Origin of the sequence: Streptomyces akebiae (genome assembly GCF_019599145.1) — a bacterium.
In the GTDB taxonomy this organism is placed as follows: domain Bacteria; phylum Actinomycetota; class Actinomycetes; order Streptomycetales; family Streptomycetaceae; genus Streptomyces; species Streptomyces akebiae.
This window is the reverse complement of record NZ_CP080647.1, coordinates 9,342,420-9,573,105: the sequence shown is the minus strand read 5'-3', so window position 1 is coordinate 9,573,105 and position 230,686 is coordinate 9,342,420. Positions and strand designations below refer to the sequence as shown.

The 230,686-nt window shown below is 72.3% G+C and carries 183 protein-coding genes and 9 pseudogenes (2 of these 192 only partly in view); 108 read left to right on the top strand and 84 right to left on the bottom strand.

Translation table 11 applies throughout. From position 1 onward, the window contains the following. The 10 genes from K1J60_RS41460 to K1J60_RS41415 all read right to left on the bottom strand — a co-directional run. Positions 1-1,225, bottom strand: the 5' portion of a protein-coding gene (locus tag K1J60_RS41460) for a PP2C family protein-serine/threonine phosphatase (RefSeq protein ID WP_220650718.1). The gene continues 5 nt to the left of window position 1, outside the view; 1,225 of the gene's 1,230 nt are visible here — the first part of the coding sequence; the start codon lies at positions 1,223-1,225; its stop codon lies off the left edge, out of view. 301 nt (positions 1,226-1,526) lie between these two features. Beyond that, on the bottom strand, positions 1,527-2,339 hold the full coding sequence (locus K1J60_RS41455) for an endo alpha-1,4 polygalactosaminidase (RefSeq protein WP_220650717.1): 813 nt from the start codon (positions 2,337-2,339) through the stop codon (positions 1,527-1,529). Continuing rightward, positions 2,336-2,998, bottom strand: a complete 663-nt coding sequence (locus tag K1J60_RS41450) for a spherulation-specific family 4 protein (protein WP_220650716.1) — start codon at positions 2,996-2,998, stop codon at positions 2,336-2,338. The genes K1J60_RS41455 and K1J60_RS41450 overlap by 4 nt, the downstream gene beginning before the upstream one ends. Beyond that, the gene (locus K1J60_RS41445; protein ID WP_220650715.1) at positions 2,995-4,074 is read right to left on the bottom strand and encodes an NAD-dependent epimerase/dehydratase family protein; all 1,080 of its coding nucleotides are present in this window, start codon (positions 4,072-4,074) and stop codon (positions 2,995-2,997) included. The genes K1J60_RS41450 and K1J60_RS41445 overlap by 4 nt, the downstream gene beginning before the upstream one ends. 7 nt (positions 4,075-4,081) lie before the next feature. Further along, entirely contained in the window at positions 4,082-4,795 is a 714-nt protein-coding gene (locus K1J60_RS41440; RefSeq protein WP_220650714.1) for a nucleotidyltransferase family protein, read from the bottom strand. A gap of 92 nt (positions 4,796-4,887) precedes the next feature. Then, positions 4,888-5,889: a GDP-mannose 4,6-dehydratase gene (locus K1J60_RS41435; RefSeq protein ID WP_220650713.1), complete on the bottom strand. Its 1,002-nt coding sequence runs from the start codon at positions 5,887-5,889 to the stop codon at positions 4,888-4,890. 77 nt (positions 5,890-5,966) lie between these two features. After that, positions 5,967-7,385: a hypothetical protein gene (locus K1J60_RS41430; RefSeq protein ID WP_220650712.1), complete on the bottom strand. Its 1,419-nt coding sequence runs from the start codon at positions 7,383-7,385 to the stop codon at positions 5,967-5,969. After that, the gene (gene pelF / locus K1J60_RS41425) at positions 7,382-8,890 is read right to left on the bottom strand and encodes a GT4 family glycosyltransferase PelF (protein ID WP_220650711.1); all 1,509 of its coding nucleotides are present in this window, start codon (positions 8,888-8,890) and stop codon (positions 7,382-7,384) included. The genes K1J60_RS41430 and pelF overlap by 4 nt, the downstream gene beginning before the upstream one ends. A 110-nt stretch (positions 8,891-9,000) precedes the next feature. Beyond that, the gene (locus K1J60_RS41420) at positions 9,001-11,145 is read right to left on the bottom strand and encodes a hypothetical protein (protein ID WP_220650710.1); all 2,145 of its coding nucleotides are present in this window, start codon (positions 11,143-11,145) and stop codon (positions 9,001-9,003) included. A gap of 409 nt (positions 11,146-11,554) precedes the next feature. Next, the gene (locus K1J60_RS41415) at positions 11,555-12,082 is read right to left on the bottom strand and encodes a COG1361 family protein (protein ID WP_220650709.1); all 528 of its coding nucleotides are present in this window, start codon (positions 12,080-12,082) and stop codon (positions 11,555-11,557) included. Positions 12,083-12,417: 335 nt separating this feature from the next. Here K1J60_RS41415 and K1J60_RS46990 point away from each other — a divergent pair. From K1J60_RS46990 to K1J60_RS41385, 6 genes and pseudogenes are all read left to right on the top strand, one after another. After that, positions 12,418-13,037 (top strand): annotated as a pseudogene (locus K1J60_RS46990) (M4 family metallopeptidase). Positions 13,038-13,408: 371 nt separating this feature from the next. Then, positions 13,409-14,275, top strand: coding sequence for a DUF4132 domain-containing protein (locus tag K1J60_RS41405; protein WP_220650708.1), 867 nt, complete (start codon positions 13,409-13,411; stop codon positions 14,273-14,275). Then, positions 14,272-19,185, top strand: coding sequence for a DNA-binding protein (locus tag K1J60_RS41400; protein ID WP_220650707.1), 4,914 nt, complete (start codon positions 14,272-14,274; stop codon positions 19,183-19,185). Before K1J60_RS41405 ends, K1J60_RS41400 begins: the two co-directional genes overlap by 4 nt. A 148-nt stretch (positions 19,186-19,333) precedes the next feature. After that, positions 19,334-20,494, top strand: a complete 1,161-nt coding sequence (locus K1J60_RS41395; RefSeq protein ID WP_220650706.1) for an ATP-binding protein — start codon at positions 19,334-19,336, stop codon at positions 20,492-20,494. Next, positions 20,491-24,381, top strand: coding sequence for a vWA domain-containing protein (locus K1J60_RS41390; RefSeq protein WP_220650705.1), 3,891 nt, complete (start codon positions 20,491-20,493; stop codon positions 24,379-24,381). The genes K1J60_RS41395 and K1J60_RS41390 overlap by 4 nt, the downstream gene beginning before the upstream one ends. After that, complete coding sequence (locus tag K1J60_RS41385) at positions 24,378-26,495, top strand: SWIM zinc finger family protein (RefSeq protein ID WP_220650704.1); 2,118 nt, start codon at positions 24,378-24,380, stop codon at positions 26,493-26,495. Before K1J60_RS41390 ends, K1J60_RS41385 begins: the two co-directional genes overlap by 4 nt. Positions 26,496-26,558: 63 nt before the next feature. On the opposite strand, the gene K1J60_RS41380 is transcribed toward K1J60_RS41385, so the two are convergent. Beyond that, the gene (locus tag K1J60_RS41380; RefSeq protein WP_220650703.1) at positions 26,559-27,239 is read right to left on the bottom strand and encodes a response regulator; all 681 of its coding nucleotides are present in this window, start codon (positions 27,237-27,239) and stop codon (positions 26,559-26,561) included. Next, positions 27,236-28,333 (bottom strand): sensor histidine kinase, encoded by a 1,098-nt coding sequence (locus K1J60_RS46465; protein ID WP_259408142.1) that lies wholly within the window; start codon positions 28,331-28,333, stop codon positions 27,236-27,238. Before K1J60_RS46465 ends, K1J60_RS41380 begins: the two co-directional genes overlap by 4 nt. 139 nt (positions 28,334-28,472) lie before the next feature. On the opposite strand from K1J60_RS46465, the gene K1J60_RS41365 reads away from it, so the two are divergent. The 3 genes from K1J60_RS41365 (at position 28,473) to K1J60_RS41355 (ending at position 32,127) form a co-directional block, all read left to right on the top strand. Then, the gene (locus K1J60_RS41365; protein WP_220650702.1) at positions 28,473-29,189 is read left to right on the top strand and encodes an ABC transporter ATP-binding protein; all 717 of its coding nucleotides are present in this window, start codon (positions 28,473-28,475) and stop codon (positions 29,187-29,189) included. Next, the gene (locus K1J60_RS41360) at positions 29,186-31,498 is read left to right on the top strand and encodes an FtsX-like permease family protein (RefSeq protein ID WP_220650701.1); all 2,313 of its coding nucleotides are present in this window, start codon (positions 29,186-29,188) and stop codon (positions 31,496-31,498) included. The genes K1J60_RS41365 and K1J60_RS41360 overlap by 4 nt, the downstream gene beginning before the upstream one ends. Before the next feature lie 143 nt (positions 31,499-31,641). After that, positions 31,642-32,127: a tautomerase family protein gene (locus tag K1J60_RS41355; protein WP_220650700.1), complete on the top strand. Its 486-nt coding sequence runs from the start codon at positions 31,642-31,644 to the stop codon at positions 32,125-32,127. 61 nt (positions 32,128-32,188) lie between these two features. Here the strand turns inward: K1J60_RS41355 and K1J60_RS41350 are convergent, their stop codons facing one another. Continuing rightward, a complete protein-coding gene (locus K1J60_RS41350) occupies positions 32,189-33,853 on the bottom strand; it encodes an acyl-CoA dehydrogenase family protein (RefSeq protein WP_220650699.1) in 1,665 nt (554 codons plus the stop codon). A gap of 76 nt (positions 33,854-33,929) precedes the next feature. Here K1J60_RS41350 and K1J60_RS41345 point away from each other — a divergent pair, with 76 nt between their 5' ends. Then, on the top strand, positions 33,930-34,682 hold the full coding sequence (locus K1J60_RS41345; RefSeq protein WP_220650698.1) for a PaaX family transcriptional regulator C-terminal domain-containing protein: 753 nt from the start codon (positions 33,930-33,932) through the stop codon (positions 34,680-34,682). A 149-nt stretch (positions 34,683-34,831) separates the two neighbouring features. Further along, positions 34,832-35,956 carry a hypothetical protein gene (locus K1J60_RS41340; RefSeq protein WP_220650697.1) on the top strand — a complete coding sequence of 375 codons (1,125 nt, stop codon included), beginning with the start codon at positions 34,832-34,834 and terminating at the stop codon, positions 35,954-35,956. Positions 35,957-36,289: 333 nt separating this feature from the next. Here K1J60_RS41340 and K1J60_RS41335 read toward each other — a convergent pair whose 3' ends face one another. The 3 genes from K1J60_RS41335 to lnt all read right to left on the bottom strand — a co-directional run bounded on the left by K1J60_RS41335 (position 36,290) and on the right by lnt (position 41,681). After that, positions 36,290-39,334, bottom strand: a complete 3,045-nt coding sequence (locus K1J60_RS41335) for an aminotransferase (protein WP_220650696.1) — start codon at positions 39,332-39,334, stop codon at positions 36,290-36,292. Between the two features lie 188 nt (positions 39,335-39,522). After that, positions 39,523-39,996, bottom strand: coding sequence for an NUDIX hydrolase (locus tag K1J60_RS41330; RefSeq protein WP_220650695.1), 474 nt, complete (start codon positions 39,994-39,996; stop codon positions 39,523-39,525). Between the two features lie 68 nt (positions 39,997-40,064). Beyond that, positions 40,065-41,681, bottom strand: a complete 1,617-nt coding sequence (gene lnt, locus K1J60_RS41325) for an apolipoprotein N-acyltransferase (RefSeq protein WP_220650694.1) — start codon at positions 41,679-41,681, stop codon at positions 40,065-40,067. A gap of 205 nt (positions 41,682-41,886) precedes the next feature. Between lnt and K1J60_RS41320 the strand changes: the two genes are divergently transcribed. Then, positions 41,887-42,951 carry an O-antigen ligase family protein gene (locus K1J60_RS41320; RefSeq protein ID WP_398683999.1) on the top strand — a complete coding sequence of 355 codons (1,065 nt, stop codon included), beginning with the start codon at positions 41,887-41,889 and terminating at the stop codon, positions 42,949-42,951. 93 nt (positions 42,952-43,044) lie between these two features. On the opposite strand, the gene K1J60_RS41315 is transcribed toward K1J60_RS41320, so the two are convergent. Then, the gene (locus tag K1J60_RS41315; RefSeq protein ID WP_220650693.1) at positions 43,045-44,337 is read right to left on the bottom strand and encodes an IS701 family transposase; all 1,293 of its coding nucleotides are present in this window, start codon (positions 44,335-44,337) and stop codon (positions 43,045-43,047) included. Positions 44,338-44,396: 59 nt separating this feature from the next. On the opposite strand from K1J60_RS41315, the pseudogene K1J60_RS41310 reads away from it, so the two are divergent. Continuing rightward, a pseudogene (locus tag K1J60_RS41310) lies at positions 44,397-45,241 on the top strand (transposase); the annotation flags it as partial. A gap of 190 nt (positions 45,242-45,431) precedes the next feature. Here the strand turns inward: K1J60_RS41310 and K1J60_RS41305 are convergent. Next, positions 45,432-46,463 (bottom strand): LacI family DNA-binding transcriptional regulator, encoded by a 1,032-nt coding sequence (locus K1J60_RS41305; RefSeq protein ID WP_259408141.1) that lies wholly within the window; start codon positions 46,461-46,463, stop codon positions 45,432-45,434. A gap of 277 nt (positions 46,464-46,740) precedes the next feature. Between K1J60_RS41305 and K1J60_RS41300 the strand changes: the two genes are divergently transcribed. The 11 genes from K1J60_RS41300 (at position 46,741) to K1J60_RS41250 (ending at position 59,639) form a co-directional block, all read left to right on the top strand. Further along, positions 46,741-47,760: a sugar ABC transporter substrate-binding protein gene (locus tag K1J60_RS41300; protein WP_220650692.1), complete on the top strand. Its 1,020-nt coding sequence runs from the start codon at positions 46,741-46,743 to the stop codon at positions 47,758-47,760. 7 nt (positions 47,761-47,767) lie between these two features. Then, complete coding sequence (locus tag K1J60_RS41295; RefSeq protein WP_220650691.1) at positions 47,768-48,844, top strand: ABC transporter permease; 1,077 nt, start codon at positions 47,768-47,770, stop codon at positions 48,842-48,844. An 8-nt stretch (positions 48,845-48,852) separates the two neighbouring features. Further along, the gene (locus tag K1J60_RS41290; protein ID WP_220650690.1) at positions 48,853-49,758 is read left to right on the top strand and encodes an ATP-binding cassette domain-containing protein; all 906 of its coding nucleotides are present in this window, start codon (positions 48,853-48,855) and stop codon (positions 49,756-49,758) included. 53 nt (positions 49,759-49,811) lie between these two features. Further along, positions 49,812-50,669 (top strand): sugar phosphate isomerase/epimerase family protein, encoded by an 858-nt coding sequence (locus tag K1J60_RS41285; RefSeq protein ID WP_220650689.1) that lies wholly within the window; start codon positions 49,812-49,814, stop codon positions 50,667-50,669. Between the two features lie 101 nt (positions 50,670-50,770). Continuing rightward, the gene (gene iolC / locus K1J60_RS41280) at positions 50,771-51,739 is read left to right on the top strand and encodes a 5-dehydro-2-deoxygluconokinase (protein WP_220650688.1); all 969 of its coding nucleotides are present in this window, start codon (positions 50,771-50,773) and stop codon (positions 51,737-51,739) included. Between the two features lie 4 nt (positions 51,740-51,743). Continuing rightward, positions 51,744-52,616, top strand: a complete 873-nt coding sequence (locus tag K1J60_RS41275; RefSeq protein WP_220650687.1) for a Cgl0159 family (beta/alpha)8-fold protein — start codon at positions 51,744-51,746, stop codon at positions 52,614-52,616. After that, positions 52,613-53,509, top strand: coding sequence for a 5-deoxy-glucuronate isomerase (iolB, locus tag K1J60_RS41270; protein ID WP_220650686.1), 897 nt, complete (start codon positions 52,613-52,615; stop codon positions 53,507-53,509). Before K1J60_RS41275 ends, iolB begins: the two co-directional genes overlap by 4 nt. Beyond that, positions 53,506-55,389 carry a 3D-(3,5/4)-trihydroxycyclohexane-1,2-dione acylhydrolase (decyclizing) gene (iolD, locus tag K1J60_RS41265; RefSeq protein ID WP_220650685.1) on the top strand — a complete coding sequence of 628 codons (1,884 nt, stop codon included), beginning with the start codon at positions 53,506-53,508 and terminating at the stop codon, positions 55,387-55,389. Before iolB ends, iolD begins: the two co-directional genes overlap by 4 nt. 29 nt (positions 55,390-55,418) lie before the next feature. Continuing rightward, positions 55,419-56,915 carry a CoA-acylating methylmalonate-semialdehyde dehydrogenase gene (locus tag K1J60_RS41260; RefSeq protein ID WP_220650684.1) on the top strand — a complete coding sequence of 499 codons (1,497 nt, stop codon included), beginning with the start codon at positions 55,419-55,421 and terminating at the stop codon, positions 56,913-56,915. Positions 56,916-56,955: 40 nt separating this feature from the next. Then, positions 56,956-58,398, top strand: coding sequence for a sugar porter family MFS transporter (locus K1J60_RS41255; RefSeq protein WP_220650683.1), 1,443 nt, complete (start codon positions 56,956-56,958; stop codon positions 58,396-58,398). A 44-nt stretch (positions 58,399-58,442) separates the two neighbouring features. Beyond that, positions 58,443-59,639, top strand: coding sequence for a Gfo/Idh/MocA family protein (locus K1J60_RS41250; protein WP_220650682.1), 1,197 nt, complete (start codon positions 58,443-58,445; stop codon positions 59,637-59,639). On the opposite strand, the gene K1J60_RS46460 is transcribed toward K1J60_RS41250, so the two are convergent. The 6 genes and pseudogenes from K1J60_RS46460 to K1J60_RS41220 all read right to left on the bottom strand — a co-directional run bounded on the left by K1J60_RS46460 (position 59,617) and on the right by K1J60_RS41220 (position 65,184). Continuing rightward, positions 59,617-60,330, bottom strand: coding sequence for an IS110 family transposase (locus tag K1J60_RS46460; RefSeq protein WP_259408367.1), 714 nt, complete (start codon positions 60,328-60,330; stop codon positions 59,617-59,619). The genes K1J60_RS41250 and K1J60_RS46460 overlap by 23 nt on opposite strands. A 342-nt stretch (positions 60,331-60,672) precedes the next feature. Beyond that, a pseudogene (locus K1J60_RS41240) lies at positions 60,673-60,813 on the bottom strand (IS5/IS1182 family transposase); the annotation flags it as partial. Positions 60,814-60,904: 91 nt separating this feature from the next. Then, on the bottom strand, positions 60,905-61,348 hold the full coding sequence (locus K1J60_RS47310) for a SpoIIE family protein phosphatase (protein ID WP_259408140.1): 444 nt from the start codon (positions 61,346-61,348) through the stop codon (positions 60,905-60,907). A gap of 721 nt (positions 61,349-62,069) precedes the next feature. Next, entirely contained in the window at positions 62,070-62,861 is a 792-nt protein-coding gene (locus K1J60_RS41230; RefSeq protein WP_220650681.1) for an ATP-binding cassette domain-containing protein, read from the bottom strand. 2 nt (positions 62,862-62,863) lie between these two features. Further along, on the bottom strand, positions 62,864-63,928 hold the full coding sequence (locus tag K1J60_RS41225) for an ABC transporter permease (protein WP_220650680.1): 1,065 nt from the start codon (positions 63,926-63,928) through the stop codon (positions 62,864-62,866). A 167-nt stretch (positions 63,929-64,095) separates the two neighbouring features. Beyond that, entirely contained in the window at positions 64,096-65,184 is a 1,089-nt protein-coding gene (locus K1J60_RS41220) for a sugar ABC transporter substrate-binding protein (protein WP_220650679.1), read from the bottom strand. A gap of 1,313 nt (positions 65,185-66,497) precedes the next feature. Between K1J60_RS41220 and K1J60_RS41215 the strand changes: the two genes are divergently transcribed. The 4 genes and pseudogenes from K1J60_RS41215 to K1J60_RS41200 form a co-directional block, all read left to right on the top strand. Beyond that, positions 66,498-67,679 carry a Gfo/Idh/MocA family protein gene (locus tag K1J60_RS41215; RefSeq protein WP_086749517.1) on the top strand — a complete coding sequence of 394 codons (1,182 nt, stop codon included), beginning with the start codon at positions 66,498-66,500 and terminating at the stop codon, positions 67,677-67,679. 182 nt (positions 67,680-67,861) lie between these two features. Then, the gene (locus K1J60_RS41210) at positions 67,862-68,875 is read left to right on the top strand and encodes a sugar phosphate isomerase/epimerase family protein (RefSeq protein ID WP_220650678.1); all 1,014 of its coding nucleotides are present in this window, start codon (positions 67,862-67,864) and stop codon (positions 68,873-68,875) included. A gap of 81 nt (positions 68,876-68,956) precedes the next feature. Further along, positions 68,957-69,328: pseudogene (locus K1J60_RS41205) on the top strand (SDR family NAD(P)-dependent oxidoreductase); the annotation flags it as partial. A 48-nt stretch (positions 69,329-69,376) separates the two neighbouring features. Beyond that, positions 69,377-70,045: pseudogene (locus K1J60_RS41200) on the top strand (IS701 family transposase); the annotation flags it as partial. A gap of 126 nt (positions 70,046-70,171) precedes the next feature. On the opposite strand, the gene K1J60_RS41195 reads toward K1J60_RS41200, so the two are convergent. Beyond that, positions 70,172-70,729, bottom strand: coding sequence for a hypothetical protein (locus K1J60_RS41195; protein ID WP_220650676.1), 558 nt, complete (start codon positions 70,727-70,729; stop codon positions 70,172-70,174). Between the two features lie 50 nt (positions 70,730-70,779). Next, positions 70,780-71,586: a glutamate racemase gene (locus tag K1J60_RS41190; protein ID WP_220650675.1), complete on the bottom strand. Its 807-nt coding sequence runs from the start codon at positions 71,584-71,586 to the stop codon at positions 70,780-70,782. A 57-nt stretch (positions 71,587-71,643) separates the two neighbouring features. Here K1J60_RS41190 and K1J60_RS41185 point away from each other — a divergent pair, with 57 nt between their 5' ends. Further along, positions 71,644-72,819, top strand: a complete 1,176-nt coding sequence (locus K1J60_RS41185; RefSeq protein ID WP_220650674.1) for a glycosyltransferase — start codon at positions 71,644-71,646, stop codon at positions 72,817-72,819. Positions 72,820-72,877: 58 nt separating this feature from the next. On the opposite strand, the gene K1J60_RS41180 is transcribed toward K1J60_RS41185, so the two are convergent. After that, complete coding sequence (locus K1J60_RS41180) at positions 72,878-74,173, bottom strand: TerD family protein (protein WP_259408139.1); 1,296 nt, start codon at positions 74,171-74,173, stop codon at positions 72,878-72,880. A 316-nt stretch (positions 74,174-74,489) separates the two neighbouring features. On the opposite strand from K1J60_RS41180, the gene K1J60_RS41175 reads away from it, so the two are divergent. From K1J60_RS41175 to K1J60_RS41155, 5 genes are all read left to right on the top strand, one after another. Then, the gene (locus K1J60_RS41175) at positions 74,490-74,927 is read left to right on the top strand and encodes a DUF6643 family protein (protein WP_033525763.1); all 438 of its coding nucleotides are present in this window, start codon (positions 74,490-74,492) and stop codon (positions 74,925-74,927) included. A 54-nt stretch (positions 74,928-74,981) separates the two neighbouring features. Beyond that, complete coding sequence (locus tag K1J60_RS41170; RefSeq protein ID WP_220650672.1) at positions 74,982-75,806, top strand: MOSC domain-containing protein; 825 nt, start codon at positions 74,982-74,984, stop codon at positions 75,804-75,806. 242 nt (positions 75,807-76,048) lie between these two features. Further along, positions 76,049-76,672, top strand: coding sequence for an Rv1733c family protein (locus tag K1J60_RS41165; RefSeq protein ID WP_220650671.1), 624 nt, complete (start codon positions 76,049-76,051; stop codon positions 76,670-76,672). A 111-nt stretch (positions 76,673-76,783) separates the two neighbouring features. Continuing rightward, positions 76,784-79,222 carry a right-handed parallel beta-helix repeat-containing protein gene (locus K1J60_RS41160; protein ID WP_220650670.1) on the top strand — a complete coding sequence of 813 codons (2,439 nt, stop codon included), beginning with the start codon at positions 76,784-76,786 and terminating at the stop codon, positions 79,220-79,222. Positions 79,223-79,375: 153 nt separating this feature from the next. Further along, entirely contained in the window at positions 79,376-80,872 is a 1,497-nt protein-coding gene (locus K1J60_RS41155; RefSeq protein WP_220650669.1) for an alpha/beta hydrolase, read from the top strand. Here K1J60_RS41155 and K1J60_RS41150 read toward each other — a convergent pair. After that, on the bottom strand, positions 80,869-83,445 hold the full coding sequence (locus K1J60_RS41150) for a hypothetical protein (protein WP_220650668.1): 2,577 nt from the start codon (positions 83,443-83,445) through the stop codon (positions 80,869-80,871). The genes K1J60_RS41155 and K1J60_RS41150 overlap by 4 nt on opposite strands. A gap of 291 nt (positions 83,446-83,736) precedes the next feature. On the opposite strand from K1J60_RS41150, the gene K1J60_RS41145 reads away from it, so the two are divergent. Next, the gene (locus tag K1J60_RS41145) at positions 83,737-84,570 is read left to right on the top strand and encodes a DeoR/GlpR family DNA-binding transcription regulator (protein ID WP_220650667.1); all 834 of its coding nucleotides are present in this window, start codon (positions 83,737-83,739) and stop codon (positions 84,568-84,570) included. Positions 84,571-84,682: 112 nt separating this feature from the next. Here K1J60_RS41145 and K1J60_RS41140 read toward each other — a convergent pair whose 3' ends face one another. Further along, positions 84,683-85,825 carry an L-cysteine desulfhydrase Cds1 gene (locus tag K1J60_RS41140; RefSeq protein ID WP_398683989.1) on the bottom strand — a complete coding sequence of 381 codons (1,143 nt, stop codon included), beginning with the start codon at positions 85,823-85,825 and terminating at the stop codon, positions 84,683-84,685. 337 nt (positions 85,826-86,162) lie between these two features. Between K1J60_RS41140 and K1J60_RS41135 the strand changes: the two genes are divergently transcribed. Together K1J60_RS41135 and K1J60_RS41130 are read left to right on the top strand one after the other, a co-directional pair. Next, complete coding sequence (locus tag K1J60_RS41135; protein WP_220650666.1) at positions 86,163-86,486, top strand: hypothetical protein; 324 nt, start codon at positions 86,163-86,165, stop codon at positions 86,484-86,486. 271 nt (positions 86,487-86,757) lie between these two features. Then, positions 86,758-87,291 (top strand): ATP-binding protein, encoded by a 534-nt coding sequence (locus K1J60_RS41130; RefSeq protein WP_220650665.1) that lies wholly within the window; start codon positions 86,758-86,760, stop codon positions 87,289-87,291. Positions 87,292-87,365: 74 nt separating this feature from the next. On the opposite strand, the gene K1J60_RS41125 is transcribed toward K1J60_RS41130, so the two are convergent. After that, complete coding sequence (locus tag K1J60_RS41125) at positions 87,366-88,901, bottom strand: ketol-acid reductoisomerase (RefSeq protein WP_220650664.1); 1,536 nt, start codon at positions 88,899-88,901, stop codon at positions 87,366-87,368. Positions 88,902-88,991: 90 nt separating this feature from the next. On the opposite strand from K1J60_RS41125, the gene ilvY reads away from it, so the two are divergent. From ilvY to K1J60_RS41105, 4 genes are all read left to right on the top strand, one after another. Then, positions 88,992-89,861 (top strand): HTH-type transcriptional activator IlvY, encoded by an 870-nt coding sequence (ilvY, locus tag K1J60_RS41120; protein WP_220650663.1) that lies wholly within the window; start codon positions 88,992-88,994, stop codon positions 89,859-89,861. Positions 89,862-90,061: 200 nt separating this feature from the next. After that, positions 90,062-92,755 carry a YfhO family protein gene (locus tag K1J60_RS41115; protein WP_220650662.1) on the top strand — a complete coding sequence of 898 codons (2,694 nt, stop codon included), beginning with the start codon at positions 90,062-90,064 and terminating at the stop codon, positions 92,753-92,755. 21 nt (positions 92,756-92,776) lie between these two features. Continuing rightward, the gene (locus K1J60_RS41110; RefSeq protein ID WP_220650661.1) at positions 92,777-93,754 is read left to right on the top strand and encodes a glycosyltransferase family 2 protein; all 978 of its coding nucleotides are present in this window, start codon (positions 92,777-92,779) and stop codon (positions 93,752-93,754) included. Further along, the gene (locus K1J60_RS41105) at positions 93,754-94,188 is read left to right on the top strand and encodes a GtrA family protein (protein WP_220651937.1); all 435 of its coding nucleotides are present in this window, start codon (positions 93,754-93,756) and stop codon (positions 94,186-94,188) included. Before K1J60_RS41110 ends, K1J60_RS41105 begins: the two co-directional genes overlap by 1 nt. Positions 94,189-94,194: 6 nt before the next feature. On the opposite strand, the gene K1J60_RS41100 is transcribed toward K1J60_RS41105, so the two are convergent. Then, on the bottom strand, positions 94,195-95,436 hold the full coding sequence (locus tag K1J60_RS41100) for an ROK family protein (protein WP_220650660.1): 1,242 nt from the start codon (positions 95,434-95,436) through the stop codon (positions 94,195-94,197). A gap of 51 nt (positions 95,437-95,487) precedes the next feature. Then, positions 95,488-96,144, bottom strand: coding sequence for an alpha-ketoglutarate-dependent dioxygenase AlkB family protein (locus K1J60_RS41095; protein WP_220650659.1), 657 nt, complete (start codon positions 96,142-96,144; stop codon positions 95,488-95,490). A gap of 138 nt (positions 96,145-96,282) precedes the next feature. On the opposite strand from K1J60_RS41095, the gene K1J60_RS41090 reads away from it, so the two are divergent. Next, the gene (locus tag K1J60_RS41090) at positions 96,283-97,515 is read left to right on the top strand and encodes a methyltransferase (RefSeq protein ID WP_220650658.1); all 1,233 of its coding nucleotides are present in this window, start codon (positions 96,283-96,285) and stop codon (positions 97,513-97,515) included. On the opposite strand, the gene K1J60_RS41085 is transcribed toward K1J60_RS41090, so the two are convergent. The 3 genes from K1J60_RS41085 to K1J60_RS41075 all read right to left on the bottom strand — a co-directional run bounded on the left by K1J60_RS41085 (position 97,502) and on the right by K1J60_RS41075 (position 100,197). Next, entirely contained in the window at positions 97,502-98,299 is a 798-nt protein-coding gene (locus tag K1J60_RS41085; RefSeq protein WP_220650657.1) for an AraC family transcriptional regulator, read from the bottom strand. The two genes, K1J60_RS41090 and K1J60_RS41085, sit on opposite strands and share 14 nt — an antisense overlap. A gap of 100 nt (positions 98,300-98,399) precedes the next feature. Further along, positions 98,400-99,272 (bottom strand): class II fructose-bisphosphate aldolase, encoded by an 873-nt coding sequence (locus K1J60_RS41080; RefSeq protein ID WP_220650656.1) that lies wholly within the window; start codon positions 99,270-99,272, stop codon positions 98,400-98,402. Positions 99,273-99,306: 34 nt separating this feature from the next. Then, on the bottom strand, positions 99,307-100,197 hold the full coding sequence (locus tag K1J60_RS41075) for an SIS domain-containing protein (RefSeq protein ID WP_220650655.1): 891 nt from the start codon (positions 100,195-100,197) through the stop codon (positions 99,307-99,309). Between the two features lie 89 nt (positions 100,198-100,286). Here K1J60_RS41075 and K1J60_RS41070 point away from each other — a divergent pair, with 89 nt between their 5' ends. Then, on the top strand, positions 100,287-101,066 hold the full coding sequence (locus tag K1J60_RS41070; protein WP_220650654.1) for a DeoR/GlpR family DNA-binding transcription regulator: 780 nt from the start codon (positions 100,287-100,289) through the stop codon (positions 101,064-101,066). 32 nt (positions 101,067-101,098) lie between these two features. Here the strand turns inward: K1J60_RS41070 and K1J60_RS41065 are convergent, their stop codons facing one another. Continuing rightward, positions 101,099-102,103, bottom strand: coding sequence for an Lrp/AsnC family transcriptional regulator (locus K1J60_RS41065; protein WP_220650653.1), 1,005 nt, complete (start codon positions 102,101-102,103; stop codon positions 101,099-101,101). 195 nt (positions 102,104-102,298) lie between these two features. Between K1J60_RS41065 and K1J60_RS41060 the strand changes: the two genes are divergently transcribed. Continuing rightward, positions 102,299-103,639 carry an Nramp family divalent metal transporter gene (locus tag K1J60_RS41060; protein ID WP_220650652.1) on the top strand — a complete coding sequence of 447 codons (1,341 nt, stop codon included), beginning with the start codon at positions 102,299-102,301 and terminating at the stop codon, positions 103,637-103,639. Beyond that, the gene (locus K1J60_RS41055; protein WP_220650651.1) at positions 103,636-105,135 is read left to right on the top strand and encodes an amidase; all 1,500 of its coding nucleotides are present in this window, start codon (positions 103,636-103,638) and stop codon (positions 105,133-105,135) included. Before K1J60_RS41060 ends, K1J60_RS41055 begins: the two co-directional genes overlap by 4 nt. A 17-nt stretch (positions 105,136-105,152) precedes the next feature. On the opposite strand, the gene K1J60_RS41050 is transcribed toward K1J60_RS41055, so the two are convergent. Next, positions 105,153-106,109, bottom strand: coding sequence for a hypothetical protein (locus K1J60_RS41050; protein WP_220650650.1), 957 nt, complete (start codon positions 106,107-106,109; stop codon positions 105,153-105,155). Positions 106,110-106,291: 182 nt separating this feature from the next. Between K1J60_RS41050 and K1J60_RS41045 the strand changes: the two genes are divergently transcribed. Beyond that, complete coding sequence (locus tag K1J60_RS41045; RefSeq protein WP_220650649.1) at positions 106,292-108,589, top strand: heavy metal translocating P-type ATPase; 2,298 nt, start codon at positions 106,292-106,294, stop codon at positions 108,587-108,589. 293 nt (positions 108,590-108,882) lie between these two features. On the opposite strand, the gene K1J60_RS41040 is transcribed toward K1J60_RS41045, so the two are convergent. Then, complete coding sequence (locus tag K1J60_RS41040; protein WP_259408137.1) at positions 108,883-109,770, bottom strand: SMP-30/gluconolactonase/LRE family protein; 888 nt, start codon at positions 109,768-109,770, stop codon at positions 108,883-108,885. A 654-nt stretch (positions 109,771-110,424) separates the two neighbouring features. Between K1J60_RS41040 and K1J60_RS41035 the strand changes: the two genes are divergently transcribed. The 5 genes from K1J60_RS41035 to K1J60_RS41015 all read left to right on the top strand — a co-directional run bounded on the left by K1J60_RS41035 (position 110,425) and on the right by K1J60_RS41015 (position 114,405). Continuing rightward, positions 110,425-111,621 carry an MFS transporter gene (locus tag K1J60_RS41035; protein ID WP_220650648.1) on the top strand — a complete coding sequence of 399 codons (1,197 nt, stop codon included), beginning with the start codon at positions 110,425-110,427 and terminating at the stop codon, positions 111,619-111,621. A gap of 179 nt (positions 111,622-111,800) precedes the next feature. Beyond that, the gene (gene tgmA / locus K1J60_RS41030; RefSeq protein WP_033525738.1) at positions 111,801-111,992 is read left to right on the top strand and encodes a putative ATP-grasp-modified RiPP; all 192 of its coding nucleotides are present in this window, start codon (positions 111,801-111,803) and stop codon (positions 111,990-111,992) included. A gap of 16 nt (positions 111,993-112,008) precedes the next feature. Further along, on the top strand, positions 112,009-112,992 hold the full coding sequence (gene tgmB, locus K1J60_RS41025) for an ATP-grasp ribosomal peptide maturase (RefSeq protein ID WP_220650647.1): 984 nt from the start codon (positions 112,009-112,011) through the stop codon (positions 112,990-112,992). A 206-nt stretch (positions 112,993-113,198) separates the two neighbouring features. Then, positions 113,199-114,017, top strand: coding sequence for a maleylpyruvate isomerase family mycothiol-dependent enzyme (locus K1J60_RS41020; RefSeq protein WP_220650646.1), 819 nt, complete (start codon positions 113,199-113,201; stop codon positions 114,015-114,017). A gap of 64 nt (positions 114,018-114,081) precedes the next feature. Next, the gene (locus K1J60_RS41015; protein ID WP_220650645.1) at positions 114,082-114,405 is read left to right on the top strand and encodes a DUF6332 family protein; all 324 of its coding nucleotides are present in this window, start codon (positions 114,082-114,084) and stop codon (positions 114,403-114,405) included. Positions 114,406-114,616: 211 nt separating this feature from the next. On the opposite strand, the gene K1J60_RS41010 is transcribed toward K1J60_RS41015, so the two are convergent. After that, positions 114,617-115,321 carry a TetR/AcrR family transcriptional regulator gene (locus K1J60_RS41010; RefSeq protein WP_220650644.1) on the bottom strand — a complete coding sequence of 235 codons (705 nt, stop codon included), beginning with the start codon at positions 115,319-115,321 and terminating at the stop codon, positions 114,617-114,619. 157 nt (positions 115,322-115,478) lie between these two features. Here K1J60_RS41010 and K1J60_RS41005 point away from each other — a divergent pair, with 157 nt between their 5' ends. Then, positions 115,479-115,931 carry a nitroreductase family deazaflavin-dependent oxidoreductase gene (locus K1J60_RS41005; RefSeq protein WP_220650643.1) on the top strand — a complete coding sequence of 151 codons (453 nt, stop codon included), beginning with the start codon at positions 115,479-115,481 and terminating at the stop codon, positions 115,929-115,931. A gap of 37 nt (positions 115,932-115,968) precedes the next feature. On the opposite strand, the gene K1J60_RS41000 is transcribed toward K1J60_RS41005, so the two are convergent. Next, entirely contained in the window at positions 115,969-117,174 is a 1,206-nt protein-coding gene (locus K1J60_RS41000; RefSeq protein ID WP_220650642.1) for a geranylgeranyl reductase family protein, read from the bottom strand. A gap of 182 nt (positions 117,175-117,356) precedes the next feature. Between K1J60_RS41000 and K1J60_RS40995 the strand changes: the two genes are divergently transcribed. Further along, complete coding sequence (locus K1J60_RS40995) at positions 117,357-118,712, top strand: dipeptidase (RefSeq protein WP_220650641.1); 1,356 nt, start codon at positions 117,357-117,359, stop codon at positions 118,710-118,712. 66 nt (positions 118,713-118,778) lie between these two features. Here the strand turns inward: K1J60_RS40995 and K1J60_RS46985 are convergent, their stop codons facing one another. From K1J60_RS46985 to K1J60_RS40980, 3 genes are all read right to left on the bottom strand, one after another. Then, entirely contained in the window at positions 118,779-119,825 is a 1,047-nt protein-coding gene (locus tag K1J60_RS46985; RefSeq protein WP_220650640.1) for an NUDIX hydrolase, read from the bottom strand. 169 nt (positions 119,826-119,994) lie between these two features. Further along, complete coding sequence (locus tag K1J60_RS40985; RefSeq protein WP_220650639.1) at positions 119,995-120,240, bottom strand: hypothetical protein; 246 nt, start codon at positions 120,238-120,240, stop codon at positions 119,995-119,997. Positions 120,241-120,363: 123 nt separating this feature from the next. Continuing rightward, positions 120,364-121,296: an ROK family protein gene (locus K1J60_RS40980; RefSeq protein ID WP_220651936.1), complete on the bottom strand. Its 933-nt coding sequence runs from the start codon at positions 121,294-121,296 to the stop codon at positions 120,364-120,366. A 282-nt stretch (positions 121,297-121,578) separates the two neighbouring features. Between K1J60_RS40980 and K1J60_RS40975 the strand changes: the two genes are divergently transcribed. Together K1J60_RS40975 and K1J60_RS40970 are read left to right on the top strand one after the other, a co-directional pair. Further along, on the top strand, positions 121,579-122,628 hold the full coding sequence (locus K1J60_RS40975; RefSeq protein ID WP_220650638.1) for a LacI family DNA-binding transcriptional regulator: 1,050 nt from the start codon (positions 121,579-121,581) through the stop codon (positions 122,626-122,628). 3 nt (positions 122,629-122,631) lie between these two features. Beyond that, a complete protein-coding gene (locus K1J60_RS40970; RefSeq protein ID WP_220650637.1) occupies positions 122,632-123,411 on the top strand; it encodes a hypothetical protein in 780 nt (259 codons plus the stop codon). A 15-nt stretch (positions 123,412-123,426) separates the two neighbouring features. Here K1J60_RS40970 and K1J60_RS40965 read toward each other — a convergent pair whose 3' ends face one another. Then, on the bottom strand, positions 123,427-125,262 hold the full coding sequence (locus tag K1J60_RS40965) for a serine/threonine-protein kinase (protein WP_220650636.1): 1,836 nt from the start codon (positions 125,260-125,262) through the stop codon (positions 123,427-123,429). Positions 125,263-125,427: 165 nt separating this feature from the next. After that, a complete protein-coding gene (locus K1J60_RS40960) occupies positions 125,428-126,732 on the bottom strand; it encodes a DUF6986 family protein (protein WP_220650635.1) in 1,305 nt (434 codons plus the stop codon). A 217-nt stretch (positions 126,733-126,949) separates the two neighbouring features. Here K1J60_RS40960 and K1J60_RS40955 point away from each other — a divergent pair, with 217 nt between their 5' ends. After that, positions 126,950-127,837, top strand: a complete 888-nt coding sequence (locus K1J60_RS40955; RefSeq protein WP_220651935.1) for an endonuclease/exonuclease/phosphatase family protein — start codon at positions 126,950-126,952, stop codon at positions 127,835-127,837. Positions 127,838-127,895: 58 nt separating this feature from the next. Here the strand turns inward: K1J60_RS40955 and K1J60_RS40950 are convergent, their stop codons facing one another. From K1J60_RS40950 to K1J60_RS40935, 4 genes are all read right to left on the bottom strand, one after another. After that, positions 127,896-128,858 carry an electron transfer flavoprotein subunit alpha/FixB family protein gene (locus K1J60_RS40950; protein WP_220650634.1) on the bottom strand — a complete coding sequence of 321 codons (963 nt, stop codon included), beginning with the start codon at positions 128,856-128,858 and terminating at the stop codon, positions 127,896-127,898. Between the two features lie 55 nt (positions 128,859-128,913). Beyond that, positions 128,914-129,699: an electron transfer flavoprotein subunit beta/FixA family protein gene (locus K1J60_RS40945; RefSeq protein WP_220650633.1), complete on the bottom strand. Its 786-nt coding sequence runs from the start codon at positions 129,697-129,699 to the stop codon at positions 128,914-128,916. 204 nt (positions 129,700-129,903) lie between these two features. Further along, on the bottom strand, positions 129,904-130,413 hold the full coding sequence (locus K1J60_RS40940; RefSeq protein ID WP_220650632.1) for a flavin reductase family protein: 510 nt from the start codon (positions 130,411-130,413) through the stop codon (positions 129,904-129,906). 190 nt (positions 130,414-130,603) lie between these two features. Next, positions 130,604-131,017: a thioredoxin family protein gene (locus K1J60_RS40935; RefSeq protein WP_220650631.1), complete on the bottom strand. Its 414-nt coding sequence runs from the start codon at positions 131,015-131,017 to the stop codon at positions 130,604-130,606. Positions 131,018-131,092: 75 nt separating this feature from the next. Here K1J60_RS40935 and K1J60_RS40930 point away from each other — a divergent pair, with 75 nt between their 5' ends. Together K1J60_RS40930 and K1J60_RS40925 are read left to right on the top strand one after the other, a co-directional pair. Continuing rightward, positions 131,093-131,509: a DUF4395 domain-containing protein gene (locus K1J60_RS40930; RefSeq protein ID WP_220650630.1), complete on the top strand. Its 417-nt coding sequence runs from the start codon at positions 131,093-131,095 to the stop codon at positions 131,507-131,509. A gap of 186 nt (positions 131,510-131,695) precedes the next feature. Continuing rightward, a complete protein-coding gene (locus K1J60_RS40925) occupies positions 131,696-132,424 on the top strand; it encodes a lysophospholipid acyltransferase family protein (protein WP_220650629.1) in 729 nt (242 codons plus the stop codon). A gap of 7 nt (positions 132,425-132,431) precedes the next feature. Here K1J60_RS40925 and K1J60_RS40920 read toward each other — a convergent pair whose 3' ends face one another. The 4 genes from K1J60_RS40920 to K1J60_RS40905 form a co-directional block, all read right to left on the bottom strand. Then, positions 132,432-133,025 carry a transglutaminase domain-containing protein gene (locus K1J60_RS40920; RefSeq protein ID WP_220650628.1) on the bottom strand — a complete coding sequence of 198 codons (594 nt, stop codon included), beginning with the start codon at positions 133,023-133,025 and terminating at the stop codon, positions 132,432-132,434. A gap of 85 nt (positions 133,026-133,110) precedes the next feature. Then, positions 133,111-134,181 carry a threonine aldolase family protein gene (locus tag K1J60_RS40915; protein WP_220650627.1) on the bottom strand — a complete coding sequence of 357 codons (1,071 nt, stop codon included), beginning with the start codon at positions 134,179-134,181 and terminating at the stop codon, positions 133,111-133,113. Further along, positions 134,178-134,930 (bottom strand): SDR family NAD(P)-dependent oxidoreductase, encoded by a 753-nt coding sequence (locus K1J60_RS40910; protein ID WP_033527549.1) that lies wholly within the window; start codon positions 134,928-134,930, stop codon positions 134,178-134,180. The genes K1J60_RS40915 and K1J60_RS40910 overlap by 4 nt, the downstream gene beginning before the upstream one ends. 47 nt (positions 134,931-134,977) lie before the next feature. After that, positions 134,978-136,375: a DUF6421 family protein gene (locus tag K1J60_RS40905; protein ID WP_220650626.1), complete on the bottom strand. Its 1,398-nt coding sequence runs from the start codon at positions 136,373-136,375 to the stop codon at positions 134,978-134,980. A gap of 414 nt (positions 136,376-136,789) precedes the next feature. Here K1J60_RS40905 and K1J60_RS40900 point away from each other — a divergent pair, with 414 nt between their 5' ends. Further along, the gene (locus K1J60_RS40900) at positions 136,790-137,473 is read left to right on the top strand and encodes a glycerophosphodiester phosphodiesterase (protein WP_220650625.1); all 684 of its coding nucleotides are present in this window, start codon (positions 136,790-136,792) and stop codon (positions 137,471-137,473) included. Positions 137,474-137,476: 3 nt separating this feature from the next. Here K1J60_RS40900 and K1J60_RS40895 read toward each other — a convergent pair whose 3' ends face one another. Next, a complete protein-coding gene (locus K1J60_RS40895; protein ID WP_220650624.1) occupies positions 137,477-138,016 on the bottom strand; it encodes a GNAT family N-acetyltransferase in 540 nt (179 codons plus the stop codon). A gap of 86 nt (positions 138,017-138,102) precedes the next feature. On the opposite strand from K1J60_RS40895, the gene K1J60_RS40890 reads away from it, so the two are divergent. Further along, positions 138,103-138,495, top strand: a complete 393-nt coding sequence (locus K1J60_RS40890) for a VOC family protein (protein ID WP_220650623.1) — start codon at positions 138,103-138,105, stop codon at positions 138,493-138,495. A 92-nt stretch (positions 138,496-138,587) separates the two neighbouring features. Next, the gene (locus tag K1J60_RS40885) at positions 138,588-139,352 is read left to right on the top strand and encodes a VOC family protein (RefSeq protein WP_220650622.1); all 765 of its coding nucleotides are present in this window, start codon (positions 138,588-138,590) and stop codon (positions 139,350-139,352) included. 51 nt (positions 139,353-139,403) lie between these two features. Here K1J60_RS40885 and K1J60_RS40880 read toward each other — a convergent pair whose 3' ends face one another. Then, complete coding sequence (locus K1J60_RS40880; protein ID WP_033527543.1) at positions 139,404-139,952, bottom strand: MarR family winged helix-turn-helix transcriptional regulator; 549 nt, start codon at positions 139,950-139,952, stop codon at positions 139,404-139,406. Further along, the gene (locus K1J60_RS40875; protein WP_220650621.1) at positions 139,949-141,577 is read right to left on the bottom strand and encodes an FUSC family protein; all 1,629 of its coding nucleotides are present in this window, start codon (positions 141,575-141,577) and stop codon (positions 139,949-139,951) included. Before K1J60_RS40875 ends, K1J60_RS40880 begins: the two co-directional genes overlap by 4 nt. A 232-nt stretch (positions 141,578-141,809) precedes the next feature. On the opposite strand from K1J60_RS40875, the gene K1J60_RS40870 reads away from it, so the two are divergent. From K1J60_RS40870 to K1J60_RS40855, 4 genes and pseudogenes are all read left to right on the top strand, one after another. Next, the gene (locus K1J60_RS40870; RefSeq protein ID WP_220650620.1) at positions 141,810-142,364 is read left to right on the top strand and encodes a DUF5134 domain-containing protein; all 555 of its coding nucleotides are present in this window, start codon (positions 141,810-141,812) and stop codon (positions 142,362-142,364) included. Between the two features lie 108 nt (positions 142,365-142,472). After that, a pseudogene (locus K1J60_RS40865) lies at positions 142,473-143,304 on the top strand (M56 family metallopeptidase). A gap of 134 nt (positions 143,305-143,438) precedes the next feature. After that, complete coding sequence (locus tag K1J60_RS40860) at positions 143,439-144,122, top strand: phosphatase PAP2 family protein (protein ID WP_220650619.1); 684 nt, start codon at positions 143,439-143,441, stop codon at positions 144,120-144,122. Positions 144,123-144,154: 32 nt separating this feature from the next. Further along, positions 144,155-144,853 carry an HAD family hydrolase gene (locus tag K1J60_RS40855; RefSeq protein WP_220650618.1) on the top strand — a complete coding sequence of 233 codons (699 nt, stop codon included), beginning with the start codon at positions 144,155-144,157 and terminating at the stop codon, positions 144,851-144,853. Between the two features lie 310 nt (positions 144,854-145,163). On the opposite strand, the gene K1J60_RS40850 is transcribed toward K1J60_RS40855, so the two are convergent. After that, positions 145,164-146,675, bottom strand: coding sequence for an LVIVD repeat-containing protein (locus K1J60_RS40850; protein WP_220650617.1), 1,512 nt, complete (start codon positions 146,673-146,675; stop codon positions 145,164-145,166). A 194-nt stretch (positions 146,676-146,869) separates the two neighbouring features. Between K1J60_RS40850 and K1J60_RS40845 the strand changes: the two genes are divergently transcribed. Then, positions 146,870-147,535: a DUF305 domain-containing protein gene (locus K1J60_RS40845; RefSeq protein WP_220650616.1), complete on the top strand. Its 666-nt coding sequence runs from the start codon at positions 146,870-146,872 to the stop codon at positions 147,533-147,535. Between the two features lie 596 nt (positions 147,536-148,131). Here K1J60_RS40845 and K1J60_RS40840 read toward each other — a convergent pair. Beyond that, positions 148,132-148,608 carry a DUF6214 family protein gene (locus tag K1J60_RS40840; RefSeq protein ID WP_220651934.1) on the bottom strand — a complete coding sequence of 159 codons (477 nt, stop codon included), beginning with the start codon at positions 148,606-148,608 and terminating at the stop codon, positions 148,132-148,134. A gap of 227 nt (positions 148,609-148,835) precedes the next feature. Between K1J60_RS40840 and K1J60_RS40835 the strand changes: the two genes are divergently transcribed. Both K1J60_RS40835 and K1J60_RS40830 read left to right on the top strand, forming a co-directional pair. After that, a complete protein-coding gene (locus K1J60_RS40835) occupies positions 148,836-150,188 on the top strand; it encodes an FAD-dependent oxidoreductase (RefSeq protein WP_220650615.1) in 1,353 nt (450 codons plus the stop codon). Positions 150,189-150,297: 109 nt separating this feature from the next. Further along, positions 150,298-151,686 carry a nucleobase:cation symporter-2 family protein gene (locus tag K1J60_RS40830; protein ID WP_220650614.1) on the top strand — a complete coding sequence of 463 codons (1,389 nt, stop codon included), beginning with the start codon at positions 150,298-150,300 and terminating at the stop codon, positions 151,684-151,686. On the opposite strand, the gene K1J60_RS40825 is transcribed toward K1J60_RS40830, so the two are convergent. After that, positions 151,606-151,959: an ArsR/SmtB family transcription factor gene (locus K1J60_RS40825; protein ID WP_220650613.1), complete on the bottom strand. Its 354-nt coding sequence runs from the start codon at positions 151,957-151,959 to the stop codon at positions 151,606-151,608. The genes K1J60_RS40830 and K1J60_RS40825 overlap by 81 nt on opposite strands. 143 nt (positions 151,960-152,102) lie before the next feature. On the opposite strand from K1J60_RS40825, the gene K1J60_RS40820 reads away from it, so the two are divergent. Together K1J60_RS40820 and K1J60_RS47305 are read left to right on the top strand one after the other, a co-directional pair. After that, entirely contained in the window at positions 152,103-153,191 is a 1,089-nt protein-coding gene (locus tag K1J60_RS40820; RefSeq protein WP_220650612.1) for an NADH:flavin oxidoreductase/NADH oxidase, read from the top strand. An 88-nt stretch (positions 153,192-153,279) separates the two neighbouring features. Continuing rightward, positions 153,280-153,679, top strand: a pseudogene (locus K1J60_RS47305) (Tn3 family transposase); the annotation flags it as partial. Between the two features lie 7 nt (positions 153,680-153,686). Here the strand turns inward: K1J60_RS47305 and K1J60_RS40810 are convergent. Further along, on the bottom strand, positions 153,687-154,991 hold the full coding sequence (locus K1J60_RS40810) for an SGNH/GDSL hydrolase family protein (protein ID WP_220651933.1): 1,305 nt from the start codon (positions 154,989-154,991) through the stop codon (positions 153,687-153,689). Between the two features lie 495 nt (positions 154,992-155,486). Further along, positions 155,487-156,812, bottom strand: coding sequence for an extracellular catalytic domain type 1 short-chain-length polyhydroxyalkanoate depolymerase (locus tag K1J60_RS40805; RefSeq protein ID WP_220650611.1), 1,326 nt, complete (start codon positions 156,810-156,812; stop codon positions 155,487-155,489). Between the two features lie 364 nt (positions 156,813-157,176). Here K1J60_RS40805 and K1J60_RS40800 point away from each other — a divergent pair, with 364 nt between their 5' ends. Then, positions 157,177-158,154 (top strand): pectate lyase family protein, encoded by a 978-nt coding sequence (locus K1J60_RS40800; protein WP_220650610.1) that lies wholly within the window; start codon positions 157,177-157,179, stop codon positions 158,152-158,154. 48 nt (positions 158,155-158,202) lie between these two features. After that, on the top strand, positions 158,203-158,985 hold the full coding sequence (locus tag K1J60_RS40795) for a pectate lyase (protein WP_220650609.1): 783 nt from the start codon (positions 158,203-158,205) through the stop codon (positions 158,983-158,985). Positions 158,986-159,108: 123 nt separating this feature from the next. Here K1J60_RS40795 and K1J60_RS40790 read toward each other — a convergent pair whose 3' ends face one another. Then, entirely contained in the window at positions 159,109-159,690 is a 582-nt protein-coding gene (locus tag K1J60_RS40790) for an Rv1733c family protein (RefSeq protein WP_220650608.1), read from the bottom strand. A gap of 237 nt (positions 159,691-159,927) precedes the next feature. On the opposite strand from K1J60_RS40790, the gene K1J60_RS40785 reads away from it, so the two are divergent. Continuing rightward, positions 159,928-161,013 carry a WD40/YVTN/BNR-like repeat-containing protein gene (locus tag K1J60_RS40785; RefSeq protein ID WP_220650607.1) on the top strand — a complete coding sequence of 362 codons (1,086 nt, stop codon included), beginning with the start codon at positions 159,928-159,930 and terminating at the stop codon, positions 161,011-161,013. Positions 161,014-161,235: 222 nt separating this feature from the next. Here K1J60_RS40785 and K1J60_RS40780 read toward each other — a convergent pair whose 3' ends face one another. From K1J60_RS40780 to K1J60_RS40770, 3 genes are all read right to left on the bottom strand, one after another. After that, a complete protein-coding gene (locus K1J60_RS40780; RefSeq protein WP_220650606.1) occupies positions 161,236-162,249 on the bottom strand; it encodes an RNA polymerase subunit sigma-70 in 1,014 nt (337 codons plus the stop codon). A gap of 244 nt (positions 162,250-162,493) precedes the next feature. Then, positions 162,494-162,703 (bottom strand): DUF6243 family protein, encoded by a 210-nt coding sequence (locus K1J60_RS40775; RefSeq protein ID WP_220650605.1) that lies wholly within the window; start codon positions 162,701-162,703, stop codon positions 162,494-162,496. A gap of 429 nt (positions 162,704-163,132) precedes the next feature. Further along, positions 163,133-163,810, bottom strand: a complete 678-nt coding sequence (locus tag K1J60_RS40770) for a uracil-DNA glycosylase (RefSeq protein WP_220650604.1) — start codon at positions 163,808-163,810, stop codon at positions 163,133-163,135. A 300-nt stretch (positions 163,811-164,110) separates the two neighbouring features. Here K1J60_RS40770 and K1J60_RS40765 point away from each other — a divergent pair, with 300 nt between their 5' ends. Both K1J60_RS40765 and K1J60_RS40760 read left to right on the top strand, forming a co-directional pair. Beyond that, on the top strand, positions 164,111-165,115 hold the full coding sequence (locus K1J60_RS40765) for an N-acetylglucosamine kinase (RefSeq protein ID WP_220650603.1): 1,005 nt from the start codon (positions 164,111-164,113) through the stop codon (positions 165,113-165,115). A 193-nt stretch (positions 165,116-165,308) separates the two neighbouring features. After that, a complete protein-coding gene (locus tag K1J60_RS40760; protein WP_220650602.1) occupies positions 165,309-166,232 on the top strand; it encodes a sirohydrochlorin chelatase in 924 nt (307 codons plus the stop codon). A 117-nt stretch (positions 166,233-166,349) separates the two neighbouring features. Here the strand turns inward: K1J60_RS40760 and K1J60_RS40755 are convergent, their stop codons facing one another. After that, positions 166,350-167,438, bottom strand: coding sequence for a lactonase family protein (locus K1J60_RS40755; RefSeq protein WP_220650601.1), 1,089 nt, complete (start codon positions 167,436-167,438; stop codon positions 166,350-166,352). Positions 167,439-167,631: 193 nt separating this feature from the next. Next, positions 167,632-169,131, bottom strand: coding sequence for an FUSC family protein (locus K1J60_RS40750; RefSeq protein WP_259408136.1), 1,500 nt, complete (start codon positions 169,129-169,131; stop codon positions 167,632-167,634). Between the two features lie 369 nt (positions 169,132-169,500). Between K1J60_RS40750 and K1J60_RS40745 the strand changes: the two genes are divergently transcribed. Then, positions 169,501-169,989 (top strand): Lrp/AsnC family transcriptional regulator, encoded by a 489-nt coding sequence (locus K1J60_RS40745; RefSeq protein ID WP_220650600.1) that lies wholly within the window; start codon positions 169,501-169,503, stop codon positions 169,987-169,989. A 20-nt stretch (positions 169,990-170,009) separates the two neighbouring features. Further along, positions 170,010-170,696 (top strand): HAD family hydrolase, encoded by a 687-nt coding sequence (locus tag K1J60_RS40740; RefSeq protein ID WP_220650599.1) that lies wholly within the window; start codon positions 170,010-170,012, stop codon positions 170,694-170,696. Between the two features lie 126 nt (positions 170,697-170,822). On the opposite strand, the gene K1J60_RS40735 is transcribed toward K1J60_RS40740, so the two are convergent. The 4 genes from K1J60_RS40735 to K1J60_RS40720 form a co-directional block, all read right to left on the bottom strand. Continuing rightward, positions 170,823-173,456, bottom strand: coding sequence for an immunoglobulin I-set domain protein (locus K1J60_RS40735; RefSeq protein WP_220650598.1), 2,634 nt, complete (start codon positions 173,454-173,456; stop codon positions 170,823-170,825). Positions 173,457-173,542: 86 nt separating this feature from the next. Beyond that, a complete protein-coding gene (locus K1J60_RS40730) occupies positions 173,543-174,082 on the bottom strand; it encodes a hypothetical protein (RefSeq protein WP_220650597.1) in 540 nt (179 codons plus the stop codon). A gap of 138 nt (positions 174,083-174,220) precedes the next feature. Then, complete coding sequence (locus K1J60_RS40725; protein ID WP_220650596.1) at positions 174,221-175,231, bottom strand: HtaA domain-containing protein; 1,011 nt, start codon at positions 175,229-175,231, stop codon at positions 174,221-174,223. A gap of 99 nt (positions 175,232-175,330) precedes the next feature. Then, positions 175,331-176,125 carry an LPXTG cell wall anchor domain-containing protein gene (locus tag K1J60_RS40720; RefSeq protein ID WP_220650595.1) on the bottom strand — a complete coding sequence of 265 codons (795 nt, stop codon included), beginning with the start codon at positions 176,123-176,125 and terminating at the stop codon, positions 175,331-175,333. A 92-nt stretch (positions 176,126-176,217) separates the two neighbouring features. Here K1J60_RS40720 and K1J60_RS40715 point away from each other — a divergent pair, with 92 nt between their 5' ends. After that, the gene (locus K1J60_RS40715) at positions 176,218-177,276 is read left to right on the top strand and encodes a heme/hemin ABC transporter substrate-binding protein (protein ID WP_259408135.1); all 1,059 of its coding nucleotides are present in this window, start codon (positions 176,218-176,220) and stop codon (positions 177,274-177,276) included. A 96-nt stretch (positions 177,277-177,372) separates the two neighbouring features. Here the strand turns inward: K1J60_RS40715 and paaE are convergent, their stop codons facing one another. From paaE to paaA, 5 genes are read right to left on the bottom strand one after another with little or no spacing between them, the layout of a single operon-like run. Then, entirely contained in the window at positions 177,373-178,719 is a 1,347-nt protein-coding gene (paaE, locus tag K1J60_RS40710) for a 1,2-phenylacetyl-CoA epoxidase subunit PaaE (RefSeq protein WP_259408134.1), read from the bottom strand. Further along, complete coding sequence (paaD, locus tag K1J60_RS40705; RefSeq protein WP_220650594.1) at positions 178,719-179,228, bottom strand: 1,2-phenylacetyl-CoA epoxidase subunit PaaD; 510 nt, start codon at positions 179,226-179,228, stop codon at positions 178,719-178,721. Before paaD ends, paaE begins: the two co-directional genes overlap by 1 nt. Next, positions 179,222-180,049, bottom strand: coding sequence for a 1,2-phenylacetyl-CoA epoxidase subunit PaaC (gene paaC, locus K1J60_RS40700; RefSeq protein WP_220650593.1), 828 nt, complete (start codon positions 180,047-180,049; stop codon positions 179,222-179,224). The genes paaD and paaC overlap by 7 nt, the downstream gene beginning before the upstream one ends. A gap of 10 nt (positions 180,050-180,059) precedes the next feature. Continuing rightward, entirely contained in the window at positions 180,060-180,356 is a 297-nt protein-coding gene (gene paaB / locus K1J60_RS40695) for a 1,2-phenylacetyl-CoA epoxidase subunit PaaB (protein WP_086785833.1), read from the bottom strand. Then, positions 180,353-181,339 carry a 1,2-phenylacetyl-CoA epoxidase subunit PaaA gene (gene paaA, locus K1J60_RS40690; RefSeq protein ID WP_220650592.1) on the bottom strand — a complete coding sequence of 329 codons (987 nt, stop codon included), beginning with the start codon at positions 181,337-181,339 and terminating at the stop codon, positions 180,353-180,355. The genes paaB and paaA overlap by 4 nt, the downstream gene beginning before the upstream one ends. 643 nt (positions 181,340-181,982) lie before the next feature. Here paaA and K1J60_RS40685 point away from each other — a divergent pair. Beyond that, positions 181,983-184,154 carry a TerD family protein gene (locus K1J60_RS40685; RefSeq protein WP_220650591.1) on the top strand — a complete coding sequence of 724 codons (2,172 nt, stop codon included), beginning with the start codon at positions 181,983-181,985 and terminating at the stop codon, positions 184,152-184,154. Between the two features lie 169 nt (positions 184,155-184,323). Here K1J60_RS40685 and K1J60_RS40680 read toward each other — a convergent pair whose 3' ends face one another. Next, positions 184,324-185,193 carry a fructosamine kinase family protein gene (locus tag K1J60_RS40680; RefSeq protein ID WP_259408133.1) on the bottom strand — a complete coding sequence of 290 codons (870 nt, stop codon included), beginning with the start codon at positions 185,191-185,193 and terminating at the stop codon, positions 184,324-184,326. Between the two features lie 378 nt (positions 185,194-185,571). Here K1J60_RS40680 and K1J60_RS46430 point away from each other — a divergent pair, with 378 nt between their 5' ends. From K1J60_RS46430 to K1J60_RS46425, 6 genes and pseudogenes are all read left to right on the top strand, one after another. Then, positions 185,572-186,645: a 5-dehydro-4-deoxyglucarate dehydratase gene (locus tag K1J60_RS46430; protein WP_259408132.1), complete on the top strand. Its 1,074-nt coding sequence runs from the start codon at positions 185,572-185,574 to the stop codon at positions 186,643-186,645. 49 nt (positions 186,646-186,694) lie between these two features. Further along, positions 186,695-187,954, top strand: coding sequence for a glucarate dehydratase family protein (locus K1J60_RS40665; RefSeq protein WP_220650589.1), 1,260 nt, complete (start codon positions 186,695-186,697; stop codon positions 187,952-187,954). A gap of 480 nt (positions 187,955-188,434) precedes the next feature. Then, positions 188,435-189,862 carry a family 2B encapsulin nanocompartment shell protein gene (locus tag K1J60_RS40660; protein ID WP_220650588.1) on the top strand — a complete coding sequence of 476 codons (1,428 nt, stop codon included), beginning with the start codon at positions 188,435-188,437 and terminating at the stop codon, positions 189,860-189,862. Beyond that, positions 189,859-191,022, top strand: coding sequence for a family 2 encapsulin nanocompartment cargo protein terpene cyclase (locus tag K1J60_RS40655; RefSeq protein WP_220650587.1), 1,164 nt, complete (start codon positions 189,859-189,861; stop codon positions 191,020-191,022). Before K1J60_RS40660 ends, K1J60_RS40655 begins: the two co-directional genes overlap by 4 nt. A gap of 63 nt (positions 191,023-191,085) precedes the next feature. Then, positions 191,086-191,376: pseudogene (locus tag K1J60_RS40650) on the top strand (SAM-dependent methyltransferase); the annotation flags it as partial. Positions 191,377-191,568: 192 nt separating this feature from the next. Then, positions 191,569-191,850, top strand: coding sequence for a tetratricopeptide repeat protein (locus tag K1J60_RS46425; RefSeq protein WP_259408130.1), 282 nt, complete (start codon positions 191,569-191,571; stop codon positions 191,848-191,850). 33 nt (positions 191,851-191,883) lie between these two features. Here K1J60_RS46425 and K1J60_RS40640 read toward each other — a convergent pair whose 3' ends face one another. Further along, positions 191,884-192,891 (bottom strand): peptidoglycan-binding domain-containing protein, encoded by a 1,008-nt coding sequence (locus tag K1J60_RS40640; RefSeq protein WP_220650586.1) that lies wholly within the window; start codon positions 192,889-192,891, stop codon positions 191,884-191,886. Between the two features lie 227 nt (positions 192,892-193,118). Here K1J60_RS40640 and K1J60_RS40635 point away from each other — a divergent pair, with 227 nt between their 5' ends. Further along, positions 193,119-194,522 carry a phospholipase gene (locus K1J60_RS40635; protein ID WP_259408129.1) on the top strand — a complete coding sequence of 468 codons (1,404 nt, stop codon included), beginning with the start codon at positions 193,119-193,121 and terminating at the stop codon, positions 194,520-194,522. On the opposite strand, the gene K1J60_RS40630 is transcribed toward K1J60_RS40635, so the two are convergent. After that, positions 194,466-194,831 carry a hypothetical protein gene (locus K1J60_RS40630; protein ID WP_220650585.1) on the bottom strand — a complete coding sequence of 122 codons (366 nt, stop codon included), beginning with the start codon at positions 194,829-194,831 and terminating at the stop codon, positions 194,466-194,468. The two genes, K1J60_RS40635 and K1J60_RS40630, sit on opposite strands and share 57 nt — an antisense overlap. 1,093 nt (positions 194,832-195,924) lie before the next feature. Between K1J60_RS40630 and K1J60_RS40625 the strand changes: the two genes are divergently transcribed. Both K1J60_RS40625 and K1J60_RS40620 read left to right on the top strand, forming a co-directional pair. Continuing rightward, positions 195,925-196,314: a BlaI/MecI/CopY family transcriptional regulator gene (locus K1J60_RS40625; RefSeq protein ID WP_220650584.1), complete on the top strand. Its 390-nt coding sequence runs from the start codon at positions 195,925-195,927 to the stop codon at positions 196,312-196,314. A 6-nt stretch (positions 196,315-196,320) separates the two neighbouring features. After that, the gene (locus tag K1J60_RS40620; RefSeq protein ID WP_220650583.1) at positions 196,321-197,253 is read left to right on the top strand and encodes a M56 family metallopeptidase; all 933 of its coding nucleotides are present in this window, start codon (positions 196,321-196,323) and stop codon (positions 197,251-197,253) included. Between the two features lie 359 nt (positions 197,254-197,612). On the opposite strand, the gene K1J60_RS40615 is transcribed toward K1J60_RS40620, so the two are convergent. Continuing rightward, positions 197,613-198,605 (bottom strand): sporulation protein, encoded by a 993-nt coding sequence (locus K1J60_RS40615; protein WP_220650582.1) that lies wholly within the window; start codon positions 198,603-198,605, stop codon positions 197,613-197,615. A gap of 93 nt (positions 198,606-198,698) precedes the next feature. After that, the gene (locus tag K1J60_RS40610) at positions 198,699-198,917 is read right to left on the bottom strand and encodes a hypothetical protein (RefSeq protein ID WP_220650581.1); all 219 of its coding nucleotides are present in this window, start codon (positions 198,915-198,917) and stop codon (positions 198,699-198,701) included. Positions 198,918-199,319: 402 nt separating this feature from the next. On the opposite strand from K1J60_RS40610, the gene K1J60_RS40605 reads away from it, so the two are divergent. The 4 genes from K1J60_RS40605 to K1J60_RS40590 all read left to right on the top strand — a co-directional run bounded on the left by K1J60_RS40605 (position 199,320) and on the right by K1J60_RS40590 (position 204,246). Further along, positions 199,320-200,657 (top strand): hemolysin family protein, encoded by a 1,338-nt coding sequence (locus K1J60_RS40605; RefSeq protein WP_220650580.1) that lies wholly within the window; start codon positions 199,320-199,322, stop codon positions 200,655-200,657. Continuing rightward, the gene (locus K1J60_RS40600) at positions 200,654-201,676 is read left to right on the top strand and encodes a hemolysin family protein (RefSeq protein ID WP_220650579.1); all 1,023 of its coding nucleotides are present in this window, start codon (positions 200,654-200,656) and stop codon (positions 201,674-201,676) included. Before K1J60_RS40605 ends, K1J60_RS40600 begins: the two co-directional genes overlap by 4 nt. 210 nt (positions 201,677-201,886) lie before the next feature. Next, entirely contained in the window at positions 201,887-203,230 is a 1,344-nt protein-coding gene (locus K1J60_RS40595) for a hemolysin family protein (protein WP_220650578.1), read from the top strand. Next, positions 203,227-204,246 carry a hemolysin family protein gene (locus K1J60_RS40590; RefSeq protein WP_220650577.1) on the top strand — a complete coding sequence of 340 codons (1,020 nt, stop codon included), beginning with the start codon at positions 203,227-203,229 and terminating at the stop codon, positions 204,244-204,246. The genes K1J60_RS40595 and K1J60_RS40590 overlap by 4 nt, the downstream gene beginning before the upstream one ends. A gap of 464 nt (positions 204,247-204,710) precedes the next feature. On the opposite strand, the gene K1J60_RS40585 is transcribed toward K1J60_RS40590, so the two are convergent. After that, positions 204,711-205,904, bottom strand: coding sequence for a right-handed parallel beta-helix repeat-containing protein (locus tag K1J60_RS40585; protein ID WP_220650576.1), 1,194 nt, complete (start codon positions 205,902-205,904; stop codon positions 204,711-204,713). Between the two features lie 207 nt (positions 205,905-206,111). Between K1J60_RS40585 and K1J60_RS40580 the strand changes: the two genes are divergently transcribed. Then, the gene (locus tag K1J60_RS40580) at positions 206,112-207,218 is read left to right on the top strand and encodes a GDSL-type esterase/lipase family protein (RefSeq protein WP_220650575.1); all 1,107 of its coding nucleotides are present in this window, start codon (positions 206,112-206,114) and stop codon (positions 207,216-207,218) included. A 166-nt stretch (positions 207,219-207,384) separates the two neighbouring features. Beyond that, positions 207,385-209,043, top strand: a complete 1,659-nt coding sequence (locus K1J60_RS40575; protein WP_220650574.1) for a cellulase family glycosylhydrolase — start codon at positions 207,385-207,387, stop codon at positions 209,041-209,043. A gap of 21 nt (positions 209,044-209,064) precedes the next feature. Here K1J60_RS40575 and K1J60_RS40570 read toward each other — a convergent pair whose 3' ends face one another. Beyond that, positions 209,065-210,552 carry an MFS transporter gene (locus K1J60_RS40570; RefSeq protein ID WP_220651928.1) on the bottom strand — a complete coding sequence of 496 codons (1,488 nt, stop codon included), beginning with the start codon at positions 210,550-210,552 and terminating at the stop codon, positions 209,065-209,067. Between the two features lie 343 nt (positions 210,553-210,895). Between K1J60_RS40570 and K1J60_RS40565 the strand changes: the two genes are divergently transcribed. From K1J60_RS40565 to K1J60_RS40500, 14 genes and pseudogenes are all read left to right on the top strand, one after another. Then, positions 210,896-212,392, top strand: a complete 1,497-nt coding sequence (locus tag K1J60_RS40565; RefSeq protein ID WP_220650573.1) for a hypothetical protein — start codon at positions 210,896-210,898, stop codon at positions 212,390-212,392. 55 nt (positions 212,393-212,447) lie between these two features. Further along, a complete protein-coding gene (locus K1J60_RS40560; RefSeq protein ID WP_220650572.1) occupies positions 212,448-213,701 on the top strand; it encodes an AAA family ATPase in 1,254 nt (417 codons plus the stop codon). Continuing rightward, entirely contained in the window at positions 213,698-214,939 is a 1,242-nt protein-coding gene (locus K1J60_RS40555; protein ID WP_220650571.1) for a vWA domain-containing protein, read from the top strand. The genes K1J60_RS40560 and K1J60_RS40555 overlap by 4 nt, the downstream gene beginning before the upstream one ends. A gap of 163 nt (positions 214,940-215,102) precedes the next feature. Continuing rightward, a complete protein-coding gene (locus K1J60_RS40550; protein ID WP_220650570.1) occupies positions 215,103-216,359 on the top strand; it encodes an ATP-grasp domain-containing protein in 1,257 nt (418 codons plus the stop codon). Next, positions 216,356-217,201, top strand: a pseudogene (locus K1J60_RS40545) (Rossmann-like domain-containing protein); the annotation flags it as partial. The gene K1J60_RS40550 and the pseudogene K1J60_RS40545, both read left to right, overlap by 4 nt. Positions 217,202-217,404: 203 nt before the next feature. Further along, complete coding sequence (locus K1J60_RS40540) at positions 217,405-218,493, top strand: PLP-dependent cysteine synthase family protein (RefSeq protein WP_220650568.1); 1,089 nt, start codon at positions 217,405-217,407, stop codon at positions 218,491-218,493. Further along, positions 218,490-219,575 (top strand): mandelate racemase/muconate lactonizing enzyme family protein, encoded by a 1,086-nt coding sequence (locus tag K1J60_RS40535; protein WP_220650567.1) that lies wholly within the window; start codon positions 218,490-218,492, stop codon positions 219,573-219,575. The genes K1J60_RS40540 and K1J60_RS40535 overlap by 4 nt, the downstream gene beginning before the upstream one ends. Then, positions 219,559-220,821, top strand: a complete 1,263-nt coding sequence (locus K1J60_RS40530) for an MFS transporter (protein WP_220650566.1) — start codon at positions 219,559-219,561, stop codon at positions 220,819-220,821. The genes K1J60_RS40535 and K1J60_RS40530 overlap by 17 nt, the downstream gene beginning before the upstream one ends. Then, positions 220,818-221,609 (top strand): class I SAM-dependent DNA methyltransferase, encoded by a 792-nt coding sequence (locus tag K1J60_RS40525; protein ID WP_220650565.1) that lies wholly within the window; start codon positions 220,818-220,820, stop codon positions 221,607-221,609. The genes K1J60_RS40530 and K1J60_RS40525 overlap by 4 nt, the downstream gene beginning before the upstream one ends. Positions 221,610-221,671: 62 nt before the next feature. Next, the gene (locus K1J60_RS40520; RefSeq protein ID WP_220650564.1) at positions 221,672-223,258 is read left to right on the top strand and encodes an ABC transporter substrate-binding protein; all 1,587 of its coding nucleotides are present in this window, start codon (positions 221,672-221,674) and stop codon (positions 223,256-223,258) included. A gap of 62 nt (positions 223,259-223,320) precedes the next feature. After that, positions 223,321-224,301 (top strand): ABC transporter permease, encoded by a 981-nt coding sequence (locus K1J60_RS40515; RefSeq protein ID WP_220651927.1) that lies wholly within the window; start codon positions 223,321-223,323, stop codon positions 224,299-224,301. Then, positions 224,298-225,224 carry an ABC transporter permease gene (locus tag K1J60_RS40510; protein WP_398683968.1) on the top strand — a complete coding sequence of 309 codons (927 nt, stop codon included), beginning with the start codon at positions 224,298-224,300 and terminating at the stop codon, positions 225,222-225,224. The genes K1J60_RS40515 and K1J60_RS40510 overlap by 4 nt, the downstream gene beginning before the upstream one ends. Beyond that, the gene (locus K1J60_RS40505) at positions 225,221-226,975 is read left to right on the top strand and encodes an ABC transporter ATP-binding protein (protein WP_220650563.1); all 1,755 of its coding nucleotides are present in this window, start codon (positions 225,221-225,223) and stop codon (positions 226,973-226,975) included. Before K1J60_RS40510 ends, K1J60_RS40505 begins: the two co-directional genes overlap by 4 nt. Positions 226,976-227,118: 143 nt before the next feature. After that, positions 227,119-227,694 (top strand): hypothetical protein, encoded by a 576-nt coding sequence (locus K1J60_RS40500; RefSeq protein WP_220650562.1) that lies wholly within the window; start codon positions 227,119-227,121, stop codon positions 227,692-227,694. Between the two features lie 155 nt (positions 227,695-227,849). On the opposite strand, the gene K1J60_RS40495 is transcribed toward K1J60_RS40500, so the two are convergent. After that, on the bottom strand, positions 227,850-230,686 hold the 3' portion of the coding sequence (locus tag K1J60_RS40495) for a pyruvate carboxylase (RefSeq protein WP_220650561.1). The gene runs 538 nt beyond the window's last position; the window shows 2,837 of its 3,375 coding nt (coding positions 539-3,375); its start codon lies beyond the right edge, outside the window; it ends in the stop codon at positions 227,850-227,852.

The window sequence follows — 230,686 nt, the reverse complement described above, 5'->3', positions numbered from 1 at the left end:
GCCGGACGATCACGAGGGCCGTGTCGTCGGTGGCGCGGCCGTGGTGGAGGAGGTCGAGGAGGAGGGCGTCGGCGAGGAACTCCGGGGTGGAGCGGCGATGGCGGGTGAGCGCTTCGGCGAGGCGGCCAAGGCTGACGTCGATGTCCTCGTCACGGCGTTCGATCAGACCGTCCGTGTAGAGGACCAGGGTGTCGCCCTCGCTGAAGTCGACGGTGGCCTCGGGGCGAGGGATGTGCTCGGGACGGGCGCCGAGCGGCGGATCGGTGGCTCCGTCGAGGAAGACGACCGTGCCGTCGCGGCACAGCACCGCCGGCGGCAGATGGCCGGCGCTGCTGTAGGTGATGGTGTGGGTGTCCCAGTCGACGCAGGTCTGCACGGCGGTGGTGTTCTCGGCGCCGTCGACGGAGCGGGCGTACAGGCCGAGCGCGTCCAGTGCCTGGGCGGGACCGTCGGCCACCAGGGACGCGGCGCTCAGCGCGCTGCGGAGCTTGCCCATGACGCCGGCCGCGGCCAGGCCGTGCCCGACCACGTCACCGACGGCGACCCCGATGCGGTCGGCGCCGGCCAGGCTGACCAGGTCGTACCAGTCGCCGCACACGTTCAGCGCGTCCGTCGCCGGCTGGTAGCGGACGGCCGCGCGATGGTGTCCGACCGGGTTGGGCGCGGGCAGCATCGCCTTCTGCAGGGCGAGCGCCACCTCCCGTTCGTGGGCGTGCGCCTCACGCAGCCGTTCGTTGACCTCCTGCAGCTCCCGGGCACGGGTGTAGAGCTCGGCCTCCAGCACCCGGGCCCGGTCGCCCGGGGCGCGCTCGCGGGCGCGGATCAGCTCGGTGACCTCCTCCACCCTGTGGATCAGCAGCGTCACCTTCCCGTCGGTGCCGAGGATCGGCGCGTTCACCGGACTCCAGTACCGTTCCTCCCACTCCCCAGGCCGCTCGGCGGACTCCACGTCGAAGCGCTGCAACGCCATCGCGTCCCGCTCGCCGCTCTCCACCACACGGTCGAGGGAGGCCGCCAGATTCCGCATCCCGTCCGCCGACGGGTCGTCGGGGTTGTCGGGGAACACGTCGAAGAGATACCGGCCGACGACCTGCTCTCGGGTGCGCCCCGACACCCGCAGAAACTCCTCGTTCGCGTCCGCGTACACCAGCTCGGGTGTCAGCAGCGCCACCATGCCCGGCAGCGCCTGGAACACCGCCGCGTAGTCGATCGCCGTCTCCGCCATGGTCGCCGCCTCAGCGTCCGTCGCCTGCCTGTGATCTCCACCATAGGAGCACGGGACCGCCCGGGCGCGGTTCTGTTCCCAGGGAAACCGCCAGGTCACGCACGGGTGTGCGAATGAGGACGCAGCGTCGCGGACATGGCGGAGCCGCCGGAGGCGGGCAACGGTCACGCAGGGTGAGGAGTTCGTCGCGGGTGTCGGAGCCCTCGTCGACGGCGGAGACATGGAGCAGACGCAACCGGAAGTCCTCGGGGTGCCTTCTCCGCCCAGTCGGGGCCGCCCACGGCCACCGGCTCCTCCGCGCTCAGCATGGCTGCCGCCACACCCCCAGCTCCAGCCGTTTGACCATCGACGAGAGCCCGAGCCGACGGGACTCCGCGCAGAAGCTGCTCCTGGGTTCGGTGTACTCCACGTGGAACACGGCCTTGCCTGCTTCGACGAAGGGCGAGAGCCGCCCGCATTCGTCGTACTGGGCGCACTCCTCGTTGACGGCGAAGTCGAAGTCGGCCAGCAGTTCGGGTATCTGGGACAGGTCGTTCTTCAGGCCCACCGCCAGGCCGCGTTCGTGGGCGATGTCCGCGATCATGCGGTTGTAGGCGAGCTGGTCCCGCGCGGTGAGCGGGAAGCCGGTGTCGTCGCCGTAGCCCTCCACCAGGTCGGGCTCCACCGCGTCGAAGCCCTTGTCGCGGCACATGTCGAAGCGGCGTTCCATGAGGGGCCGCAGGACGTCCAACTGCCTTATGTCCAGCCAGCGTTCGCCCGCCCAGCCGTTCTCCTCGCCGAGCAGCGAGCGGGGGAAGGAGTCCTTGTCGGGCCGGAAGTCCTCCCAGGCGCCGACGTTGATGTAGCAGATGACCTTGCGGCCGTCCCGGTGCAGCCGGGCCACGTCCTTCGCGGAGTTCTCGAACCCGTCGATGTCGTAGACGGGCACGTCCGCGGAGGGGTCGACCCTTCCGTCCAGCTGCCACTGCCAGGCGAGACCGGGCCGGGGTCTCCACCGCGGCCCGGACGTGGAGCCGGAATCCGGGTCGGGGTCGCCGCCGCAGCCCGCCAGCGTCGAGGCCAGGAGGGCGGCCAGCAGCGCCACATGCCCGAACGCCGGTCTCCTTCTCCTCATCGGTCCGTCCCGGTGAGCGCGGGCGTCAACTGGGCCCAGGGGTTGGGCGGTTCGCCGGTCACCGGGCCGCAGACGGCGGCGCCCCGGTCGTGCGCGGTGCGCACGGCGAGCGGTACGAGTGCCTCGGGGACGCCGTAGACGAGGTGGCAGAGGCGCTCGGGCGGGTGGCGGGCGACCCAGGCCGGTCGGCTGAACGCCGACACGTACGTCGACCAGTGGCCCTCGAAGGTGACGGTCAGATCGGCGAGGCGGGCGTACCCCGGTGCCGGGTGGACGCCGGGGTTGAGGACGACGGTGGCGGCGCCGAGCCGGCGGACGGCCCGGACGAGCCTGCGGCAGGCGGGCAGGCCGTCCGGGGTGGCCGTCACCTGGTCGAGGAAGCAGCCGTCGGCCGCGTACCACTCCTGGTGACGGCGTACGTCGTCGGCGATCTCGGCGCGGTCGCGCACCCCGTAGTCGGTGTCGACATAGCCGAGCAGCCGGGCCCCGGCCGCGCGCAGCGCCCCGGCCGCCGCGGTGAACGCGGGGTCGGGGACGTCGCCGGGGCCGTTCGCGGGGTTGAGGACGACGGCGTAGGTACGGGGCGCCGCCCTGATCAGGCGGAGCCAGGCGCCCGGGTCCTCGGCCGGGTGGACGTACAGCGGGATCAGCAGACTCACGGCGTACGGACACCCTTCTCGCCGCCCCCGCGTTCCCCGACGCCGTCCCGTCCCCCGACGGTCCTGTGTTCCGCGGCGCCGTCCCGTTCCCCGGCGGCTCCGCGTTCCCCGGCGGCTCCGCCGCTCTCCCACAGTGCGGTGAGCGCGTCGTCCAGGGTGTGGGCCGGTCGCCAGCCGAGGGCCGTCTCGGCGGCGGTGATGTCGGAGCACTGCCACGACACGTCCGCCGACCGAACCGACCCGGCCGCGTGAGCCGCGCCGACCGCCCCCGCGCCCCGTCCCGTGCTCCCGCCCGCGCCCGCCGACGCGCTCGGCCCCGTCGCGTTCTCCATGATCCGCCCTCGGAAGCCGGCCTTGTCGGCCAGGCACCGCACCACCTCACGGACCGGGACGGCGCGGCCGCCGGCGATGTTGAGGACGGGCGGCAGGGGGCCGGGGGCCGTGGCCGCGAGGACGACCGCTCGGGTGACGTCGCGGACGTCGACGAAGTCGCGGTACGCGGAGAGGGCGCCGAGCGGGACCACGGCCTCGGGGCCGGGCCCGGCGGTGCGGAGCAGGGTGGCGATGCGGCCGGGGAGGCTGGTGGGCGGCGCGCCGGGGCCGACCGGGTTGCCGACCCGCAGGACCACCGCGTCCAGGCCGGACGTGGTGACGGCGACCGTTCCCGCGAGCTTGGTCGCGCCGTAGGGGGCGAGCGGACGGGTGGCCGCCGACTCCGTCACCCGGACGTCCGGGACGCCGGGCCCGTACTCGGCGGCCGAGCCCAGGTGCACCAGCCGTGCGCCGGGGGCGGCCTCGCGGAGCGCCGCGCACAGGACGGCGGGGCCGCGGGCGTTGACCTCGGCGAGGGTGACGGGGTCACCGCCGGTCGCGCCCGCACAGTTGACCACGGTGTCGGGCGCGGCCGACGCCAGGGTCTTCGCCAGTTCCGCGGGGCGGACGGTGGCGAGGTCGACGGCGTGGTCGGCGGTGGGCGCGCGGCCGGCGCCGAGGACCAGCGCGCCCGGCAGGGCGCGCAGCCCCTCGACGACATGGGTGCCCAGATATCCGGTGAAACCCAGGACGAGAATGCGCATGTGGTGCTCAGGCTCCCTTGAGCAGAAGCGACTTGCGGGTGGTGAACTCGGCGTTGGCCCGGTCGTAGTCGTCCGGACGGCCTATGTCCAGCCAGTACCCGTCGAAGTCGTAGGCGTGCGGCTGGTTCTGAGCCCTTATCAGGTCGAGGACCAACTCGTCGAAACCGAGGGGCAGTCCGGGGGTGTAACCCTCCAGGGTGGAGCGGGACACGCCGTAGACACCCATGGAGACGCGGTAGTCCATGCTCGGCTTCTCGGTGAAGGCGACGACCTTGCTGTCGTCGGTGGTCAGGACACCGAAGTCGATGTGGACCTTGCGGGCGTAGGTGGCGATGGTGAGCGGCGCCCCGGACTCCCGGTGCCGGCACAGGACATCGGCGTAGTCGAGGTCGGTGAGGACGTCGCCGTTCATCACGAGGAAGGACTCGGGCAGCCGGTCGCGCAGGTTGAGCAGCGGGCCCATGGTTCCGAGAGGGCTCTCCTCGGGGGCGTAGTCGACGGTCAGGGCCCACTGGGAGCCGTCGCCGACGTAGGCACGGATGATCTCGCCGAGGTGGCCGATGGCGAGGGTGACGTGGGTGAAGCCGGCCGCGGAGAGCTGGCGCAGCACGATCTCCAGGATGGCGTGCTGGTCGCCGATGGGGACGAGCGGCTTCGGCAGCGCGGTCGTGTAGGGCCGCAGCCGGACGCCCTTGCCTCCCGCCAGGATCACTGCGTGCATGGTGCTCCTCCTTCGTGCTTCGTGGACTGGTGGACTTCGGGGATGCGCGGCGACGCACGGGGTCGTGCTCCGCCGACGCGGCCCGACGGGAGTCAGATGTTGTAGATGCCGGTCTTGTAGCGGGCGAGGTTCGCCGGGTCGCGGAAGAACTCCACGGTGTGCGCGAGGCCTTCCTCCAGGGTGTGGGCGGGCTGCCAGCCGGTGGCGGCGGTCAGCCGGCTCGCGTCCGCGACGAGCCGCATCACCTCGGAGTTCACGGGCCGGATGCGTGCCTCGTCCTCGCGGACGTCGAGTTCGCTGTCCATGACCTTGCCGATCAGCGCGACGAGGTCGCCGATGGAGATCTCGCCCCCGGTGCCGGCGTTGAAGGTGCGCCCCACGACCTGCTCGGCGGGCGCGGTACCGACGGTCAGGAACGCCTGCGCGGTGTCCTTGACGAAGGTGAAGTCCCGGGTGGGACGCAGATCGCCGAGGGTGATGGTGCGCTGCCCCGCCGCGACCTGGCCGATCACCGTGGGGATCACCGCGCGCATCGACTGGCGGGGCCCGAAGGTGTTGAACGGCCGCAGGGTCACGACGGGGGTGTCGAAGCTCGCGTGGTAGCTGTCGGCGAGCCGGTCCCCGCCGGCCTTCGAGGCGGCGTACGGCGACTGGGTGTTGATGGGGTGGTCCTCGGTGATCGGCACGGTCCGCGCGGTGCCGTAGGTCTCGCTGGTGGAGGTGTGGACCAGGCGGGGTGTGCCGAGGGCTCGGACGGCTTCCAGGACGTTGAGGGTGCCGGTGACGTTGGTGTCCACGTAACTGTGCGGTGCCTGGTAGGAGTACGGGATCGCGATGAGGGCGGCCAGGTGGTAGGCGGTGTCGGCGCCGTCGAGGAGGCCGCGGACCGAGCCGGGGTCGCGGACGTCGCCGAGGACGATCTCGACCTGGTCGAGGACGTCGGGGTGCAGGGTCTCCAGCCAGCCGTAGGAGGAGAAGGAGTTGTACTGGGCCATGGCCCGGACCCGGTGTCCGGCGGCGACGAGCGCCTCGGTCAGGTGGGAGCCGATGAAGCCCTCGGCTCCGGTGACGGCGGCGAGCGGTGCGGAGGTCAACTGGGTGTCCTTCCGGTCGGTCGGTGGTGTGGGGGGTGGCGCGTGGGGGTGTGCGGTGGTCGGGGTGAGCACGGGGCTCAGGCGTGCGGTGCGGGCCGGCCGAGCAGCCGCAGCGCGCACGCCGACAGACAGAGCGCGGCGGCGGCGCAGCCGACGGGCAGCGCCAGGTCGCCCGGTGGCAGGCGCAGCAGGGTGACCGCCCCGGCGCCGCCCGCCGCCGCGAGACAGATCACGGCCGACGGCCAGGCCGCCCCGAAGGCCTGCAGCAGCAGCGCGGTCCACAGGACGGCGGCGAGCAGCAGCAGCGGGGCGGGGGCGGCGTCGGTGAGCAGGGCCGCGGGCAGCAGCGGCAGCAGGTAGGCGAGCAGGCAGAGGGCGAGGATCCCGGCCGAGCGCAGCAGGAACCCGGCGGGGGTCGCGACGGCGCGCAGCGCGGCGACGGACAGCCCGCGGTAGCGGTAGAGCAGCCATTCCGCCGGGCCCATGCTCACCGTCAGCACGATCACCGCGTACGGCTCCTGCCGGCCCTCCAGCAGCACCAGCACGCCGGCGGCGAGGCCGAACAGGCCGTACGGCAGGGACCACCGCAGGCGGGGGCGGCGGGCGTCCGGGACGGCCGGGGCGGCGAGGGTGGCACGCAGGGTCCGGCCGGTGACGGCGAGGGTGGCCAGCAGGGCGAGGAGGGGCAGTCCGGCGCGCGCCCATGGGCCCGGTTCCCACCAGGGCAGGACGACGGCTCCGGCGATCAACGGGCTGAGCGCGGCGAGCAGGAGGCGCTCCCGGCCGAGGACCAGCAGGACGCCCGCCGCCCCCAGGTAGGCGGACTGGGCGGCCGCCACCAGGGTCACCGGGCCGCCGTCGGCGGGCAGTGCCGCGATCGCCGTGGCGACGACCGCCCCGGCGGGGGCGCCGGTCAGGAGCGTACGGCCCGCTTCGCGCGGCCCGGTCGCCATCCGCAGATGGGCGCGGTGGCCGAGGGCCTGGCCCCAGGCCCAGGAGACGAGGCCGGCCACGATGAGGGCCGGGGCGTGCGCGCCGGGGTTCCACAGCGGGGCGGTCAGCAGATAGGCGAGGCCGGGGAGGGCGAAGAGGACGCCTCGCAACAGGCAGCGCACGGTGTCCGGGCGCCAGGGGTCGGCAGTCGGGGCGGGTTCGGGGAACGTCCTCGGCACCCGTTCGTACAGGGCCGAGGCCAGCGAGAAGAGGTTCGGGTGGCCGTAGCGTTCCTTGATGAGGGAGGCGGACAGGCCCTCCGCCTCCAGCAGGGCGGCCACTTCGTAGGGGTGGACGGCCGGGCCGACGCGGTCGGCGAGTTCGGCGGCGAGTTCGCTCACGGCCTCCTCGTCCGGGCCCTGGTGCGGGAGCCGGATGGTGAGGGTCGTGTCGTCGCCGAGGGCCCAGCTGGGGCGGCGGCGCGGGCGGCGCCGGTCGGCCAGCCGGATGGCCAGGGTGTCCTGTTCGACGCCGCCGGGTTCGAGTGACAGGGGGCCGCTCATCCGGCCACCGTGCTGATGGTCGCGGGCACCCGCGCCGGGATCTCGACGGTCCTCGACCGCCCTGCCCGGGTGGGCAGTTCGAGGTAGATGGAGCGGAAGGTGTCGATGGTCTGGCGGAGGGTGAACTGTTCGATCACCCGGAGCCTGGCCGCCTCCCCCATCGCCCGGCGGCGCGCCGGGTCGCCCAGCAGTTCCAGCGCGGCCCGCGCCATCGCCTCCGGGTCGCGCGGCGGCACCACGAGCCCCGTGTCGCCGACGGCCTCGCGCACACCCCCCACATCGGTGGAGACGGTGGCACGCCCGCACGACATGGCCTCGATGAGGGTGAACGGGAAGCCCTCGCTGATGCTGGAGAGCATCACGACGTTGCCGGCCGCGTAGGCGTCCTTGATGTCGTCGACCCGGCCCTCGAAGGTGACGGCGTCGCCGTGACCCAGTTGCGCGGCCAGGGCCTCGCAGCGCTCGCGGTAGGCCTCGCCGCCTCGCGGTGTCCCGCCGAACAACCGCAGCCGTGTGTCCGGTAGTTCGGCCCTGACGAGGGCGAACGCCCGGATGAGGGTCTCCAGGTCCTTGATGGGGTCGACGCGGCCCGCCCAGCTGAGGGTGAGCGTCTCCGGTTCGGGGCCGGCGGGCGGGAACGCGGCGGGGTCGACGCCGTTGTAGACGGTACGGATGGACTCGGGGTCGGCGCCGCCCTGTTCCTCCCAGAGCCGGTTGTAGCGGTTGCCTGGGGTGATCAGGGCGGCCCGGCGGTAGGTCTCCTCGGCGAGGAGGCGGAAGAAGCCGAGGACGACCGCCTTGACGGGCCAGCGGTAGGGGGCGGTGCGGTAGCCGAGGTAGCGCTCGCGCAGATAGACGCCGTGTTCGGTGAGCAGCAGGGGGACGCCGTGCCGTTCGAGGGCGGCGAGGCCCGGGAGGACGGCGACGCCGCCGCTGACCGCGTGCGCGACGCCGGTCTCGGGAGAGGGCGCGGCGAGCGGGCGCAGGGCGTGTTCGAGCAGGGAGGTCGCGGTGAGCGCGTCGTGCAGGGTGGGCCGGGCCTCGCGGACGGCGAGGCCGGGGCGGTTCCAGACGGCGGCCAGTTGGGCGATCGCCCGGTCCGAGCGCAGGAAGGGGCTGAGTGTGCCGTCCGCCGCGGCCCGGGCCAGCTCGTACAGGGCGGGCGCGAAGCCGTCCTCGGCTTTTGGGTCGAGGAGGGCGGTGAGGAACCGCTCGTAGGCTGTGGCGAGTCGGTGACGGGCGCGGCCCCGGGGCGCGCGGCCCTCGGGCGGGTCGCCCCACATGGGGACGGACAGCACACGGCGGACGTGGGCGGGCACGTCCCAGGCGAGGGGTTCGCGTCCGGTGCCGGTGACGGCGATGACGTCGAAGTCGAGGTCCGGCATGCCCTGGACGAGTTGGTCGCACCAGACGCTGACGCCGCCGTGACTGTGGGGATAGGTGCCTTCGGTGAGGAGGGTGACGCGCGTCGCGCCGAGTCGGCGCGCGTCGTGGGGAACGGGCATCGGTGTGCTCCACTGCCGTGGTGTGGGGTGGTTCCCTGCCGGTCCCGGCCGCGGGTGACGCGTCCGGGACGGCTCGATGGGCGGGTGCCGCAGGTCAGTTGTCCGCGGTGTCAGTCGTCCGCGGTGTCGGTGTCCGGGGTGTACGGCACTCTCTCGCTCACGCCTGCGGGGACACGGGTGTCCGGCGCGGGATCCGTGGTCTCGACGGGCTCGTCGGCGACGGCGGCCGAGGGGCCGGCGGCCGTGGGGAGGGCGAGGGCGAGGGGGGCGCCCGTGGAGGGTGTCCAGCCGGAGACCGCGCCCGCGTAGGCGTCGCCGAAGGCGCCGCCGGCCAGGGTGGTGCCGGTGGGCGCGGTGACGGTGACCGCCAGGCCGTCCGGTGCCTCGACGGTGACGGTGTCGCCGATGCGGTGGGCGGTGACCTCGCCGGCCTGGAGGGCGGCCTGCCACAGGGCCCTGCGGCGGAGTTCGGCTCCGATGTCCTTCATCCGCAGGTTGACCACGGGGGTGTTCTCGGCGAACAGGGCCGCGTAGCCGTCCAGGACACCGTCGAGCACCGGGTAGGCGATGCGGTCCTCGGCCAGGTTCGACTGGTGGATGAAGTGCGGCTTGGGGTCGCCCGCGAGGACGTGGCCGAGGGCTATCCGCTTCTCCAGCGGCACGATGACGTCCTCGTACCCGGTGGCCGTGTCGAGCGGCGCGGTGAGGCAGGTGGTGGTGGCGGGGTTGTCCTCGCAGATGCCGCTGCCGCCCTGGGCGCGGCTGGTGTAGATCCAGTTGTACTCGTCGACCTGTTCGGCCGCCCGGCCCGCGTTGTAGAAGACGTTCATCGGGTGGCGGGGCACGGTCGTGGCGGGGCCGACCTGCCGCTGGGCGGGCTCGCGGGAGTTGTCGGAGCCGAGCCAGGTGATGTCGTTGTCGTCGAGGGCGAGCGCCAGGTTGGGGTTGTCCTCGGGCTGTTGCGGCAGCACCTTCATGCCGGAGTGTTCACCGGTGACCAACTCGCCGTCGTCCAGGGGCAGTCCGGCCGTCCGGCCCCAGACGCGGTTGGTGGCGATCTCGTCGGAGATGTCGTCGCGGCTCACCCATCGGGTGGAGCCGTCGGCGTCGGTCGCGCATCTCCAGGGGACCACGCTGGTGTCCTGGACACAGCCGAGGAAGGGGTGAGAGTAGGTGTGGTTGATCCAGCGGAAGCGGTCGCGCTCCGCGATGAACCTGTCGGTGAGGGCGTCGTCGCCGTTGTTGTCCTCGCGGTGGTCGACGCTGCCGGCGCCGTTGTAGGCGAGGTCGAGGGTGAAGCCCTTGTCGGTCTGCCAGGCGGTGGCGTGGTCGACGTCGGCCGGGGTCATGCGGATGGGGTCGGGCTCGATGTTCGGGTCGGCGCAGTCGACGTCGCCGGGGGTGCAGTTGAGCTCGGTGTTCCAGCGGTCGTCGGCGGCGAACACGTCGTCGACGTGCACGGCGAAGTAGTTGCGCGTGGCGCCCAGGTGCACCCCGCCGGTCATCCAGGCGACGATGCCGCGGGCCAGCAGCCGGAACTGCTGCTGGTAGCGGTTGTAGACGAAGGTGACGACGAGTTCGCGCCGCCCGTCGTGCCGGTACTCGCCGACCAGTGTGCCGCGCGTGGACCCGCCGGGGACGGCCGCGTCGACGTAGGGGGTGAAGTCGGCTCCCGCGACGGGCCTCGACAGGTAGGCGTAACTCTCGCCGATGGCGGGGTCGTTGTCCTCGAAGGGCACCGCGCCGTCGAGGTACCCGAAGGGGCCCGCCTTCCCGGCGTCGGTCACCCGGGCCTCGGCGCCGTCGAGGCTGCCGGAGTAGCCGCCGTACACCGGGTACTGCAAACCGGCTTCTGGACGCGCGTAGGTGTAGGCGTCGACCTGGGGGATCGTGTACGTCCGCTCGTACTCCGCGAGCGCCGTCATCTCGGCCGAGCCGGCCGGGAACGGGTTGTCGTTGGGCAGCACGACCGCCTGGTACTTGGCGCGCGGGCGGCCGTCGACGGTGTCCGCGAGGAAACCCGCGTCGATCACGGGCCGGTCGGCGCTCGTCAGGTCGATCTCGGTGTACGGCGTTCCGGCGGTGGTGAGTTCGGCGGCTATCGCGTCGGTGGACGGGCCACCGTCGCTGACCACCAGGACCCGCAGATCGACGCGGGGCGTGGTGTCGTCGGCGTGGACCGGTCCGGCCGGCAGGCCGAGCGCGGCGATGAGCGCGCCCACCGTGAGCACGGTGGTGCGTAAAGTCCGCTTCATGCGGTGAAGTCCCCTCCCCGGGCAGGGGTGAGCACGCCTCTCCTGGAGCGGACGCACCCCCTTGCGTGACGCCGGCGTTCCCCCTCAGAACCCGGTCGTCGACGCATCCGTCGCGTCACATAGTGGTGTCTGTGTGTGGCTTTCGTGGTCATGCTGCGAAACATGACGGAAAAGCGCAGGTGTCCAACTGGGCGGACATGGAACCGAATTGAACGTTTTCTCATCCCCCCGGAACGAGGCCTACGACGACCGCGAGGGCCCGGCGCGCTGGTCCGGGCCCCGCGGGACGTGTCGGCGGACCGATCGGGCCCGCCCGGTCGTTCGCCAGTGGTTCAGACCATGACGGAAGCCCGATCGCAGATCATTTCAGGTCACTCCCGTCACGACCGCCCACCTCGTCGCCGGGCCGTCAGGCGCAGAGCACCCGGGTCTGGGGCGTGAACACCGGACCGCCACTGACGTTGGTGCTGTCGCTGAACTCGGCGTAGTAGTACGAGTAGAAGCCGATGTTCCCGTTGCAGCCGGAGTCACCGGCGACCTGGAGCGTCAGCGTGACGGTACGGCTCTGGCCGGGCGGGACCGTGGCGCCGTAGTTGGTACCGAGGTCGGCGGGGCCGGTCCCGGAGCAGGGGGTGGCGCCGGCGGCCGTGGCGAGGCTGCAGCCGATGAAGGAGTACTTCAGGTCGGGGCGCTGGTTGGTCAGCCAGGTGGGTTGGATGGTCTGGTAGACGAACCAGACGTCGTAGGTGTGGTTGTTCGTGATCGTCATCGACAGGTTGACCGTGCCACCGGGCGTCGTGGTGGCGCTGTCGGTGGCGAACGTCAGCTCCGCGGGTGCCGCGGCGGCCGCGCTCGCGCCGGGGGCCGTGCCGAACACGGCGAGGGCGAGGGCCAGGACGGCACCGAGGCCGAAGCGTCTCATCAGTGGTGATCGCATGGGCCGGGAGGCTAGGCATCCGGCGGGCGCACCGTCTGCCCCGACGGGCGGCGAGCGACCGCCTCACGGCCGGAAGTGCGCGCCGGGTGAAGGAGATGCGGTGGATCCGTGACGGTCACCCCGGGGACCGCATCAGCGCACGGTAACCGTTGTGTGACAGGGGGTGCGGGCGGGGTCGGTGACACCCGTTCGGGGCGTGATGCGGACGGGACGGCATTGGCGCGTATCGCCCCTCACGGGCCGCTCCCCCGCCACCACGTGGTGCGCGCGGTCTCGGCCATCCGCCGATTTCCGGCCCCGCTCCCGGCCCCCGCGGTCGCGGGGCCGGCACGAAGATGGTGTACGGCACCGGCGACGCGGAGTACCGCCCCCTCTCCGCCGGGCTGGATGTCGTCGGGCACGAGATGACCCACGGCGTCATCGACCACTCCGCCGACCTCGTCTACGCGGGCCAGTCCGGCGCCCTGAACGAGGCGATCGCGGACTACTTCGGCAATGCCGTCGAGACGGACGTGTACGGCGTTCCCATGGACGACCCGGACGCCGGGCTCCTGGGCGAGCGGTGTGCCGCACCAGGACACCCGCCGAGTGCGCGTTGCGCGACCTGAACGACGGGAGGACCACGGCCACGTCCTTCCTCGGTGTGAGGTTCGGCACGGACAGCGGCGGCGCCCATCTCAACTCCACCATCTTCTCAGGGGAGTTGTGGGACATCCGCGAGGACCTCGGCGCCGCGCTCACCGACGAGATCGTGTGCAAGGCGCTCACCGAGTACCTCACCCCGCTCGACGGGTTCACCCAGGGCCGGGACGCGGTGCTCGCCGCCGCCGCGGCCACCGGCACCCGGGTGATCTGGCTCGACTCCACCACCGGCGTCAGCCATGTGGTGACCCGCGCCCGCCCGGCCGGGAGGTGCGAGGCCGCGCCGCGGTCGGCCGCGGCGGCGATGCCTTAGGGCCCGGGCGGACGGAGGCGGCGCCGGCCGGTGACCGGCCGTGTCACTGCGCAGGGTGAGCGCGAAGGCCGTGCGAAGGCCGCGCGGCGCCGCCTACGGCGACTGGCCGGTAATACGTACTCCGGTTACGTAGGTCTACGGATGCGTCGCCCCTGTCCGCTTCGATTGGCTTGCCGGACGCCGGAGGGATCGTCCCGCGTGTCCGTTTCACCGTCGGGACGTCCCGACGTGCTGGAGGGGGCTCCGGGGGAGGCGCCGGACCGGTTGTCAGTGGCTGCCGCTAGCGTTCCGCACATGGTCGCACGTGGGCCGGGATTCCCCGGCTGAACTGTGCTTTCTTCCTGTGGGATTGACGCTAGGGGCTGGGGTTCGTGGGTTGGCTGTCGGCGGGCGACGGGTACGAAGTCGCTCTTGTGGAGGGGCGGGTGGCTGCGCGAGCCACCTCGGGCCGTGCGGCGGGACGGCAGTTGAAGTCGCTGCCGAAGGCGCTGAAGGACCACCCCGAGGTGGACCGGCTGCGCCGGTTCGCCGAATGGCTGGATCGGCACGCGACGGCGTGCGTCGAACAGGTGGACGCCTGGATGGTGTCGTCACTGCCCGTACCCACCGGTCTGCTGGCCCGGGTGTGGCCGGACGAGGCGTGGCAGGCCGCGCTGCGCGACGTCGCGGTGGTCGGCGACGACCCGGACGAGGTCGGATTCCTGCGGGGCGCCACCGACGCCGGCGAGCTGCGGGTGGTGAACCTGGACGGTGAGACGATCCGCCTCTCCCCGCGCACGGTGACCCTGCCGCACCCGGTGCTGCTGCCGGACCTCGACGACATCCGGGAGTTCGCGGCGGAGCTCGGCATCGTCCAGCGCGTCGAGCAGATACACCGGGCCACCTGGCGACGACCGGACGACCTGGCCGCCAAGGCGACCCACGTGCGGGAGTTCACCGGCGGCCGGTACCGCTCCCGCTTCGCCCTCGCCGCGCGCGCCACCTCCCTGGGATACCGCGTCTCCGGCGGCTACGCCACGGCCCGGGTCCGGGACGGCGAGCGCACCGTCGAGGCCTCCGTGTGGATCGGGGAGCCGTACTGGGACGACGAGGTGGAGACCGGCGGTCTCACCTGGCAGGACCAGGACGGCCACGCCCTGCCGCTCGGCGAGGTGGGCCCGGTGGCCTGGTCGGAGGGAATGCGGATGGCCGCGGCGCTGTACGCCGGGCGCGTGATCGAGGAGGGCAAGGACGCATGAGCGGGGGGACGCAGGTGTCGTACGAGGACGTGCTGGCCGCGGGCGGGGTGCTGCCGCCGGACACCGAGGGTGCCGGGGAGCGGGCGGTGCCGCTGACCGCGCGGACGTACCGTCACCCGGGCCTGGCGGACCGGGTGGTGGTGCGGCTGGTCGCCGGGGAGCTGGGGGCGGCGGAGGATCTGGCCGCCGGGTTCCTCGGCCTGGAGCAGGACGCGGAGCCGGCCGTCGTGGGGCTCGGGCTGCGGCAGTCGCTGGGCTTCCCCGAGTGGGTGCTGGTGCACCATCCGGCGGACGGGCACCACGCGCTCGGCATCGTGCCGGACCTGGAGCGTGCCGCACGGCAGGCGAAGTCCAAGCCCAAGCTGGCCATGGACGCCTATCTGGAGCTCGGCGAGCGGCTGGCGGCGTCGGTGCCGCACTTCCTGCCGACCTTCTTCGAACAGGCCGGACGGGTGTTCCTCGCGGAGGAGAACGCCACGTACGCGGCCCAGTTGTTCACCCGCGCCCGCAAGGCCGAGGCGGAGCACGGGCTGATCGTCGAGGAGGAGCGGCTCGACGCCGTGTTCCTGGAGTTCGCGCTGGCCGGCGCGCTCCCGGTGAAGGTGCTGTCGGCGTACGCGAAGGAGCTGGCCGCGCGGGTCCCGGCCGAGGAGGCGCTGCGGCGTTTCACCAAGCTGTGCCTGCGCCGCACGGCGGGCGGTCTGCCGCCTTCGGCGCAGATGGCGAACGACCTGCGTCGGCTGGCCCGGGCCGCCGGCCGCGACGCGGATCTGACCGAACAGGCCTATCTGGCCGAACTGCTGGTCCTGCCGTCCACGGCGCGCGCGGCGGCGGGCTGGTGGAAGGGCCACCGTACGGCGCTGGTGGCGCTGGCGGCGCGGGAGCCCGAGGTGCGGGGCACCCTGCTGGACACGCTGCCCTCGTCCCACGACGACGAGATGCCCGCGATGTGGCTGGACATGCTGGAGGCCTCCGGCGCCACGGCCGGGCTGTGGGACGGCTCCCTGCCCGAGGAGCAGCGTCCGCACGACGGCACGGCGGGCTGGCTGGAGCGGTTCCTGACCTACCGGGAGCGGGCGCGGTCCTGGCGCGGCTCCACCCGGATGCCCGAGCTGTATCCGCTGGTCGAGCGGGCGGCGGACCGTCTGCGCGCCGAACTCACCACCGCCGGACGTGAGTTGCGCGTCACGCACGACATCGATCTGATGGATCTGCTGCTGTCCCTGGACGTGCCCGTGGCCGCCCCGGCGAAGGACGGGTCGCTGCCGCTGGAGCAGTGGGCCCCGGGCGAAGGGCACCGCGAGCTGCTGTCGCTGGCCGCCGACCCCCGGTTCCACGAGGGCTTCCGGCGGGGCGCGGACCGGTTCGGCGACGACGACTCGGGGCGACGCGCCATCCGTGTGCTGGCCGCGTCGCCGGGCGGGCGACCGCTGCTGGCCGAGTGGGTGCGCGAGGTCGTCCGGCGGTTCGCCGCCGTGGGTCTGCCCCGGCTGCCCGACGCGCTCACCCGGCTGAAGCGGCTGCCCGCCGAGGCGCTGGCGCTCGCCGAGGACGAGGTCCGCGCCGCCGTCTCCACCGACCTGGCGCCGGTGCTGTCGCGCACGCTGCGCGCCGGCCTCTTCGACGAACTCGGCTGGCCCGCCTGGGAGGACGCGACCGCCACGCTCGTCCCGAAGGACGACGTCGAGGACATCATCGTCGCCGACGCCTGGCCGCACCTCGTCGTCGCGGGCGGCGCCCAGGCCCGGGTGATCGGCGCGGAGGGCACGCTCCTCACGCACGACCTGCGCATCCCCGCGGACGACAAGTGGGGGGACCCGGGCTTCCATCACGTGGACGGCGAGCTGCTCGTCTACTGGCGGTCCCGGAGCAACGGCCTGCGCGGCTACTGGCACACCCGGGCCGACAGCCCCCAGCCCATGGAGGGGCCGGGCGGCACCCGGGGCACCGAGATGGACTGGTACAAGGCCGACCTGAAGACCACCCTGCCCCTGCCGGGCGGCGGCCGGACCACCGGCGCGGGTGTGCTGCACGCCGGGGACACCACGATCCCCGACGAGCGGTGGCTGTTGTTCGACGGCGCCTCGTACTGGGTCTGGCACGCGGAGGGCGAGCGGGAGACGCACGGGTTCCACGAGTACGACCCGGCGACGGACAGGCGCGGGCGGATGAGCATGCCCGCCTTCCTCGCCGACGCGCTGCGCGACGCCCCCGAGGGCAGCGTCTACGACAGCGGTTGGCTCGGCCCCTCTCCGACCGTCGGCCACGCACCGGCCTCGGCCCCCGTGGACGGCGTGGTCGGCATCCGCACGGTCCAGTTGCCCGACGGCTCGTGGCGCACCCAGGACCTCGCCGGGCACACCGTCACCCTGCCCCGCGAGAGGGGCAGGCCGTCCGCGCTCGTGGTGTTCCCGGGCGACGACCGGGCCCGCGCCGTCGTCCGCAACGGCTGGCAGCTGGAGATCGTCGACCACGACGGCGTGGTCACCTCGGTCGCGAAGACGGACCGTACCCCGGGCGTCTACGGCGAGGGCACGCTGCTGCTGCCTCCGGTGCAGTTCTGGGAGTGCATGACGGCCCGCGACCCGGAGGGATCCGCCGCGCTGCGCCGCATCGACGCGGCCACGTCGACGGCCCTGCTGGCCGCCGCCGCCCACAAGGACAAGGACGCGCTGCCCGACGCGATCCGCGCGCTGCTGCCGGTCACGCACGACGCCCTCGTCTCGGGCATCGCCGGAGTCGTACGCCACGCCGCCGGCCAGCAGGCCGTCCTCGACGCGGCGGCGGCCCGGCTCACCCGGGCGCTCGACGAGGGAGTGGACGAGCTGGAGGGGCCCGCGGGCCCCGCCGACACCGTCCTCCAGGGCGCGCTGAGCGGCCTCGGCGAGCCGACACGCCACTGGTGGAACCGCGACGAGGAGGCCGACACCGTCTTCCGTTCGCTGCGCGTGATGAGCCGGGCCGCGGGACTTCTCCCCGCCACCGCCGCCCCGAAGGGAGCGGCCGTACGCCTCCATCTCGACGGGACCGAACTACCGAGCGGGCAGCCGGAGTTGTGGTCGCTGGCCGACCGCACGAGCGCCATCGCCTTCCGCGCCGCGGCCGCCACCACCTCGGAGGAGCACCGGGAGGCGCTGCGTACCCTGCTCGACCGGTTCGCCGCACTGGGACTGGGGGTCGGTGCCCATGCCGAGCGGTGGCGCGGGGTGATCGTGAGCCTGAAGGCCGACCAGCTGCGCACCGCGTCGGGCGAGTGGCGCGCCGGCTCGTGGAACGGTCTGCTGCCGCTGGGCGACGACGCCTTCCTCGCGATCGTGGGACGCCTTTCCCTGGACGACGACGGCGCCGTCTTCACCGGGTTCTTCCACGACCCGACGGGACGCTTCGAGACACCGGAGCCGTACACGCTCCGCGAGTCCTGCCCGGTGAGCGGGGCTGGGGAGGCGGCCCGGCTGGGTGCGTTCCTCGCGGAGCTGGCCGCGCGTGGCCCGGCCCCGTGGTTCCCGGAGGCCGCCGAGGAGTTCGCGCGTCGCACCGGGGTCACCGACACGATGGCCCGGCTGATCGTCGCCGGACTTCCCCAGGTGGACCTCTACCAGCGTGCGTTCCTGTCCACGGAGGCACGCAACGCCCTCGGTGTGAAGCTGGCACCCGCGGCGGTCGCCAAGGACGAACTGCGCGGCGTCGACGGCGACATCCGCGCCGCGGTGGTGGCCGCGCTGTTGCCGGCCGACCCCGCCCGGCTGTGGACCGAGGGGCCGGACGTGGCCGCCGCGGCCGAGGTCTGGAACAGCAGGGTGGGCAGGCGGACGACGGTCCCCGAGGAACTGTTCGCCGACGCGACCCGCGCGGTCAAGCACTCCCCGTGGGAGCTCCGGGCCGCCCTGCCCGCACTGCTGCACCCGGCCGGTGAGCCCCGGCTCACCCGGGACCTGGAGTGGGCCGTCAAGGGCGACCGGGTCCGGCCCGTCGACGACGACGCGGTCGGGTTCACCGCGGACACCCTCGTCGGCTCGGTCGGCCTCGCCGCCTGGCTCGCCCACCGGCTGCCCGCCGGCGACCCGCTGCGGGCGGCGCTGCCCGCCGCGCTCACCGCCGTGCGCGAGCGGCTCGCCCACCCCGGGCTCGTACTGGACCTCGGGCGGTACATCGGCCTCCCTCAGTTCCGGAAGACCGCGGGTACCCCGACCGAGGTCGGTGAGGGCTTCGAGCGGTACGGCGCCGTCATCCTGGCCACCCACGACGACCAGCCGGCGCCGGGCATCCGGGTCGCGCTGCTCGACGAGGCCGGCCAGGACCCGTACCTGCCCGCCCTGCGCATCGACGACCAGCGGCCCTACGCCGCCGAGGTGGCGCTGCGGCTGGCCCGTTCCGCGCCGTACGCCGCGCTGCTGGCCGACCCCGGCGACCCGGTGGCGGGCGAGCGCGGCAAGGACGGCACCTGGTGGCCGCAGGACCCGAGCCGTTCGGTGCCCGAGCTGGTGACCGAGGTGGCGAAGGAGTACGGCGTCGGCGAGGACGCCGCCACGCTCTATCTGATGCTGCTCGCCATGCCCGACCCGACGGACCGGATGACGGCCCGCTGGACGGGGTGGAAGCCGGCCCGGCTCAAGGCGGCCCGTGCCGAACTGACCGGGGGCGAGCTGGTGATCGAGGCCACCCGTGCCAGGGCCGGGCGTTCGCTCTTCCTGCCCGGCGCCTGGGTCGACCCCAAGTCACCGCGGCTGCCGCTGGAGCGGTGGAAGCTGCCGCTGTTCGCCGGCCTGATGAGCGACGAGCACGCCACGTTCGGCGTGATCGTGCCGTCCGAACCGGCCGCCGACCTGTACCGCAGGGCCTGGCAGCGGATCCAGGACGGCGACACGCCCCGGTTCGAGGAGCTGAAGGTGCGGCGGGGCCGCCGCCGCTGAGCGGGATCGGGGGCGCCCGGCCACCGGGCGCCCCGGGCCTCCCGCCTCCCTTCACGACTGGCGGACCCGCGCACTGTCCCGTCGATCTCCTCACCGCCCCCTGATCTCCTGATCGATTAATCAACTGACCTACTGAGCAAGGACGTTCATGACCCCGACCGACACGGCGACGGCCCTTCCGGCCCGGCAGACCCTGCCCGCCGAGGAGCGCCACGCCACCGAACTCGACTTCCTCGCGGCCCATGACGAGGGCCCCCGTCCGCCCGGCTGGCGCCTGACCCCGCGTTCCGTGGTCACCTTCGTCTGCGGCAGCGGCGACGAGGCACTGAAGCTGCCCAAGCCGCACGAGACGCTGCCGGACAAGCTGGTGATCGCGCCCAAGTTCGTCGGTGAACGCGCCCTGGTCGAGCGGTGCGTGGTCACCCTCGCCGGTGAGCGCGGCCTGCTGCTCGTCGGCGAGCCCGGCACGGCCAAGTCGATGCTCTCCGAGCTGCTGTCGGCCGCCGTGTGCGGCACCAGCGCGCTCACCGTGCAGGGCACCGCCGGCACCACCGAGGACGCCTTCCGCTACGGCTGGAACTACGCCCTGCTGCTCGCCCAGGGCCCCACCCCGCAGGCACTGGTCGACTCGCCGGTGCTCGGCGCGATGCGCTCCGGCCGGGTGGCACGGGTCGAGGAGATCACCCGCTGTCTGCCCGAGGTGCAGGACGCCCTGGTGTCGATCCTGTCCGACCGCCGGGTGAGCGTGCCCGAGCTGTCCGGCACGGACGACGCCCAGGTCGCGGCCGCGCCCGGGTTCACGGTCATCGCCACGGCCAACCTGCGCGACCGGGGTGTCTCGGAGATGTCGGCCGCTCTCAAGCGCCGCTTCAACTTCGAGACCGTGCACCCCATCGCCGACGTCGACGCCGAGACCGCCCTGGTCCGGCGGCAGGCGGAGGCGGCGGTGCGACGGGCGGGGGCGGCCTTCGGCGTGGACGACGCGGTGCTCGACGTGCTGGTCACCGTCTTCCGCGATCTGCGTGCGGGGCGCTCCGCCGAGGGTTGGGACGTGGAGCGCCCGGGCACGGTGATGTCCACCGCCGAGGCCGTGTCGGTCGCGGCCTCGCTCGGGGTGGCCACCGCGTACCTGCCGGGTGGGGACGCGCTCGACCTCGTCCCCGGGCACCTGCTGGGCGTGGTCCGCAAGGACGACCCGGCCGACCACGCCAGGCTGCTCGGCTACTGGGACGGCCCGGTGCGCCGTCGCGCCGAGGACGGCTCGGCGACGTGGCGCCGCCTCTGGGACCTGCGGGAGAACCTTCGGTGACGACCACTCAGGACCCGCGGGCGGCCGTCACCGCCCTCGCCGACTCGGCGGCGCCGTACCTGCTGGGGGTACGGCACCACAGCCCGGCCCTCGCCGCGGCCGTACCCGCCCTGCTGGACGACTCCGGCGCCGACGTCGTCTGCGTGGAGCTGCCGGCCGACTTCCAGCACTGGCTTCCCCACCTCTCCGCCCCGGGCACCCTCGCGCCGGTCGCCCTGGCCGGGGCGGGTGAGGGCGGCCGCCTCGGCTTCTACCCGTTCGCCGACTTCTCCCCCGAACTCGCCGCCCTCCGCTGGGCTCGGGAGCGGGGGAAGGACGTGGTGTGCTGCGACCTGCCGATGTCGCATCCGGCGTGGAGCACGGATCGAGCGGAGGTGACCACGGCCGGGCCCGGCCCGTCCTCGGCCCGTCCGGCGTCGGACCCGGATCGTCCCACGTCGGGCCCGGATCGTCCCACGTCGGACACGGATCGTCCCACGTCGGACACGGACCGTTCCACGTCGGACACGGACGGCCCGAAGGCGGCCCTCGTCTCGCCCACCGCCTTCGCGGCGGCGCTCACCGCCGCCGGGACCGGTCGTGACGGTGACGACCTGTGGGACCGGTGTGTGGAGGTGCTCGCTCCCGGCTGTACGCCCGAGGCGATCCGTCGCGCGGCTCTCGGCGTGGGGTGGGCGTTGCGTCACGACGCCGAATCGGCGGGCGGCGTGCCGTCGGTCGACCTGGCCCGTGAGGCGCACATGCGCGACACGATCGCCCGCGCCGCGGCGGGCGGACGCCGCGTCGCGGCCGTGATCGGCGCGTTCCACGCCCCGGCGCTGACGGACACGGCCGCCGGGGACGCGGACCCGGCCGGTGTGAAGGAGGGAGCGGCCGGAACGGTCGGCACGCAGACGGCCGGATCGGGCGGGACGGGCGGCGCGGTGTCGGCTCCGGGGGCGGGCGGCACCAGGGCCGCGGCCCGGGGAGCGGGCCTCGTCGGAGAGCACCCGCCGGTCGTCACCTCGCTCGTCCCGTACGCCTTCGACCTGCTGGACTCCCGCTCCGGGTATCCGGCGGGCATCCGCGACCCGCGCTGGCAGCAGGGGGTGTTCACGGCCGGGGGCGACCCCGAGCTGCTGCACGGCGCCGCCGCGCGGGCGATCACCGATGTGTGCCGGGAGCTGCGCGCGGCCGGGCACACCGCGGGCACGGGCGAGGCGACCGAGACCCTGCGGATGGCGGGCGACCTGGCCAGTCTCCGGGGTCTCGCCGCCCCCGGCCGGGGCGAGGTCCTGGAGGCGCTGACGACGGTGATGGGCCAGGGCGAGCCGCTCGGGCGCGGCCGCGCTCTCGCCCGGGCGCTCGAAGTGGTGCTGGTCGGCACCGATCGGGGCCGGATCGCACCGGGCACTCCCCGTTCCGGTCTCGGCCCGTCCGTGGAGGCGGAGTTGGCCGAGGCGCGGTTGCCCGGCCCGGAGGACCCCGCCTCGCGCGAACTACGGCTCGACCCGCTCCGCTCCGCCCTCGACGGCCGCCGCGAGATCCTGCTCCAGCGCCTCGCGGTGTGCGGTGCGGGCTACGGCGAGTCCGTGGAGGTGGCCGGCACGGGCGACGGCACGGCGCTCACCACGCGGTGGCGGGTGTCGTGGACCCCGGCGGTTCCCGTCCGGCTCGACCTGGCCGGGATCCGGGGTGTGACCGCGGCCCTTGCCGCCGAGGGCACCCTGCGGGAGACCTTCCGCCGGGAGTCGGCGGACGGGGGGCCCACCTGTGCCCTGGTCCTCACCGGGCTCCGGGCGGCGGCCCGCTGCGACCTGCCCGCGCTGGTCGCCGACCGGCTGGCGGACGCCGCCGCGGTGCTCCCGGCCGCGGCCACCCTGCCCGAACTGCTCGAAGCGCTCGACCTGTTGGAGGCGCTGCGCCGGGGCCATCTGCCCGGCACCACGCCCGAGGGCCGGTCGTCGGCGGCCGACCTGGCCGTCGACCTGTTGGAGGCGGCGGTCCGCGCGCTGCCCGGTCTCGCGGGCAGCGACCAGCCGGAGGACGCGGCCGCGCTCGTCGCGCTCGCCTCCCGGGCCGGTGAGCACCGCCTCGGCCTGCGCATGGACGACGCGCTGGGCACGCTCGCGCGCTCCGGTTCCCCGCTGATCCAAGGAGCCGCCCTCGCCGCCCGGGTCCTGCTCGACCTCGACGGCGCCGCAGCCGTCGGAACGCGTGCGGCCGGCTGGATCGACACGGCCACCGGCCCCGACGGCCGCCTCGGGCTCGCCCGCCGGCTCACCGGTCTGCTCAGCGGCGCGGCCCCGCTGCTCCAGTCCGCGCCGACCGCGCTGGACCCGCTGCTCGACCGCGTCGACACGCTCACGGACCAGGGCTTCCTGGACCGGCTGCCCGCCCTGCGCGGCGGCTTCGACACGCTCACCCCCGCCGGCCGCGACCGTCTGCTCGGCACGGTCACCGAACGTCTCGGCGACCGCCTCGACCTGTCCCTCACCGCCTCACCGGAACTCCTCGCCCTGTGGACGGCGGCGGACGCGGCAGGCCTGACAGCGGTCAACTCCCTCCGGCTGCCCGTCGGTACGGCCCCGGCGGGGTCTGCCGAGAGCACCGCCGTCGCGCAGAGCCCCACCGTCACGCCGAGCCCCGATGCCATGGACGGGCCGAAGGCCTTGACCGGCGTCTCGGCCGCCGGGACGGCGACCGCCCCTGCGGCGGCCGGCTCCCCCGCGACCGACGGGACGCTCCGAGCCCCCATCGACGGTCAGGCGTCCGTCTCACTCCTCCGTCTCTCCCCCACCGACCGCTGGCGGCTGCTCCTCGGCCGGGAGAGCGAGAAGCTGCCGCAGAACGCCCGGCGTTACGCGCACGCGCTGGACGAGTTGTACGGCACCGGCCGGGGCGAGGGCTCCTCGGACCTCGGCCGGGGCGGCCCGGGTCAGGGCGGTGGCCAGGAGGCGTCCTTCCCCACGGCCCGGGAGTGGGGCGAGGAGCTGGACGCGCTGTTCGGCGCCGAGGTCCGTGAGGAAGTGCTGGCACGGGCCGCCGACCGAGGCCGTACGGACGTACTGGCCGAGTTGGACCCCAAGGCCGTCCGCCCGTCTGTCGAACTGCTGAGCTCCGTGCTGAACCTCGCCGGAGGAATGCCCGAACAGCAACTGGCCAGGCTGCGCCCGCTGGTACGACGGCTGGTGGACGAGCTGGCCAAGGAACTCGCCACCCGGATGCGCCCCGCGCTCACCGGCCTGGCCACCCCGCGACCGACCCGTCGCCCCGGTGGCCGGCTCGACCTGCCGCGCACCTTGCGGGCCAACCTGGCGAGCACCCACCGTACGGCGGACGGCCGAACCGTCGTCGTGCCGGAGCGGCCGGTGTTCAGTACCCGGTCCCGCAAGGAGGCGGACTGGCGGCTGATCCTGGTCGTCGACGTGTCGGGGTCGATGGAGGCCTCCGTCATCTGGTCGGCGCTGACCGCGGCCGTCCTGGGCGGCGTGCCCACGCTGTCGACGCACTTCCTGGCGTTCTCGACCGAGGTGATCGATCTGACCGACCGGGTGGACGACCCGTTGTCGCTGCTGCTCGAGGTCCGGGTCGGCGGCGGCACGCACATCGCGGCGGGGCTCGCGCACGCCCGTTCCCTGGTGACCGTGCCCAGCCGGACCCTCGTGGTCGTCGTGAGCGACTTCGAGGAGGGCCACTCGCTGGGCGGGCTCCTGGGCGAGGTCCGGGCCCTCGCGGGTTCCGGGGTGCACCTGATGGGCTGTGCCGCCCTGGACGACACGGGCACCCCCCGCTACTCGGTGCCCGTCGCCCAGCAACTCGTCGCGGCCGGAATGCCGGTCGCCGCCCTCAGTCCCCTCGCCCTCGCCCGCTGGGTGGGGGACCGCCTCCGCGGAGAGAGCCGATGAACACCGAACTGCCCCCGGCGGCACCCGACGTGGTGGCCGCCGCCGTCGAGAGCCTGACCTCCCGGCTGCGCAAGAAACTGGACGCCGCGGTCGAGACGTACGCGGCCCTGCCCGTCACGGTCGACGGCGACACCCTGCGCGTCCGGTGCGGCGAGGACGCCGAGGTCACGCTGACGCCCGGCCCCTCGGGCGCGGTGACCGACACCGAGGGGGCGGTGTGCAGTTGCCTGCTCGCCCCCCGCTGTCTGCACCGCGCCGCGGTCCTGAGCGCCTGCCCGGTGGCCGACGCCGAGGCCGTCTCAGCGGCCACGGCGGAGCCGGAGCACGAGCCGTCCGGCACGACGGCAGGCCTCCACGGAAGCGCCGGCGAGGCCCCGTCCGCCGGGGGCCCGCGAGCAACGGGCGCGACCGGCTCGTCGGCGGGCGGCGGCCCCGTTCCCGTCGGAGCCGACGCGTCCCGCGAGCCCGACGGGTCCTCCCCGGCCGCCCCGCCCGCCGACGGCACGACGTGGGCCGCTGCCACCACCGCTGCCGACGCGACGGAACCCACCGAGACCGGAACCACCGGCACCACCGGCACCACCGGCACCACCGGCAGCGTTGACGGCTCTGCCCCCGCCGGCAGGGCCGGAGACCTGGGCGACGGCGGCAAACCCCCCACCCCCGCACAGGTCGCCGCCGCGGCCGGTCTCTGGGCGGCCACCGCGGCGGTGCTCGCCGCCGGGGTCCCGGCGGCGGGGGCGGTGCCGCAGGCGGAGTTGCTGCGGGCCGCGCACACCGCCCGGCTGGCCGGACTGCACCGCGCCGAGGCGGCGGCCCTGCGGGTCGTACGCGGACTGCGCGGGGCCCGGGCCCGGCACGACGGCCACCGGCTGGCCGACCTGGTCGCCAACGTCCGCGAACTACTGCTCACCACCGGCCTGTTGGCGGCGGCGAACCCCGACCCCGCCCTCGTCGGCACGGCGCGGCGCGCCTACCGGCCGGGCGGCGGTCTGCGGGTGCACGGCGTGTGCCGGGAACCGGTGATCTCTGCCACGGGATACGGCGGTGTCGTGACCCATCTCGTCTCCGACGACGGGAACTGGTTCTCGATCGCCGACGTGAAGCCGGGCGGTCCGGCCCGCGCCCGGGGTGCCGCCCGGGCCACGGTCGCCCTCGGCTCCGGGACCCTCGACCACGCCCGGCTCTCCCGTGGCGGACTGCTGATCTCCGGTGCGACGGTCTCGCCGGACGGCCGCCTCGGCTCCGGCAAGGGCGTGCGGGCCACGCCGCTCGCCGGTCTCTCCTGGACGTCGGGCCCGCTCGCCGCCCTGTTCGCACGCCCCCTGGCGGAGGCGGTCGCCGAGCGGCTCACCGGCGGTCCGGGCGCCGACCCCGAGCAGGCGCAGCAGGAGGCACGCAGACTGATCGGCTGCGACCTGGTCGTCGTCGGCGCGGCGGGCGACCAGTTGTTCGCCCGCGAGGTGTCCGGCTCCAGGGAGTCGGCCGACGGCGGTCTCCTCGTCCGGCTGACCCCGGCAGGCGGCCACCCCGACCTGGCCCACACCGCCAACTTCCGTCAGCTGGCCACCCGTACCGGTCTGCGGATACGGGTGCTCGGACGCCTCGACCCCGACCGTGCCGCCACACTGCGCCCGCTCGCGATCGGCCCGGTGCCGGGCACCGAGGCGACCCTGCGGCTGCCCGACGAGTGGCAGGGACACGCCGACCTGGGCTACGACCGTCTCCAGGGCGCGCACTTCCCGCCGTCGGACGACCTGCCCGCGGTCGACGTCCCCGCCGGGGTTCCGGCCGACCCGCTCGCCGAGGCTCCGTTGTGGCGGCTGCGCCGACTGGTCGAGGTCGCCGTCTCCGGGGGGCGCCGCGCGGTCGCCGAGCCGGCTCGCGACGGCGACCGCGACGGAGGGGGAGCGGCCCTGCGGCGCAGTGGGTTCCGGGCGGGTGCCGACCTGGCGACCGCGCTCACCGCGGAGGCGGACCGCCGCTCCCGCGACGTCTTCGGACGCATCACCGACCCCGACCCGGACCACTATGCCCGCGCCTGGCTCGCCACCGCGATCTACCTGACCGGCACCGAACGCGCCCTGATCCAGTCCACCTGGCGGCCCCACTGAGGTCGGGGCCCACGGTCTGCCCGGGAGCCCGTCGGTCCGGCGGACCAGGCGCCGCCAGCCGCCTCAGGACTCCCTGACTCTGACCAGCCCCTTCTCATAGGCGATCACGACTGCCTGGGCGCGGTCGCGCAGATGGAGCTTGGCGAAGATGCGGGCCACGTGCGACTTCACGGTGGCCTCGCTCAGGGTGAGTTCGGCCGCGAGTTCGGTGTTGGACAGGCCACGGCCGAGGAGGGTCAGGACCTCCAGTTCGCGCGGGGTCAGGACCTGGAGGTCGGCGGAGGGGGCGGGCGGTCCGGCGGCTTCCGTGGCGAAGCGTTCCACCAGTCGTCGGGTGATCGAGGGGGCCAGCAGCGCGTCGCCGGTGTCGACCAGGCGTACGGCCGCCGCGAGATGCTGGGGGGTGACGTCCTTCAGCAGGAAGCCGCTGGCGCCGATCGACAGGGCGGCGTAGACATAGCGGTCGAGGTCGAAGGTGGTGAGCATGAGCACCCGGCACTCCGGGTTCGCTGCCAGGACGCGTCGGGTGGCCTCCAGGCCGTCCATGTTCGGCATCCGGATGTCCATCAGTACGACGTCCGGTTCCAGTTCGCGGGCCATCGCCACCGCTTCCGCGCCGTCGGCGGCCTCGCCCACCACCTCGATGCCCCGGGCGGTGAGGATCAGCCGGAACCCGGTCCGGATCAGGGTCTGGTCGTCGACCACGAGCACGCGAGGCGCCGCTTCGGCCCCGGCCGGCGTCACGGTCGGTCCAGGGGGATGCGGGCGCGGACCCGGTAGCCACCGCCGAGGCGGCGCCGGGCGTCCAGGTCGCCGCCGTACACCGCGACGCGCTCGCGCAGGCCCATCAGTCCGCGCCCGGTGCCGTACGGGTGGCGCGGGGCAGGCCGCGCGGGGTGCGGTGGCGAGGGGGTGCCTCCGGTCAGCACGCTGGGGCCGGTGTTCAGCACCTCCACGCGCAGCGCCCGGTCGGTGTACCGCACGGTGACTTCGGCCTTGCCGCCGTCACTGTGTCTGAGCGCGTTGGTCAGCGCCTCCTGGACGATCCGGTACGCCGTCACGTCGATGCCCTGCGGCAGCGGACGGGGCTCGCCGGAGATCCGTACCTCGACGGGCAGACCGGCGAACGAGATCCGGTCGACCAGCGGCCCCAGCCGGTCGAGTCCGGGCTGGGGCGTCAACTCCGCCGACTCCGCCCACCCCACCCGCTCCACGCACCCCACTCGCTCCACCCGCTCCGTTCCATCCGTCGGCCCCGTCCGCCCCATCGGCCCCGTCCGCCCAGCCCACGCCGTATCCTCCGTCCGCCCCAGTGGCTCCGCCGGACCGCCGCCGCGCCGGCCCGCACCTGAGCCGACCACCCCTCCTTCGCCCCTCGCCCCGTCGTCGGTCCCGGCCACGTCCGCGTCCCGGGCCGCGTCCTCCCGCGCGTCCCGGGCCCCCTCCGGCTCCTCCCCGTTCTGCGACGGCGCCAGCAGGCCCAGCAGATGACGCAGGTCGGTCATCGCGCCGCGGCCCGCGTCCTCGACCGCCAGCAGAGCCGCCGCCGCCTCGTCCGGCATGGTGCCCAGCACCTCGCGGGCCGCTCCCGCCTGGACCACCATGAGGCTGACGTTGTGGCTGACGATGTCGTGCAACTCCCGGGCGATACGGTCGCGTTCGGCCGCGATCGCCGCCCGCGTGGCGCTCTCCCGCTCCCGTTCGAGCAACCAGCCGCGCTCCCCCACCGCCTTCTGCCACCGGCGCCGGGTGCGCACCAGGGCCACCGCGAGACCCACAGCGACCGCCGCCACCACCCCCAGCGCGGCCACCGGACCGTCCGCCCCCCACTCCCACATGGCTTCACCTTCGCAGACCGGCCCGCCGCCGCGCATCCGCCCCGGGATGCGCTCCCCTGCATCTCCGGGATGAGGCGCGGTTCATGGTGCCGTCCCGGGAGGGATGTCCCGGCGGCGCCGCTCGCCTAGCGTCCCGTGCATGGTCAACGAGGAGAACGAGAACAACAGCGCGGAGGCCGTCGTACGACTCGACGGTGTGCGCAAGGAGTACGGGGAGACGACGGCTCTGGACGGGGTGTCGCTGGAGATCCGGGCCGGTGAGGCGGTCGCGGTGATGGGCCCCTCGGGGTGCGGCAAGTCGACGCTGCTGAACATGATCGCGGGCCTGGACCGTCCGACGGGCGGCACGGTGGTGGTGCACGGCGAGAGCGTGGGGGAACTGACCGAGAAGGGGCTCGCCCTGTACCGGCGGCGCCGCATCGGCATGATCTTCCAGTTCTTCAACCTCATCGACGACCTGTCGGCGCTCGACAACGTGGCGCTGGCCGCCCAGTTGACCGGTACCTCGGCACGGCAGGCCCGTCGTCGCGCGCTGGAGCTGTTCGACGAGCTCGGCATCGCCGACCGGCGCAACGCGTACCCGGCGGTGCTCAGCGGCGGGGAAAGGCAACGGGTCGCCGTGGCACGGGCGTTGATGAACCGTCCGGCCCTGCTGCTGGCGGACGAGCCGACCGGCGCGCTGGACAGCCGCGCGGGAGAACAGGTGATGGACCTGCTGCTCGACCTCAACCAGATCGGCCAGACCCTGATCATGGTGACGCACGACGAGCGGCTCGCCCGGCGCTGCGCCAGCCGTCTCGTCGAGTTCGCCGACGGCCGCGTGTGCGGCGAACACACCCTGGAGCCGTCCGCATGAGGGCCGTGTGGCGCGCCGCGCGCGCGGCGGTACGGCGGCGCAGGCTCCAGACGTCGGTGATCGCGCTGATCACGCTGACCTCGACGGCGGCGATCGTGGTGGCGCTCGGTCTGGTCGACGCCGCCTCGTCCCCCTTCGACAAGGCCTTCGGCGAGCAGCGCGGGCCGCATGTGGTCGCCGCGTTCGATCCTCAGAAGGTCTCGGACGGTCAACTGACGCGGGCGGCCCGGCAGTCCGGAGTCGCGGCGATCGCGGGCCCCTTCCCGCAGGCCACCGTCGAGCTGCCGAGGGAGGTCATGAACTACGGCCTCGGCAGCGAACTCACCGTGGTGGGCCGGTCCGACCCCGGGGGTCCGGTGGACCGGCTGGACCTGTGGGCGGGCCGGTGGGCCACCGGTCCCGGCGAGGTCGTCCTGAACCGGCAGTCGGACTGGACGACGGACGACCTGGGCAAGAAACTGCGGCTGCCTTCCGGCCCGACGCTCACCGTCGTCGGCTTCGCCTTCGATCTGAGCCGCACCGCCGACGCCTGGGTCGCACCCGGTCAGATCGAGGCGCTGCACCCCACGGCCACACAGCTGCTGTTCCGCTTCACGGACGCCACGTCGGAGAGTGAACTCCGCATGCAACTTGCCGCGGTGACAGAGCAGTTGCCGACGGGCGCGCTGGCCGGCTCACGGTCGTACCTCACCCTCAAGGAGCAGATAGGCAGTTCGGCGCGGGCGTACGCGCCCTATCTGCTGGTCTTCGGTGTCCTCGGCATCGTCGTGGCGGTGCTCATCGTCGCCCATGTGGTCAGCGGCGCGGTGATCTCCGGTTTCCGGCACATCGGCATCCTCAAGGCGCTGGGATTCACCCCGGGGCAGGTGGTGGCCGTCTATCTCGTGATGATCTCCGTCCCGGCGGTGCTGGGCTGTGTCCTCGGGACGGTGGCCGGCAATCTGGCGGCACGGCCCCTGCTGCGGTTCGCGTTCACGGGCCCGGACGCGGGGGTGTTCCACGACAGTGTCTCGCTCGCCCCCTGGGTCAACGTCCTCGCCCTGGCCGGCATGCCGGCCGTGTGCCTCCTCGCCGCGCTCGCGCCCTCGGTGCGCGCCCACCGGCTGTCCCCCGCGCGGGCGATCAGTGCGGGCAGCGCACCGCGCGCCGGCCGGGCGCTCGGTGTCCAGCGCCGACTGGCGGGCAGCCGGCTGCCGCGCTCGGTGAGTCTCGGGCTGGGCCTGCCGTTCGCCCGGCCGGGGCGCAGCGCCCTCACGCTCGCCGCCGTGGCCATCGGCGTGACCACCGTGACGTTCGCGACCGGCCTCGCCACGACGATGGACCGGTTGGGCAACGCGGGTCGCGACGCCTACCAGGTCACGGTCTACGTGGGGAAGTACCGCGACGGCAAGGAGACCAGGCCGGTCCACGACGACCTCGCCCTGCACGCCCTCCTGCGCTCGCTGCCGGACGCCCGCGGGGTCACCGCCAGGGCCGACACCGAGGTCCGGCTTGCGGGTTCCACGGAGAAGCTGTGGCTCGAAGCCCGCCGCGGCGACCGCCCCCTGATGGGCAGCGTGCTCACCGAGGGGCGGTGGCTGCGGGGCACCGGTGAGGCGGTGGCGGGATCGGCCTTCCTGCGCAGGCACGGCCTCGACGTCGGCGACCGCTTCCGGATCGAGAAGGGGAATCGCGGCGCGGACGTGGTCGTCGTCGGGGAGTACATGGAGACGAACGCCCGTGCCGTCGTCGCGGACTGGGCGACCATGCGGGCAGTGGCACCGGAGGAGAAGCCCATCGCCTACCACGTCAAGCTCCGCGACGGGGCCGACGCGGGAGCCTACGCCCGCGCCGCCGAAGCGGCCGACGAGGGACTCAGCCCGTCTCCGAGCGGCGCCAACTCCGTCACCCGGACCATCATCGGCTCCGCCACCGCACTCACCCTCCTGCTCGCCGCCGTGGCGTCCCTCGGTGTCTTCAACACCGTCGTCCTCAACACCCACGACCGCCGTCGCGACCTCGGCATGCTCAAGTCCATCGGCATGACACCACGCCAGGTCACGGTGATGACGGTGACCTCGATGACACTGCTCGGCGCCCTCGGCTCGCTCCTGGGCATCCCGCTCGGCATGGCGGGCCACCAGTTGGTCGTTCCGCGTATGGCGGACGCGGTGGACCTGACGCTGCCGTCGTACATGACGGACGTCTGGAACGCCCCGGCCCTTGCCCTGCTGGCTCTCGCGGGCATCGCGATCGCCGTCCTGGGCGCCTACGTCCCGGCACGCCGCGCGGCCGGGCTGACGATCGCCCAGGTGCTGCACAACGAATGACGGCCCGCCCCGAAGCCTGCACCGGCGACTCACCGCGCCGCGTGACCAGCAGGAACGTGCCCTTCCGTCGCGATCCAGAGATTAGAACAGTCGTCATAGAACCTGATACCGTCCTTCTATAACGATCGCTATAGGAGGCAGCCATGACCATCATCACCGTGAACACCACGCAGGGCCGTCTGGACCTCGAGCAGCGCAGGGCGCTGGCCGAGGCACTGACGGACGCGGTCCTCGTGCCCGAGGTCGGCCGGTTCGCCCCGGCCGCACGGGCCGGGTTCCAGGTCCACTTCGTGGAGCGGGCCGCCGACATGATGGCGATAGGCGGGCGCCTGCTGGCGGACGCCGAGCCGACGGCCGACGTCATGGTGATCGACGTGACCGTGATGGACGGCGACTGGCGCCCGGAGGTCCGGGCCGAGGTCATCGAGCGGATCCTCGCCGCGATGGCCGAGGCGTGTGGGGTCGCGCAGCCCTCGCCGACGTGGTGGGTCACCTTCCGCGTCGTCGACGAGGGCAGCTGGGGCTCCAGCGGTGGAGTGCTGTCGGTCCTCTCCCTGCTCGACAGCGGTGTGTTCACGGAGGAGAAGTCCGAGGCGATCCGCACGGCCCTCGGCGCCCGAGTCGCCTGAAGCGCCTGAAGCGTCAGTGGCGTCAGAGGCGTCGGAGGCGTCGGAGGCATCGGGCCTGCGGTCAGCCGGCCGGCAGGGCCCGGCGCAGGATGCCGTCGAGGTCGGCGGAGCCCGGGAGGGTGCCGTAGGCGTGCCCCCAGTCGCCGCCGAGCCGGGTCGCGCAGAAGGCGTCGGCGACCGCGGCCGGCGCGTGCCGGACCAGCAGGGAAGCCTGGAGCACGAGGGCCATGAGCTCCACCAGTCGCCGGGCACCGGTCTGGTCGGCCTCGCGCACCGCGTCCTTCAGCCGGGCGGCGGCCGCGTCGAGTCGGGCGTCCGCGCCCCGGGCCAGGGCGAGTTCGGCGAAGAGCGCCTCCGCGGTCTCGGGGTCGCGGGTCAACGCCCGCAGCACGTCGAGGGCGTTGACATTGCCCGAGCCCTCCCAGATGGACAGCAGCGGCGCCTCGCGGTAGTGACGGGGCATGCCCGAGTCCTCGACGTAGCCGTTGCCGCCCAGGCACTCCAGCGCCTCGGCGGCGAAGGCCGGGCCGCGCTTGGTCACCCAGTACTTGCCGACGGCCGTGGCGATCCGACGGAACCGCCGCTCGCCCTCGTCCCCGCGCACCGCGCGGTCGGCGGCGCCGGCCAGCCGCAGGGTGAGCGTCGTGGCCGCCTCGGACTCCAGCGCGAGGTCGGCCAGGACGTTGCGCATCAACGGCTGGTCGAGCAGCCGCGCCCCGAAGGCGCTGCGGTGCCGTGCGTGGTGGCCCGCCTCGACGAGCGTCCTGCGCATCAGGGCGGCCGAACCCATCACGCAGTCGAGTCGCGTGCAGTTGACCATCTCGATGATGGTCTTCACCCCCTGCCCCTCGGGCCCGACCCGCCAGGCGACGGTGCCGTCGAACTCCGGCTCCGAGGAGGCGTTGGAGCGGTTGCCCAGCTTGTCCTTGAGCCGCTGGATCCGGAAGGTGTTGCGGCTGCCGTCGGGCAGGACACGCGGCACCAGGAAACAGCTCAGCCCGCCCGGCGCCTGGGCCAGCACCAGGAACAGGTCGCACATCGGCGCCGACGTGAACCACTTGTGCCCCCGCAGGGTGTACACACCGGGCTCGGAACTCGGCGTGGCCGTCGTGGTGTTGGCCCGTACGTCGCTGCCGCCCTGCTTCTCGGTCATGCCCATCCCGGCGAGCAGTCCGGGCTTCTCGGTGGGCGCCCGCAGGTCCGGGTCGTACTCCCGGCCGGTCAGCAGGGGCTCGTACACGGCGGCCAGCTCGGGCTGTCGGCGCAGCGCGGGCACGACGGCGTACGTCATCGAGGTCGGGCAGGTGTGTCCGGCCTCCGTGTGACCCCATACGAGGGCGCCCGCGATGCGCGCGACATGGGCGCCGGGCCGGTCGTCCGCCCAGGCCGCGCCCGCCAGGCCCTCGCGCACGGCGGTCCGCATCAGGTGGTGCCAGGCGGGATGGAAGTCGACCTCGTCGATCCGGTTGCCGTAGCGGTCGTGGGTGCGCAGTTCCGGCTCGTAGCGGTTGGCCTGTCCGGCCCACTCCTGCGCCTCGGCACCACCGGCGACCAGCCCGAGCCGCCGGACGTCCTTCTCGGCCCACTCCGCGCCCTCCCTGCGCAGCCCCTCCGACAGGGCCACGTCGTCGGAGGCGTCGTACGGGGCGAGGGGCGGGGGCTGGTTGGTGACGTCGTGGGTGGCGGTGGCGTACTGCTGCTGCGTGTGCGCGAGCGTCGGGACCATGCCGCGAGTATTACACTATTCCTACGGTCGCAGCTATGCCGTAACAATGATCGGATGCCCCGTACAGTACGCAGTCATGGAGACCAACGTGTCGGGGCGGCCCTCCGAGCTCAGACTGCGGCCGCTGTCCGCGCGGTCGGTCGTCCTGAGCCTGCTGCTGGGCATGCATCCGCCGGAGTTGCCGGTGCGGGATCTGGTGCGCCATGTGGAGGCGTTCGGTGTCGCCGGGTCCACGCTGCGGGCCGCGCTCAGCAGGATGGTGTCGGCCGGGGACCTGCGGCGCGCGGACGCCGTCTACCGGCTCAGCGACCGCCTCCTCGACCGTCAGCGGCGCCAGGACGAGTCGGTGCACCCCGAGACCCGGCCGTGGCACGGCGACTGGGAGATGATCGTCGTCACCGCCACCGGCCGCCGCCCCGCCGAACGCGCCGATCTGCGCGCACGCCTGACAGCACTGCGGCTCGCCGAACTCCGGGAGGGCGTCTGGCTCCGCCCGGCCAACCTGCGGCGCGCCCAGCCGCCGGACCTGGGCCCCGCGGTCCGCCACTTCGGAAGCCGCCCCGACCAACCCGCGGAGGACCTGGCCGCCAGCCTGTGGCCGCTGGACGCCTGGGCGGGCACCGCCGAGGCGCTGCTCGGCCACATCGAGCGGACCCGCGCGCCCGCGGACCGCTTCACCGCCCTCGCGGCGGCCGTACGCCATCTGCTCGCCGACCCCGTCCTGCCACCCGAACTGCTCCCGGCGGACTGGCCGGGAGCCGAGCTGCGGGCCGCCTACACGGCGTACCGACGGGAGCTGGTCGAGACGGTGCTGGGGCGCACGGACTGAGCATCACTCCCCCTCGGACTCGAGCCTGCCGGGCGCGCGAGCGTACGCACCCCTGTGTCCCCCAGATGATCGACGCGCCGTAGTCTCCCCACGGCCGGGGAAGCGATTTCCCCGGGCACATGGCCGAACGGGGAACGGGGAAACGGCACATGACATATCGACGCGCGGTGATACCGGCGCTGGTGGGCGGGCTGCTGCTGACGGCGCTGTTGTGGTGGGCGGGCGCGAGCGAGAGCGCGCTGCGGCTGCGGGGTGCCACGGACGTGCTGGGGGCCCAGGCCGCCGCCGACCTCGAACGCTGGCTCGCCCCCTGGTCGTACGACCCGCCCGCCTCCGCATCGTTCGGCGCGGCGGTGTCGGGCGGGACCGGCGAGGCGGCACAGAGCGACAGCGGGCGGTACCTCGCGCTCCACTCGACCGCGCTGCAGATCCGGTTCGCCGCGGTCCTCGTCTTCTTCGTGCCCGGCGCGCTGCTCCTGGTACGCGGGCTGCCACCGGTGCGGGGCCGGCTGACGGCGGCGCTGCTCGCGGTGTGGGCCTGGGGCCTGGTGGCGGGCACGCTGGCGGTCACCGTCTCCGCGCCCTGGCTGATCGCCTCGCAGGGGCACGGCAGTTACCGCTTCCTGCCCCAACTCGCGGCCGTCAGCTCCTCGGGGCGGCAGGTCCTGGTGGCGACGGCGTTGATGGCGGCCTTGGCGACGGTGCTCACCGCGCGGATCACCGCCAAGGGCGCGGAACCGCTGCCGCGGGAGGTCGTCCCCGCACACGCCGCGCGCCTGGCCGCGACAGCCGGGACGGCGGTGATCGCGCTGTCCCTGGTGGTCCTCTCCCACCAGTCGGTCGCCGCCACCCTCCAGACGGCGTTCTCGGGCGGCGGACTGCTCTCCGAACCGGGCGACCTGCTGCGTCAGTGGCTGCTGCTGGGCGCCTGGGCGGGGCCCGCGGGCACACCGCTCGGTGACTGGCTGCTCCACCGCGCCGTCGACGTCCTGCTGCTCGCGGTCGTCTGGTGGGCCCTGCGTCTGCTGCCCGGCCTGCTCACCCGGGCGACCGTCCCGGCCCTGGCGGTCGGCGCGCTCTGCGCGACCGTCCTGGGTCTGCTCGCGAGCCAGTTCCTGCGGATGGTGCTGGACGGGACGCAACTGCGCTGGGACCTGTACGTGGCCGCCGGCCTGGGCAACGGCGTGACGGCCGCCCTGCTCTGGGGCCCCCTGGCGGGAGTGGCGACGGCGCTGACGCTCCGCACGGTCCCGGCCCGCACGGAGGCCCAGTAGCCAGGGATCGCACAGGGCGGGCGGACGCGCTCGCCACCCAGGGCCCCGCTGCCGTGGATCGATGGCGGTGACGGGGGCCGACGCGGCAGTCCGTGCTCGCCGCACCAGCGGACGTGGGCGCGCTGAAGGGTGGCGGGCGGACCGGTGTCGTGGTCGGACCGGACGACACCGGTCGCCACCGGCTGCCGACACCGGTCGCCACCGGCTGCCGACACCGGTCGCCACCGGCTGCCGACACCGGTCGCCACCGGCTGCCGACACCGGCCGTCACCGGCCGCGACCGGCCGACACCAGTCGCCACCGGTCGGCTGCCGCCCACCGACGGAACGCCGGTCACCAGCCGTGCGTCAGGACGTCGTCCAGGGCGGCGACGAAGCCGTCCGCGCCGTCGCGGGTCAGACACAGCGGCGGCTTGATCTTCAGCACGCACTGGCGGTCGGAGGTCGGCTGCATGATCACGCCGAGTTCGCGCAGCCGCTCGCAGATCGCGGCGGTCTCCTCGGTGGCCGGCTCCAGCGTCGTACGGTCGCGCACGAACTCCACGCCCAGATAGAGACCGGAGCCGTGCACCGCGCCGATCAGTCCGTGACGGTGGGCGAGTTCGTGAAGCCGGTTCTTCAGGTGGCCGCCCACGTCCCGGGCGTTGGCCTGGAGTTCCTCGTCGCGCAGTGCGTCGAGGACGGCGAGCCCGACCACCGAGCTGACGGGGCTGCCGCCGGCGGACGAGAAGAAGTAGCCCTGGCTGCGGTAGGCCTCGGCGATCTCGCGCCGGGTGATGACCGCGCCCAGCGGATGACCGTTGCCCATCGCCTTGGCGACGGTGACCACATCGGGTACGACGCCCTGCTGCTCGAACCCCCAGAAGTGGGTGCCGAGGCGCCCGTAGCCGACCTGCACCTCGTCCGCGAGACAGAGTCCGCCGACGGCGCGGGTGGCAGCGTAGACCTGCTCCAGATAGCCGTCCGGCAGGGGCATGCCGCCGGCGTTGCCGTAGAACGGCTCGCACAGGAACGCGGCCGGCGGGGTGCCGCGCGCCGCGAGTTCGGCGATCCGCTCGGCGGCCTCGGGACCGTACCGACGTGCCTCGGCCCCCCGGTGCCGACCCCGGTAGGAGTTGGGCGCGGCGACCGTGTGCACCCAGGGCGGGCGGGAGGCGAGGGCGCCCGGGTTGTCGGCGATCGAGGTGGAGACGGCGTCGCTCGCGTACGTCCAGCCGTGGTACGCCTCCTCGACGGCGACCACGTCCCGCCGCCCGGTCGTCGCCCAGGCGAGCCGCAGCGCCAGGTCGACTGCCTCGGAGCCGCTGTTCACCAGGAAGACCGTGTCCAGGCCGTCGGGGAGGGAACGCGCGAGTCGTTCCGACAGTTCGACCACCGACGCGTAGTGGAAGCGGGAGTTGGTGTTGAGCCGCCGCCACTGCCGGTGCACGGCGTCGCTCAGCGCGGGGTGGCCGTGGCCGAGGACGGTCACGTTGTTGAGCATGTCGAGATAGACGCGGCCGCGCGTGTCGACCAGATGGTGTCGCCAGCCGCGTTCGATGCGCGGCGGCTCCTCGAAGTAGTGCTCCTGGACGGTGGCGAAAAAGTGCGCCCGGCGCTCCAGCAACTCCGCCTCGGCGGCGGCCGACCAGGTCCCGCCCCGGCCCTCCTCCAGAGGTTCGCGCGAGACCTCGCCGAGCAGCGCGCCCGGGTCGGGGCACAACGACAGCCACCCGTCGGCGAGTTCGGGGGTGGCGAACCTCGGCGGACGCGCCCCGGGCAGTGCGCGGAGCTGTACGCCCAGCACGTACACCCCGTCGTCCTCCGCCACCCTGCCGAGCGACTGCCCCGCCTCGACGGGAACGGGCGGCTCCTCGGCATCGACCGCGACCCCGATTCCGGCCCCGACACCGACACCGACACCGACACCGTCCAGGATCAGGTCGACCCCGTCGCCGGTGCTCAGGGTCAGCGTCCCGTCGGGAGTCCTGGTGACCGTGCCGGCCCAGGGCGCGTGGACCTCCAGTGGCTCGGTGAGGTACAGCTCGACCCCGAGGGCACAGGTCTCGGCGACGCCCGCGCCCGCGACGGACGCCCGCGTCAGCCGGAACTCACCGTGCCGGGTCCGTACGGCCGTCCGCCCCGCCGCCAACGCCTGCACGGCGAGGCTGCGTTCGATGCCGGGATCCAGCCAGCGCCCGGTGTGCAGGTCGTCGCTCCCCGCGGACAGGTCGAGGACGTGCACCTCGGCAGGCAGCGCGGGCAGCAGCCGGCTCGCCGTCGGGAACCCCGCGGGCCGCCCGTTCTCGGACGCGGGTGTGGCGAGCGGCCGGCCGGCGTCCCCGGGCCGGGCCGCCGAGCGGGCGAGTCCCTGCCGGAACAGGGCCGTCATCACCTGCGCCGGTACCGACACGGCGGCCTCGAACATCGCCCGTTCGCGGTCCAGCGCGGCCGTGGCGTACCGGTTGTCCGGGTCCAGCAGGGTGTCGTACTGCCCGCTGACCACCATGACGGCCGACCGCAGCACGACGAGCGGCCACAGCACGGCCACCTCCTCGTCCCCGAGCGGTCGCACTCCGTCGAACGCCCGCACGGCCGGCAGCACCGACGCGGGGCCCGCGCCGTGGTGGTGCAGTACGGAGGTGCAGGTGACCGCGAGTTCCGCCACCGTCCAGCCGGGGCCCAGATCACCGAAGTCGATGACGCCGACCGGGACGGGGCGTCCGTCGGGAGCCGTCTCGCAGACCACGTTGTTGTCGGTCACGTCACCGTGCACGATCTGCGTCGGCAGCGCGTCGGCGTAGGGCTCCACCAGGGCGTACGCGTCGCGGGCCGCCCGCAGGATCCGCCGGGCGAGCGCCTGGTCGGACAGATGCGGGGCCAGCGCCTCGATGACGGCGGGCGCGTTGCGCAGGTCCCACATCCGGGTCGGGTCCGGTGCTGCCGCCTGCAGGCCGGCCCGTTCGAAACCGGCGAGCCCGGCCGCGACCCGTCCGGCGAGTTCGCCGAGCCGGGCGACGACACGGGGGGCCAGGTAGCGGCTGTCCATGATCGGTTCGCCGGGGACGAAGTCCAGCAACCGGCAGGCGAGTTCCACGCCGTCCGCGGCGAGCCACTGCACCGCCGCCCCGTCCGCGCCGGGCCGGGCCCGGGGCAGCCGCACGTCGGGGAGCACCCCGGCCAGATGGTCGACCGCCGCGTCCTGGGCGCCGAGAACCGCCGTGTCCGTCGCGGGATTGGCGATCTTGAGCACCCGGTCGCCCGCGTCCGTGCGGACCCGGTAGTTGCGGTCCTGCTGACTCCCCAGGTCCTTGAGGGTGCCGCGTACCCCGAACCGTGTGGCGAGGAAGGCGGTCAACTCCGCCTCGGCGACCGAGGGAAAGCGCGGGGGATGGCTCATCGAGGACTCCACCACTCCATGCCGGAACGTTCCGGCAACCGTAGGGCGCGCTTCTCGATCACGTCAACGCGAGCGGTGGGCGGGGGCCGCCGGGGGCCGGTCCGCGCGGACGCCCGCGCGCGGCGAGCGCGAGCTCCGCGCACACCGTCACGGCCACGGACACGGCCTCCGCCGCCCCTCCCGCGGTCTCACACCGTGGGGTCGAACCACGTGACCGTGTCGGACATGGCCTGCTTGATGCGGAACAGCGCGAACTCGCTCAGGTCCGGCAGGGCGTCCAGCGAGAACCAGCCGACGTCCAGCGACTCGTCGTCGTTGACCCGCGCCTCGCCGCCCACCGCACGGCAGTAGAACGTGGTGTCCATGTACTGGCAGACGTCCCCGTTGTCGTACCGCACCGGTTCCAACGCCTGCACGAGGACGATCCGTTCGGCCACGCACCGGACCGCCGTCTCCTCGTGGACCTCTCGCACGGCACAGGCCGCCGGCTGCTCCCCCGGGTCCGGGATGCCGCCGATCAGCGACCACTTGCCGTTGTCGGACCGACGATTGAGCAGCACTCTGCCCTCGTCGTCGAAGACGAGGGCGGTGACTCCAGGGAGCCAGAGGAGCTGGTTGCCGGCGGAAGCACGGAGTGTGCGGATGAAATCAGGGGTAGCCATGGAGCCGACCCTAACGGGCCGTTTCCGGTCACCCCGCCGCATCCAGGACGCGCACGAGAGGCGTACGGCTACACGCCACCGGCGCGCCTCCCGCGCACACCGGCCCCGATCGCCCAGCCGAGCCCACCCGCCGCGACCAGCACCAGAAGCATCTCGGGCGCGATGCCGAACCGGGTGGCGGGCGTCTGAGAGGACCGCAGCGGGACCTTCTGGACCAGCGAGTCCGGGACGAACATGCCCGTCTTCTGCGTGATCCTCCCGTCCGGCATGATGATCGCGCTGACGCCGCTGGTCACCGGGACGGTGACGGTGCGGCTGTGCTCGACGGCGCGGACCCGGGACATGGCGAGCTGCTGGTAGGTCATCTCGCTGCGGTCGAAGGTGGCGTTGTTGCTGGGCACGGAGATCAGCTGCGCGCCGTCGGTGACCTCGGAGCGCACCGCCCAGTCGAAGGCCGCCTCGTAGCAGGTGACGAGTCCGACCTTCGCCCCGTCCATGGTGAACACGCCGGGCTCGGTGCCCCGGCTGAAGTCCTGGCGGACCATGGACGTCCACTCGCTGTTGATGGCGCCGATCAGCGACCGCAGCGGCAGGTACTCGCCGAACGGCTGGATCTGCCGCTTGTCGTAGGTGTCGACGGGGCCCTTCTCGGGATCCCACAGGATCTGCTCGTTGTAGAGCTTGCCGTCCCGCTCCACCACTCCGCCGACGGAGATGGGGGCACCGATGGCGGTGGCCGCCTTCTCGATCACCGCGCGGGCGTCGGCGTTGGCGAAGGGGTCGATGTCGGAGGAGTTCTCCGGCCAGAGCACGAAGTCGGGCCGGGCGGCCTTGCCGGCCTCGACCTCGGCTGCCAGCCGCTCGGTCTCCCTGGCGTGGTAGTCGAGCACGGCCCGCCGCTGGGCGTTGAAGTCGAGCCCCAGGCGTGGAACGTTGCCCTGGATGACCGCGACGGTGGCGGTGCCGTCCTCGGCCTCGTCGCTCACCAGCGCGCGGGACGCGAGTGCGCCCACCAGGGGTACGGCCACGGAGAGTGCGGCCACGGCCGCCGTGCCCCGGCGTACGGCCTCGCCGGTGCGCCGGTTCGCCACGAGCAGCCGGACCACCTCGTACAGTCCGAAGCCGCACAGCACGACCGCGAAACCGAGCACGGGCGTGCCGCCGAGAGCGGCCAGCGGCAGGAAGACACCGTCCGCCTGGCCGAAGGCGATCTTGCCCCAGGGGAATCCGTTGAACGGGGCACGCGCGCGTGCCGCCTCGCCGGCGATCCACACGGCGGCGGCCCACACCGGCCAGCCGGGCAGCTTCGAGACGACGGCGACGCCCGCGCCGACGAGCGCCACGAACACCGCCTCGATCACGACGAGCGCGAGCCATGGACCGGGACCGACCTCCACGCCGGTCCACACCAGCAGCGGCAGCAGGAAGCCGAGACCGAACAGATAGCCGAGACCGAGGCCCGCCTTCCAGCCGCGTCCGCGCAGCACCCAGCCGAAGACCGCGAAGGCCGGCACGGCCAGCCACCACAGGGTGCGGGGCGGGAAGCTGACGTACAGCAGCACCCCGGAGAGGGCCGCGGCGACGGCCGGAAGGAGCCGGCCGACCCATCGGGACGCCCGGGAGACGGGCGCGGCCTGGGGTTCGAGCTGTTCCGGCTCGTCTACGGGAGTGGCGGTGACGGTCACTCGGGGAGTGTACGGCGCGTCACCCCGGCGCCGACAGCGCGGCCCGTGCGTCCCGGGTGAGGCTTTTGTCGCACACCTGCCGCATCGTTCCTGCATAACTCGTCCACAAACCGGCGCATCACCCGTTACGGTGTGCGCGAGCCTCTGACGTGCGGCCGAACGCGGTCCTGGCGGTCGAGGCCCGGCACAGTCGGGGGGCGACACGTTGGAGTCCACGGGGACGGAGTCCGCGGCCGGAGCGTCGGCCTCGCACGAGAGACGGAACGTCTCCGATGTCACGGGCGTGCTCATGCTCGGGGCGTTCGCGGCCTGGTCGTTGATCACGGCGGCGGCGCGGGGCGGCCGGCCGGAGGGTGTGCTGCTGGCGGTGCTCGCGGTGGCGGCCGGTTACGCGGCGGGCCGGATCTGCGGGGCCCTGCTGCCGGTGGTGGCACCGTCCGCCGGAGCGCTGGCCGGTCTCGGTCTGGCGGTCACCGACCCGCACACCATGACGGGCTCGCCGCTGGTCTCACCGCTGGGGCACACCGGTGCGACCGCCGCGCTGCTGGTCCTGGCCGCCGGTGCCGCCTGCTGTGCCGCGTGGGCGGCCCGTTCGCCCGGCGTGCGGCTGGCCCTGCGGCTGCTGACCGGCGCGATCGCGGTGACCGCGGCGGTGCTCGGCTCGACCACCGGCGTCGCCGCGTGCGCCGGCGTACTGCTGTGCTCGCTCGCGGCGGCCCTGATGCGCCGGGGCCCGGGTCTCGCGGGACTCGCCCTCGCCACGGGCCTGGTGACGGCGACGGTCTGGGCCGTGGCCGAGGAGGCCCTCCCGGCCGGGCTGACCGACTCGCTGGAGGGGCAGCTCACCCCGCACCGGATCCTGCTGTGGCACGACGCGCTCGGCCTCGTCCACGACGATCCGCTGTTCGGCGCGGGACCGGGCCGCTTCGGGGAGCTCGCCCCGACGGTCGCCCGGTCGCTGTCGGCCGACGACCGGCCCCACTCGGCACCCCTGCAGCTGGCGGCCGAGCAGGGGCTCATCGGTGTGGGCCTGCTCGCCGCGGTGTTCGGCTGGGTCCTGTACGTCCTGTGGCGGGCCCCGCGCTCCACGCCGGTGGTCCTCACCGCGGGCGCGGCCCTGACCGCGGTGGCCGCGATCGCCGCCGTGGGCAACGCGCTGAGCTTCACGACGGTGACGGCGGGCGCGGGCCTGCTCGCCGGGATGGCGACGGCACGGCCCCTGACGGAAGGGGGGACGGATGTGGCGCCGGACCTCGACGCGCGGCCCTAGTGGGACTCCGTTAGGTCTGTCTCGATCTTGGCCTTTGGTGTGACCCGCGGGGCAGGGGTTGGTGGCTGGTGGTGCAGATGCCGGTCCAGCACCTCAGGACGTCCTGGAGGGCGTCGAGGACTTGGTCGGGGGTGAGACCGGTCCGGGCACTTCTGGGGCCAGGCGCTGTTCGGTGAGGAAGGCGTGGGTGGCGGTCACGAGGGTGACGTGGTGGTGCCGGCCCGGCCGGGAACGCCCTTCGAAGTGGTCCAGGCCCAGGCCGTGCTTGAGTTCGCGGTAGTCGTGCTCGATGCGCCAGCGGACCTTCGCCAGACGGACCAGGCCGGCGATCGGGGTGTCGTCCGGCAGGTTGGACAGCCAGTAGTCGGTCGGCGCTTCGGCGTCGGCAGGCCATTCGGTCAGCAGCCAGCAGTCTGGCAGGATCCCGTCCCACCAGCCCTGTTCGGCCGAGGCCGCGGCTTTGATCGGCCGCTCGACAGCTTTGCCGGCCGGGCGCACGCGCACGGTGGCGTAGCGGGAGCGTAACTCCCCTCGCGAGCCGTGTCGCCAGGTGAGATGGGCGAATGCCTCCTGTCCGAGGGCGGCGGCCAGGGCTGCCACGGATGGTGCCGTCTGCCGGTAGCGGGGCTGGGGCCAGCAGCCGACCGGCCCGTTGCGGGCCGGGGCCACGGGCTTCGTCTCGAAAGAGTGCGCGCTCACGTCCGACCGGACGGCCAGGACGTAGGCAAGTCCGCGCTCGGACAGCGCCGCCCGCAGGTGAGCGCTGGTGCCGTAGGCGGCGTCGGCCGCTACGACCGGCGGCCTCATGCCCCAGCCGGCGAGCGTGTCGAGCATGTCCAGGGCAAGGCGCCGCTTCTCGCGGTGTGTGACGTCTGCCGGTATGCGCGTGAGGGCCCGGCGAACGGCGTCCGACGCCCACTCCCCGGGCAGGAACAGCCGCCATTGCAGCGGGCAGGAAACGGTATCGGTCGCAGCGTGGACGCTGACCGCGACCTGGCAGTTGGCCCGCTTTCCCAGGGCTCCGCAGTACTGCGGAGCCACCCCGGCCGACATCCGGCCGTCCTTGGGCACCGACACATCGTCGATCACCCACGCCACTGGATCGATCAACGGCAGCATGCGTTCGCAGATCCGCCGCTGCACCGGCACCGGCACCGGCACCGGATCCCACGTCGACTGGTTCACGAACTGCTGCAGGTTCTGCTCGTCGCCGTCCGGCAGCCGCGAGACCATAGCCTGGATCGACTTGCGGCGGCTCTCCAGCATCAGTCCCCGCAGATGGCAGTCGCCCTTCGCCCGCTGGTCCTTCCGCGGCACCGACGCGAACACATCCGCCACGAACAACGCCAACTTCGCCCGAACACGGTTCACTCCATGTGCATCCACACAACCAACGTGCTCTCGAACGGGCCGGACAGGAAGACCAAACGGAGCCCTACTGGCTCGACGCCGGCTACGACGCCCCGCGCATGGCCCACCTCCTGGCCGGGCTGCCGGTGGAGGTCCTGGGCCGGATGCGTACGGACCGGGTGATGCGCAAGCCCGTCCCGGTGCCCTGGGTCTCCCCGCCGCAGGGCGGGCGGCCGCCGAAGCACGGCAAGGAGTTCCGCTTCGCCAAGCCGGAGACCAGGGGTGATCCGGACGCGGCCACGGTGCAGGTCACCGACCGGTACGGAACCGCCCGCGCGATGGCCTGGGACCGCATCCACCCCCGCCTGACCACCCGCTCCGCGTGGATCGACCACACATGCGAACTCCCCGTCATCGAAGGCACGCTGATCCGCCTCCAGGTCAACCGCCTTCCCGGCGGCGCAGACCCGCTGCCGCTCTGGCTGCGGTCGTCGGCCACCGGCCTGAGCGGCGAGGACGTCGACGTGCGCTGGCAGGCGTTCCTGCGGCGCCTCGACCTGGAACACACCTTCCGGCTGATGAAGCAGACCCGGGGCTGGACCCGCCCGAAGATCCGCACCCCCGAGGCCGGAGACCTCTGAACGGCTCGTGATCGCCGCCCACACCCAGCTCCGGCTCACCCGCGAAGCCGCGGCGGATCTCCGCCGCCCCTGGGAGAGGCCGACCGAGCCCGCACGACTCACCCCGGCCCGCGTCCGCCGGGCATTCGGAACCTCCGCCCGCACCCGCACACTGCCCGGCCGATGCACCGAACCCCTCAACACCCGGACCAGGAAGACCACTTGGCTGCAAGAATCGCCGCCCCGCGACCCACTATGACGTTGGGAAAACGACCAGGCGACCCGAAAGCATTATCGAGCGCGACAGCCTCAGAGGGTAAGAGACAAGCTGACAAGCCTCCGCAAAACTCACCAGTCCTGGCTGGCTTCCCCGCTGTTGGCGACGGGATCAACCGGGAGGCGGGTCAGCCCTACAGCGGCGCAGGCACGAACCGTGTCCACAGCGGCCGACAAGATCCAACCGCTGATCTGCATCAAACCGCTCGGGCACGCCCTGGCACGACGTATACGTCAGACGGGCTTCGCCGTCGTCCCCCGGAGGACGAGACGCGGGGTGAGGACGACCTCGCGGGGTTCGGTCCGGTCCTGGTCGAGGCGCTCGACGGCCGCGGTCACCGCATGCCGCGCCTGCGCCTCGGCCCCCTGGCTGACCGTGGTCAGATTGAAGCAGCTCAGCCGGGAGTGGGTGTCGTCGTCGTAGCCGACCACGGACACCCGGCCAGGGATCTCGACCCCGGCGCGGGCCAGGGCGGCCAGGACGCCGATGGCGCACTGGTCGTTGAAGGCGACGACGGCGGTGGGAAGATCGCCGGCTCCGAGTAGCTGGCCCGCGGCGCGCTCGCCGGCCGCTTCGGTGTGGTCGCCGCGCAGGACGCTGATGTGTTCGTCCAGGCCGTGGCGGCGCATGGCGGTGCGGTAACCCCGGCGCCGATCGGTGGCGATCACGCCCTTGCCGCCGTCGACGTAGGTGATCGCACGATGGCCGAGCCCCACGAGATGGTCGACGATCTGCCCGACCCCGTCGTCGTCAGCGGTGCGCACGACGTCCAGGGCCGCGTCGGAGATCCGGCGGCCGACGGCGATGACCGGAGACTTGCGGTCCAGCGCGGCGAGGGTGGCGGCGGGGGCGGTCGGGCCGAGCAGGATCAGGGCCTCGCTGCGGTAGGCGAGCAGCGTCTCGACGGCCGTGTGCTCGTCGCGGGTGCGCGTCAGGGTGCTGAGCACCAGGTCATAGCCGACCTCCTCGGCCGCCACATGCAGATGGTCGACCAACTCGGCGTGGAACGGGCTGTAGATGTCGATCATGACGCCCAGCAGACGGCTGCGGCGGCTCGCGAGCACGCTGGCCGTACGGTCCACCTGATAGCCGAGGTCCGCGGCGGCCCTGAGGACACGCTGCCGCGTCCGCTCACTGGGACCGGCCACCCCACGCAGCACGAGGGACACCGACGCGGTGGACAGGCCCACCCGCGCGGCCACGTCCTCCAGCCGGGGACGCTTGTTCGCGCCATTCCGGTGACGTACGGGATCACCGTCGCCCACTTGCGCCTCCCCTGCGGAAATCTGCTGGCACAACACCCTTGACACGCTCGCGAAACAATCCGATAGTACCAGAACTTAAAGCGTTTTAAATTGTGCTGATGTTCCGACTAAGCCAGCTCGAAAGCGCGGTCCGCGCGGATCGTGTTCTCCGGCTCGGGCGTCGGCGACGACGCCCACAAGGCGCTCGCTCAGGACATCAAGGCCGCCACACCCGCCATCCATCCCCACGGCCGCCGTTCCACCGACCCTCCCAGTTGCACAGTGAGGTGCACGAATCATGAACCGAACCTCCCTTCCCCGCTCTCGCAGAACAGCCTCCGTCGTGGCCGTGGCCGCCGCGGCCACCCTGGTCCTCGCGGGCTGTTCCAGCAGCTCCGGCGGCAAGGAGGCCGAGGAGGGCGGGGCGGACGCCGCGGCCGGCAAGGCCGACACGCCCCGTATGAAGGTCGCGATGGTCACTCACGCGCCGTCCGGCGACACGTTCTGGGACATCATCCGCAAGGGCGCCCAGGCCGCCGCCGCCAAGGACAACGTCGAGCTGATCTACTCCAACGACGAGAGCGCCAGCGGCCAGGCGACGCTGATCCAGAACGCGATCGACCAGAAGGTCGACGGCATCGCCGTCACCCTCGCCAAACCCGACGCCCTCAAGGACGCCATCGCCAAGGCACAGAAGGCCGGCATCCCCGTCGTCGGCTTCAACTCCGGCATGGACGTCTGGAAGGAGCAGGGGCTGCTCTCCTTCTTCGGCCAGGACGAGGCCGTCTCCGGCCAGGCCTTCGGCAACAAGCTCAACGAGACCGGCGCCAAGCACGCGCTCTGCGTCGTCCAGGTCCAGGGGCACATCGGCCTGGAGCAGCGCTGCGCCGGCGTGAAGAAGACCTTCAAGGGCAAGACCGAGAACCTCTACGTCAACGGCAACGACATGCCCGCGACCAAGTCGACCATCTCGGCCAAGCTCAAGCAGGACTCCTCGATCGACCAGGTCGTCACCCTCGGCGCCCCGTTCGCGCTGACGGCGGTGGAGTCGATCTCGGACGCGGGCAGCAAGGCGAAGGTCGCCACGTTCGACCTGAACAAGGAGCTCACGGACGCCATCAAGGCGGGCGACATCGAGTTCGCCGTCGATCAGCAGCCCTACCTGCAGGGCTACCTGGCCGTGGACTCGCTCTGGCTCTACAAGAACAACGGAAACTACAGCGGCGGTGGCGAGGAGCCGGTGCTGACAGGCCCGGCCTTCGTCGACAAGGACAACGTCGACACGATCGCCAAGTTCGCCTCGAAGGGCACCCGGTGATCTGATCATGACCCAAGCAACGGCACCGGCGGCGAGCTCACCCTCGTCGCCGGCTCCGCCGGCCGCCCACAAGGACGGCCGCACCGTACAGCGTTCGCTGGGGCGCAGGCTGCTGGCCCGCCCCGAGGTCGGCGCGCTCATAGCCGCGATCGGCGTCTACGCGTTCTTCTTCTCCGTGGCCCCCTCGTTCCGCGAGGCCAGTTCGCTGGCGACGGTGCTCTACCAGGCCTCGGTGATGGGCATCATGGCCCTGCCGGTGGCCCTGCTGATGATCGGCGGCGAGTTCGACCTGTCCGCCGGCGTCGCGGTCACCACCTCCGCCCTGACAGCGGCAATCCTCACCTTCCAGCTGACGGTGAACGTGTGGACCGGCGTGATCGTCGCGCTCCTCGTGTCCCTCGCCGTCGGCGCGTTCAACGGCTGGCTGCTCATCAAGACCGGCCTGCCGAGCTTCCTCGTCACGCTGGGCTCGTTCCTGATCCTCCAGGGCTCCAACCTGGCTGTCACGAAGATCTTCACCGGCAATGTCGCCAGTGACTCGATCGCCGACATGGACGGCTTCGACCAGGCCAAGAGCATCTTCGCGTCCGAGGTGTCGATCGGCGGCGTCGACTTCAAAATCACGATCTTCTACTGGCTCGTCTTCGCCGCGATCGCCACCTGGCTGCTGCTGCGCACCAAGTTCGGCAACTGGATCTTCGCCGTCGGCGGCAACAAGGACTCCGCCCGCGCGGTGGGTGTCCCCGTCAACTTCACGAAGGTCGCGCTGTTCATGGGTGTCGGCGCCGGGGCCTGGTTCGTCGGCATGCACCTGCTGTTCTCGTTCAACACGGTGCAGTCCGGTGAGGGCGTGGGCAACGAGTTCCTGTACATCATCGCCGCGGTGATCGGCGGCTGTCTGCTGACCGGCGGCTACGGCTCGGCGATCGGCCCGGTCATCGGCGCCTTCATCTTCGGCATGGTCAACCAGGGCATCGTCTACGCCAACTGGAACCCCGACTGGTTCAAGGCCTTCCTCGGCGTGATGCTCCTGATCGCCGCCCTCGTCAATCTGTGGGTCCGCAGCCAGGCGACCCGGAGGTGAACCACCCCATGGCCAACACCAACACCAACACGGCTATCGTCACGGACACCGAATCTCAGAACGACACCCCCGTCGTAGAACTGCGCGGCACCGGCAAGGCCTACGGCAATGTCCGCGCCCTGCACAGCGTGAACCTCAGCGTCCACCCCGGCCGCGTCACCTGTGTCCTGGGCGACAACGGCGCCGGCAAGTCCACCCTCATCAAAATCATCTCCGGCCTGCACCAGCACACCGAGGGCGATGTCCTCGTCGACGGCGAGCCGGTGCGCTTCTCCACCCCCCGTGAGGCGCTGGACGCCGGTATCGCCACCGTCTACCAGGACCTGGCGACCGTGCCCCTGATGCCGGTGTGGCGCAACTTCTTCCTCGGCTCCGAATTCACCCGCGGCCCCTGGCCCGTCCGCCGCCTCGACATCGACAGGATGAAGAAGACCGCCGACGAGGAACTGCGCAACATGGGCATCGTCCTGGACGACCTCGACCAGCCCATCGGTACCCTCTCCGGCGGCCAGCGCCAGTGCGTGGCCATCGCCCGCGCCGTCTACTTCGGCGCCCGCGTCCTCATCCTCGACGAGCCCACCGCCGCCCTCGGCGTCAAGCAGTCGGGTGTGGTGCTGAAGTACATCGCCGCCGCCCGCGACCGCGGTCTGGGCGTCATCTTCATCACCCACAACCCCCACCACGCCTACATGGTCGGCGACCACTTCAGCGTCCTGCGCCTGGGCACCCTCGAACTCAGTGCCGCCCGCGACCAGGTCAGCCTCGAAGAACTCACCAACCACATGGCCGGCGGCACCGAACTCGCCGCCCTCAAACACGAACTGGCCCAAGTACGCGGCGTCGACGTCGAGGAACTCCCCGAGGAGGACGACCTCACCGCACCCGTGGCCACCTCGAAGGACGGGGCTGCGTGAACCGGCCCCGACGCTCCACCGTCCTCCCCTGACACCCCGGAAGGTACCCCGTCGTGAAGATCGCCCTCGACCCATACATGATCCGCAATGTCCCGCTCCTCGAACTGCCCGCCGTAGTCGCCGAGTTGGGCTACGAATGGATCGAGCTCTCCCCCCGAGAGGACTTCATCCCCTTCTTCCGCCATCCGCGCGTGGACGACGCCACCGTACGGAAGTTCCGCAAGGCGCTGGACGCGGCGGGCGTCGGGATCTCCTCCCTCCTGCCCCTCTTCCGCTGGTCCGGCCCCGACGAGGACGCGCGGCAGGCCGCCGTCCGCTACTGGAAGCGGTCCATCCAGATCTGCTCGGACCTCGGTGTGGACAGCATGATCTCCGAGTTCAACGGGCGCCCCGAGGACCCGGACCGCAGCGAGGCCCAATTCTGGAAGTCGATGGACGAACTCCTTCCGCTCTTCGAGCGGGAGGGCGTCAAGCTCGCCCTGGAGCCGCACCCGGACGACTTCATCGAGGACGGCCACGACGCGGTGAACCTGATCCGCGGGATCAACCACCCCAGCGTCAGTTTCCTCTACTGCGCCCCGCACACCTTCCACATCGGCAATGACGCCCCCGGCATCATCAAGCACGCGGGCGATCTGCTCACCCATGTCCATCTGGCCGACGTCTTCGACCACACGGCGTCCTCCGGCAACCGCTACATCCTCAACCCGCCCGGCACGACAGCACGCGTCCACCAGCACCTCGACATGGGTCAGGGCGAGGTCGACTTCGACGAGCTCTTCCGCGAACTGCGCGCGAACGGCTTCGACGGCACTCTCACGTCCTGCGTCTTCGCCTGGGAGGACCGCGCGAAGGAGTCGTCCGTCTTCATGCGGAAGAAGATCGACGAGTACCTGACCACTTGGTCCTGAGATCGATTGACCTAACAACCGATTGACATGACATATGTCAGAAGGCATCGTTCTCGCCGCAGTCGCTTAAAGCGCTTTAAGGAAGAAGGGGAGCTGCCGTTATGCCGTTCGAAGTGCTGACCATGGGCCGTGTGGGGGTGGATGTGTATCCGCTTCAGACGGGTGTGGGGCTGGCCGAGGTCACGTCGTTCGGCAAGTACCTCGGCGGCAGCCCCACCAACGTCGCGGTGGCCGCCGCCCGTTACGGGCACACCGCGAGCGTCGTCACCAAGACGGGCCGCGACCCGTTCGGGGACTTCGTCCGGCAGGCGCTGGAGGGATACGGCGTCGACGCCGGCTTCGTGGGGACGTCGGACATCGCGCCGACGCCGGTGACGTTCTGCGAGATCTTCCCGCCGGACGACTTCCCGCTGTACTTCTACCGCCTGCCCAAGGCCCCTGACCTGGACATCCGTCCCGACGAGCTCGACCTGGACGCCGTGCGCGACGCCAGCGTCTTCTGGATGACCGGGACGGGGCTGAGCGAGGAGCCGAGCCGCTCGGCCACCCTCGCGGCGCTGGCGCATCGGGCGAAGGCGGGCACGACGGTCTTCGACCTGGACTGGCGGCCGATGTTCTGGAACGACCCGGACCAGGCCCGTACGTACTACGCCGAGGCCCTGCGCCACACCACCGTCGCCGTCGGCAACCTCGACGAGTGCGAGGTGGCGACCGGGGAGCGCGAGCCGTACGCCGCCGCGAAGGCACTGCTCGCCGCCGGGGTCGAGCTCGCCGTGGTCAAGCAGGGCCCCAAGGGCGTGCTGGCCATGACCCGGGACGGCTCGACCGCCGAGATCCCGCCGGTGCCCGTCGACGTCGTCAACGGTCTCGGCGCGGGGGACGCCTTCGGCGGCGCGCTGTGCCACGGGCTGCTGTCCGGCTGGGACACGCGCCGCACGGTGTCCTTCGCCAATGCCGCCGGCGCGATCGTGGCGGGCCGACTGTCCTGCTCCGACGCCATGCCCACCGAGGCCGAGGTCGCGGCCAAGCTCCGCGAGGCAGCCCTCGCATCCGATGAACGAGAGGTGTGACGCCATGCTGCCCGACAATGTGAGCCGGATCGTGGGGGCCCGCGTCAACGACCCCGGTGCCATCGCGGCGGCCGCCGCCCGCCGTGTGAGGGCGACCTCGCTGCTCGGCGAGCACGGTAAAGCCATGATCATCGCCGCCGACCATCCGGCGCGAGGTGCCAACGGCGTAGGCGGCGACCCGACCGCCATGGCCGACCGCTTCAAGCTGCTCGACCGCCTGTGCGTGGCGCTGGAACGGCCCGGAGTGACCGGCGTCCTGGCCACCGCCGACATCCTGGAGGACCTGCTGCTGCTCGGCGTCCTCGACGGCAAGAGCGTCTTCGGTTCCATGAACCGCGGTGGGCTGGCGGGTTCGGTGTTCGAGATCGACGACCGGTTCACCGGGTACGACGCCGAGACGATCGCGGCGATGGGCTTCGACGGCGGCAAGATGCTCACCCGCATCGCCCTCGACGACCCGGCCACCCCGTCGGTCCTGGAGAACACCGCCCGCGCGGTCGACGAGCTGAACGACCGGCAGCTCATAGCCATGGTCGAGCCGTTCCTCTCCCTCTGGCAGGACGGGAAGATCCGCAACGACCTCTCCACCGACGCCGCCGTCAAGGCGGTCACCATTGCCTCCGGGCTGGGCCGCCGCACCGCCTACACCTGGCTGAAGCTGCCGGTCGTCGACGACATGGAGCGCGTCCTCGCCTCCTCCACGCTGCCCGCGCTGCTGCTGGGCGGCGAGGTCAAGGACGCCGACGCGGCCTTCGCCTCCTGGGGCAAGGCACTGAAGCAGCCCACCGCTCAGGGTCTGGTCGTGGGCCGCTCCCTGCTCTACCCCTCGGACGGCGATGTCGCCGGGGCGGTGGACCGGGCGGTGAGCCTGCTGTGAGCGACACCAGCAAGTACCACCTGTCCAGGGGCACATCGGCCGACGGCCCCTACGACCTCCTGATCACGCCGGAGTCGGCGGGCTGGGGATACTCCGGACTCAGGATCCTGACCCTGGGCCCGGGCGAGGCGCACGCCCTGTCCACCGGGGATTCCGAGTTCCTGGTCCTGCCGCTGACGGGCTCCTGCACCGTCACCACGGACGGCAAGGCCTTCGAACTCGCCGGCCGGACAGGCGTGTTCGCCTCGGCCACCGACTTCGCGTATCTCCCGCGCGAGTCGGAGGCTCTCATCAGCAGCGCGGCCGGGGGACGGTTCGCGCTGCCCTCCGCCCGTACCGAGCGGGGAGGTCAACCGGCTCGGTACGGGCGCAAGGAGGACGTCCCTGTCGAGCTGCGGGGTGCCGGGGCGTGCTCGCGGCAGGTCAACAACTACTGCCTGCCCGGCACGTTCGACGCCGAGCAGCTGCTGGTGTGCGAGGTGCTCACCCCCGGCGGGAACTGGTCCTCGTACCCGCCGCACAAGCACGACGAGGTACGCACCGACGAGGCCGGCAACCCGGTCGAGTCGGAGCTGGAGGAGATCTACTACTTCGAGGTCTCCGGCGACGGGAACGGCTTCGGCTACCAGCGGGTCTACGGCACCACCGACCGGCCCATCGAGGTGCTCGCCGAGGTGCGCTCCGGCGACGCCGTCCTCATTCCGCACGGCTGGCACGGCCCGTCGATCGCGGCCCCCGGATACGACCTGTACTACCTCAACGTCATGGCCGGTCCGGGGCAGGACCGCGCCTGGCTGATCTGCGACGACCCCGCCCACGGCTGGGTGCGTTCCACCTGGGAGTCCCAGGACGTCGACGACCGGCTTCCCTTCGAAGGGCCCACCGAGCAATGAACACCATCCGACTCACCACCGCCCAGGCGCTCGTACGCTTCCTGGCCCACCAGTACAGCGAACGCGACGGCCAGGAACACCGCCTCATCCCCGGTGTGTGGGGCATCTTCGGGCACGGCAACGTCGCCGGCATCGGCCAGGCACTGTTGCAGGCAGCCACGACCGGCGAAGCCGACCTGCCCTACTACCTCGCCCGCAACGAACAGGGCATGGTCCACGCCTCCGTCGCCTACGCCAAGATGCGTGACCGGCTCGCCACCTTCGCCTGCACCGCCTCCACCGGCCCCGGCTCCACCAACATGATCACCGGCGCGGCGCTCGCCACCACCAACCGCATCCCGGTGCTGCTGCTGCCCTCCGACATGTTCGCCACCCGCGCCGCCGACCCCGTCCTCCAGCAGCTGGAGGACACCCGGGGCGGCGACGTCACCGTCAACGACACCTTCCGCGCCGTATCCAAGTACTTCGACCGCATCTCGCGTCCCGAGCAGCTGATCCCGGCCGCACTCGCCGCGATGCGGGTACTGACCGACCCCGTCGAGACCGGCGCCGTCACCCTCGCCCTCCCGCAGGACGTGCAGGCCGAAGCGTACGACTGGCCCGTCTCGTTCTTCCGGCGCCGGGTGTGGCATGTGGGCCGCCCGGTTCCGGAGCCGGCCGCCGTCGAGCGCGCCGCCGCCCTGCTGCGAGGCGCCCGCAAGCCGCTGATCGTCGCAGGTGGCGGCACCGTCTACTCCGGTGCCGAGACTCAGCTGCGGGCCTTCGCCGAAGCCACCGGCATCCCCGTCGCCGACACCCACGCCGGCAAGGGCGCCGTCGCCTGGGACCACCCGTACGCGGTCGGCGGGATCGGCTCGACCGGTTCGTATGCCGCGAACGAGCTGGCACGCGAGGCCGATGTGATCCTCGGGATCGGCACCCGCTACTCCGACTTCACCACCGCCAGCCACACCGTCTTCGCCAACCCCGACGCCACCTTCGTCAACCTCAACGTCACCCGCCTGGACGCCGTGAAGCACTCCGCCGAACCCCTGGTCGCGGACGCCCGGCTCGGCATCCAGGCCCTCGCGGGCGCGCTGACGGACTGGGAGGTGGACCAGGAGTACCGCGACCGGACACGCCAACTGATAGCCCGTACAAGGGAGATCGAGGAGGAATGCTTCGCCCCGGACCGCAACACCGGCGAACTCCCCGCTCAGACCCAGATCCTCGGCGCCCTCAACGACGTCCTCGGCGACCGCGACGTGGTCATCAACGCGGCCGGATCCATGCCCGGCGACCTGCAACAACTGTGGCGGGCACGGGATCCGAAGGCCTACCACGTCGAGTACGCCTACTCCTGCATGGGCTACGAAGTCGCCGCCAGCGTCGGCGCCAAGATGGCCGACCCCTCGCGCGAGGTCGTCGTCCTGGTCGGTGACGGCTCCTATCTGATGATGGCCCAGGAGATCGTCACCATGGTCTCCGAAGGACTGAAGGTCATCATCGTCCTCGTCCAGAACCATGGCTTCGCCTCCATCGGCGCCCTGTCCGAGTCCCTCGGCTCGCAGCGCTTCGGCACCGAGTACCGCTTCCGCGACGAGGACTCGGGCCGCCTCGACGGTGGCATCCTCCCCGTCGACCTCGCCGCCAACGCCGCCTCCCTCGGCGCGGACGTCCTGCACGCCACCACCGTCGACGAATTCCGCACCGCGATGGAGAAGGCGAAAGCCGCCACCCACACCACGGTCGTGCACGTCGAGACCGACCTCTACGGGCCCAACCCACCCGGCCACGGCTGGTGGGACGTCCCCGTCAGCCAGACCTCCGCCCTCGACACCACCCGCACCGCGTACGAGACATACGCCGCCCACAAGCGCACCCAGCGGCACTACCTGTAAGTCCCGTCCCCGCAAAGGAAACCCGCACCGTGACTACCATCCAGCACTGGATCAACGGCAGCCCCACCCAGGGCTCCGCCGCCAACACCCAGCCGGTGTTCAACCCGGCCACCGGTGCCGAGCAGGCACAGGTGGTCCTGGGCGGCACCGCCGACGTGGACACCGCCGTCGCAGCTGCTTCCGCCGCGTTCGAGACCTGGTCGGAGTCCTCGCTCAGCCAGCGCACCCAGGTGATGTTCGCCTTCCGCCAGTTGCTCGTCGAGCACGAGGAGGAGCTGGGCCGGATCATCTCCGCCGAGCACGGCAAGACCGTCGACGACGCACGCGGCGAGATCACACGCGGCCGCGAGGTCGTGGAGTTCGCCTGCGGCCTCGGCGACGTGCTGAAGGGCTCCTTCTCCGACCAGGTCTCACGCGGCGTGGACGTGCACAACTTCCGCCAGCCCCTCGGCGTCGTCGCCGGCATCACCCCCTTCAACTTCCCCGCCATGGTGCCCCTGTGGATGCACCCCATCGCCATCGCCACCGGCAACACCTTCATCCTCAAGCCCAGTGAGCGCGACCCGTCGGCGGCGAACTTCGTCGCCGAGCTCTACCAGAAAGCCGGCCTCCCCGACAGCGTCTTCAACGTCGTCCACGGCGGCAAGCCGGCCGTCGACGCGATCCTCACCCACCCCGGCATCGAAGCCGTCTCCTTCGTCGGCTCCACCCCCATCGCCAAGTACGTCCACGAGACCGCGACCGCCCACGGCAAACGCGTCCAGGCCCTCGGCGGCGCCAAGAACCACGCCGTCGTCCTCCCCGACGCCGACCTCGAATTCGCCGCCAACCACATCACCGCCGGCGCCTACGGCTCCGCCGGCGAACGCTGTATGGCCGTCTCCGTCGCCATCGCCGTCGGCGACGCCGCCGACAAGCTCGTCGAGATCCTCCAGCGCAAGGCCCGCGAGGTGAAGGTCGGCCCCGGCGACCAGCCCGGCACCGACATGGGCCCACTCGTCACCAAGACCGCCCAGGAACGCGTCGAGAACGCGGTCGGCGGCGCCGCCACCCAAGGGGCCACCGTCGTCGTCGACGGACGCGGCCTCAAGATCGACGGCCACGAGGACGGCTTCTTCACCGGCCCCTCCCTCCTCGACCACGTCACCACCGACATGGACGCCTACAAGGAAGAGCTGTTCGGCCCGGTCCTCGCCGTCATCCGCACCGACTCCCTCGACCACGCCATCGACCTCATCAACGCCAACCCCTACGGCAACGGCACCGCCCTCTTCACCGCCTCCGGCGAGGCCGCCCGCCGCTTCCAGCGCACCGTCAAGGTCGGCATGATCGGCATCAACGTCCCCGTGCCCGTGCCGATGTCGTACTACTCCTTCGGCGGCTGGAAGGACTCCCTCATCGGCGACTCCCCCATCCACGGCCCCGAAGGCATCCGCTTCTACACCCGCCCCAAGGTCGTCACCACCCGCTGGCCCCAGCCCGCCCAGCAAGTGAACGCCGGCTTCAACTTCCCCACCAGCACCTGAGTTGATCCCGTCCCCCCACATCGACCGCTAGGAGGTGGCCATGGGCGTCAGGGACGACGCGACTCAGGCCCCCGCACCGAGCACGGCCGCCATGGGCGACACCTCGCCGAAGGTCTACCGGAGGCTGCGGACCATCACGGTCATCGCGACCTTCGGTGGGCTCCTCTTCGGCTACGACACCGGAGTCATCTCCGGAGCACTGCCCTTCATGGCCCTCTCGCCCGGGGAGGGCGGGCTCGGCCTCACCCCGCTGACCGAAGGCGTCGTCGCCTCGTCCCTCGTGCTCGGCGCGGCGTTCGGCGCACTGTTCGGCGGCCGGCTCTGCGACCACCATGGGCGCAGGCGGACGATCCTCGGGCTCGCCGTGCTGTTCTTCGTCGGCGCGCTCGGCACCGCGCTCGCCCCGGACCTCTGGGTGATGGTCCTCTTCCGGGTGCTGCTCGGGCTGGCCGTCGGCGGGGCGTCGGCGACGGTGCCGGTGTTCCTCGCGGAGCTGGCTCCGGCCGAGCGCCGAGGGCGTCTGGTGACCCAGAACGAGCTGATGATCGTGACGGGTCAGCTGCTGGCGTACACCTCGAACGCGGTCATCGCCGAGACCGTGGGCGAGGGGGGCGTGTGGCGCTGGATGCTCGCGATCGCCTCGGTGCCCGCCGTGCTGCTCTGGGCCGGCATGCTGTTCGTGCCCGAGTCGCCGCGCTGGCTGGCCTCGCGCGGCCGGTACGAGGAGGCCGAACGCACGCTGGGCCTCGTCCGTGACGCGGATGTCGTCGCCGTGGAGTTCGCGGCGATCAAGGAGCGTGTCGTCGCCGACGCCCGCGAGCCCCGGGCCGGCTGGGGTGACCTGCGCACCCCGTGGATCCGGCGCATCGTGACGTTCGGGTTCGGGCTGGCCGCCCTGACCCAACTGACCGGCGTCAACTCGATCATGTACTTCGCGCCGACGATCCTGCTGGACACCGGTCTGGGTACACAGGCCGCCCTGACCGCGACCATCGCGAACGGGGTCGTGGCCGTGCTCGCGGTCTCGACGGGCATGTATCTGCTCGGCAGGTACGGCCGACGCCCCATGCTGCTGACCGGTCAGATCGGCGTCACCGTCTCGCTCGTGCTGATCGCGTTCTGCTTCCTGGTCCTGCCCGAGTCGACCGTGCGCAGCTACCTCGTGCTCGCGTCGATGCTGACGTTCCTGCTGTTCATGCAGGGGTGCATCGCGACCGTGTTCTGGCTGATGCTCTCGGAGATCTTCCCGCTCCGGCTGCGCGGCTTCGCGATGGGTACGGCCGTCTTCGGCACCTGGATGGCGAACTTCCTGGTGACCCTGGTGTTCCCGCCGCTGATCGACGCGATCGGCGGGTTCACCTTCCTGATCTTCGCCGCGATCAACGCCGCCACCTTCCTCCATTACCTGCGCACCGTTCCCGAGACCCGGGGGCGCTCGATGGAAGCCATCGAGTCCCACTTCCGCGGACAGTACGCCACCTGACCAGGCCCTCCCGCTGTTCTCAGAGCTCTTCGAAAGGCACCCCCATGACCACGTCCGCCAAGCCTCTGTCAGTCGCCGTGATCGGTGCCGGTATGGCCGGCCGCAGCCACGCCGCCGGTTACCGCAATGTCAACACGGTCTTCGGCGCCGGTCTGCCGCCGGTGCGGCTGGCCGCGATAGCCGACGCCAATGTCGCACTCGCCGAGGACGCCGCCCGCCGTTACGGGTTCGAGAAGGCGCTCCCCAGCTGGGAGGCCGTCGTCGAGGACCCGACGATCGACGCCGTCAGCATCGTCGTGGGCAACGCCCTGCACCGGCCGATCGCGGAGGCCCTGGTCGCGGCGGGCAAGCACGTGCTGTGCGAGAAGCCGCTCGCCGGGTCGCTGGAAGACGCCCGTGCGATGGCCGGGTTGGAGCGTTCCGCCGAGGTCGTGACGGCCGTGGGCTACACCTTCCGCCGCTCCCCCGGTATCGCCGCGATCCGCGACCATGTGCGGCGCGGTGAGCTGGGTGACCTGACCCTGTTCAGCGGCCGGTACTGGTGCGACTACGCGACCGACCCGAACGGCCCGCTGAGCTGGCGCTTCAAGGGCGGCCCGGGTTCCGGCGCGCTGGGTGACGTCGGCTCGCACGTCATCGACGCCGCCGAGTACGTGGCCGGGCCCATCGCCTCCGTCTCCGGGGCCGCGCTGTCGACGCAGATCCCCAAGCGTCCGCTGCCGCTGGGCGCGGTCGTCGGCCACAACGCGGCTCCCGTCTCCGACGAGTTCGGCGAGGTCGAGAACGAGGACACCGCGTCGTTCACGGCCCGCTTCGAGTCCGGGCTCGTGGGCACCTTCTCGGTGACGCGCACCGGCTTCGGCCTGCCCAACGGGCTGTTCTTCGACGTCCTGGGCCTCGGCGGCCGGGCCGCGTTCGACCAGCACCGGCCCGCCGAGTACCTCTTCGACGACGCCCAGCCCGACGCCCGTACGCGCGGCGCCCGGCAGATCATCGCCGGCCCGCAGATGCCGTACTTCGCGGGCGGTGTCCCGATGGAGGCACCGGGTGTGGGCGCCAGCAACGGCGACAACTTCACCTACCAGGCCCGCGCCTTCCTCGACCAGGTCGCGGGGGTGGCCGAGCCGCTGCCGGCCTGCGCCACGTTCGCCGACGCGCTGCGGACGATGGAGATCATCAAGGCCGTCGTCGAGTCCTCCCAGGCCGGTGGCGCCGCCGTCACGGTCCCGCCCACCGCCTGACCACCGAAGAGCCGGAGCTCGTAGAGCCCGAATCTGCACGCGGCGTCGCCAGCCGCCTCACAGAACCCCTTGCGAGGCCCCGCCCGCCGACAGGTGCGCGCGGGGCCCACAACGTGTGTTCGTCGAGGGCGTCGCCCCCACGCGCCGCATGCCGGCCGAAATCCGTTCTCGGCCGCGTGTGGCGGCCGGGCGGGCCGTCCGGGCGTGTGCCTCCACTCCGTCCGGTAGATGGTAGGCGGGTGACCACGATGCGGTGCAGCGCGGCGTTGGCCTGCCTGTCTCCGCCGCGGTTGAGCCGACGGCGCCGGCTCTTCCCTGAGGACTTCTCAACAGGACTGACGCCGCACAGGGCGGCGAGGGATGCCTCGCCGGCCAGCTGTTCCGGGGTGTCGGGGTCAACGCTCCCCCCGCCCTGCGCGAGGAGCTGGAGCCGCTCTCGACTTCCCTGCTTCGACCGCGGAGTTCTTCGCCAACCGGAGCATCCGCAGCGCTTCCACTTGCCCGTCGCCGCTCTTCGGTAGCGCCCGTGCGATGCCGGACAGCGCGGCCCGGGCGGCAGCCTCGGCGTCGACGGCGTCGGTCTTGCCGCGCCGGCGCCGGGTGGATCGATCAGGCTGATCAACCTCCACCACCGCAAACCTGCTGGGTCGCGAGGTAGCGGGCCAGTCCCGCACCGTAGGAGCCGGTGCACTCCAACCCAGCCCGCAGCACCGTCCCGCACCGACGTGTCCAGTCAAGAAGCTGGCCGTAGCCGGCCGCGGTGGCCGGGAACTCCCCGCTGCTCAGCAGTCCGCCAAGGTGGTCAAGGACGGCGACGTGCGCGTCCTTGTGAGGTCGACGCCGAGCACCACCACGCGCGGCTCGGCCGCGGCCTCGACAGCGTGGGCAGCAGGAAAGGCCGCAGGCATGCAGAGGGTGATCACGGTGCTTCCTGTTCGACGACGTACCGATAGTCAGCGCCGGTCGGTGGAACGGTCAGAACTGTGACGGTGTCTTCGAGGCCAAGACCCCTATCGGGACACGCTCCGCCGGCGCGCAGGTACACCAACCTGACCAGCGCACGCTGGTGCGGCGGGAGCTTGCAACGGCGGTCACCCTCGTGGGTGACGATGAGCATCGTCACCGACTCGACCAGGGCGTGAGGCAGGTCGAGTGCGGCAGAATACGGAACCAACGCGGCTTCTATACCTGTGGGTTGAGACTTCGAACACCTCCCCCGACGGCACGGGAGCCTCGTGCACTGCGCACCCATCGACGTCACACGATCAGTGGCCGTACTGAAAACGCTCAATGGCGAAGGACGCCTCCGACACATTCCACGCATCGAGCTGCGCGGTGACAAGCTCGCGTGCCCTGGCCGCCATGGAGGGGTCGGTCGGCAGATTCCAGGCGGCGACGTGCTGAGGATCGAGGGCCTGGGCGCGGGCGATGAGCAGGCGATGTCGTCGGCTGGGTGCTCGGGTGGCACGGTGGCGAGCACGTCGTGACAAAGATCGTCCAGAGGACGCGGACCGTACAACGCGGGACGGGCGAGGGCGCTGCACAGGCGCGCGGTTCCCTCGTCGAGGTCCTGTTCCCGGGAGTCGACCAGCCCCATCGGTACAGAGAGCGAGCAGGCTTCCCTCAGGAAGGGTGATCTCGGTGGTCTCGAACGGCAACCCGCCCAGTCCCAACGGGGGACCGGCCGGTATCCATGAGATCGACGACACCCGCAGGACTGTCGATGCAGACCGCGGCCCGGGCGGTGATCTCCTCGGCCGGCAACAGGTCGCCCTCGCCAAAGGAGCCTGCTTGCGGATCTCTCCGGCGACCTGTACCGGACTTCCTGGTATCCGTCGTGGTGCCGCAGCCGGACCCTCCCGCTCCACCTCGGCAGGCTCGGAAGTCGACGCAGTGCCTCCGCGGAGATCTCTTCGTCCCTTCGCAGACGCACAGCCGAGTAGGCGACGAGCGCCCTCCTTCCAGTCGGCGATCACACCGTGTTCGTCTACAACGGCACGCGCCGTCCGTGAGTCGCCGGACGTGTCGACGCGGTTCGACAGTTCGGCGTCGTGGGTGATTTCGCCCTCTCCCCACCGTCTCACCTCCACCAGAGTCGCGACGACCCCAGCCGCTCCCCCACTCAGAGTGCGATACGCCCATTCTTCTCCCGCATCCAAGATGGCTCATGCCAGGTCGCCCGGCACTCGCCAGGCGCCCTGCATCCCTACTCACGGGCCGTCTGCCCATGCACGACGTCACCTGCCGTGCCCAGACCCGCCGGGTCGACCGCAGTCGCGCCCGTACCGGGCGGAGAGTGAGCTCCACCCGGTACGGGCTGGGGGCAGCGCGTACCGTTTCCGGTCGCGCCGCGTATCTCGGCCTCCGGCTCGCGGGGGAGGGACGCGAAGTCGGTGGCCGAAGCGGGTGGTCGGGCCCGGAGCGCTGGGCTCAGGCGCCGGCCTGAAGCTCCGCGAGTTCGGCCTCGAGGTCGGCCATGGCCTCGCCGCCGGCCATGAGGTCGGTGATCTCCTCGCGGGTCCGTTCGCCCTTGCGGAAGTCGTCGGCCTTCTGGCCGCGGATGAGGACGGCGAAGTGGTCGCCGACCATCATGGCGTGGCGCACGTTGTGGGTGACGAGGATGACGGCGACGCCCTTGGCGCGGGCCTGCATGATGATGCGCAGGACGTGGGCGGCCTCCTTGACACCGAGGGCGGCGGTGGGCTCGTCGAGGATGAGGACGTTGGCGCCGAAGTAGACGGCGCGGGCGATGGCCAGGGCCTGGCGCTCGCCGCCGGAGAGGCTGCCGACCAGGCGGGCGCCGTCGGTGACGCGGGTGATGCCGAGGGACTGCATCTCGCGGACGGCGATCTCGCCCGCCAGCTTCTTGTCGAACAACTTGAACGGGCCCCAGCCCTTGGTGGGTTCGGCCCCGACGAAGAAGCAGCGGCCGACGCCCATCAACGGGAACGTACCGCCGAACTGGTGCACGGTGGCGATGCCCTGGGCACTGGCGTCACGCGGACTGTCGAAGACGGCAGGGACGCCGTTGACCTCGATCGTGCCGGTGGTCGGCTTGTGGAACCCGGAGAGGATCTTGATGAGGGTCGACTTGCCGGCACCGTTGTCGCCCAGCAGGCACAGCACCTTTCCGGCGTCCACCTCCAGGGAGATGTCCTGCAGCGCGTGGGTGCCGAGGAAGGACTTGCTGACGCCTTCCAGGCGCAGAAGGGGTGTGGTCATGGTCAGGCCTTCTTCGCGGAGCGGGGCTTGTGGGACAGGGCGAGCCGACGGAACGTGTTGTTCATCAGCACCGCCGCAAGGATGAGGACGCCGAGGATCAGGGCGGCCCAGTCGGAGTTCCAGCCGGTGAAGTAGATGCCCTGGTTGACGATGGCGAAGGTCAGGGTTCCCAGTACGACGCCGACGACCGAGCCGTAGCCGCCCTGGAGCAGTACGCCGCCGATGACCACGGCGATGATGGAGTTGAAGACGAAGGACTGGCCGTTGGCGACCTGGGCGCCGTTGTAGAGGATGGTCTGGATCACGCCGACGAGGGCGGCGCAGAACCCGCTGGCCATGTACAGGGAGATCTTCACGCGGGCGACGGGGATGCCGTTGGCGCGGGCGCTCTCCTTGTCACCGCCGATGGCGAAGATCCAGTTGCCGTACGGCATGGCCTGCAGCAGCACGGTGACGGCGACGGCCACGACGATCCACCAGAAGATCGCGACCTCGAACTGGCCGCCGATCAGTTGTCCGAAGATCGCCTTGGAGGTGGGGTCGGGGGCGATGGCGACGCTGGTGGTACCGGTCGTGAACCGGGACAGGCCGAGGGTGAGCCCGGAGAGCGCGAACAGGGTGGCCAGGGTGACGACCAGAGAGGGGACGTTGCTCCTGGTGACGAGAATCCCGTTGAGCAGGCCGGTGAGCAGACCCAGCGCGAGTGCGAGCACGATGCCGACGATCATCGGCGCGCCCCAGTGCCCGGACACGATGGCCAGCGTCATCGAGCTGCCCGCGAGCACCGAGCCCACGGACACGTCGAGTTCACCGGCGATCATCAGCAGCCCGACGGGGATGGCGATGATGCCGAGTTCCGCGGCGATGTTCAGCCAGCTCGCCGCCCCCGCCTGGGCGAGGAACTTCTCACCGCCGAAGATCGCGAAGAAGACGAAGACACTCAGTGTTCCGATGAGCGCTCCAGCCTCGGGGCGATGGCGCAGCTGCCCCAGCCGGCTCTCGGATTGCTTCGCCGGTATGACGGCGGTCTCCGGGCCGGCCGTCGTCTTCGGGAGGGAGGTTGTCATCGGTCTGGTACCACCTTTGTGGATCTCGGATGTGCGACGCGTCGTACGCCTGCGAGAGGTGCCGCGCCCGGGCCGGGGCCCGGCACCTCCACGCGGAACGCGGAGCGGGAAACGCGGGACGGTGAACGAGGGATGAGCGACTCGGGCCGGGAGCGGTCCTCCGCCGACTAGCGGACGCCGGCCTTCGTGCCCGCGATCGCCTCGGCGACGTTGTCCTTGGTGACCAGGAGCGGGCCGGTCAGCAGCGGGTTCTGCGGCGGGATCACGCCGTAGGACAGGTACTGGTTGGCTATCGACACCGCGTAGAAGCCCTGTAGGTAAGGCTGCTGGTCGATGGCGAACAGCTGCTTGCCGGCCTTGATCCGGTTGAGCTGGCTGTCCGAGAGGTCGAAGGTGCCCAGCTTCACCTTGTCGGCCGCGCTCGCCTGGTCGATCGCGGCGGCCGCGCTGTCCGCGTCCTGGACGCCGATCGTCACGAGGGCGTCAATGGTGTCGTCCTTCAGCAGGGCGCCCTTGATGGCCTGGGTCACCGCGGAGGGGTTGCCGAAGTTGGAGGAGGGCAGGGGCAGTTGCTTGGACTTGGCCCCCTCGGTCTTGGCACCGTCGGCGATGCCGTCGCAGCGGGCCTCCGAATTCGCCGCGCCGGGCACGGTGTTGACGCACAGGATGTTCTTCGCGCCCTCTTCGGCGAACTTGGCGCCACCGGCCTTGCCGGCCTCGTAGTCGTCCGATCCGATGTACTTGAGCGACCCGGTCTTCTCGGCCGCGTCGACACCGCCCGCGTTGTAGATGAAGACGGGCACGCCCTGCTTCACGGCCTGCTTGATCGCGTCGTCCTGGTTCTCGGGCACCCAGTCCGGTACGACGATCGCCGACGGGTTCTGCGACAGCGCGGTGAGCGTCAGCTTGGCGGCGTCCGGGCCGAGGTTGTCGTACGTCTTGGGGCCGAGGAATGTCACAGAACCGCCGCCGGACTTCACGAGCTTCGCCGCGTCTTCGCCGCCCCGCTTGACCGCGGACCAGAACGGGTCGTCGGGCTTGCCGCCGATGACGTAGATGGCGTTCTTGCCGTTCTTCGCGGCGGACGTCGATCCGCCCTCGGCAGGCGCGGACGACTGGTCGCCATCGCCGCCCGAGGCCTTTCCGCTGGCGCATCCGGTCGCCGCGACCGCCATGACGGCGAGCAGGCTCACCGCGGTCAGAGCTCTTCGGGCAGGACGGCGACCGAGCAGTCGCCGGGACTGGGTGTGATCCATGTGCGGGGTGCTCCTTTGAGTGATGCCGAGGCGCGTGTGAGCGAGGCCAGGCATGTCTCGGGGTGGTGGTGCGACGGTGACGCGTACGAACCGGGGCGCGCGATTGCGCGGGGAAGACCGGGCACGTCCGCAGTACCGGGTATTCGCGTGATGGGGCTTACAGGCATGGGCGAGCGACGGAAGAGCTCGCCAGGAGGGTGCTGCGGCGATCACGGCAACGCCGGACGGATTGGTGAGTGCGGGTTCGTATTCGTGATCTTTTAAATCGCTTTAAGTGGTGGCCAGAGCATGCTTGTGTTTCCGAAACGTGTCAAGGGCCTTTTCGCGGAAGAATGCGCACTGCGCCACCACCGACCGCAAAAGGCTGCATAGGGCACACATGTGGCGCCCACGCGGACAGCGGCCGGCGGTGGCCGGAACGCACCAAGCGGTTCGCCCGATCAGCGCGGCTGCGATGTGGTTCCACGCAGGAGGAGGGAGGAGGCAAAGATGTCTCGCGGGACGCGATACCACCCCGATCAAGGTGTACGACCACGGCGATGACGGCCTGACGGGGCCTGCTCCTCGGCATTCTGGCCGACCGCGGTCAGATGAAGCAGCACAGCGGGGACAAGGGCGCCGCCGCAGCCCGCGACGGACCGGCGCCGGGAACCTCTCCTCCGCCCGCCGGAAGGCAGTCAGCGAGGCCAGGGCACTCCGGTCATGGGGCGTCACGACGGCGGCCGACAGAGCGCCGTCCTCCGACGGGATGCCGCCCCGGCCCCGCTGCCGGATTCCTCAGTGGCACCATGGCGGATCCCGATCAGCGAGACGAGACCGCGGCGGCGCATGGCGCTCCGGTATCCGCGGCGACGGTCGACGGCGATGACAACCTCGCCCCAACTGCCGTGACGACCGCACGATTACCGAGGCCCACCAGGGCGTCGACGGCCCGGTCGACACCGTCGCCGTCCAGCACCGCACACGACGTCGAGTTGGCACCGGTGATCCTGCAGCCCTCGAAACGACGGGCCGGCCACAGCGCCGGCGGCTGGGGCAGGACGGTGGACGCACACGGTGACGTCCTCCGATCGGGGGACGCGGTATCGCGCCGTCCAGGCCCGCGGGGGCAGCCGGGCCAAAGTCGCCCACGCGGTCTCCCGTGGATTTACGGCACCGCTTGACATACGCCCGTAACGCCGCCGATAGTACCAGTGCTTAAAGCGCTTTAAACGAGGTCTTGGCTGGTAGATCCCGAGGTGAAACCCGCGCCCACGACGCTCGGTCCCCATCCCCCTAGTCACGGCACAACGGCGCGCCGGAGAGGAACCATCATGAGCACACGACCGATCGGGGTGGCGGTCATCGGGGCCGGAATGGCAGGCCGGGCCCACCTCAACGGCTACAGACAGGCCTCGACGCTGTACGGCGACGGGCTGCCCGGGATCCGCCTGGTCGCTGTCGCCGACGCCCATGAGCCCTTCGCCCAGGACGCCGCCCGCCGCTACGGCTACGAGCGGGCCGAGACCGACTGGCGGGCAATCGTCGAGGCCGACGACATCGACGCGGTCAGCGTCGTGGTCGCCAACCACCTGCACCGCGAGATCGTCGAAGCCCTGCTGGCGGCGGGCAAGCACGTGTTGTGCGAGAAGCCGCTCGCGCCGAGTGTGGCAGACGCGCAGGCCATGGTGGCGGCGGCCGAGGGAACCGGCCTGGTGGCGGCCACAGGCTTTACCTTCCGCCGCTCCCCCGCCATCAACGCCATCCGGCAGCAGGTGCGGGAGGGCACGCTCGGGCCGGTACAACACTTCAACGGACACTACTGGTGCGACTACGGCCACAACCCCGAGGCACCGATGAGCTGGCGTTACCGGGGCGGACCCGGCTCCGGGGCACTGTCCGACATCGGCAGCCACCTCATCGATCTCGGCGAGTACTTCTGCGGTCCGGTGCAGAGCGTTCAGGGCGCCGTGCTATCCACCCAGGTGCACGAGCGACCTCTGCCACTGGGCACCGCGGTGGGCCACTCGGCCGACGTACAGGTGAGCCAGGAACGCGAGCTCGTCGAGAACGACGACATAGCCACCTTCACCGCGACCTTCGCCTCCGGCGCCGTCGGCACCTTCTCCGTCTCGCGCATCGCCCGCGGTCTGGCCAACTCCCTCGGCTTCGAGGTGTTCACGAAGGGCGGCGCGGCCACCTTCGAACTGTCGCGTCCCGCAGAGTTCACCATCGTGGACTCGGCGGCCTCCGCCCCTGTGGACGGCTACCGGCGCATCGTGGTCGGCCCCGGCCACCCCTACATCGCCGGTGGTCTGCCCATGGACTTTCCCAGCGTGGGTCACGGCCAGCACGAGTTCTTCGTCTGGCAGGCCCGGGCCTTCCTGGAGCAGATCGCAGGTCTGAACGGGCTGCCGTCCTGCCCCACCCTTGCCGACGGGCTGCACAACCTGCGCGTCATCGATGCGATCGTCGCCTCCGCCGACGCCGGCGGACAGGCCGTCACCGTCCAGTGAGGTCGGCTCGGCTTGCCTCCTTCCGTTCAGCTCTCCGGCAGGAGAACCGCCACTGCAGGGCTGCCCACCACTCGTGCCGTATACGCCAGGCACAGCCCTGCATACGCGGGAGCTCGCACGAGCTCCTCCGCCCTCGTCAGCGGCACCACCGTCATCATCGAGAAGGACCGAGGAACTACGAAATGAAGCTGGGACTGTACAACGCGATCCTGCACGACCGGCCGCTTCCGGAGGCGATCAAAGTCATCGCCGACCTGGGCCTGACGGGCATAGAGATCAACACCGGTGGCTTCCTGCCCGCCGTGCATGTACCGAAGTTCGACGACATCCTCGTCAGTGACACCGCCCGGGACGACTTCCTCGGTCTCTTCGAGGGCACCGGCGTCTCCATCGCCGGCCTGAACGCCAACGGCAACCCACTCCACCCGAACCCGGTCATCGGTGAAAAGCACGCCGAGGACATCCGCCGCTCCATCCGCCTGGCCGAACGGCTCGGACAGCACCGCCTCGTGACCATGTCGGGTCTGCCCGGCGGCGAGCCCGGCGCCACCCGCCCGAACTGGATCGTCAACGCATGGAACTCCGCGGCCCTGGACGTGCTGGACCACCAGTGGAAGATCGTCGCCGACTTCTGGCGCGAGACCGACCGGCTCGCCCGTGACCACGACGTCAAGGTCGCCCTCGAACTGCACCCGCAGAACGTCGTGTTCAACTCCGCCGACGTGCACAAGCTCATCGACCTCACCGGCGCGACCCACGTGGGCGTCGAACTGGACGCCTCGCACCTGTTCTGGCAGCAGATGGACCCCGTCGCGGTCGTCCGCCACCTCGGCGAACTCGTCTTCCACGCCGCCGCCAAGGACGTCCGCATCAACCCCGAACACGCAGCACTCAACGGCGTGCTCGACAACAGCTTCCGCCGTCTGTCGCCCGAGGAGCCTCGCACCAACCTCGGCGGCGACGAGTGGGCCAACGAGTGGCCCAAGGCATCCGCGTGGGACTTCGTCGCCCTCGGCAAGGGCCATGACGTCGCCTACTGGACCGAATTCCTACGCGCCCTGCACGAGGTCGACCCGGACATGATGGTCAACATCGAGCACGAGGACACCGAACTCGGCCCCGTCGAGGGTGTCGCCGTGGCAGCCGAAGTACTCAAGGCCGCCGCCGCGGCCCTCCAGGAGTCGCTGCAGGCGTGATCGCCTGAACCACCTACCCCTACCAAGGCCAGGTCATCCTGGTCATGGGATCCGGCACCGGCATCGGCCGGGCGACCGCACGCGCGTTCCCCGAAGAGGGAGCGTGCGGTGGCGGTCCTCGGCCGCCGTCGGGAGCCGCTGCACGAGACCGTGGCGGGCTTTGACACCAAGCGCGTGGAGGTGATCGAAGCCGACATCACGGACGCCACCGCGCTCGACGGCGCGGTGGCGGCAGTCGTCCGACGCTTCGGCCACCTGGACGTCAACTTCGCCAACGCCGGCACGTACGAGCCCAGCGGCGTCAACGCCTTCGACGACGACGCCTGGGAGCGCCAGCGCTCGGTGAACCTCGATGCGGTGATCTGCAGAGCCTCGCCCTCGGGGCCGACGGAGTACGGGTCAACGCCATCGCGCCCGCCTTCACTGTATCCCGGCTCACCCAGGAGCGTCTGAACGACCCGATATTGGAGCGGCTAGTAGGGCTCCGTTAGGTCTTCCTGCGCTCACCCGCGGGCGGCGCTGTCCGAGCGCGGACTTGCCTACGTCCTGGCCGTCCGGTCGGACGTGAGCGCGCACTCTTTCGAGACGAAGCCCGTGGCCCCGGCCCGCAACGGGCCGGTCGGCTGCTGGCCCCAGCCCCGCTACCGGCAGACGGCACCATCCGTGGCAGCCCTGGCCGCCGCCCTCGGACAGGAGGCATTCGCCCATCTCACCTGGCGACACGGCTCGCGAGGGGAGTTACGCTCCCGCTACGCCACCGTGCGCGTGCGCCCGGCCGGCAAAGCTGTCGAGCGGCCGATCAAAGCCGCGGCCTCGGCCGAACAGGGCTGGTGGGACGGGATCCTGCCAGACTGCTGGCTGCTGACCGAATGGCCTGCCGACGCCGAAGCGCCGACCGACTACTGGCTGTCCAACCTGCCGGACGACACCCCGATCGCCGGCCTGGTCCGTCTGGCGAAGGTCCGCTGGCGCATCGAGCACGACTACCGCGAACTCAAGCACGGCCTGGGCCTGGACCACTTCGAAGGGCGTTCCCGGCCGGGCCGGCACCACCACGTCACCCTCGTGACCGCCACCCACGCCTTCCTCACCGAACAGCGCCTGGCCCCAGAAGTGCCCGGACCGGCCTCACCCCCTACCAAGTCCTCGACGCCCTCCAGGACGTCCTGAGGTGCTGGACCGGCATCTGCACCACCAGCCACCAACCCCTGCCCCGCAGGTCACACCAAAGGCCAAGATCGAGACAGACCTAACGGAGTCCCACTAGGGGCGTCGGGCCGGGCGGCGTGCGGGGCGTCAGTGCGCGGCGCCGGACGCCTTCGGGGTGAGCCGGGCGCGGATGACGTTCACGGCCGTCTCCGCGTTGTCCACGGTGATCGTGAACGTGTGACCGTCCCAGAGGCGAAGCACCACGGCCTCGCCCCGTCGTACGACGACGGCGGTGCCCTTCTCGGGCCGCCAGCGGTAGCCCCAACCGCCCCACTGGTGGGGCGTGACGCACGGGGCGAAGACGACGTCGGCCACCTGGGACAGGGGGATGCGGCGGCGCGGGACACCGATGTGGCCGCAGCGGACTTCCAGACACTCCTCGTCGACCTTCACGGAGACGTGCACGAACGCGAGCGTGCCGAAGAGGACGAGCAGCCCGGCCGCGATGCAGCCGACGACGGACATCACGAGCGGGGCGACACCGGACGTCCACGCGGAGTCGACCGCGAGTTCGATGCCCAGTGCCATGCAGGCGGCGCCGCCGAGTGCCAGCAGCCACTGGCCGCGATTGGTCGCGCGGCCGGTCCAGACCTCGGGGTGCGGGCCCTCGGGGGTGCCCGTCTCGCCGTGGGGGTGGTCCCTCATGGCTTTGAGACTACTCAGGTTCCGCTGCGCGGGCACCTGGTCGCGGACCGTTACCGGTCCGCCCGGACGGCCGGCGCCGCACCGGCTGTCGCGAGCAGCCTGCCCTCCTCGTAGGCCAGCGCCGGGGCGGGCAGCGAGCCCTCGCGGCCGCTGAGGATGACCGTCAGCTTCGACCCGCTCCAGTCGGCCTCGGGCTCGGGCAGTTCACCGATGCGGCGCAGCGCCTGCGCGGCCACGGCGCCGGCGGAGCCGTGCAGGACGAGAGGCGGGTGGCCGGGCTGCTGGACGGCCGCGCGGATGCGTTCGGCGACGAGTTCGTAGTGGGTGCAGCCCAGGACGACGGTCGTCACGTCGGCAGGGGTGAGCGCGGCCGCAGCGGCGATGGCGGCGTCGATCGCCGCGTCGTCGGCGTGCTCCACGGCTTCGGCCAGTCCCCAGCAGGGCACCTCGGTGACCGGGACGCCGTCGGCGAACTCCTCGATGAGGCCGCGCTGGTAGGGGCTGCCGGTGGTGGCGGGTGTCGCCCAGATGGTGAAGGGGCCGCCACCGGACGCGGCCGGCTTGATCGCGGGGACCGTGCCGATCACCGGCAGACCCGGTTCGAGGAGGGCCCGCAGGGCGGGCAGGGCGTGCACGGAGGCGGTGTTGCAGCCGACGATCAGCGCGTCGGGGAGGTGGGCGGCCGCCGCCTCGGCGACGGCGAGAGCGCGCTCCGTCAGGTCCTTCGGGGTGCGCGGGCCCCAGGGCATGCCGTCGGGGTCCGAGGAGATCACGAGATCCGCGTCGGGCCGCAGTCGCCGTACCGCGGCGGCGGCGGGGAGCAGACCGATACCGGAGTCCATGAGCGCGATCTTCACCCGGCCACGATAGACGATGGCCTCGGTGGGGCCGCTCCGGTGGGGCAGACTGCGGGCGTGAGCGCCATCGCGTGGATTGCCGCCGGATCACTCGCCGCCTGGGTGTGGCTGCTACTCGGCCAGGGCTTCTTCTGGCGCACGGATGTGCGCCTGCCACCCCGCCGGGACCCCGACGACTGGCCGGACGTCTGTGTCGTCGTCCCCGCCCGTGACGAGGCCGCCGTGCTGCCCGAGAGCCTGCCGTCGCTGCTGGCCCAGGACTATCCGGGCCGGGCCGAGGTGTTCCTGGTCGACGACGGCAGCACGGACGGGACCGGTGACCTGGCCCGTGAGCTGTCCCGACGGTTCGGCGGCCTGCCCCTGACCGTCTCCTCGCCCGGGGAGCCGCCCGCGGGCTGGACGGGCAAGCTCTGGGCCGTGCGGCACGGCATCACGCTGGCACGCGCGCGTGGGCCCGAGTTCCTGCTGCTGACGGACGCGGACATCGCGCATCGCCAGGACAGCCTGCGCGCGTTGGTGGCGGCCGCGCGCACCGGCGGCTTCGACCTGGTCTCCCAGATGGCCCGGCTGCGTGCCGAGAGCAGGTGGGAGACGCTCGTCGTGCCCGCCTTCGTGTACTTCTTCGCCCAGCTCTATCCGTTCCGCCGGATCGGCGTACGGGGTTCGCGCACGGCGGCCGCGGCGGGCGGCTGTGTGCTGCTGAGCGCCGAGGCCGCGGAGCGGGCAGGGGTCCCGGACGCGATCCGGCAGTCCGTCATCGACGACGTGGCGCTGGCCCGTGCGGTCAAGAGGAGCGGCGGCCACATCTGGCTGGGACTGGCGGAGCGCGTGGACAGCGTGCGGCCCTACCCCCGGCTGGGCGACCTGTGGCACATGATCGCCCGCAGCGCCTACGCCCAACTGCTGCACAATCCGCTGCTGCTCGCCGGAACGGTCCTCGGCCTGGCCCTGGTCTATCTCGTCCCGCCGGTCGCGCTCGTGGCGGGCCTGGCCACGGCGGACCCGGCGACGGCACTGCTCGGCGGGCTCGCCTGGCTGCTGATGACGGCGACGTACGTGCCGATGCTCCGCTACTACGGTCAGCAGCCGTACCTCGCTCCCCTGCTGCCGTTCACCGCGTTGCTGTACCTGCTGATGACGGTGGACTCGGCGGTGCGGCACCACCGGGGGCGCGGCGCGGCCTGGAAAGGCCGTACCTACGCCCGCCCGGCCCCGGCCCCGGACGAGAGCTAGGGTCCCGCACCGGAAGCTCTCCCCGGTGTGCGGGACCCCTCGTCTCTCGCAGGGACGGCTATTTCCTTCCGGGGGTCCAGTTCATGCCCCACCCGTAGGCGTAGTCGACGGTGCGCTGCGGGCTCACTCCGCGCTCGGGGACGAGGTAGCGGGCCTCACGCTGCACGATGAGGTCCCCGCCCTGGTTGGTGATGAGGGCGAGGGCGCACACGGTGGAGGGCACCGTGCACTCGTCGAGCGAGAAGTCGATGGGTGCGCCGTGCTGCGGCTGGAGCGTGACCGTGGCGTGCAGATCGGCGAAGGAACGGGCGCCCTCGTAGATGGTGACGAAGATCAGGATGCGCCGGAAGTACTGCTTGTGGTCGAGGTTGACGGTGAGGTTCTCGCCGCTGCTGACGGCGCCGGTGCGGTCGTCGCCGTCGAGGTGGATGAAGGGCGGCTGGTGCAGTGAGCCGAAGGCGTTGCCGAGTGCCTGGACGACGCCCTTGCTGCCGTCGGAGAGTTCGAACAGGGCGCACAGGTCGAGGTCGAGGTCCGCGTGCATGGCGACCGCTCGGCCCAGTTTGCTGCCCCATCCCTTGAACTGCTTGCGCACCTCCCAGTTGAGGTTCACGCGCATGGCGCCGGAGGTGCCGCCCTGTTTGGTCAGGGAGACCGACGGGGCCTCCTTGGTGAGCGTCACCTTGGTGAGACGGACCGGTGCCGGGGGCGCCACGGGCGGGGCGGGGGGCGGCGGCGGGGCGGTCGTCACCGGAGGCGGCACGGTGACGGGCGGGGCGACGGGGGCCGGCGCGGCCACGGGCGCGGGCGTCGGTGCCGCCGCCTGCTGGGGCTCGTCCACCGTGATCCCGTAGTCGGTGGCGAGGCCTTCGAGGCCGGTGCTGTAGCCCTGGCCGACGGCGCGGAACTTCCAGGCGCCCTGGCGACGGTAGAACTCCCCGAGGACGAAAGCGGTTTCGACGCCGGCGTCCGCGCTGTCGAAGCGGGCGACCTCGGTACCCGCCCGCTCGTCGAGCACCCGGATGTACAGTCCGGGTACCTGCCCGAAGGTGCCGCCGTCCGCCGAGGCGACCAGCACCACGGTCTCGATGGCGGGCTCCACGCGGGCGAGGTCGACGAGGAGCGAGTCGGTCACCTGCCCTCCGGCGTCCCGTTTGCCCTCGTGCCGGACGGCGCCGGAGGAGTGCGTGGGCTGGTTGTAGAAGACGAAGTCGGCGTCCGAGCGCACCTTCCCGCCGACGAGCAACAGCGCCGAGGCGTCCGTGTCGGGCACGCCCGATCCGGAGCGCCAGCCCAGTTCCACGCGCAGCGCGCCCGTCGGCACCGCGGTGTTCGATCCTTTCGGCATTGACATGTCCGCCCCCATCAGAAGGTCATCCAGAAGGTCGTCACCAGGCCGCGTCCCACGCAGTCCGTCGGATCCGGCCGGATCCGTTGTCGGCCCAACCTATTCCCCCGGGCCCCGGAACCCCCAGAACCCGTACCGAAGGATCCTTCGGTCAACCGCCGGTAACCCGCCGGGAACTCGGCCTTTACACGATCAGAACGCGCTTTGCTGCCCTTTTTCGCCGAGTTCGCTCGCATTGGGGATCCGGCGTCACGGCCGACACGGAAAACAACCCTCTTATCGGTCTCCCCAACCAGCACATCGTGGGCTTAACTTATGTGCCATGACCTCCCCCCGCTCCACCTACGGCGGCGGTTACTACTCCGCCTCGTCCTTCGCGGACACCCCGATCTACGACTCTCTCGTCGCCGAGCGGGGAACCCCTCAGATCGCCCCGATCCGGGTACCCGCCCAGTACGACACCCCGGGCAGCAACCTGCCCGCCCTCCCGTCGGCGCTGCCCGCGCTGCCGGCCGGTCCCTCCCAGCCCGCCTACGGCTATCCGCAGGCCCAGCAGCCCTCGCCGCTCCAGCAGGCGCCGAACGCGTACATCCCGCAGCAGGCCGCGGGCCCGCGGGGCTACCCGGGCACCCAGCCGCCGCAGCAGCAACAACGTCCGATGGCGGGCTACGAGGCCATGCGCCCGGCGGCACCCCGCCCGGCCCCGGCGGCCCCCTACCAGCAGGACCCGTACAACGGCCAGCAGTACCGCGGGTACTGAGGCTTCTGGAACGTTTCGCGTGGGGTTGTCACAGCCTGCTGGCAGGATGACGCCATGGGGAATCCGTCACTGCACTCGATCCATGTCCACCCGCTGAAGGCGGCCCGGGGCTTCGCCCCCGACAAGGCCGTCGTGGAGCCCTGGGGGCTGGCGGGCGACCGCCGTTGGGTGCTGGTCGACGACTCGGGCAAGGTCATCACTCAACGTCCGCATCCGCGTATGGCGTTGGCCGCCGCCGGGCTCCTGCCCGGCGGCGGTCTCTTGCTGTCCGCGCCCGGCCGCGAGCCGCTGACCGTCCCGGTGCCCGCGGCCACCGACACGACCACCGTGGAGATCTGGCGGGACAAGGTGGAGGGCGTCCCCGCCGACGCCGTGGCGCACACCTGGTTCAGCGGCTACCTGGGCGTCCCCGTACGGCTCGTACACCTCGACGACCCGGCGACCCGGCGACCGATCGACCCCGAGTACGCCCGCCCCGGCGAGACCGTCAGCTTCGCCGACGGCTATCCGCTGCTGCTCACCACGCTCGCCTCGCTGGCCGCGCTCAACGACCTGGTCGCACAGGGCGACCACGCCGAGGAGGGCCCCCTGCCCATGAGCCGCTTCCGGCCGAACGTGGTCCTCGACGGCACGGACGCCTGGGCCGAGGACGGCTGGCGGCGCGTCGCCATCGGCGAAGTGAGTTTCCGGGTGGCCAAGATGTGCGGCCGGTGCGTGGTGACCACCACCGACCAGGACACCGCCGAGCGCGGCCGTGAGCCGCTGCGCACCCTCGCGCGTCACCGCCGTTTCGGCGACAAGCTGGTCTTCGGGCAGAACCTCGTTCCGGAATCCGCGGGCACGCTACGGGTCGGCGATCCGGTGCGGGTACTCGAATAGGGAGTTCGATCTCGATGAGTTCTGGGCGGTCGTGAGAGAGAACCCCGGCTTCATCTTGAAAATTCAATCTCCTACGATTCGGTTCGTGTGCAGGGAACACACACCACGGGTCCGTCCGTTGGGCCTTTGTGAGAAGTTCATGAGAAGGCCGGTGGGAGGGTGATTTCCCCCTCTCCTGACCGGGACCGCGCGTGGACGGCTCCGCCGGGGGCCATCACGGACGCGTAAGGGGGTGTGGGGCGGTGCGGGCAATCGGTGGGCTACGGGCGTTCGGCGGACTGTGGCGCTGGCGTCACAACCCGCTGCGGCGGACGACCGATCTGGTCGAGGCCTGGCTTGCGTTCGCGGCGCTCGTGCTGATCCTCGTCGCCGCGCCGCTGATCGGCGCCGTCGTGGGTACCACCGCCCAGAGCGCCCTGCAGCAGTCCGTGCGCGACCAGCAGCAGAGCCGCCACCGGGTCACGGCCACGGTCGTCAAGAAGGTCGACGGCTCCCCGCTGGACCCGGATCCGGAGACCGCGACGACCCGCGACCGGCAGAGCCGCGTCGTCGCCGACTGGACCGGCCCGGACGGCACCCGACGACACGGCACGGTCATGGCGAACCTCAAGACCCCGCAGCCCGGTGACCACTTCACGCTGTGGACGGACGGCCAGGGCCGGACGGTGGGACGCCCCCTGGACACCGTCACCGCGACGACCCACGCGGTGCTGGCCGGATTCGGCGCCACCGTACTCAGCGCGGGACTCGTCGAGGGGGTCAGACGGCTGATCGTCTGGCGCATGGTCCGCCATCGCTACACCCGTTGGGACCAGGCATGGGACAAGGCCGGGCCGGACTGGGGCAGGACGGGCGCGGGCAGCTGACCGCCTTCGCACTCCGGTCAACTCCCCCCGCCCGCGCACGCTACGGTGGACCGACCAGCCGAACTGTTCGGCATCGACCCGCGTTCCACGAGGTGGGGGCACAGCAACGCCATGGCACAGGGCACGGTCCAGGTGACGCACACCGGCACATCGCGGTGGCGGCGCCGCACGGGTGAGTACTCGTCGCTCGCCGCGGCCCTGGAGGCAGCGAGCGACGGCGACGTGCTCATCGTCGCTCCGGGCACCTACCGGGAGAACCTCGTGGTGCAGCGCGGGGTCACGCTGCGCGGTCCGGAGGGATCGCCCGGCTCGGTCCGCATCGCGCCCGTGGACGGCGTACCACTGACCGTCTCCGCCTCGGCCGTCGTGCAGGATCTGCATGTGGAGGGGCAGGACGCCGCGGCGCCCGCGCTGCTCGTCGAGGACGGCACCCCCGAGTTGCTGGACCTGCGGATCGTCACCCGCTCCGCGGCCGGTATCGAGGTACGCGGCGGCGCCCGCCCCACGGTCCGACGCTGCACGGTCGACAACCCGGCCGGCATCGGCATCGCCGTGGTCGACGGCGGCGGCGGTGTGTTCGAGGAGTGCGAGGTCGTCGCGGCCGGCCAGGCCGGGGTCGCGGTGCGCGGCGGCGGCCATCCGCGGCTGGAGCGGTGCCGTATCCACCACACCTCGGGCTCGGGCCTGACGGCGACCGGGGAGAACTCCGCGCTGGAGGCGGTCGGTTGCGAGGTCTACGAGGTCCGCGGCAGCGGCGTGCAGATCACCGGGCGGGCCACGGCCCATCTCACCGACTGCGATGTGCACCGGACGACGGCCGACGGGGTCACCCTCGACACGGACGCCGTGCTCACCCTCGCGGACTGCCGCATCCATGACATCCCGGAGAACGCGGTGGATCTCCGCTCGCGCTCCGTCCTCACCCTGACCCGCACCTCGGTCCGCCAGTTCGGGCGCAACGGCCTGTCGGTGTGGGACCCGGGCACGCGGGTGGACGCCAACCAGTGCGAGATCTTCGACAGCACCGGCGACTACCCGGCGGTCTGGATCAGCGACGGCGCGACGGCGGTGCTGGAGTCCTGCCGGGTGCACGACGTGCCGGACGCGCTGTTCGTGCTGGACCGGGGCTCCCGCGCGGACGTCGTCGACAGTGACCTGTCGCAGGTGCGCAACACGGCGGTGTCCGTGAGCGACGGGGCCACCGCGCAGCTCGACGACTGCCGTATCCGGGACGCCGCCACGGGCGCCTGGTTCCGCGACCACGGCAGCGGCGGCACCCTCAACGGCTGCACCGTGGACGGCACCCAGACCGGCGTGATCGTCACCAAGGGCGCCGACCCGACGATCGAGCGCTGCACGGTGACCTCGCCCGCCGAGGCCGGCTTCTACGTTTCCGCCGAGGGGCGCGGCAGCTTCCTCGACTGCCGGGTCACGGGCAGCGGCGGCTACGGCTTCCACATCATCGACGGCTGCCGGTCGACCCTGCGCAGATGCCGTACGGAACGCTGCGCGCGCGGTGGTTACGAGTTCGCGGACGGCGGCCCCGGCACCGTCGGCGGCGGTCCGGTGGTCGAGGACTGCGCGAGCGACGAGAGCGCGGGCGTACGGCCCCCGGCCACCCGGGAGACGGCCACGCAGAACGCGGCCCAGTCGCCCGGTCTGCTGGGCTCGATCCCGGGCCGGCGCACCACCGAACAGCCGCCGGTCGCCGTACCCCCCGTGGAGCCCGAGCCGTCGACGCGGAGCTCGAAGGCGGTCCTCGGCGAACTCGACGCGCTGGTCGGCCTGGACAGCGTCAAGCGCGAGGTCCGCGCCCTCACCGACATGATCGAGGTGGGCCGTCGCCGCCAGCAGGCCGGCCTCAAGGCGGCATCGGTCAAACGGCACTTGGTGTTCACGGGCTCCCCCGGCACCGGCAAGACCACGGTCGCCCGCCTCTACGGCGAGATCCTGGCCTCGCTCGGCGTCCTGGAGAAGGGACATCTCGTCGAGGTGTCCCGGGTGGACCTGGTCGGCGAGCACATCGGCTCCACGGCCATCCGCACCCAGGAGGCGTTCGGACGGGCCCGTGGCGGTGTGCTGTTCATCGACGAGGCGTACGCGCTGTCGCCGGAGGACTCCGGGCGGGACTTCGGCAAGGAGGCCATCGACACGCTGGTGAAGCTGATGGAGGACCACCGCGACGCGGTCGTGGTGATCGTCGCGGGCTACACGGCCGAGATGGAGCGCTTCCTCACCGTCAACCCCGGTGTGGCGTCCCGCTTCTCACGCACCATCACCTTCGACGATTACGTCCCCGACGAGTTGTTGCGGATCGTGGAGCAGCAGGCCGAGGAGCACGAGTACCGGCTGGCGCCGGGCGCGGGCGACGCCCTGCTGAAGTACTTCACCGCCCTCCCCAAGGGTCCGGCCTTCGGCAACGGCCGTACCGCGCGGCAGACCTTCGAGGCGATGGTCGAGCGGCACGCGAGCCGGGTCGCCCAGGTCGACGAACCGAGCACGGACGAACTGACGTTGCTGTACGCGGAGGACCTGCCGGAGCTGCCGTAGGCCCGCCGCCGGCGGGTGCGACGGCTCCGCCGGACGGGGACGGCGCACCCGGAGGCCGGGGGGCTGCAGGTCCGTAGGCCGGGGGCCAACCCCACCCCCGAGTGACCGGGTTGCCGGATGGGGCGGCAGTGGCCCCTTGGACAGCATGGGGCCATGACACTTCGCACGCGAAACGTCCTGGTCCTCGCCCTGACCGCCTCGGTCGTCGGCACCGTGCTGACGGCCACGACCCCGGCTCTCGCCTCGTCGTCCTCACCCGCGCTCGCCTGGCGCCCCTGTGTCCAGCCGGGCGGTCCGGCCGGCCAGGAGTGCGCCGTGTTGACCGTGCCGGTCGACTACCGGGCCCCCGACGGCCCCCGGTTGCGCATCGCGGTCTCCCGACTGCCCAGTGAGCGCCCCGAAGCCCGACGCGGCACCCTGCTCGTCCTCCCCGGTGGCCCCGGCGGCTCCGGCATCGCCAGACTCACCCGGCAGGGCGAGGCACTGCGCCGTGAACTCGGCGCCACGTACGACATCGTGAGCCTCGACCCGCGCGGCGTGGGAGCCAGCACCCGGGCGTCCTGTGAACTCCCCCCAGCCGACCGGCACTTGGTGACCCTACGACCCTGGCCCGCGCCGGACGGCGGCATCGCGGAGAACGTCGCCCGCTCCCGCCGCACCGCCGAGTCGTGCGCCCGCAACGGCGGTGCCGTGCTGCGCAGCCTCAGCACCGCCAACGAGGTACGCGACATCGACCGCCTGCGGCAGGCCCTGGGCGAGGACAAGCTGTCGGCGTACGGCGTGTCGTACGGGTCCTATGTCGGCGCCGTGTACGCGCAGAAGTACCCCGAGCGCACCGACCGTTGGGTGCTGGACAGTAACGACGACCCCGATCCTCGGCGGGTCGAGAGGGCCTGGGTGGCGAACATGGCGGTCGGCGCGGAGGACCGGTTCCCGGACTTCGCGGCCTGGGCCGCCGATCCGGCCCGGGACGCGCAGGGTCTGCGGCTCGCCCGGCGGGCCGCGGAGATCCGGCCGTTGTTCCTCTCCTTGGCGGCGGAGCTGGACCGCGCGCCGAGGGAGTCGACGACACCGGGCGTGCCGCTCACCGGCAACCTGCTGAGGCAGGTCATGTACGACTCCCTCTACGACGACGCCGTCTTCCCCCGGCTGGCGGGGCTGATGCGTGCGGCCATGACGCCGGACGCCACCCCGGTGCTGCCGCCGGCGGTCGCCGGACCGCTCAGTGACGAGGACGCCGCCGTCACGATGGCCGTGATCTGCAACGATGTGCGCTGGCCCCGGTCGGTGGCCGGGTACGAGCGGGCGGTGGCCGCGAACCGGGCGCGGTATCCGCTCACGGCCGGACTGCCGGGCAACATCTTCCCCTGCGCCTTCTGGAAGGACACCCCCGCCGACCAGCCCACGAGGCTCACCGACCGGGGCCCGTCCAACATCCTGATGATCCAGAACCGACGGGACCCGGCCACCCCGTACGTCGGGGCGTTGCGGATGCGTCGGGCCTTCGGCGACCGGGCGCGGCTCGTCACGGTCGAGCGGGGCGGTCACGGCGTCTACCTGGGGACGGGCAACGCCTGCGGCAACCATGCCGTGACCTCGTTCCTGACCACGGGCGAGCGCCCCGCGCGGGATGTCACCTGCCCGGACTAGGGCGACGTCCGCGGGCCGGGCAGCTCGGTGCCGAGTCGGTCCAGCAGATGCTTCCGTTCGGCCACGAAGGCCGGGTCGGCCTGGTAGTCGGAGTGGCCGAGGATCGGGGCGGGCAGCGGGTGGGCGCCGGTGCGGCCGTAGGCGAGCGGGTCCGGGAAGGGCTCGGCGTCGACCTGCGGCCCGTGCCGGCTCGTCAGTCGCACGGGGCCGCCGATGGGGTCGGTGCGGCGGTACAGGTTGCGCCAGCGGTCGACCTCCCGGTGCAGGGCCGCGAGCGGCTCCGGGCCGAAGTGGGCGGGGAACCAGCGTCCGTAGAGCCGCTCCAGCGGTGAGCCGTAGGTGAGCAGCGCGACGCGTCCGCGGACCGACGGGGTCAGCTGCCAGGCGGCGGCCGCCGCGAGGACGCTGCCCTGGGAGTGGCCGGAGATGACGAGCCGGCCGCCGGTGGCGCGGGTCCAGGTCGCCATGCGCCAGGTCAGGTCGGGTACGGCCCGCTCGGCGTAGCAGGGCGGTGCGAACGGGTGTGCGGCGCGGGGCCAGAAGGTGCCCACGTCCCAGAGGATGCCGATCGTCCGCCGCGCCGAGGCGTCCTTGTAGGCCCGGCGGCCCCAGGTGACGAACAGCAGGAAGCCCACGCCGATCAGCCAGGATCCCAGTGCCTGCGCGGTCTGGGCGGCTCCCTCGACGACGTCGTACGAGCCCTGCGCCGCCCTCGCCGGTGTCTCGCCCGTCACCAGGGCGCCGGTGAGGGCAGCGGCGCCGAGCAGCAGGGTCACCGTGGAGGTGACGGCGACGATGCGTGGCGCCCGGTCGGTGAGGGCCGCCATGGCGCGGGTGCGCGCGATGCGGCGGGTACGGCCGGCGTCCTGCGCCTCGTGCTCCTCGGGCCGCGGCCCGCCAGGGCCCCCCGGCGCCGTCGGCTCGCGCGGGACGGACGGTTCCACCGGGCTCGACGGTCCTCCTGGGTCCGGCACCCCTTCCTGGCCCGGCAGTCCCTTCGCCTGCTCCTGCGGCCCTTCGCCGACCAGGCCGTACTCCCGCTCCACCGCCGCCGTCTCCGCTCTGCGCAGGACCCAGGTGCGGCGGGCCAGCCAGCCGAGGAGGCCGAGGAGGACCACGAGGAGGGGCGGGATGACGGAGGCCTGCCAGGTGAGGAGGACGGGTGGGCCGGAGAGGGCGTCGTCGGTGCCGCCCAGCCAGTCGGCGACGCGCTGGGCGACACCGGCGGACATCACGCCGCCGAGGGCGCAGGCGAGCATCGCGACGGCGGGGCCGGCCAGACCGTACATGGCGGTGCGGGGGTCGGGGCGGGAGCGGTACAGGGTGTGGGCGACCACGCCGAGCGCCATGACGAGCAGGCCCTGCACCAGGGTGATCCCGCCGAAGGTCAGGTCGCCCGGCAGCCGACCCGTCGACCTCCAGCCGGGGCGCGACCACCCGGCGTACACCACGGCCAGGACGAGCACGGCGATCGAGCAGGCGGGCAGGCGGCGGACCACGGTCCCGTCGAGGCGTGTGTCGAGGCGCCGCTCGCTGCGGCCCCTGCGGCAGACCACCCAGACGACGGTCCCCGCCAGCAGCACGAGGGCCGAGTTCAGCAGCCAGCCCAGGAGTTCCAGGAGGGCAGGTCCGTCCGTTCGGCGGTCGTGGCGGGCGGCCGAGGTGCCGACCGCCGCCGCGACGGTGAGGAATCCGGCCGCCGCGTGGGCGGCGCGGAGCCTGGCGACGAGACGGCGGCCGTACCAGAAGCCGGGCCGGCCGAGTGCGACGCGGGTCGTGTCCTCGATGTCGGCTGCGAGGTGCGTCGCGTCGCCGCCACCGGCTGCGTCGGGTGCCGTCTTCTCGTCCTCGGGACGGCCGTCGTCGCGGTCCATCGGGCGCTGGGACTCGTACTCGCTCCAGGTGCGGTGGGAGAGGTACCACAGGAGACCGGTCAGCGCGGTGGGCACCACGGCCGCCACGGCGAGGCGGCGGCCGGGCTGGCTCCACCAGCCGCCGTCGGAGACGGCCGGAGAGAGGAAGCCGAGCCAGGTGTGCGCCTCCGCGCACGCGCGTGCGCCCGCGCACTGCCAGGCGGTCAGGTCGAGCGCGACCTCGCAGGCCGCCGCGACGAGCAGCACGGTCAGGGTCAGGCCGGCCAGGCGGACGAGGAGGCCGTAGAGACGTACCGTGCTTCGGCGGCCGCGGGAGCTGGGGCGCATCCAGTGCGCGAGGTTGACGACCATGAACGGCAGCAGCAACAGCCACAGGGCACGCGAGCTGTTCCCGGAGGTGAGGTTGCACCAGACGTAGGCCTCGGGGACGGGCTTGCCGCGGTAGTCGGCGGGACGTTTCTCCGCGTCGGCGTCGTCGATGCGCCGGAAGACCGCGGCCGTGTCGTCGCCGGTGACGCGGACCGTGCGGGGATCGTCGAGCATGCGTTCGGGGGTGGTGCCGCCGACGCCGTGGACCAGGAGTTCGAGGGCGGTCGCGTCCGTCGTGGAACGGCCGGAATCGGCGTGCGGACCGTCGTCCCGCGCTTCCGCGTGTTCCCTGGGTTCCGCCGGTGTCGTATGTTCCCTCGCACGATCCACTGTTCCGCTTCCCCCGTGATGCGCCGCAAGTCGGTGTGAGGTGCAGGCACTGATGATCGCCCCTCGTAGGGCGTCATACACCTGTGATCACCGAATCTCCCCGATCCATGTGATAGTGGCGGGCGCGAGGAGCGGAGCATGACGTGCGCGCGACCGTGCGGGGAGTGGCGTCACCGGTGGTGGGCCGTGCGAATATGGGACGTCCTCGGGACCGGGGACGGGGGAATGTCCTTGTCGGAAGGGGTAGGGAAGGCGTGTCGGGCGTGATGGGGCGAGAGGACCGGAGCGAGCGTGAGTGAGAACCAGAACCTCCTCGCGGAGCAGCGCCGAGCCCTGATCCTCGACGAGGTGCGACGGCGGGGCGGGGTCCGGGTCAACGAGCTGACGCGCAGACTCGGTGTGTCGGACATGACCGTGCGTCGCGATCTGGACGCGCTGGCCCGTCAGGGCGCGGTGGAGAAGGTGCACGGCGGTGCGGTGCCGGTGGCCGAGGCAAGCACCCACGAGCCGGGTTTCGAGGCGAAGTCCGGGCTGGAGCTGACCGCCAAGGAGGACATCGCACGGGCGGCCGCGGAGCTGGTGGCGCCGGGCTCGGCGATCGCTCTTTCGGGCGGCACGACGACGTACGCGCTGGCACACCGTCTCGTGGACGTGCCCGATCTCACCGTGGTCACCAACTCGGTGCGGGTCGCCGACGTCTTCCACGCGGCTCAGCGCACGACGGGCCCCCGGCAGGGTGCGGCGACCGTCGTGCTCACCGGTGGCGTGCGGACGCCGTCCGACTCGTTGGTGGGGCCGGTGGCCGATCAGGCGATCGCGGCGCTCCACTTCGATGTGCTCTTCCTCGGTGTGCACGGGATATCGGTCGAGGCGGGTCTGTCCACGCCGAATCTGGCGGAGGCCGAGACCAACCGTCGTCTCGTGCAGTCGGCGCGGCGGGTCGTGGTGGTGGCCGACCACACCAAGTGGGGGACGGTGGGGTTGAGTTCCTTCGCCGCGTTGGAGCAGGTCGACACGTTGGTGACCGATGCGGGGTTGGCCGCGCAGGCGCGGGCCGAGATCTCCGAGCATCTGCGGCGGCTGGTGGTGGCGGGGGAGGACGAGGAGGACGGCGCGGATGTCTGAGCGCCGGTTCGGCTGAGGGCGCGTTCAAGGCCGCGGGCCGTTCGTGGCTGGTCGCGCGGTTCCCCGCGCCCCTGGCGGGGCGCGGAAGCGCACGGCGGAGCAAAAGGGCACCTCAGTCCGTCCAGACCCCCGTGACCAGCAGCCTCTCGATCGCCGCCGCGTACGGCTCGATGTCCAGGCCATGTCGCCCCAGCCACTCGTCGGAGTAGTACTTGTCGAGGTAGCGGTCGCCCGGGTCGCACAGGAGGGTGACCACGCTGCCCTGGCGGCCCTCGGCGACCATCTCGGCGATGATCTTGAGAGCGCTCCACAGACCCGTGCCGGTGGAGCCTCCGGCCTTGCGGCCGATCGCGTTCTCCAGGGCTCTGACGGCGGCGACGCTGGCGGCGTCGGGGACCTTCATCATGCGGTCGACGGCGCCGGGGACGAAGCTGGGCTCCATGCGGGGACGGCCGATGCCCTCGATGCGTGAGCCGCAGTCGCAGGTGACGTCGGGGTCGCCGGTGGTCCAGCCCTCGAAGAAACAGGAGTTCTCCGGGTCGGCGACGCAGATGCGGGTGTCGTACTGCATGTAGTGGACGTAGCGGGCGATGGTCGCGGAGGTGCCGCCGGTCCCGGCGGTGGCGACGATCCAGGCGGGCTCGGGGAAGCGCTCCAGCCGGAGTTGGCGGAAGACGGATTCGGCGATGTTGTTGTTGCCGCGCCAGTCCGTGGCCCGCTCGGCGTAGGTGAACTGGTCCATGTAGTGCCCGCCGGTCTCCACCGCGAGACGGGCCGACTCCTCGTACATCTTCCGTGAGTCGTCGACGAAGTGGCAGCGGCCGCCGTGGAACTCGATCAGACGGATCTTCTCGGCGCTGGTCGTGCGGGGCATGACGGCGATGAAGGGGACGCCGATCAGTTTGGCGAAGTACGCCTCGGAGACGGCTGTGGATCCGCTGGAGGCCTCGATGACCGGGCGGCCCGGCCGGATCCAGCCGTTGCACAGGCCGTAGAGGAAGAGGGAGCGGGCCAGACGGTGCTTCAGACTGCCGGTGGGATGGGTCGACTCGTCCTTGAGATACAGGTCGATCCCCCATCTCTCGGGCAGCGGGAAGCGCAGCAGATGGGTGTCGGCGGAGCGGTTGGCGTCGGCCTGGACCTTGCGCACGGCTTCTTTGAGCCAGCGGCGGTACTCGGTGTCGCTGTGGTCGACGTCGAGGGTGGCGCCAGGACGGGTGGGGTGGGCGGTGCTCACGGCGTGCTCCTCACGCATTGCGCCGACGGCGGGTCGCGGCGTCGGACGCCCCGATGATAGACACCTTCCGCACGCTTCTCACCTGCATAAACATGCCTTTGAGCCCCTCAAAGACACTCCTGTGGCAAGGATGCGCGGGGCGCATGGGGGGCGCATGCCGCGCATGCGCCGGAACCCCGCTCCCGGTCCACCGTGCGCACTGGTGCTCGACGCGGGGGACGTGCAGACTTCACCGCACGGGCCGAGTCGACGCCACCGGGGCCGTCCAGGGGGAGGCGATCTCGGGCACACTGGATCACGGTCCGCGACGGATCAGACGACAGGCACAGCCGAAGCGCACTAGGGGGCGGAGTACATGGCCGAGCCGGAGTTCACGGCCACGGGCGTGCGGATCGGGAAGAGGTTGCGGCAGCTCACCCGGGCGGGGCAGGTCCGGATCGAGGACGGCCGACTGCAGTTGCTCACCAGTTACGGCAGCGAGATCGACAGCGCGCCGGTGCAGGCGGTCCGGGCCTCGAAGCCCTGGTTCGCCAACGAGGACCGGGCGTTGGCCGATGTCAACGGCACCCGCTACACGCTCACGCTGAACGAGCACGACCCGGCTCCGGGGAAGCCCGGTCCACCGTCCGCGCGCCGGTTCATAGAGGCGGTGCGCAAGGCGGCCGGTCGCAGCAGCTGACGAACCGCGAGTTGCGGGACCGGGCCCCCTGGGTCACTCTGGTCTCACGTCACTCTGGGTTTACCGGCGATAACGCTGCGAACCAGCCCGCCGGCCACGTCAGCGGGCGGCGGTCGTCGACAGCCACCCCAGGAGCAGGCGGCGGCTCCGGCCTCCGCCCCAGGCGGCAGTCGTAGGCGGCCGCACCACAGCAGGCGGCGTTTTTCGCCCAGCCACCTCGCTGGATCCGTACTCCGATCTTCTTCCGGACTCAATTCGGGGAGTCGCAGCCGTGATCAGCCAGCAAAGCAGGCACTGCACGGTGGAGCTCCAAGCCCTGCCGTCGCGGATCGGCCAGGTCCGCAGAATCGTATCTGCGCAATTGCGCTACTGGCATCTGGATCCCTTGATCGAGCGGGCCGCACTCGGGGTGACCGAGCTGCTGTCCAACGTCCACCGGCACGCGGAACCGGACAAGACGTGCACCGTGGAGATGGAGTTGCTCCTCGGCCGGCTCACGGTCTCGGTGCACGACCACGACCCCCGTCTCCCGGTCGTCCAGGACGCGGATCCCTTCGCCACCTGCGGCCGAGGGCTCGCGATGGTCGCCGCGGTGAGCGAGAGCTGGGGCGTGCGCCCGCACGGCGAGACGGGGAAGGTCGTGTGGTTCACCCTGCCGGCCTCCTCGGCAGCGGTACCGAAGATCTCGCCGTACGACACCGGCCTGACGCTCGACACCGCACAGCCGTACGACACCGGACGCAGGCCCGCCGTGCGTGGGCGCAGGTCCGAACACGCTCCCGCCCGGTCGGCCGTCGCAGGCTGACCGGGCGGTGACCCTCTCGTCGCCGGCCGGCACGGGCTCGGACACCGGCTGCCAGGGGGCCGGGGGTGGCGGGCTCAAGCCGTGCGATGCCCGGCGGACGGCCCGCTCACCCGGGCCTCGGCTTCCGCCGCGCCCACCGAGATGTCCACCGACGGCCGGAGCTTCGCCGCCGCTGCCAGAGCCTCGTGCACGGGGTGGGCGGTGAAGGACGCCAACAGGGCCCGGTCGGCCGGGTGTTCGGCGGCGGGGTAGGCGATCTGCTCGTAGGCGGCCTGGAAGCGGGGGCCCCAGCGTCGGGCACCGAGACGGGCCGTGCGGGAGCAGTTGTCGACCATGTACGCGACGTCCCGGGCGTGCATGTAGGGCAGGAGGGAGTCGACGGCCTCGATGACGGACTCGTTGACGATCTCCGACCAGGGATGGCCGCGCTCGACGAACTCGTCGATCTGCGCGGTCATGGTGGCGACGAAGACACCTGCGGCGAACGGGTCGACGGGCAGGTCGCGTTCGCCCCGGCGGGCATGCGCCCGGGCGCTCACCGACCACATCGGGGAGTTGCCGATCTCGCTCATCGGGCGGGCGCCGAGGCGGCGTTCGGCCAGGACGACGCCACGCAGCTCGGTGCCGTCGGCGACCTCGTCGTAGATCTCCGCGACGATCTCACGGGCGGGTCCGTAACTGGCCGTGTAGACACGGTCGAAGACGTCCCGGCCGTCCGCGTCGAGCCCCTCGCGCACCGCGCGGAGTCCGGCGCGGGAGACGGTGCGGGCGATCGGGCCGGTGATGGTCTCGCAGGAACGCTCGTACGCGGTCACCTCGTCGGCACCGGCGAGCCGGTGGCGGGTGTAGAGGCTCTCGACGATGCCGTGGACGGCACCGAGCAGGATGGCGCGCTCGCCGACGATGTCGGAGAGGTACTCGCTCTCCAGGGTCGTGCGGAAGGTGTACGGGGAGCCGAGGGCGACCGACCAGGCGAGGGCACGGTCGGCCGCGTGGCCGTCGGGGTCGGCGTGGACGGCGTAACTGCTGTTGATCCCGGCGCCGTTGATTTCCGCGCCCTGTTCGTAGAGGCGGCGCACGGAGTCGCCCATGCCCTTCGGGCAGACGGCGATCACGCCGTGACCGGGCGGGAAGTCGCCGCCGGTCTGCCGGAGATGGCCGAGGAGGAAGCCGTGGGAGAGGCCGATGGTGGCGCCGGGCTTCAGGGCGGCGAAGATCTCCCGGTGGTGGGCGGCGAGTGCCGCGTCGGCGATCAGCAGGATGACGAGGTCGCTCTCGGCGGTGACGGCGAGCCAGTCGCCGAGGGTGCCGTCCGCCTCGGTGAAGCCGTGGGCGCGGGCGTCGGCCGCCGAGGCGGAGGCGGGTCGCAGGCCGACGGAGACGGTGATGCCGGTGCCGCGGAGGGAGTCGCGCAGGTTGCGGGCCTGGGCCCGGCCCTGCGGGCCCCAGCCGACGACCCCGATGCGACGCACTCCGGCGAAGGCCTCGGGCAGCAGCGGGAGCAGGTGGCGGCCACCGCGCAGGACGGTCTCGGTTCCGCCGGGCATGTTCAGGGTCTCGAGAGCGAAGACGGTGGAGGCGGCGGAGGCGGACGGGGAGGTGGTGGTCATGGAGGAGTTGTAGGGTCCCGGCGAGTGTTGCGGCAAGCGCAACCTTTGCAGCGGAGCGTTGCGGCAACAGAAAGGCCCTGGTGGGCGATCATGCGGGACGACCATCGCGATCTGCGGCTGTTTCTCCATCTGGCCGGGACGCTGAACTTCGGCCGGACCAGCCTGGACTGCCATGTCAGCCCGGCGACCCTGACGCGCACGGTGCAGCGGCTGGAGGCCGAGTTGGGGCACCGGCTGCTCGACCGGGGGCCGAGGGGGGTCTCCCTCACGGCCGAGGGGCATCGCTTCCGCGCCTACGCCGCCGAGGCCCTGGAACTGTGGCAGGCCTTCCGCGAGGAGCATCCGGACCCGGCCGAACTCACCGGGCGGCTGGCCGTGTTCGCGACTGTGACCGCGTGTCAGGCGCTGCTGCCCACACTGCTGGCGCCGTTGCGCGCCGCCCACCCCCAGGTCCGCCTCGACCTGCGCACCGGTGACGCGGCGGCCGCGCTGGCCCGGCTGGACGAGGGCGAGGCGGACGTGGCGGTCGCGGGCGTCCCGGCGCGGCTGCCGGAGTCGCTGGTGAGCCGGACGGTGGCCACCACGGACCTGGTGTTCGTCACCGCGCGCGAACGTCCGGACCCCGGTCTCGACGGCCCCTTCGTCCTCCCGCACCGGGGCCTGGTCCGTGACGCCGCCGACCGCTGGTTCCGCTCCCACGGCATCGCTCCCGACCCGGCGGCCGAACCGGAGGGCCACGAGGCGCTGCTGACGCTCGTCGCACTCGGCTGCGGCACCGGGGTGGTCCCCCGGCTGGTCCTCGACCACAGCGCCGTGCGCGACCGGCTCACCGTGATCCCCACCGAGCGTCCTCCGGCGCCGTTCCCGATCGGGCTGTGCGTCCGCAGGGCGGATCTGCGGCGACCCCATGTGGCGGCCCTGTGGAGTCTGACGGCCGAGTTCACCTTTCGATCACCCTGAGGACGACTCCCGTACGCCCCCCGGCAATTACCCCGTCGAACTCCCCCAGGGTATTCGGAATTAGCACTTTCACTTTTCGTGGACGGCACAACCTTCAACGAGCCACGAGCCTCTAATTCGGCGAACCGAAATGGGGGCCCGTCGAAAATGAAGTCGGTAGTACAACGGAACTCGGTGTGCCGAGCGGACAGGGACAGGGCGTGAATCCGACAACCCGTTCCTCGGCGCTGCTCCGGCCGCGGGGAAAGGCCGCGCTGCTCGCCGCCGCGTTCACCCTCGCCGTGCTCTGCGCCGCCGACGCCGTGGCCCGCAGCCATCCCTTCGGCCCGCGCACCCGCAGCGTCAACGACCTCGGCAACCAGTACGTGCCGTTCCACGCGCACCTGTGGGACCTGCTGCACGGCAGGGCGGACGGCGGGCTGTACGTCAACTGGCGGTCGGGCCTCGGCACGAGTTTCCTGCCCGACCTCGGCACATACCTGAGCAGCCCGTTCGCCCCGCTCGTGGCGGTGTTCCCGCGCGACGAGATCGACCTCGCGGTGTACGTGGTCACCCTGCTGAAGGGGGCGTCGGCCGCCGCCGCGATGGCCTGGCTGCTGCTCGCCCTGCGTCCCGGCCGCTGGTGGGCGGCGGGGCTGCTCGGCGCGTCGTACGCGCTGTGCGGCTGGACCCTGGCGGACGCGGTCCCCAACCCCATGTGGCTCGACGGTCTGGTCTTCCTGCCGCTGCTGTGCCTGGTCGGCGAGTGGGCGCGGCGGGGGCGGCGGCCGTTCCTCGGTGTGCTGATCGTGGCGCTCGCCTGGATCGCCAACTTCTACACCGCCTACATGGCCACCCTCGCCGCCGGCCTGGTCCTGCTGCTGCGGCTGTGGCTCGGCGACCTCACACGCCGGCAGCGGCTCATGGCCGCGGGGCGCGCGGCCCTGATCACCGTCCTCGGCATGGGTCTGGCGGCCCCCCTGGTCACCGTCGTCTACTTCGGCACCCGGCACGCCTATCCGGGCCGGGTACGGCAGTTCGTGCCCGTCGCCACCGAGGACCTGCTCGCCCGGCTGTTGCCGGGGACGTACAGCTTCGGGACCCCGGCCGTGTACGTGGGTACCACCGCGCTGCTGCTGGCGCTCGCCCTGCCCTTCCACAGGGCGGCCCCGGCACGCCTGCGCGCCGGGTGGACGCTGCTGGTCGTCGCGGTGGCGCTGTCGATGCAGTGGGGGCCTACGCATCTGCTCTGGCACGCCTTCGCCACCCCGCAGGGCAGCTCGTACCGTCAGGCCTTCGTGCTGTGCGCGCTGCTGGTGATCACCGCCTGGCACGCCCTGTCGTACGGCGTTCCCGGCCCGCGCGCGCTGGGCGCGGCGGGTGCGCTGCTCGCGCTGGTGATCGTGGTCGCGGGCGGCAGTGAGCGGACCACCCGGGCCTTCACCCTCCCGCTCGCCCTGCTCGCCGCCGTCGGCGCGCTGGGCGGTCTGCTCCTGCTCGGGCTGAAGCGGAGGAACGGCCGGCGCCTCGCCGTCCTCGCCGTGGCGCTGCTCGTGGGCACACAGTTCGGCGAGGCCGCCGTCACCTCCGCCGCCGACACCCGGCTGCGGCTCGGGCACATGGACGACTACGCGCCCTGGGGTGCGCGGCAGCGCGAGCAGGCGGAGGCGATCGCCTGGGCCGACGGCTGGCCGCGTCACCGGACCGACCCCGGCCGGGAGCAGACCGTCGGCAACGACCCGCTACTGGTGGGCGGGCAGGGCGCCCAGTACTACAGCAGCCTCACCTCGGACGTACTCAGCCGGACGCTCACCGCCCTCGGGGGCGGCTGGACCTCGCGCGGCCGCAATGTGCAGAGCCTGGACAACGCCGTCACGGACGCGATCTTCTCCGTCGGCGCGCGGGTGCACTCCCCGCCGGACCCGCACCAGAACTGGTTCCCGCAGGACGGCAGCGGGGTGACCGTGACCCGGCAGGACGTGCCGCCGCTGGTCACGGTACGGCCGCACACCGACCGCGCCGACGGCCCAACAGACCTCTCCGGCTTCGGTCCGTCGCCGTACCGCAACCAGGAACTGTTGCTGGGCACACGGGTGTACACCGTGCCCCGGGTCAGCGTGCGCACCGCCGCCGGGAAGCCGCCGTCGCCCAGCGACGACGGGCGGCCGGGGCTGCGGGTGGGCCCGCTGCCCTACGCGAGCGCGCCGAGGAAGCCGACGATCACGGGCAGCTGTCCGGCCGGGTCCGAGCTGTATCTGTGGGCGCCCCACCTGTCGGGCAGCGCGCGGCTGGCCGACGGCGCCGTCTCCGGGGCCGGGCCCGGCGTGAAGCCGACCGGGCGGTTCCGGTCCGACCAGCCCGTCACCAAGATCGCCCCGATGCAGCGGCTGGGCACGGTCGGGGGCTCCGGGCGGTTCCGTATCGAGCTGTCGCCGAACAGAACCAGTCTGGTCCCGGACGGAGCGGTCGGCTGTCTGGACACCGCGCGGCTGAGCGCCGCCGTGGAGGGACTCAAGGCCGACGGCGCCACCGACGTGAGCGTGTCCGACGGGACGATCCGGGCCGAACTCCCACCCCACAGCACCGGGATCGCCGTCGTCGCGGCACCCCGGATCTCCGGTTGGCGCTGCGCCGCCGGCAACGCGCCCGCCCTCCCCGCCAAGAGCCACTACGGCCTGATCGCGGTACCGCTGTACGGCTCGGCCAGCAGTGTGACCTGCACGTTCCATCCGCCCGGACTGCGCCTGGGCACGGCGGTCGGGGCCCTCTCGCTCACCGCCGTGCTGCTGCTCGGGGCGTCGGCCCTGATCCGCCGCCGTCGGGCACCGGCCACGTCCGGGCCCATTCTCCCGGCCACCGCACCACCCGCGCCCGACGACCCGCCCGCACGTGAGCGCGTGACCACCGCTCCGTGAAACCGCACCCCTGGGGAATCCATGCTCATCTCGATCGTCGCACCCTGCTACAACGAGGAAGCCGTCGTCGCCCGTTTCCACGAGGAGATCCAGAAGGTCGCGGAAGAACTGCTTCCGCTCGGCCACGACATGGAGTGCGTGTACGTCGACGACGGCAGCCGGGACCGTACGCTCGCCGTTCTGAAGCAGCTGGCGGAGTTCGACGCCCGCGTCCGCTACGTGTCGTTCAGCCGCAACTTCGGCAAGGAGGCCGCGCTGCTCGCGGGGCTGCGGCACGCCTCGGGCGACTGCGTGATCGTCATGGACGCCGATCTGCAGCACCCGCCCGAACTGGTCCGCCGCATGGTCGACCTGCGCGAACAGGGCTACGACCAGGTCATAGCCCGCCGTACCCGGACCGGCGACGGTCTGATGCGCACCGCCACCGCCCGCCTGTACTACCGGCTGGTCAACCGGCTCGTGGACGTGGAACTCGTCGACGGCGTGGGGGACTTCCGGCTGTTGTCGCGCCGGGTCGTCGACGCAGTCCTGAGGCTGACGGAGTACAACCGCTTCTCGAAGGGGCTCTTCGCCTGGGTCGGCTTCCCCGGTACGACCTTCGAGTACGAGAACGCCGTGCGCGCACACGGTCGCAGCTCCTGGAGCTTCCGGTCGCTGCTCAACTACGGACTGGACGGGCTCCTCTCCTTCAACAACCGTCCGCTGCGGGCCGCCCTGCACCTCGGCCTGTGCCTGCTGGTGTGCGCGGGGCTCTACACGGCCTGGATCGTGGGTGACGCACTCGTCAACGGCGTGGAGACACCGGGCTATGTCACCATCGTCATGGCCGTCACCGCCCTTGCCGGAGTGCAGATGATCATGCTCGGGGTGATCGGGGAGTACACCGGCCGGATCTACTACGAGGTGAAGGGGCGCCCGCACTTCCTGGTGAAGGCGACCAATGCGGAACAGACGGAGGGGCACGCCGCGTGCGGCACGACGAAGGACCTCATTCGCTGATGGGGACGGTGACACGCACCGAACCTCGCCCCGTGGCCCGCCCGGCGCCGGAGCGGCGCATATCGGGGCAGATCATTTCCTTCGCCCTGGTCGGGGTGGTCAACACCGGGATTTATTACGGGCTTTATCTGTTGTTCCTCAGCGGGCTTCCCTATCTCGCCGCACATATTCTCGCGTTTGCCCTGAGTATGACGGGCTCGTTCTTCCTGAACGCGCGATTCACTTATCGCACCCGTCCGACCTGGCGGAAATTCCTGCTGTTCCCGCTGACCAACGTCACCAATTTCCTGATCACGACCGCGGGTGTGTACGTCGTCGTGGACGTACTGCACGCGGGCAACCGGTTCGCGCCACTGCTCGCGTCGGGGGCGGCGATCCCGGTGACGTTCCTGGTGTCCCGCACGATCATGCTGCGGGGCTCCCGGACCGGGTGAGCCTCCTCAGGCCAGCGCGCCCAGCGGGTCGTCCAGCACCGACTGCCAGGCCAACTCGGCCGCCCCCACCAGGCTGTTGTGGTCCAGGGTGCAGGCCAGGATCGGGGCGACCCCGCTCTGGCGACCCCACAGACTGCGGTCGGCGACGACGGCCCGCAGCCGGTCGGGGTCGGCGTCGAGCAGGGCTCGGTGCATGCCGCCGAGGATGATGCGGTCGGGGTTGAGGATGTTCACGAGACCGGCGAGCCCGAGGCCGAGGCGGTCGATGATGGCCTCGGCGGCCGTGCGGACACCCGGGTCGCCGTACTGGGTGCGGATCAGTTCGTTGGCCTGTTGCAACAGCGAACCCTCGGGTCCCGGATCGCGGCCCACCGCGGTGAGGAAGGCACGCGGGTCGGCCTCGACGTCGAGGCAGCCGCGGCTGCCGCAGTGGCAGGGCCGGCCCTCGGGGTTGACGGTGAGATGCCCGACCTCCAGGGCCAGGCCCGAACTGCCCATGTGCAGTCGGCCGTCGAGGACCAGCGCGCCGCCGACGCCCCGGTGCCCGGTCGCCACGCACAGCAGATCGCGGGAGCCGCGGCCGGCGCCGTGCCGGTGTTCGGCGAGGGCGGCGAGGTTGACGTCGTTCGCCGCGAACGCGGGCCCCTCGATCCCGGCCGCGCGGACCCGCTCGGCGAAGATCTCCCGGACCGGCGCCCCCGCCGGCCAGGCGAGGTGCAGCGGGTTCAGCGCCAGCCCCGCCGGTTCGGCGACGGCCGACGGCACGGCCAGACCCGACCCCACACACCGCCGCCCGGTCTCCGCCAGGAGCTCGGCGCCCGCGTCGACGACCGAGCCGAGCACCTTCGCCGGGTCGGCGTCCACGATCTCGCAGGCGGGCGTGGTGGCGACGATCCGCCCGCCGAGCCCGACCAGCGCGGCGCGCCAGCCGTCGGAGTGCACCTGGGCGGCGAGGGCGACGGGCCCCTCCTCGGCGACTTCGAGTCGGTGGGAGGGCCGGCCCTGGGAGCCGGCGGCGGCTCCCGGGTGCGCGTCGACCCGGATCAGCCCCAGTGCCTCCAGCTCGGCGGCCACGGCACCGGCCGTGGCCCGGGTGACGCCCAGTTCGGCGGTGAGCACGGCCCTCGTCGGGGCCCGACCGGTGTGCACCAGCTCCAGCGCCGGACCGAGCGCGCCCCTCCCCCGGTCCAGCCGAGCCCGTGCCGTCGTCCCTTCGCCCGCCGCCTTGGGGGCCGCCTTCCCGTCCATGAGGCCGAGTCTCCCATGATCCGCTCGGCGCCGAACCCCGCGCGATGGGCCTCAGCAGTCGTCGAAGCCGCCGACCCGCAGGGTGATGTTCAGCCGCCCGGTCAGCCCGAGCCAGGGCGGCGCGGTCCCCGGGTGTACCCGGGGCACCCCGTGGTAGGCGGACCGTGCCGGCCCGCCGAACACGAAGAGATCACCACTGCGCAGCTCCACGTCCGCGTACGGCCGCGTCCGGGTCTCCGTGTTGCCGAAGCGGAAGACACAGCTGTCGCCGAGGCTCAGCGACACCACCGGCGCGTCCGACTTCTCGTCACCGTCGCGGTGCATACCCATGCGCGCGTCGCCGTCGTAGAAGTTGACCAGGGCGATGTCGTACGCGGCGGTCGCCGCCCCGGCTCCGAGGGTGTCCGCGACCGCGCGCCGACCCAGCTCCCCGAGCCAGTCCGGGAACGGCTTCACGGGCGCACCGTCGCCGTCGACGACGGTGCGGGCATAGGCGTACGGGTACCAGTGCCGGCCGAGACAGACCTGCCGGGCGGTCATCGTGCCGCCGCCCGGGGTGCGGACCGTGCGGAGCCCGGCGGGCGGCCGGGCCCACCCGCGACAGGCGTCGAGGAGGTGCCGCTGCTGTTCCGCGTCCAGCCAGTCCGGCACGTGGACCGCGCCCGGCGCGATCTCCGTCCGGTCCCGGGGGAACAGCTCGGCGTCCATGGCACCATCGTCCCGCACGCCGCTCGATGTCCGCCGGGGCCCTCGTCCCGCGGGGCCGCTCGCGTCCATGGGTCCTCCGTCCCGCACGGCTGCCCGACGGCCGGAACCGGGGTCGTGCTCGGTTAGCCTGGGCGCACGATGAGCGACCGTATGACCGCGCCCGAGGGCGACTACGCCCTGGCCCGCTTTCCCGAGGATCCCCGTGACCCGCTGCGCGCCTGGGACGCGTCCGACGCGTATCTGCTGCGCCACCTCGCGGAGAGCGGGACGCGGCTGGACGGGACGCTCGTGGTCGTCGGGGACCGCTGGGGCGCGCTGACCACCGCGCTCGCCGCGCACCGGCCGACGCAGATCACCGACTCGTTCCTGAGCCGGGAGGCGACGCGGGCCAACCTGGAACGCAACGGCGTCGAGGCGGACACCGTACGGCTGCTCACCACCCGGGACACGCCCCCGGACCGGGTCGACGTGCTCCTCGTACGGGTCCCCAAGAGCCTCGCGCTCCTGGAGGACCAGCTGCACCGGCTCGCGCCCGGCGTGCACGAGGGCACGGTCGTGATCGGCACCGGCATGGTCAAGGAGATCCACACCTCGACGCTGAGGCTCTTCGAGCGGATCCTCGGCCCGACCCGCACCTCGCTCGCCCGGCAGAAGGCACGGCTGATCTTCTGCGCCCCGGACGCGAAGACCGTCGGGGCCCGGGGGGACGATCCCTGGCCGTACACCTATCGGCTGCCGGACGACATCGGCGTCCTGGCGGGACGCGCGGTCGTCAACCACGCGGGCGTGTTCTGTGCCGACCGGCTCGACGTCGGCACGAGGTTCTTCCTGCGGCAGCTCCCGAAGGCTCCGCGCGGCGGGCGGGTCGTCGATCTGGGGTGCGGGAACGGCGTGGTCGGTACGGCGGTGGCGCTGGCCGATCCGGACGCCGAGGTGGTGTTCGTCGACGAGTCGTACCAGGCGGTGGCCTCGGCGCGGGCCACGTACCGGGCGAACCTGCCGGAGGCCGGCGGGAAGGACGGCGCGGCGGCGCGCGGGACGGCGGCAGGGACGGCCGAGGGAACGGCAGCCGGGGCGGCCGACGGAACGGTCGAGTTCCGGGTCGGTGACGGGTTGGAGGGATTCGCGCCGGGGAGTGTCGATCTCGTCCTGAACAACCCGCCGTTCCACTCCCACCAGGCGACGACCGACGCCACGGCACGACGGATGTTCAGCGGGGCGCGGCGGGCGTTGCGGCCCGGTGGTGAGCTCTGGGTGGTGGGGAACCGTCATCTGGGCTATCACGTGACGCTGCGGCGGATCTTCGGCAACAGCGAACTCGTCGCGAGCGACGCCAAGTTCGTGGTGCTCAGGGCGGTCAGGCGGAGTTAGCGACACCCGCCGGGAAGGTGGCCCCGCGCAAGGCGCGCGGCGACGCTCCCAGTTCCCGGCGGCAGGCCTTGTTGAAGGCCTGGAGGTCGGGGATGCCGACGGAGGCGGCCACGGCGGGGATGGACAGGGTCGTGGCGCGCAGCAGATGGTGGGCGCGTTCGAGTCTGCGGCGTCTGATGTAGGCGACGACGGTGCCGCCGGTCTCGGCGTGGAACAGCCGGGTCAGATGGTTGTGGGAGACCCCGGCGACGCGTGCCACCTCCGGGATGGTGAGCGGGGCGGCCAGATGGGCCTCGATGTGGGCGATGGCGGTGGTGACCGCCGGGTGCGGCCCGGGGGCGGCCGCGACGGGCGGGGTCAGCTGGGCGACCCGCCACAGGGCGGTCCAGAGTTCGGCCCGGGTGCGGTCCGGCTCGCTCGGGGCTGCGGCCACCGCCTGGAGCAACAGGCCGGTGAGCGCGGGCAGTTCGGGGCCGGTGTCCTGGACGACCGGAACCGTGCGGGGCGCTCCGGACGGGGGGATGCGCAGATGGGCGAAGAGGTGTTCGGAGCGGCCCCGGTAGCGGTAGCGGACGGTGGTGCCCGGCGGGACGAGGCTGACCCGGCCGGGGCGGATGGTGTGGGGGGTGCCGTCGACGGTCAGTTCGGCCTCGTACTGGTAGAGGTGCAGCTGCCACAGCTCCGGCAGCCGGAAGACGTCCGTGCGGCTCGCGACGCCGTGCACGCCGACGCCGATGAGGGCGACGTCCGGCGGCTCACCGAGGTGGATCTCCGTCTCCCGCATGAACGGAAAAGTATCAGTGACGGGCATCACACTCCGCTCCCGGGGAGCCGTGCGTCGCGAGACGGTCACATTCCCACGCGGGACGGACGCGTACGGGCCCTTACGCGGACGGAGGGGTCCCTTCCGTCCGCAGGACGCCGATCAGCCGGGCCACCGTCTCCGCCATCGCCGTCCGGCCCGCCGCGAGGTAGGTGCGCGGGTCCACCACGTCGGGGCGGGCGGCGAGGTGCTCCCGGACCGCGCCGGTCAGGGCGATGTTGAGCGCGGTGCCGATGTTGACCTTGGCGATGCCGCCCGCCACGGCCGCGCGCAGTTCGTCGTCCGGGACTCCGGAGGAGCCGTGCAGGACGAGGGGGACGTCCAGGGCGGCGGACAGCCGTTTCAGCAGGACGTGGTCGAGGGCGGCGGTGCGGGTGGTCATCGCGTGGGAACTGCCGATGGCGACGGCGAGCGCGTCCACGCCCGAGTCCGCCACGAAGGCCCGCGCCTCCTCGGGGTCGGTACGGGCGCCGGGCGCGTGCGCGTCGAGCGGCGGGGCGCCGTTCTTGCCCCCGACCTGCCCCAACTCGGCCTCGATCCAGAGCCCCTGGCCGTGCGCCCACTCCACGGCGGCGTGGGTCGCGGCGAGGTTGTCCAGGTAGGGCAGGCGGGAGGCGTCGTACATCACGGAGCTGAAGCCGGCGTCGGCCGCCCGGCGCAGCAGATCCTCGCTGCGGACGTGGTCGAGGTGGAGCGCGACGGGCACTGCCGTCCGCTCGGCGGCGGCGGACGCGGCGCGGGCCAGCGGAAGCAGGTCCCCGTCGTGGAACTTGACGGCGTTCTCGCTGACCTGGAGGACCACCGGCGCGGCGACGGACTCGGCGCCCGCGACGATCGCCTCGACGTGTTCCAGGGTGATGACGTTGAACGCGGCCACGGCGGAGTCCGCTGCGGCGGCCCCGGTGATCAGCGCACCGGTCGTCGTGAGGGGCACGGCTCCTCCTTGTTCGGCGGTGGTCCGGGTCGGTTCAGCGGGCGTCGGCGTCGAGGATCACCGAGCGTGTGAGGTGGCGCGGTCGGTCGGGATCGAGACCGCGCGCGGCTGCCACGGCCACGGCGAGCCGCTGGGCGCGGACCAGTTCGGCGAGCGGATCGAGCGCGCCGGAGACCCAGGTCGCCCCGGTCTCCCGCACCTGCTCGGCCAGACCTTCCGGCGCCTCGCCGAGCATCCAGGTCGCCGTGGACCGGGTCGTGACGCTGATCGGGCCGTGCCGGTACTCCATCGCCGGGTAGGCCTCGCTCCACGCGAGGGCGGCCTCGCGCATCTTCAGCGCGGCCTCCTGGGCGAGGCCCACGGTCCAGCCCCGGCCGAGGAAGGTGAACTGGGCGCTCTCGACGAGCCCTTCGGGCAGCGGCGCCTCCAACGCGGCACGCGCGTCGGTGACGACGGCCTCGGTGTGCAGACCGAGGTGGGCGCGCAGGAGGGTGAGGGCGGTGGTGGCGAAGCGGGTCTGGACGACGGACTTCTCGTCGGCGAAGTCCAGCACGACGAGGTCGTCCGCGGTCGTCATGACGGGGGTGTCCGGGTCGGCGGTGATCGCCGTCGTCCGGGTACGGCCGCGCAGCGCGCCCAGCAGGTCGAGCACCTCGGTGGTGGTGCCGGAGCGGGTGAGGGCGACGACGCGGTCGTAGGCCCGCCCGTGGGGAAACTCGGAGGCCGCGAAGGCGTCGGTCTCCCCCTGCCCGGCCCGCTCGCGCAAGCCGGCGGCGGCCTGCGCCATGAAGTACGACGTTCCGCAGCCGACGAGCGCCACCCGTTCCCCCGGCGTCGGCAGGACCCCGGCGTGTTCCGTCGCGCCGGCCGCGACGCGGGCCCAGCACTCGGGCTGGCTGTTCAGCTCGTCCTCGACATGGGTCATGCGGGAACCCTCCCCGGGATACGCAAGGCTCATGCTTACTTCTGCAAGTTATAGTCACTTTTCGAGCAACTTCAAGCACGAGGAGACAGATGTCCCGCGACGAACGCTGGCAGACGCTGCTCGAACTGCTTGTCGAACGGGGACGGCTGGACGTCGAGGAGGCGGCCGCCGAGCTGGGGGTGTCCGCCGCGACGATCCGGCGCGACCTCGACCGGCTGGCGGAACAGCAGATGCTCGTGCGCACCCGGGGCGGGGCGGTCGTGCACGGCGTCTCGTACGAGCTGCCGCTGCGCTACAAGACGGCCCGGCGCGCCACCGAGAAGCAGCGCATCGCCAAGGCGGTGGCGGATCTCGTCGCGCCCGGCGAGGCGGTGGGCCTGACCGGTGGCACGACGACCACGGAGGTGGCGCGGGCGCTGGCCGTGCGGGGCGATCTGGCGTCCGGCGCGCCCGCGCTGACCGTCGTCACGAACGCGCTGAACATCGCGAGCGAGCTGGCGGTGCGTCCCCAGTTCAAGATCGTGGTGACGGGCGGGGTGGCCCGCGCCCAGTCCTACGAGCTCGTCGGTCCGCTCGCCGACGGTGTGCTGGACCGGATCACCCTGGACGTGGCCGTGCTCGGTGTCGTCGCTCTCGACGTGACCCATGGCGCCGCCGCGCACGACGAGGCGGAGGCAGCCGTCAACCGACTGCTGTGCGAGCGGGCCGAGCGGGTGGTCGTCGCGGCCGACTCCAGCAAGCTGGGGCGGCGGGCCTTCGCCTGGATCTGTGCGACGGAGGCGGTGGACACGTTGGTCACGGACTCGGCCGCCGGGCCCGCGACGGTGCGGCGGTTCGAGGAGGCCGGGGTGCGGGTCGTCGCCGTCTGAGGCCCGCCGCCGCGAGCCGGAGTGGCACCGGGTCAGTCCTGGAGCCAGGGGGCCGGCATGCCGCCGCGCTTCAGGGTGGTGAGGACGAGGGAGACGTCGACCGACGCCACGTCGGCGAGCCACGGGGAGCGGGTGACGAAGTCGTGGAGAGCGGTCTCGTCGGGGAACGCGGTGAGGACGAGGAGCTGGCGTGCTCCGGTGACGAAGCTGGCGTAGCGGACGTGGGCGGACGCGGCGAGCGCCGCCGTCACGGTGTCGACCCGGGCCGGGGGCGTGCGGACCCACAGGACGGCCTCGACGGGCAGTCCGAGCACCGCGGGTTCGATCACGGCACGGATGCGGACCTTGCCCTCGCGCCGCAACGCGCCGAGGCGTCGTCTCGCGGTGGCCTCCGACACGCCCGAGACGCGCCCGAGTTCGTCGTAGGTGCGGCGCCCGTCGTCGGCGAGGGCGTGCAGCAACAGGCGGTCGGCGCGCGAGAGTTCGAGGGGCGTCTCCCCTGCCGGCAGGGGATCGGTGACCGGCGGTGACGCGGCGTCGGCGCGGGCGGAGCCCTTCAGGGCGGCGATCTCGGCCTCGGTGAGCAGGCCCGCGTGCCACTCGCGGATGGTGCGGACATGGCGCAGCACGGGCAGGGTGCGGGTCTCCACCACGCCCGGCAGACCGGCGAGTTCGTCCAGTACCAGTCCCGCCAGCCGTTCTCGGGGCCAGCGCAGTTCCGCCAGGCAGTCCGGGGTTCCGGTGAGGACGTGGGCGAAGACGCAGTCGGGCCTGCGGGCCAGCGCGGTGGCGGTGATCCGGGCCCGGCCGGGGGCGCAGCGGACGCCGACCACCACGCTGCGGCCGCGCATCGCCATCGCCCCGATCCGTACGAGGCCGGACTCCAACAGTCGGGTGCCGCGGCGGACGACGGTGCGTTCGGGCTCGCCGAGGGCCGCCGCGATGCGGTGCCAGGCGGCCCGGCCGTCGATCTGCAGCGCGCTGATGATGCGCCGGTCCAGTGAATCCGTCACGGGGCCGGTCCGCTGTGCGTCCATCGGCCTCAGAGTATGGCGGATTCCGTCAACTCCGCAGCCCTTCTTGTTCCCTTCCGTCGCCGTGGCCCAGCCTTCCGTGAAGTGGAATCGCATGGTCCCGCACGGTCTCCCCGCCGTGCGGACCGCGCACCCGTCCCTCTCGGCCCGCACGAGCCGCACGAACCCATGACTCCCGTGACTCCCCGATCTACGGAGATGGTCGACGTGACTGTGACTCCTGGCGGTCCCCCACCTTCCCCGGCCACCGACAGCACCGACACGGCCACGCCGGTGCCGCTCCGCCCGCCGGGCGTCCGGCGGGGCCGACCGGCTCTCCTGGGTCCCGGGCTGGTGCTGGCGGCCGCCAGTGTGGGCGCCGGGGACATGGTGACGTCGCTCGCGGGCGCGGCCGGCTACGGGATGGCGCTGATGTGGGCCATCGTCATCGGCGTCGTCCTGAAGTACGCGCTCACCGAGGCGGTGGGCCGCCTGTACCTGGCCACCGGGCAGACCGTGATCGCCGGCCTGAAGTCGGCCGCCCGCTGGCTCCCGGCGGCCTTCATGCTCTTCGTCCTGGTCATCGGGCTGCTGTACGGGGCGGCGCTCGGCTCGGTGGCGTCCCTGGCGCTGTCCACGCTGTTCCCCGTGCTGCCCGTCAGGCCCGTGGCCGTCGTCATCGCGCTCACGGCGGCGGCGATCGTGTACATCGGGCGGTACGCGGTGTTCGAGCGGGTGATGAGCGTCTTCATGCTCGCCAAGTTCCTCGGCATGGCCGTCCTCGCGGTGACCACCCTCGCCACCGCCGACGATCTGCCCGGCCTGCTCGGCACCCTGCGCCCGAGGCTGCCGGAGGGCGACGTGGTGACGGTGCTGGCGCTCGTCGGCGGCGTGGGCGGGACGGCCGGGATCGCCTCGTACAGCTACTGGGTACGGGAGAAGGGCTGGGCGGACCGGAGCCGACTGCGGCTGATGCGTACGGACTCGGCGGTGAGTTACGGCGTCACGCTGCTGTTCGTGCTGTGCACGACGGTGGTGGGCACGGGCCTGCTGTACGGCACGGGCGGCAGCATCACCGGCAGCGAGGGGCTGGCCGCACTCGCCGATCCGCTCGGCGCCGATCTGGGGTCGGTGGCCCGGGTGCTGTTCCTGGGCACGTTCTTCCTGGTGACGCTCAGCGCGCTGGTCGGTGGCTTCAACGGCCTGTGCTACCTGCTCGCCGACTCGCTGCGGGCGCTGCGGGGCATCCCGGACGCCGAGGCGGAGCCGCACATCGCGCAGAACGGCCGCCCGTTCCGGCTGTTCGTCCTCTACTGCGCCGTGACCTCGGTCGCCGTCACCTTCCTGGGCCGGCCGGTGTCCCTGGTCCTCACCTACGCCGCCGTCGGCTCGCTGATCCTGCCGCTGCTCTCCGGCGCGCTGCTGATGCTGCTCAACCGCCGGGGCGTGGAGCCGGCCCTGCGCAACCGGACCATCTCGAACACGCTGCTGGGCGGCTCCTTCGTGCTCTTCGGAGTACTCGCCGTCGTCCAGCTCAAGGAGTCCCTGGGAGGGGCGTGAACCACCTCGTGCATCATCTCGTCGACCATCCCGCCACGTACCCGGTGAACCCGACGGGCGACGCCGACCCGTCGGAGGATCTGTGCTTCCGGACCGCGTACGAACTCGCCGTCGCGCTGGCGCGCCGCGAGATCTCGGCGCGGGAGGTGGTGACGGCCCATCTGGAGCGGATCGAGCGGGTCGATCCGGCGGTGAACGCGATCGTGACGCTGGTGGCCGACCGGGCGCTGGAGCAGGCGTCCGAGGCGGACGACCGGATGGCGGCCGGGGAGCCGGTCGGTCCGCTGCACGGGCTGCCGGTCGCGCACAAGGACCTGCACGACACGGCGGGCATCCGGACGACGTCCGGTTCACCGGTCTTCGCCGAGCGGGTGCCCGACCGTGACCATCTGGTCGTCGAGCGGCTGCGGAAGGCGGGCGCGATCACGCTCGGGAAGACCAACGTGCCCGAACTGGGCCTGGGTTCGCACACCGTCAACCCCGTCTTCGGGGCCACCCGCAACCCCTATGACCTCTCCCGCAGCGCGGGCGGCAGCAGCGGTGGGGCGGGGGCGGCCCTGGCCTGCGGGATGCAGCCCATCGCCGACGGCAGCGACACCGGCGGCTCGCTGCGCAATCCGGCCTCCTTCAACAACGTCGTCGGGCTGCGCCCGTCGCCGGGCCGGGTGCCGTCCTGGCCCGACAAGGCGCCCTGGGGTCAGCTGTCGGTGAAGGGTCCGATGGCCCGGACCGTGGCGGACGTCGCGCTGACCCTGTCCGTGCTGGCGGGCCCGGATCCCCGCGATCCGCGCTCCCTGCAGACGCCCGGCTCCACCTTCGCCTGGCAGCTCGACGGCCACGTGCGGGGGTTGCGGGTCGCCTTCTCGCCCGATCTCGGCGGGGCCGTGCCCGTCGACGCGGAGGTACGGGAGGCGCTGCGGGCCGCGCCGGAGGTGTTCGCCGCGCTGGGCTGCGAGGTCGAGGAGGCCTGTCCGGACCTCAGCGGCGCGGACGAGGTGTTCCTCGCCCAGCGCGCCTGGCAGGTTGAGCTCTCCTACGGGGCGCTGCTGGACGAGCACCGCGACCTGCTGTCCCCGGACGTCGTCTGGAACATCGAGGAGGGCCGCAGGCTCGGCGGCCCCGACCTCGGGCGGGCCCAGGCGCTGCACGGCGCGCTCTTCCACCGGGTCCGTGAGTTCTTCGAGCGGTACGACCTGTTGTTGCTGCCGGTCAGTCAGGTCGCGCCCTTCGACATCGGGCTGGCGTACCCGACGGTCGTGGACGGCACCCCCATGGAGACCTATCTCGACTGGATGCGCTCGGCGTACCTGATCTCCGTCACGGGCTGCCCGGCCCTGTCCGTCCCTGCCGGGTTCACCCCGGGGGGACTGCCGGTCGGACTGCAGATCGTGGGCCCGCACCGGCGGGACTGGTCGGTCCTGAAGGCCGGGTACGCCTTCGAGCGGGTGACGCGGTTCGGGGAGCGGCGGCCTCCGGTGGTGACGACCGGCGGCTGAGTGCTCGACCGTCGCCGTCAGTGCGCGTGTTCGGCCGGAGGTTCTTCCGCCGGGCCCGGCGCCGCCGCTTCCCCGGCCTCGACCGTGAACGTCGCCGTGCGGACCTTGCCCTCGTGCTTGAAGTCGAGGAAGAGGCGGTAGGTGCCGACGCTGGGGGCGGTGGCCGTGAAGGAGATGTCCGGGCCGGGCTCGGTCGTGCCGTCGCCGGGCTCACCGTTGGGATGGACGTGCAGGTAGGCGAGGTCGCCGGAGCGCAGGGCGACCAGGTGGCCGTACGCGCCCAGGTAGGGCTGGAGGTCGGTGACGGGCTTGCCGTCGCGGGAGACCTTCAGCTTCAGCTCGCTCGCGGCACCCGGGCGCAGGCCGCCGTCCAGTTCGACGTCGTAGCCGTTGACCTCGGCGGTGTCGCCCGGTGCCGGGAGCTTGCGCGGCTTGTACGTCCCCGAGGCCGCGAGGTCGGCGCCGAGGGTGAGGTTCTCGGCGTCCTCGCCGGCCGGGGTGAAGTCGGCGAAGACGCGGTAGCCGCCGGCCTCGGGCAGGTCGACCGGGGTGCTCCAGGTGCCGTCGGCGGCGCGGGTCGGGTGCAGATGGCGATAGGTGACCAGGTCGCGTGAGGCGAGGATGAGGTGGAGTTCCTTGTCGTGCTCGCGCTGGTACGCGGTGACGGCGCGCCCCCGCTCGTCCCGGATGACGAAGCGCAGGTCGGCGCGGTGGCCTGCGGTGACGCTCGGGGTGCGCAGGTCGAGGGTGTAACCGCCCTCGGAGATCTGCAGGCCGCCGGCCGGGGCGGCGGTGTGCGCGCCCGCGCCCCCTGTGGGGTCCGGTGACTCCTCGGTGTGGTCGTCGTGGCGTGCGGGGTCGCTCCCGGCGGTGTCCGACACGACGGGTTCGATGCCCTTGCCCACGCCGTAGGCGGTGCCGAACGTCGCGGCCAGCGCGGCGGCGAACGCGGTGATCCTCAGTCCGGTGTTCATGGCCGTCTCCTTCGAGGTCCGGGTCTTCACACAGCTCACCATACCCCTAGGGGGTATAGAGTCAAGCGCTGCGAGCAACTTGCCATCTATACCCCTGAGGGGTATACAGGCACTAGTGCGACAGGATACCCCCACCCCGTATCCATGAAGATCGCCGCCCACGACGTACGAGGGAGCACCCCATGACCGTCACCAGCACCGGGACCGGAACCGCCGCGGAGGTGGAGCTCGCCATCGGCGGTATGACCTGCGCCTCCTGCGCCGCCCGCGTCGAGAAGAAGCTGAACCGCATGGAGGGCGTCACCGCGACGGTCAACTACGCCACCGAGAAGGCGAAGGTCAGCTACCCGGACGGCGTCTCGGTGCGGGACCTGATCGCCACCGTGGAGGCGACCGGCTACACGGCACGGGAGCCCGCCCCGCCCGCCTCGCCCGCCCGGGACGAACCCGACGGCACCGACGAGGCGGCGGACGACGAACTGCGTCCGCTCCGGCAGCGCTTGACCACCGCGGTGGCCCTGGCCGTCCCCGTCGTCGCGATGGCCATGGTCCCCGCGCTGCAGTTCGAGTACTGGCAGTGGCTGTCCCTGACGCTGGCGGCGCCCGTGGTGACGTACGCCGGGTGGCCCTTCCACCGCGCCGCCTGGACGAACGCCCGGCACGGGGCGGCCACCATGGACACCCTCATCTCCATCGGCACCCTGGCCGCCTTCGGCTGGTCGCTGTGGGCGCTGTTCCTCGGGACGGCGGGCACGCCGGGCATGACGCACCCCTTCGAGCTGACCATCGTCCGGGGTGACGGCGCCGGCTCCATCTATCTGGAGGCCGCGGCCGGGGTGACCGCCTTCATCCTCGCCGGGCGCTACTTCGAGGCCCGCTCCAAGCGGAAGGCGGGCGCGGCCCTGCGGGCGTTGCTGGAGCTGGGCGCGAAGGAGGTCACCGTGCTCACCTCGGACGGCGGCGAACGCACGGTTCCCGTCGCCGAGTTGCGGGTCGGCGACCGCTTCCTGGTGCGTCCGGGCGAGAAGATCGCCACCGACGGGACCGTCGTCGAGGGCTCGTCCGCCGTGGACGCGTCCATGCTGACCGGCGAGTCCGTGCCGGTGGAGGTCGCGGTCGGCGACTCGGTCACCGGTGCCACCGTGAACGCGGGTGGGCGTCTCGTCGTCGAGGCCACCAGGATCGGCGCCGACACCCAACTGGCCCGGATGGCGAGGCTGGTGGAGGACGCGCAGAACGGCAAGGCCTCGGCCCAGCGCCTCGCGGACCGGATCTCCGCCGTGTTCGTGCCGATCGTGATCGCCCTCGCCCTGGGGACCCTCGGCTTCTGGCTCGGCAACGGCGCCGGGCCCACGGCCGCCTTCACCGCGGCGGTCGCCGTACTGATCATCGCCTGCCCCTGCGCCCTGGGGCTCGCCACGCCGACCGCGCTGCTGGTCGGCACCGGGCGCGGCGCCCAGCTGGGCATCCTGATCAAGGGCCCGGAGGTGCTGGAGTCCACGCGCAGGGTCGACACCGTCGTCCTCGACAAGACCGGCACCGTCACCACCGGGCGGATGACCCTGCTGGCCGTGCACCCCGCCGACGGCACCGACGAGGTCGAAGTGCTCCGCCTGGCGGGCGCGTTGGAGCACGCCTCCGAGCACCCGGTCGCCCGCGCCGTCGCCGAGGGCGCGCTGGCCCGGCTCGGCTCACTGCCCACCCCGGAGGACTTCGCGAACGTGCCCGGCCTCGGGGTGCAGGGCGTCGTCGACGGTCACGCGGTCCTCGTCGGCCGCGAACGGCTCCTCGCCGACTGGGCCATGGAACTGCCGGAGGGCCTGCGGCGGGCGCGGGACCGGGCCGAGGCCGAGGGCCGCACGGCCGTCGTGGTCGCCTGGGACGGCGAGGTCCGTGCGGTCCTCGAAGTGGCCGACGCGGTGAAGGAGACCAGTGCCGAGGCGATCGCCCGGCTGCGCGCGCTCGGCCTCACCCCGATCCTGCTGACCGGCGACAACCGGGCCGTGGCCGAGTCCGTGGCCCGCGAGGTCGGCATCGCACCCGAGGACGTGATCGCGGAGGTGCTGCCGCAGGACAAGGTCGATGTCGTCGAGCGACTGCAGGCGCGGGGCCGTTCGGTCGCGATGGTCGGTGACGGCGTCAACGACGCGGCCGCGCTCGCCCAGGCCGACCTGGGGCTGGCGATGGGCACGGGGACGGACGCCGCGATCGAGGCCGGCGACCTGACCCTCGTACGAGGGGACCTGCGCGCGGCGGCCGACGCCATCCGCCTCGCCCGCCGGACCCTCGGCACGATCCGGTCCAACCTGTTCTGGGCCTTCGCCTACAACGTCGCCGCCCTGCCGCTCGCGGCGGCCGGTCTCCTGAACCCGATGATCGCGGGGGCGGCCATGGCCTTCTCCTCGGTCTTCGTCGTCGGCAACTCCCTGCGCCTGAGGACGTTCCGGGCAGCCGACCGAATCGACCGGCCGACGCCGTGAGGCCGTTCCCCGCCGGGCCCCGGCCCGGGTGAATTCGTGACCATCACCAATTCACCGGGGACACGCCCGGCGGAGCCGCGGAGCGATTGACCTCGGCGCCCGCACCGCCTTCGGCGTAAACGCCGTGAATAGCCGGAGCCGGTTCATCCTGGCCGGAAATCGCGGACTGTGCCGTAAATCACAGAGACCCCGCCCGGGAGATCACCTTTGAATACCCGGGCGCCCCTTGCTGAATTTCCCGCTCCGGCCCCTGGAAAGCCGTCAAGAACGCTGATCGAATTCGACGCGAACGATCACTCAGCGTGATGATCGCCGAGGCGGGCGGCGAGCAGCAGGTTCGGGTCCCGCAGGGTGAAGAAGGCGCCGCTGGGGACGTACACCGTCCGGTGGCGTACGGCCACGGAAGTGGGGTTGGAGAGTCCGTCGTCCCGGGTGAGAACGACGGTGCGCGTGCCGTCGGGGCGGACGAGGGCTACTTCGTCGCTGAAGAACAGGGCGGCGAGGACGGTGTCTCCGCGCCCGGTGAAGGCGAAGTCGTCGATCCCGGCGAGTCCCGTCGCGCGGGTCTCGGCCGTGCCCGCCGAGCCGTCCTGTCGGACGGGGACGCGCAGCAGGGTCTTCCGGTCGGTGTTGGAGACCCACACGGCCCCGTCGTGGACCTTGAGGCCGTTCGCGCCGACACCGAAGCCGGCCTCCGAGGCGGGCAGCGGTCGGAGGGCGTCGCCCGTGGCCCATGCCGTGGGCGTGCCGCCCCGCTGCGGGACGCGCCAGACTGTTCCCGGCACGGAGTCGGCGACGTAGGGCACGCCTCCGCGCTCGTCGAGGCCGATGGCGTTGGGCAGGCCGTTCGCCGACAGCTGGGCGATCTGCCGGGGCGTGCCGCCGGGGACGATGCGCCAGACGCCCGTCTTGTCGGTCCCGGTGGCGTAGGTGACGTAGAGCGTGCCGTCGTGGGCGCGGGCGATGCCGAGCACGATGTCGTCGCCGACCAGGGGCGTCCGCGGATTCGGCTCGGCGGGCAGGGTGGCGAGGACGCGGGTGTGTCCCTGCTTGGTGACGTGGGCGACCTGGCGGGCGGCCGAGTAGGTCAGGTCGGCGGAGCCGTCGGGTTCGAGGGCGATGTTCTCCGGTGTCTGGCCCCGGGTGATGTCGAAGTGGGCGACGACACGCGCACGGGACACGGTCTGCTCGCCGTCCGGCGGGGGGCGGCGGCGAGGAGGGCGACGGCGGCGGTGACCGCCGCGACGGCGGGCAGCTGGGGAAGAGGGGGCATCGGTCTCTCCTGGGATGGGGCCTGGACGCCGTGGGGGGGGCGGTGCCACACGACCATGACGGCGCGTCCGTCGACGGCGGCGGGAGTCATGGCTCCGGGTGATCGCCCGCACGGCGCACGGCATGCGGCCGGTCGAGTTCCCCACAGGGGCCCGATCGGGCCGAGCGCGATGACGGTCTCGCGCGGCGACGAGCCTCCTCACCACCGCCTTCTCCTGCCACCAGCCGACCGCCCGTGTGCGGGTCGGCGACAGTCCGGCGACGGGCCGGGCGCCGTGCCGAAGGAACCGTCGTTCTCGACCACGAGCGGAGGGCGGTACGGCAGGAGTCCGCAGGCCGCCGGGTGATCAGCCGCAGGCGGGGCGCCGGCGCCGTACGGCGCCGCGTGACGACGTGTCTCCAGGGCCTCCAGGGCCTCCAGGGCCTCCAGCCGGTCAGTTCCGGCCACAGGCAACCGGTCCAGGGCGACGGTCCCAGCCCTGCGGAGCACCCTTGCCCCAGCCACGGCCCCGACCTAGCCTGATTTTGTGCCGCGAATAAACAAAACCCGATCGCACAACGCCGTGCCGGGACGCCCCACCGACCCCTCGCAGCTTCGATCCCTTCGTGTCGCCATCACCGCCTTCTTCGCCTTCGACGGCTTCGTCTTCGCCGGCTGGGTGGTCAGAATCCCCGCGATCAAGGAGCAGACCGGCGCGTCGCCCGGCGCCCTGGGGCTCGCCCTGCTGGGCGTGTCCGCCGGAGCGGTGATCACGATGATGCTCACCGGCCGCCTCTGCCGCCGCTTCGGCAGCCACCCGGTGACGGTCGCCTGCGCCGTGCTGCTGTCCCTCAGCGTGGCCCTGCCACCGCTCACGCACTCGGCACTCGCCCTGGGCGCGGTGCTCCTGGTGTTCGGCGCGGCCTTCGGCGGGATCAACGTCGCCTTCAACAGCGCGGCCGTGGATCTGGTGGCCGCGCTGGGGCGGCCCGTCATGCCCGGCTTCCACGCCGCGTTCAGCCTCGGCGGCATGGTCGGGGCCGGGCTCGGCAGCCTCGTCGCGGGCTCGCTCTCCCCGACCCGCCACCTGCTCGGCATCACCCTGATCGGCCTCCTGGTGACCGCCGCCGCCGCGCCCACCCTGCTGCGCCACGAGCCCCCGGCACCCCTCGACCACACCCCCGGGGAGCCGGCCCGGGAGAGCGGCCCACGGGGCCCCGGCCGACTGGACAGCCGTACGCGCGCCCTGGTGGTCGTCCTCGGCCTGATCGCCGGCTGCACGGCGTACGGCGAGGGGGCGCTGGCCGACTGGGGCGCCCTGCACCTGGAGGCGGACCTCGACGCCTCGCCCGGTGTCGCGGCGATCGGTTACTCGTGTTTCGCACTCGCCATGACGGTCGGCCGTCTGACCGGGACGACCCTGCTCGAACGCCTGGGCAGGACCACGGTGCTCGTGGCCGGCGGGAGCACCGCGACGGCCGGCATGCTGCTCGGCTCGCTCGCCCCCTCGGTTCCGGCGACCCTGCTCGGCTTCGCGATCACCGGTCTGGGCCTCGCCAACATCTTCCCGGTGGCCATCGAACGGGCCGGCGCCCTGGCCGGCCCGAGCGGTGTCGCGACCGCCTCCACGCTCGGCTATCTCGGCATGCTCCTCGGCCCGCCCGCGATCGGCTTCATGGCCGAGTGGTTCTCCCTGCCCACCGCGCTCACCAGCGTCGCGGTACTCGCCGCGTTCGCCTCCGTCATCGCCTTCGCCACCCGCCACTCGGCCGCCAAATGACCACTCACCGTTGCCTCTTGACCCCTCGCGGTGCATGAAGTCAGCCCTCCGAGAACATGAGGCAACCATTCAGTCGTTCGATTCGTATAACTCCCTGGAGACACTGCGACCCGGCCGAACAGAGGACGGCCGGAGCGTCACCATCCGCTTTTCCGGATGGTCCCGAACAAGGAGAAACGATGCGACTGTTCGTGCTCAACTACGCTCGCTCCGCTGAGCAGTTGGAGTTCAGCGCTCCGTACACCTACGACTCCGGGCTGCAGTTGAACGTGCTCGCCGATGGGCGGATAGCCGCTCACGACCAGGGCCTTATGCGGGAATTGGGGGCGACGACGTCCACCGCGGGTTCGAAGACCCATTTCGACGACTGAAAGCGGACCGGCGACGATGACGGTGCTGATCCTCACCTGCGAACAGGATGTGACGGCGGACCTGGTGGTGGCACAACTGAACAGGACCGGCGTCCCGGTGGTCCGCCTCGATCCCGCCGACCTCCCCGGCGGGGTGGCTCTCTCCGGCGAGTACGTGCACGGCGTCTTCCGCGGGCATCTGTCCGCCGGCGGGCGCCTGGTGAGCATGAGCGGACTGCGCTCCATCTGGCTGCGCCGGCCGGGGGTCCCGGCGAGCCGGGTGGGTGAGCCGTCCGCCTGGCTGACCGAGGAGTCCTCGCAGGCCCTGTACGGCATGCTGCGCGGGACGGGGGCCCGCTGGATGAACGACCCCGACGCGGCCCGGCGGGCCCGCCACAAGCCGTGGCAGCTCCGGCACGCCCAACGCTGCGGGCTCCCCGTACCGGCCACGCTCATCACCACGTTCCCGCAGGCCGCCCGCGACTTCGCCGAGCGCTTCCCGGACCTGGTGGTGAAGCCCGTCTCCGGAACCCACCCGCAGGACCCGGCCCGCACGGTCCCCACGAGCCGTGTCGCGCCCGGCACCGACTTCACCGCCGTGGCGTTCGGGCCGACCCTGCTGCAGCGCCGGATCGCCAAGACGGCGGACATCCGGCTCACCGCCGTCGGTGACCGCATGCTGGCCGCCCGCAAGGCGGTCGCACCGGACGCGCACCCCGACGAGGTCGACGTCCGCTTCGCCCCCTCCACCGCGCCCTGGCAGCCGGTGGAGGTGCCGGAACGCACCGCCGCCGCCGTGCGCGCCTATCTCCGGGACGCCGAACTCTCCTACGGGGCCTTCGACTTCGCTGAGGACGCGGACGGGATCTGGTGGTTCCTGGAGTGCAACCAGTCCGGCCAGTTCGGGTTCGTGGAGATGGACACCGGGCAGCCGATCGCCCACAGCGTCGCCGAATGGCTGGCCGAGGAGGGACCGGGGGCGGGAACGCGCCGCCACGACCGGATCCGCGCGACCCCCTGACACGACCGGCGACTCCGGCGCACCCCGAGCGCCCGCCCGGCCTGGTCGGGCGCTCGGGGTGCGCCGGGCGTCCCACGGGGCAACCGCGTCGGCTCGTGCGGGCGCTCCGGCCGGGCGGGCGCGCCACTCGGACGGGCGACCCTGGCCCGGCAGGCGCGTCAGCTCGGACAGGCGACCCAGCGTGCTTCGTCCGGCAGACTCCTCCCATGGAGACCGCTGAGCACATCAGAGCCCTGGACGAGGAGGGCCGGCTGCTCACCGCCGCCGCCCGGAAGGCCGGTACGGACGCCGAGGTGCCGACCTGCCCGTCGTGGCGGGTACGGGACCTGCTGCGCCACACGGGGGCGGTGCACCGCTGGGCCACGGCCTTCGTCGCCGAGGGACACCCCTCTCCCCGTCCCCTCACGAACGGCCCGGCAGAACGGGACGGTGACGCTCTGCTGTCCTGGTTCGAGGACGGTCACCGGCGTCTCCTCGACACCCTGCGCGCCGCCCCCGCCGACCTCGACTGCTGGACCTTTCTGCCCGCCCCTTCCCCGCTGGCCTTCTGGGCGCGCCGCCAGGCCCACGAGACGACCGTGCACCGTGTCGACGCGGAGTCCGCGCTCGGCGACGCGCCAGGCGCTCCAGGCGGCATGGAGCCCGGCATGGACGCCGTCAAGGACCACGCCGTGGACCCCGCAACGGACTTCGCCATGAACCTCACCGCGGAGTTCGCCGTCGACGGCATCGACGAACTGCTGCTCGGCTTCCACGCCCGCCCCAGGAGCCGGGTGCGCACCGGGACGCCACGTGTCCTCCGGGTGCGCGCGACCGACACGGACGCCGTCTGGACCGTACGGCTGTCGTCCGAACCGCCGGCGGCGGAACGCGCGGACGCGGCGCGGCCCCTGGACGCCGACTGCGAGATCACGGGCCCGGCGTCCCGGCTGTACCTGGCCCTGTGGAACCGGCTCCCCTTCCCGGCCGTCACCGGCGACCCCGCGCTCGCCGGGCTGTGGCGGGAGACGTCGGGCATCGGCTGAAACGGACCCGGCGGGCGCGCCGCCCTTCTTGTCCGGTACGCCCGCCACCCCCCACACTCGGTCCATGGGGAGACGGACGCAGGCAGAGCGGGACGCGATGACGACGGAGATCGGGTTCGCTCTCTTCGCGGGGGCGGTGTCGGCGGGCGCGGCCTACTTCGGCGTGACCGAGTTCCTGCCGAACGTCGTCGGCTCCCTGCGTGGCCGGTGGAACCTGCTCGGCCCCCTCGCGGCCACCGCCACCGCGGTGGTGTTCGTCGCGGTCGTCTCGATCGTGCTGACCCGTTTCAGGCGCGCCGTACAAGCGGGTCGGCGGGTTCCCGCGCCGCCCGGCGGGCCGGGCGCGGCTCAGCCCAGCCAGCCCGGACGCACCAGCCCGGACTCGTAGGCCAGGACGACGAGTTGGGCGCAGCGGACCCGATCTCCGTCGTCATCGCGTCCCGCTCCCTTCGCGGGGGCGGTGTCGGCGGGCGCGGCCCACTTCGGCGTGACCGAGTTCCTGCCGAACGTCGTCGGCTCCCCGCGTGGCCGGTGGAACCTGCTCGGCCCCCTCGCGGCCACCGCCACCGCGGTGGTGTTCGTCGCGGTCGTCTCGATCGTTACTCCGCGCGACGTACGCCCGCCAGTCCCACGTGGCGCGCGAGCCCGTGCGCCGCGTCGCGGAAGAACGCCTCGCGGTTCTCGACCACCTTGTTGAACTGCCCGAACACCTCGAAGTTGACCAGGCCGAACAGCTGGGCCCACGCCGCGACCAGTCCCGCGACCACCTCCGGCGGCAGATCGGGCGCGAAGTCCTCGGCCATCCGCCGCGCCTCGGACCGCAGCTCGGCCGGCAGCTCTCGCCCGGCCACCCCGCCGGCCTGATGGGCGTCCCGCATGATCCGGATGAGCACCTGTCCCACCCGGGAGGCGGCCGGGACCGTCGCGTCGGGCGCGGTGTACCCCGGCACGGGCGAACCGTAGATCAACTCGTACTCGTGCGGCCGGCCCAACGCCCACTCCCGCATCCCCTCGCACACCGCGACCCACTGCCCGGCCGGACTCTCTCCGGCGGCCCTCACAAGCGCGGCCTCGGCCGCCTCGCCCAGCGAGTCGTAGGCGTCGATGATCAGCGCGGTGAGCAGCTCGTCACGGCTCGGGAAGTAGCGGTACAGCGCGGAGGAGACCATGCCGAGCTCACGCGCGACGGCCCGCAGCGACAGCTTGGCGGCGCCCTCGGCGGCGAGCTGTCTGCGCGCCTCGTCCTTGATGGCGGCGGTGACCTCGATCCGGGCGCGGGCACGGACGCCTCGTGCTGTGCTCATGGGCAGCAGTGTGCCACAGAACAAGAGCACTGCACGCAAACGAGAGCACTGCTCTTGCAATGAAGCGCCGAGCATGTGCACACTGCTCTCAAGCGAGAGCAGTGCTCTCTGAAGCGGATCGCTCAGAGACCTGCTCCCCCACCCACGGGAGGAACCCATGTCCTCGTCGTCCCACTACATCAAGGCCAACCCCGTAGACCGCGCTCTCAACGGCTTCATCGGCTGGCTCGCACGCCACGGCATCAGCCTTCTCGGCACGGCCGAACTCTCGGTGCGCGGCCGCCGGAGCGGCGAGTGGCGTCGGCTGCCGGTCAACCCGCTGCCGTACGAGGGCGGCCCCTACCTCGTCTCGGCGCGCGGCCACTCCGAGTGGGTCCGCAACATGCGGGCGGCGGGCGGTGGACGGCTCCAGGTGGGCCGCCGGGTGCAGGAGTTCACCGCGGTCGAGCTGCCCGACGAGGAGAAGCCCGCCGTGTTGCGCACCTACCTGAAGAAGTGGGGCTGGGAAGTGGGCCGGTTCTTCGGGGACATCACCGCCGACTCCACCGACGCGGAACTGCTCGCCGCCGCGCCGAAGCACCCCGTCTTCAGGATCACCGTCCAGCGGTGACCGGCCGGGGCGCCGGCGGCGCGGGCGTAGGCGCGGCCTACTTGTCGAACGCGGTCAGCGCGCGCTGGGCGATCGGGTGGCTGCGGACGATCTCCCCCAGGGAGGTCGACCCGCGCGTGATGTCCACGAAGGCCCGCCAGGCGGGCCGGAATCCGGTGAGCGCGGCGTGGAAGAGCCCCGGCCGCCGCTCGAAGGCGATCAGCAGCCGCTTGCCGACGCTCATCTCGACGCCGAGCCCCGCCTTCACGGCGAACGCGTAGTTCAGGGCCTGGCGGCGGGTGTCCACCGCGTCGTGCGCCTCGGCGATCCGCACCGCCCACTCCCCCGCGAGCCGTCCCGAGCGCAGCGCGAAGGAGATGCCCTCCCGGGTCCACGGCTCCAACAGTCCCGCCGCGTCCCCACAGACCAGCACCCGGCCCCGCGAGAGCGGCGAGTCGTCGGCTCGGCAGCGCGTCAAGTGCCCTGAGGAGACGCTCGGTTCGAAGCCGGCGAGGCCGAGCCGCCCGATGAAGTCCTCCAGATACCGCTTGGTGGCGGCGCCTTCACCGCGCGCGGAGATCACACCGACGGTCAGGGTGTCGCCCTTGGGGAACACCCACCCGTAACTGCCGGGCATCGGGCCCCAGTCGATGAGGACGCGCCCCTTCCAGTCCTCGGCGACCGTCTCCGGAACGGGGATCTCCGCCTCCAGGCCGAGGTCGACCTGTTCGAGCTTCACCCCGACATGTGCCCCTATGCGGCTGGCACTTCCGTCCGCGCCGACGACGGCCCGCGCGAGCAGGGTCTCGCCGCCCTGGAGGACGACGGCGACCGTACGCCGGTCGGGCACCGCCGAGCCGTGCTGCTCGACGCGGGTGACCGTGACACCCGTCCGCAGTTCGGCGCCCGCCTTCTGGGCGTGCTCCACGAGTTGCTGGTCGAACTCGGGCCGGTTGATCAGCCCGAACAGCATCTGTTTCGACTTGCGCGTGCGGGCGTAGCGGCCGTCGAGGGAGAAGGTGACGGCGTGCACCCGGTCCTTGAAGGGCAGTTCGAAGCCGGGCGGCAGCGCGTCGCGCGAGGGGCCGATGATGCCGCCGCCGCACGTCTTGTAGCGCGGCAGCTCCGCCTTCTCCAGCAACAGGACGCTGCGTCCCGCGACCGCCGCCGCGTAGGCGGCCGAAGCCCCTGCGGGGCCCGCGCCCACCACGACGACGTCCCACACCCGCTGCACGTCGTCCGCCGAAGAGTTCTCGCTGCTCACGATGGTCTACTGCTCCCGATCCAGCCGCCTGCCGCACCTGTCCCACGCATCCTACGGCGGGTGACGCCCAGAGCCGCTGTGGGAGGATCGGCAGCGCATGCGCCCTACACCGACACACCGGGCAGGAGCGTGTGCGGCCCCGTACCCAGAAGGACAACGTCGCACCCACCAGGAGCGTGCCCATGCCGTCGAACCCGGTCGCCGAGACCGTCGCCTCACTGATTCCCCGGGCGAAGCAGGAGCTCACCGAACTGGTGGCCTTCAAGTCGGTGGCGGACTTCGACCAGTTCCCGAGGAGCGAGAGCGAGGGCGCCGCGCGCTGGGTGGCCGACGCACTGCGCGCCGAGGGCTTCGAGGACGTGGCCCTGCTGGACACCCCGGACGGCACCCAGTCCGTGTACGGCTGCCTCCCGGGCCCCGAGGGCTCGAAGACGGTCCTCCTCTACGCCCACTACGACGTGCAGCCGCCGCTCGACGAGGCCGCCTGGGTGTCGCCGCCGTTCGAGCTGACCGAGCGCGACGGCCGCTGGTACGGGCGGGGCGCCGCCGACTGCAAGGGCGGCGTGATCATGCACCTGCTGGCGCTGCGGGCCCTGAAGGCGGGCGGCGGGGTGCCGGTCACCGTGAAGGTGATCGTCGAGGGCTCCGAGGAGATGGGCACCGGCGGCCTCCAGCAGTACGCCGAGGCGCACCCCGAACTGCTCGCCGCCGACACCGTCGTCATCGGCGACGCGGGCAACTTCCGCGTGGGCCTGCCGACGGTCACCTCCTCCCTGCGCGGCATGATCCTCATGCGGGTGCGCGTCGACGCCCTCGAAGGCAATCTGCACTCGGGACAGTTCGGCGGCGCGGCCCCCGACGCGCTGGCCGCGCTGATCCGCGTCCTGGACTCCCTGCGCGCCGAAGACGGCACGACGACCGTGGACGGACTCGCGAGCGACGGGACCTGGGACGGCCTGCAGTACACGGAGACCCAGTTCCGCGAGGACGCCAAGGTGCTCGACGGTGTGGAACTGGTCGGCGCCGACACGGTCGCCGACCGGATCTGGGCCCGCCCCGCCGCCACCGTGCTGGGCATCGACGCCCCGCCCGTGGTCGGCGCGACCCCGTCGATCCAGGCGAGCGCCCGCGCCCTGATCGGCCTGCGCGTCCCGCCGGGCGTGGACGTCCAGCAGGCGATCAAGCTGCTCGAAACCCACCTGGTGTCCCACACCCCGTGGGGCGCCGGGGTGAGCTGCGAACTCATCGGCCACGGCCAGGCGTTCCGCGCGGACACCTCCAGCCCGGCGTACGAGGCGATGGCGGCGGCGATGGCCGTCGCGTACCCGGGCCAGGAGATGCAGTACGCGGGCCACGGCGGCTCCATCCCCCTCTGCAACGCCCTCGCCGCCCTCTACCCCGACGCCGAGATCCTCCTCATCGGCCTCAGCGAACCGGAGGCCCGGATCCACGCGGTCAACGAGAGCGTGTCCCCGGAGGAACTGGAGCGCATGTCCGTGACGGAGGCCCTGTTCCTCGACAACTACGCGAGGAACTGAACGACCACTTCACACCGGTGCGGCTCCGCGTCCCCCGCTCATCGGGGCCGCGGGGCCCCGCGTCGCTCAGGGGCGCGGGACGGGAACGCCGGCCTCCAGGTACAGGGCGGCGCCCCGCTCACGAGCCCGCAGCGCCCACCGCAACCGCTCGTACCGCACCGGCGGCAGCAGATCCGCCGCCTCCTCCTCCGTGACGAACCTCCAGTCACGCAGCTCGGGCCCGGGCAGCACCGGCCGCTGCGCCCCGGTGACGTCCAGCCGGCCCCCGTCGAACAGCAGCCGCAGCCCGCCGTACCTCGGCGCCGCCGGCGCCTCCCAGTCGACGACCAGCAGCCGGGGCACCTCGCCGAGCCGTATCCCGGTCTCCTCCAGAACCTCCCGCACACCCGCCCGCGCCGGCGCCTCCCCGGCCTCCACCACCCCTCCGGGGAACTCCCACCCGGCCTTGTAGGTCGGATCGACGAGCAGGACCCGGTCCTCCTCGTCGAACAACAGGACCCCCGCGGCGACCGTCTCGGCGGTCGGTTCGGGGGTCTGCACGATGTCGCACACGGGTACGCCGTCGGTGGCCACGGCGTCGGCGATGCGCCGCGCGGTCTCGTACGGGGTGAGGGCGCCGGTGTCGACGAGATGGGCATCGGTGGTGAGCCAGCCGCTCAGCGCGGCCCGGTACGGCGCGATGTGGTCGTACGCCCATTGACGCAGCCGCATCTCGCCGTCGGGGAGGTCAGGCGGAATCTCGCGCCCGGCTATTCGCTCCCGCAGTATCGTTTCGGCCGGGGCCAGGAGCAGATGCCGGACAGGAATGCGGCGGGCGGCCAGGCCGCCGAAGATCTCGTCGCGGTACTCCTGGCGGAGCAGGGTCATGGGGACCACGAGGGTGCCGCCCAGCTCGGCGAGCAGCGCGGCGGCGGTGTCGACCACCAGCCGTCGCCAGCTCGGCAGGTCCTGGAAGTCGCCGACCTCGGCGAGGCGTTTGGCCGGCAGCATGTGTGTCAGTGCGCCGCCGATGACCTCGGGGTCGAAGAGCGTGCTGTTCGGGATCAGTTCGATCAGTTCCCGTGCGGTGGTGGTCTTCCCCGCACCGAACGCACCGTTGATCCAGACGATCACGGTTCCCCCTCTTCTGTTGGCCCCCTGAGGCTTGCCCTCCACTCCGCCACGGAAACCAGCCGCTGATGAGGAGCCGAAATACGACGACGGCGGGCCCCCGACCGGAGGGGACCCGCCGTGCGCGATACGTGGGGAGGCGGACGAGCGTCCGCCTCCGTCCACCAGGCCGTCAGCCTTCCTTGCCGCCCTTGCCCTCCTGGTCCGCCTGGCCTCCCAGGGCGTCCTCGTCGACCGTCAGGCTGTCGCTGGCGACCGTCTTGCCGACCTCGCCGAGCGTGCCCTCGACGTCCAGTTTGCTCAGTGCGTCGGTCTTCCCGGTCGCGTCGGCGGTTTCGAGACCGTGCGACGGCGTGATGGCCGCGACGACGAAACCGGTGGCGAGGGAGGCGATGGCGAGCATGCTGCGCTTCTTCATGCCCCGCTCAACTGCGGAAGCCCCCGAGGGGTCACGGCCGGTTTTCACCTCGCGTACCGCCTCCGTGACAGGACACACCGGCTCAGGATCGCTCCCCCGGCCCCCGCCCGCACCGCCGGCCCGTCACCGCCGCCCCGTCAGCGCCGCCGCGGCCGCGCCGACCAGGCCCGCGTCGGTCCCCATCACGGCGGGGGTGACGGTCAGGTCCTGGACGAAGGAGAGCGTGGCGTAGTCCTTCAGGGCGGTGCGCAGAGGGGCGAAGAGGACGTCGCCGGCGTTCGCGACGCCGCCGCCGATGACCGCGAGGTCGATCTCGACGAGGGTGGCGGTCGCCGCGATCCCGGCGGCGAGGGCCTGCGCGGCGCGCTCGAAGGAGGCCACGGCGAACGGGTCGCCGGCCCGCGCGGCGACGGCGACCGCAGCGGCGGAGGTGTCGCCGTCGGGCCCGGGCCGCCAGCCGTTCTCCAGGGCACGGCGGGCGATGTTGGGCCCGCTGGCGATGCGCTCGACACAGCCGCGGGCGCCGCACGGACACGCGTCTCCGTCGAGGTCGACGCTGATGTGTCCGATGTGGCCGGCGTTCCCGGTGGGCCCCGTGTGCAGCTTCCCGCCGAGGACGAGACCACCGCCGACGCCCGTCGACACAACCATGCACAGCGCGTTGTCATGGCCGCGCGCGGCGCCCTGCCAGTGCTCGGCCGCCGTGATGGCCGCGCCGTCGCCGATCAGTTCGACGGGCAGCCCGCCGGTCACGGCCCGGACCCGCTCGACGAGGGGGAAGCCTCGCCAGCCGTGGATGTTCACGGGGCTCACCGTTCCGGCGGAGGCGTCCACCGGCCCGGCGCTGCCGATCCCGACGGCCGCGGCCCCGCTCCACAGCGGGTCGGCGGTCAGTTCGCCGAACACCTCCTCGACGGCCCGCATCACGGTGTCGCCGTCCTCCCGCGCGGGCGTCGGGCGCTGCGCGCGCACCAGGATCCGGCCGTGGCCGTCCACCAGCGCCCCGGCGATCTTGGTGCCGCCTATGTCGAGCGCGGCCACGAGGTCGGTCTGCATCAGTGTCAGTTCTCCCACTGCGAGTCTCCTACCGGGCGCCCGGATCCAGCGACCCCCGGATCTCCGGCCGGAAACCGGCAGCACGACGCTCGCCTGGTGGGGGGCGCCGGCCAGAGAATGCGATAGACAGTCTCCCCCGGCCGTGACAACGTTGTCCAGGCTCTATGCTCGACGACACATCCTCAACAGCCGCACCATTTCCCCACGGCACCCACCCGCCGCGCCCACCGCCCCACCCGCACCGCGACCGCACCCGTGACCGACAGGACAGGACAGCGCCCAGTGCCCGACACCGCAGCCGGCTTCGCCCGCCGCCCCGAGAACCGCTACGGCAACCGTCCCACGATGAAGGACGTCGCGGCCCGGGCCGGGGTGGGTCTGAAGACGGTCTCCCGGGTGGTGAACGGCGAGGCCGGCGTCACCCCCGACACCGAGCGCAGGGTCCAGGAGGCGATCGAGGCGCTCGGCTTCCGGCGCAACGACAGCGCGCGGGTGCTGCGCAAGGGCCGCACCGCCAGCATCGGCCTCGTCCTGGAGGACCTCGCGGACCCGTTCTACGGCCCGCTCAGCCGGGCGGTGGAGGAGGTGTCCCGCGCACACGGCTCGCTGTTGATCAACGGGTCCAGCGCGGAGGACCCGGACCGCGAGCAGGAGTTGGCGCTGGCCCTGTGCGCGCGCCGGGTGGACGGGCTCGTGATCATTCCGGCCGGTGACGACCACCGGTATCTGGAGCCCGAGATCAGGGCGGGGGTCGCCACGGTGTTCGTGGACCGTCCGGCCGGGCGGATCGACGCCGACGTGGTGCTCTCCGACAGCTTCGGCGGGGCCCGTGACGGCGTCGCCCACCTCATCGCCCACGGCCACCGCCGCATCGGTTTCATCGGCGACATGCCCCGCATCCACACCGCAGCCGAGCGGCTGCGCGGCTACCGGGCGGCCCTGGAGGACGCGGGCATACCCGTCGAGGACGCGTGGATGTCGCTGGGCGTCACCGACCCGGAGCGGGTCCGCAGGGCGGCCGAGGACATGCTGTCGGGCCCATCGCCCGTCACGGCGGTCTTCGCGGGCAACAACAGGGTGACGGTCACGGTCGTCCGGGTCCTCGCCGGGCACACCCGTCCGGTGGCCCTCGTCGGCTTCGACGACTTCGAGCTGGCCGATCTGCTCCGGCCGGGCATCACCGTCGTCGCCCAGGACCCCGCCCGGCTCGGCCGTACCGCCGCCGAACGCCTCTTCCAGCAGTTGGACGGCTCCCTCGTGACCCCCGAGCGCATCGAGCTGCCGACCCGGCTGATCGCCCGCGGCTCGGGCGAACTCCCACCGGCGGACTGACCCTTGGACGCCCCCGACCCCCGTACCCTCGAAGCGCTCGGCCTCGCCGTGGCGCCGCGCGAGGACCCGCTGAGCTACCCCGGCGCGTGGCCGCCCGAGTCCGTGCTCCTGGACGGCAACCGGATGCTGCCGCTGGACACGCTCGTCTTCGAGGACCGGCTGCCCGTGCTCTCCGTCGGCTCCAACGCCTGCCCGGCACAGCTCGTCCACAAGATGGCGGAGCGCGGCGTGGAGTGCCGGATCCCCATGGTCCGGGCCAGGGTCACGGGCATCGGGATCGGGATCTCCGCCCACGTGAGCCTGTTGGGCTACCTCTCGGCGTCGCCGTACCACTCCCCCGGCTCCACCGCCGACCTGTTCCTCACCTGGCTCGACGAGGCCCAGCTCGCCGTGGTCGACGCCAGCGAGGGCGTCGACTCGCCGACCGGCAACTTCCAGCGGGCCGTCCTGCCCGCCGCCGACTTCCGTGTCGAGCTGGAGTCGGGCCAGGTCCTCGACCACGCCTGGATCTACGTCAACCGCTGGGGCGTGCTGCGCGACGGCGGCCCGGACCCTCGCCCGCACCCCGGCCGTCAGCGCCCGCTGCTCACCGAACTACTCGCCTCGTCCGTGGAGTTGCGCGAACTGTTCGGCACCACCCCCGACGAGTTCTCCGCCCGGGCGCGCGGCGACCGTGAACTGTGCGCCCGGGGCAGGGAGTTGTTCGCCGAGCGGAGGTGGACGACGGTGTCGGGTCTGGAGCAGTACGTACGGCCGCATCCGGGGGCCCGGGGCAGGCCGTGACGCCGGGCCTCGGCCTCAGCAGACGGGCAGGCCGGGCACCGGGGCGTCGTTGTCGCCGCCCTGGATGTAGACGTCGCTGACGTAGACGTCGGTGTTGCCGCTGTCGTCGTCGGTCTTGGCCCACCAGACGTTGGTCCACTCGCCGGAGGTCTCACGGCGGCCCAGGTTCGCCTGGCAGTAGAAGTAGTTGGTGCCCTGATTGAGGACGCCGACCTCGGTTCCGGCGGCCGTGTAGGACTTGGCGGTGGTCCAGACGGTGCAGTTGTACTTGCCGCCGCCGATGGAGTGGCAGACCGGTTCCTCGGTCGTCCCGCCGCCGGTCGTGCTCCCGCCGCCGGTGGTGGTACCGCCCGAGGTGTCGGAGCCTCCCGTGCCGCCGCCGGTGGTGCCGCCGCTCGCGTTCTTCGACGGCGAGGCGGACGCCTCGGGTTCCTTCCCGTCGTCCTTCTCGCTCTTCTCGCCGGGGCTCGCGGAGTTCGTGTCGTCCTTCTCGTCCTTCCCCTCGGAGACCGAGTCGTCGGTGAGGTCGACCGTGCCCCGGCTGCGGCCCGGGGAGGGGGTGCCGCTGTTCGACGTGTCGGTGGAGGGCCGGGCGCCCGTCTCCTTGCCGTCGTCCCCGTTCAGCAGTGCCACCGTGACGCCTGTGGCCGCGAGCACGACGGTGACGGCCAGGGCGGCGAGCAGGGCACGGCCCTTGCGCGGACGGCCTCCGGTCGAGGAGACGGTGGTGACGGGTCCCGACGGGGGCACGGGCGCGCCCGCGACGGGGCCCGCGACCCCCGGGGAGGCCCCCGTACCGGGCCCGGCGAGGGGTTGCGCGGGCCCGAAGCCCGGGGTCGGCCCGGTCGAACCGAATCCCGCGCCCGTCCCGGCCGCCGCGGCACCCGCGGTCGGCGGCCCGAAGCCGGGCGGCACCGACGGGACGCTCCGTTGGGTCTCCGCCCTGGGCTGCGGCGCGGGCCCGGCGGTCCCGGTCGTCGAGGGGTCGAGCGCGCCGCCGGAGGCCACGGCCTCCAGCAGTTCGCGGGCCCGGTCCGCGTCCGGACGGAACTCCGGGCGCTTGTCCATCAGTTGCCGCAGGACCGGCCCGAGGGGCCCCGCCCGCACGGGTTCGGGCAGCGGGTCGGTCACGATCGCGGTGAGCGTCGACCAGGTGGACGTACGCCGGAACGGGGACGCGCCCTCCACGGCCGCGTACAGGGTGGCGCCGAGGGCCCAGACGTCGGAGGCGGGGCCGGGGTCGTTGCCCTGGGCGCGTTCGGGGGCCAAGTAGTCGAGGGAGCCGACGAGTTCGCCGCTGCGGGTGAGGTGGGTGGCGGAGCCGTCTCCCGGGTTCTCCATGGTGGCGATGCCGAAGTCGGTGAGGACGACGCGGCCCGAGCGGTCCAGGAGGATGTTGCCGGGCTTGACGTCGCGGTGCAGCACACCGACCCGGTGGGCGGCGGCGAGGGCGTCCATGACCTTGGCGCCGATGGCGGCGGCCTCACTCGGGTCGAGCAGGCCCCGGTCGCTCAGGACGTCGTCCAGGGACGGGCCGTCGACCAGCTCCATGACGATCAGCGGGCGCCCGTCGACCTCGGCCACGTCGTGCACGGCGACGACTCCGGGGTGCCGGACGCGGGCGGCGGCCCGGGCCTCGCGCTGCATGCGCAGCCCCAGGTCGGCCAGTTCGGGCGCGTCCGCGTCCGTGTAGGTGCGCAGCTCCTTGAGGGCGACCTCACGGTGCAGCACCTCGTCCACGGCCCGCCAGACGACGCCCATGCCGCCGCGCCCGAGCTGCTCCACGATCCGGTACCGACCGGCGAGGATCCGCCCGACACCGTCCGTCTGTCCGTTCGCCCCCGAAGACACCCGCGCCTCGCTCCTGTGACACACCGATGAATGGCGTAAGCCTAAGCGGTGGCCGGGGGCGCTCCGGACCGTCGGCGGCGGCTGTCACAGGACCGCTACGCACCCCGCCGCCGACCCACCCGTCCGTACCAGCCCCTACCGGTCTCTACGGGTCGGAGACCGTCTCTACGGGCCGGAGACCGTGAGATCCGCCCGCCTCGGCGCCGCGAAGCCCTCCAGGTCGGCGCGGGTCAGGCCGGTCTCCCGGGAGACCTCGTCGATGTCGAGGGCACCGCAGTCCAGGCCGCGCAGCAGATAGCCGCCGAGGGCCTTGGCGGTCGCGGGCTCGTCCATCACGTCGCCGCCCGCGCGGTCGGCGTACCGGGAGAGACGGGCGGCGGCCTGTGCGTACCCCTCGCGGTAGAAGGCGAACACGGCCGCGTAGCGGGTCGGGATGTGGCCGGGGTGCATGTCCCAGCCCTGGTAGTAGGCGCGGGCGAGGGCGCGGCGGGTGAGGCCGTAGTGCAGGCGCCAGGCGTCGTGGACCTGGGCTGTGGGGCCGACGGGCAGGACGTTGGTCGAGCCGTCCGAGACGCGTACGCCCGTGCCGGCCGCCGCGACCTGCATGATCGCCTTGGCGTGGTCGGCGGCCGGGTGGTCACTGGCCTGGTGGGCGGCGGAGACGCCCAGGCAGGCGCTGTAGTCGAAGGTGCCGTAGTGCAGCCCGGTGGCGCGGCCCTCGGCGGCTCCGATCATCCGGGCGACGGTGGCGGTGCCGTCGGCGGCGAGGATGGACTGGCTGGTCTCGATCTGGATCTCGAAGCCGATCCGGCCGGGCTCCAGGCCGCGTGCCTTCTCGAAGGCCTCCAGCAACCGGACCATGGCGGTGACCTGCTCGGCGTACGTCACCTTGGGGAGGGTCAGGACCAGCCCGTCGGGCAGACCGCCGGCCGCCAGCAGGCCCGTGAGGAAGATGTCGAGGGTGCGGATGCCCCGGTCGCGCACCGGCGCCTCCATGCACTTCATGCGGATGCCCATGTACGGGGCGGCCGTGCCGTCGGCGTACGCCTGGGCGATCAGCCGGGCGGCGCGGGCGGCGGCCTCGTCCTCCTCCGCGTCGGGGCGGGCCCCGTAGCCGTCCTCGAAGTCGACGCGGAGGTCCTCGATCGGCTCGCGCTCCAGTTTGGCGCGGACGCGGTCGTACACGGGCCCGGCGAGGTCGTCACCGAGGCCGAGGACGGCGGCGAAGGAGGCCGCGTCGGGGGCGTGCTCGTCGAGGGCGGCGAGGGCCCGGTCGCCCCAGGTGCGCAGGGTGTCCGCGGCGAAGACGTCGCCGGGGACGTAGACGGTGTGCACGGGCTGGCGGGTGCCGGGGTCGCCCGGGTAGCGACGGTCCAGTTCCGCGTCGACGGGGGCGAGGGAGGCGCTGATCTCCTCGCTGACGGCGCCCGCGAGAGTCGTCGCCACGTTCTCCTGTCGGCCCTGCCCCATTCCATGCCCTCCATTTTCCGTAGTACGGAATCAACAATCCGTATAACGAAGCTAGCTGTCGATCTTCACCCCGGTCAACACCCTCCGGACGTGGGATTCCCCATGCTCTTCGCCTGGTCACCGCCGATCCGGCGTCTTCGTCCGTATCAGTAGGCAAGCTTCATGGTGACTCGCAAGGGGAGGAAATCGCGTGCCGAAAGAGGTCGGAGAGGTCGGAGTGACGCGTCGCCAAGGACTCAGGTCCGCGGCGGCCGCCGCCATCGCCGTGCCACTGCTGACGACGGCGGGCTCGTCACAGCCGGCGTCCGCCGGTGAGTACGCGGGCGCACTGAACGTGATGACGTTCAATGTGCGCTTCGCGACCGTCGTCGACAGCACACCGCGCTGGACCGTCCGCCGACCGGTCATGCGGGAGCTGTTGCGCCGCGAGCGACCGCACGTCATCGGCACCCAGGAGGGGCTCTACCAGCAGTTGCGCATGATCGAGAGGGATCTCGGCGTCCATTACGACTGGATCGGCACCGGCCGAGGGGGCGGCAGCAAGGACGAGTTCATGGCGATCTTCTACGACACCCGCAGACTCGACCCGATCGAGTTCGATCACTTCTGGCTGTCCGACACCCCGTACACGATCGCCTCCAACACCTGGGGCGCGGACTGGCTGCGCATGGTGACCTGGGTGAAGTTCGCCGATCTCGCCGACGGGGGCCGGGAGTTCTACGTCCTGAACACGCATCTGGACAGCGTCAGCCAGTACGCCCGGGAGCGCTCGGCGGGGCTGATCGGCGAGACGATGGCCGGGTGGGACCGCTCGGCGCCGGTCGTCGTCACCGGTGACTTCAACGCCGCCGCCCACGACAACAAGGTGTACGACCTGATGCTGGGCAACGGCCTGGTGGACGCCTGGGACGCTGCCGCCTCGCGCACCGAGGCGTACGGGACGTACCACGGCTACCGGGCACTCAAGCCCGACGGCAGACGCATCGACTGGATCCTCACCTCGCCCGGGGTGACCACGCACTGGGCGGCGATGAACACCTTCTCGGTGGAGGGGACGTACCCGAGCGACCATCTGCCGGTGCAGGCCTCGTTGACCCTGGGATGAGCCGAGGCCCCCGCGACCGCGCGAACGGTCGTGGGGGCCTCGGCAGGATCGGGGAGGCTCAGCCCTTGCGGGCCTTGATCTCCTCGGTGAGCTGCGGGACGACGTCGAAGAGGTCGCCGACGACGCCGTAGTCGACCAGGTCGAAGATCGGGGCCTCGGCGTCCTTGTTGACGGCCACGATGGTCTTCGAGGTCTGCATGCCGGCGCGGTGCTGGATGGCGCCGGAGATGCCGTTGGCGATGTACAGCTGCGGCGAGACGCTCTTGCCGGTCTGGCCGACCTGGTTGGTGTGCGGGTACCAGCCGGCGTCCACGGCGGCGCGCGAGGCGCCCACGGCCGCGCCGAGGGAGTCGGCGAGCGCCTCGATGATCGCGAAGTTCTCGGTGCCGTTGACGCCGCGGCCGCCGGAGACGACGATCGCGGCCTCGGTCAGCTCCGGACGCCCGGTCGACTCGCGCGGGGTGCGGCCGGTGACCTTGGTGCCGGTGGCCAGCGCACCGAACGTCACCTCCAGCGCCTCCACGCTGCCGGCGGCCGGGGCGGCCTCCACGGCGGCGGAGTTGGGCTTGACGGTGATGACCGGGGTGCCCTTGGAGACACGGGACTTGGTGGTGAAGGACGCGGCGAACACCGACTGGGTGGCCACCGGGCCCTCGTCACCGGCTTCGAGGTCGATGGCGTCGGTGATGATGCCGGAGCCGATGCGCAGCGCGAGGCGGGCGGCGATCTCCTTGCCCTCGGCGGAGGACGGGACCAGCACGGCGGCCGGGGAGACGGCGGCGACGGCGGCCTGCAGCGCGTCGACCTTCGGCACGACCAGGTAGTCGGCGTACTCGGCGGCGTCGTGGGTGAGGACCTTGACCGCGCCGTGCTCGGCGAGCGTGGCGGCGGTGTCGGCGGCGCCGCCTCCGAGGGCGACGGCGACGGGCTCGCCGATGCGGCGGGCCAGGGTCAGCAGCTCCAGGGTGGGCTTGCGGACGGCACCGTCCACGTGATCGACGTAGACGAGAACTTCAGCCATGGGATTGCTCTCCTGCGGATTGCGAAGTCTGAGGGGGCGGTAAGAGAGAGGGGCCTTAGATGAACTTCTGGCCCGCGAGGAACTCAGCGAGCTGCTTGCCGCCCTCGCCCTCGTCCTTGACGATCGTGCCGGCGGTACGCGCCGGGCGCTCGGCCGCGGAGTCCACAGCCGTCCAGGCGCCCTCCAGACCGACTTCCTCGGCCTCGATGTCCAGGTCGGACAGGTCCCAGGACTGCACCGGCTTCTTCTTCGCCGCCATGATGCCCTTGAAGGAGGGGTAACGCGCCTCGCCCGACTGGTCGGTGACGGAGACCACGGCCGGCAGGGAGGCCTGCAGCTGCTCGCTGGCGGCATCGCCGTCACGGCGGCCCTTGACCACACCGTCCTCGACGGACACCTCGGACAGCAGCGTCACCTGCGGAACACCCAGCCGCTCCGCCAGCAGCGCCGGGACGACGCCCATCGTGCCGTCGGTGGACGCCATACCGGAGATCACCAGGTCGTAGCCGGCCTTCTCGATCGCCTTCGCCAGCACCAGCGAGGTACCGATCGCGTCGGTGCCGTGCACGTCGTCGTCCTCGACGTGGATCGCCTTGTCCGCACCCATCGACAGCGCCTTGCGCAGCGCGTCCTTGGCGTCCTCCGGACCCACGGTCAGCACGGTGATCTCAGCGTCGTCGGCCTCGTCGGCGATCTGCAGCGCCTGCTCGACCGCGTACTCGTCGAGCTCGGAGAGCAGACCGTCCACGTCGTCACGGTCGACGGTCAGGTCATCGGCGAAGTGCCGGTCGCCAGTGGCGTCGGGCACGTACTTCACAGTGACAACGATCCTCAAGCTCACGCCGGCTCTCCTACTGCATCGTCATTTCTGGGCTGCCTTCTTCCAGGCAGCATAGGCGCCTGAAGCGGCCGATCCCGATCGGGGCGACCTGCGCTCCGTTCGAAATATTACTCGCCAGTACGACATCTACGATCTCGCATTGCGTGCCCGCTAAGCAAGCGCTTTGAACTGTGAGTTAGGCAACCCTGCGTAATCGCGCGGGACTCAGTCTCGCAGACCGTTGAAGCGGCCCTGGTGATACAGCAGCGGCCTGCCGGCGCCCGAGGGATCGCCCACGACGACCTCGGCGAGGACGACGCGGTGCTCGCCGGCCGGGACGCGCGCCACCACCCGGCAGACCAGCCAGGCGAGCACGTCGTCGAGGACGGGAACTTCCTCCGGGCCGCTACGCCATCCGGTGGGCGCCCCGAACCGGTCGGCGCCGCTGCGCGCGAAGGTGGCCGCCAGCTCCCGTTGGTGCTCCCCGAGTATGTGCACACCGACGTGCTCCGCCTCGGAGATCACCGGCCAGCTGGAGGCGCCGGTGCCGATGCCGAACGAGAGCAGCGGGGGCTCGGCGGAGACCGAGCTGAGCGAGGTGGCGGTGAAGCCCACCGGGCCGGTGGCTCCCCGGGCCGTGATCACTGCCACACCGGCGGCATGACGACGGAAGACGGACCGCAGGAGGTCGGGGGAGGCGAGCTGGGGCGAACCGAGGCCGGAGGTGGCCGTCATGGAGCTTTCCTTCTGCTGGGGTCGACGGGCTCGTGCGTGGCTGCTCACGGTCCCGGACAACACGCACCGGCCGTGCGGACCAGGAACTCCCTGGATACGACGTCGCGCGCGGAGAGAAGGTTTTCGCGGGGCACAAGGTCAGGCTGACGATAGATGACGCGTACAGTCAAGCGCGTTCCGAGATGCGGCGTCACACGGCCTCGCCCAGCGCGGCGATCACATCCGCCTTGCGCGGCTGCCCGGTTGCCCTGCGCACGATCCGGCCATCCGCGTCCAGCACGAGCACGGTCGGCGTCTTGAGGATGTCGAACCGGCGCACCAGCTCCAGATGTTCCTCGGCGTCGATCTCCACATGGGCGACGCCCGGAATCATTCCGGCCACTTCCGCGAGCACCCTGCGGGTCGCCCGGCAGGGGGCGCAGAAGGCGCTGGAGAACTGCACCAGCGTGGCCCGTTCCCCGAGCCCCTCCCCCAAGTCCGCCGCGCCGAGCCGCTTGTCGCCGTCCCGCCCGCGCACCCTGATCCTCCCGCTCCGCCGCCGATGCAGCACTCCGTAGGCGCTCGCCGCCGCGAGCACCAGCCCACACACCACAAGTCCGGTCACAGCGTGGTTCAGCGTTCACGAGACTGCAAAGATTCCCGGCTCCCCATCAGGATTGGCCTGCGGAATGCTTGACGCATGGACATCGATGTGAGGGGACCGCGCTTCGGGGCGGCCGTGACGACCGTGGTGCTCGCGGTCGTGCTGATCACCGGCAGCGCCTGGCTGCTGGCCTGGCAGACGTTGGCGTTCGCGCTGGGCGCGGCGGGCGGGGTGGGGCGTTCGCCGTACGGCTGGGCCTTCCGCGCGCTCGTCCGACCGCGCGTCGGGCCCCCGACGGAGTTCGAGGCGCCGCAGCCGCCGCAGTTCGCGCAGGGGGTCGGGCTGGTCTTCGCGCTGGTGGGCCTGGCCGGGTTCACGGTGGGACCCGAGTGGTTGGGGCAGGCCGCGACCGGCGCGGCCCTCGCCGCGGCCTTCCTGAACGCGGTGTTCGGGTACTGCCTGGGATGCGAGACGTACCTGCTCCTCAGGCGGGTGACCGTACGCGCGCGGTGACGACCGGGTGAACGTCCGACGGCCGATCGTGTGTCCGACGTGACGAGAATCTCGCCACAGGCCGACACCAGGACTGGCTACTCGTGCGTTCTTGGGGCACGATCTGCGAGATGCCGTAAACCTACGGCTGCGTAACCTCCCGCCGGGGACCTCATTCCCGGGCAGAGAGAAGGGTCCACTCCGTCCATGGCTGAGCTTGTCTACCGTCCCGTGGTCGGCCTCGCCCAGACCCTGTTCAAGGTCTGGGACTTGAAGATCGACTGCCAGGGGTCGGAGAACATCCCGCGCCAGGGCGGCGCCGTGCTGGTGAGCAATCACATCAGCTATCTGGACTTCATCTTCGACGGCCTGGCGGCGCTTCCGCAGAAGCGTCTGGTGCGTTTCATGGCCAAGGAGTCGGTGTTCCGGCACAAGATCTCCGGTCCGCTGATGCGCAACATGCGGCACATCCCGGTCGACCGCAAGCAGGGGGAGGCGGCCTACACGCACGCGTTGGACTCGCTGCGCTCCGGCGAGATCATCGGCGTCTTCCCCGAGGCCACCATCTCGCAGTCGTTCACGCTGAAGAGCTTCAAGTCGGGCGCCGCCCGGCTGGCCCAGGAGGCGGGCGTCCCGCTGATCCCGATGGCCGTGTGGGGCACGCAGCGGCTGTGGACCAAGGGCCACCCGCGCAACTTCAAGCGCAGTCACATCCCGGTCACCATCCGGGTCGGTGAGGCGATAGAGGCCTCCAAGGACAAGTACGCGGGCGCCATCACCCGCCAACTCCGCGAGCGTGTGCAGGAGTTGCTGGAGGCCGCCCAGCGCGCCTACCCGGTCCGCCCCAAGGGCCCGGACGACACCTGGTGGATGCCGGCCCACCTCGGCGGCACGGCCCCGACCCCGGAACAGGTCCGCGAGGCCGAGGCCCGCTGACCCGGTCCTACAGCGCCACGGGAAGCGTCCTCCACAGGTGCGGCCGGTCCTGGGCCGCCCGGAGGGCGCCGAGCACGGCCGGGTGCGGTGCGGCGTAGAGGGTCGGATAGTCCACCTCGTCCAGGGCCGGGTCGGGCACCCAGGCCAGCCGCTCCCCGGCCAGCGAGAACCGGGCGTCCACACCCGGCTTGTTCCCCCGGGGGTCCTGGCGGTGCCAGGCGCCGTTGAAGCGCACGGCGACCAGGCCGTGGACGGCGTGTCCGTCGCCGTCGTCGTGCGTCAGCCGCTGGTAGCAGAGCGCCGTCGGGATGTCCTCGGCGCGCAGCAACGCGGCCAGGGCGTGGGCCTTGGCGTGGCAGATCCCGGTGCGCAGGTCGAGGACGTCGGACGCGCGCCAGGTGACGCGCGGATCGCCGGCGTCCTGGGAGTGCGGGATGGCATCGCGCACGTACTCGAACGCCGCTTGCGCATAGCCATACGAGTCCGCGACCGTTTCGGCGAGGCGTGCGGCCGTCTGCCGTACGCGCGGATGGTGATGGTCGATGACCTCGTCGGCCACCAGATAGGCGGACAGGTCAGGGGTTTCCTGGATCAGCTCCATGCCCGCAGAGCATAGGAAAACGATCACCCGAGAGTCAATGACTTTTCGGGTGACCGTATATCTATGCAGAACGTTCAGCGGCCCGTCAGCGGGCCATCTCCTCCTTGAGGGCCGCCACGAACCCGTCCACGTCCTCCTCGGTCGTGTCGAAGGAGCACATCCAGCGGACGTCACCGGCCGCCTCGTCCCAGAAGTAGAAGCGATGGCGCTTCTGCAGGCGTTCGCTCACGTCGTGCGGCAGACGGGCGAAGACCGCGTTGGCCTGCACCGGGTGCAGGATCTCGACGCCGTGGACCGCGCGGACGCCCTCGGCGAGCCGCTGGGCCATCTCGTTGGAGTGGCGGGCGTTGCGCAGCCACAGGTCCCTCGCCAGCAGGGCCTCCAACTGCACCGAGACGAAACGCATCTTGGAGGCGAGCTGCATGGACAACTTGCGCAGGTGCTTCATCCGGCGGACGGCGTCCTGGTTGATCACGACGACCGCCTCGCCGAACATCGCGCCGTTCTTGGTGCCGCCCAGGGAGAGCAGGTCGACGCCGACCGCGTTGGTGAACGTCCGCATCGGCACGTCCAGGGAGGCGGCGGCGTTCGCTATCCGGGAGCCGTCCAGATGCACCTTCATGCCGTGCGCGTGGGCGTGGTCGCAGATCGCGCGGATCTCGTCGGGCGTGTAGAGGGTGCCGAGTTCGGTGCTCTGGGTGATCGAGACGACCTGCGGCATGGCGCGGTGCTCGTCGTCCCAACCGTACGCCTGGCGGTCGATCAGCTCGGGGGTGAGCTTGCCGTCGGGTGTGGGCACGGTGAGCAGTTTCAGTCCGCCGACCCGCTCGGGCGCCCCGCACTCGTCCACGTGGATGTGCGCGCTCTCGGCGCAGATCACCGCGCCCCAGCGGTCGGTGACCGCCTGGAGCGCGACGACGTTGGCGCCGGTGCCGTTGAAGACCGGGAACGCCTCGGCGGTGGCGCCGAAGTGGCTGCGGACGATGCGCTGGAGGTTCTCGGTGTAGTCGTCCTCGCCGTAGGAGACCTGGTGCCCGCCGTTGGCCAGGGCCAGGGCGGCGAGGACCTCGGGGTGGACCCCCGCGTAGTTGTCGCTGGCGAAGCCGCGGATCTCCGGATCGTGATGGCGTCGGGCGTCGGTCTTCGGAGGGTTCACGGCTTGTCGGTCAGCCACAGACGGTTTCCGTTCACTTCGGCGGCGGACTTCTCCCAGACACCGACGATGGCCTCGGCCAGCTCCTTGACGTCGGTGAAGCCCGCGAACTTCGCGTTGGGTCGGTCGGCGCGCATCGCGTCGTGCACCAACGCCTTCACGACCAGGATGGCAGCCGCGGAGGTCGGACCCTCCGGCCCGCCCGCCTTGCGGAAGTAGTCGGCCGTGGCCAGCGTCCACGCCTCGGCGGCGGCCTTGGCGGCGGCGTACGCGGCGTTGCCCGCGGTGGGCTTGCTGGCGCCGGCCGCGCTGATCAGGACGTACCGGCCGCGCTCGCTGCGCTGCAGCGCCTCGTGGAAGGCCAGGGAGGTGTGCTGCACGGTGCGGATCAGCAGCATCTCCAGGAAGTCCCAGTCGTCGAGGCTGGTCCTGGTGAAGGTCTCGCTCCCGCGCCAGCCGCCGACGAGGTGGACGAGGCCGTCGACCCGGCCGAAGTCCTTCTCGATGCGAGTGGCCCAGTCACGGGTCGACTGCAGGTCGAGGAGATCGACCGTGTCGCCCACGACGGTGGCGCCGCCGTGGGCGTAGCGGGCCGCGTCCACGGCCTCCGAGAGCCGCTCGGGGTCGTTGTCGGAGCCGACGACGATCGCCCCCGCGTCGGCCAGCCGCAGCAGCGCCGCCCGGCCGGCGGGTCCGCCCGCGCCGGCCACCGCGATCACCGCGCCGCTCAGTGCACCGTTGCCGTTCTGCATGGTCCTAGCCTCCTGAGCAGCGACTGCGAGATCTGCGAGCCGGGCGGTCACGCGGCGACCCGCTCGGTGTCCGCCGCCGTGATGCCCTTGGTGGAGGCGATCACGGTCTTCAGCTTCTTGGCGAGCGCCTCATAGAACATGCTGAGCGGAAACTCGTCCGGAAGCACGTCGTCGACGAGTTTCCGCGGCGGCTGCGTCAGATCCAGGGCGTCCGGGCCCTTGGCCCAGCGGGAGCCGGGGTGCGGGGCGAGGTAGGTGGAGACCAGCTCGTAGCCGGCGAACCAGTGGACGAGCTTGGGGCGGTCGATGCCGTCGCGGTAGAGCTGCTCGATGTCGGCGCAGAGCTGGTTGGTGACCTGCGGGGCGCGCTGCCAGTCGATGTACAGCTTGTTGTCGGTCCAGCGGACGACGTCGTGCTTGTGCAGGTAGGCGAAGAGGAGCTGGCCGCCGAGACCGTCGTAGTTGCGGACCCGCTCGCCGGTGACCGGGAAGCGGAACATCCGGTCGAAGAGCACGGCGTACTGCACGTCACGGGCCTGCGGGACGCCGTCGGCCTCCAGTTTCACGGCCTCCTTGAAGGCGGTGAGGTCGCAGCGCAGTTCCTCCAGGCCGTACATCCAGAACGGCTGGCGCTGCTTGATCATGAAGGGGTCGAAGGGCAGGTCGCCGTGGCTGTGGGTGCGGTCGTGGACCATGTCCCACAGGACGAAGGCCTCCTCGCAGCGCTTCTGGTCGTGGACCATCGCGGCGACGTCCTCGGGCAGGTCCAGGCCGAGGATGTCGACGGCGGCGTCGGTGACCCGGCGGAACCGGGCGGCCTCGCGGTCGCAGAAGATGCCGCCCCAGGAGAAGCGGGCCGGGGCCTCGCGCACGGCGATGGTCTCCGGGAAGAGGACGGCCGAGTTGGTGTCGTAACCGGCGGTGAAGTCCTCGAAGGTGATGCCGCAGAACAGCGGGTTGTCGTAGCGGGTGCGCTCCAGCTCGGCCAGCCACTGGGGCCAGACCATGCGCAGCACGACCGCTTCGAGATTGCGGTCGGGGTTGCCGTTCTGCGTGTACATCGGGAACACCACGAGGTGCTGGAGGCCGTCCGCGCGGTTGGCCGCGGGCTGGAAGGCGAGCAACGAGTCGAGGAAGTCGGGTACCTCGAAGCCTTCGTCGGCCCAGCGCCTCAGGTCCCCGACGAGCGCCGCGTGGTAGGCGGCGTCGTGCGGCAACAGCGGGGACAGCGCCTCGACGGCCCCGACGATCTCCCGTACGGCCTGCTCGGCGGTGGCCGGAGCGGGGGCCCCTTCCGCGTCGAAGTCGATGGAGCCGTCCTTCGACTGCCATGGCCGGATCCGCTCCACGGCGTCCTTGAGCACGGGCCAGGCCGGGTGCTCCACCACCCTACCGACCGAAGGAACAACGTCCTCCGCACCCATCTGCACAAGAATTTCCGTCATGACCCATCCTCCACGGGAGAACCTTTCGTAAGGACACCGTACGTAGCGAGGGTTCCTCACCGCAAGACCGATCATGAGCGGCCCAGCCGGAAATCTTCCCGCCACCCCCTGCACCTAACCGCTGAATCTCCTGCCACACGCGTCATGGGTCACACTTCGTGCGTCACCCCCTCCGAGCCAAGGGCACCGGGGGTCAACGCGCACCGGACTCGCCCACTCAGGGATGACCTGATCGGTGCGGCCAGGTGCGGAAACGGTCCTGTTCTCCGACGTGACACGGGGTGACACGACCCGAAAGCACCGGTGCACATACGGATGCATCGCACGGCGGGAGGACTACGCTGCGCCCCAGCCGCGTGCCGCCCCTCCCCCGGCCGCGCGGTCCGAGCCGCCGTCGACGGAAGCGAGTCCACCTTGAACTTCCTCACCATCGGTCACCGCGGAGTCATGGGTGTCGAACCGGAGAACACCCTCCGTTCCTTCGTGGCCGCCGATCGCGCGGGCCTCGACGTCATCGAACTCGATCTGCATCTGAGCAAGGACGGCGCACTCGTCGTCATGCACGACGCGGATGTGGACCGGACCACCGACGGTACGGGCCCGATCGCCGACAAGACCCTCGCAGAGCTGCGCGCCCTGGACGCGGGCCGCGGCGAGCGCGTGCCCACCTTCGAGGAGGTCCTGGACGCCGTACGGGCACCGCTCCAGGCCGAGATCAAGGACACGGCGGCGGCCCGCGCCCTCGCCGAGGTCATGCACCGGCGCGACCTGGTGGGACGGGTCGAGGTCCTGTCCTTCCACGACGAGGCGGTCGCCGAGATCGCCCGTCTCGTACCGGGTGTACGCACCGCGCTGGTCGCCAGCCGCTACGGCACGGACGTCGTGGACCGGGCGGTGGCGGTGGGCGCCACCACCCTGGTGCTGAACATCCGGCGGCTGACGCTGGAGGTCGTCGAGAAGGCCCGCAAGGCGAACCTGCGGATCATCGGCTGGGTGGTGAACACCCAGGACCATCTGCGCCTGGTCCGCGCCCTCCAGCTGGACGGCGCGACGACCGACTACCCGGACATCAAACGCACCGGCCGCTTCACGGCCTGACCCCTACCCCAGCTCCTTGACCAGAAGCTCGAAGCGCAGGTCGTCGCGCCGGGGGATGCCGAAGCGCTCGTCGCCGTACGGGAACGGGGTCATCCGTCCCGTACGGCGGTAACCACGCCGCTCGTACCAGGCGATGAGGTCGTCCCGTACGGAGATCACGGTCATGTGCATCTCCCGCACGCCCCAGCCCTCGCGCGCGATCCGCTCGGCCTCGGCCATGATCACCTTGCCGAGGCCGCCGCCCTGGAGGGCCGGGCTCACCGCGAACATCCCGAAGTAGGCGTGTGCGCCGCGGTGTTCGAGCTGGCAGCAGGCGACGACCGTGCCGTCCCGCTCCACGGTGAGCAGTCGGCTGTCGGGCGCCTTGATGACCTCCAGGACCCCCTCGGGATCGGTCCGCTGTCCTTCGAGGATGTCCGCCTCCGTGGTCCACCCGGCGCGGCTTGAGTCCCCCCGGTACGCGGACTCGATCAGGGCCACGAGGTCGTCCACGTCGGCGTCGGTGGCATCACGGAAGGTCAGGTCGGTGGCGGCGGTGTCCACGGGCTGCTCCTGGTAGATCCGCAGGGCTCGAACACCGAAGAGGGTATCGACAGCCCGTCCCCGGCGGAGCGCCTACCCTCGTCCGCGTGATCCACGTACTCAGCAGCCGCACCCTCCTGCGCCCCACCGACCCCGAACGCTCCCGCGTCTTCTACGGCGAGCAGCTCGGGCTCCCCGTGTACCGGGAGTTCGGTACGGGCGAGCACCGGGGCGTCGTGTACTTCCTCGGCGGCGGTTTCCTGGAGGTCGCGGGCCGCTCGGAGACACCGCCGTCGCCGGCGCTGAAGCTGTGGCTGCAGGTCGCGGACGTGACGGCGGCGCACGCGGAGCTGCTGGCGGCCGGGGTGGAGGTGCGGCGGGCGCCGGTGAAGGAGCCCTGGGGGCTGATCGAGATGTGGATCGCCGATCCGGACGGCACGGAGATCGTGCTGGTGGAGATCCCGGCGGACCATCCGCTGCGCTACCGGCCGGGGATCTGAGACGTCACACCCCGGTGGCCGGGGCCGGAACGCGGGCATAGCGTGCTGGAGGGGCACGCGCGTACGCGCCCGATTCCCTTCCGGAGGACGCCATGAAGCTCGACGAGCCGGTGACCGGTGGGCCCTGCTGGACGGAGCTGGGGACCAGCGACCTGGAGTCGGCCGAGCGGTTCTACACCGAGCTGTTCGGCTGGCGTCCGGAGACCGATCCGCGCCAGGAGGCCGGCGGCTACACCGTGGCCCACCTCGCGGACGCGGCGGTGGCCGCCCTCGCGCCGCTGTACCAGGAGTCGCAGCCGGTGGCCTGGAACGTGTCGTTCGCGGTGCGCGACGCGGACGCGGCGGTGGCGGCGGTGCGGGCGGCCGGCGGGACCGTCGTGCTGGAACCCATGGAGGTCTTCGACCTCGGACGGTTCGCGGTGGTCTTCGATCCGGGCGGCGCGACCTTTCAGCTCTGGCAGGCGCGGACCTTCCCGGGCGCCGGGCTGTTCAACGCCCCCGGCACGCTCGGCTGGGTGGAGCTCCTGAGGCGTGCCCCGGAGCGCGCGCGGTCCTTCTACACGGCGGTGTTCGGCTGGAGCGTGAGCACCGGCGGGCGCTACGCCCGGTGGGGCATCGAGGGCGCCGACTTCGGCGGCATGATCACGATGGACGACAAGTTCCCGCCCGAGGTGCCTTCGCACTGGCTGCCGTACTTCGCCGTGGAGGACGTCGACGACACGGCCCGGGTCACCGCCGAGGCGGGCGGCTCCCTCCTCATGGAGCCCACCACTGTCCCGGAGGGCCCATGGATCGCGGTGCTGCGGGATCCCCAAGGGGCCGTGTTCGGTGTCCGTGCGGCGGAGACCGGGGGCTGATCCGCGGAGTCCGCCGCGCCGCGTGGGCGACCTCGTGCGCGAGGATCCGCCTCAGGCGCGCGGCAGCCCCAGACGGCCCTCCAGCTGGATCAGCAACTCGCCCAGCAGTACGGCGAGTTCGCGCCGGTCACCGGTGTCGACCCCGGAGAGCACGCTCTCCTCGTACGCGAGTTGCTCCGGCATGACGCTGTCCACGAGGTCGCGGCCGGTGTCGGTGAGACGGACATGGGCGACGCGCCGGTCACGGGAGTCGCCCCGGCGCTCGACGAGGCCGCGCTCGGTGAGCAGCTTGAGGCGTTTGGTGACGGCGGCGCCGGAGGCGAAGGTCTCCCGGGCGATCTCACTGGGCGTCAGCTCGTGGCCCGTGCGGCGCAGGGTGCCGAGGACGTCGAACTCGGGGCGGGTGAGCCCGGCGTGACGCAGCGGCGCGTCCTCGGCCTGCTGGAGGAGGGCGGCGCAGCGGTTGACGCGGCCGATGATCTCCATCGGCGCGGTGTCGATGCCGGGGTGCACCGTCTGCCACTGGCGCACCACCTTGGCGACCGTGTCCCCGAGAGCCGCGCCGCTCCCCGTCCCCGCCCGCCCGTTGCCTGCCGTCATGCCCGTGCGCCCTCCGCTGCCTGTGACCGTCGCTGTCGTGCCGTCGCCGCGAGCGTACGGTGTCCGGCCTGCTCGACGTGTGTCACCCGCTCCGACGGCAGGGCGCGTTGCCACCATTCGCCGCTCGCGGTGTCGGTGACGGCCCGCAGTTCGACGAGGGCTGCGGCCAGGGCGCGGCGGGCTGCGGGCAGGGCGCCGGGGGTGGCGTCCGGGTCGGCGGCCGTGCGGAGCGTGTGCGCGCGGGCGTGCTCCACGACCGCGAGGGCGTCGGCGACCCGGTCGCCGGCCCGCCGGTTGGTGACGACGACCGCCGTGAGGAAGCCGACCAGGGCGCCGACGACGGTGTCCGAGAGCCGGTCGGTGATCAGCGCGCCGGGGTCCTCGAAGCGGACGAACTCGGTGACGAGGAGGGCCATCGGGGTGACGCAGACGGTGCCGAGCCAGTAGTTGCGGCTGATGAGGGCCTCGGCGCCGAAGGCGAGCGCCAGACAGCACAGGACGAGCGCCGCCGGGCCGAGGTGGGCGAGCGGGACGAGGGCGGCGAAGGCCAGCACCCCGGCAAGGTTGCCGACGACGCGCTGGACGCCCCGGCTCCAGGTGAGGGTGAGGTTCGCCTGGTAGAGCGAGGCGGCGGTGACGAGGGCCCAGTAGGGGCGGCCGACTCCGATGGCGAGGGAGGCGTATCCGGCGAGGGCGCACCCGAGGGCGGTGCGTGCGGCGAGCGGGGTGAGCAGGTCGAACGCGCTCCACGAGAGGCGGCGGCGGTGTCCGCACGGCGTGTCGAGCGGTTCGTCGGCCGATTCCGCCGGGGCGGCGGCTCGCCGGAGGCGTGCGGCGGCGAGCGGGTCCCGCGCGAGGGCGCGCAGTCGGTCGGGGTGCGCCTCGGCGGGCGCGGCGAGCGCGACGTCGGCGCGGGTCAGGAGCGCCGCGAGGACGCGGCGGGGCTCGGTACGGGGGCCGGCCGCGAGCAGGGTCTGCCAGGCGGTGTGCACGGCGGTCGCGGCGGCGGTGCGGGACCCGGGGCGCTCGGGTGCCTCGACGTGGGCGGCCACCGCGTTCAGCGCGTGGGCGGTGGCGCGGCGCTCCGGGCCGTACGGGCGCGGCAGGCCGGGGGCCATGCAGACGAGCCAGGCCCAGGTGCCCGCGACGGCGGCCACGGCGAGGTGACCGGGGACCTGGGTGAGGCTCTGGGGCAGGAAGAGGGCCGCCGAGGTGACGAAGGTGAAGATGACGTTGGCGGGCGGCCCGATGCGGCTCGCGTCGCACAGGGCCTTCTGCGCGGCGGCGAGGAGCGCGCCCACGGTCACCAGCACCACGGCGTTCGTGGTGAGTGCGGCGGTGACCAGGGCGACCGCGAGTCCGGCGACCATGCCGAGCACGACCCGGGCGAGGGTACGGGCGCGGGCCGCGTAGGGGCGGTGGTGGGCGTAGAGGGCGCACAGGGAGCCGGCCATCGTGTACATGGCCAGGTCGAGGCGGTGGAGGGCCAGCAGCGTCAGGTTCGGGGGTGCGGTCGCGACGACCACGCTGAGCGCGGGCTTGAACCAGATCTCGGAGGGGCGGTTCACCCGGAGGACACCGGAGAGCGGGAGCCGGCGGGCACGGGGGTGTCGGACGCTGCGCATGCAATAACCTTAGCTGGTGTTTTACTCGTGAAATACATGCCTCCGCTGTGGCGCCGGTCTCGCGTCTCTCGGTGGCGCTCACCTGTCGTGGCGCACACCCGCACGCTCCCCCGCGTACACCCTTGCGCTCGTATGCGCGCCATCGGGCCCGGGCATGCCCTGACCGACTGTCCGACCTCACTCTCAGCACGACCGACGTCGTCGAACGGGAAGTCGAACGGGGAGGTGCGCGGTGCACGGACCGGTTTCGGCCGGCTGGCTGCTGGTCGCGCTGTGCGCGGTGACCGGGGGGTACTGCCTGCTGCGGATGCGCAGCACCGTGGAGGAACAGCGGCGCGCCGCCGGCGGCGAGGCCCTGATGGGGTTCGGCATGGCGGCGATGGCCGTGCCCGCCGCGGCCGTGACTCCACCGCGCTGGGCCTGGCTGGTCTACACGCTCGTGTTCGGCGCGGCCGCGGTGCGCGCACTGTGGGCGGCCCGGGCGGGCGCGTGTCATCTGCACCACCTGGTGGGCGCCCTGGCGATGGTCTACATGGCCGCCGTCATGGCCGTCGCGCCGGGCGGCGGTCACGGCGGCACGGGACTGCCCCTGGTGACGGGGGCGCTGCTGGTGTATTTCGCCGGGTACGTGGTGTGGGCGGGTGCGCGGCTCATGCCCGTACCGGACGCCGTCGGGACGGGGGTTCGGGCCGGGGGCGTGACGGGGTGGGGCGACCGGCCGGAGCTGGCGCGGGCCTGTCGGCTGTCCATGGGCATCGGGATGTTCGCCATGCTGCTGACGGTCTGAACGACCCCGCCCCCGACCGGTCGTGGTCTGCGTCACTTCGACGGCTCGGCCCGTGTCGCCGTGCACCGGCGCGCTCATAGCGCGCTCATGATGGTCCCCGCGGCGTAGTTGCTGCTCGGCGCGCTGACCGCCGTCGTCGCCCCGCGGCTGCCGGCCCGCGCCGAGTGGCCGGACCGTGAACCGGTGGTCGCCCTGTGGGTGTGGCTGGGGGTACCCCTCTGGGGGAGCGTGGTGGCCGCCGGCTGCTGTGCTGCGCGCTGGCGATGGCGCTGAGCGCGGCGGCGCGTGGACGGTGGTGCGCGGGCGGGTGTTCGCGCCCGCGCCGCAGGGCGTCGTGGAGGCGTACGCGCTGGACGGCGGGGGCCCCTGGGCCGTGGCCACCATCGTGGCACTCGCGTGCGGCGGGCTGTGGACCCAGGCGACGACGGTCCGCGAGGTCCTCCGGGCCCGGCGGCAGCGTCGTCGCCGCCGGGCCGAACTCCGCCTGCGCGCGCCGCTGTTGCCCGGTGAGGAGCCGGACGGCGACCGGTTGGTCGTGGTCGAGGGCGAGCGTCCGGACGCCTGGTGGCTGCCCGGCCCCGCACCCCGACTGGTCATCACCACGGCCGCGTTGCGTCGGCTGGAGGGGCGGCAGGTGGACACGGTGGTCGCCCATGAGCAGGGGCACGCCCGGGCGCGGCACCACTGGCTGTTGCACTGTTCGGCGGCGCTCGCGGGCGGGTTCCCCCGGGTTTCCGGTGTTCGCCGCGTTCCGCGACGGTTCGGGCCCTCTCCGGGCCCCGAGGACCATGTGCCGCAGTGGGTCAGCCGGTTGCTCGCGCCCCCGGAACGCCTCACGCCGACACACCGGCTGCGGCTGACCGCGTACGCCGCCCTGGTACCGGTCGTACCGGTGTTGGTGGCTTTCTTCCCCGGGTTGCGGGCACTCGGTAGGTCGTGACATGGCAAAGAAGGGATCAAGACAAGGCCAAGAACAACGTGCGACGCGACGGCTTTGCTCCGGTCGCGGCGCGTGACAGTGATCTCACGCCTCGGCATTGGCACCAGGCCCCGGAAGTCGGCCAGGATCGCTGTATGCACACCCCCACCGTCGACTCGCCGCCCCACCGGCCGTCGACCAACCGCTCCGTCCGCGCCGTCGCGGTCTTCGCGGCGCCCACCGTTGTACTGCTCGTCCTGGTCGCGATCTCGTGGGCTCCGCTCATGTCGCTGGACGGGAGCATCGCGAACACCACGCACGGATGGGCCGTCGACGAACCGGGCGTCACCCACGCGTTCCGCATCCTGACCGACTGGGTCTGGGACCCGGTGACGATGCGTCTGCTGGTGGCCGCGGTCGCGATCTGGCTGGTGTGGCGCCACCGGGAATGGTGGCTCGCCCTCTGGCTGGCGATCACCTGCGCGGCGGGCACGGCGCTGCAGCAGGCGTTGAAGGCGGCCGTCGGCCGGGAGCGGCCGGCCTGGCCCGACCCCGTCGACTCGGCCCACTACGCCGCGTATCCGTCGGGCCACGCCATGACGGCCGCGGTCGTCCTCGGGCTGCTGGTGTGGCTGCTGCACCTGTACGGCGCCGGTCGTGTCGTCATGCGCACGGCCGTGGCGGTGACCGTCGTCTCCGTCATGGGCGTCGGGCTGACCCGGATCTGGCTGGGTGTGCACTGGGCGTCGGACGTGCTGGGCGGCTGGCTGCTGGGCGGTCTGACGATCGCGCTGGCGGTGCTCGCATACGAGCGGTGGGGAGCGCCGAGGCGTACTTGACCGGGTGCGTGCCGCCACGAAGGATCGACGGCATGACGGTCAAAGGAGTGCTGTTCGACTTCTCCGGGACGCTCTTCCGCGTGGAGTCCACCGAGTCCTGGCTCCGCGCGGCCCTCACCGACTCCTCTCTCACCCTGCCCGAGGCGGAGTTGGTCCGGGCGGCCGAGGAACTGGAGCGGGCGGGCGCCCTGCCGGGCGGCGCCGTCCCGGCGGAGGCACCGACCGGCGACCTGGCCGGCCTGTGGGCGCTGCGCGACCGCAGCGCCGAGGAGCACCGGGCCGCCTTTACGGGTCTCTCCCGCCGGGTGACGCTCCCCGCCCCGGCGCTCCACGACGCTTTGTACGACCGCCACATGACACCGTCGGCGTGGCGCCCCTACCCGGACACCGCCGACGTGCTCGCGGCCCTGCGGCACCGCGGGGTGGCCGTCGGTGTGGTGAGCAACATCGGCTGGGACCTGCGGCCTGTGTTCCGCGCGCACGGCCTCGACCCGTATGTCGACGCGTACATGCTGTCGTACGAGCACCGCGTGCAGAAGCCCGACCCGCGACTGTTCGCGCTCGCCTGCGCGGCACTCGGTGTCGACGCGCGGGACACCCTGATGGTGGGCGACGACCGGCGGGCCGACGGCGGTGCGGCGGCCCTGGGATGCGGCGTGCACTTCGTGGACCATCTGCCCGTCGCGGAGCGGCCGGACGGACTGCGGCGAGTCCTGGATCTACTGGACTGAGGTGGTGTCGGCGGCCGCCCCGTGAGGGGCCTCGCGTCCGGGTCCCGCGCGCCGGGTCGGTCGTTCGTCGCCGCCGGACGTCCGTCCCGGACCGTCCCCCGTGCGGCCCGGGACGAACAACGGCGGGGCGGGCACACATGGGGTGGCCGCCCGGAAGCGCTGAGTATAGTTCGCCGTTCGTCGGTCGACGCGGGAGTTGCAGGATGTCCTCGCACGGCGCGCCGGTCGATGAGAACGCCGGGAGCGCGGTGTCCCGCCGGTCCCCGGAAGGGCCCGGCGGGACGGGTGACTTGACTCCGTCGCGGTACGGCTACCAGTCGAAGTCGAAGTAGTCCGGCTGCGTCTGCACGTTGAGCTCACTCTGGTGGACCCACTTGGCCGGGTCGGTCCGGCGGTCGTTGATCTTCAGGACGTCGAAGCCCTTCACCATGTCGTTCGAGTAGATGTAACCGTTGTAGTAGTACGCCGACCAGGAACCGCCGCCCACCAGGGTGGTGGTGGAGATCGGACCGCGCTCGAAGTACGCGATCTCCTTGGGCTTCGAGGAGTCGGTGAAGTCCCAGACGGAGACACCGCCCTGGTACCACGCCTGGACCATGATGTCCTTGCCCTTGACCGGGATCAGCGAGCCGTTGTGGGCGACGCAGTTCTCGGTGTCGGCCTGGTGACGGGGGATCTTGTAGTAGCTCTTGAAGACGAGCTTGCGCTTGTCGCCCTTGCCGACGATGTCGTAGATGCCGTCGGCCCCGCGGTCCGGTCCGATCGCCGCGTTGCAGGTGGCCGCGCCGCCGCCGCCCAACTCGTCGGTGAAGACGACCTTGTTCGCCTTCTGGTTGAAGGTGGCCGAGTGCCAGAACGCGAAGTTCACGTTGTCCTGGACCTGGTCGATGACCTTCGGGTTCTCCGGGTCCTTGATGGAGAACAGGATGCCGTCGCCCATGCACGCGCCGGCGGCCAGGTCCTTGGACGGCAGCACCGTGATGTCGTGGCAGCCGGTGGTCTTGGAGACGCCGGGGTTCGTGGGTGAACCCGGGTTGCCGCCGCCGTCCGGGCCGTCACCGGGGAACAGGACCGGGAAGCCCACCACGGCCGCCTTATCCGGGGACTTGCGCGGCACCTTGATGACCGAGATGCCGTCGTGCGGCGGCTGGCAGTCGGGGAACGCGGCGTTCGGCGAGTACGAGGAGACGTAGACGTAGACGTTCCTGCGCTCGGGCACCAGGGTGTGGGTGTGCGAGCCGCAGGCCGTCTCCACGGCGGCGACGTACTTCGGGTTGGCCTTGTCGCTGATGTCGAAGATCTTGAGGCCCTCCCACGACGACTTCTCGGTCGCGGGCTGCGTGGTGCTGTTGCAGGAGTTGTCGCTGCGTGAGGAGTCGGTGGACAGGAAGAGCAGGTTGCCGGAGACGGAGATGTCGTTCTGCGAGCCCGGGCAGAGCACCTGGGCGACCGTCTTCGGCGCCTTCGGGTTGCTGATGTCGAAGACACGGAAGCCGTCGTAGTTGCCGGCGTAGGCGTACTTGCCCTGGAAGGCTAGGTCCGAGTTGGTGCCCGGCAGCGCCTCCTTGGGGATGTTGGTCAGATGCTGGATGTTGGCGGAGTGGACGATCTCGTCCTGGCCGGGGATCTCGCCGGCGGCTATCGCCTCCCTCGCCTCGGCGGCGTCGCTCTTGGACACCTTCTCCCGCACGCCGGGAGAGTCCCCGGGGTCGGGGGTCGCGGCCGCCGGTCCGGCGGTGAGTAACGCGGCCAGGAGACCGGCCGCAGTCGCGGCGACCCCCAGACGTCTGCGCCGCGTCCGAAGGTTGTTCAACAGGGTCACTGTGTCCTCCCTTGTGGCCGTTCGCAGTTGAACGGTTCGAGCACCTCCGCAGTATCGTCTTCATCATGCACAGATCAACAGACGGCAATACATTTGTAACGAACAAATTTGATCACCCGCACGCGAAAGCGTGTTAGGAACGTTCGTCAACACTCACGAGGTGTACGCCCGTTGCTGTGTCCCAGGAGGTCACTGTGCTCGTTCGCCGCACATCCCGCGCACCGCTGGTCACGACCTCGCTGACGGTCGCTCTGCTGGTGCTCGCGGGCTGCGACTCGGGGTCCGAGGCGGCTCCCGACGGCGGTTCGGACAAGTCGAGCGGGCCGGCGGTGATCGCTCCCGGAAAACCCGGTGAGACGGCTCAAACCCTCTCGCCGGAAGAGGTCGAGAAGCAGCGAGCGGAGGACGACTCTCCGAATTCCGCGGACTTCGACTACGCGCGCATGATGATCCAGCACCACACCCAGGCCCTGGAGATGACCGAACTCGCACCCGACCACGCCAAGTCGACCCAGGTGAAGCGGATCGCCGAACGCATCTCGGCCGCCCAGAAGCCGGAGATCGAGGCCATGGAGGGCTGGCTGAAGGCCAACGACGGTGACGAGCGGGAGACTTCGCACGACCACGCGCAGATGCCCGGCATGGCGACGGCGGCACAGCTGAAGGAACTCGGCACGCTCGACGGGGAGAAGTTCGACCGGATGTTCCTGAAGCTGATGATCACCCATCACGAAGGGGCGGTCACCATGGCCACGGATGTGAAGGCGCAGGGCAACAACATCCTGATCGAGGAGATGGCGGACGACGTGATCGCGCAGCAGACCACGGAGATCAGCCGGATGCGCGACCTGACGCATTGACTTGCACCTCGGGCTGAGGCCCGAGGATTCTGGCCTTCTCGACTGGTTGCCGTGCTGCTACGCGGCACGGTTTCCGGTCGGGAATCCGTGGCTTCCTGCTTCTTCGCGCTGCGCCGGGATCACTCCCGGTCCTACCGTCCACGGCGCCGCAGGTGGAACAGATCCGGGAGGTCGGCGTGAACCGGTCGATCGTGACCAGGGTGCGGCCGTACTTGGCCAGCCTGGTGCGGGCCGGTCCCGTCACCGACAGGTCTTCCACGGCGATCCCTTGGTTCTCGGAGATCAGTCTGGCGGAGAGCCGGTGGTGGAACTCACGGCGTGGGGTCGGTGACCTCGGCGTGGGCGCGGGCGACCTTGCGGCGGGCCTTGGCCCGGTTCCTGGATCGCTCTGGCCAGCGCGGTGCGCTGACCGGCATCCGGGTGGCGCCTGAACGCGTACCGGAGCTGCATCACGATCACACCAGGAAGGTCGCACGCTCCGCGTCGCCGTCGCCAGATTCGCTTCGCCCCCGATTCTGAAGGCCGGAGCACCGCGAATGAATCCCGGTAGCCGACCGTCCTCCCCGGCCCCCTCACCCGACCCTCGGCCCCAGGGCTCAGCGGCGGGCGTGACGGGGGCCGAGGAGGCCCTCGTCGCGCGCCCCGGCGATCAGCCGAAGCGCCTTGCGGCGGCTGTGCCCGGTCGCGCACATCACCGCGAGGACCGGGTCGTAGCCGCACCGCTGCGCCGCGAGATACTCCTCGGCCACCAGTCGCCGCCCCTCCACACCGCGCGGCCACGGGGGCCGGGCCCGCCGCCCGGACCCGGACGAGGTCGCCGACGGCTCCTCCTCGACGAGGTCGGTCACGGTGCCGCACGCCGCGAACAGCGGTCCCTCGATCCAGTCGGCGAGCTCCGCCAGGTCGTCCAGGGACAGCGGCGGCTGCGCGCGCACGTCCTCCAGCGACAGCCGGCCCTCGCAGACCACGGCGAGGACCTCGACCCCGGCACCGTCCGGGAAGGAGAGCCGCGCGTTGTACCAGGCCGTGGCGCCGTCGTGCTCCTGCACTTCCCACGCGGGCCGCACGGACACCGCGCCGTCCTGCCAGTGGCGGTCGGAGAGATTGAGAAAGGATGCTTCCAGCACCTACGCAACGTAAACGCATGATCACATTCTCTGCGCACAGCCACGCGTACCGGGGGCACGCGGCACCCCGACGGCGCAGCGCCCCGTCCCCCGCCGCCGCACCCCTCCCCCGGCAAGCCCGACGGTGGGATCCTTGAGGCATCAGCGAATCTCCTCGCGTAAGGAGTTCCGCCGTGCTGCGAGTCGCCGTCGTCGGTTCGGGGCCGAGCGGGTGCTACACCGCCCAGAGCCTCGTCCAGCAGGACCCGGGGGTGCTCGTCGACGTGCTGGACCGGCTGCCGTGCCCGTACGGCCTGGTGCGCTACGGGGTGGCCCCGGACCACGAGAAGATCAAGTCGCTGCAGAACAATCTGCGGACGGTGCTGGAGCACGAGCGGGTGCGGTTCCTCGGCGGCGTCCGGGTGGGCGCGGACGGGGTGCCCGTCGCCCGGCTGCGGGAGCTGTACCACGCCGTCGTGTACTGCGTGGGCGCCGCCGGTGACAGACGGCTCGGTATCCCGGGCGAGGAGCTGCGCGGCAGCTGGTCGGCGACCGAGTTCGTCTCCTGGTACAGCGCGCATCCGGACGCGGTGACCGCCGGCTTCCTCGCCGGGGCACGGGCGGCCGTCGTCATCGGGGTGGGCAACGTCGCGGTGGACGTCACCCGGATGCTCGCGCGCGGCGCGAGCGAACTGACTCCCACCGACATGCCGCAGGCAGCCCTGGACTCCCTCGCCGCCAGCGCCGTCACCCACGTCCACATGGTGGGCCGCCGGGGCCCCTCCCAGGCACGGTTCACCACCAAGGAGCTGCGCGAGCTGAACACCCTCCCGGACACGCGCGTGAGCGTGGATCCCGCCGAGTTGGAACTCGATCCGGCGTACGTCGACCCGTCGTCCCTCCCCGCCGCGCAGCGCCGCAACGTCGAGGTCCTGCGCGGCTGGGCCACCGCGCCCGCACCGGCCGGCCGTCACCGTATCCGGCTGCGCTTCTTCCTGCGCCCCGTCGAGCTCCTCGCCGACGCCGACGGCGACCGCGTCCGCGGAGTACGTCTGGAGCGCACGGAGCCCGACGGCCACGGCGGGGTGAGCGGCACCGGGCAGTACGAGGAGATCGAGGCCCAACTGGTCCTCCGCTCCGTCGGCTACCGAGGCGTCCCGGTCGACGGCCTCCCCTTCGACCCGGCCCACGGCACGGTCCCGCACACGGCCGGACGCGTGCTCCGTGACGGTGTGCCCTCGCCGGGCGAGTACGTGGCCGGCTGGATCAAGCGCGGCCCGACCGGAGTGATCGGCACCAACCGCCCCTGCGCCAAGGAGACGGCCACCTCACTGCTGCAGGACGCGCCGCGGCTGGCGAGGAGAAGCCTCCAGGACGATCCGGCGAGAGCCCTGCGCGCGCAGGGCTGCACACCGATCGAATGGTCCGGCTGGGAGGCGATCGAGAGGGCCGAGGCGGCCCTGGGCGCGTCCCTGGGCAGAGGCGTGGTCAAACTCCCGGACTGGCAGTCCCTCATGACCGCCGCACACCAGGACGCCGCCCCTTAGGCGATTCGCGGGGCACCGCGCGATCGATCCCCGTCGGCCCGCGCCTGTCTCTCATACAGGCAACACCCCTGAAATCAACAAACTGTTCAAGCCCTCTAGGGTCTCGCCCATGGCATCCACCACCCCCACCCACCCCGTGGACGACGTACCCCCCACCCGTCACCTCCTCGCCTTCGGCCTCCAGCACGTCCTCGCCATGTACGCGGGCGCGGTCGCCGTCCCCCTCATCGTCGGCGGCGCCCTGCGCCTGCCACCCGCGGACCTGGCCTATCTGATAACCGCCGACCTGCTCGTGTGCGGCATCGCGACCCTGATCCAGTGCGTCGGTGTATGGCGCTTCGGCGTCCGGCTCCCGATCATGCAGGGCTGTACGTTCGCCGCCGTCTCCCCCATGGTGCTGATCGGGACGGAGGGCGGCGGCCTTCCCGCGATCTACGGCTCGGTGATCGTGGCCGGCCTGGCGATCATGCTGCTGGCCCCGGTGTTCGGGAGACTCCTCCGCTTCTTTCCTCCGCTCGTCACCGGCACCGTCATCCTGATCATCGGCCTCTCCCTCCTGCCGGTGGCCGGCAACTGGGCGGCCGGCGGTGTCGGCGCGGCGGACTTCGGCGCGCCCGGGAATCTCGCCCTGGCGGCGTTCGTGCTGCTCGTCGTGGTCGGCGTGCAGCGTTTCGCTCCGGTGTTCCTCAGCCGGATCGCGGTGCTGATCGGCATCGCCGTGGGGCTCGCGGTCGCCGTCCCGCTGGGGTTCACGGACTTCGGCGCGGTGCGGGACGCCGACTGGCTCGGCGTCAGCACGCCGTTCCACTTCGGGGCGCCCGCGTTCCACCTCTCAGCGATCCTGTCCATGCTGGTGGTGGCGCTGGTGACGATGACCGAGACCACCGGGGACCTGATCGCGGTGGGCGAGCTGACCGGCCGCGAGGTCGAGCCCCGCTCCCTCGCCGACGGGCTCCGCGCGGACGGCTTCTCCACGGTCCTCGGCGGTGTCTTCAACACCTTCCCGTACACGGCGTACGCGCAGAACGTCGGCCTGGTCGGGATGACCCGGGTGCGCAGCCGCTGGGTCGTCGCGGCGGCGGGCGGGATCCTCGTCCTGCTCGGTCTGCTGCCGAAGCTCGGCGCCGTGGTGGCCGCGATCCCGGCGCCGGTGCTCGGCGGTGCGGGCCTGGTCATGTTCGGCACGGTCGCCGCGAGTGGTCTGCGCACCCTCGCCCGGGTGGAGTTCAGGGGCAACGACAACCTGACGGTCGTGGCCGTCTCGGTGGCCGTGGGACTGCTGCCGGTCGGGGTGCCGACGGTCTACGCGGAGTTCCCGGAGTGGTTCCGGACGGTGATGAACAGCGGTATCAGCGCCGGCTGTCTGACGGCGATCGCACTGAACCTGCTCTTCAACCACCGTCCGGCGAGGGCCGGTTCAGCCGGCACCGAGGCGGGCGGCCTCCCGGGCGGCGGCGTCGACGAGGGTGTCGAGGAGCCCCGGGAAAAGGCCGTCTAGGTCGTCCCGGCGCAGACCGTTCATCTTGGCCGTGCCCCGGTAGACCTGCCGGACCACCCCGCTCTCGCGCAGCACCCGGAAATGGTGGGTGGACGTGGACTTGGTGACCGGCAGGTCGAAGTACGAGCAGGAGAGCTCGTCGCCGTCGGAGGCGAGCTCGCGCACGATGCGCAGCCGCATGGGGTCGGAGAGCGCGTGCAGCACGGCCTCCAGCCGGATCTCCTCACGTGCCGGGTGCGGGAGGTCGCGACTGCTGACGGCGGGCGAGGTCACGGCGGCTCCACTGCGTCGGGCCTTCAAGGGAAATCCATTGTACGAGACGCTTCGTAGTTTGACATCTGCCGTACTACGATGCCTATCGTACGAGCTGTCCACCGTCCGTCCCGTGACGGCATCCCGTGACGATTGGAGTCGCCGTGAGCGCGCTCTTCGAGCCCTACCGCCTGCGTGAACTGACCATCCCGAACCGGGTGTGGATGCCCCCGATGTGCCAGTACTCGGCCGCGCCGGAGGGCCCCGGGGCGGGCGCCCCGAACGACTGGCACTTCGCGCACTACGCGGCGCGCGCCACCGGCGGCACCGGCCTGATCATCGTCGAGGCGACCGCCGTGTCCCCGGAGGGCCGCATCTCGCCGTACGACCTCGGCCTCTGGAACGACACCCAGGTCGAGGCGTTCCGCCGGATCACCGGGTTCCTGAAGGGGCAGGGGACGGTGCCGGCCGTGCAGCTCGCGCACGCAGGGCGCAAGGCCTCGACCGATCAGCCCTGGCGGGGCGGGGCGCCGGTCGGCGCGGACGCGCACGGCTGGCAGCCGGTCGCGCCCAGCGCGCTGGCCTTCGACGAACGGCACCCGGTGCCCGAGGAGTTGACGGTCGATCAGATCCACCAGGTCGTCGGACAGTTCGCGGAGGCGGCCCGACGGGCACTGGCCGCCGGGTTCGAGGTCGTCGAGATCCACGGCGCCCACGGCTATCTCATCAACGAGTTCCTCTCCCCGCACTCCAACCGTCGCACCGACTCCTACGGCGGCTCGTACGAGAACCGGATCCGTTTCGCGCTCGAAGTCGTCGACGCGGTACGGGAGGTGTGGCCGGCGGACAAACCGCTGTTCTTCCGGGTGTCCGCCACCGAATGGCTGGAGCAGGGCGGCTGGACGGCCGACGACACGGTCCGACTGGCCGCCGAGCTGAAGGCGCACGGCGTGGACCTGCTGGACGTCTCCACGGGCGGCAACGCCTCCGGGGTCCACATCCCCGTCGGCCCCGGCTACCAGGTGCCCTTCGCCGCCCGGGTCAGGAACGAGAGCGCGCTGCCCGTCGCCGCGGTCGGCCTGATCACGGAGGCCGAACAGGCGGAGAAGATCCTCGCCAACGGCGAGGCCGACGCGGTCCTGCTCGGCCGGGAACTGCTCCGCAGCCCCTCCTGGGCCCGACAGGCCGCCCGTGAGCTCGGGGGCGAGGTGCGCGTTCCGGAGCAGTACCACCGCTCGGTCCGGGCGGAGTGAGGCCACCGGTACGGGTGCGCGCCCCGTACCGTGGTTGCGGCTGCTCACCTTGGCGGGGTTCGCGTACGGCCGCAGCCTCGCTGACCTGGACGGCCGCCCCAACCCGCTCGGCGACGCGATCACCACTACGGGCGGATCTCCAAGATGCTGCGCATCCTGCGCCTGGCCGACGAGCCCGGCTACCGGCGGCAGATCAAGAGCGAGGTGAGCCTCCAGGAGGGCCGTCGTTCGCTTGCCCGGAAGATCTTCCACGGCCGGTCCTGGCAGCTCTGTCAGCCCTACCAGGACGGCATGGAAGACCAGATGGGCGCCCTGGGCCTGGTCCTCAAGGCCCAGATGCTGGTCAACACGCGGTCCAAGGACGCCGCGGTGAACCGCCTGCGAGCGGACGGCTGTGACGCCCGCGCCGAGGACGCGGCCCGCTCCAGCGTCCCGACCTGGCCGGCGGCCCGCGTCGGCTGCGCGATCTGGACGCCACCGACGAGGAACAACCGGTCAGCCCCGCCGGAGCAGACGGGCCGGGACCGCTTCGGCCAGGATCCGGTAGCCCTCCGGGTTGAGGTGCAGCCAGTCGCCGTCGTGGAGGCCGGGGAGCAGACGGCTCGGGTCGTCCGGGTCGCGGACCGCGCGGTCGAAGTCGAGGACGGCGTCGAAGCGGCCGCTGGTGCGGATCCAGGTGTTGACGGCCTGCCGCGCGGCCTCGCGGTGTCCGGCGGCGTCGTCGTAGGGGGTGTTGCCGCCGAAGGGCAGCAGGGTGGCGCCGTACACGCGGATGCCCTGGGCGTGGGCGCGGACGATGATCTGCTCGTAGGCGGCGACGAGGTCGGCGGCCACGCGCTGCTGGGCGGCGGGGGTGGCCGCGGCGGTGCCCAGGTCGTTGACACCCTCGAAGACGATCAACTGCTCGACGGCGCTGTGGGCCAGGATGTCGCGGTCCAGCCGGGCGAGGGCGTTGGGACCGAGGCCGTCGTTGAGGACACGGTTTCCGCCGGCCGCCTGGTTCACCACGGCGATGTGCCGGGTGCCTGGCTGCTGCTGGAGGCGGTCGAAGAGCTGGTCGGGCCAGCGGTCGTTGCCGTTGGTGGTGGAGCCCCGGCCGTCGGTGAGCGAGTCACCGAGGACGGCGACGGCGCTCGTGGCGGGCCGGGACAGCACCTCGACATCGCTGAGCAGGTACCAGTGGTTGGTCGGGGTCGCGCCGGGCAGATCCGCTTCCTCGGTGTGGTCGCCGTGCAGCAGATACGAGGTGGTGCGGGAGCCGGGGTGCGAGGTGAGGGCGAGGGAGGCCTGGCCCTCCGCCAGGTACGCCGTCACGGTCAGGTTGGTGCCCGGCCGCAGCGTGAAGTCCAGCGGGTCGGACACGACCTGGGCGCCCACCGGAACGGTCGTGGATCCGCTCCCGCTGAACGTCACCGGACGCGACGAGCCCGGTTCGATCGCGCCGACCCCCGCCCGACCGCCCAGCGGAAACGCCACCGTCACGGCGGTCAGGGGCAGCGCGCCACCGCCGAAGGCGTTGGAGAAGCGCAGGCGGACTCGTTCCCCGCCGGTCGTGACGCGCACGGTCTGCCGCAGGGTGGTGTCGACCAGCACGGCCCGGTCCCCGGTGAACGGCGCCGGCGGCATGTTGCCCGGCTCGGTGAGCTGCGGCATCGCGGACCAGGTGTTCACCCAGTGCCGAGCTGCCGTCGCCGTGTCGCCCGTGCCGGTGCCGTCCGCCCGGTGCGGGTTCCTGACCAGGGCGACCAGGGCGGACGAGGCCACCACGAGAGCCAGGGCGAGGACACAGACGGCGAGCACGGTCGCGAGCGGCGCCCGGCCGGACGGCCGGGTGGGCTGGGGACTGTCGATCGGGTGCAAGGACGGTGCCTCTCTGGTTGGGGGGTGGCGTGGGCAGGCAGGCGGCAGTCGGGCGGACCGGGAGGACACACGCGCCGTCCCGACGCCCGGCGTCCGACGCCCCAACGCCCGCCGTCCCGACGACACGCCGTCCGCAGGCACGCCGCCCCGGACGCACGCATGGCCGGCGTGCGCCCGCGGGACGGTCGGGGCGGGAGGCGGCCGGGGCGGGAAGCGGCCGGGGCGGGAGACAGCAGGTCGAACCCGCCGGTCGGGCGGGGCGGCGGGGCGATCAAGGCGTCCGGATGAGGAGTACGGGGGGCAAGGCACCGGGCCGGCCGACCCGCCCGGGTGGGTGCCTACGGATCGAGACGTCAGGCCGGCGAGCCCGCCGGGCCGGGCGGCACGGCGTCGCGGTCCAGCCGCGTCCCGAGCCACCGGCCCCGGCGGCACACGTCAACCGGTCGTGCACGCCGTCCCGTTGAGCGTGAACGCCGAGGGTGCCGCGCTGTTGCCGGTGTGGTTGGCCTGGTACCCGATGCCGACGCTCGCGCCGGGCGCGATCGCCGCGTTGTACGAGGCGTTGGTCGCGGTCACGGCACCGCTCGCCGGACTGTACGTCGCGCCCCAGCCGTTGGTGACGGTCTGTCCGGAGGGCAGGGTGAAGCCCAGCTTCCAGCCGTTGACCGCCGTCGTACCGGTGTTGGTGACGGTCACCGAGGCGGTCAGCCCGGTGCTCCAGGCGTTGGTGGTGACGGTCACCTTGCAGGGGCCGGCCGGCGGCTGGGGGGCGGGGCCGGAGCCGTTGAGGCCGAAGAAGGTGAGGACGCGTTCGCCCATGCCCCACGCATAGAGGTTGTGGCCGGTGCCCTGGAGGCTGATGGCCTCGACGGGGGCGCGGTCACCGGTGCCGCCGTAACGGGTGCGGGTCCAGTTGGACTGGGGCGAGTCGGTGGCGGCCGGCGTCTGGCTGACGCCGTGCACATTGGTCCACTGCTTGATCTCCTCGCCGAAGTTGGGGTAGCGCAGCACGTCGTCCGTGGTGCCGTGCCAGACCTGCATGCGCGGCCGGGGCCCGGTGTAGCCGGGGTAGGCGCCGCGGACGAGGTCGCCCCACGCCTGCGGGGTACGCACGACGGTGCCGTTGGCGCAGTCGCTGTTCCACTCGGAGCCGTTGGTCGTGGCGAAGCAGGCGAAGGGAACGCCCGCGAAGGCGGCGCCGGCGGCGAACACGTCGGGGTAGTCGCCGAGGAGGACGTTGGTCATCATCGCGCCGGAGGAGATACCGGTGGCGAAGATCCGGTCGGTGTCGGCGTCGTAGGTGCGGACGGTCCAGTCGACCATGGACTTGATGCCCACCGGGTCACTGCCGCCACCACGCGTCAGGGCCTGCGGAGAAGCGACGTCGAAGCACTTGCTGCTCCGGGTGACGGACGGGTACACGACGATGAACCCGTAGCGGTCTGCCAGCGAGGCGTACTCCGTGCCGCTGTACATCGCCGGTCCCGAGCCGGTGCAGTAGTGCACGGCGACCACGATCGCGGGGTTCGCGGTGACGCTGTCCGGTACGTACAGGTACATCTGAAGGTTGCTCGGGTTCGTACCGAAGCCGGTGATCTCGGTGAGCGCCGCCCGGGGAGCGGCCTGCGCCTCGGTGCTCGCCGCGGCGGCCGCGGGCGCGGGAAGAAGCGCGGCCGCGAGCAGCGCGACGAGCGCTCCCAACAGCGCGACGAGCGCCGGGCGCCGCGGTCCGCGCGGGCGGTCGTGGGGGGTGAGGGTCACGTCGTTGTGCCTTCCTGTGACGGGGGCGGGTGCGACGGAAGGGGCAAGCGGTCAGGGCGACGGAAGGGCATCGTGACATGGACATGGAATGCATGGAAGCGCTCCCACCCGTCGAAAGAATTCGCTCGCGCCGACCCGTCCGGACCACCGGACCCACTCGTCGCGCACGGCCGACCGCCCCCACCAGGCCCGACCCAATGTCTTTTGCGCAAAGCGTTGACTAGAAAGCGCTTGCCCCCTACGTTCCGTTCAGCGATGTGAACCGACCGCCGGGTCGAGCTTCCCCACTCGCTCGCGGCGATCAACACAGTGAACATCATTCACGTACATGGCCCGCCAGCTCTCCCTGAAGGGACGCACCCGCATGCGTACCGTCCCCCCACGTACACAGGCGCAAAGATCAGCCCTGGTGGCGGCCTCGGCCGCCCTGATGACGGCCGCCGCGCTCGCCGTGCCGCAATCGGCGGGCGCGGCGGAGACCTCGCCGATCGGTTACGGCGCCGGGACCACCGGCGGCGGCAGCGCCTCCGCGGTCACGGTCTCCACGCTCGCCGCCTTCCAGAGCGCCGTCACCGGGAACGCCGCCAAGGTCGTCCGCGTGAACGGCCTGATCTCGCTGAGCGGTCAGGTCGACATCGGCTCCAACACCACGGTGCTGGGCGTGGGTTCGTCGTCCGGGTTCACCGGCGGCGGCCTGCGGATCAAGGAGGAGACCAATGTCGTCGTCCGCAACCTGAACATCAGCAAGCCGGTCGCGCCCGCCGACGGGATCACCGTCCAGGAATCCACGAAGGTGTGGATCGACCACAACTCCTTCTCGGCGGACCGCACCCACGACAAGGACCACTACGACGGCCTGCTGGACATCAACCACGGCTCGGACAACGTGACGGTGTCCTGGAACACCTTCAAGGAGCACTTCAAGGGCTCGCTCGTCGGCCACAGCGACAACAACGCCTCCGAGGACACCGGCCACCTGAAGGTGACGTACCACCACAACCACTTCAGCAACGTGTACTCGCGCATCCCCAGCCTGCGCTTCGGCACCGGGCACTTCTACAACAACTACGTGGACGGCGCGGAGACCGCCTGCCACTCGCGCATGGGCGCCCAGATGCTCGTGGAGAACAACGTCTTCCGGAACACCGGAGTCGCGGTCACCACGAACCGCAGCAGTGACGTGGACGGCTACGCGAATCTGCGCGGCAACGACCTCGGTGGGGCCGCCACCGAGATCTCCCGGGTGGGGAGCTTCACCACCCCGCCCTACGGCTACACCCCCGGGCCGGCCTCCTCCGTCGTCGCGTCGGTGACGTCGGGAGCGGGCGCCGGGAAACTCTGAGAACCCCTCCAACCCCCCATCCGCTCGGACAACAGAAGGAATCGGGACATGACTTCTGCAGCACGTCCGCGTGCCCGCACGCGCGCGCTGACCGGCACGTTCGCCGCGTTCAGCCTCTCGTTTGGCATGATCATGACCAGTGGGGCCACCCCGGCGAACGCCGCGACCTGGCCGTCCGCCAACGGCAGTCAGCCGGTGTCCTCCACCATCTCGGTGTCCGGCACCCGGGACGGCGGCATGGTGCGCTACTACGGCAGCGGCGCGCTGGCCGGTGACGGCCAGGAGGAGGGCCAGGACCCGATCTTCAAGCTCGCGGCCGGCGCGACGCTGAAGAACGTCATCATCGGCGCGCCCGGCGCCGACGGCATCCACTGCGAGGGCAACTGCACCCTGCAGAACGTCTGGTGGGAGGACGTCGGCGAGGACGCGGCGACCTTCCGCGGCGGCTCCACGTACACGGTGACCGGCGGCGGCGCCAAGAAGGCGGCCGACAAGGTCTTCCAGCACAACGGACCCGGCACCCTGAACATCTCCAACTTCGCGGTCAGCGACTTCAAGACGCTGTACCGCTCCTGCGGCGACTGCTCCACGCAGTACACCCGCAAGGTGAACCTCAGCAACATCGAGGTGACGGGGACGGGCTCCACCGCGCGCCTGGTCGGCATCAACGTCAACCGGGGTGACGTGGCGACCCTGCGGGGCATCACGATCCTCAACGACAGCGGCCGCAAGGTCATCCCGTGCCAGAAGTACAACAACAACACCGCCGTCGGTACGGGCCCCGACAGCACCAACTGCAAGTACGCCACCTCGGACATCACCTACCGGTGACACCGCTCGTCACCCACCGGTGAGTCCCCCGGCGGCCGGACGGAGCTTCCCCCCACGGGCCTCGTCCGGCCGCCGGCCGCTCCGCGCGGGACGATCACCGTCGCGTTCACGCCCCGCCCGGCCTCACCAGATCTTGCGCTCCCAGAGCGGGCCGATCCGCGCCCACTCCTCGTCCCACTGGTCCATCCGCCGCCGTTCCATACGGCCGCGCACGAGTCGGCCGCCCACGAAGGGCACGGCCGCCACGAACAGACCCGCGAGACCGCCCACGAGCGCGGCGCGCAACCGGGCCTGGGACTCGCTGGCGGGTTCGGTGACCAGCAGGCCCTCGGCATCCGTCCAGACGGTGACCCGCGCTCCCATCAGGGCGGCGGGATCGACCCTGGCCTGGCCCTCGTGCTCGGAGCCGTCCGGCGCGGTCCAGCGGACCTTCGCCCACACGTTCTCCGTGGCCGTACCGCTCCGGCTGGAGGGCTCGGGAGCGTCCTGCGTGAGGACCGCGTCGACCGGGCGCCACTCGGCACGCTGCCGGGCGAGGCCGGACTCCACGGAGTGGGCGGCCATGAGGCCCGCGGTCACCCCGCCGAACAGCGTCAGCGTCCAGGCGATCAGCACGACCCAGGACTCCAGCCGGTCGGCGCGCCTTCTGAGCGGGTTGCGCCGCAACCGCCACAGCCACACCTTCGGACCACGGAATGCCACCATCTGGGGCACCCTCCCTCGCACACGCAGGACTGCCGGACCGCTCTCCCATACGGCGGGGTTCCCCGCCCTGCTCATGCGATGTGGGTCACCCTCGCCCGGCCCGATCGGCTCCTGGTCCGCCCCTCCGCCACTGCCACACCCGCTGACCTGCGGCGGAGCTGCTCCGAGGGGTGACTGTCAGTGGTGGGGTGCAGACTGGCCGATGACTGGGACGACGATGTCCGGGAGGTGGCCGGGATGGCTGAGGTACTGCTCACCGTGGGCACACGCAAGGGGCTGTTCATCGGGCGGAGGCGGGGAGGCGCCTGGGAGTTCGACGAGACGCCCTACTTCAACGCGCAGGCGATCTACGCGGTCGCCGTCGACACCCGTTCGGACACCCCCCGGCTGCTGGTCGGCGGCGACAGCGCCCACTGGGGGCCCTCCGTCTTCCACTCGGACGATCTCGGCCGCACCTGGACCGAACCCACGCGGCCCGCGGTCAAGTTCCCCAAGGACACCGGGGCCTCGCTGGAGCGGGTGTGGCAGCTGCACCCGTCGGCCGCCGAACCGGACGTGGTGTACGCGGGCACGGAACCGGCCGCGCTGTACCGCTCCGAGGACCGGGGCGAGACCTTCGAGCTGGTACGGCCGCTGTGGGAGCACCCGACACGCGACCGATGGGTCCCGGGGGGCGGCGGCGAGGGACTGCACACGATTCTCACCGACCGGCGCGATCCGCGCGCGATGACCGTGGCCGTCTCCGCCGCCGGGGTCTTCCGCACCGAGGACGGCGGGGCCAGTTGGTCGCCGTCCAACTCCGGTGTCTCGGCGGTGTTCCTGCCGGACCCCGACCCCGAGTTCGGCCAGTGCGTGCACAAGGTGAGCCGGGACGCGACGAACCCCGACCGGCTGTACCTCCAGAACCACTGGGGCGTGTACCGCAGCGACGACGCCGGAGCGCACTGGGAGGACATCGGGGCGGGGCTGCCCTCCACGTTCGGTTTCGCCGCGGTCGCCCATCCGCATCGCGGGGACACCGCCTATGTCTTCCCGATCAACGCCGACGCGGACCGTGTTCCGGCCGACCACCGCTGCCGGGTCTTCCGCACGGCGGACGCGGGCAAGAGCTGGGAGCCACTGACGGCGGGGCTGCCGACGGCGGACCACTACGGCACGGTGCTGCGCGACGCGATGTGCGCGGACGACGCGGACCCGGCAGGGGTGTACTTCGGCAACCGCAACGGCGAGGTGTACGCGTCGGCCGACGACGGCGACAGCTGGTGCCAGCTGTTGTCGCATCTGCCGGATGTGCTGTGCGTGCGCGCGGCGGTCGTCGGCTGAGCGGACGGGGAGGGGCGCTACCGCCGTCGCCTTCGCCCGCCGCCCGCCGCCCTTCGCCCGTCGCCCGTCGCCGTCCACGAGTGGTCCCGGCCGTCCGCCAAGTCACCTTGCGGACGGTCGGGTTCGGCACCGTAGCCCTCGAGGGCGACTCGCCTGAACGCTTGCGTTGCTCGGCTGCTCAACTGCTCGGCTGCTCGCGCGGCGTGAGCGCTCGCACCGGGACTACTCCGTGCCGTCGGCCGGCAGGCGCTCCGGCAGCCCGAGTCGGGGGAACCGGTCGTCGTGGAAAGTGATGATCTCGGTGATGGCCCCGCCGGTGGCGCGCAGGACGTCGATCGTCAACGGCAGGTACGCGCCCTCCTGCTCCCGCCATTGGTAGAAGGCGACGGCGGGCTGCCGGTTGACGGCGGTGAGCACGGTGCGCAGGCCCGTCATGCCCTCGAAGCCGCTCACGACCCAGTCGTTCACCACCGCGTCGCGGCCGACGTACAGGCCCGGCGTGGGTGGCATCGAGCAGCGGACGTCGTCCCGCAACAGCGCGGTGAGCGCGTCGATGTCCGTGGCCACGCTGGCCTCGGTGAAGCGGCGCACCAGCTCGCGCGTCCCGGCGTCCTCCTCGCCGCCGGTCCAGTCCTGTCGCTCGGCGGGCAGATGCTCCCGCATGCCCGCGCGGGCGCGCTGCAGCGCGCTGTTCACGGAGTTGACAGAGTCCCCGAGCAGCTCCGCGACGTCCTTCGCCGGCCAGCCGACCACGTCCCGCAGGATCAGCACGGCCCGCTGGCGCGGCGCGAGGTGCTGGACCGCGACCAGATACGCCAGCTCGATCGTCTCCCGCGCGACGGCGAGGCTCTCCGGCTCGTCCGCGTCGCCCATGGGCAGCTCGTCGAGCAGCCGGTCCGGGTAGGGCTGCAGCCACAGCACCTCGCCGCCGGTCGCGGGCTCCGGGCGGCACTTGGCGAGCAGGTCCAGGCACGCGTTGGTGGCGATCCGGTACAGCCAGGCCCGGAACGTCGACCGCCCCTCGAAGGTCTCCCGCCGCCGCCAGGCCCGGAGGAACGTCTCCTGCACGGTGTCCTCGGCGTCCTCGAACGATCCGAGCATCCGGTAGCAGTGCACGTGCAGCTCCCGCCGGTAGCGCTCGGCCAGCCCCGAGAACTCCGGCTCGTCGACCTCGCCCAGACCGCTCCCGCCCAGACTGCTCAAGCCCAGCTCCTCCAGCCGCGTGTCCGCACTCATCACGTCATCCTTCCGCCTCGTCGTGTCCCGTCGTATGTGTGACGGGTGCGGGCGCGAAAACTCATCACTGGTGGGCGGGCGGTGGGGGCGGATCAGGTCGACGAGGCGGTTCAGCGGCCGGGTGGACAGCGGGATCGAGGCGGCGTGAGGCAGCGATCAGGCCCCCGGTACGACAGCAGAGCCCGGACCACGCCTCGCGGTCCGGGCTCTGCCCCGTGCGGTGCCACCCTGCGGCGGCGGCGCGTCAGCGCTGTGCGGTGTCGTCACCCGTCTGGGCGGCGCCCTCGGGTGTGCCTGCCTTCTCGCGCATCTTGCGCACCAGCTCCGCCTTCTGGTCGGCGGCACTCTTGCGGTCGAGGTTGCGGTACGGGCCGTTGTTCTGCCGTTCGGCGCGGGACAGCTTCTTGCGCTTGCCGCCGCCCATGCCCACGGGGTTGTTGATGTTCTTGCTCATGGGTTCTCCCGGAGTGAGGTGAAGTGATCTACGGATTCATCGGTGGGGGACGGGCGCGGCGACGTCGAAGGACGTCAGCAGGGGCCCGTCACGCTCTCACTCGTAAATCGGCGTCTGGAAGAACATGACCATGACGTTACCCGGTTCCGTCGGCCCCGCCTACCAAGTTTCTCGCCGTCCCGGCGTCTCGGCCGGGCCCTCAGGCGCTGACGGCGTCCGAACTGCGCACCGCCGCCGCCACGTATCCAGCCGACCGTCAAGTGCGGCGACTGATCACAGGGGCCGAGAAACTGGTGCCGCTGGCGGTGGTCGGTATGCAGGACCTGGCCGCCGAGCAGACCCGAACCTGTGCTTCTCCGCCATCTCGTCGAGCTTCGCCAGGACCCGCCTGCCCGGCCCGTGGTGGCGGCTCTCGCCGCCCACCGTGCACTACGGCAGCCGCCAGTCCACAGGCTGGACGCCCTGCCGCAGCAGCAGGTCGTTGGCCCGGCTGAACGGCCGCGAACCGAAGAAACCCCGGTCGGCCGACATCGGGGACGGGTGCGCGGACTCGATGGCCGGAAGCTCCCCCAGCAACGGCCGCAGATTGCGCGCGTCACGGCCCCACAGGATCGACACCAGGGGCTTTCCCCGCCCGGCCAGCGCCCTGATCGCCTGCTCCGTGACCTCCTCCCACCCCTTTCCGCGATGCGCCCCCGGCTTGCGCGGGGCCGTGGTGAGGGCCCTGTTGAGCAGCAGGACGCCCTGGTGCGTCCACGGCGTCAGATCACCGTTGGACGGCCTGGGCAGCCCGAGGTCGGAGTGCATCTCGCGGTAGATGTTCTCCAGACTGCCCGGCAGCGAACGCACCTCCGGCGAGACCGCGAAGCTCAGCCCGATCGCCATCCCTGGCGTGGGATAGGGATCCTGACCGACGATCAGGACGCGGACATCGTCGAAGGGCTGCTGGAAGGCCCGCAGGACATTCGCCCCGGACGGCAGATACGTCCGGCCCGCCGCTATCTCGGCCCGCAGGAAGTCCCCCATTGCGGCGATACGTTCGGCCACCGGCTCGAGGGCCTTCGCCCAGCCCGCTTCAACAAGTTCATGCAAAGGTCGTGGTGCCACGGCGCGTCACTCTACTGGCACACACAGACACCCCGCATACGCAGGGAACTCCCACCCACCACCCGTCCCGCGGGCGCTACCCTTCCTCCTCGTCGAGATCCTCGAACCGGTCGAGCACCACGCTCGACCGGTTCCCGGGAAGGACAGGAAGGAGAGGGGCTTGTTCCCTCGCGTGCTCGAGCCGCTCCGCCACGGTCCACGCCCTCGGCCCGCCCTTCGTGACGCCCGTGACCCCCGCCCGCTCCTCCGCGACCTCGCGCTGGTCCGCCTGGGCGGGGCTCCCGTGGACCGGCGTCTGCCATGACCGACGGCCCCGCGACCTCCCGGCCCCCGGAGGACCAGACACCCGTCGTGCTCGCCGTGGACTCCGGTGGTTCGGGGCTGCGGGCGGTACTGGCCCGGGGCACCGAGATGCTCGGAGAGCCGGTGGTGTCCGAGGAGGCGGTGCGGACCGGTGCGCGCGGTGTCGACGCCGGCCATCTGCTGGAGCTGCTGTCGCCGATGGCGCGGCGGCTGTTCGCCGACGCCGGGGGCGCGCGTCCGGCGGCAGTGGCCGTCGGAGCCGCCGGGTTCGCGTCGCTCGGCGAGCAGCTGCGCGCCGAGCTGCCGTCCGCGCTGGCGCGTGAGTGGGGGGTGCGCCGGGTCGCGCTGGTGGCCGACGCGGTCGCCGCGTACACCGGTGCCCTCGGGGCGCGGCCGGGTGCGGTGATCGCCGCCGGTACGGGGCTGATCGCGATCGGCACGGATCTGACCGCCTGGCGTCGGGCCGACGGCTGGGGCCATCTCCTCGGGGACTGCGGTGGCGGCGCGTGGATCGGGCGGGCCGGGCTGGAGGCGGCGATGCGGGCGTACGACGGGCGCGGTGGTGGTTCGGCCCGGCTGCTGGCGCGTGCGGAGAGGGTGTTCGGCCCACCCGCCGGGATCCCAGGCCGGATCTACCCGAGGGCCGACCGCCCGGCGGTCCTCGCGTCGTTCGCGCCCGAGGTGGCCGCCTGCGCCGGGGCCGACCCGGTGGCGGCAGGCATCCTGCGCGAGGCGGCCCGGCACATGGCCGACGCGGCGGCGGCCGTCTGCCCGGCCTCGGGCGGGCCGCGAGTGGCCCTGACCGGCGGCCTGTTCAAGCTGGGCGCCCCTCTCCTCGCCCCCTTGGAGGCGGAGTTGGCGCAGCGGCTGCCGCACGCGCCGCCGATGCCGGCGGAAGGGGACCCGCTGGTCGGCGCGGTGCGTATCGCCGCCGCGTTGGCGGTCGGCGGACTCGCCCTGCCGTACGACGAGCGGATGTTGTACGTGGTGGCCGAAAAGTAGTACCTGAAACCGGGATCAAACCAGCCTGTCGGACAAGCATCATCGTGGTCACCCAAGTGCACCGCTCAGCAGATTAATGCGGTATCGATCGGTCCTGATCGGCACGTAACTCATCAGACAAATCAGGACGGATACCGCTCACCTGCACCCTCCCCGAACAGGGGAGCCCAAGAAGCCAGTAACATGCGGCGCCATGAGTTCCCCCACTGGGCCCGCGTCCGGCCTGCCTGTACGAATGCCGCGACCCCGCCAGCCCGGGCGGCACCGCCGCCCCGAGCCGCTGGCGGCTCCCGAGGGTGCGCCCGCGCTCGTCCTCGCGGTGCCGGGCACGCCCAGCGCCGCCACGCGCAGCCTCGCCGAGGAGGTCGTGAGCATCGCGCGCTCCGAACTGCCCGGCATCGACGCCCGCATCGGGTACGTCGACGGTGGCGCCGACGAGTTCCCCACGCTGCAGTCGGTGCTCACGCACGCCGCCGAGGAGCGCACCGCCCGTTACGAGCAGGCGCGCGCCGCCGGTCTGGACGTCAAGGAGCCGGACGGCCCCGTCGCCGTCGTCGTGCCCCTGCTGGCCGGTCCGGACAGCGCCACGCTCCGCCAGGTCCGCCAGGCCGTCATGGAGAGCCGTATCGCGGCCGAGCTGACCGACGTCCTCGGCCCGCACCCACTGCTCGCCGAGGCGCTGCACGTGCGCCTGTCCGAGGCGGGACTGGCACGTGCCGACCGGGCCCGGCTGTTCACCGTCGCCACCGCCGCGGACGGCATCGTCCTCGCCACCGTGGGCGGCGAGGAGGCCGTGCAGGCCGCAGGAATCACGGGCATGCTGCTGGCCGCGCGGCTCGCGGTGCCGGTGATGGCCGCCGCCCTCGACCAGGAGGGCTCGATCACCTCCGTGGCCGAGCAGCTGCGTTCCTCGGGCTCCCAGCAGCTGGCGCTCGCGCCGTACCTGATAGGGCCGGAGATCGACGCCGGCCTGATCGAGGCGGCCGCGACGGAGGCGGGCTGCTCCGCCGCCGAGGCGCTCGGTCCCTACCCGGCGATCGGCAAGCTGGCGCTCGGCAAGTACACGACGGCGCTCGGCATCGCGCCGCAGCAGCCCCAGGGCATGCCGGTCCGCTGATTCCGGCACCGACCCGGACCGCGCCCCGTACGGCCGAGGGCCCGCTCCTCTCGTAGGAGCGGGCCCTCGGCCGTACGCGTGCGGTGCCGCGCCGCGCCTCGTCACCGCGGGGCGGCCTCAGTCGTCCAGGACGACGCAGGAGGCCGCGGGCACCTCGATCGAGCCGCCCCGTACCGGCAGGCCGGTGCGCGGGTCGACCGTGAACCAGGTGACGTCGCCGGAGCGTTCGTTGGCCACGTAGAGCGTGCCTGCCGCGTAGGTGAGGGCACGGGGCCAGTGGCCGCCGCAGGGCACGGTCGCGACCAGGCGCAGCCCGTCGCCCTCGACGGCGAGCACGGAGAGCACATCCGTGCCGCGGGTGGCCGTCCAGACGAAGCGGCCGTCGGGGGACACGACGAGGCCCGAGGGGTACGCGTCGCCCTCCGGGGGATCCGCGAGCACCGGGGTCTCCCGCAACGGCTCCAGCGGGCCGTCAGGAGCGTTCCAGCGGCACACGGTGACCGTGGGGGTCAGTTCGTTCAGCACGTAGACGTACGATCCGTCCGGCCCGCCGGGGTGGAAGGCGAGGTGGCGCGGCCCCGAGCCCGGCCGCAGCGCCGTCTCGTGGTGGGCGACGGGGACGCCGTCCTCCACCGCGCACACCCGCACCGTGTCGGTTCCGAGGTCGACGTCGAGGAACCGGCGGCCGGACGGATCGGGCACCACCTGGTGGGCGTGCGGTTCCCGTCGGTCGCGGGGGTCGGTCCCGGACCCGGTGTGCCGGAGGGTCCCGGTCGCAGGGGCCGCGAGGGTGCCGTCGGGGCGCAGCGGGACGGCGGTGACGCTGCCGGAGCCGTAGTCGGCGGTCAGGACGTGACCGGCGAACGTGGCGAGGTGCGTGGGTCCGTCGCCGACCGCCACCGGTGGCCCGGTCAACTCGGGCTTGTCGCCCGTCACCCGATAGGCGGCCACCGCTCCCCCGGGCCGCTCGCTGACCACGTACAGCGTGCGCCCGTCCGGCGAGAGGGCCAGGTAGCTCGGGTCGGGGACCTCGTCCGCGCCCGACAGGACGGTGAGCGCGCCGCTCTTGTCGTCGACATCGGCGACGAGGACACCGGGACCCCCCACCGAGGTGAACGACCCGATGTACGCACGTCGTCGTCGCGGCCCGTCCACCGTGCCCCTGTCCGGCGCGCCCCTGTCCGCCGTGTCCACTTCCGCTGTCATTGCCGACCCCTCCCGTTCACCCGTGTGCGGGCGAACCCTAGCAGCAGGTCTAGACCAAAGTCCCTGCTGGTGTGGCGCGAGAGGGGCCGTGCGCGCCCCGGGATCACCTTCGCCTCCGCCGTGCGCGACGTCCGGGACGCACGGCGGGGGCGCGCGACGGGCGACCGGCGAGCGGGCGGCCGCAGGGCGGGGCCTAGGGAGCGGCCGGACGGGAGCCCGGAGCCGCCCCGAGCGGCATGGCCAGCTCCGACAGCGCCCTCTCCAGGTTGTGCAGATGCCCGAGGGCGGCCCCGGCCTCCGGGGAGGAGACCGGCTCCGGTCCGTCGACGGCCGCGCGTCCACCGGGAGTGGTCAACGCCTCCACCGCGGCCTTCACCCCCAAGCAGGCGGCGATCAGGGCCGCCTCGCGGGAACCGGCCGGGTCGGCGGTGGCGGAGACCAGGGCGCGCACCTCGCTCACACAGTCGTCGAGGAGGCGGAGGGCCGCGTGGGCGCGGGCCTTGCGGGCGCGGAAGGGGTTCAGGGGGTGGACCAGCGGCGCGAGCGCCATCCGCGCCCGGCCGAACAGCAGTTCCAGCTCGGCGGCATGGGGAGCCGGGTCGGCCCCCGGGACGCCCTCCAGCCGTGCGGCGGTGGCGGTCGCGGCGGCGTGCACACAGTGCAGGGCGCGCTGGATCCAGGCGTCGTTGGTCGCGTGCGTCGTGACCGGCAGGACGAGGACCACGGCCAGCACGGCGCACACCGCGCCCACCCCCGTCTCGACGAGTCGGAGCGCCAGCAGGCCGGGGTCCAGCACACCGAGCAGGCCGTAGAGGAGGCTGACCATCACGGTGACCGCCAACATCATCCAGGAGTACGAGACCGCCGCCGTGTAGAAGATCCCGAAGACGCAGACCGCGACGAGCGCGGCCGACGGCGCGGGCGCCCCGTCCAGCGGGACGGCGACCAGCAGGCCGACGGCGACGCCGATCACGGTTCCGAGGACGCGGCGGAAGCCTCGGACCAGGGTCTCGCCGCGGGACGCGGTGTTGACGAAGATCCACCAGGCGGTGCCGACGGCCCAGTACCAGCGGTCCTCGGAGAAGGCCTGGCCGACGAGCAGGGCGAGGCAGCAGGCGACCGCGGCCTGGAACGCCTGCCGGGTGCTGGGCCGCGCCAGCCCCTCCCCGGGCGGCCCGGCAGGGGCCGCGACGGGCGGGAGGGCGCGCTCGACGGGCCACAGGAGGAACCGCACCACGCCCGCGACCAGCAGCGCGAGAGTCATGGCGGCGTACAGTCCGGGCAGGTCCGCAGGGACCGTGTGGAGGAACTGCGTGACGAAGTAGCTCATGAACGCGAAGATCCCGAGCGCCTGGCCGCGCGGCCCCCAGCGGCGGGCGTAGACACCGCAGAAGACGGTGGCCACGAACGCGGCGTCACGGGCGGCTGTGGCGTCGTGCAGGACGGCGGCCAGGGCCAGGACGGGAAATCCGGCCGCCGGCAGGAGCGCGGTGGTGATCCGCTGCGCGGGCACGTTCGCGTCGGTGACGGTGAACAGGGCGAGGAGGGCCGCCAGGCCTCCGGTGATCGACGCGGGGAGCGAGAGCCCGCACACTTCGGACGCGGTCACGGCGGCGCCCACGCCGATGACGGCGCGCAGTGCGTTCCGCAGCCGCAGGAGCCCCGGATCGGGAGCCGTGAACATCCTCTTCATGACGGTGTGCCGCCCCCTTGCCGTGGTGCCCGCCCCGTCCGCGCCGGGCCGGGGTCTCCGGCGGGCAGCGGGCACGGCGAAGGCGCCGCGCTCCGGATCCGGCCTCGTCGCCGCTCCGGCACCGCACGGCGCCCTGAGTTACGTGGATACGGCAGAGGTACCATCCCCTGCCCCCATGGCTCAACAGCCTCCTTCAACGCTGAGCCATTGGCACAGTCACGCAAGGGAGGCGTCCGGGCCCGCTGGGCCAACGGATCAGGGGACTCGGGCGACGGTTGCTCGGATCAGGTGGCCCGGTAGGGGTGCCGTTCACCGGGCCATCGGTACAGTCTTCATGATCACCGAATCACGCCGGGAGGCTGACGGACCATGGCCGTGGACGAGCTCGACACCCGCATCCTGCGACTGCTGCTGGAGCAGCCGCGCACCAGTGTGCGGGAGTACGCCCGCGTCCTCGGCATCGCCCGGGGCACGCTCCAGGCCCGTCTCGACCGGCTGGAGCGGGACGGTGTGATCACCGGCACGGGTCCGTCGCTCTCCCCCGCCGCGCTCGGTCACCCGGTGCTGGCCTTCGTGCACATCGAGGTCACCCAGGGACATCTGGACGACGTGGGCGACGCGCTGGCGGCCGTCCCGGAGATCGTCGAGGCGTTCTCGATCACGGGTGGCGGTGATCTCCTGACCAGGGTCGTGGCGCGGGACAACGCGCATCTGGAGGACGTCATCCAGGCGCTGATCAGCCTGCCGGGTGTGGTGCGCACCCGTACGGAGGTGGCACTGCGGGAGCGGGTGCCGTACCGGCTCGGACCGTTGGTGGAGTCGATCGGCGCGGCGGCCGGCCGGCCGACCCGGAACTGATCGATGACATCCTGGCGTTCATGAGCACCACCCGTAGCACTTCGGTCATCTTCGATCTCGACGGAACGCTCGTGGACAGCGAGCCGAACTACTACGAAGCGAGTGTGCGCATCCTCGCCGAGCACGGGGTCACCGGCTTCACCTGGGCGGACCACGAGCGGTACGTCGGCATCAGCATCCAGGAGACGGTCTCGGACTGGAAGGAGCGGTACGACCTCGCCGCGCCGGTCGAGGCGATCGTCGCCGCCAAGAACCACCACTATCTGGAGCTGGCCCGCACCGGCACGCGGGTCTACCCGGAGATGCGGACGTTCGTGGAACTGCTCGCGGCGGACGGCATACCCATGGCCGTGGCCTCGGGGTCCTCGCGCGAGGCGATCGAGGTGATCCTCGGCGCGACGGGGCTCGACGGGTTTCTGCGGACCGTCGTGTCGGCGGAGGAGGTCGACCACGGCAAACCGGCGCCCGACGTGTTCCTGGAGGCGGCCCGCCGACTGGGCACCGCGCCGGGCGACTGTGTCGTCCTGGAGGACGCGGCGCCGGGGGCCGCAGCCGCGCACGCGGCCGGGATGCGGTGCGTCGCGGTGCCGTATCTCGCCGACCAGGCCGACGACCCGGCGTTCGCGACGGCGGGGCTGCTGGTGCGGGGCGGGCAGGGGGAGTTCACGGCGCGAGAGGCGTACGACTGGATCGTGGCCTCGGGCTGAGACACGGCGTGAGGACGGACGCGGGCAGAGGGGGAACGGGCAGAGGGGGGACGGGCAGAGGGGGGACGGCAGAGCCCGGGCCGCCGAGAGGTCGGCGAACCGGGCTCCGGTGTCGGCCCGGGTGGCTCAGGCGGTCGTGCCGTGGCCCGTCCCGCGGGCCCGTCGGTGCAGGATCCAGCCCGTCACGGTGAGCGCGGCGGCCGAGGCGGCCGCGCCGAGGACGGTCAGCCCGGTGGAGGCGAGGCTTCCACCGCCTCCGGTGGTCGTGGTGGCACCCGTGCTGCCGGATGCGCCGGTCGTGCCGGTGCCGCCGGACGACGAACCGCCGCTGGTGCCACCGCCGTTGGAGGTGCCACCGTCGGTGTGCCCGCCGCCGTCGTCGGTGTCCACCGGGTCCTGACCGACGAAGGCGACCGGGACCTTGACGTCCTGCGAGCGGTCGCCGGAAAGGGTGTGGTCGGCGCGGGTGGCGAGGACGCACCGGGCCTCGAAGCAGTCGGTGTACTCGTCCTCGGCGTCGATCGTCAGCTCGACCTCGAACGCGCCGCCGTCCTCGTACGGTGTGGCCAACTCCTCGCCGTAGTCGGGCGGGTTGGAGGAGATCCACGCGGAGGAGTGGGACGCGCCCGTCATGTCGACGCCGCCGACGCACGGGGAGGGCAGTTCGCCTTCGCCGTTGTCGACGCAGAGGGCGACGTAGATGCCCTTCTTCTCGTCGTATCCGGAGCCGGTCACCTTCAGGGTCTGGTTCTCGGTGGCGAGGTCGTTGACCGGGGTGACGGTGAGCTTCTGACCGTGGGAACCGGTGACCGTCTTCGTGCCGGAGGGCTTCTCGTCCCCGCCGTCCCCGCCGGTCCCGCCACTGTCGCCGCCGCCGGTGCTGTCGTCGGGCTCCGTGACGGTGAGGGTGAAGGCGGAGGTGCGGGTCGTGCCCACGGTGTTCGTGAAGACGGCGCGGTACCGGTAACCGTGGTGCGCCGCCTTCGCCTTGAAGGTGTATGTGTTCTTCGTCGCGCCCTCGACCGCGGACCAGGTCTGGGCGTCGTCGGTGCTGACCTCCCACTTCACGGTGGGTTCGGGGGTGCCCTCGGCCGCCGCGACGAACGAGACCTCGTCGCCCGGTGCCACGGTCCGGTCGGTCGGCGACTGGGTGACCTTGGGCGACATCCGGCGGTCGAGCTTGGTGATCTCGCCCTCGCTGGGGCTGCTGACGTAGACGGTGGTGCCGCCGGGGGCCACGGCGACGGAGGCGGCGCCGTTCTGGGAGTCGTTGCCGTCCAGCTTCGTCCGGGTCGCGGCCTCGGCGTAGGTGGCGGTGTCGTAGACGCCCAGGTCGCTGACGCCGTCGCTGCCGCCGCCGAGGGTGCCGTCGTCCTGCCAGACGACGAAGGCCCGGCCGGTGGCGGCGTCGAAGGCGATGTCGGTGGCCTCGTCCGGCCCCTCGATCGTCTTCAGAAGCCTGCCGTCCTTGTCGTGGACGAGAACGGAGTCGCCACTGCCCACCCAGGCGTTGCCGGTGGCCGGGTCGACCTCGACGAAATCGACGCTCGTGGAGGTGAGTTCGGCCGAGGCGGTGACGGTGAAGGAGCGGGTGTCGACACGTCGCAGGGTGCCGCCGGCGGAGCCCACGGACCAGGCCGCGTCGCGGGCCTCGTCGACGCCGAGCAGGGAACCGCCCTCCAGGGTGAGGGTGCGGTTCTCCAGGGGGACGGCGGTGGCGATGTCGACCTCGGAGAGCTGGGCGCCCTGGGCGACCAGGACGGTGGAGTCCTTGGTGCCGGGGCCGATCCCGGTGATGTTGGCGCCCGCGATCCACTTGCCCGCGGCCGCCGGGTCACCGGCCTTGGCGGTGCCGATGCCGCGCAGCGCGAACTGGAACACGGCGCCGTCGCCGGCGAGCGGGGCGGCGATCCGTACGACGGCGCGCGGGCCGAGCGTGCCGGTCGTGCCCGGGAACCGGGGGGTGTGGCCGAGGCTCTTGCCGTCCGCCGGGTCGAGGGCGTGCAGTCCCCGCTCGTCGACCTCTCCCGAGGCGGCGAAGTTGTCCGAACCCGCGTAGAGCTTCCCCGACTCCGGGTGCAGCAGGAGGTCGTTGACCTTGCCGGCCGCCGGGAACGCGGCGGACTCGTCGTAGTCGACGGTGCCGGCGGGCACCTCCTCGCCCTCGCCGCCGTCACCGCCTCCGGTGTCCTGACCCTCGAACCGGACGGGGACCCGGACGTCCTGTGAGCGGTCGCCCGAGTTGCGGTGGTCGACGCGGGTGACGACGGAACAGACGACCTGGGTGCAGTCGACGCCGTTGTCCTCGGCCTCGATGTCGATCTCGACATCGAAGGTGCCGCCCTCGCCCCAGGCGATGGCGAGACCGCCCTCGTACGGGTCGCCCTCGGGGACGATCCAGTGGGAGGAGCTGCCGGTACCGGTCTCGTCGGCGCCACCGATGCACGGGGAGGGGATCTTGCCGTCGCCGTTGTCCCTGCACAGGGCGACGTAGATCGCCTTGGTCGTGTCGTAGCCGGAGCCGGTGACCCTCAGCTTCTCGCCGTCGGGATCGAGGTTCGCGGAGGCGGAGACGGTCAGTTTCTGACCGTGCGCCCCCACACCGGTCTTCGGGGTGTCTGCGGCCTGGGCGGCGGTGCTCACCGTGACGGCGGTGACCGTGGCGGCCACCAGCGCGAGCGCTCCGAGGAGCGCCGCGGGGCGTCCGAGCCGCGGTCCGGCCCCACGCCAGGGCCGCCGGCCCGTCGTGTCGTCTCTCATGGGTACCTCATTCGTCGGGTGCGCCCCGCACCCGGGGGACGCCGAGGGCCGGGCCCCGTGGCGAAGGGGCCCGGCCTGGTGGGTGGTTACTGGAAGGCGAGGGGGGCGTGGACGTCGTACTTGCGGTCGTTGCTGTCGAAGTGGTCGGCGCGGGTGACCACCGCGCAGGTGACGTCCTCGCCGCAGACGCTGCCGTCCTCCAGGGTGGCCTGGACGTAGATGTTCACGCTGAAGGTGCCGCCGGCGGCGAACTTGGAGCTGTTGGCGAAGAGGCCGCCGAAGGTGTTGTTGATCCAGTGTGAGGCGCCGGTGGAGCCGGACTCGTCCTGGCCGCCGAGGCAGGGGGTCGGCTTGTTGGCGCCCTGCGCGCCGTCGACGACACAGAGGCCGACGTAGATGCCCTGGCTCGTGTTGTAGCCGGAGCCGGAGACGGTGATGACCTGGCCCGACGCGGCGGCCGTGTTCGGCGCGGTCAGGGACAGGTTGTAGGTGGTGCTGCCGTCGACGATCGTGCGGGTCGCGGTGGCGGCGGAGGCCGAGGTGGCGAGGCCCAGGGTCAGGGCGGCGGAGGCGGCGACGGCGAGACCGGCGCGGGCGGCGGTACGGGCGGAGGGAACGACTCTCATCGGGAGAGGACCTTTCTCAAGAGCGAGGATTTACTTAGGTAAGCCTTACCTAACCTTTCTCGTGATCTCTTTGTCAACAGAATGCAAAGAACCTGCAACGGGCCTGCGCCCGGCGGGCGTTGCCCCGGTCCGTGAGGCTCAGGAGACCGCCTCGTCGGCGAGTACGGTGAACCCCACGACGGCCTCACGGCCCCCGGTCACGGAGTACAGCCGCACGGTGTGCGCACCCTCGGTCGCGGTGTCGTACACCGGGAAGTCGCGGGCGACCCGGCCCGACGCGTCGGCCACGGCCTGGTAGCGGGTGTCGTCGTCGATCGCGACCAGCACGACCTCATCCGGCGCGAAGCCCTCGCCGGTGACCTGTTGGCCGTCACCCGCCGCCAGGCTCGTGCGGTCCACGGCCGCCGACGGGGCCTGCCCCGTCTCCCGCTCGGCCCCCGCACCCGCGTCGGCATCGGCATCGGCATCGGGGGGCCCGGTCGGCGTGTCGCTCCGGCCCGGCGGGGACGAGGAGGCGTCACCGCCGGACACACCGGGCGCCCCGTCCTGCGGATCGGCGCTCCGTGACGCTCCGGTCCCCACGGTCACGTCGAACGGGGCGAGTTCGTCCCCCGCCGCGTACGGCCGCCCGCTCCAGCGGGTGAGCAGTGCGGCGCCCTCGGCCGTCAGCGACACCCGCAGGCCGGACCAGGTCGCGCCGCCGCTGCGGACGCTCGGCGCGGTGGCACCCGTGCCGACCTCGGCCAGCGTCAGATCACCGCTCTCCCCCGCCCGTTCGGCCCGCACCCGGAGCGTGCCGGCGCCTCCGTCGAGCCGCAGGCGCAGCTCATCGAGGGTCAGCGTGCCGACGCCGGCGCCGCCGAGCCGGATCGCCCCGTCGAGCGCGACGTCCGCGTCCCCCTCACCCGGGGTCGCGCTGCCGCCGTCGACCGGGAACCAGGTCCTGCCCCCGGAGCCACGCACGGCGGGCGACCCGGCCGTCACTGTCGCGTCGGCGCCGGTGGACGCCTCGAACACCGGGCCCCAGCTCGCGAATCCGCCGGACACCTCACGCGGGGCCTCGGCCCCGTTCCGCGCCGTCGCCGTGCCCTGGCAGAGCAGAGCGAGCAACGCGCCCGCCGCCGTCACGGCGGCACCAGGTCTGTTCATCACTACGCAGTCCTCCTTGGAAGGCCGACCGCGTGGCCGACCGGACGCCCCGCCCCCGGGGCGTCGACTGTTCTGTGGACGGCTGTCGTCGACACGCCGTCAGTTCGGGTCCGCGCCCGCGGACGCGGTGCCCGTACGGCGACGGCGCGCCCAGACCCAGGCCGCCCCGCCCGCGGCGACCAGCCCGGCAGCGGTGATGCCGAGCGGTACGGCGGCGCTCCCGGTGCTGGCCAGCGGCTCGTCCGAGGCTCCTGTGTCGCTCGACGTGCCGCCCGTGCCGTCCGTTCCGCCGGTGGCCGTGCTCGTACCGGCCGACGGGGTCGCCGTGCCGTCGGCGCCCGGGTCGTCGCCGTCGCCGCCGGCACCGGTGAACGTCACCGGAATGCGGACCGTCTGGCTCTGGTCGCCGCCCCTGGTGTGGTCGTTGCGGGTGATCACGGAGCAGGTGACTCCGGACTTGGCGCAGTCGGTGTGGGCGTCCTTGGCCCGCACCTTGATCTGCACGGAGAACGTGCCCTGGTGCCCGCTGCCCTGGTACGGCTTCGCCAACCCCTCCCCGTACGAAGGTGGGTTGGAGGAGACCCACACCGACGCGCCGGAGTCGCCGGACATGTCGACGCCGCCCACGCAGGGCGTGGGAGTCCTGCCCGCGCCGTTGTCCACGCAGAAGGCGACGTAGACGCCCTTCTCGGTGTTGTAGCCGGTGCCGGACACGGTCACCGTCTCGCCGCCCGGGGCGAGTCCGGAGGATTTGGAGACGGTGAGCTTCTGGCCCTCGGGACCGGTCGCGGAGCCGCCGGCCGCCATCGCCGAAGGCGCCGGGACGAGGATCAGGGCACTCGCGACGGCGGCCGCCGGGGCTGCGCGCAGGGCTCGTAGGCCACATCTGTGCATCGGTGTCAGCACTCCCACCATAGGAAACTCAGGTAAGGCTAACCTAAGGTAACCAACGCCTGGTGCGAACGGTAGACATGGAAGGCGGTTCGATGCGTAGGTCCGGAGGAGCTCAACTCACCATCGAGCGAAGGGGAGTTGCCGCGCTCGCCGTTGCTCTCGCGATGCTGGCGGCCGGCTGCGCAGGCGGCGACGGCAAGGGCGAAGCAACGGGGGCGAAGTCCTCGGCGTCGTCCGCGAGCGAGCGAGCGGCCGCCGCCCAGAAGCAGCTGAGGACGAATTCCCTGGTCCCCCTGGAGGGCGAGGCGGCCACGCCCGAACTGCCCGTCACCGTCGAGTCGTCGGACGGCCGGAAGGTCACCGTCGAGGACGCGTCGCGGATCCTTCCGCTCAACGGGGGCATAGCGGAGATCGTGTTCACCCTCGGTCTCGGCGACAAGGTCGTCGGCCGGGACATCACCGCAACCTTCGAAGAGGCCGAGGACCTTCCCCAGGTGACCAAGGCGCACGACGTGAGCGCGGAGAGCGTGCTCTCGCTGGAGCCGACCGTGGTGCTCGCCGACACCGACACCGGACCCAGCGAGGCCGTCGACCAGATCCGTGACGCCGGGGTCCCCGTGGTCGTGCTCGATCCGGCCGACGAACTCTCCGACGTGAGCACGCGGACGACCCGGGTGGCGGAGGCGCTGGGCGTACCGGCCGCCGGCAAGGTCCTCAACGAGCGTTTCGCCACGGAGTTGGAGGCGGCACGGGCGGCCGTGCCCGAGGGGAGTCGACCGAAGGTCGCGTTCCTGTACATGCGCGGGTCGGCCGCCGTCTACCTCATCGGCGGGAAGGGGTCGGGAGCGGATTCCCTCATCGACGCGGCCGGGGCGCAGGACGCCGGGGTGGCCGCCGGACTGGACAAACCGTTCACACCGATCACCAGCGAGGCCCTCGTCGAGGCCCAGCCCGAGGTGATCCTCATGATGAGCAAGGGACTTGAGTCGGTCGGCGGTGTCGACGGACTGGTGGACATCCCCGGCATCCGGGAGACGCCGGCCGGGATGGACCGCCGGGTGGTGGATCTGGAGGACGGGGTGCTGCTCAGCTTCGGGCCGCGTACGCCGTTGGTGATCGACATTCTGGTGGATCGCCTGCATCGGGGGTGAGGTGAGGGGGACTTCTCAGGGGCGCGGGGAGCTGCGCGAGAAGCCCCGCCGGCCCCGTGCCCGACAACCGGCCTCGCGCCCGAGGACCGCCCCCACTCACGTGTCGAAGTCGACCGTCAACGTGTCCGAGGCCGGGTACGACTGGCAGGTCAGGACGTACCCCGCGTCGACCTCGGCCGGTTCGAGGGCGAAGTTGCGGCGCATCTCGGCCCGGCCGTCCGTGACGAGCGCGCGGCACGTGCCGCAGACGCCGCCCTTGCAGGCGAAGGGCAGGTCGGGGCGGGTGCGTTGGGCGCCGTCGAGGATGCTGCGCTCGCGGGGCAGCGCGGCGGTCGTGGTGCGGCCGTCGAGGACGACCGTGACCTCGCTGACGGGCCCCTCGGCGGCGGCCTCCTCGTGCCGCGCCTCCCGGACGGGTTCGTCGTCGGCGTAGAACAGCTCCTGGTGGACGCGATCCGCGGGTACGCCGAGTCCGCCCAGGACCCGCTGGGCGTCGCGGACCATGCCGTGCGGGCCGCACAGCCACCAGTGGTCCGCCGTCCCGACGTCGACCAGGGAGTCGATCAGCGCCGAGAGCCGGTCGGCGTCGAGGCGGCCGGAGAGCACCTCGGCCTCACGGGGTTCGCGGGAGAGGATGTGGGCGAGCTGGAAGCGGGCCGGGTACAGGTCCTTCAGGTCGGCCAGTTCGTCGGCGAACATCACCGTGCCCGTGCGGCGGTTGCCGTAGAAGAGGGTCACGGTGGAGCGGGGGTCGGCGGCGAGCACGGACTCGGCGATGGAGACCATGGGGGTGATGCCGGAGCCGGCCGCGATCAGCACATGGTGGCCGGGGGCGGTGAGATCCGGGGTGAAGAAGCCGGTGGGGGCCATGACCTCGACGGTGTCGCCGGGACGTACGTCCTCGACCAGCCACGAGGAGAACAGTCCGCCCGGCACGACCCGTACACCGATGCGCGGTGCCGCCCCGGCCGGGGAACAGATCGAGTACGACCGCCGCTCGTCGCGTCCGTCGATCTCGCGCCGCAACGTCAACGACTGCCCGGGCGCGAACGCGAACTCCTGCGCCAGCTCCGCCGGCACCGCGAACTCCACGGCGACGGCGTCCTCGCAGAGCGGCTGCACGGCGGCGACCCGCAGGGCGTGGAACGCCGGACGCCGACGGGAACGTGCCCGCCCCGCCCCGGCCCGCAGGGCGGCACCGGCCGAGTCCGTCCCGCCGGGAACCGCCGGGACGGCAGAGGAGTCGGCCCCTGCCGGGGTCGATGATCCGGCTGCCGCCCATGCCGAGGGCCGGGCTGCCCCCGGTGCCGACGGCCCGGCCCCCGCCGGTGCCGCGACGGCGGAGGCGGTCGGCGCCGCAGGGCCGGCCGCGAGCCGTGCCGGAGCGGTCAAGGCGGCCGGGGCTTGGGGCTCCCCTGTCGGCTCCTTGCTGAGGCCTTCCATCAGATCTCCTTGACGTGCTCGAACGGCTCGCGGCAGGTGTGGCAGCGCCACAGGGACTTGCAGGACGTGGCGGCGAAGCGGGAGGTCTCCTCGGTGTCGGTGGAGTCGCAGCGGGGGCAGGCGACCGACCGGCGGGTGGGGGACAGCAGGAGGGGGACCGGGCCCCGAGGGGCCGCGCCGGGTGGGGCGATGCCGTGTTCCGTCAGCTTGCGGCGGCCGGTGTCGGTGATCCAGTCGCTGGTCCACGGGGGGTTCAACACCGTGCGGATCTCCACGCGTTCGTAGCCGGCCGCCCGCAGCCGCGCGGCCACGTCGGCGCGCATCTCGGCCATGGCCGGACAGCCGGAGTACGTCGGGGTCAGGCTCGCGACCACCGTCCCGTCGGCCGTCAGCCGCACCTCTCGCAGGACACCCAGGTCGGCCAGGGTCAGCATCGGCAGCTCGGGGTCCGGCACCTGCTCGGCGACGTGCCGGGCGCGCATCGCGGCGTCGGTCAGGGTGGTCACCATGTCGCCTCCGGGTGGGCGCGGGCCACACTCTGCAACTCGGCGAGCAGCGGCGCCAGATGCTCCGTGTGGTCGCCGGCGCGTCCCGCCCCCGAGAGCGGCCGGTACACCGGCATCGGCAGCCCGGCCGCCGCGGTGACCTGGCGGAGCACGGCGGCGACCTCGTCCTGTACGTCGCAGGCGGTGAACAACTCGCCCAGGTACGGGGCGACTTGCTCCATGGCCTTGCGGATCCGCCGGTGCGACTCCTCCGTACCGTCGCCCAGCCGTACGGCCCATTCGGCGGCGTACTGCCGGTGGTACGTCAGCTCCTTCACGCCCTTCGCGGCGATCGCCGCGAGGACGGGGTCCGGGTGGGTGATCAGCCGCTCGAAGTGCGCGAGGCGCCAGCTGGACAGGACGAGCAGTCTGACGATCGAGAACGCGAAGTCTCCGCACGGGAGTTCGGCGAGGCGCACGTTGCGGAAGTCGTCGGCGTCCCGGAAGTAGGCGTACGCGTCCTCGCCGCGTCCGGTGCCGTCGACCTGCCCGGCGCGGGAGTACAGCAGACGGGCCTGGCCGAGGAGGTCGAGACCGATGTTGGCGAGGGCGACCTCCTCCTCCAGCTCGGGCGCGCGGGTGGTCCACTCGGCGAGCCGCTGGGCCGAGACCAGGGCGTCGTCGGCCAACGCCACGCAGTCGGCGGCCAGTTCGGCGGCGTCCACGCCCTCGGGAACCGTGGTGTCCACACCGTGCAGGGGGTCCTCGAAGCCGGTGCCGTATGCCCAGCGGGCGTCGTCCTCGTGTCCCTCGGCGAGGGTCAGGTAGACGTGGTCGTCACTCATTCCCTGCTCCTCAGATGTGCGGGACGTCGTCGGGGATGTCGTAGAACGTGGGGTGGCGGTACACCTTGTCGGCACTGGGCTCGAAGAAGGGGTCCTTCTCGTCGCGGGTGGAGGCGGCGATGTGCTCGGAGCGCACGACCCAGAGGGAGACGCCCTCGTTGCGGCGGGTGTAGAGGTCGCGGGCGTGGGTGAGGGCCATCTGGTCGTCGGCTGCGTGCAGCGAGCCCACATGGACGTGGTTCAGACCTCGCTTGCCGCGTACGAAGACCTCGTACAGCGGCCAGTCGCCCTTGTTCGTGCCGGTCATGCCGCCGTCCCCTTCCGGGCTCGCTCGTCGCGCTTGGCCGCGTGGGCGGTGGCCGCCTCGCGCACCCAGGCGCCGTCCTCGTGGGCGGTCCGCCGCCGTTCCATCCGCCGGTCGTTGCACGGTCCGTCGCCGGAGATCACGCGCTTCAGCTCGTCCCAGTCGGGGGTGCCGAAGTCGTGGCGGCCGCGCTCCTCGTTCCACCGCAGCTCCGGGTCGGGGAGGGTGACGCCGAGCTTCTCGGCCTGTGGGACGGTCATGTCGACGAAGCGCCGGCGCAGTTCGTCGTTGCTGTGCCGTTTGATCTTCCAGGCCATCGACTGCGCCGAGTTGGGCGAGGCGTCGTCGGGCGGGCCGAACATCATCAGGGAGGGCCACCACCAGCGGTTCACCGCGTCCTGGACCATCGCCCGCTGCGCGTCGGTGCCGCGCATCATCGTCATCAGCAGCTCGTAGCCCTGCCGCTGGTGGAAGGACTCCTCCTTGCAGATGCGCACCATCGCGCGCGCGTACGGTCCGTAGGAACTCCGGCACAGCGGTACCTGGTTGCAGATCGCCGCGCCGTCCACGAACCAGCCGATGACACCGACGTCGGCGAAGCTCGCGGTCGGGTAGTTGAAGATCGACGAGTACTTCTGGCGGCCCTCGATCAGCCGGCGGGTCAGGTCCGCGCGGTCGGCGCCGAGGGTCTCGGCCGCCGAGTACAGGTAGAGCCCGTGGCCGGCCTCGTCCTGCACCTTGGCGAAGAGGATCGCCTTGCGGCGCAGCGAGGGCGCGCGCGTGATCCACTCGCCCTCCGGCTGCATGCCGATGATCTCCGAGTGCGCGTGCTGCGCGATCTGCCGGACGAGCGTTCTGCGATAGCCGTCGGGCATCCAGTCGCGGGGCTCGATCCGCTGGTCCCGCGCGATCGTCGCGTCGAAGTGCTGCTGGAGGGCGTCCTCGGCGTCCTGGGACGGCGCCCCGGCGGAGTCTGTCGTCGTCATCGATACCAGCTTCCCAACCGACCATTCGTTCGGTACCAGTGTGACGCGATTCGAGCCGCCGGGCAAGACCCGTACGCCGCTTCACGCCCCCGGCGGCCCCTTGGGCTTCTCGACAGGCGCGGCCACGGATGGGTCACACGACCGTGACGTACAGTAACCGAATGATCGGGCGGCGCATCGGACGGTGAGCGCGAAGGAGTCGCGATGAGCACCCGGGGCGAGCCCCTCCCCCGTGACCTGCTGGACACCGGCGAACGCCTCACCCCGGAACACCTGCGGACACTCCAACTGAGCCGGCCGCGGGCCACGTTGCGGCACGCGTACGACACGTGGAGCTGTACTCAAGCGGGTCGAGGACCTGCGCGACTCCGAGTCCTGACGGCCGAGGGCCCGGACCGGCGCCCCGCAGGGCGCACCGACAAGTCGGCGACCCCGCGCCTGGTTCAGGCACTGGACGCGGTGGGCGACGGTCGCTCGGACCCGGCCCTCGCCCCCGGCCCTCGCCCCCGGCCCTCGACGGTTTCCGCGCGCATGCGCGACGCAGGCCGGACGCACATGTACGGAGGTGGCGGGACGCGGTCGGGCCCGGCGGCGTGGGAAAACTCCGGTGCGCCGATTCGTACACCTCTGCGATCATCCCGGAATGGCGCAGAGTCTCGAATCGCTGGTCGTCCGGCACACCCACCGCCTCCCCGTCCCGAAGGGGTCCGCCGGTGACGGCACCGCCGCCGCGCGGCAGTTCGACGCCGCGCTCATGGACGTGGGCTTCAAGCTCTCGGCCGAGCTGCTGCAGAGGCTGTCCGGGCTGTCCGAGGCCGCCGTCCTGCACACCGCCCGGCGGACCCTGCGCACCGTGCGCGAGATGGTCGGCGACCACGTCCGGCACAACTCCTACTTCATCGACTTCCCCGCGAACGTCCCGGGCACCGAGGAGTTCTGGACGCGGTGCGTGGCGCGGGCTCTCGGCGACGAGAAGGCGCGCGAGGGCGTGCTGACCCAGCTGGCGAACGGGGTGCTGGACCTGCTCAGCCTCCCCACGTACGGCCGGTACCAGCACACCTACGAGGAGATGCTCGCGGCGCAGGACGAGCTGATCGCCTCGGCCGGCGACCGGATCACCGTGCTGCACCCGGGCCGGGACCTGGACCACGAACTCACCGACCTGTACCTGGCCCTGGCGGGCAGCACGACCCCGCTGGGCGAGGACGACCTGCGCGACCTCGGGGTCCTCGCCGAGCGGTGCGCGCTCGGCCCCCAGCCGGAGCGGATCCCGGTGCGGGAGAACCGGGCCGTCGTCAACGAGGCACGGCTCACCGCCGGGGCGGACCTGCTCCTCGACACGGTCACCGATGTGCTGCGGCTGGCCTGCGCGCTGTCGGGCGGCGACGTGACGCTCCAGGAGCCGACCCGGTTCCGGTCACTGTCGCGTCCGGTGCGCCGGGCGCTGCTCGCGGGCCTCGACGCCGTGGTCGCGGCGAACCCGGCGAAGCTGGCCGATGTGCACGCGCACCGGGAGCCCTTCAAGCGGCTCGGCGAGCGCCTCCACCCGCACGAGTACCCGCGCTGGCCGCACGCCGCCGACGTGTTCGCCGTCGCGCGGGGCGAGAAGGAGGCGCGGTCCTTCGACAGCCGGGTCGAGAAACTGCTCGACGAGTTCGACGTCACCGGGGCGGCCGGGCTGCTGAAGGCCGCTCCCGGCAGGCTGTTCCGCACCCTGGACCTCCTGCTGCGGATCGCCGCCGACCAGGCGGAGCGGGACGCGGTGCTGGCCGCCGCGGTGGAGGTCGCCCCCGAGGTCTCCGGCCGGGTCGTCCTGTCGGTCCGCGAGCACCTCCACAACCGGGAGCGGGAGACCGACGCACCCCGGGTCTTCGTCAACCGCCGGGGCCGCGCCTGGGTCTCCCCCGACGACCGGCCACCTGTTCCCGCCGCCGAGCGCGATCGCCTGATCGCCGCCCTCGACACCGAAATAGGGCGCCGGCTCCCGGAGCCGGGGCGGCTGCTGGTCGACCCGGACGTCCTGGACGTGGCACTGCCGCTCAGCGGCCGGGCGACGGCGGCCGGGCTCGGGGTGCTGCCGCGCGGTTCGGTCTCGGAGGTCGACGGCGAGCGGCTGCGCTTCTTCGTGTACTGGAAGGAGACCGAGCACCGCACCGACTACGACCTGTCGGCGCTGCTCCTGCACAGCGACTACAGCACCGACTCCTGGCTCTCCTACACGTCCCTGACGGCCGTCGGGGGCCGGCACTCGGGCGATGTCACCGAGGCGCCCGACGGCGCCTCGGAGTTCATCGAGCTGAGCCTGGACCGGGTGCGCGGCACGTTCATCGTGCCGCAGGTCAACATCTACGCGGGCGAGGGCTTCGAGGAGGTCGAGGAGTCGTTCTTCGGGTTCATGGTGCGCGACGGCGCGCAGAAGGGCCGGCCGTTCGAGCCGCGCACGGTGCGCATGAAGTCGGAGCTGCGCGGGGTGGGCCGGGTGGCGCTGCCGCTGGCGTTCCGGCGCGGGGAGGACGGCCGGTGGCGGGCGAAGTGGCTGCACCTGTATCTGAAGGGCATCTCGTCGGCCAACCGGGTCGAGGAGAACCAGGCATCGGTGTCCAAGGTGGTGCGTGCCGTCGTGGAGCGCGAGCAGCTGACGGTGGGGTACCTGATCGACCTGATGACCCGTGAGGGAACGGTCATGGACCTGTGGGACGGCACGTGGGTGCCGGACGAGCCCGTGACGTACATCGGTCTCGAACGGCCCGAGGGGCTGCACCCGGACTCCCGGATCATCACCCTCGAAAATCTGCGCGACCTGGTCCCGGGCTGAGTGCTAGCGTGGCCCGTGGCGAGGCCATGAAGGGGCTTCCTTCTCATTCACTCCACATGAAACCGAGTTCCTTCGCTCTCCTCGCCCTCCGCTTCCACCGGGAGGCGCCCGCGCGGCGCCTCCCGGTGTCGTATGTGCGGCCCGCACGATGCGGCGGACCGCCGGTGACTCACTTCCCGAGGGCCGCCCTCGCCACCGCGAGGGCCTGCTCCGCATAGCCCCGTCCGAACAGCACCGTGTGCACCAACAGCGGGAAGAGCTGGTGGAGGCCGACGCGGTCCTGCCAGCCGTCGGCGAGGGGGGCGGCCCGCTGGTAGCCGTCCAGGACGTGGCCCAGGTGGGGGCAGCCGAACAGCGCCAGCATCGCCAGGTCGGTCTCGCGGTGGCCGCCGTGCGCGGCCGGGTCGATGAGTCGGGCGCGGCCGTCGGCGCCCCACAGGACGTTGCCGTTCCACAGGTCGCCGTGCAGCCGGGCGGGCGGCTCGGCGGGGCCGGCCAGGTCGGGCAGCCGGGCGCAGACCTCCTCGATCAGGGTGGCCTCGGCGGGGCGGATCGTGCGGTCGTCGACCGCGCGGCGCAGATACGGCAGCACGCGGTGCTCGGCGTACCAGGCGGGCCAGTCGCCGCCGGGGACGGGGACGTTCCGCATGGGGGCGCGTCCGATGTACGCCTCCCTGGGGCCGCCGGGCGGCGGGGCGCCGAAGGCGGGCGCGCCGGCGCCGTGCAGGGCTGCCAGTTCGGCGCCGAGGCGGGCCGCAGCCCCGGCACTCGGTGCCCCTTGGTCCACCAGGTCGATCACCAGGCGGTTCCCGTGGTGGCCGTGGACCGTCGGGACGCGGACCGTGTCCGCCTCCGCGAGCCAGCGCAGTCCGGCCGCCTCGGCCCGGGCCGCGCCGGGACCATCGCCCACCTTGACCAGCACCTTCCGGCCGTCGTCGAGGGTGACCTCGGTGAGCGTGCCGGACAACCGGCGTTCACCGGTCGTCGGCCGTCCGGTGAACCGGGCCGCCAGGGCACTCGGTGCCGTGCGCTCACCCACGGCCACCACCTCCCGTTTCCTTCTCCCCGGTCGCTCCACAGGATCCCGCAGAGGCGGGGTGTGACCCCGGTGAAATCTCCTACCCATGTCTTGACATGCAAACGAAACGCTCCGTAGCTTGGCCGATCATTTAGATTCGTGAAGGCTGTTCATGAATATGAACAGCCGGGCGGACGGCCCGGAAGAACGACGGAGTGTGCCCATGGGCGTTCGCCGACGAAGTCGCCGCCTGGCCGCCGTGATCACCGTCGCGGGGCTCGCGTTCGGGGCCGCGACCTGCGGATCCGGTCGTCCATCTGCTCCTCCAGCGCTCGCTGGTCACCGGCATCGCCGCCGGCGCCACCAAGGGCTGACCCGACCCCCACGTTTGAGGAAGACATGAAGTTCCAAGGAGTGCTGTTCTTTCCGGTCACGCCGTTCGCTCCGGACGGTTCGCTGGACGAGGAACGGCTCGCACAGCACATCGAGGCCGGGGTCGCGGCCGGGGCCGGCGGCGTGTTCGTCGCCTGCGGCACCGGCGAGTTCCACGCGCTGACGTCCGAGGAGATCGAACGGGCCACCCGCATCGCGGTGGCGACGACGGCCGGGCGGGTCCCCGTGCTGGCCGCCGCCGGGGGCCCTCCTCCGGTCGCCCGCGACCAGGCCGCCCGCGTCGAACGCGCCGGCGCCGACGGCATCCTGCTGCTGCCGCCGTACCTGGTGAGCGCGCCGCAGCAGGGCCTGATCCGTTACGTGAAGGAGGTCACGGAGGCCACCGCCCTGCCGGTCGTCTTCTACCAGCGCGGCACCGCCCGCCTCACCCCGGACACCGCCGCCGCGATCGCCGCGCTGCCGGGCGTCGTCGGCCTCAAGGACGGCATCGGTGACATCGAACGGATGCACCGCGTCGTCCGCGCGGTACGGGCCGTGCCGGGCACGGAGGGCTTCCAGTTCTTCAACGGGCTGCCCACCGCCGAGATGATCGCGCCCGCCTACCAGGGCATCGGCGTCGGCCTGCACTCCTCCGCCGTGTTCGCCTTCGCCCCGGAGATCGCCGTCGCCTTCCACCGGGCCCTAGTGCCGCGACAGGCAACGTTTGCCCCGTCGCAACGCCCGGCACGCACTCTCGCCGCACCGGGCACAAGCCCAAGTACATCCAGTACGAGGACGTTCGCCCGGCACGCCGAGAGCACGCACCGGACGCCGCTCCTTGACGGGCAAAGGTTGCCTGCCGCGGCACTAGCCGAGCACGACGAGACGCTGGTCGCCACGCTCCTCGACGAGTTCTACGGCCCTCTCGTGGAACTGCGCGACGAGGTGCCCGGTTACGCCGTGGCACTGGTCAAGGCCGGGGTGACCCTGCGCGGCCTGGACGTCGGCGGGGTACGGGCGCCGTTGGTCGATCCGACGCCGGAGCACGTGGCCCGGCTGGCGAAGCTGATCGACCACGGCCTGGAGGTGGTGGGCGCGTGAGGACGAACCGTCGCGGCCCGCACCGTCACCGCGCGGACGGGGTGGGCGTATGACCGGCACACCGGGCTCCCGGATCCGCGAGCTGATCGTCACCCCGATCGCCTTCCGTGACCCGCCGCTGCTCAACTCAGGCGGCGTCCACGAGCCCCTCGCGCTGCGGACCGTCCTCCAACTCGTCCTGGAGGACGGCACGGTGGGGCTCGGCGAGTCGACGGGCGGCACCGTCCGCCTGGAGCGGCTCGACATCGCCGCGAAGGCGGTGGTCGGCCTGGACGTCTTCGACACGACCGCCGTGACGGCCGCGATCGACACCGCGCTGCGGCCCACCGTGCCCGGCTCCCACGAGCGCGGCTGGACCACCTCGGCGGTCGAGGTCGCCTGCCTCGACGCGCAGGGCAGACTGCTCGGCCGCCCGGTCAGCGATCTGCTCGGCGGCCGGGTCCGCGACACCGTGCCCTTCGCCGCGTACCTCTTCTACAAGTGGGCCGAACACCCCGCCCTCGACGGCCGCCCGGCGGTCGGGGACGACTGGGGCGAGGCCCTCGACCCGGCCGGGGTCGTCGAACAGGCCCGGCTGATGCAACAGCGGTACGGCTTCCGGTCGTTCAAGCTGAAGGGAGGGGTCTTCCCGCCGGACGAGGAGATCGCCGCCGTCGAGGCGCTCGCGGAGGCCTTCCCCGGACAGCCCCTGCGTCTCGATCCCAACACGGCCTGGACGGTGGAGACCTCGAAGTACGTCGCCCGCCGACTGGACGGCGTGCTGGAGTACCTGGAGGACCCGACCGCCGGCATCCCCGGCATGGCGGAGGTGGCCGAGGAGTCGCCGATGCCGCTCGCGACCAATATGTGCGTGGTGGCCTGGGAGCATCTGAGGCCGGCCGTCGAGCAGGACGCCGTGCAGGTCCTGCTCACCGACCACCACTACTGGGGCGGGCTGCGCCGCACCCGCGAACTGGCCGCCGTCTGCGAGGCGTTCGGGCTCGCACTGTCCATGCACTCCAACTCGCACCTCGGCATCAGCCTGGCCGCGATGACCCATGTCGCGGCCGCCATCCCCAACCTCGACCACTCCTGCGACACGCACTACCCGTGGAATTCGGCGGACGACGTGATCGTGCCGGGCGTGCTGGAGTTCCGGAACGGGGAGGTAGCGGTGCCGACGGGGCCGGGGCTGGGCGTGGAGCTGGACCACGACGCCCTCGACCGGCTGCACCGGCTGTACGTCGACTCGGGGATGTGCTCCCGTGACGACACCGGGTACATGCGCCGGATCCAGCCGGGGTACGAGCTGCGACTGCCGCGCTGGTGAACGGGCCGCCACGGCGAGGCCGGTGAACCGCCGCTGATCAGGGGCCGCCTCCGGGCGGCCCCTCGTCGTACGGCAGGGGTCGGGCCCTCCTCGCCGTCCCCGTCGTACGCCCTGCGCACCACCGGCGTCGTACGCCCTCCGCGCCGGTCGTGGGAGGCGGGCGGAGGGCGCGGGAGCACCGCCCCGCCGGCGTTCTGCCTCAGTCGGCGGTTTCCGCATCCCCAGGACGCGAAGTCGCCCCTTTCACGCGGTGCCCGACCGGCCGTCCGGCTGTTTGGCTTGACCTGCGACACATGCCGCCCATCCGCGTGTGCCGCCTCACCTCGCCGCCCCGCCGGCGTCCCTCGCCTCGGAATCCGCCCACGGCCACGTCGTACGCGCGCCACCCGAGTCCCGTGTCCCGGCAGCATCCGGCGATCCGCCCCTGTCCAGGCGCGCCCCGTCCGTCCACGCACATCCGCTCACCTCTCGGGAGGGAATGTGACCGCCCCCGTAAGCTCCTCCGAAAGCGCACCGGAGCCCGCCGACGAGCAGCACTTCACCAGTCTCAGCACCCGCGCCGCGCGGCAGCTCGCGACGACCACCAAGTCCGAACCGCAGATGCAGGCGATCACCTCGCGATGGCTGCTCAGGACGCTGCCGTGGGTGGACGTCAAGGGCGGCACCTTTCGGGTCAACCGCCGTCTGCAGCTGCGGATCGGCCGGGGCCGGGTGCAGTTCGACCAGAACGGCGCCGACGACGTCAAGGTCATCCCGGAGACCCTGACCGAGCTTCCGGCGCTGCGCGGTTACGCCGACCTCCCGGCCCTCAGGGAGATCTCCGCCCGGTTCCGGGTGCGGGAGGTGCGTGCCGGCCAGGTGCTGGTGGACGCCGGGCAGCCGGTGACCGAGGCGTATCTCGTGGTGCACGGCAGGTTCACCCGGTACACCACCGGCAAGTACGGCGAGGAGGAGGTCCTCGGCGTCATCAGCGACGGCGACGGGCTGGGCGACGAGGCCATCGGACACGCCGACCCGCTGTGGCTCAGCTCGGTACGGGCCGACACGGCCGGGGTGGTGCTGGCGCTCAACTGGGACGTGCTGATGGCGTTCGTGGAGCGGACGCCCTCCCTCGCCGCCCAGTTCGACGCCTTCGCCGAGCAGCAGCGCAGGCCCATGAACCGCAAGGGCGAGGCCGATGTCCCCCTGGAGGCCGGACATGTGGGCGAGTTGACGCTGCCGGGCGGCTTCGTTGACTACGACCTCGCGCCCCGCGAGTACGAACTCTCCCTCACCCAGACCGTGTTGCGGGTCCACACCAGGGTCGCGGACCTCTACAACAACCCGATGGACCAGACGGAGCAGCAACTCCGCCTGACCATCGAGGAGATCCGGGAACGCCAGGAGTGGGAACTGGTCAACAACCGCGACTTCGGGCTGCTGCACAACATCGACTACGGCCAGCGCATCAGCACCTTCTCCGGGCCGCCGACCCCGGACGACATGGACGAACTCCTGTCGATGCGCCGCAGGACCCGCCTCTGCCTGGCCCACCCGAAGGCGATCGCGGCGTTCTTCCGGCAGTGCAACCGGCGTGGTCTGGTGCCCGGCACCGTGAACGTCGAAGGACACGAGATGCCGGCGTGGCGCGGGGTGCCGCTCCTGCCGTGCAGCAAGATCCCGATCACCCCGCAGCACACCACGAGCATCATCGCGCTGCGCACGGGCGAGAAGGACCAGGGGGTCGTCGGGCTGCACCAGACGGGTATCCCCGAGGAGTACGAACCCTCGCTGAACGTGCGGTTCATGGGCGTCGACGCCACCGCGATCATGAGCTATCTGGTCACCGCCTACTACTCGATGGCCGTCTTGGTGCCCGACGCGGCCGGGATCCTGGAGAACGTGCAGGTGGGGTGGATGCCGGAATGAACGAGCCGTCAGTGGCCGGGGCGCCCTCCCGCGACAGGCCGCCGGAGCCGCCTGGGTCCGCCCCCACCTGGCCGCCGGAGACGCCGAGTTCCGCCCGTGCGCGGCCGCCGGTGCAGTCGAGTCGGGCGCGTACGCGGCTGCCGGGGCCGCCGAGTCCCGCGCGGGCGAGACGGGCTCGGCGGTCGGGCGCGGTTCCCGGGCTGCGCCACCGGCCCGCCGTGCCCGCCGATCCGGCACGGGCGGCGGAGGTGGACCGTCGGCTGGAGTCCTGGGCGGAGCGCCTCGATCTGTTCCCCAGCACGTGGCGGGGGCAGTTCGCACGCTTCGGCCTGGGCCGGGCGATCGTGCTGGCGCATCCGGGCGGGGCCGGCCTCGAACACCTCACGGCCGCCGGGAAGCTGCTGCTCGCCGAGCACCTGGTCGACAACGTCTACTGCGAGGTCGACGAGGGCAAGGGCGGCTCCCCGCGCGGCCTCGGCGGCCGGCTGCTGATGGCCCAGTCGGCGCTCGACCCGCTGCACACCACGCCGGGGACGGAGGAGGGGTGGCGCCGGGGTGTACGGGCCGACGGTCCGCTGCGGTCGTACCACTTCGCGCTGGGCGACTACGCCGCCCTCGCCACACCCAGCCAGACCGACCGGCTCGTGCACGACCTCGCCCGGCTGCATCTGGGCTACCTCGGCGAAGCGGCCTGGGCCGAGACGGACCACATGCCGCAGGTCTGGGAGTACCTGGTGATGCGGCAGTTCAACAACTTCCGGCCCTGTCTGTCGGTGGTCGACGCCGTGGACGGCTGGGAGCTGCCGGAGCACCTCTACGCCCGCCCCGAGGTCCAACGGATCACCGCGCTCGCCGGGAACGCGGCCACGATCGTCAACGACCTGTACTCCTTCACCAAGGAGCTGTCGAACGACCCGGGCCACCTCAATCTGCCCGTCGTCATCGCCGCCAACGAGCGGTGCGGACTGAAGGCCGCCTATCTGCGGGCCGTCGAGATCCACAACCGGATCATGGAGGCGTTCGAGGAGGAGTCCGCGGCCCTGTCCGCGACCTCCCCGCCGATCGAGCGCTACGCCACCGGTCTCGCCGCCTGGGTGGCCGGCAATCACGAGTGGCACGCCACCCACACCGACCGCTACAGCCTGCCCGACTACTGGTAGCGCCGGCGCCCCGCACGGCCGGCCGACGCCCGACACCACCGGAGGAGCCGCCCGTTGACCGTCATCGACCCCGGCACCACGACCACCGCCCCACAGCCGCCCCGGTCCACGGAACCCTGCCCGGCCCGGTCCGTGTACCAGAACCGGGTCGCGGACCACTGGAACGCCGAGGAGAACCCGGTCCACCTCGAACTCGGCGAGATCGACGACCTCTACCACCATCACCACGGCATCGGCGAGGCGGACTGGTCCGTCCTCGACGACGACCCCGAGCCGGCGCGCCGCCGCGCGCGCGTCACCGCCGAACTGCACCGACTCGAACAGGCCCAGGCCGAACCGCCGGCCGGCCACCTCTGACCGCTCTCCCCCGCCGACCGCGTCATCGACGCCCGGCTGGAGGCGTTCCACGGCACGGACGAGGAACCCCCGTCGCGGGCCGCGCTGGTCACGCTCACCGCGCGGCTCGCGATGTTCTACGCGGAGCAGGGCATCCGTCTGGACGAGGCGCGGCTGCCGGCGGAGGGTGCCCCGAAGAGTGCGTGACAGGTGTGGGAGCCCGGCCGGTCGGCCCTGTGCGAGGACGCCTGCGGCTGGGTCGCCTACCGGCAGGGGCGTCTGGAGGAGTCCGTCGACCTCCTCCAGGACGCCGTCGAGCACTCCGGCGGCCATGCCCGGCAGTGGGCCCACCTCGCCCTGGCCCTCGAAGCGCGCGACGACCCCGAGGGCGTCGACCGGGCCCGCGACATGTGGCAGCAGATCGCCGAACAGTTCCCCCACAGCGACACGGCGGGCCAGGCCCGTCGGCACCTCGCCGCCGCGGCCGCGTGAGGGACGGGGGTACACGGGCCTGTCCGGGTGGGGTCACGGTTCCGAGGTCTCGGATTCGAGGGCGGCGCGGGTGGCCTCGCCGTACACGCCCGACTCGTCCTCCAGGAGGACACGGGTCAGCTGGTAGCCGCGGACCGCGCTCTGGACCTCACGGTCGTAGTCGCCGTCGGGGTCGCCGTTGTAGAAGCCGATCTGGCGCAGACGCAGCTGGAGTTCGGTGACCTCCGCGCCCTGGTCCCCGAGACCGAGGACGGGCGGCGGCCCGTCGGTGACGGGCGGCGCGGGGGCCGCCGTCACGGTGGCGTCGCTGCCGGAGGGGACCTTGGTCATGCTGGTCGACGGGGCGGGGGTGGCCCCGGTTTCCGTCGGGGTCGCCGCCGGCGAGGTGGTCGCGCTGCCGGACGGGGACGCCGTGGAGCCCGTGGGGGACGGGGTCGCCGACCGCGACGCCTCCTGGCCTTCCGCCGCCTCCGGAAGGCCCGCCCTGATGTCGTCGGGACCCGAGCCGTCCCGCGAGGGAGCCTCGTACGAGAAGAGGCCACCGATGATCCCGGCCGTCACCAGGACGGCGGCCGCGGCGGCCCCCACCCCTGCGGCCAGCGCCACCCTGCGCCGCCGCTTACCGCCCGCGTCCCGCCCGTCCGAGCGCGGTGCGTCGCCCCCGGTGTGCGCGCCGCCCGCGTCCCGTTCATCGGGCATGGCCCGATCCTCGCCCACGGCCTGCGCGTCGACCGGAGCCTGCGCGTCGGTCGGGATCCTCGCCTCGGTCGGGGGCTGCGCGTCGGTCGGGGCCTGCCCGTCGTCACCGGCCGTGGGCGGCACCTCGCCCGTCGGCGGTGTGGCCTGCGGCTCGCCGTCGTCGCCCACCTGTACGAACGGGCGTATGCGCACCGGGTCGAAGTCCTCCGCGGCCTCGGCCTGTGCCGCGCGAACGTCCCGATGAGCCTCCGACGCGAGGCGGCCGCAGGAGCAGGCCGGGGTGCCGTCCGTCGCCCGGGGGGTTCCGCACTGCGGGCAGACAGAGGCTGTCGGTTCACTCACGCGTGGTCTCTCTTCGAACGGGTTTCAGAATTTAAACAGATCTTCTCCACGGAATCCCCAAGACTGCTTGAATCTCGAACCAGGGAGTGCGGCTGACTCAAGTCCCGCCACAGAACGGCGCGTTCACGCTCACGAGGACTTCCTGCGCCGGGTCTGGTGCACGACCCGGTCCACGGTGTGTCATGCCTCTGACATCATCCCGGTGCGCCCGGAGTGGAAGGAACCCCGTGAGTCAGATCCGTCCCCGTCCCCGTCCCCGTCCCCGTTCCCGCCGTCGTGTCCGCGCCCGCGCGCTCTGCGCGGTCGCCTCGCTCGCCCTGGGTGTGCCCGTCGCGTTCTCGGGACCCGCCGCCGCGGCGGTCCCCACGTACTCGGTGTATCTGCAGAACTCCGTCACCGGCCTCAACGCGGCGGACAACGGCGGTACGGTCGCCGCGCACAACCCCAAGGGCAACGAGGACCACCAGCAGTGGACGCCCGTCGCGGTCACCGGTGGCCACCAGCTGCGCAGCGCCGACCAGTCGGGGATCTGCCTCGGGCGCGGCGGCACCTCGGCGGTGACCGCGGCCTGCGGCGCGGACGGCACCACGTGGACGGTCACCGAGGCCGCGAACAGCACGTACACCATCGGTGTGCCGGGAACCTCGCAGTACCTGACGGGTACGTCCTCCGACCCCTCCCTCGTGCAGCTCGGGTCGAGCGGCGCCTACGCCCGCTGGCACCTCACACCGGTCTCCTACGCGACGTCGGCCATGCCCTCCGCCGACACGCGCACGCTCGACCAGGTCTCGTTCCTCACCTCGCACAACGCTTACGCGAACGGCGTCGACGGCAACTTCGCGTCGTTCCCCGTCAGCCTCTTCCCGAACCAGGCGCGCGGCGTGAGCCGACAACTCACCGACGGAGTGCGGGGGTTCATGCTGGACGCGTACACGGTGTCCGGACAGGCGATGCTCTGCCACAACAGCTGTGACGGGGTGAGCAACCCGGTCCCGCTCGCCACCGATCTCCAGCACATGGTCACCTTCCTCAAGGCCAACCCGGGTCAGTTCGTGACCGTCTTCCTGGAGGACTACACCGCCTCCGATGTGCTGAAGTCGTCGCTGGCGTCCGTGAGCGGCCTGTCCGACGTGCTGTACCGGCCGGACCAGGAGGGTGTGGCGACGAGCGGCTGGCCGAGAATGGCGGACCTCGCGGCCCGGGGCAAGCAGCTGCTGATCTTCAGCGACCGCACCCGCGCGAGCGACACCTCCGCCGGCTACGTCACCCGTGACACGTTCGGCGTGATGTACCAGCGGGAGTGGACCGTCGAGAACCACTGGTCCATGGGCGGCGGGCTCGGCGGCTCCGACTGGTCCTGCTACAGCCGCTGGGGCACGGCCAGACCGCTCACCACGGACTCCGCCGCCTTCCACCCGCTGTTCGTGATGAACCACTTCCGCGACTACACGATCAGCGGCACCGCGGAGACGGACAACGCCAAGCTGGGCAACCGGGCGCAGAACTTCTGCACTCCCGCCGCGCGCAAGAAGCCCAACTACCTCGCCGTGGACCGCTACGAGCTGGGTTCACCGTCACCGCTCACGACGGTCGGGAACCTCAACACGTACGTCCTCACGGCCGGCCAGTAGCCGCCGCCCCCGCAGACGGCCCGCCGGGCGACCCTCCGGCGGGCGTGTCCGTGCCAGCCGCGCGCCCACCCTGCGGGGCGCCGAACCCATGCCCCGCAGGACGGGCAGATGACTACGGGAGAGCTTCGCCCGCTCACCGCCGCCCGCGATCAGGGCGTTGACCGACGCCATCGGGTCGGCACCGGCCGCCCGCGCCACCAATGCCCCGACCACCAGCGGCAGCAGCGCCACCGCGAGGGCCGAACCGGTGGCGCCGGCCGTGGCGGTGACCTGGCGGAGGGGGCGCGGGCGCGAGGTGTGCGTGTCCATGACGACAGGACATCACCGGGCCGGGGCGCCGGGCATCTGACCACATACTCAGTCGCCCCGTCCGACGTACTCAGGCGCCACCACGGCTTCCCTCTCCCCCGGTGGACCGGTGCGCCCGAACCGATCAGTGGCACACCCGTGCCGCCGACCCCAGGTCGCGAGATCTCCGCCGCGACGGACAGGGCCGTCTCCTCCGGGCGGACGCGCGCGCAAGGTCGAGCCGGATCGAGGCGCGCAGCCGGGCCGACTCCCGCTCGCCGGCGCCGACTTCCCGCAGCCGCCGGTCGCCCTCGGCGTGGGTACGGTGGCGAAACCGGGCCCACCCAGACGGCGAGCACCGGCGCGTGGGACGCGAACAGCCCGCTGCCGGCCCACGGCCCACGGCCCACGGCCCACGGCTGTTGTCTATGGCCTGCTGGTGTTGTCCGGCGTATCGGCCGCGCCGCGAGAACGGCTATGACGACGATGAGGATGACGGCCGGTTTCGCTCCGTCCGAACATGCGGGTCCTGTCTTCTGTTTGGCCCGGGCCGGGTACGGCCGAGCGTTTCGGGGGTTGTGGCGACCGACGTCGCTGTCGCCGTCTCGGTCCGTGACCGGTTGCCGTGCCCGGCAGGTGCCGCTGGATCTGTTCCGGTCCGCCCCCGGTCCACAGGTGGCGTGTGATGGGCGGCATCAGGTCCTGGAAGGTGCGGGGGCGCTGCCGTCGGCCTTGTCGAGGAACTCCCGCCGCACCGACCGGTCGAGGAACTGTGCGGAGAGCCGGCCGCCCAGGAAGCCCCCGCGATGCCGATGGCCGTCGTACCGATGAGTCCGCGCGGATCGCGCCCCGGCAGGACGGCCCTGGCCCTGGCCCCGGCGAGAAGTCCCAGCACCACCCGTGCGATGACGCCCCTGCCTACCGTCTCTCCTTGCCGTCGCGGTCACCGTCGGCACCGCGCGGAAGAGCCCGTCCCGGCAACCTGGCTTCTACAATCACGTAGATGCAGCGGTGCGGGGCGGCGGAGCAGCGGTCACGGCGCGGCGAGCGGCCGGTAGGGCGTCGATACGATGGACCGGCCCTGAACTCGGGGTCAGCGGAAGGGAGACAGGGCGTGACGGATCAGCGGCAGCGTCCTCCGCGGCGGGGACAGGGTGAACTGGAGGCGCTCGTCCTGTCCGCGTTGCGCGAGGCGGACAGCCCGGTCAACGCGGGATGGGTGCACGAGCGCGTCGGCGGAGATCTCGCCTACACCACGGTGGTCACGATCCTGACCCGGCTGCTGGCCAAGGGCGCGGTGGCCCGCGAGCGCACCGGCCGCTCCTTCGCCTGGACACCGGCCTCGGACCAGGCGGGCCTGGCCGCGCACAAGATGCGCAAGGTGCTCGACGCCGAGAGCGACCGCGAGGCGGTGCTGGCCAGCTTCGTCACCTCCCTGGAACCGGACGACGAGCGGCTGCTGCGCGAACTGCTGGGTCGGGCCAAGGACGAGAGGGAAGACTGAAGCCTCATGGGGGTGTTCGTCTTTCTGCCGCTGGTCCTGCCGTTGACGGCGTGGCCGATAGCGCGCCTGGCCGAGCAGCGGCTGCACCCGCGGACCGCCACCCGGCTCCTGACCGCGGTGGCCGTGGTGATGGCGGTGTGCAGCACCGTGTGTCTGGGGCTGCTGATGGTGGTCGGCACCGCGCAGCTGCCCGGCAATCCACTGCCCGACGCCTGGTCGGACCCCGAGGTGCGCGAGGCGGTGCCCCACGACGAGGTGGCTGGGAAACTGGCCATCCCGGCGCTGCTCGCGGTGCTGCTGACCTGCTGCCGCACGCTGTGGCGGCACGGACGGGTCCTGCACCGAGCCCACCGGGCACTCGCTGGCCTGCCCGGCACGGAGGTGGCCGTACTGCCCGACGAAGTGCCGTACGCGTACGCCCTCCCCGGCGGGCGACGGGGCCGGGTGGTGGTGACCACCGCCCTGCTGTCCTGTCTCGAACCGGCCGAACGGCGCGCCCTGTTCGCCCACGAGCGCGCCCATCTCGCAGCCCGGCATCACCGGTTCCTGCTCGCCGTCCAACTGGCCGCACGTGCCAACCCGTTCCTGCGCCCCCTGCGCACCGCCGTGGCGTACATGGCGGAACGGTGGGCGGACGAGGACGCGGCGCAGGCGGTCGGCAGCCGCAGGGCCGTGGCGTGCGCGATCGGCAAGGCGGCCCTGGTCTCCCGGGGGACTCCGGTGCCCACGCTGGGGGGCTTCGCCGCGCCGGGCCCGGTGCCGCGCCGGGTCGCCGCACTGCTCGGCCCCGCGCCCGCGATGCGCAGCTGGCCGTCGGTGTTCACCTCGGTGGGCCTTGCCGCCTGGGGGGCGGCAGCGGGGACCGCGGTGTCCGCGCTGTCGTCCGCGAACTCCGCGGTGACGATGGTCCTCATCCTGCACGCGGCGACGCCCCTGTGAGGACGCGCCTTCACCACGGTGTGCCACCGTGCCACCGGCAACTCGGCCATGCCCATGCACACCGCGGCGTTCATGTCCGTGCCTGGCACCAGCACCACGCTCGGTTCCCCGCCGGCCGGCTCCGGGCCGGCGGAGACGACGCCGTTCGCCCTCTCGCAGACGGATGTCATCGCTCACCCTCGTCCGGCACCACGAGCAGGAGGCGAGGCGGGCCGGCGGCGGCGTGGGTGCCCCGCCCTCCGGATCTGCTGCGTGACGGTTCCTGGCCGGAGGTGGGCCGACCGGGCGAGCCGGAAGACGCCGATCACCTTCTGCGCACGGTCAGCGCCTGATCAACCCTTCCGGCCCGCCACGGCCTCTCAGCCCTCTTCTTCCTCGTCGCCCTCGAAGAAGTCCCCCACCTCGTCGACGACTTCGGCTGCCACCATGCCTCCGACGACACCGACCGCCAGCCCGGCCGCACCCGCGGCGACCACGGTTCCCATGCCCGGCCCGGAGCGGTGGTGGCTGTCTTGGTGGTGGTCGTCGTGGCCGCCGCTCGCGTGCGGGTCGCCGTGGCCGTACGCGGCGTGGGAGCCGTACGACGCGCGGTGCTCGACGAGCTGCCGGATCCAGCCGTCGACTTCGGTGTTCCAGTCGCGCACGTCGTGGTGGCCGACGGTGAAACGGGTGAGCGCGTCGTGGCCGGAGGAGAACAGGCCGCCGCGCTTGTCCGCCTCCAGGACGACCTCCATTCCGCCCGGGGTGGCGAGGAAGGTCACCTCGATCTCGTTGACCTGGTGCGCGTACTGCGGGGGCGGAGTGAGTTCGAGCTCCTGGTAGAAGGGAAGCTGCTGGCCGGTGCCGCCGATGCGACCCAGCTCCAGGTCGGCGGACTTGAAGCCGAAGCCGAGCTGTCCGAGGGCCTCCAGGATCGCTTCCTGTACCGGCAGCGGACCCACGGCCATCTGGTCGAGGTCGCCCTTGTCCTTCGCGCCCGCCACCGACAACTCGGTCCGCACACCCAGGACGATGCCCAGTCCCTGCCCGTACAGCTCGGTGACCGGGGTCTCCCACGGCAGCGTCACGCTGAACGGGACGTTGCGCTCCTCCCCCTCGGCGAGCCGGAAACCGCCACCGACGGTGAACCGGTCGAAGACGACCGCGCCCGCGCTCTCCCCCTCCTCGTGCTCGGCCTCGACCCGGGCCACGAGCTCCAGCGTGATGTGCTCGATGTCGAAGTCGGCGTTGCCGCCCTTGAGGTGAACCCGGCCGGAGAGCGCGCCACCGGGCAGGGCCGCACCGGGGTCGAGGACCGTGTCGAGCGTGGGTCCGCCCACGCCGAGCGAGCCGAGCAGTCGTTTGAACACCATCGTGGCGTCCACTCCTTATCGTGCGTGTGTTTCGTGTGAGCGGTGCCGCGCACCCATGACGGGCGCACTGCACCACGGCAGTTCGGGGGCCGGTTACCTTGCCGTGTCGAGAGCGGCGAGCGCCTGCGCCCAGCGGACGTACTTCAACTCGGCCAGGTCCGCGATGCTCTTGACCCCGAACGCCTCCTGAAGTAACTCGCCGTCACGGTCCGAGACCCCCTTCAGCGCCCCGACCGGGGCCGCCAGGATCTCGGGCAGGCTCTTGTCCGTCCATGCCTTGTCCAGCACCTCGTCCAGGTCGATCGAAGCCATACGTGTCGTCTCCCAACGTGCATGCGTGCGGGGCCCGGCTCACGCTCGGACCTTCTACAAACGTGTAGAAGTATAGAGCTGCCGGGAGCGGGGAAGGGCACTGTCCGCGCGGACGCGGCGGGAAAGGCCGAAAACTGGTTCCTGTGCCGGCCGGAGGGCGATACTCAGGCTCGGCGCGGCCGGAGGGTGCGCCACCCGGAACGCCTGAAACCGGAGGCCCTGGCCGGGTGAGGTTCTTTGCGGCTCCTTTACAGTTGGTGTAGAAGCAGGCAATCCTGCTTCCCCCACTGTCATCCCACACGTCTTGAGAAGGAGCGACGGTCCCCCGATGGGTGAGCCTCCCAGTACCAGCCGTGCCACGCCCCGCCTGACCCATGTGAATGAGGGAGCGGGGGTGTCACGGTGACCGAGATCGTGCTGCTCCTGCTCGCTCTGCTGCTGACGCTGGCCTGCGCGGTGTTCGTCGCGGCCGAGTTCTCGCTGACCACCGTCGAGCGCGGTGAGCTGGAGCGTGCCACCGAGGCGGGCGAGCGCGGCGCCGAGGGCGCGCTGAAGGCCGTACGGCGTCTGACTCTCCAGCTCTCCGGTGCCCAGCTGGGCATCACCGTCACCTCGCTGGTGATCGGCATGCTCGCCGAGCCGTCCCTCGCCGCGCTGCTGCGCGGCCCGCTTCAGGCGGTCGGCCTGGGCGGCGCCGCGTCGTCCGTGGCGACCGTGCTGGGCGTGGCCGTCTCCACCGTGGTCCTGATGGTGGTGGGCGAACTGGTGCCGAAGAACTGGGCGATCTCCCGGCCGCTGGCGGTCGCCAAGGTGGTCGCGGGCCCGCAGCGCGGCTTCACGGCCGCCTTCGGGCCGTTCATCCGGCACCTGAACAGCACCGCGAACCGGTTCGTCCGGCGCTTCGGCCTGGAGCCGGCCGAGGAGCTGGCTTCCGCCCGCGGGCCCGAGGAACTGGTCGCGCTCGCCCAGCACTCGGCAGCCGAAGGTGCCCTGGAGGCGGACTCCGCCGAGCTGTTCGTGCGCACCCTGCACCTGAGTGAGCTCACGGCCGAGAACGTGATGACCCCGCGGGTCGACGTCCGGGCGCTGGAGGCCCACGCCACGGCGGCCGACGCGGCGAACCTGACGTACGCCACCGGCCTGTCCCGCTTCCCTGTCTACCGCGACAGCCTGGACGAGGTCATCGGCACCGTCCACATCCGCGACGTGCTCGCCCTGGAACCGGAGAAGCGGGCCCTCACTCCGGTGACCGAGCTGGCCACCGCCCCGCTGCTGGTGCCGGACAGCCTCACCGCCGACCGGCTGCTGGAGCGGCTGCGCGAGACGCGCACGATGGCCGTGGTCATCGACGAGTACGGCGGTACCGCGGGGGTGGCGACGGTGGAGGACATCGTCGAGGAGGTCGTCGGCGAGGTCCGTGACGAGCACGACCCCGTCGAGGTCCCCGATCTGCTGCCCGCGGCGAGGACGGGGGACGGGCGTGCGGTGTGGGAGGCGGACGGCTCGGTCCGCATCGACGAGCTGGCCCGGATAGGGTTGACGGCGCCGGAGGGCCCGTACGAGACCGTGGCCGGGCTGGTCGCCACCCGCCTCGCGCGCATCCCGGCCAAGGGCGACGACCTCGACCTCGACGACGGCTGGCGACTTCATGTCCTCGACGTCGATCACCACCGCGCCGGCCGCGTCCGCATCACCGCGCCGGTCCGGATGCCGGTCCAGGCGGCGGAGGAGTCCCGATGACCGTACTGCAACTCACCATCGGTGCCCTGACCCTGCTGACCAACGCCTTCTTCGTGGGCGGGGAGTTCGCCCTGATCTCCGTGCGTCGCGGACAGATCGAGCCGCGGGCGAAGGAGGGTGACAAGCGGGCCCGGATGACGTTGTGGGGCCTGGAGCACCTCTCGGCGCTGATGGCCACTGCCCAGTTCGGCATCACCGTCTCCTCGCTGGTGCTCGGCGCGGTCGCCGAACCGGCCATCGCCCATCTGCTGGAGCCCGCTTTCGAGGCGGCCCACATCCCGCACGGCCTGGTGCATCCGATCGCGTTCGTCATCGCGCTCAGCCTGGCGACGTACCTGCACATGCTGATCGGCGAGATGATCCCGAAGAACATCGCGCTCGCCGCGCCGGTCCCCACCGCGCTGCTGCTGGGGCCGCCCCTGGTGGCCCTCACCCAGACGCTCAGGCCGGTCGTCTTCGGTATCAACGCCTTCGCCAACGCCCTGCTGAAGCTGCTCAGGGTGGAGCCGAAGAACGAGGTGGAGGCCGTCTTCACCGACGACCAGCTCGCCCGCATGGTCCTCGACTCCAGCGAGGCGGGCCTGCTTTCGCCTGCCGACGGAGAGCGGCTGCGCGACGCACTGGAACTGGGCACCCGCCCGGTCGGCGAGATCCTCGTCCCCGCGCAGCGGATGCACACGGTCGACCACACCATCACCCCGGCCCGGCTGGAGCGGACGGCGGCCGAGGCCGGCTACTCCCGCTTCCCGGTCACCGGCCCGAACGGAGCCCTGCTGGGCTACCTCCACATCAAGGACACCCTCGGCCTCACCGACCGCGACCGGCCCTTCCCGGGCAGCGCCCTGCACCCGGTCACCCGGGTCCGCATCGACACCCCGCTGGACGACACCCTCACCGCCCTGCGCGCCGTCGGCAGCCACCTGGCAGCGGTCACCGGCGAGACGGGCACGGTCATCGGCTTCGTCACCATGGAGGACGTCCTGTCCGAGCTGGTCGGCCCGGCACCGTCCGCCGCGTGACCGGCGGACCGTGGACGTGGCGGCCGTGGTGTCCGTCCGTCGGGCCTGCGTAGAGGCCGCAAAGCGCCACTCCAACACAATCGTTCACGCATTGCACACGCACCGAAGGAGCAAGCCCGTGTCCGCCAGATCGACGGACTCTCCGGGGCACAGTCCCCGACCACCCCGCCAGACCTTTCTTGAGCACGGCACGCGGCGGGGTGGTGCGCGATGAGTGCCGCGAACGCTGTTCTCGGCCTGCTGGCCGTCTTCGTCCTCACCGCCGGCACCGGCTACTTCGTCGCGCAGGAATTCGCGTACGTCTCCGCCGACCGGCTCGCGCTCGCCCGCGAGGCCGAGGCCGGCGACCTGAGGGCCGCCCGCGCGTTGAAGGTGCTGGAGCGGCTGTCGTTCATGCTGTCCGGCGCCCAGCTGGGCATCACCGTCACGGGCCTGGTCGTCGGCTTCATCGCCGAGCCGTCCGTGTCCGCGCTGCTCAAGCCCGCCCTGACCGGCATCGGCACCCCGGAAGGAGCCGTCTCGGGCATTTCCGTCGGCCTCGCCTTCGTCGGGGCCACGGTCGTGCAGATGGTGCTGGGCGAGCTGGCCCCGAAGAACCTCGCCATCGCCGTCCCGGAGCGGCTGGCGAAGTCGCTGGCCGCCTCCACCCTCGCGTATCTGAAGGTCGTCGGTCCGGTCGTCCACGTCTTCGACGGCGCGGCCGGCCGGCTGCTGCGCAAGGTGGGCATCGAGCCCGTCGAGGAACTGCACCACGGCGCGACCCTGGAGGAGCTCGGCCACCTGATCGGCGAGTCCCACGAGCACGGCCAGCTGCCCAAGGACACCGCCGACCTCCTCGACCACGCCCTGGAGTTCTCCGACCGGACGCTGGACGAGGTGATGGTGCCGCGCGCGGGCGCCGTCTTCGTCCGCAAGGACGCCACGGCCGCCGAGGCGGTCGACCTGATCGCCCGCCACGGCCACTCCAACTATCCGGTCCTCGGCGACCACCCCGACGACATCGCGGGCGTCCTGGGGGTGCGCGAACTGACGCACCTGCCTGCCGACCGCCTCGCCGGCACCGCTGTGGGCGCACTCGCCCGCCGCCCGCTGCTGCTGCCGGACACGCTGCCGCTGCCCGACGCCGTCGACCGGATGCGGGAGGCGGACGACGAGTTCGCGGTCGTCCTGGACGAGCACGGCGGGGTCGCGGGGATCGTGACCTATGAGGACATCGCCGAGGAACTGGTGGGCGACATCGCCGACGAGTCCGACGCCGTCACCGAGATCGCTGTCGCCGACGGCGAGGGCTGGCTGGTGGACGCCGGGCGCCGCCTGGACGAGGTGGCCGAGTCGACCGGCATCGAGCTGCCCGAGGAGGAGGACTACGACACGGTGGCCGGCCTGATCGTGGACCGCCTCGGCCGGTTCCCGGCCATCGGCGACCGGCTCACCGTCGAACTGTCCGACGCGGGCCACGTGATGATCGACGTACGCACGCTGGACCGGCACGTGCCGCAACGGGTGCGCATCGAGCGGATGGTCGTGACCGAACGTGCGGAGGAGAAGGCATGAGTTTCCCGATGGCACTCTTCGTCACCGTGCTCCTGTTGATCGGCAGTGCCTTCTTCGTCGCCGCCGAGTTCGCGCTGGTCGCCGCCAAGCGGCACCGCATGGAGAAGGCCGCGGCCGAGGGCCGACGCGGCGCCAAGGCGGCCCTCGCGGGCATGCGCGAGCTGTCGCTGATGCTGGCCGGCGCCCAGCTCGGCATCACCGTGTGCACCCTGGGCCTGGGCTCCGTGTCCAAGCCCGCCATCTCGCACGAACTCGACCCGCTGCTGCATGACCTGGGCCTGCCCAGCGCGCTCAGCTACGCGGTGGCCTTCGCGTTCGCCATGGCCGTCGTGGTGTTCCTGCACATGGTCCTCGGCGAGATGGCCCCCAAGTCCTGGGCCATCGCCCACCCCGAGCGCTCCGCGATGCTGCTCTCCCCGCTCTTCAGGGGCGTGGTGAAGGCGGTACGGCCGCTGATCTGGCTGCTCGACCAGATCAGCAACGCCCTCGTACGGCTGTGTCGGATCACCCCGCGCGACGAGCTGGCCTCCGTCCACAACCGCGAGCAGCTCACGCATCTCGTCGAGGAGTCGCAGCGGCTCGGCCTGATCAGCGAGACCGACTCCGAGCTGATCACCCGCTCCCTGACCGAACCGCAGACACCCGTGGGCGACCTCCAGGTCCCGGCCGCCGAGATCACCGCGGTCGACGGCCACGCCGGCCTCGACGACATCCTGCGCACCGCCGCCGACCACGACCGCACCCGGCTCCTGGTCCGCGAGGGCGGCGCCGTCCTCGGCTCGGTCCACGCCCGCGACGCGCTGGTCGCCCGCGCTCAGGGCCGTACCGTCACCGCCCGCGCCCTGGCCCGGCCCGTACCGGAGCTCACCTCGGACGCCACGGTCGCCGAGGCGATCGACCTGCTCCGCAGGCACCGCGCCACACTCGCACTCGTCTGCGACGACACCGGCCGCCTCACCGGCATGGTCAGCCTGGACGACCTGCTCGCCCGCTACCTGCAGCCACAGGCGGCCTGACCTCTGTCCACCTGGTGCCGCGACGGGCGACGTTCGCCCCGTCGCGACGCCCGGCACGCTCCCCCACTCTCGGCTTCGCCCGAGCGGGAGGGGCCCCCACCGCCGCACCGGCCGAAGCGCGAGTACGTCCAGTACGAGGACTTCCGGCCGGCACGCCGAGAGCACGCTCCCCCAGTCTCGGCTGCGCTCGACCGGGAGGTACCCCCACGACGCCGCTCCTCAACGGGCGAACATTGCCTGCCGCGCCACTTGCGAGCAACATCCGTTGGGGGACGGGCCGCGCTGCCCACCCCTCGCGGTGGCCGCCAGGGGTCGCACATCAGCCACCGACTGTTCGGGTGTGTGAGCGGCGGGTGTCGTGAGGCCGCCCCCAAAGCCGTGCGGCAGCCGGCCTCCGGCGGATCGCCCCGAGGACCGGCGCCGCGCGCCACCCCCTCCTCGAGGTTCCGCGATGCGCGAACCCGTCAGAGTCGCGCCCCGACGTCCGCGCCGTTCGAGGGCCGCAGGAAGGTCGAGGCCGGGATCGAGCCGTCGGCCGCCCTGGGCCCGGTGATCGTAGCCGCGTCGGTGCTCACGAAGGACCAACTACCCCCAAGATTCCAGGAGTTGCCGCTGCCACCGGAATTCGCACCCAGCGAGACGTTCGTGCCGTTGGCCACCGAGAGGTTCTTCGTCAGCGTGCCGTCGGCGTCGGCGAAGTCGAACCCGGTGCCCTTGTTGCGCCACGCGGTGCAACGCTCGGCGACCAGCGCGCCCGGGTTGGCGTTGTCGATGAAACCACCGGCGGAGTTGTCCCAGGCCATGGCGCCCCGCACCACATGGGCCGCGGGCAGGTCCTCGTCACCGCCGCCGCCCAGCTTGAAACCGTTGCCGTCACCGGTGTAGTTCGGGAGGTTCCAGCGGTTGTAACCGTTGGCGTACGCGACGCTCCCCTCGACCGTTACCGGGGAGAGGAACTCCCAGAAGTCCAGCCCGTCGTCGGAGTTGTTCCACAACCGGGCACCGCGCACCACGTTCCCTGTCCCGGAGCCCTCCTTGATGGCCAGGCCGTCGGCGCTCTCCCCGTTCTTGCGCGGATCGCGGTTGCCGTGGCTGTCCAGGTTGATGAACTGGTTGCCGCTCGACGCACCCTGGATGTGCACCCCGGACTCGTAGTTGTTCCGGGTGACCAGCCGCTCGAAGACATTGCCGCCGGTGTCGACTCCGAAGATCCCGTACGGCCCGTTGACGATCTCCAGACCGCTCAGTCGCCAGTGCTCCCCCTCGATGTGGATCGCGCCCCGCTGGGCCCGCGGGATGCTGGAGCCCACCGCGCCGGGCGTGTACGGCATGCCCTCGCCGTCGATGACGACCCGTTCGCCGTGGTAGTTGCCCATCCTGATCGGCTGACTCGCCGTACCGCTCTTGAGCAGCTGGATGTTGCTGCTCGGGGCGTACGTCCCGCCCCGGATGAGGATCGAGTCGCCCGCCTGCGCCAGGTCCACGGCGCGCTGCACGGTCCGCAGTGGTGCCGCCAGGGTGCCGGCGTTGCCGTCATTGCCGTTGGTCGCCACGTAGAGGCTGGTGGCGGCGTGGGCGGCGGGGGCGGACAGGGCGAGGAGCCCGCCCGCCAGGACGCTCAACAGGCCTACGCAGGCGGTGAATCGCTGTGGACGCATGGGTCGTCTCCCGGACAGGCGTGAGGGGAAAGCGCTTTCCAACCCGGAAGCTAGGATGCTTGTCCCGAGCACGTCAATATCCATGCACGTGATATCTGTTCCCGTCCATGAACGATCGAGAGGTCACGTCCACCACCTTGACGCGTCAATGACAACAGTGGCATGTTCGGCTGGGAGCGCTCCCATCTCACCAGGGAAGGGACCACCATGCGCAGCACCCGCCACTCCCCCTTACGGCATCTGCCGCTCCTCGGCCTGCTGGCCGCCCTGTTCCTCTGCTCCGGACCGACGTTCGCGCCGGTCGCCTCCGCCGCGGCCGGCACGGCCGCGGCTCCCGTCCGCGTCATGCCGCTCGGCGACTCGATCACCGGCTCGCCCGGCTGCTGGCGAGCCGTGCTCTGGAACCGTCTGCAGAACACCGGTCACACGGACATCGACTTCGTCGGCACCCTCGGCACGCAGGGCTGCGGGCAGGCCCACGACGGCGACAACGAGGGCCACGGCGGCGAGTTGGTGACCCAGGTCGCCGACCAGGACCTGCTGCCCGGCCGACTGGCCGCGACGCTTCCGGACATCGTTGTCATGCACTTCGGCACGAACGACGTGTGGAGCAGCATCGCACCGGACCGCATCCTCGCCGCGTACACGAAGCTGGTCGGACAGATGCGGGCCTCCAACCCGCACATGCGGATCCTGGTCGCGCAACTCATCCCCATGAACCCCGATGGCTGCACAGGCTGCGCACAGCGCGTCGTCGACTTCAACGCGCGGATCCCCGACTGGGCCCGGACGACGAGCACCCCCGACTCACCCGTGACCGTGGTGGACCAGTGGACGGGGTTCAGTACGGAGACCCACACCTACGACGGGGTGCATCCGAACGCGGCCGGGGACGAACGGATCGCCGCCCGCTGGTATCCGGCGCTGAGCGCGGTGCTGGACGCGGGGGTACCGGGTGATCCCGGGGACCCGGGCGATCCGGGTGGCGGTCGGACGTGCTCCGCGGCCTTCCGGGCCACCAACGTCTGGCAGGGCGGCTACCAGGGCGAGGTGACCGTCACCAACACGTCCGCGGCGACCGTCGCGGGGTGGACCGTGACCGTCGTCCCGGCCGCCGGGGCCCGGCTCACCCAGGTCTGGAACGGGACCTCGACCACGGCGGCCGACGGTACGGCCACGGTCACCCACGCCTCGTGGAACGGCACGCTCGCGCCGGGCGCGAGCACCACGTTCGGGTTCGTCGCCACGACGTCCACGACGGCCGGGACGCCGTCGGCGACGGTCGGCTGCACGGCCCGGGCCGCCTCCTCGTGACGGTGGGCCGGCGGGGACGGAGAGCCCGATCCGCCGGCCACCCGACGAGGGATTCCGGCGGGCGGTGCAGCCCACGGCACCGCTCGCCTCCCCTCCGCCGCCACAGTCCGCTCGTCCCCGTCCCGCACTCCCCAGGCACCCCCTCACCCCCTTCGCTGGAGCCGCCATGAGATCCCGTACGCGCACCCCGGCCCGCCCACGCCCCCCACACGTCGCCGCACTCGCCGCGGCCCTCCTCGGCCTGCTGCTCCCCCTGTTCGCCTTCGGCCCTCCGGCGCAGGCGGCACCGGCGGCCCCCGCCGGATTCCGGGTCGAGAACGGTCGGCTGCTGGAGCGGTCGGGCAACGACTTCGTGATGCGGGGCGTGAACCACGCCCACACCTGGTACCCGAACCAGATCGGCGCACTGGCCCACATCAAGGCCAAGGGCGCCAACACGGTGCGGGTGGTCCTCTCCAGCGGTGACCGGTGGACCCGCAACGACACCGCCGACGTGGCGAACGTCGTGGCGCAGTGCAAGCGCAATCGGCTCATCTGTGTCCTGGAGGTGCACGACACGACGGGATACGGCGAGCAGAGCGGGGCCGTCACGCTCGCGCGGGCCGCCGACTACTGGATCGGTGTGCGGAGCGCACTCACCGGCCAGGAGGATCATGTCATCGTCAACCTCGGCAACGAGCCGTACGGCAACAACGACTACGCGGGCTGGACGGCCGACACCAAGGCGGCGATCCAGCGGCTGCGCACCGCCGGCTTCGACCACACCCTCATGGTCGACGCCCCCAACTGGGGCCAGGACTGGGCGTTCACGATGCGCGACAACGCCGCGTCGGTCTTCGCCGCCGACCCGGACGCCAACACGGTCTTCTCCATCCACATGTACGGCGTCTTCGACACGGCGGCCGAGGTGAGCGACTACCTCAACCGGTTCGTCGCCGCGAAACTCCCCCTGGTGGTGGGCGAGTTCGGGCACGACCACTCCGACGGCAACCCCGACGAGGACGCCATCCTCGCCACCGCGCAGCGGCTCGGCATCGGCTACCTCGGCTGGTCCTGGAGCGGCAACGGCGGCGGCGTCGAGTATCTGGACATGGTCACCGGCTTCGACCCGAACCAGCTGACCGGCTGGGGGCAACGCCTCTTCAACGGCGCGAACGGCATCGCCGCCACGGCGAAGGAGGCCGCGATCTACTCGGCCTCCGGCGGCGACACCACTCCCCCGACCGCGCCCGGCACCCCGACCGCCTCCGGGGTGACCTCCTCGTCGGCGACCCTGACCTGGGCCGCCGCCACCGACGCGACCGGTGTCACCGGCTATGACGTGGTCCGCGTCAACGGCACCGGCGAGTCCGGCGCGACGACCACGGCAGACACCTCCACCACGCTCACGGGTCTGACGCCCGCCACCTCGTACACCTTCGCCGTCTACGCCCGCGACGCGGCCGGCAACCGCTCGCCCCGCTCGGGAACGGTGACTCTCACGACGGCCTCGGGCGGTTCCACGGCGGCCTGCGCCGTCGGCTACCGGGTGACGGGCGAGTGGTCCGGCGGCTTCCAGGGCGAACTCGTCCTGCGCAACACCGGAACCTCGGCGATCGACGGCTGGACCCTCCGCTGGACCTTCGCCGGCGGCCAGCGCGTCTCCCACCTGTGGGGTGGTACGGCGACCCAGGCCGGCGCGGACGTGACCGTCACCGCCGCCTCGTACACCGCGAACATCCCCGCGGCGGGTTCGGTGACTCTCGGCTTCACGGCGACCCGCGGCTCCACCAACCCGGCACCGACCGCGTTCACCCTCAACGGAGTTTCCTGCACGGCGAGTTGACGTACGTCGGCGCGCCGCGCCTCAGCCGGGTGGCGCGCCGGTGCCCGTCCCGCCCTGCAGCCGCTCCAGGTCGGAGGGCCTGACCTGGATGGCCAGTACGGCGATCAGGGCCGCGATCACGGTGAAGACGGCAGCCATCACGAAGGCGGCCGAGACACCCGCGGTGAGCACCTCGTCGGCCCAGGGCGGCGGAAGCTCCCCGGTCCGCCGGAACTCCAGGCGCTCGGCCGGGGTCGCCTGGGAGAGGAAGTCCGGGACCTGCTTCTCCGCCTCGTCGGTGCTGGCCGTGCCGTACATCGTGACGAGGATGGAGAGGCCGAGCGAACCGCCGACCTGCTGGGTGGCGTTGAGGAGCCCGGAGGCCGCGCCGGTCTCCGCGGGGGTGACGTCGGAGAGCGCCATCAGGGTCAGTGCGACGAACTCCATGCCCATGCCCAGGCTGAAGACGAGCATCGGGCCGAGCACGCTGCCGGCGTAGGTGGAGTGGACGTCGGTCAGGGTGAGCCATCCCAGGCCCGCCGCCGCCAGGACCGCGCCCACCACCATGAACGGCTTGGGCCCGAACACGGGCAGGAACCGTGAGGTCAGTCCCGCGCCGATCGCGATGACCGCGCTGACCGGCAGGAACGCGAAGCCCGTGGCCAGGGGGCTGAAGTTCAGGACGTTCTGGGTGAAGAGCGTCAGGAAGAAGAACATGCCGAAGATCGCGGCGGCCAGGCACAGCATGATCCCGTACGTGCCGGCGCGGTTGCGGTCGGCGAACATGTGCAGGGGGGTGATCGGCTGCCGGGACCGCCGCTCCACCAGGACGAACACCGCGAGCAGCACGGCGGCGCCGACGAACGACGCCAGCGTCAGTCCGTCCCGCCAGCCCTCCTGCGCGGCCCGGATGAAGCCGTACACCAGGAGCACCATGCCCAGCGTCGAGGTGAGCGCGCCGGTGATGTCGAAGTGGCCCGGGTGCCGTTCGGACTCCTTGATCCAGCGGGGCGTCGCCAGCGCGATCAGCAGTCCGATCGGCACGTTGACGAACAACACCCACCGCCAGTTCAGCCACTCCACGAGGATGCCGCCCGCGAGCAGACCGATCGCGCCGCCGCCCGCCGAGACCGCAGCGAACACCCCGAACGCGCGGTTGCGTTCGGGGCCTTCGCGGAACGTCGTACTGATCAGCGCCAGGGCCGTCGGGGACGCGATGGCACCGCCGACGCCCTGGAGGGCGCGGGCGGCGAGGAGTTGAGCCTCGTTCTGGGCGAGACCGCCGAGCAGTGAGGCCAGCACGAACAGCAGCACGCCGAAGACGAACACCCGCCGCCGGCCGAGGATGTCGCCGACTCGTCCGCCCAGCAGCAACAGCCCACCGAACGTCAGCGTGTAGGCGTTGACCACCCACGCCAGGCTCGTCGTCGAGAAGCCCAGCGACCGCTGGATGTCCGGCAGCGCGATGTTCACGATGGTGATGTCCAGCACCACCATCAACTGACACGACGCGATGACGAACAACGCCATCGCACTCCCACCACCACCTGCTTCCGAGGTGGTGGTCCGCGCGGGGGAGATCGGCTGCGGATCGCTCATGACGTGTCGCAAAGGCAGGGTGAGGTGAACGGTCGCGTCCACCACCGCGTTCACTGTTCGACCGTACGCCGGTGCCCTGGCCCGCACCACTGGGGCGGTTCGAGGCGTCCACGCGGCGGGGCGCGTGCGGTGGCCCGTCCAGAGCGTCGGGGGTGAGCGCGTGCACCAGGTCGAAAAACAGGTGCGGGAGCGAGACGGGCGGCGTTACGATCCCCGCGATGACTACTCATTCCCTCAGCAGAATGGGGGTCCCGTCCGCGCAAGGTGAGTGCTGATGCTCACCGATGTCGCGAACGGGGATCCCCGGCTTTCCTTCTGGTCGCGCGTGCGCGAGTTCGCCGTGCCACCCTCCATGATCGAGACTGCGACCGCCCGTCGTGCCGTCGGCGACTGGGCCGGGGCATGTGCCGCCGCAGCCGTCGACATCGACTTCGACCTGCGTTCCCTGGCCGGCCGCCACGGATCGGAACTGGCGTCCCGAGTCCGTGCGGATCTGCGGCACTTGGCACCCGACCTGCTGCGTTGGCACATGCCGAGGATCGCCCCCGACGGTCTGCTGCGCCCGGGCCTGACCCTCACCCTGGCCCGGTACCGGGCGGCGGGGGGTGCCGGACCCCTGCATCTCGTGGCCCGCACTCCGCCGGCCTGGGCGGACGCCGGCCAGCGGATCGGTCTCGCGTTGTGGGAGGGCTCCGGGTCCGACGCCCGTGGCCATCCGCATCCACGGCCCAGCCGTCGCCACCGGTTCGATCTGCACCGGCATCTCTGGGACGCGCGCAGGGCCGCCGAGCTGCGGAGCCGTTCGGGAGCGGATCGGCCGGCCGTCGACGGGCCACCACCGCCGGACCCGCACCCGCACCTGTATCCGCACTCGCACCCTGCGCTGCCGCCGGCGACGGCGGCGTCCGACGAGTTGAGGGCATGGGCGGCGGAGCACGGTTGTGCCGTCGAGCGGTGGGCGGAGGAGGCGGCGATCGTGCTGCGCGCCGAGGGGCGGTCCACCGGCTCCGTTCTCGTACGGTGCGGTGTCCGACGGCGGCTCCTGCTGGAGCTGGGCCCGGACGCCCTCATGGGCCGGGGCCCGGCCGAGGACGCCCACCCGGACGCGGACGACGGCTCCCGGCCACCCGCGCCGCGGTTCACGGCCGTGTCCGGCGACGACGGTGCCCTCGGCGCGCTGCCGGTGCTGCCCGACGCCGCGACCTGGAGACTGCCCGACCTGGAGCTGATCCGTGCCGGTGCGATCGACGTCGAGCGGTTGCATCCGCTGGTCGCGTCGGCACTGGTGCCGGATCACCTGCCGTCGGCGCACGCCGAGGCGCCGGACCGGGCGGGGCAGCCGCGGATCGTGGAGTGCCGGGGAGAGCGCCACCGGATCGGTCTGGTCGACGGCGTGCTGGTGGCCCTCGACCATGACCAGGCCGAACTCCGGCGCGAGGAACTGCTGGTCGCGCTGACCGGTACCCCGCTCCCCTGTCTGCGGGCCATCGACGAGGCGCATCGTCGCCCGGACTGTCTGTCCGGCGTGCGCGAGCGCCTGGACCACGGGGACGTCGCCGGTGCGCTGGCGGTCGTCGAAGGGCTCCTGGGCCCCGACGCGGTCCTGCGCGACGGCCCGCTGCGGGACGAGTTGGAGTCCGCCGCGCGCCGACGCATCGCCTACGGCCTCTACCGGGCCGGTCTCGCCGAACCCCTCCCCGGCCGGGTCCGCCGCAACCTCGGCCGTCGCCCGTCCCGTCAGCGGCGCCCCCGCACGGCGACCTTCTTCTGACCGCGCGCCTCGCGCGCGTTCGACCCCACCCCACTACACCCCAAGGTGATCACACATGCCCACACGCACCCCGTTCGCCATGCCCTCCGACGCCGACCCGCTCTCCCCACTCGACGTGGCCGCAGACCTGTTGACCATGCTGCGGACCACGACCACCGAACCGCGCCCCGACATCCAGCTGGAGGCGCTGACCCTGGCCGTCGCCGCGGATCTTCCCGTACTGCTGTGGGGCGAGCCGGGCATCGGCAAGACCGCGGCGCTGACACAGCTCGCGGCCTCCCTGGATCTTCCGCTGACGACCGTGATCGCCAGCGTGCACGAGCCGTCCGACTTCTCGGGCCTGCCGATCGTGGGAGACGACCCGGCCGAACAGGGTGTCCCGATGGCTCCGCCGGACTGGGCGGTGCGGCTGGTACGGGCCGGCCGGGGGCTGCTGTTCCTGGACGAGCTGTCGACGGCGCCGCCCGCCGTCCAGGCCGCGCTGCTGCGGCTGGTGCTGGAGCGCAGGATCGGCGCACTCCAGCTGCCGCCCGACGTGCGGATCGTGGCCGCCGCCAACCCCAGGTCCTCGGCGGCCGACGGCTGGGAGCTGAGCCCGCCGCTGGCCAACCGGTTCGTGCACCTGCAGTGGACGCACGACCACGAGGTCGTCGTACGAGGGCTCGGGGGCACCTGGCCCCGGGCCACCCTGCCGCGGCTGGCGCCCGAGCGGCTGGCGGAGGCGGTGGACTTCGCCCGGCGCGCGGTGTGCACGCTGCTGGCCGCGCGCCCCAAGCTCGTGCATCAACTGCCCAACAGCGAGAGCCGACGCGGCGGCCCCTGGCCGTCGCCGCGCAGCTGGGAGATGACGCTGCGTCTGATCGCCTTCGCGACCGCCTCCGGTGTCTCGCGCGACGTGCTGTCCCTCCTGGTCAGGGGAACCGTGGGCGACGGCCCGGGGCTGGAGCTGCTGGCCGGCCTGGACCGGCTGGACCTGCCCGATCCGGAGGTGCTGCTCGCCGACCCCACGGCGGAGGAGCTGCCCCAACGGGGGGATCTGCGGCAGGCGGTGCTCGACGGGGTGGTGGCGGCGGTCCGGTCGCGGCCGGACAGGGCCCGCTGGGACGCGGCGTGGGCGCTGCTGGTCCGGGCGTTGGAGACGGGGGCGCCGGATCTGGTGGTCGTCCCCGCCACCACCCTGGCCTCGCTGCGCCGCGACGACTGGGACGTTCCGACGGCGATCGAGAACCTCGCCGGAGTCGTCACGCTCTCCCGGCGCGCGGACGAGGCGGCGGCCCGCGCGAAGACGGCGACGAAGGTCCGCCGATGAGCACGGACACCGACAGCGCCCTCGACCTCGACAAGCTCTTCACGGCCCGGCTCCAGGCGGCGCGGGCCCGGCCGTATCTGGCGACGGCGTTGTTCGCGCTGCACACCGTCGAGTCCCGGCGGGTGCCCACGATGGCCGTGGACCGGCACTGGCGGTGCTATGTCTCCCCGAGCTTCGTGGACCGTACGCCGGTCGAGGAGCTGGCCGGGGTGTGGGTCCATGAGGTGTCACATCTGCTGCGGGACCATCACGGGCGCAGCGACCGGGTCGCCAGGGAGCGGGAGTTGACCGGCCCCGGGGAGCGACTGAGGATGAACATCGCAGCCGACTGCGAGATCAACGACGACGTGTTCGGCGACGGACTGGTCAAACCCGAGGGGGCCGTGGAGCCGGCGTCCCTCAAGCTGCCCACGGGGCAGTTGATGGAGGACTATCTGCGGCAGTTCCAACTGGGCCCCCGCACCATGGAGTTGGCGTGGCTGGACTGCGGCAGCGGCGCCGACGGTCTGGAGCGGGAGTGGGAGCTGGGCCCGGACGGGGCGCACGGCCTGAGCGAGCAGGAACGGGACGCGGTCCGGTTCCGGGTGGCCCAGGGCATCACGGGCCGTCCGGGTTCCGCGCCCGAGGGCTGGCGGCGCTGGGCGGAGGAGGCGTTCCATCCACCGCAGCCGTGGCGGGCGTTGCTCGGTGCGGCGGTCCGGTCAGCCGCCTCCGCGCCCGGCGCCGGTGAGGACTACAGCTACGGCCGGCCGTCGCGGCGCTCCGCCGGTGTGCCGGGCACGGTGCTGCCGAGCCTGCGACGCCGCCCGCCCCATGTCTCCGTGATCATCGACACCTCGGGGTCGGTCAGTGACGCGGAACTGGGCAGCGCGCTGCTGGAGGTCGCGGCGATCTCCCGGGCCGTGGGAGGCCGCCGCGACCTCGTCACCGTCGTCCCGTGCGACGCGGCGGCCCGGATCGCCCACCCGCTGTGCCGGGCGGAGGGCATCCCGCTGCTGGGCGGCGGCGGGACGAACCTGCGCGCGGGGTTCGCCAAGGCGCTCCGCAGCCACCCCAAGCCCGATGTAGTCGTGGTCCTCACCGACGGCCAGACACCCTGGCCCGGCTCCCGGCCACCGTGCCGGACGGTGGTCGGCCTGTTTCCCCGGCACCACCCACGCACCACATGGGACGAGGACGACCCCGACTACGTACCGGACTCACCGCCCGACTGGGCCCGCGTGGTCCAGATCGGTTAGGCCGCGGACCGGCCTCCGTCCCGTCTCCGCCTCCTCCACGACCCCCTCATGACAATGAAAACGATTATCGATAAGGTGCACATGTCAAGCGGCCGGGCGCCTCCTTGTCGAGGTGCCGTCGGGCTGCCCTGACGCCTGAACGCACCGCACGAAAAGGGGAGCTGTGGCTCATCTGTTGGTGGTCGAGAGCTGGGTCGGATCGATGAGCAGGCTGCTCCCACGGGCCATCCGGGAGGGCGGGCACGAGTTCACCTTCCTCACCCGCGACCTGCACCACTACCTGCGCTCGGCCCCCGAGGGCACGGCCCACCCGCTGCTGGGCGCACGCAACGTGATCACGGCCGAGACCAACGACCTCGGCACCCTCCTGCCGGAGACGGAACGCCTGCACACGGTGTTCGGCTTCGACGGGGTGATCTCGTCCTGCGACTACTACCTGCCGACGGTGGCCCGTATCGCCGGGCACCTCGGACTCCCCGGCCCCGGCCCGCAGGCCGTCGCGGACGCCTGCCGCAAGGACGCCACCCGCCGGGTCCTCGCCGACGCCGGAGTGCCCGGACCCCGCTTCGCCCTCCACGAGGAGTGGGCCGACCTCGCCCGCGCGGCACGGGAGATCGGCTATCCGCTGGTCGTCAAACCCGTCGACCTGTGCGCGGGCATGTATGTGCGGAGAGTGGACGACGAGACCGAACTCGCCTCGGCAGTGAGGTCGTTGGCCGACTTCCCGCTGAACGCGCGCGGGCAGCGCCGGGCGCCCGCCGTCCTCCTCGAAGAGCTGCTGACCGGATTCGAGGTGAGCGTCGAGACCGTGTCCCACGCGGGAGCGGTGCACGTCGTGGGCGTGACCGACAAGAGCATCGGCGGGGCACCCGCCTTCATCGAGACCGGGCACATGTTCCCCGCCGCGCTGTCGGGCGCCGACACCGAGGCGGCCGAACAGACCGCGCTGGGCGCGCTCAAGGCGCTCGGGCTGACCGACGGCGTCGTCGCCCACACCGAGATCAAGCTGACCCCGGACGGTCCGCGTGTGGTCGAGGTGAACCCACGGCCCGCCGGGAACCGCATCACCGAACTGGTGCGCCACGTCACCGGCGTCGACCTCGCCGCGGCCGCCGTGGAGGTCGCCCTCGGCCGCGAACCCGACCTGCGGCGGCGGGAGACCGGCCTGCGCAGCGCGGCCGTCGGCTTCCTCGTCCCGGATACCTCGGGCACCCTCGCAGCCCTGGACGGCGGGGAGCTCGCCGACGCGGAGAACGTGCTGGAGGTTCAGCTCGCCGAGCCGGGTCGGCAGGTCAAGTCGGCCGGCAGCAACAACGAGTACCTCGGCCATGTCATGGTGGGCGACCCGGCCGGGCTGGGCGCGCGCGGACATGTCGAGGCGCTGTTGGGCGAGTTGAGCGCCGGGCTGGTGATCCGGTGAGCGCCGTCGCGCCGGTGGCCGGGACGGTCACGTACGAAGAGCCGACGGTCACGTACGAAGAGCTGCTGGAGCGGGCCCGGGCCGGTCGGCTGGGCCCGGATCCCGCGACGCTGCGCATCGCGGTGGCGTTCGTGACCCGGCAGGCCGTGCGGCACGACGGGCGGGGCACCGGCTACCGCAACGAGGTGCTCAGTCTGCGTCTCGCCGGGGCCGTGGGGTCCTGCGCGGTCGAGCCCGGCACCCTGCCGGACGCGGCGATCGACGACTGTGTCGGCGCCGATGTCGCCCGGCTCCTGGACCATCCGCTACTGCCGGTGCGGGTGGCCGCGCTGGACGCCTATCTGATGCATGTCCGCCCGCACACCCCCGAGAACGGGGCACGACCGTTCGCCCTCCCGGCCGGTACGTCGCTGGAGAAGTCGCGGGCCCGGGCGCGGGCCGTCGTCGAACTGCTCGACCTGCCGCCGGGCGCGATCGTGCTGGTGGTCGGGGTCGTCAACTCCCTTCTGGAAGCGCTGCGTTCACAGGGGCTCCGCTATGTGCCGTGCGATCTGAAGGGCGGAATCACGGAGTGGGGCGAGGAGGTCGTCACCGATGCGCCCGACGCTGCCGAGCGCTGTGACGCGCTGCTGGTCTCCGGGATGACCTTGAGCAACGGCTCCTTCGAGCCGTTGCGGCGACACGCTCTGTCGTACGGCAAGCAGCTGGTGATGTTCGCGCAGACCGGCAGTGCGGTGCTGCCCCGGTTCCTCGGGCACGGCGTGAGCGCGGTGTGCGCGGAGCCGTATCCCTTCTTCTGGCTGGACGCGGGCGCGGGCACGCTGCACCGCTACCGCCGGGACGACGCGCACTCCGCACCGGCAGTCGATCCGGCGGCCCGCCCGGCAGTTGATCCGACGGTCCGTCCGACAGCCGATCCGGCGGGCGGCCGGACAGCCGATCCGGTGGCCGGCCCGACAGCCGGTTCACCAGTCGATCCGGCAGCCGGTTCGCCGGTCGGTTCGCCAGTCGTGACGACGGCCGCTCTCGCGCCAGGAGTGGGCCGGTGACGTCGTCGACCGTTCTGCGTACCGTCGCCCGACCCGAGCTGCTGTCCCTCGTCGGACGGACACCGCTGGCGCGCATCACCGCGGATCTGCCCGGTCCGCAGCCGGGGTTCTGGGCCAAGCTGGAAGGGCTCGCGGCGGGCGGGATGAAGGCGCGGGCCGCCGTGTCCATGGTGCTGGGGGCCCGGGAGCGCGGAGAGCTGCGGCCCGGCGCACCGGTGGTGGAGTCGACGTCCGGCACGCTGGGCATCGGGCTCGCCTTCGCCGGGCAGGCCCTCGGCCATCCGGTCGTGCTGGTCGGTGACAGCGAACTGGAGCCGTCCATGCGGCAGTTGCTGCGCTCGCACGGCGTACGGCTGGAGCTGGTGGACCGCCCGGCAGCTCGGGGCGGCTGGCAGGCGGCGCGCCTCGCGCGGCTGCGGGAGCTGCTCGGCGAGCTGCCGGGGGCGTACTGGCCCGATCAGTACAACAACCCCGACAACACCGCCGGCTACGCCTCGCTCGCCGCCGAACTCGCCGTGCAGCTGGATCACTTGGACGTCCTGGTGTGCAGCGTCGGCACCGGCGGCCACAGCGCGGGCATCATCGGCCCGCTGCGCCGGCACTGGCCCGCGCTGCGCCTCATCGGCGTCGACTCCACCGGGTCGACGATCTTCGGCCAGCCGGCCCGGCCGAGGCTGATGCGCGGCCTCGGCAGCAGCATCCATCCGCGCAACGTCGCCTACGACGCCTTCGACGAGGTGCACTGGGTCGGCCCGGCGGAGGCCGTCGACAGCTGTCGCCGGCTCGCCCGCGGCAGCTTCGTCAGCGGCGGCTGGAGCACCGGCGCGGTCGCGCTCGTCGCCGCCTGGGCGGCCCGCGTCCACCCGGGCGCCGTCGTCGCCACCGTCTTCCCGGACGGCCCGCACCGCTACCTCGGCAGCGTCTTCGACGACGACTTCGCCACCACCCACGGCCTCGACCCGGCCTCCGCCGCCGCGCGGCCCGTCGAGATCCCCCATCCCCGCGCGGCCGAGGCCGTCGGCTGGGTGCGGTGCGGCAGGGTCGTCGACCCACTCGGGGTCCCCCATTCGGAAGAGAGACTGTGAAGGCAACCCAGCGCACCGTACGCCTCGAACTCACCGAGCCGCTGCGCATCTCCCGCTCCATCATGTCCGCGCGTGACGCGGTGTGGCTCACCGTGCAGGACGACGACGGGCTCCAGGGCCACGGTGAGGCCGTCACCAGCGTCTACTACGGCCTCGACGCCGCCACCCTGGGCCGCCTCCTCATGGACGCCGCCTCAAGACTGCGGCCGTTCCCCGATCCGGAGAGCGCCCTGGAGGCCCTGCGGAGCAGCGAACCGTCCGGTTCCACCGAGGTTCCCCCGGCCGTGACCGCCGCCGTCGACTCCGCACTCCTCGATCTCGTCGGCAAGCGGGCCAGGACCCCGGTGCACCGTCTGCTGGGTGCGCCGAGCGCGCCGGCGGCCGCGACCGCCCGGACCATCGGCATCACCTCGCCGGCCCGGGCCGCGGCCGCGGCGCGCCGCCTCGCCGCGAGCGGCTTCGAGGTCGTCAAGGTCAAGGCCGGAGCGCCCGACCCCGAGAGCGACGTCGCACGCGTACGGGCCGTCCGCGACGCCGCACCCGGGGTCCGGCTCCTGCTCGACCCCAACGGCGCCTGGACACCCGCGCAGGCGGACGCACTGCTGCCGCGCTTCGCGGAGCTGGGCGTGGAGGCGGTCGAACAGCCCGTCGCCCCGGGAGACCCGGAGGCGCTGGCCGCCCTGGCCGAGCGCTCTCCGCTGCCGGTCGTCGCCGACGAGGACGCCGTGGGGCTGGAGGACGTCCGGCGGCTGGCGGGACGGGTGCACGGGGTCAACGTCAAGCTCGCCAAGTGCGGCGGTGTCCACGCGGCGCTGCGGATCGCGGCGCTGATCGAGGGCACCGGGACCGAGTTGATGCTCGGCTGCCTCACCGCGAGCAGCCTCGGCCTCGCCCCGGCCGTCCACCTCGCCGACCGCGCCCGCTGGGTGGACCTCGACGGACACCTCCTGCTCGCCGACGACCCGTGGACCGGCATCGGCGGCACCGACGGCGTCGTACGGACGACCGACCTGCCCGGGCTGGGAGTTCGGCTCCGCGCGACCCACGAGACGGGGGAGACAAGCCGTGCAGACGTGGCATGAGATACGCCGCTTCCCGTTCGCGGTCCGCCTGCTGCTGGTCAACCAACTCGGCGTCAACATCGGGTTCTACCTGCTGATCCCCTACCTCGCCACGCACCTCACCGAGAACCTGGGCATGTCGGCGGCCGTCGTCGGCATCGTCCTGGGCGTCCGCAACCTCAGTCAGCAGGGTCTGTTCATCATCGGCGGCTCCGCCTCGGACCGGCTCGGCGCGCGGGGCGTCATCATCGCCGGGTGCGCCCTGCGGACCGTCGGGTTCGGACTGTTCGCGCTCGGCGACGGGCTGGCGGTACTGCTCGCCGCGTCGGTGCTCAGCGGACTCGCCGGGGCGCTGTTCAACCCGGCGGTGCGGGCGTATCTGGCGCAGGAGGCCGGGGAACGCAAGGCGGAGGCGTTCGCACTGTTCAACGTCTTCGCCACGACGGGCGCGCTGATCGGGCCGCTGCTGGGCAGTGTCCTGCTGCTGGTGGACTTCCGTACGTCGGCGCTCACGGCCGCCGGTGTCTTCGCCGCCCTCACCGTCGCCCAGGCCCTCGTCCTGCCGGCGCGGAAGGTCGAGCCGAGCGGCGGCGGTGTCCTCGGGGACTGGCGGGAGGTGCTCGGCAACCGGGCCTTCCTGGCCTTCGCGCTCGCCATGGTCGGCATGTTCACCCTGGAGAACCAGCTGTATCTGCTGCTGCCGGCCGGGGCCCGGGAGGCGACCGGCTGGGACGGGTCCGCCGGTCTCGTCTTCCTCGTCGGTACGCTCGCCAACCTCGCGCTTCAGCTGCGCATCACCAAAACGCTCAAGTCACGTGGCGACAGGGCCCGTTGGATCAGTGTGGGACTCGCCCTGACCGGTCTGGCCTTCCTGCCGCCCGCCATGGGAACCGCGCTCGGCGCCTCCGGCTGGAGCGCCGCCGTCCCCGTCCTCCTCGGCGCGCTGCTCCTCTACCTCGGTCTCATGGTGGCCTCGCCGTTCGTCATGGAGCTGATCCCACGCTTCGGCCGACCGGAACTGACCGGCACGTACTTCGGGATCTTCTACGTCGTCTCCGGCGTCGCGGCCGCCGTCGGCAACACCGTCGTCGGGTGGGCCATGGACACCGGGGAGCGCGGCGGTCACGCGTGGCTGCCGTGGGTGTGCTGTGCCCTGTTCGGTCTGGTGTCGGCGGCCGGTGTCCGTCGGCTGCACCGGTCGGGGGCGCTGCCCCCGAACCCCGAAGCCGTGGTTCCCGCCACGGCGGGTGAGAGGAGCAGCGCATGACGAACGCCAACCTCCTCACCGACAATCCTGAGCTGTACGAGGCCCGCTTCCCCGATCCCGGACGACTGGCCGGACGCTGGGCCGAGGACTGTCTGCGGCGCCACGGGGCCGGACCGCGGGTCCTGGACATGGGTTGCGGCACCGGACGCGACGCCGCCCACCTGCACCACGTCGGCCGTACGGTGACCGGCGCCGACCTCTCCGAGGCAATGCTCGCCCACGCCCGCGCCCGGTATCCCGGTCCGGCGTACGTACGGGCCGATCTGCACGGCTTCGACCTGGGCCGGGCGGCCTTCGACGCGGTCGTCTGCCTGGACAGCTCCCCGCTGTACTGCCACACCAACGACCAGCTCGACGGCTTCCTCTCCTCCTGCCGCCGGGCAATGGCACCCGGCGGACTGCTGGTCGCCGAGATGCGCAACGGCGCCTACTTCCTGGGCCGTACCGACCTGCTCGGCACCCCGGCCGTCAACGCCTTCACCTGGCAGGGCACCGCCTACCGGTCCACCACCACCCTCACCGTGGACCGCACGGCCCAACTGCTGCGCCGCACCCGGGTCTGGACCTCGGACGACGGCGCTCCCCCCGTCGAACAGCGGTCCGCCTGGCGGTTGTTGTTCCCGCAGGAGCTGCGCCACCTCCTGACCGCACGCGGCTTCGAGGTGCTCGAACTGCACGACGGGCCGGGCCCGCGCACCGAACCGCCGTGGCGGGAGGGCCGGTTGCCCGGCCGAACGGCGGACGCGGACCGTCTGCACGTCGTCGCGCGCCTCGCCTCCACCCCCTGATCCCTCCCCCCTGATCCCTCCACCCCCACGATCCCGCTTCCCACCGAACCCAAGGAACCCTCATGCACGACGAACGTTTCCCCGGTCTGCGCCGACGCGGCTTCCTCGCCGCCACGGGCGCCGCCACCCTCGGCGCGCTCGCCCTGACCGCGTGCGGCGCGGACGGCACCGACCCCGGGGCGAGCGGCGACGACGGGACCCCCAAGCGGGGCGGACGGCTGCGCGCCGCGTTCGCGGGCGGCGGCGCGAGCGAGACCCTCGACCCGCACCTGGCCAACCTGTTCGCCGACGTCGCCCGCGCCAAGGCCCTCTACGACAAGCTCGCCGACTACGGCGCCGATCTGTCGGCGCGCCCCCGCCTGGCCGCCAAGTGGGAGCCGAACAAGACCCTGGACCGCTGGCAGGTCACCCTGCGCGAGGCCACCTTCCACGACGGCTCGCCCGTCACCGCCAAGGACGTCCTCTACAGCTACCGCCGGATCGCCGACCCCGAGAAGGCGTTCCGCGCGAAGGCGTCCCTGGAGCCCATCGACCTCGACGCGAGCCGGGCCACCGGTGAACGGGGCATCGAGTTCGTGCTGAAGCGGCCGACCGCGGAATTCCCCAACGTGCTGGCCGCGTTCGGCGCGTACATCGTGCCGGAGAACGCCGGGAGGAACGCCGCCGACTTCGACAGGAAGCCGATCGGCTCCGGACCCTTCCGCTTCGTCTCCTTCTCCCCCGGCCGCTCGGCCGTGTTCCGCCGCTACGACGCCTACTGGGAGGGCGCGCCGCACCTCGACGAAGTCGAGTTCGTCGTCGCCAACGAGGAGTCGGCCCGGGTCAACGCGCTCCTCGGCGGTCAGGTCGAGTACGCCCACGAGCTCAACCCCACCACCGCCCGCGCCCACGAGGGCAAGGGGCAGATCGAGATCGTCCGGCTGCGGGGCAGCGCCATGCAGGCGTTCTGCATGAAGACCGACCGGCCGCCCTTCGACGACAAGCGGGTCCGGGAGGCGTTCTTCCTGATCGCCGACCGGCAGGAGCTCGTCGACGGCGCCCTGTCCGGCGCGGGCGTCGTCGGCAACGACCTGTTCGGCAAGGGCTACGAGTACTACGCCGCCGACCTCCCGCAGCGCGAGCAGGACCTCGACCGGGCCCGGGCCCTGCTGAAGCAGGCCGGCGCGGAGAAGCTGAAGGTCACCCTGGACACCTCCGCCGTGGCCGCCGGGTTCACCGAGGCCGCCAGCATCTTCAAGGACCAGGCCGCGAAGGCGGGCGTCACCGTCGAGGTGCGGATGGGCAGCAAGGACTCGTACTGGAGCGACATCCTCGACTCCGGCACCCTCGCCTGCTACCGGTCAGGTGCCATGCCCATCGAGGCCCACATCTCGCAGCGGCTGCTCACCGACTCCACCACCAACGCCACCAAGTGGCAGCACAAGGACTTCGACGCCCTCTACCAGCAGGCCCAGTCGACGCGGGACAAGGCACAGCGAGCCGCCGTCTACGAGCGGATGCAGCGCCGGCTGTACACCGAAGGCGGCTTCCTGATCTGGGGGTTCGCCGACTGGATCCTCGGAACGGCCAAGACGGTGAAGGGAGTGGAGACCAAGGCCCCCGCCAACACGCTCGACTGGGCACGCTTCGACAAGGTGTGGCTCACGTGACACCCGCTCAGAGCGTCCCGGCGGGGCGTGGGGAACCGGACGAACGGCCTCGGCGGGGCCGGATCCGCACGACGATCCGCCGCAGCGCCTCCCGGGGAGCGTCCGCCTTCGTCGTGCGGCGGCTGCTCCTCGGTGTCGCGCAGACCGTGGCCGTCGTGCTGCTGGTCTTCGCGCTCACCGAGGCGCTGCCGGGCGACGCCGCGGTCGCGCTGGCCGGCGACCAGCCCGACCCGGCGCGCATCGCCGCCATCCGTGAGGCGATGCACCTCGACCGGCCGGTGCACGAACGGCTGGCCGACTGGGCGACGGGTCTGCTGCACGGCGACTTCGGCACCTCGCTGACCTCCGGCCGCCCGGTCGCCCGGTACATCGCCGACGGCTTCGGGCCGACCCTGCTGCTCGCCGCACTCACCGTGGCACTGCTCGTCCCGCTCGGCTTCGGACTCGGCGTGCTGGCCGCCCGCCACGAGGGCGGCCCGGTCGACCGCCTCGTCAGCTCGCTGACGCTCGCCGTGTACGCGGTCCCCGAGTTCGCCCTCGGGGTCCTGCTGGTGACCGTGTTCGCGCTGAAACTGGGCTGGCTGCCGCCGACCGCCGTCGGCTACGGCACCGACCTCCTCGCCCACCCGGCCGCCCTCGTCCTGCCCGTCCTCGTCCTGCTCTCCCGTCCCGTGTGCTCCCTCGTCCGGCTGGTCCGGGCCGGCATGATCGACGCCCTCGCCTCCCCGTACGTCGCCCACGCCCGGCGGTACGGCGTTTCCGGCGCCCGCGTCCGCTACGCCCACGCCCTCCCGAACGCCCTCGCCCCCGCCGCCCAGCAACTCGCCCGCACCATCGACTGGTTGCTGTGCGGTGTCATCGTCGTGGAGGCCCTCTTCGTGATCCCCGGACTCGGCACCGTCCTCCTCAACGCCGTCGCCGAACGCGATGTCCCCGTCGTCCAGGGGCTCGCCGTGGTCTTCGGCGTCCTGACTGTCGTGCTCAACCTGGGCGCGGACGTGGTCGCCCGACGGCTGGCGCCCCGGGCGGGGGTGGCGGCGTGACTGCGGCCACGGACGTCGACCCGCCCGGCACTGCTGCCGTCCCGCGCACCCGGCGTCGGCCCACGGGCCGTTTCGCGCTCGGCCTCGCGGTCATCGCCGTCCCCCTCGTCCTCGCCCTGCTGGGACCGGTGTTCGCAGGGGAACCGAGCACACGGGCGCCCTCCTTCACGCTCGGCGACGGGCACTGGCTCGGCACGGACTTCGTGGGCCGGGACGTATGGCAGCAGGTGCTCCACGGCGGGCGGCCGGTCGTGCTGACCGCGCTCGGCGCCGGAGCGCTGGCCTATCTCGTCGCCCTGCCGGTCGGTCTCGTCGCCGCGCTGACGCACCGGCGTTGGCTGGAGGAACTGCTGATGCGTCCGCTGGACATCCTGATCGCCGTCCCGTCGCTGCTGCTGATCCTGCTGGTCGCGTCGGTCCTCACCACCGGAGCCGTCGGTCTCGCCCTGCTCGTCGCGCTGGTCAACGTGCCCGACGCGGCGCGCCTCGTGCGCGCCGCCGCCACGGAGGCCGCCGCCCGTCCGGTCGTCGAGGCGCTCCGTCTCCAGGGCGAGAGCTGGTGGCGCACGGCCGTCGGCTATGTCGGCCGGACGATCCTGCGCACCCTCGGCGCCGATGCCGGCACCCGGCTGACCGGGGTGCTGTACCTGGTCGCCACTGCGGCCTTCCTCGGCGTCGGCGTGACCCCGGACGCCGCCGACTGGGCGGTGATGGTCGACCGCAACCGCACGGGCCTGTTCGTGCAGCCCTGGGCCGTGGTCGTCCCCGCCCTGCTGATCGTCGCGCTCACCACGGGCACGAACCTCCTCTTCGACGCGGCGCTGGAGAAGCCCGGCGGGCGCGGTGGGCACGGTGGGCCCAGCCGGATCACCAGGATCAGCCGGACCGGTGGCCGACAGGCACGGAAGGAACGACGTTCGTGACGCGGTACGACGACGAGAGCGGCACGGCCGCCCCGGAACCCCTCGCCGAACTCACGGACCTTCGGGTCGAGGTGGGCGGGCGGGCGATCGTCGACGGGGTGAGTCTGCGGGTGCTGCCCGGCAGGGTCACCGCGCTGGTGGGTGCGTCGGGCAGCGGGAAGACGACCACCGGGCTGGCGCTGCTCGGCGAGTTCCCGGTGGGCGCACGCGTCACCGGCGAGGTCCGGTTGGCGGCCGAGGGGCTCGGCGGGCCCGCGGGCCTCGTCGGGTACGTGCCCCAGCATCCGGCCTCCGTCCTCAACCCCGCCCGCCGGATCGGCGCCCTGCTGACCGACATCGCCCGCCCACGGGTACGTCATCTGCCGCGCGGCCTGCGCAGGGCAGCCGCTCGGGCCCAGGTGCTCCGAGCGCTGGCCGACGCCCGACTCCCGGACGCCGAGACCCTGTTGCGCCGCCATCCGCACCAGCTCTCCGGCGGTCAGCAGCAACGCGTGGTCCTCGCCCAGGCCCTCCTGCTCGGCGCCCGGGTCGTCGTCGCCGACGAGCCCACCACCGGCCAGGACGCGCTGACCAAGAGCCTCGTCGTCGCACAGCTCGCGACGATCGCGGCGCGCGGCATCGCGATCGTCCTGCTCAGCCACGACCTCGACGTCGTCCGCTCGCTCGCCGACGAGGTCCATGTCATGCGGGCGGGGCGTGTCGTGGAGTCGGGACCGACACAGCACGTCTGGTCGGCGCCCCGGCACGAATGGACCCGTCGGCTTCTGGCCGCCCAGGTTTCGCTCACCGAACATTCGCTCACCGACCCTGGCGCCACGGACGAGGGGGCAGGACGTGAGAGGGGAACGCGGACAGGCGCGAGAGCGGCCTCGGGGACGACGACGGGCTCGGGCGAGCGAACGGCGACCACGCGCGGCGAGCGCGAGCGAACCGCGACCACGCGCCGTGACCGACCGGTGCTGCGCGTACGTGACCTCGTCGCCCGCCACCGCGACGGCTCACGCGATGCCACGGTGACCGTGCGCGCCCACGAACTCGACCTGAGCGCGGGGCAGTTGCTGGCTGTCGTCGGCCGCTCGGGCAGCGGCAAGACCACTCTGGCCCGCTGCCTCGCGGGACTTCACCGCGACCACGACGGCGAGGTCCTTCTCGACGGCACGCCGCTGCCCCGCAGCCTGCGCGACCGCACCCGGGGGGAGTTGGCGGCCGTGCAGTACGTCTTCCAGGACGCACGCGCCGCGTTCGACGAGCACCGCCCGGTCCTGCGGCAGGTCGCCCGCACGGCGGTCCGGCTGCGCGGAGTCGACGCCGGGACCGCCGAGACCGAGGCGCTGGCGACCCTGACCCGCCTGGGCCTCCTGCCGGAACTGGCACACCGGCTCCCCGCCCAGCTGTCGGGCGGCGAACTCCAGCGCGCGGCCCTGGCACGCGCGCTCCTCGCCCACCCCCGCGTCCTGATCTGCGACGAGATCACCTCGGGCCTGGACACCGTCAGCCGGCGCGGCATCCTCGACGTCCTCACGGGCCTGCTCGGCGCCGGCGAGGACGCCGGAACAGCCCCCGCCGCACCGGCGCTGGTCCTGATCACCCACGACCTGGAGACCGCCTCGGTCGCCCATCGCATCGCCGTCATGGACGCGGGGGAGATCGTCGAGCAGGGCCCCGCCCGGCGGCTCCTCACCGCCCCGCGGCACGCCTTCACGGCCTCGCTCCTCGCCACGGTGGCCCGGCCGCCCGTCCCCCAAGGGTGAGGTTGGCGTCAACGGATCGTCCCGACGGCTCACCCCTCGGGCCGTCACGGCACCGCCCGGACCCGCGCACCCCGTATAAAGGGACGTGTCCCGCGAATGCGGAGCAACAGGGCGTGCGGGCGCACGAGTTGAAAGGCTGACGTATGGGCACGGGCAGGGGCCGGTTCGGCGTCGCGGCGGTGGCGTCCCTGGCATGGGCGCTCACCGGCTGCGGCGGGGACGGCGTTCGGGACGACCGCTCCGACGGCAGGGACAGGTCACCGTCGGAGGCGAAACAGCAGCCGACGACGACACCGGCCTCCGCGACAGCCGCCGAGGCCGAGGCGGAAGCCGACGACGACGGCAGGACCGGAAGCGGAGACGGAGACAGGGGCGACGCCCCCGACCCCAAGGGCGACCGCGACCGCGACGGTGGACGAGGCGCTGCCGACGGCACCGGCACCGGCACCGGCACCGGCACCGAGGCATGCTTCGACGGCCGGTGCGAACTCACCGTGTCCGAGCCGCTGTCCGTCGAGGTCGACAGCCGGTTCGGCGTCGGCGATCTCCGCGTCACGAAGGTCACCGAGGACACCGTCGTGCTCCGGTCCTCGGGGGCGGGCACCCGCCTCAGCTCATCGGTCGGCGAGGGCGGCACCGGCGGCCTCAACGGCCTCGGCTTCCGTGTGAAGTCCCTCGAAGGCGGCACGGCGGTGCTGGAGTTCTTCCCCCGCGCCTGATCCGGCCGAGCACGCGGAGAGCCATGGCCGGCCGGCGCCGACATCGGGCACCGACGAACAGCCGAGGCGTCCCGCCGCATCCATGGCGTGGGCGCCTCGGCCTCGTCCGGTGCCGGAGGATCCTCGTCCGGTGCCGGTCGATCCTCGTGCGGGTGTCAGACGATCTCGACGAGCAGGTCGCCGCCCTCCACCTGCTGGATCTTGTTGATGGCGAGACGGGAGACCCGGCCGGCCTTCGGGACGGTGATGGTGGCCTCCATCTTCATGGCCTCGATGGTGGCGACCGTGGCACCGGCCGCGACCTCGTCGCCCTCGGCGACCGCGAGTGTGACCACACCGGCGAACGGGGCGGCGACGTGCCCGGGGTTGGAGCGGTCGGCCTTCTCGGTGACGGGGATGTCGGTGGAGGCGGCCTTGTCGCGGATCTGGATCGGCCGCAACTGGCCGTTCAGCGTCGACATCACCGTGCGCATACCGCGTTCGTCCGCCTCGCCGACGGCCTCCAGCCCGATGAGGAGCCGCACACCGGGCTCCAGGTCGACGGCGTACTCCTTGCCGGGGCCGAGGCCGTAGAAGAAGTCCTTGCTGTCGAGGACGCTGGTGTCGCCGTACGTCTGACGGTGGGTCTCGAACTCGCGGGTCGGGCCGGGGAAGAGCAGCCGGTTGAGGGTGGCGCGGCGGTCCTTCTCCAGTCCGGCGCGGTCCTCGGCGTTCAGGTCCTGGACGGGCTTGGCGTCGGCGCGGCCCTGGAGGGCCTTGCTGCGGAACGGCTCGGGCCAGCCGCCGGGCGGGGTGCCCAGCTCGCCGCGCAGGAAGCCGATGACGGAGTCCGGGATGTCGAACCGGTCCGGCGTGGCCTCGAAGTCGGCGGGTGCCACTCCGGCGCCGACGAGGTGCAGCGCGAGGTCGCCGACCACCTTGGAGGAGGGCGTGACCTTCACCAGGTGGCCGAGGATGCGGTCGGCGGCGGTGTACATCGCCTCGATGTCCTCGAAGCGGTCGCCGAGGCCGAGCGCGACGGCCTGGGTGCGCAGGTTGGAGAGCTGGCCGCCAGGGATCTCGTGGTCGTAGACACGGCCGGTCGGGGAGGCGAGGCCCGCCTCGAAGGGGGCGTAGATGCGGCGGACGCTCTCCCAGTAGGGCTCCAGGTCGCCGACGGCACGCAGGTCGAGGCCGGTGGGCCGGTCGGAGTAGTCGGTCGCGGCGACGATCGCCGACAGCGACGGCTGCGAGGTGGTGCCCGCCATGGAGGCCACGGCCCCGTCGACGGCGTCGGCGCCGGCCTGGATCGCGGCGAGGTAGGTGGCGAGCTGGCCGCCCGCCGTGTCGTGGGTGTGGATGTGCACCGGCAGGTCGAACTCGCGGCGCAGGGCGGAGACCAGCTTCGTGGCGGCGGGGGCGCGCAGCAGTCCCGCCATGTCCTTGACAGCGAGGACGTGGGCGCCCGCCTCGACGATCTGTTCGGCGAGCCGCAGGTAGTAGTCGAGCGTGTAGAGCTGCTCGGCGGGGTCGGAGAGGTCGGAGGTGTAGCAGAGGGCGACCTCGGCGACGGCCGTGCCGGTGGCGCGTACGGCGTCGATGGCGGGCCGCATCTGGCCCACGTCGTTGAGCGCGTCGAAGATCCGGAAGATGTCGATGCCGGTCTCGGTGGCCTCCTGGACGAAGGCGTCGGTCACCTCGGTCGGGTACGGCGTGTACCCGACGGTGTTGCGGCCGCGCAGCAGCATCTGGAGGCAGATGTTGGGCGCGGCGGCACGGAAGGCGGCCAGCCGCTCCCAGGGGTCCTCGGCGAGGAAGCGGAGGGCGACGTCGTAGGTGGCGCCGCCCCAGCACTCCAGGGAGAGCAGCTGCGGGAGCGTCCTGGCCACCACGGGGGCCACGGCGAGCATGTCCTTGGTGCGGACCCGGGTGGCGAGCAGCGACTGGTGGGCGTCGCGGAAGGTGGTGTCGGTGACGCCGATGGTGGGTGACTCGCGCAGCCAGCGGGCGAAGCCCTCGGGACCGAGCTCGACGAGCTTCTGCTTGGAGCCGGCCGGGGGTTCGCTCGTGGTGGGCCGCGGCAGCTTGGTGGACGGGTCGATCAGGTCGGGGCGCGGGCCGTGGGGCTTGTTGACCGTCACGTCGGCCAGATAGGTGAGCAGCTTGGTCCCGCGGTCGGCGGAGTGCCGGGAGGTGAGCAGGTGCGGGCGCTGCTCGATGAACGAGGTGGTGACCTGGCCCGCCTGGAAGTCCGGGTCGTCGAGGACCGCCTGGAGGAACGGGATGTTCGTGGCCACGCCCCGGATCCGGAACTCGGCGACCGCGCGGCGGGCCCGGTTGACGGCGGTGGTGAAGTCCCGGCCCCGGCAGGTCAGTTTGACCAGCATGGAGTCGAAGTGGGCGCTGATCTCCGTACCGGCGTGGGTGGTGCCGCCGTCGAGGCGGATGCCGGAGCCGCCGGGCGAACGGTAGGCGCTGATGCGGCCGGTGTCCGGGCGGAAGCCGTTGGCGGGGTCCTCGGTGGTGATACGGCACTGGAGGGCCGCGCCGCGCAGGGTGACGGTCTCCTGGGAGAGTCCGAGGTCGGCGAGGGTGGCCCCGGCGGCGATCCGGAGCTGGGACTGCACGAGGTCGACGTCGGTGACCTCCTCGGTGACCGTGTGCTCGACCTGGATACGGGGGTTCATCTCGATGAAGACGTGGTTGCCGTCGCGGTCGAGGAGGAACTCGACGGTGCCCGCGTTGCGGTAGCCGATCTCGCGGGCGAAGCGGACGGCGTCGGCGCAGATGCGGTCGCGCAGGGCCGGGTCGAGGTTCGGGGCGGGCGCCAGCTCGATGACCTTCTGGTGGCGGCGCTGCACCGAACAGTCGCGTTCGAAGAGGTGGATGACGTCGCCGTGGCCGTCGGCGAGGATCTGCACCTCGATGTGGCGGGGCTCGACGACGGCCTTCTCCAAGAAGACGGTCGGGTCGCCGAAGGCGGAGGCCGCCTCGCGCGACGCGGCCTCGATGG

What these genes read in the sequence shown, in the direction of transcription:
- K1J60_RS41455 (WP_220650717.1), bottom strand. Translation starts at nt 2,339, where the DNA reads ATGAGGAGAAGGAGACCGGCGTTCGGGCATGTGGCGCTGCTGGCCGCC.
- K1J60_RS41445 (WP_220650715.1), bottom strand. Translation starts at nt 4,074, where the DNA reads ATGCGCATTCTCGTCCTGGGTTTCACCGGATATCTGGGCACCCATGTC.
- K1J60_RS41440 (WP_220650714.1), bottom strand. Translation starts at nt 4,795, where the DNA reads ATGCACGCAGTGATCCTGGCGGGAGGCAAGGGCGTCCGGCTGCGGCCC.
- K1J60_RS41430 (WP_220650712.1), bottom strand. Translation starts at nt 7,385, where the DNA reads ATGAGCGGCCCCCTGTCACTCGAACCCGGCGGCGTCGAACAGGACACC.
- pelF (WP_220650711.1), bottom strand. Translation starts at nt 8,890, where the DNA reads ATGCCCGTTCCCCACGACGCGCGCCGACTCGGCGCGACGCGCGTCACC.
- K1J60_RS41420 (WP_220650710.1), bottom strand. Translation starts at nt 11,145, where the DNA reads ATGAAGCGGACTTTACGCACCACCGTGCTCACGGTGGGCGCGCTCATC.
- K1J60_RS41415 (WP_220650709.1), bottom strand. Translation starts at nt 12,082, where the DNA reads ATGCGATCACCACTGATGAGACGCTTCGGCCTCGGTGCCGTCCTGGCC.
- K1J60_RS41400 (WP_220650707.1), top strand. Translation starts at nt 14,272, where the DNA reads ATGAGCGGGGGGACGCAGGTGTCGTACGAGGACGTGCTGGCCGCGGGC.
- K1J60_RS41395 (WP_220650706.1), top strand. Translation starts at nt 19,334, where the DNA reads ATGACCCCGACCGACACGGCGACGGCCCTTCCGGCCCGGCAGACCCTG.
- K1J60_RS41385 (WP_220650704.1), top strand. Translation starts at nt 24,378, where the DNA reads ATGAACACCGAACTGCCCCCGGCGGCACCCGACGTGGTGGCCGCCGCC.
- K1J60_RS46465 (WP_259408142.1), bottom strand. Translation starts at nt 28,333, where the DNA reads ATGTGGGAGTGGGGGGCGGACGGTCCGGTGGCCGCGCTGGGGGTGGTG.
- K1J60_RS41365 (WP_220650702.1), top strand. Translation starts at nt 28,473, where the DNA reads ATGGTCAACGAGGAGAACGAGAACAACAGCGCGGAGGCCGTCGTACGA.
- K1J60_RS41360 (WP_220650701.1), top strand. Translation starts at nt 29,186, where the DNA reads ATGAGGGCCGTGTGGCGCGCCGCGCGCGCGGCGGTACGGCGGCGCAGG.
- K1J60_RS41355 (WP_220650700.1), top strand. Translation starts at nt 31,642, where the DNA reads ATGACCATCATCACCGTGAACACCACGCAGGGCCGTCTGGACCTCGAG.
- K1J60_RS41350 (WP_220650699.1), bottom strand. Translation starts at nt 33,853, where the DNA reads ATGGTCCCGACGCTCGCGCACACGCAGCAGCAGTACGCCACCGCCACC.
- K1J60_RS41345 (WP_220650698.1), top strand. Translation starts at nt 33,930, where the DNA reads ATGGAGACCAACGTGTCGGGGCGGCCCTCCGAGCTCAGACTGCGGCCG.
- K1J60_RS41340 (WP_220650697.1), top strand. Translation starts at nt 34,832, where the DNA reads ATGACATATCGACGCGCGGTGATACCGGCGCTGGTGGGCGGGCTGCTG.
- K1J60_RS41335 (WP_220650696.1), bottom strand. Translation starts at nt 39,334, where the DNA reads ATGAGCCATCCCCCGCGCTTTCCCTCGGTCGCCGAGGCGGAGTTGACC.
- K1J60_RS41330 (WP_220650695.1), bottom strand. Translation starts at nt 39,996, where the DNA reads ATGGCTACCCCTGATTTCATCCGCACACTCCGTGCTTCCGCCGGCAAC.
- K1J60_RS41300 (WP_220650692.1), top strand. Translation starts at nt 46,741, where the DNA reads ATGAACCGAACCTCCCTTCCCCGCTCTCGCAGAACAGCCTCCGTCGTG.
- K1J60_RS41295 (WP_220650691.1), top strand. Translation starts at nt 47,768, where the DNA reads ATGACCCAAGCAACGGCACCGGCGGCGAGCTCACCCTCGTCGCCGGCT.
- K1J60_RS41290 (WP_220650690.1), top strand. Translation starts at nt 48,853, where the DNA reads ATGGCCAACACCAACACCAACACGGCTATCGTCACGGACACCGAATCT.
- iolC (WP_220650688.1), top strand. Translation starts at nt 50,771, where the DNA reads ATGCCGTTCGAAGTGCTGACCATGGGCCGTGTGGGGGTGGATGTGTAT.
- K1J60_RS41275 (WP_220650687.1), top strand. Translation starts at nt 51,744, where the DNA reads ATGCTGCCCGACAATGTGAGCCGGATCGTGGGGGCCCGCGTCAACGAC.
- iolD (WP_220650685.1), top strand. Translation starts at nt 53,506, where the DNA reads ATGAACACCATCCGACTCACCACCGCCCAGGCGCTCGTACGCTTCCTG.
- K1J60_RS41255 (WP_220650683.1), top strand. Translation starts at nt 56,956, where the DNA reads ATGGGCGTCAGGGACGACGCGACTCAGGCCCCCGCACCGAGCACGGCC.
- K1J60_RS41250 (WP_220650682.1), top strand. Translation starts at nt 58,443, where the DNA reads ATGACCACGTCCGCCAAGCCTCTGTCAGTCGCCGTGATCGGTGCCGGT.
- K1J60_RS41230 (WP_220650681.1), bottom strand. Translation starts at nt 62,861, where the DNA reads ATGACCACACCCCTTCTGCGCCTGGAAGGCGTCAGCAAGTCCTTCCTC.
- K1J60_RS41225 (WP_220650680.1), bottom strand. Translation starts at nt 63,928, where the DNA reads ATGACAACCTCCCTCCCGAAGACGACGGCCGGCCCGGAGACCGCCGTC.
- K1J60_RS41220 (WP_220650679.1), bottom strand. Translation starts at nt 65,184, where the DNA reads ATGGATCACACCCAGTCCCGGCGACTGCTCGGTCGCCGTCCTGCCCGA.
- K1J60_RS41215 (WP_086749517.1), top strand. Translation starts at nt 66,498, where the DNA reads ATGAGCACACGACCGATCGGGGTGGCGGTCATCGGGGCCGGAATGGCA.
- K1J60_RS41210 (WP_220650678.1), top strand. Translation starts at nt 67,862, where the DNA reads ATGAAGCTGGGACTGTACAACGCGATCCTGCACGACCGGCCGCTTCCG.
- K1J60_RS41195 (WP_220650676.1), bottom strand. Translation starts at nt 70,729, where the DNA reads ATGAGGGACCACCCCCACGGCGAGACGGGCACCCCCGAGGGCCCGCAC.
- K1J60_RS41180 (WP_259408139.1), bottom strand. Translation starts at nt 74,173, where the DNA reads ATGTCAATGCCGAAAGGATCGAACACCGCGGTGCCGACGGGCGCGCTG.
- K1J60_RS41175 (WP_033525763.1), top strand. Translation starts at nt 74,490, where the DNA reads ATGACCTCCCCCCGCTCCACCTACGGCGGCGGTTACTACTCCGCCTCG.
- K1J60_RS41170 (WP_220650672.1), top strand. Translation starts at nt 74,982, where the DNA reads ATGGGGAATCCGTCACTGCACTCGATCCATGTCCACCCGCTGAAGGCG.
- K1J60_RS41160 (WP_220650670.1), top strand. Translation starts at nt 76,784, where the DNA reads ATGGCACAGGGCACGGTCCAGGTGACGCACACCGGCACATCGCGGTGG.
- K1J60_RS41155 (WP_220650669.1), top strand. Translation starts at nt 79,376, where the DNA reads ATGACACTTCGCACGCGAAACGTCCTGGTCCTCGCCCTGACCGCCTCG.
- K1J60_RS41140 (WP_398683989.1), bottom strand. Translation starts at nt 85,825, where the DNA reads ATGCGTGAGGAGCACGCCGTGAGCACCGCCCACCCCACCCGTCCTGGC.
- K1J60_RS41135 (WP_220650666.1), top strand. Translation starts at nt 86,163, where the DNA reads ATGGCCGAGCCGGAGTTCACGGCCACGGGCGTGCGGATCGGGAAGAGG.
- K1J60_RS41125 (WP_220650664.1), bottom strand. Translation starts at nt 88,901, where the DNA reads ATGACCACCACCTCCCCGTCCGCCTCCGCCGCCTCCACCGTCTTCGCT.
- ilvY (WP_220650663.1), top strand. Translation starts at nt 88,992, where the DNA reads ATGCGGGACGACCATCGCGATCTGCGGCTGTTTCTCCATCTGGCCGGG.
- K1J60_RS41110 (WP_220650661.1), top strand. Translation starts at nt 92,777, where the DNA reads ATGCTCATCTCGATCGTCGCACCCTGCTACAACGAGGAAGCCGTCGTC.
- K1J60_RS41105 (WP_220651937.1), top strand. Translation starts at nt 93,754, where the DNA reads ATGGGGACGGTGACACGCACCGAACCTCGCCCCGTGGCCCGCCCGGCG.
- K1J60_RS41100 (WP_220650660.1), bottom strand. Translation starts at nt 95,436, where the DNA reads ATGGACGGGAAGGCGGCCCCCAAGGCGGCGGGCGAAGGGACGACGGCA.
- K1J60_RS41095 (WP_220650659.1), bottom strand. Translation starts at nt 96,144, where the DNA reads ATGGACGCCGAGCTGTTCCCCCGGGACCGGACGGAGATCGCGCCGGGC.
- K1J60_RS41090 (WP_220650658.1), top strand. Translation starts at nt 96,283, where the DNA reads ATGAGCGACCGTATGACCGCGCCCGAGGGCGACTACGCCCTGGCCCGC.
- K1J60_RS41085 (WP_220650657.1), bottom strand. Translation starts at nt 98,299, where the DNA reads ATGCGGGAGACGGAGATCCACCTCGGTGAGCCGCCGGACGTCGCCCTC.
- K1J60_RS41075 (WP_220650655.1), bottom strand. Translation starts at nt 100,197, where the DNA reads ATGACCCATGTCGAGGACGAGCTGAACAGCCAGCCCGAGTGCTGGGCC.
- K1J60_RS41070 (WP_220650654.1), top strand. Translation starts at nt 100,287, where the DNA reads ATGTCCCGCGACGAACGCTGGCAGACGCTGCTCGAACTGCTTGTCGAA.
- K1J60_RS41065 (WP_220650653.1), bottom strand. Translation starts at nt 102,103, where the DNA reads ATGGACGCACAGCGGACCGGCCCCGTGACGGATTCACTGGACCGGCGC.
- K1J60_RS41060 (WP_220650652.1), top strand. Translation starts at nt 102,299, where the DNA reads ATGGTCGACGTGACTGTGACTCCTGGCGGTCCCCCACCTTCCCCGGCC.
- K1J60_RS41050 (WP_220650650.1), bottom strand. Translation starts at nt 106,109, where the DNA reads ATGAACACCGGACTGAGGATCACCGCGTTCGCCGCCGCGCTGGCCGCG.
- K1J60_RS41045 (WP_220650649.1), top strand. Translation starts at nt 106,292, where the DNA reads ATGACCGTCACCAGCACCGGGACCGGAACCGCCGCGGAGGTGGAGCTC.
- tgmA (WP_033525738.1), top strand. Translation starts at nt 111,801, where the DNA reads ATGCGACTGTTCGTGCTCAACTACGCTCGCTCCGCTGAGCAGTTGGAG.
- tgmB (WP_220650647.1), top strand. Translation starts at nt 112,009, where the DNA reads ATGACGGTGCTGATCCTCACCTGCGAACAGGATGTGACGGCGGACCTG.
- K1J60_RS41020 (WP_220650646.1), top strand. Translation starts at nt 113,199, where the DNA reads ATGGAGACCGCTGAGCACATCAGAGCCCTGGACGAGGAGGGCCGGCTG.
- K1J60_RS41015 (WP_220650645.1), top strand. Translation starts at nt 114,082, where the DNA reads ATGGGGAGACGGACGCAGGCAGAGCGGGACGCGATGACGACGGAGATC.
- K1J60_RS41010 (WP_220650644.1), bottom strand. Translation starts at nt 115,321, where the DNA reads ATGAGCACAGCACGAGGCGTCCGTGCCCGCGCCCGGATCGAGGTCACC.
- K1J60_RS41005 (WP_220650643.1), top strand. Translation starts at nt 115,479, where the DNA reads ATGTCCTCGTCGTCCCACTACATCAAGGCCAACCCCGTAGACCGCGCT.
- K1J60_RS40995 (WP_220650641.1), top strand. Translation starts at nt 117,357, where the DNA reads ATGCCGTCGAACCCGGTCGCCGAGACCGTCGCCTCACTGATTCCCCGG.
- K1J60_RS40985 (WP_220650639.1), bottom strand. Translation starts at nt 120,240, where the DNA reads ATGAAGAAGCGCAGCATGCTCGCCATCGCCTCCCTCGCCACCGGTTTC.
- K1J60_RS40980 (WP_220651936.1), bottom strand. Translation starts at nt 121,296, where the DNA reads ATGCAGACCGACCTCGTGGCCGCGCTCGACATAGGCGGCACCAAGATC.
- K1J60_RS40960 (WP_220650635.1), bottom strand. Translation starts at nt 126,732, where the DNA reads ATGGGGCAGGGCCGACAGGAGAACGTGGCGACGACTCTCGCGGGCGCC.
- K1J60_RS40950 (WP_220650634.1), bottom strand. Translation starts at nt 128,858, where the DNA reads ATGGCTGAAGTTCTCGTCTACGTCGATCACGTGGACGGTGCCGTCCGC.
- K1J60_RS40940 (WP_220650632.1), bottom strand. Translation starts at nt 130,413, where the DNA reads ATGACGGCCACCTCCGGCCTCGGTTCGCCCCAGCTCGCCTCCCCCGAC.
- K1J60_RS40930 (WP_220650630.1), top strand. Translation starts at nt 131,093, where the DNA reads ATGGACATCGATGTGAGGGGACCGCGCTTCGGGGCGGCCGTGACGACC.
- K1J60_RS40925 (WP_220650629.1), top strand. Translation starts at nt 131,696, where the DNA reads ATGGCTGAGCTTGTCTACCGTCCCGTGGTCGGCCTCGCCCAGACCCTG.
- K1J60_RS40920 (WP_220650628.1), bottom strand. Translation starts at nt 133,025, where the DNA reads ATGGAGCTGATCCAGGAAACCCCTGACCTGTCCGCCTATCTGGTGGCC.
- K1J60_RS40910 (WP_033527549.1), bottom strand. Translation starts at nt 134,930, where the DNA reads ATGCAGAACGGCAACGGTGCACTGAGCGGCGCGGTGATCGCGGTGGCC.
- K1J60_RS40905 (WP_220650626.1), bottom strand. Translation starts at nt 136,375, where the DNA reads ATGACGGAAATTCTTGTGCAGATGGGTGCGGAGGACGTTGTTCCTTCG.
- K1J60_RS40885 (WP_220650622.1), top strand. Translation starts at nt 138,588, where the DNA reads ATGAAGCTCGACGAGCCGGTGACCGGTGGGCCCTGCTGGACGGAGCTG.
- K1J60_RS40880 (WP_033527543.1), bottom strand. Translation starts at nt 139,952, where the DNA reads ATGACGGCAGGCAACGGGCGGGCGGGGACGGGGAGCGGCGCGGCTCTC.
- K1J60_RS40875 (WP_220650621.1), bottom strand. Translation starts at nt 141,577, where the DNA reads ATGCGCAGCGTCCGACACCCCCGTGCCCGCCGGCTCCCGCTCTCCGGT.
- K1J60_RS40860 (WP_220650619.1), top strand. Translation starts at nt 143,439, where the DNA reads ATGCACACCCCCACCGTCGACTCGCCGCCCCACCGGCCGTCGACCAAC.
- K1J60_RS40855 (WP_220650618.1), top strand. Translation starts at nt 144,155, where the DNA reads ATGACGGTCAAAGGAGTGCTGTTCGACTTCTCCGGGACGCTCTTCCGC.
- K1J60_RS40830 (WP_220650614.1), top strand. Translation starts at nt 150,298, where the DNA reads ATGGCATCCACCACCCCCACCCACCCCGTGGACGACGTACCCCCCACC.
- K1J60_RS40800 (WP_220650610.1), top strand. Translation starts at nt 157,177, where the DNA reads ATGCGTACCGTCCCCCCACGTACACAGGCGCAAAGATCAGCCCTGGTG.
- K1J60_RS40795 (WP_220650609.1), top strand. Translation starts at nt 158,203, where the DNA reads ATGACTTCTGCAGCACGTCCGCGTGCCCGCACGCGCGCGCTGACCGGC.
- K1J60_RS40790 (WP_220650608.1), bottom strand. Translation starts at nt 159,690, where the DNA reads ATGGTGGCATTCCGTGGTCCGAAGGTGTGGCTGTGGCGGTTGCGGCGC.
- K1J60_RS40785 (WP_220650607.1), top strand. Translation starts at nt 159,928, where the DNA reads ATGGCTGAGGTACTGCTCACCGTGGGCACACGCAAGGGGCTGTTCATC.
- K1J60_RS40780 (WP_220650606.1), bottom strand. Translation starts at nt 162,249, where the DNA reads ATGAGTGCGGACACGCGGCTGGAGGAGCTGGGCTTGAGCAGTCTGGGC.
- K1J60_RS40775 (WP_220650605.1), bottom strand. Translation starts at nt 162,703, where the DNA reads ATGAGCAAGAACATCAACAACCCCGTGGGCATGGGCGGCGGCAAGCGC.
- K1J60_RS40765 (WP_220650603.1), top strand. Translation starts at nt 164,111, where the DNA reads ATGACCGACGGCCCCGCGACCTCCCGGCCCCCGGAGGACCAGACACCC.
- K1J60_RS40760 (WP_220650602.1), top strand. Translation starts at nt 165,309, where the DNA reads ATGAGTTCCCCCACTGGGCCCGCGTCCGGCCTGCCTGTACGAATGCCG.
- K1J60_RS40755 (WP_220650601.1), bottom strand. Translation starts at nt 167,438, where the DNA reads ATGACAGCGGAAGTGGACACGGCGGACAGGGGCGCGCCGGACAGGGGC.
- K1J60_RS40750 (WP_259408136.1), bottom strand. Translation starts at nt 169,131, where the DNA reads ATGAAGAGGATGTTCACGGCTCCCGATCCGGGGCTCCTGCGGCTGCGG.
- K1J60_RS40745 (WP_220650600.1), top strand. Translation starts at nt 169,501, where the DNA reads ATGGCCGTGGACGAGCTCGACACCCGCATCCTGCGACTGCTGCTGGAG.
- K1J60_RS40740 (WP_220650599.1), top strand. Translation starts at nt 170,010, where the DNA reads ATGAGCACCACCCGTAGCACTTCGGTCATCTTCGATCTCGACGGAACG.
- K1J60_RS40735 (WP_220650598.1), bottom strand. Translation starts at nt 173,456, where the DNA reads ATGAGAGACGACACGACGGGCCGGCGGCCCTGGCGTGGGGCCGGACCG.
- K1J60_RS40730 (WP_220650597.1), bottom strand. Translation starts at nt 174,082, where the DNA reads ATGAGAGTCGTTCCCTCCGCCCGTACCGCCGCCCGCGCCGGTCTCGCC.
- K1J60_RS40725 (WP_220650596.1), bottom strand. Translation starts at nt 175,231, where the DNA reads ATGAACAGACCTGGTGCCGCCGTGACGGCGGCGGGCGCGTTGCTCGCT.
- K1J60_RS40720 (WP_220650595.1), bottom strand. Translation starts at nt 176,125, where the DNA reads ATGCACAGATGTGGCCTACGAGCCCTGCGCGCAGCCCCGGCGGCCGCC.
- K1J60_RS40715 (WP_259408135.1), top strand. Translation starts at nt 176,218, where the DNA reads ATGCGTAGGTCCGGAGGAGCTCAACTCACCATCGAGCGAAGGGGAGTT.
- paaE (WP_259408134.1), bottom strand. Translation starts at nt 178,719, where the DNA reads ATGGAAGGCCTCAGCAAGGAGCCGACAGGGGAGCCCCAAGCCCCGGCC.
- paaD (WP_220650594.1), bottom strand. Translation starts at nt 179,228, where the DNA reads ATGGTGACCACCCTGACCGACGCCGCGATGCGCGCCCGGCACGTCGCC.
- paaC (WP_220650593.1), bottom strand. Translation starts at nt 180,049, where the DNA reads ATGAGTGACGACCACGTCTACCTGACCCTCGCCGAGGGACACGAGGAC.
- paaB (WP_086785833.1), bottom strand. Translation starts at nt 180,356, where the DNA reads ATGACCGGCACGAACAAGGGCGACTGGCCGCTGTACGAGGTCTTCGTA.
- paaA (WP_220650592.1), bottom strand. Translation starts at nt 181,339, where the DNA reads ATGACGACGACAGACTCCGCCGGGGCGCCGTCCCAGGACGCCGAGGAC.
- K1J60_RS40685 (WP_220650591.1), top strand. Translation starts at nt 181,983, where the DNA reads ATGGCGCAGAGTCTCGAATCGCTGGTCGTCCGGCACACCCACCGCCTC.
- K1J60_RS46430 (WP_259408132.1), top strand. Translation starts at nt 185,572, where the DNA reads ATGAAGTTCCAAGGAGTGCTGTTCTTTCCGGTCACGCCGTTCGCTCCG.
- K1J60_RS40665 (WP_220650589.1), top strand. Translation starts at nt 186,695, where the DNA reads ATGACCGGCACACCGGGCTCCCGGATCCGCGAGCTGATCGTCACCCCG.
- K1J60_RS40655 (WP_220650587.1), top strand. Translation starts at nt 189,859, where the DNA reads ATGAACGAGCCGTCAGTGGCCGGGGCGCCCTCCCGCGACAGGCCGCCG.
- K1J60_RS40630 (WP_220650585.1), bottom strand. Translation starts at nt 194,831, where the DNA reads ATGGACACGCACACCTCGCGCCCGCGCCCCCTCCGCCAGGTCACCGCC.
- K1J60_RS40620 (WP_220650583.1), top strand. Translation starts at nt 196,321, where the DNA reads ATGGGGGTGTTCGTCTTTCTGCCGCTGGTCCTGCCGTTGACGGCGTGG.
- K1J60_RS40615 (WP_220650582.1), bottom strand. Translation starts at nt 198,605, where the DNA reads ATGGTGTTCAAACGACTGCTCGGCTCGCTCGGCGTGGGCGGACCCACG.
- K1J60_RS40610 (WP_220650581.1), bottom strand. Translation starts at nt 198,917, where the DNA reads ATGGCTTCGATCGACCTGGACGAGGTGCTGGACAAGGCATGGACGGAC.
- K1J60_RS40600 (WP_220650579.1), top strand. Translation starts at nt 200,654, where the DNA reads ATGACCGTACTGCAACTCACCATCGGTGCCCTGACCCTGCTGACCAAC.
- K1J60_RS40595 (WP_220650578.1), top strand. Translation starts at nt 201,887, where the DNA reads ATGAGTGCCGCGAACGCTGTTCTCGGCCTGCTGGCCGTCTTCGTCCTC.
- K1J60_RS40590 (WP_220650577.1), top strand. Translation starts at nt 203,227, where the DNA reads ATGAGTTTCCCGATGGCACTCTTCGTCACCGTGCTCCTGTTGATCGGC.
- K1J60_RS40585 (WP_220650576.1), bottom strand. Translation starts at nt 205,904, where the DNA reads ATGCGTCCACAGCGATTCACCGCCTGCGTAGGCCTGTTGAGCGTCCTG.
- K1J60_RS40580 (WP_220650575.1), top strand. Translation starts at nt 206,112, where the DNA reads ATGCGCAGCACCCGCCACTCCCCCTTACGGCATCTGCCGCTCCTCGGC.
- K1J60_RS40575 (WP_220650574.1), top strand. Translation starts at nt 207,385, where the DNA reads ATGAGATCCCGTACGCGCACCCCGGCCCGCCCACGCCCCCCACACGTC.
- K1J60_RS40570 (WP_220651928.1), bottom strand. Translation starts at nt 210,552, where the DNA reads ATGGCGTTGTTCGTCATCGCGTCGTGTCAGTTGATGGTGGTGCTGGAC.
- K1J60_RS40565 (WP_220650573.1), top strand. Translation starts at nt 210,896, where the DNA reads ATGCTCACCGATGTCGCGAACGGGGATCCCCGGCTTTCCTTCTGGTCG.
- K1J60_RS40560 (WP_220650572.1), top strand. Translation starts at nt 212,448, where the DNA reads ATGCCCACACGCACCCCGTTCGCCATGCCCTCCGACGCCGACCCGCTC.
- K1J60_RS40555 (WP_220650571.1), top strand. Translation starts at nt 213,698, where the DNA reads ATGAGCACGGACACCGACAGCGCCCTCGACCTCGACAAGCTCTTCACG.
- K1J60_RS40525 (WP_220650565.1), top strand. Translation starts at nt 220,818, where the DNA reads ATGACGAACGCCAACCTCCTCACCGACAATCCTGAGCTGTACGAGGCC.
- K1J60_RS40520 (WP_220650564.1), top strand. Translation starts at nt 221,672, where the DNA reads ATGCACGACGAACGTTTCCCCGGTCTGCGCCGACGCGGCTTCCTCGCC.
- K1J60_RS40500 (WP_220650562.1), top strand. Translation starts at nt 227,119, where the DNA reads ATGGGCACGGGCAGGGGCCGGTTCGGCGTCGCGGCGGTGGCGTCCCTG.